Here is a 220,527-nt window from a genome sequence, read left to right as displayed (position 1 = left end):
CCAGAGAAGATGACGCACCGCGGTATCCTGGGAAAGAACGACTGAGCGTCGAGTGTCTGCGCGCGTCTCGTCGCGCGCGACTCTCCAGCCGTGGGATGTGACGACTGAGCGGCACAACACTACGCGCGTTTCATCGCGCCGTACTAGTTCAGCCGCGGAAATGTGGACGACCGAGCGACGAGTCTCTGTGCGCGCCTCGTCGGGCTCACACCGACAGTCGCGGTCGTCTGAACGACCCGACTTCGAGAACTGACGCACTTTTTCGAAGAGCGACTGACAAATATCGTGCGGTATGCTAACTAGTCTAATCGCGTCAGACGGCAAAATCGAAAGCGGGCGTCGACCTTTCGGCTTTGGTCACGAGAGTGGGAACAAGCGACATTTTCAAGACATACGAGGTAGTTCCTTCACATATGCCTGGGGTGAACCTTCATCGAGAGACAAAGGGTCGGGAACTGCTCGTATGCCGAAAATGTGGAACACGCTTCCCGGAGGGGAAGGCGACACAGGACGGCTGGTACTATCGCTGCCCGGAAGACGGCTGTGACGCAGAGGGGATCGGCGAGGGGCTGCGCCGACTCCGCGACGACGAACGGTAACACCCGCACGACGCTCACCGAACGGGGGCGGTGAGACTTCTCCTCTCGCAGTCGACGCGCAGTCGCGACGCCGACGGTTCGCCCCCAGACTGAACAGTTTTTACTCCCCCCGCGCGCACATGGCGACAATGAGCGAGTACGACTACGAGGAACTCGGGCTCGTCGCGGGGCTGGAGATCCACCAGCAGCTCGACACCGCGACCAAACTCTACTGTCAGTGTCCGACGGCGCGACGCGAACCGGAGGAGACTACCCGGACGTTCACCCGCTATCTCCACCCGACGAAGAGCGAACTCGGAGAGATCGACGACGCCGCGCTCGAAGAGAGCCGCGTCGACCGCGAGTTCGAGTATCTCGCGTTCGACACTACCTGTCTCGTCGAGGAGGACGACGAACCGCCGCACCACATCGACGACGAGGCGCTCGACGTGGCGATGCAGATCGCGACGATGCTGGAGATGTCCGTCGTCGACCAGGCACACGTCATGCGCAAACTCGTCGTCGACGGTTCGAACACCTCCGGCTTCCAGCGGACGGCGCTCGTCGGCCAAGAGGGCCAGATCGAGACGAGCGACGGCCCGGTCGGCGTCGAGGACCTCCTTCTCGAAGAGGAGTCCGCCGGGCGCGTCGCCGAGACGGGCGACGGCGTCCGCTACAGCCTCGACCGCCTCGGCATCCCGCTCGTCGAGATCGGCACCAAACCCGACATCTCCTCGCCCGAACAGGCCCGCGAGGCCGCCGAACAGATCGGGATGCTCCTGCGCTCGACCGGGAAGGTCAAGCGCGGTCTCGGCACCATCCGCCAGGACGTCAACGTCTCCATCGCCGACGGCGCGCGCGTCGAGATGAAAGGCGTCCAGACGCTCGACGACATCGAGGATCTCGTCCGCCTGGAGGTCCAGCGACAGGTCGAGCTGCTCGACATCCGCGACGAACTAGAAGCCCGAGACGCCAGCGTCGGCGAGACGCAGGACGTCACCGCCGTCTTCGACGAGACCGAGAGCGGCGTCATCGAGGGCGCACTCGACGGCGGGAAAGTCACTGCCGTCCCGCTCTTTGGCTTCGACGGCCTCGTCGGTCGTGAACTCCAGCCGGACCGCCGTCTCGGCACGGAGTTCTCCGACCACGCCAAGCGTCACGGCGCGGGCGGTATCTTCCACACCGACGAGCTGCCGGCCTACGGCGTCACGCAAGCGGAGGTTGACGCGCTGAAGGAGGCTGTCGGCGCAGGCGACGACGACGCCGTCGCCATCGTCGCCGCCGACTCCGAGACGGCGGAGTTGGCGATCGACGCCGTCAAGGAGCGCGCCGAGGCCGCCGTCGAGGGCGTCCCCGAGGAGACGCGCGGTGCGACCGACGACGCGACGACGCGCTACCTCCGTCCGCTGCCGGGCGCGGCGCGGATGTACCCCGAGACGGACGTGCCACCGGTCGAACCCGACCCCTCGGACGTCGAAGTCCCCGAACTGCTCACCGAACGCGTCGACCGCTACCAGCAGGAGTTCGGCCTCGACGCCGGCCTCGCAGAGCAGGTCGCCTTCGGCCGCCGGATGCCGCTGTTCGAGCGCGCCGTCGCTGACAGTATCGACGCGACGCTCGCCGCAGGAACTCTCGAATCGACGACGACGGAGCTCCGCCGCGACGACGTCCCCGTCGAGAACCTCACCGACGACCACCTGCTCGACGTGCTGCAGCTCGTCGACGCGGGGGACCTCGCGAAGGAGGGGATCGTCGACGTACTGACCGTCCTCGCGGAGAACCCCGAGCTCTCGGCGGAGGAGGCCGTCGAGGAGGCCGGTCTCTCGGGCGTCGACGAGTCCGAGGTTCGCGCCGCCGTCCAAGAGGTCGTCGACCGCAACGAGGAACAGGTCGAGACGGAGGGGATGGGGGCGTTCTCGGCGCTCATGGGCGAGGCGATGGGTGCACTCCGCGGCAAGGCCGACGGCGAAGTCGTCAGCTCGGCGCTCCGCGAGGAGATCCAGAAGCGCGCCTGAGCGTCGAATCCGTCCCACCGCCCCGCCGCTTGCGACAGAAAACCTACTTCATCCCCGCCCCCCACTCACCAGTAATGACCATCTTCTACGAGGATCTCGACGTCGGTCACGTCGAGGAGTTCGGTGCGTACGAGGTGACGGAGGCAGAGGTACTGGAGTTCGCAGAACGGTACGACCCGCAGTGGTTCCACGTCGACAAGGAGCGCGCGGAGGCCGAGTCGATGTACGGCGGGCTCATCGCGAGCGGGTGGCACACCGCGTCGATGACGATGCGACTCGTCGTCGACAACCATCTCTCGGAGGCGGCATCGCTCGGCGCGAAGGGAGTACGCGAACTCCAGTGGCGGAACCCGGTCAGACCCGGCGACGTGCTCTCCGTACGGGTGGAGGTGCTGGAGAAGGAGATCGAGCGGCCGAATCGCGGTCTCGTCGTCACCCGGACCGAGACGCTGAACCAGGACGACGAGGTGGTGCTGTCGATGGTCTCGGAAGTGATGTACGCGCTCCGCGAGGGCGACTCTCGGTAGTCACCGAGGACGGCTACTGGTTCCAGCGGTCGTCGTAGCCGAGTTCGTCCAGCAGTTCCTCCCGCTCTCGCAGTTGCTCGTTCGCGCGACGGACGAGGCCGAGCAGTGTCTTCACTTCCCTGTCGGTCGGATGTGCGCGGCCGAACAGCCGTCGGAACATCAACTCGGCCCGGTCGCGCTGGTGGTCCGGGAACTGCGAGGCGTCGAGGAACTCCGCGAAGAAGTCGTAGAGACGGTCGAGTTCCGCCTCGTCTGCGCGGGCGTGCTCGACGTCCGGCAGTTGGGTCTCCTCGACGGTCAACTCCCGGAGTTCGTACAGCGTGACCGTCGCCGCCTGCCCGAGGTTCAAGATGGGGTAGCGGTCGTCGGCCGGGATGGAGGCGACCTCGTCCAACTGTGCGAGTTCGTCGTTGCTGAGACCCTTCCCCTCGCGGCCGAAGACGAGTGCGGTCTTCGTGTCGACCGTCTTCAGGTCCTCTTTCAGTTCGACGGGCGTCTTGAACGGGAAGCGGTCGTGGCTGTAGCTCGACTCGTTGGTGATGCCGGTGAAGCCGACAGTGTGAAAGTTTTCGACGATCTCGTCGAACGTCACCGTCTCGGCGTTCGGCAGCACGTCCTCGCGGGCGTGGCCGGCGAAGCCGTACGCCTCGCCGTCGGGGTCGAACTTCGGCGGGTTCACCAGTTTGAGGTCGTACAGTCCGAAGTTCTTCATCGCTCGGGCGATGGTGCCGACGTTGCCGGGTGTCTCGGGTTCGACGACGACCACGACGGGTTTGTGACTCCGTGGCCCGGTCGCGGGGTCGGGTTCACGCTCTCGGTTTCGTGTCTCGTCGCTCGTCTCGTCAGTCATCTCGTCGGGTAGTCGGTGTCGAGATCGAGGTCGTCCGTCTCGACCTCCTGTGACTGTTTCCGCATCGCCTCGCGCTCCTCGCGGGGGATGATCTCGATGCGCCGCCCCTCGAAGTTCTCGTTGAGGCGGTGGTGGAGCTCCTCTGCGTCCGGCGGCGTCGGCAGGTCGTCGGGGTCGGTCTCGACGTACTCCATCCCGACGTACTCCTCGGGGGCGCGGCCGCCGTCGGCGAACCACAGGTGGAACTCGTCGCGGAACTCCTCGTCGCCGACCAACTCGTTGCCGTCCTCCTCGCGGAACCAGTAGAGGAAGTGCGGTTCGTGGCGGTCACAGAGCAGCAGTTCGTCGCCCGGTTCGCCGTAGACGATGGTCGCCTGGTTGCACCGCCGCTTCTCGGCTTCGCCGTGGACGAGATAACAGGCGTCACACGGCTCCTCGACGAGGTGTGCGAGCCGGACGAGTCGCTGCCGTGGCTCCTCGGGTATCTCGTCGAGCGGTCTGAACTCGCCGTCGTCGCCGAAGATCTCGGACTCCTCGAATCGCCAGCCACGGAGTCCGACGCTGACCTTTGCCATACGTCGTGAGTAGCGGGTACGCGAATAAAAAGAGCGTGTCTTCACCGCTCGCGGGCGAGTCGCTTCAGACGCTCGCGTCGGTCGGCGACGGGTGGATGCGTCTGGAGGTAGTGGCCGACGAACGCTTGCATACGTCGCCACCGGTGGTGGTACGTAGCGGCGCGGTCGCCGTCGACACCGAGTCGAATCGGTTCGTCGCCGACCTCGTCGACCGACGCCGGTGAGACGACGGAGAAGGCGCTGACGCTCGCGGTCGCTCGCAGATCGTCGGTCGGGCGGTCCCGGAGCCGTCTCTCTATCTTCGAGAGCGCGCTCGCGAGAGCGGCCGGATCGCCCGTGATGACGACCGCCCCGCGGTCGGCGGCCAGTTCGCGGGTCCGGGAGAAGATGGCGACGACGACCCGGCCGACGAGCGCGAACAGCCACCCCACCGTCGCCGCCACGAACCCGACGAGGCTCTTCGACTCTCGTTTACCGTCCGAGCGGTACTCCCAGTTCTCCAGCGTCGTCTCGCCCGTCGGCGACGTGCCGAGGTCGTACAGCCGCTCTGCGATCGCCGTCGGCAGCGACACCGCCGTCATCACGGCCACGTCGCGGTTCTTCACGTGCGCGAGTTCGTGAGCGACCACCGCTCGCAACTCCTCGTCGTCGAGTTCGTCGAGGAGTCCGGTCGAGACGACGAACGTCGTCGTACTCGGTCGAAACCCTGCCGTGAACGCCTCCGGTGTCTCCGTCTTCGCGACGGCCAGCGTCGGAACCGGCACGTCCGCCTGCTGTGCGACGCTCGTCACGGTCCGGTGCAGTCGCGGGTCCGTCTCCGCGTCGACGTCGACTGCGCCCGCCCCGCGGACGACGTGGTCGCGCTGGCGGAGTTCGAGTGTGGCCAGTCCGACGAGCAACAGTGTCGCGAGCGCGGGCGCGACGAGCCTCGGGAGGCCGAACGGCTCTGCTGCAGCAGCTAGTATTCCCGCCACGACGCCGACGAACGCGGCGGCGAGTGCGAAAAGGAGGGCGACGGCGAGCAGCATTCGGAGACGGAGGTTCCAGTCGACCGACCAGTCCATGTGACCGACTTCCGCCGCCGCCTGCCTAACGCTGTCGCTCGGAACGATGGTTCCCCGACGGGTGAACGAATCCGGACAGTGTCACGTCATCTATGTGTTAGCTACGGATTGACCGACAGTCGGTAAAAATAACAAAATAGTAACAAGAAATATTGTCACAGAGAGTGAGTGTACGTCGTGGTCTAGAATGCAAGTAGACGAGACGAGAGGCAGTGAGGAAACGTCCGGCAGCCGACGACACGACGCGGTCGTCACCCGCCGCGACACGCTGAAACTCTCGGGCGCGCTCGGCGTCGCTGCCCTCGGCGGGTTCGGAACGAGCGTCGCGAGCGCAGCGACTCCGGCGTGGACGCTCGTGGTGGTCCCGGACACACAGAAGTACGTGCGACGCTCGTCGCTGGTCTCCTACGCGCGAGACCAGACCGAGTGGATCGCGGACAACCTCGAGACCGAGAACATCGCCTTCGTCACACACGAGGGCGACTGGGTCGACGACGGCAGTAGTCGCACCGAGTGGCGACGCATGCACAGAGTCTGGAACGCCATCGAGGGGAAGGTCCCCTACGCCGCCGCCGTCGGCGACCACGACTACGCGGTCGAGGAAGACCGGGGGTCGTCGACCGCGAACTACCGTCGGTTCTTCGGCGAGCGTCGGTACCGGGACTACAGCTGGTTCGGCGGCTCCGCACCGAACGACCTCAGCCACTACCAGCGGTTCAGCGCCGGCGGCTACGAGTTCCTCCATCTCGACCTCGAGTGGGAAGCACCCGGCGACCCGGACGATCCGGACACCCCCGTCGGCTGGGCACAGCGCGTCCTCGACGCGCACCCCGACACGCCCACCATCGTCACGACGCACTCGTACCTGTGGGACAAGTCCGGACGGGAGGGGCGGACGACGTTCGTCGAGGAGAACAGCGGCGACGGCAACTCGGGGCAGCAGCTGTTCCGTAAACTCGTCGCGCCTAACCCGCAGGTGTTCATGGTACTCTGCGGCAACTTCCACGAGGCCCGCGGCACCGACGACGGCGAGTGGGCGCAGATCTCGCAGAACGACGCCGGTCTCGACGTGTACGAACTGCTGGCGTGTTACCAGGACTATCCGAAGGGTGGCGAGGGGTGGCTCCGCCTCCTCCGGTTCGTCCCCGACGGCGGCTCCGGCGGCCGCGACCGCATCGAGGTCCGCACCTACTCGCCCGCCCTCGACGAGTTTCAGACCGACGGCCGGAGCCAGTTCCAGTTCGATCTGCGCTTCGCCGACCGGTTCGGCGCGTCGTCGGCCGACGAGGACGGACGTGACGACGACGGCGACACTGCCGACGGTAGCGACGGCGACGACACCGACGAGAGCGCCGAGACGCGGACGCTGACGTTCCAGACCGGACGCGGCGGTTACGACGGTACCGTCGACACCTACCTCCAGGAGGACCGCCCCGCCGCCGACAACGGGACGGCGTCGACGCTGGTCGTCGACACGAACGACCCCCACGGGACGGGACGGGCGGCACAGGCGCTGCTCCGGTTCGACGGCGTCGTCGGCGACGGGGACGACCGCGTCCCCCGCGGTGCGACCGTGCGGTCGGCGTCGCTCACGCTCCGGACAGTGGACCGGGGTGACGGCGCGGCCCTCCATCGGCTGCTCGTCGACTGGCGGGACAGCGACAGTTGGAACTCGCTCGGCGAGGGCGTGCAGGCGGACGGCGATCAGGCCGTCGGCGAAGCCGACGTCACCACCGGCCGCGTCGCCGCCGGGACGACGACCGTCGACGTCACCGCGAGCGTCCGGTCGTGGGTCACAGGCGAACCGAACCACGGCTGGGCGTTCCTCCCCTCCGGGGGGAACGGGTGGGACTTCGTCTCCTCGGAGGGGTCGACGCCGCCGGAGCTGACCGTCACGTTCGACGTCGCTTCGGCGTGACCTGCGTCGAGACGTCTCGAGGGACAGTCTCTTCGGACGACCGCTTCCGGGTGGCATATGTACACCGCGTCCTCAGACATCCCCATGCGCAACGTGGACGCCGCCGGACTCGGCATCGGTGACGACTACCCGCCGCGGATCATGGGCGTGCTGAACGTCTCGAAGGAGTCACCGTACGAGCCGAGCGTGTTCGACGACGCCGGCGAGGCCGCCGAGTACGTCGACCGCGAACTCATCGACGAAGGGGCCGACATCGTCGACGTCGGCCTCGAATCCGCGAACAAGCGCTTCGAGGTGCTCTCCGCCGAGGAGGAGCTCGATCGCCTCGAGACGGCGGTCGAGACCGTCGAGAGCGTCTCCGGCGACGCCGTCTTCTCGATCGAGACTCGCTATCACGAGGTCGCCGAGGCGGCCCTCGACGCCAACTTCGACATGGTCAACGACATCTGTGGCTTCGCCGACCCGGAGATGCCCGAGGTCTGCGAGGCCCGCGACGCCGCCGTCGCCAAGATGGCGAGTCCGCCGGACCTCGAACGCCCCGGCGCGGTCGAAGAGGTCGACGACATCTACGAGGCGTTGACGCAGAACGGGCTGACCGACAAGACGATCGTCGACCCAGCCTTCGGCGGGTGGAGCGAGGCCAAGACGCTCGACCACGACCGCGAGACGTTCCACCGGCTCCGGGAGTTCCGCGGCTTCGGCCAGCCTGTCTTGGTCTCCATCAACCGCAAGAACTTCCTGCGCGAGATCGCCGGCCGCTCCACCGAGGAGGCGCTCCCCGTCAGCCTCGCCGCGACGTCGATGGCGGTCGAGCGCGGCGCACACGTCGTCCGCACCCACGACGTCGGCCAGACGCGTGACGCGGCGCTCGTCGGCAAGGAGTTCGCCCGCCGCCGACTCCGCAAGGCGGGCGACGTCGGCGTCGAGGAGCTGGACGTCACGACCGTCCGGGAGGCCCGCCGCCACGTCGCCCGGGTCCGCGGCGACGACGGGACGGCTGCCGACGCCGACGCTTCCGGCGGTTCCACCGGCTCCACCGCTCCCGACGCTTCCGACGTTCCCGCGCCCGATGCCGCCCGTCACGCCGTCACTCGCGTCTTCGAGCTGACCGGTCTCGACGCCGAGTCGAAGGGGGCGCTTCGGGCTGCCGCGGCGGAGACGGCACTCGTGCTCGTCGAGGGTCGCGACGGGACGAGTCTGCTCGCCGTCGGGACGCCCGTCGCCTTCGAGAACACGGCGACGGAAGCGGGGGGCGTCTCCTCGGCGCTCGACGCCGCACTGGAACGAATCGCCGACGAGGCGAGATAACTCCACGGTAGACACCTCGAAGAGAAAACTTATGACACCCCGGAAGAAACTCGGCAGATGGAAGCCGGAACGGCACACGGGTAGGGGTACTTGGTGCCCGACCGGACCACACCGTAACACTCCCGAGCGACGGCCATGAACTTCGACGACTGGGAACCCGTCTACGAGGCGATTCTGGCCGACTTCGGCTTCGGACGCGAGGCCGACGAGCGTGCCCGCGACGTGCTCGCAGAGTTCGCCGTCCCGTTCGACACTGAACGCTTTGCCGACGTCACCGACTCGACCGTCGCGATCGCGGGTGCCGGTCCCTCGCTCGCCGCCGAACTGGACGTCGCCGCCGCCGCCGACGTCGTCTTCGCGGCGTCGACGGCGACGGACGTCCTCCGCGACGCCGACATCTCGGTCGATCTGATGGTGACCGACCTCGACAAGAACCCCGAGACGGCCGTCGCGTTGACTCGCGAGGGCGTCCCCGTCGCCGCCCACGCCCACGGCGACAACGTCCCCGCCGTCCGCGAGTGGGTACCGAAGTTCGACCGCGAGCACGTGCTCGCGACGACGCAGGCCGCCCCCGTCGGGCCCGTCGTCGACTACGGCGGGTTCACCGACGGCGACCGGGCGGCCTTCATCGCCGACGAGTTCGGCGCCGGCGAATTGGTCTTTCTCGGCTGGGACTTCGACGACCCGGATGTCGACGACGTGAAGGCGAGGAAACTGCAGTGGGCCGAGCGACTGCTCCGGTGGCTGGAGGTTCGCCGCGACGAGGAGTTCACGGTGCTCGACGGGCAGCGGGAGAGCATCCGGCCGGTCCGGTGAACTCGGTTCGGCGACGCTCTCACGGTTGCCACCGAGCGAGCGACTGGAGTCGCCGGACGAGGCGCGGAAACGCCCCGAGCGACGCGACGACGACGAGGAGCGTGACACCCACGCCAACCCACCACCGTCCGGCGGCGGTGCGCGCGACGACGCCGAGCCACGTCCCGCCGCCGATGGCGAGCCCGTAGTACGCCGACCGGAACGGCATCGACACGAAGTCGCTCGGCTCGGGCCACTCGCCGACGTCGACGTACTTCCCGCGGAACGTCCCGACACCGACCGTCGCGGCGGCCATCGCCGTCAACGCGGAGAGCGAGACGGCGTCCTGGTCCGGGGCGGTGGTCAGGACGGCGAGTGTCGGAAGCGACAGCACACACACCTCCAGGAGTGCGAAGAAGACGTAGTCCAGCCATCGCTCGAAGCGGGCGTTCAGCGTGCGGTTCGGCGACTCCGACACGTCGTGTCACTAGGGGACGAGCGAGTAAACGGTTGTCCCGACGTGTGTCCCGTCTCGGAACGGATCACTGCATCCGATAGCGGAGGATCGCCGCGATGCCGCCGAGGTTCTTCAACTGCTCGCCGGGGGCGAACTCCGCGGAGAAGACGGTGACGTCGCCACCTTTCTGTTCGACCGACTCGATGACGTCGTTGACGTCGACGTCCCAGTCGCCGCGGCCCTGTCGCTCGTCGCGGAGGCGTTCGTCGAGAACGAGCAGCGTCTCGACGGCCCCGAACTCCGCGGCCTCGGCGACCTGTTCGATGCCGTAGGCCGCCTTCGCCCCCTGCGCGATGTTCTCCATCAGTTCGTCGATGAGTTCTGCCTCCTTCGAGATGCGCGTCTGCGTCTGCACCTCGTCGACTGCGCCGCGCTTCAGTACCTCGTGGACGCCGCGGTCGCCGACGCCGGAGGTGTCGACGACGGTCAGCTTCTCTGCGACCTCCGGATAGTTCTCCTCGACGTAGTCGCGGGCGTCCTGCTTCGTGAACCCCGGTCCCGCGAGGATGACGGCGTCGACGTCGAGATGCGAGAGCGCGCTCCCGAGTTCGGCGAACAGCTCCGAGCGAGGACGGGCGTACTCGCCCTTGCCGGTCGGACGGGTGAACGAGCCGTACTCCTTCGTCCCGTACTGCTGGACGGTGTGGATGTAGGCCGCCCCCTCCTCGACGGTTGCGATGGCCACGTCGGGGTTCTCGGAGGCCTGTTCGGCCTCCTCCAACCTGTCCTTCTGGTCTTTCTTGAAGTGTTTCTCGATGGTGAACTCGTTGCGCTCTTCGACGTTGATGGTGTGGTGGTGACCGAGCTGGTCCTCGCGGGAACAGCCGACGATGACGCCGCCGACGCGCAGCCGGTTGGCGAAGCGGGCGAACTCGACGTCCTCGACTTCGAGGGTGACGTGGAGATGTTCGCGCTCGCCGCCGGTGTCGCGCATCTGGTCGTCGTCGCGCTGGATGCGGCGTGTCGTGTCGCCGGAGACGAGGTCTCCCGGTTCGAGCACGTAGGAGAGATGCCAGAGGTCGTCGACGTTCTCGGGGACGAGCGTCATCCGCTCGCGCCCCTCCTCGCCGCGACCACGGCTTACGATTCGCATGGCCGAGCAGACGACCCGCGGGCTAACAACCCTTGCCTTCTCGTCTCAGACCGTCGTGGCTGTCGTCGCTGCGTCGTCGCCTCGCCGACCGATTCCCTTCGCGAATCCGCGGCCGAACAGGTAGTAGACGGCGACCTGCACGTAGAACAGGACGAAGATACCGACGAGCAGGAAACTCAGCGCCGCTCCGACGGCCCCGCCGACGAACCCGACGACGAGAGCGAGCAACCACGCGACGGCGTAGTCGCTCGTGAAGGTGGCGGACTTGATCGTCCCGAAGTCGAACGCAGCACCGAGCTCGCCTTCGAGGGCGAAGTTGGCGGACGCCGCGGGGACGAAGTAGCCGACGACGAGCGCCAGCACGAACACCACGAGACCGAGGACGAGGACGAGCGCACCACCTCCGCCGTCGCCACTGAATCCGAGAGCGAAGAGCAACGAGAAGTACGGGACGGCGAGAATCAGCGAGTACGCGACGTTGACGACGAACAGTTTCAGGCCGTCGACGAGCAGTGTTCCCCAGTCGGTGAACGACGGGACCTCGGTCTCGCCGTCGACCGCAGCACGCAGGACGCGAACGAAGTACCCCTGTAGAACGAACACGGGGACGACGAGGAAACTGAGGAGACTCAGCACACCGCCGATGACGAGCGTTGGAATCCAGTCGTCACCGGTCCGCGGGAACGACAGTGCATCACCTATCATACAAGTTCCTCATCCGTCGCAATCAAAAGGATTTCCGTGCGTATCGTCGGTTCGTCGGTACAACTCTGGGGCTCGCTACTCTCGAACGCACGGTTCGTGTCGCCGGTCGTCACCCCAGACGAACGGGTCGGTCTCGTGATCGACGCCCGTCTCGGTCTCCGCCGGAGGCGACCCGTCGCCGTCCCCACCGTCCACCTCGACCGTTGCCGAGGTGAGGTGCCCTCGCTCGCTGCATCCGGCGGGCCCAACCGTCCGACCCGTCTGGACTGCCGGCGACACCTCGCTCGGGCGGTCGTCGAGCGCGACCGCGACGACCCGGTTGTCTTCGTCGTCGTCGGTCACGTCGAGAGCGGAGGCGGCACCGCGGCCGTACAGGAGATGTGCGAGGACACGCGCGTAGAAGGCGACGAACACGCCGACCACGGCGAGCGTCGTCGGTGCGGCGACGACGAGGCCGACGGTGAGCACCGTCACCGCGCGGAGCCAGCCACCGGCGTAGCGACGGCGCCGGGCGACGCCGAACACGCGGCGGAGGGCGAACCCGTCGCGGAGTCGTCCGCTGGCGGCGAAGACGGCGAGCGCCGCCGGGCGGACGTAGAGGTAGGCGGCGCCGTACCCGAGCGTTCCGAATCCACAGAGAACGACGCCGAGCGCCGCTACGACGCCGACGGGCGAGTTGGGCGCGACGACGTTCGACGCGAGCAGCGCCGCGAGGCCGACGGAGCCGCCGACGAGGACGACGAACGGCAGGAGGTAGCCCGCGCTCAACAGCGCGGACTTCGCGCCGTCGCGGACGAGCGCCCCCCAGCGGACGAACGACGGCGTCGCGTCGCCGTCGCGCAAACCGACTCGGACGGTCCGGACGTAGTACCCGCGGAGGACGAGCGGCGGGAAGACGACGAGCGGAACCAAGAGCAGGAAAACGAGCGGCGAGGCGACCGCGAAGAGCCACGCCAGCGGCACCACCGTCGCCACCAACACGAGAAACCCACCCATGAACAGCGTCGTCACCGCGTCGTCCGTCCGCGTCGGTGCCGACAGCGCCTCCCGGAACATCTGGTCGAGTGGTCGGGGGGTGGGCACATAACGGTGTCTCGGTACGGTGGCCGCGCCGATGGGTCGAAAGCGGCGGCGAGAGCGGGGTAGCTACCGCTTCTGTGGGTCGACACTGCCAAAAACTGTGACTTCGGTCCGGTCTGCTCAGATCGTCGCGCGCTCGTCCGTCGTCTCCTCGTCGCGCATCGCGACGGGGTGGAGCTCGCCCCAGGCGGTGCCGACGATGTAGTACGCCGCGACGAGGGCGTAGAACGTGATGAACGCGCTCAGGATCGCTCCGACGCCGGTCGCACCGAGCAGGCCAGAGACGATACCGGCGACGAGGAAGACGGCGAACGCGTAGAGCCACGCCGTCGCGTACGTCCCGTTGAACAACACCGGCTTCAGGTCGCCGTACGAGAACGCCGCGCCGAGTCGGTCCGTCTCCGCGTAGTTGGCCAGCGCCGCGGGCGTGATGTACGCCGCGAAGAGCATCAGGACGAACCCGACGAGTGCGCCGACGAGCGCCACGAGGCCGCCGAACAGGCCGGCCGTGTCCGAACCGCCGCCGGCGACCGCGCCGGCGACACCGAGGAAGACGGCGACGGCGACGACGACCCCGGGGACGAGGAAGTACACGAAGCCGACGACGAACCCTTTCAGGCCGTCGACGGCGAGGTCACCCCAGTCGTCGAAGACGGGCGGTGTCTCGTCGCCCCGCATCGTCCCGCGGAGGACGCGAAGTATGTACCCGATGACGAAGAACGTCGGGATCACGAGCGCACTCAGTAGGCTCAGTACACCGCCGATGAGGAGGGTCTTCACCCAATCGTCGTCGTTTCGGAGGTAGTCGATTGATTCTGTAATCATGGTTAAATCGAGAACGGCGGTCTCTCGACTCACCAATTCTCATCCATCAGATAGGACGGAGAGAGCGATAAGCGTTTCTCGAGAATTATCTACTCGACGATAGAACTGCGGCGAACGTCGGCCTCTCGTCCCGGTCCGACGCTCATAGGGATTATCGGAGCCAACCGCAGCCCTACGTTTAGCCTCACGACTCATGTGAATCGGTTCCCGGATGCGGGATCTATGAACTCCGACGATAATCCCTATCAGTTGCCGTCGCCGTCGACGACGCCGCTCCCGCCCGACGGGAGGAACTCCTGGATCTTGTCCGCGCTGGCGACCTTCCGGACGAACGACTGGTCGGTGAACCGCTCGCGGAACTTCCGGTAGAGCATCTTCGCCATGTCGTTCTGGGCGTAGCGACCGGGCTGTAGACGGACGCTCGTCGCCGTGTCATCTTCGATGGCCGACGGCGGCCCCCCGACGACGCGGGTGTCGGGTTCACAGCGGATCCCGACTGCTACCTCCGCGGCGACGTCGTCGTAGTAGGTCCGGTCGCCGCGGATCACGAACGACCCCTTCTCGACGTACTCGCCGCTCTCGGGCGTCTTCGACACCTGGTCGGCGCTCACCATGTACGCGTCGTCGGCGAACCGCCCCTCCTTCCAGATCGAGGAGTACGCGACGGCGAACTGGGCGGCCTCCTCGCGACTCCGCTCGGGGATATCGACGTCGCGGGCGGGTTCCGACGGTCCGGTGGCCTTCAGCACCGTCACCGGCCCTCCGTGTGCCTGCGTGTGGAAGAAGAGGTCGTGTTTGTTGAGGTATTTCTTGACGATCTCCTCGTTCTGGTCGGCGTTGCGGCCGCCGATGACGAGGAAGCCGTCGGATGTCTCGAACCAGCGGAACCGGTCGTACCACATGTCCTGCTGGCGGATCGGGATCGACTGCTTCGAGAGCCAGTCGACGTCGGCTCGCTCTTCGTCGTCGTCCGTTTCCTCCTCGTCGTCGTCGGACTCCCACTCCTCGCGGCGTTTCTCCAACGCGGCCAACTTCTCGCGAGTGTTCTCGATGGCCTCGAGTGCGCCCTCCTTCTTCTCCTCGACGCGCTTGGCCTCGGTGTAGATGCGGTCGGCGTTCTTCTCGACGCCCATCGACACGTCGAGTTCGATGCGCTGGCCGTCGATGGTGATCGTCACCATGCCAGTCGACCCGTCGACGTCTTCGACGGCCTGGGCGGCGGGGATCCCCTGCTCTGCGCCCTCGGCGAGCGTGTCGGCGATGTCGCTCCACGGAACGTTCTCGTCACGAGCACCGCGGACGGTCGAGAGCACCTCATCGGCGAGCTCGTAGTTAGCGTACAGCAGTTCCGCCTTCTTCCGTTCCTCCTGGGCTTGCTCGTCGAACCCCTCGATGGCACCCTCCTGCTGTTGGATGATGCGTTTCTGTTTCTCGATCTCCTCCTCGAAGTCCGGACGGTTGGCCTCGGCCCCACCGCCGCCCTTCTCGGCTTTGTCGCTCAGGTCGAGCCGGTAGAAGTAGTCGTCGAGCGCGGCGTTGAACGAGTCGAAGGCGACGGCGTCCAACTCCTCGTACTCCTTCAGCGGGAACGGCGTCACGTCGACGACGCGGTCCTCTTCCTCGTAGACGCGGGGCTCGAACTCGCCGGTCTGCAGTGGCTCTTTGAGTCGTTCGATGGCGTCGTAGAGCTTCCTGTACTCCTCTTCGCCCACCTCGGCGATGTCCAGCGTCTTCTCGACGCCAGCGCGGGTGCAGAGCTCTTCGGCGTAGAGGCCGCCGAGGTTCAGCTGCGTCGCCAGCGTCCGCACGACGTCGGTGTCCGACTCGTTCATCTTGTGCTCTAACGCCTCGTAGGAGACGTCGAGCGGGTTGATTCGCGACTGGGGGAACTCGTACTGCGACCCGGGGGCGACCGTCCGCGACTTCAGTCGGACAGTCTCGAGACTGCTCACCACCTCGCGGTTCTCGTCGAGGACGGCGATGTTCCCCTCGCCGAACAGCTCGGCGACGATCTCGGTGTCTTCGTCGCCACGTTCGAACTTGAACACGAGGATGCGGTCGAACTCGTACTGTTCGACCCCCGCGAAATCCGCCCCGTTGAGACGGTTACGGAGCATCATCGCGAAGTTCGGTGGGCGACCCGGTGCGTCCGGAACGTGCTCCGGGGCGACGGTGTGGGCGCGTTTGATGTCGCCGACTTCGACGAAGAGATCGACTCGACCACGGTCGAAGTCCCGCATCTTCAGCCGCAGGAGGTCATCACCGTAGAGATACGCCTTGTCGACCTTCGCACCCTCGTAACGCCCCAACTCGGTGACGAGGGCGGCGAGGTCGATGCTCGAAAGCTCCTGCTTCGGTTCCATACCCCGGATTTCAGGCGGTGACGGAAAAGACGTGTCGTTCGACCTTTTGCGCTGCGTTCGCTCCCTGCGGTCGCTCGCGGTACAGTATTACTGCGTCAGCGAACAGCACCGCTCGGCGCGCTCGCTCGACGGTCGTGCGATCGTCGCGCCCACGCCCGCAATCGACACTGTCCGAGGGCGCGAACGGTGGTACGGGGAACGGTGTGGAGAGGGACTCCGACCCGTGCCTGACACATTCCGTTTCCCCCGCGACACTCCCCGTGTCTCCCTGCCCGGTCGGCACGGGGAATCTCTCGTCGGCGACGCTGAACAGGGTAGTACGAAGACACTCGAAGCGCTCTGTCGTCGCCATCGAGCCCCATGTGACCGTTGAAACGTCCGATTCTCCCCGCTGACTTCGCTCAGAGCCGTTTCGAGACGTACGGCCCGTCCTGGTAGTAGTCCAGTTTCTCGCGGTAGTACTGCCGGACGCCGATTCCCGAGATGACGGAGATCTTGTCGAAGCCGGCGTCTGCGGCGAGCTCCTCGGCTTTCCGCAACAACTTCTTCCCGTACCCCTTGTGCTGCCAGTCGCCGTCGGCCGTACCGATGCCGGCCTCACTGCCGTAGACGTGGAGTTCGCGGACGAGCGCGGCGTCTCTCAGCTCTCTGCGGACGGTGTCGCCCTCCTGCACCGGGCCGGGTGCGGCGTGCGAGTACGAAGGGAACCGGAGGCGACAGAAGCCGACCAGCAGGTCCTTCTCGGTGTCCTCGAAGGAGATGAACTGTTCCACCCCGCCGCCGGACTCGTAGGTCATCACGTCGAGTTCGACGTTCTCGGGGTCGGGATCTTCTTCGTTCATCCCGACTTCGCGCGAGCGGATGTCTCGGAGTTCGATGCCTTTCTCTTCGGCGCGCTGTTCGGCGAGCTGCCTGAGATTGGACTTCCAGACGCCGGCGTCGATGAAGTCAGCGGGAATGTCGCGCTGGACGCGCTGGAGGCGCGTGTACTTCGGGATCATCCCCATAACTTCCGAGACGACCTCGATGGCGTCCTCGTTGGTCAGCGGGTCGTACTCGTCGCGCCGCCACATGTCGTAGGTGATCGTGTCGCGGACGACGAGCGTCGGGTAGATCTTGAGGTAGTCCGGCCGCCAATCGGAGTTCTCGAACAGCTGGCGGAAGTCCTCGACACACATCTCCTTCGTCATCCCCGGCTGGCCGGGCATCATGTGGAAGCCGACCTTGAACGCCGAGTCTCTCAACCGTCTGTTGGCGTCGACGGAGGCCTGATTGCCGTGGCCGCGGTGCATCTCGCGGTTGATGCGCTCATACGTCGTCTGGACACCTACCTCGACTTTCGTCGCACCGAGATCGAGCATCCGGTCGATCTGCTCGGGGTCACACCAGTCGGGCTTGGTCTCGAACGTCGTCCCGATGTTTCTGATGTCTGCGGTCTCGTTCTCGGCGACGACGTCTTCGAGATACTCGAACTCGACGTCCTGTGGGTCGGGCTTGAACGACTGGTCCTCTGCGGGTTCGGGCTCTTTGTCGACGTCGTAGTCGTTCAGCGCCTCCAGCGCGCGCTTGACGAACCACTCCTGGTAGTCGTGGCTCCGGGCGGTCATCGTCCCGCCCATCAGGATGAGTTCGACCTTGTCGACGGGGTGGCCGATATGTCGGAGCTGTTCGAGTCGGAGCGTCACCTGCCCGTAGGGGTCGTAGTCGTTCTGCACGCCGCGGGCGGCGGCGGGTTCGTGACCCGTGTACGATTGGGAAGAAGAGAACTCCGAGGCCGGACCGCCGGGACAGTAGAGACACTTCCCGTGCGGACACATGTGCGGCGAGGTCATGATGGCGACCGGCGAGACGCCGGAGGCCGTCCGGACGGGTTTGCGGCGCGTGACCTCCTTCACGTCGTCGCGGTGGGCCTGTGGTGCGTGGTCGAGGATGTCGGCGTTCTTGGGGACCTTCGGCGACGAGAACTCCGAACAGACCTGGAGCTTCTCCTTCTCTAAGTCGTCGCGGTCGACCTCGCCCTCGACGATGCGGCGGGCGAGTTCCTCGCAGGCCTGCTGGAAGGCGTCGGACTCCCGCCCGTCGGTGTCGGTGCTCACGGCGGAGTCACCTCCGCGGTGGCGACGGCGTGGCTCATTACGTGTGTTTCTGCCGGTTTCGCGGTTAAGGGTGTCGCTCTCGCACCCGGCCGACGGCAGCGACGGTGACGGCGACGGCTACCGAGGACTCTCGCGTCCGGTGCCAGTCGCTCGCCCCCGCCGCGAGAGATCGACGACGCCGACGACGAGTGCACCGACCAGTGCGACAGTTCCACTGGCGAAGAGCAGCGCCGGGTAGCCGACGACGAGCGCGAGACCGGCGAAGACGAACGGGCCGGACGCCCGTCCGAGGAACGTCGTGCTGTTCCGGAGGCTGAGCGCCCCGGCGCGGAACGACGCCGGAATCCGGTCGCTCACCGCAGCGTCCACAGAGGGGAGCACCAGCCCGACGCCGCAGCCGACGGCGAGCATCGACACGCCGACGAACAGCGCCGACGGCGCGGCCCACGCGCCGAGCAACCCGACCCCGTAGGCACCGACGCCTGCCGCGACGAGTCGCCCGTTCGAGAACGACCGCGAGAGTCGGCCGTTCGCCGCCGACGCGACGACCGACGCCGCCTCCGCGGCCGTGATGACGACCCCGACGTAGAGGGGCGTCAGTGCGTACTCCGCGGTGAGCAGGAACGGGAGCGCCGTGAACACGGCCCCGAACAGGAGAAACTCCGTGGCGAACGTCGCCGCGTAGAACGAGGCGGTGCCGGACCCGGCGATCGCCCCCAGCGCACTCCGGAGGTAGTCGACGCCCGGCAGCGAGCGCACCTCCTCGCGGGCCGGTTCGTCGAGCACGACGGCGGCGACGAGGCCGACCGGCACCGCCAGGAGGTACGCGTAGAACGGGGCGTTCCAGCCGTAGCCGACGAGTGCGCCGCCGACTACGGGGAACGCCGCCGCGCCCGTCGACAGGACGGCCGTGTTCACGCCGAGGACGGCGTTCCGCTGGCTCCCCTCGAAGGCGTCGCCGACGAGCGTCACCGTCGAGACGAAGATGCCCGCCGCGGCGACCCCCTGGACCATCCGTAGCGCGAGGACCACCGCGAACGACGGCGCGAACGCGGTCGCGCCGCCGACGAGACCGAAGGCGACGAGACTCCCGGCCAGGACGCGCTTCCGGCCGATACGGTCGGCGAGCGCCCCGACGAACGGCGACAGCACGATGCCGGCCACGAAGTAGGCACTGACGAGCAGACTCGCCGTCGCGTCGGTGACGCCGAACGCGTCGCGGATCACCGGAAGTGCGGGGCTGACGAGCGGCACGCCGAGCGGTGCGAGCAGCGTGCTGGCGAGCACGACCTGGACGAGTCGCGAGCGCCACGGGACCGACTCGTTCGTCTCGAAATCCGCCGTCCGAGAAGTGGTCGTCATCGTCTCACCTCACGGCTCCAACCGGTAGAACCGGAAGAAGTAATCCTCGACCGGCAGCACGGTCAGGCCGCTGAACCCCGCCTCGGTTGCGTACTCTCGGAGCGTCTCGGTCCGCATCACGGTCCCCGTCGCCGCCGACGGTTGTTCGGTCATCCCGACCGGCAGACAGTGCAGCACGCTCCAGCCGTACATCATCCACTCGACCTCGTTCCCCTCCGCGGTGAACGATTCGCCGACCCGTTCGTCTGCGACGAGCACGGCGCCGTCGTCGGCGACGATGCGCCGGACGTTCCGAAGCACACCGACCGGATCTGGCAGGTCGTGGATACACTCGAAAGCAGTCACGAGGTCGTACTCACCTTCGATGTTCGGGTCACCCGCGTCACGACACTCGACCGTCACTCGGTCGTCGAGGCCGGCCTCGGCGACGTTCTCGCGGGCTGCCTCCACAGAGCCTTCGTCGAGGTCGATGCCATCCACCCGGACGTTCGGATACGTCTGCGCGATGCCGATGCACGACCAGCCGTAGCCACAGCCGACGTCGGCGACGCGGGCCGGCGGGTCGCTCCGGAGGCGCTCGTCGACGTCCGACATCGCGGGAATCCACTCCTCGCCGAGCGAGTGGAGATACGACGGTCGATTGATCGCCGCTTGTCCCTCGTGGAAGTGCTCGCCGTAGTCCTCGTAGGAGACCCCACCGCCCGTCCTGTACGCGTCCAGAATCGCGTCGATGGGACGGACCGCACCGACGACGAGACTCGACAGCGGCGCGACGTAGTTCGGGCTATCCGGATCGGTTAGCGCCTCCTCGCGACCGGCTGGGAGGTAGTAGCGCCGGGCGGTCCCGTCGGCATCTTCGTCTTCGACGCCGAGAATCCCGGCGATGGTCTGCTGTTCGAGCCACTCTCGCGCGTACCGGTCGTGGGTGTCCGTCGCCGATGCGAGTTCCGCCGCCGTCACTGCTCCCGCCTCGGCGATAGCGTCGTAGTAGCCGAGTCGGTGGCCGACGAACATCGTGTCGACGGTGAACGCGCCCGCGACTGCATCGAGTATCTGCTCGACGAACGCGTCGGTCGCTTCGGTCGCGTCGGCCGTCTCGGTGGTCCGCCGGGCGTCGACCGTCGCAGTCGTCTCCGTTCGTTCTCGTTCGACTGTCATAGCTGAACAGAGAACCCCGACCCGGCTATAGTTAATTTCTGAGCTCTGTCGCTGTCACTGAACTCTCTCTCGACCTCTGTGAGTAGTTCCACGCGTCGAGACCCGTCTCACGGGGTGAGACAGAGTTAACTCCCGGCGAAGCGTGTGTATTGGTAACAACGGACGCATCGAATTCGTCCCGACGGAGGCGACGTATGACCAACCGACAGCTCCTGGACGAACTCATCCAACACGCGCTCGACCTACAGACGTACGGCGACACGCCGAGCGAGCGAACCGCTCGTCTCGACACCGACGAGCTGGTCGACGTCGTCCGCCACCGGTCGGTCCTCGAACTGCTCTTCGACGGGCCTCGGGACCGTCGCGACATCGAAGCCGCCCTCGGCGTATCGCGGGCGACGAGCCATCGGTTCACCCGATGGCTGGAAGACAACGACCTCGCCGAGCGCGTCGACGGTCGCTTCGTGCTCACTGGTAAGGGGCAGGTGGTCGCCGAGTCGACGCTCCGGTTCGAACGGAATCTCGTCACCGCAGGTCGACTCGCGCCGCTGCTCGACGCCATCTGTGAGGACCACCAGGAGTTCGTCGTCGAACCGTTCGCGGACGCGACGGTGACCGTCCCGACGCCGTCGGATCCGTACGCCCCGGTCACGCGCTTCCTCTCACTCCTCCGGGACAGCGAGACGTTCCGCGGGTTCAACACGACGCATATGGTCCCTCCGTCCACGGCCACCCCCGACCCCGTCTTCGAAGGGCGCGACGTGGAACTGATCTACCTCCCCGACGTCGTCGAGCGACTCCGTACGGACGACCCGGAGCGTTTCGACGCCGCACTGGAGGCGGGCAGTCTCACGCTCCACACCCGGTCCGCCCTCCCGTACGGTCTCGCCGTCTTCGACGACCGGGTCGGGATCGGCGGCTACGACGAGGAGACGGGTGCGATGCGGGTGTTCGTCGACACCGACGCCACCATCGCACGCGAGTGGGCAGAACGCGTCTACGACAGTTACCGTCGACACTCGACACCGCTCGACGAGTCCTCGTCGACGGAGCAGTCGGCGTGACGCTACCTTCGCTCGTATCTTCGGACGGTGTCGAACGAGGCGTACCCCTCCCCTGGAACGACGTCGACGAAGAAGACGTAGTCGCGAAACCGTTCGTCACGGTTACGCTGCTCGCCGCGCGCTCGGAGCACGGGGTCGACCTCGTGGCGACGGCTCCAATGGGCGGCGCAGTCGGCCGTCGTCCGGCTATCGACCGGCGTTCTCTAGGGTGTTCTGTAGCATCGTCACTGACACGTCCGCGACCGTGACGTGTTGCGCGTTTCGGTGCCGTTCTCGTGGACGCGGATCGTCGACATCGACGTCGAACACTCGTTCCAGTCGCGGTCGACTGTCGCTTGCGACGAGAAGCTCTCGCCGCTCACCTCGACGGTGTAGACGTCGGGCGTCTCGAAGGCGAAGTTCAGATGGTCGCCGCCGGCGATCTCGACGGTCTCGTCGAACTGCGTCCCCGTCTTCTCGCCCGTGATGACGACCGTCACCTCGCGGGCGTCGTCGCCGTCGTTCCACACCTGCACGACGTGCGCGCCGGGCGTCGCCTTCCCGGTGCCACCTTGCTTCCCGACGGCGTAGGTCGCGGCTGGGTCGGCGCGCATCCCCTCGAACGGCGCGTCGGGGAGCGCTGGTGTCTGATCGGCGGCGGCCGTCGCTGCCGTGCCCGTCGACTCGGGAGAGGCGGCTCCAGACGTCTCGGAGTCGCCGTTCGTGTTCGCTGTCGTCTCGCCCGACGGCTGGTCCGAACCGAGACAGCCTGCGACGGTGACAGTGGCGGTGGTTGCGAGGCTCAGGAGGACTTGGCGGCGGTTCATAGAGTAGAGAGACGTGTTCCTAGAGCTAATCTTTTGTGACGGACCGTCCGCTCGGCGAGAAGAGGATTCGAGAGAACGGCGAGCGGCGACGGCAGTTACCGAGTCGGTCGAGCGAACCAGCGGTTACAGCTGTTCGACGACGGCGTCGACGACTGCCTCTTTCACGTCCGTACGGACGCCGGAGAGGAACTCGATGCGGCCCTCGCGGACACCTTTCGCCGTGACGCCCGCGTTCGGCAGGGTCTCACGAGCGCGCTCGGCGACCGCGCGCACGTCGAACTCCTCGCTGCCGCGGAGGTAGAGTTCGTCCATGCCGAGACCGAGGGTGACGAACGTCCCGCCGTTGCGGTTGCGACGGTGGAGTTCCTCGACCAACAGCGTCGACGGCGGGAAGTCGAAGCGGTGGGTGAACGCGTCGGTGTCGATGACGGCGAAGTCGACGTCGTCCTCCTCGCGGCGTTCGAGGTTCGCCTCGGCCGTCTCCACTTCATCGTCGAGTTTGATGCGGAACTGCTCTGCGACGTGCTCGGCGAGACCGACGTCGTGGCCCTCCTCGTCGCCGAACAGCAGGTCGGTGATGAGTTCGCGCTTGTCCTGGTAGGACTGGTAGTAGGCTTCGAGCGCGACCGCCTCGCGGAGCGCGGTCACGCGATCCGCGTCGTAGCCCCCCTCCTCGGCGAGATCGAGGTACGCCTGCGGTGCGCCCTCCCAGTAGCTGATCGCGGGGAGGTGTGCGAGGTCGTCGCGGACCTCGTCGTTGATGGCCGCGGCGAGGTTCGCCGAGAGCGCACCCGTCGAGAGGTCCGCGGCGTCGGCCTCCGCACGGGCCGGGTTGACGAGCACCTCGGTGTCGTCCTCGACGTCCTCGTCGGCGACGGCGGCGTCGACGACGACGCGCTTCGCGCCGTAGATACCCAGCAGGCCGAGACCGTCGCTGGACTCGACGGTGCTCCCCGTTCCGAGGAGGAGCACGAGCGGGAGCTTCTCGTCGTGTCGGTCCTGGTCCTGCAGCATCCGCGTGACGTCGTTCGTCGCGGCGTCCATGCCGTAGACGGCGTCGTCGAGCGGACGACGGGTGAAGTAGTGGTACTCCGCGTCGCTCTTGGCGTACTCCTCGCGGATGAGCGGGAGGACGGCGCGCTCGACGGCCGCACCGGCGACGTAGCCGTCGGCGGTGGCGGCGTGACGGACGACGATGGGGCGCGACTCGAGGATGGCGCGACGGAGCGCCTCGGCGGCGTCGAGCAACTGCTCGGAGACCGCCTCGACCGAGTCGTGGGCGGCCAGCGGCATCACGGCCTCGGGGCGGGCGCGAGCGGTCAGCGCGTCTGCGAGTCGACGCTGGACCGATTCGGCCTCGTCGCCTTCGAGGGCGACGAGCGCGTCGGTCTCGACCTGGATCTCGTTGCGGCGAAGCTCGACCTCGCCGTCCAGACGGACGACGTCGCCGACGTCGATGTCGGGGTAGGCACGGATGCCCGCCTCGACGAACGCGGCGCAGTCGACGACGCCGGTCTCGTCGCGGAGTTCGAAGACGGTCGGACCGCCGGTCTGACGCGCGCCGACGACCTCGCCCTCGATGCGGATCTCCTGACCGACGCGGTCCGAGAGCGTGCCGATCTCGACGCGGTCCGCCTCACCGGTCGGTTCCGGTTCGTCGTAGTCTCCGCGGGCGTCGTCTCCGCTGGCTTCGTCCGCCTCGGCGGACTGCTGTTCCTGCACCGGTTCCGACTCGGGTTCGGATTCCGATTCAGGTTCGGATTCCGATTCGGGTTCGGATTCCGATTCGGGTTTCGACTTCTGGCTCGCCTCGGACTGTCGTTCGCTTTCGGCCGGTTCCGCTTCGCCGCTGACGTCGTGTTCGCCGTCGGCGTCCTGCACCAGCACGCCGCGGAACTCACGCTCGGACTGCCGGATCGACCAGCCGAGGTCGATGTTGCCGTTGTCGCGGACGTTCTTCACCTGGACGAAGACGGTGTCACCCGGTTCCCAGTCGAGGCTCTCCAGTCGGCGGTCGAGTTCGCTCCGGTGGAGCAACCCGGTGACGCCGGGGGCGATGTCGACGAACACGCCGAAGTCGGCGTAGCCGTCGACGGTGCCGCTGTAGAAGCGGCGGGGGACCAACTGGTTGGGATGGTCACCTTCGAAGTGAAACACGACGTCTTCTTGGTGGCTGTCACAGATTCGACCGTCCACGGGCGTACCACAGATAATACACGTACCCATTTGAGCAGAGAGAAACACCGCGGCCTAAAACTGTTGTCGAAAGTCTGCTGTCGTTCTCGTGGGGTGATTCGACGGCGAACCTGGGTCGGATTTCCCGTCTCTCGATCGAACTGTCACCACGCCGTCGTGCGATTCGGTCCGAGGGGACGCCACTCGCTCTGCGCACTCGGAGTGTCGTTGCCGCTACTCGACCCGCTCAGAGCACGCCGGCCGTCCGCAGCAGCGTCGTCGCCGCCGCCACCCCACCGAAGCCGTACCCGAAGAGCACCGTCGCCGGGACCGCGCCGGCGACGGTCGCGCGGAGGAGCGTCGTCCGGTGGACGACGCTCAGGCCGACGACGAGCAGGACGGCACCGTAAGCGGCACACAGGAGTCGCAGCGTGGGCGAAGGGTAGCCCGCGAGGACGCAGGGGGCGGCCGCGTAGGCGACGGTCTGGACCGTCTCGCTCACGCCCGCCCGCTCTCTGACGGTGGCGATGAGTAGCAGTGTCTGGAGCGCGCCGAGCAGATGCATCGTCGCCGGGGCGACGAACAGCGTCACCGCGACGAGAAGCAGCAGACTCGTCGCCGCCCTGCTGTCGGCGAGCAGCGGGACGAACTCGGTGCCGAGCACGCGTTCGGGCGTGAACCAGAGCAGTCCACCGACGTAACAGAGCGCGACGAGCACGCCGAAGACGAGGCCCGGAGCCTGGTCGCCGGGAGCGACGCCGTTGCGGAAGAACCGCCGCGGCCGGACCAGCACTTCGGCCCACGCGCGGACGATGCCGCGCGGACCGCGCTCGCGGCCGCCGCGGGGGTTCTCGACCCAGGTAGTCACGTCCGTCTCTAGTCGGTGCGGAAGGTATGACAGTTCCGACATCGGGCCTCGTAGGACTCCTCCGCGCCGACGAGGATGGTCGGGTCGTCGGCGTGGGCCGGTTCGCCGTCGATGAGCCGCTGGTTGCGCGTGGCGGGTTCCCCGCAGATCGTACAGATGGCCCGCAGTTTGTCGACGTACTCGGCCAGTGCGACGAGCTGCGGCACCGGTTCGAACGGTTCGCCGCGGAACGTCTGGTCGGTGCCGGAGACGATGACGCGGCGACCGTCGGCGGCTAACACCTCACACACGTCGACGAGTTCCGTCGAGAAGAAGTTCGCCTCGTCGACGGCGACGACCTTCTCGCCGTTCAGCTCGTCGTGGATCTCCCAGATCCCGTCTCCCTCGGCGTCGACGACGGTCGCCTCCCACTGTCGGCCGTTGTGCGACCCGATAGTGGCTTCGCCGTACCGGTCGTCGACGTCTGGCTTGAAGACGGCGACCTCCTGCTCTGCGATCTCCGCGCGGCGCAGGCGACGGAGCAGCTCCTCCGTCTTCCCCGAGAACATGGAACCGGTGATGACCTCGATCCAACCGCTCCGGGTGATGGCGTGCATGAACCAACACGGAACCTAACGCTTCAAATGCGTACTCATTCTCCCGCCTCGGACAGTCTGCGTCGCGGCCGCTGCCGCGGCCGTCACTGCCCGTCCTCAGTCGCTGGCACCCTTGTTCTGTCCGCTCTCGAACGTCGCTGGGTCCTGTTCGATGTTGGCGAACCCGACGGCCCGTCGGCCGAGCGTGAGCACGCGCTCCTCCGTCGACTCGTCGCGGAACGCTCCGTCGTCGTCGAACGCGCTGTGAGCACGGGGGATCGCCGCCTGATGGGGGATCACCCACGCGTTGAGCGCGCGGCAGACCGACCGGAGATGGTCGAGCGCCGTCACCGGGAACGACCCACCCGAGACGGCGAGCAGGCCGACGGTCTTCCCCTCGAACTCCTCGAACCCGCAGTAGTCGAGCGCGTTCTTCAGGACGCCCGAGTACGACCCGTGGTACATCGGCGTCCCGAGGACGACTGCGTCGGCCGCGCGGATCGTCGCCGCCAACTCGGCGCTGTCGCCCTGTTCGTCGTAGTCGGCGTCGAGCACCGGCAAGTCGTAGTCGCGGAGGTCGACGATCTCGCCGGTGCCACCCGCCGCTTCGACGCCACGGAGGACGTGGGTCAGTGCGTGCCGTGTGTGGCTGCCGTCCCGGAGGCTCCCGCCGAGCGCGACGACGTGAACGTCTGGCATGGCTGGTAGACTCTCGGTGCAGCGACAAAGGCGTGCCGCCGGTCTTCCGCCTCTCGACGGATCGACGACACCTGGGACGGACTCAGTGTTCGACCGGTTCGGCCGCGGTGACGACCGGCGTCGCCGCCCGTTCGAACTCGTCGATCGTCGCCTCCGCCCACTCGCGGAGCGCTGGGCTCTCCCCTTCGACGAGCGCCTTCGGTTCGCCGCCGTCGTCGACACCGATCTGGACGGTTCCGTCCAGGAGGCCGACGAAGCACGGGACCGGGTCGTCGTACTGGTACAGCGCGTACCGTTCGGTCTCGGCCATCTCCTCGGTGAGCGGCGCGTAGGCGTCGTCCGACTGGTAGGTATGGACGACCTCCGACGTGGTGACGACCGTCGCCTGCGCGCCCGCGTCGACGATGCGCTCACGGATCACCCGGTGGGCGTGCAACCCGGTCAACGGGAGTACAAGCCGCATCTCGCTCGCCTGCGCTGCCACCGTCACGTGTCGGTTGACCATCGCCCACGGATCGCCCGGTTCCGGGAGGTAGAGGTCGGCGTCGGCGAGCAGCTCGACGTCCAGTCCTAGTTCGTCGTGCGGGAGCCACTGCAGGAACGGGGCGAACCGAAACCACTGGTCGAGACGCTCCTCGAAGTCGGCGAACGCCGTCCGAGCCATCTCTCCGAAGGGGGTGAGACAGTACTTCCCGTCCACGCACTCGGCGACTCCCAACGTCTCCAGTTCCCGGATGCTCCGGTCGACGGTCGACCGGGAACACGACAACTCCTCGACGAGCGTCCGCTTGTCTTTCTGACCCTCGGCGAACGCTTCGACGAACGAGGACCGCCGTAACAGCACCTCCATCACTTCCATCGTCGAGGGTCGCGCTGTCATGGTTTACGAACTGTCGGTCTGTCTCATACGCGTTGCGGAACGTGTGATCGGGGTTCGGTTCTCAATTAACGCTCTCCCCGATCGAACCGATCGGGTAGCGTGCAGCGTCCCGGTCGACGGGACGGCCAGACACGTTACTGGTCCGTCTCTCGGCGTCGAGATCGTCGTTCTCGACACCGACTCCGTCCCGAAGGAGCTCTCCAGGCGGAGTGCGGAGCACCGTCTTCCGTACTGCCCACTGACAGTTAAGTCGTCCCCCAGCGTACACCCCGTAACCGATGGCTGTCTCTTCTCCGAAAGACACCGAACTCTGGTATTCGCGGAGACTCAGCCATATTTACGATACCCTCGAAGCCGATTCAGATGGCCTCTCGACCGAAGAAGCCGCAGACCGACTCGCTGAACACGGACCGAATCGCCTGCCGAAGGCGAAGCCGGTCACCGTCTGGCAGATCCTTCTCCGTCAGTTCAAGAACCCCCTCATTTACATCCTCGCTGTCGCGGCGGTCGTGTCGTTCGCCATCGGGGAGGAGACTGACGCCGGATTCATCGCCGCGGTGCTGTTGATCAACGCGCTCGTCGGCGGTGCTCAGGAATGGCGTGCGGAACGCAGCAGCCAAGCGCTTCAGCAACTCATCCGTACCCGTGCGACGGTCGTCCGAGATGGAGAGACACGCGACATCGAGGGCGAAGAAGTCGTCCCGGGGGATGTCGTCCTCCTCGAATCGGGCTACCGCGTTCCCGCGGACGTTCGTTTGGTCTCCACACACGGTCTGGAGGTCGACGAGTCGCCACTCACCGGTGAGTCAGCACCCGTCCTGAAAGACGAGGAGTGGACAGGCGACGACCGGGCCCCACTGGGAGATCGGCGCAACATGGCCTACGCTGGAACTGTGGTCAATCGTGGACGTGGCCGCGGTGTCGTCGTTGAAACCGGCGCCGACACGGTCGTCGGTCGGTTGGCCGAGGACGTCACGGCCGTCGAGGGCGGGCAGCCACCTCTCGTGACGCGCATGGAACGGTTCACCCGCATCGTCGGCCTCGTCGTCCTCGTCGCCGCGACGATCACTGCGCTTCTCGGGATTTTCGTCCAGCAGTACGACGCAGTCGAGATGTTCCTGTTCGCCGTGGCACTGGCCGTGTCGGCGATTCCCGAAGGGCTCCCCGTCGGGATCACGGTCGCATTGGGCGTCGCTAGTCGGCGGATGGCCAAGGTCGGTGTCATCGTGCGCCGTCTGGTGGCTGTCGAGGGACTGGGGAGCTGTACGATGATCGCGTCGGACAAGACCGGGACGCTGACCGCCAACGAACTGACTGTCAAACAGGTCCAGCTTCCTGATGGAACGTCGTTCGAGGTGACCGGCGAGGGGTACGCCCCGGAGGGAAACGTGCTTCAAGACGGACACCCGCCGGAGCCTGACCTCGCAGACGAGTTGTCTCGGCTCGCTCGAGCGTCTGTCCTCTGCAACGAGGGTCACCTGTCTCGACGGAACGACGAGTGGACGTGGCGCGGTGACCCGACCGATGTCGCCCTCCTCGCGCTCGGTCGTAAGCTCGGGTGGTCCCGCCAGTCGGCCCTCGATGCGTATCCACAGACCGACGAGATTCCGTTCGAGCCGGAGCAACGCTATGCGGCGACGTTTCACCGGACAGACGACGAGGCGCGTGTATTCGTCAAGGGCGCGCCCGAGCGCGTTCTGGGGATGTGCACGGATGCAAGCGAGGGCGACTTTTCACAGCCAGTGCTCAAGCGACAGGCAAACGAGATGGCTCACGACGGATACCGTGTGCTCGCTGTCGCGGAGGGAACAGTGGAACCCGACGCAGAGCTGGAGCAACCGCCGTCCGAACCAACTGACCTGACGTTCCTGGGCTTCCTCGGGTTGATCGACCCGCTTCGGGCCGGCGCGGCGGAGGCGATTGCGTCGGCGGAGCAGGCGGGCATCACAGTCACGATGATCACGGGGGACCATCCGGAGACGGCACTCGCCATCGCCCGGGATCTCGGGCTTGCCGAGTCGACAGACGAGGTCACCACTGGGGCCGAACTGATGGACGCCTCCCAAGAGAAGATCGCAGAGATCCTCGAAACGACCCGGGTGTTCGCACGCGTCTCGCCGGATCAGAAACTCGAGATCGTCGAAGCCGCACGAGGAATCGGACATTATGTGGCTGTGACGGGTGACGGTGTCAACGACGCCCCTGCACTCCGCCAGGCGAACATCGGCATCGCTATGGGAAAGATGGGCACGGACGTCGCCCGCGACGCGGCCGAACTCGTCATCAGCGACGACAACTTCGCGACGATAGTCGCAGGCATCGAACAGGGTCGTGTGGCCTTCGACAACATCCGCAAGGTCATCTTCCTGCTCATCTCCACCGGTGCTGGCGAAGTGGTGCTCGTCCTGTTGAGCCTCGCAGCCGGCCTGCCACTCCCGCTGTTGCCCGTCCAGATTCTCTGGTTGAACCTCGTCACGAACGGGATTCAAGACGTCGCCCTCGCCTTCGAACCCAAAGAGGGGGACGTGTTGAATCGTCCGCCGCGCTCGCCCGACGAGCGGGTCTTCAATCGGATCATGATCGAACGGACGATCGTTTCCGCGCTGGTGATCGGCGTGATCGGATTCGGAGCGTTCGTGTGGTTTCTGGACCAGGGACTCTCTGAGGCTGCCGCTCGGAACCACCTGCTACTGTTGATCGTCCTGTTCGAGATCGTCAACATCGGCAACGCCAGGTCAGAGACGGCGTCGCTGTTTCGACTGTCGCCACTGCAGAGCCCGATACTGCTCACAGGGACGACTGCGGCGTTTCTGATTCACCTCGGAGCGATGTACTTCCCACCTGCCCAAGCAGTTCTCGGAACAGCGCCCGTCGGTCTGGAACTGTGGCTCGTTCTCGGTGCCGTCGCTTTGACCATCGCAGTCGCTATCGAACTCCACAAACTGAGCTGGAAAGCGCGGTATCCCACGCGTTCCGAGACGGAGGGACAGTCCCCCTCGACAACGCACGAGAAGGAGGCGTAGGGGTCGAGGCCTGAGAGTACCTCAGTCCTGCTCCTCTCTCCGAACAGTGAGTACGGGAACAGGCGACCGCCGAACCACTCGTTCTGAAGAGGACTTCCTCTGGCTTACAGCGAGTGATTCGTGACGAGGGTAATCAACAGGAGATGTACCCTGCTCTCTTCGATCTGCTCACTCTCCGGTTCCGGCTTGTTGTTGGCCAGTAACTTCGTCCGGGGTGAGCCGGAAGAATCGGAACTCCAGCGTAAGGGGATGACTGTCGTACACGTCCACGAAGGGGATTTTCACTCGCTGCATCGCCTCGGCGACGTCGGGGTCGAGTGCTGATTTCGTGATCTCTTCCAGGCTGCCGGTTGCGACGACGCTTCGCCAGCCACGGTCGGTTTCGTCGTACGTAACGAATGAAACCTCTCCGTCTTCTTCGATGAGATCTCGCTTTCCGGCGTCCTCAGGGCCGATTGCAAGCCGGAAATAGAAATTCTCTGAATCTGCGTCGTATCCATACGAAATTGGTCGGGTATACGGGGGGCCGTCGTCCGACGAATCGAACGAGATGACACCCGTTCCACCACTCCCTAAGAAGTCGTCCCGTTCTTCCGTACTCATCCGTACTGAGCGGACGTCTTCCATACGATCACGCTCCCTCGGAGCTGATGTCCAGCCTTCCCTCTTCCGGCGTCTGAGCGTCACGCCACCAAACGAGCTCGAACTCGATGCTCTGTTTTGCCTCGGTATCGCCCTCTGTCCAGTCCGACTCGCCTTCCAGCTTGAAGGTCACGGGGTCCGTCGGATTCAACCGCACCTGCTGGCCGCCGAGTTCGAGTGTTACGTCTCCACCTCCGTCGAGTTGTTCAGCTAATTCGCGGAGATACGACGCAATCTCTGCCCGTGTTTTCTCGGTCTCGGTTTCGAGTTCTCTCATACCGAGTAGTACGTCGGACATCCCGATAAACGACGGGGAGCGTTCTCGAACTTGGGAAACTACCCTCCACCACGAACAAGGGATGCGATCCTTGACATCCCCCCGTGCCTGAAGACGCCCCCAGAACGTGGAGCGGTCTGGCGTGCGACCGAGACACGGCGTGTCTCGTCAACGCAGGAATCCCACGGCACCGCATCGCTGAGTTGGGATAGACGACTTCGAGTACGCTAGCCACTACCGCTGAAGACGAGCCTTTGCCTCCTCGCCAGTCCTGTCGATCTCCACTAACCCGTCCGCGGTCAGATCCGAAAGGAGTTCGCGGAGCCACTCACGACCGTGCTCGCCGTCCGGGGTGTAGTCCACACGGATTCGGTGACCGAGTGTATCCAACTCCATCTCGTCGTGTTCACCCAGGAGTCGGACGATCCGCCCGCGGAACTGTCGCCGACTCCCCTCGAAACTGGGCTGGGTCGGAACGTCGGGGGCGGTGAAGTCGCCCGTCTCGTAGGCGTGACACCACGCGCGCCACGGACAGCCCGCCTCGTCGCAGCGGGGAGTCTTCCCGCAGGCCACCCCGCCCAGTTCCATGATCGCGTTGTTCCAGACGCGCGACTCGCCGTCGGGCATGACGAACCCCGCGACGGCTTCGAACGCCGCGTCGTCGTCCGGCACGTCGAACGCGCGGTGGAGCACGCGCTTGACGTTCGTGTCGACGACGGCGTCGCCGGTGTTGAACGCGAACGAGGCGACGGCGTTGGCGGTGTACGGACCGACGCCCATCAACTCCTCTAACTCGCCGGGCGACCGAGGGAACTCTCCACCGTACTCCTCAACGACCTGCTGTGCCGCCTCGTGGAGATACTTCGCCCGATTGTTGTAGCCGAGGCTGTGACTCGTCCAGAAGGAGACGACGTCGCTCCGCTCGGCCGCTGCGAGAGCGTCGACGGTCGGCCACCGGTCGAGGAACGCCTCCCACGCCTCGACGACGCGACCCAACTGGGTCTGTTGGCTCATCACCTCGGAGACGAGGATCTCGTAGGCGTCGTCCGTCTGTCGCCACGGGAACTCGCGGTGGTCGTCTTCGTACCACTCGACGAGCGCGCGCCGGACGGCGTCGACCTCGTCGCTGTCGTCGGGGAGTGCGGGGGCGACGTCCTGTAGCTCCTCGGGGACGGACGCGTCGGTCATTGTCGAGCGGTGGGCGAGCGGAGGTTTATGGGTAGTGGTCCGTCGCCGTGCCGCCTCAGGTCCCGTGGCGTGAGTCTCTCGGCGGCGTCGCTCCGACGCCGTCGCGACGGCAGTCGCCGCGACGGTCTCGGGAGCGAAACGCGTATCCGACGCCCGCGTCTCCCTCTCGGCATGAGTCTCGACGACCTCAACGACGACGTCCAGTCGTCCTACTCCGACCTCGACGACGACCTGACCGTGGAACTCGACCGCGAGGCGAAGAACGAACTGGCGACGCTGGCGGCCGTCTTCGAGACGGAGGACACGAGCGAACTCGTCCGCCGGGCGGTCCACATGCTGTTTCGGTCCAGCGTCGACTCGGGCGACCTGGACTTCCAACTGCGCCGGAGCTACGACGTCACCTACGACGAGTTCCTCGCCGGGATGACCTACGAGGAGATGACGGGACAGGACCAGTATCCGCAGCGCGACGACGAACGTCGCTACCAGATGTAGCCGTCGGCCGGCCGCCAGCAGCTACTTGTTCTCAACTCGACAACAGCTCTCTATGGGACTGAGTGCCCGCAACAACCTGACTGGAACGGTGAAGTCACTGAAAAAAGACGAGATCATGGCGGAGATCGTCGTCGAACTCGGCGACGGACAGACGGTCACATCGACGATCACCCGAGCGTCCGCCGACCGCCTCGACCTCGCGGAGGGCGACGAGGTCAGCGCCGTCATCAAGGCGAGCGAAGTGATGATCGACAAGGACTGAGCGGTCGGTCTCGCGGCTTCGAGAGCGGGAGAACCGACTACGCGACGTCCGCGATCGCCTTCGACAGCAGGTCCGCCCCGAGCGCGATCTCGCGCTCCGTCACGTCCAACGGCGGCAGGACGCGGAGCACCTTGTAGCCGCACGAGAGCGTCAGCAGGCCGCGCTGGAGCGCCGCCTCCTGGACTGCGTCGCGGCGCTCCTTGGTATCGAACTCGAGGGCGAGCATCAGCCCCTTTCCGCGGACGTCGACGACGCCGGTCGGGTCGGCGTCCCGCATCGTCTCTGTGAACTGTCGGCCGCGAACGGTGGCGTTGTCCATCAGGTCGTACTCGTGGATGGCGTCGATGGTGAGCGCCCCCTGTAGGGAGGCGATGATGTCGCCCGCGCCCCACGTCGAGGAGAGACGGCCCTTCTCGTCGGGGAAGACGTCCGACCGGGAGATCGTCGCGCCGACGCGGAGACCCTTCGCGGCGGCGATGACGTCGGGTTCGATGTTGTAGTGGTCCGCACCCCACATCTTCCCCGTTCGCCCCATCCCGGACTGGATCTCGTCGGCGACGAGCGTGATGTCGTGCTCCGTCGCCAGCGCGGCGATCTCGTCCATGAAGGCGTCGCTCGGGATGCGGTAGCCGCCTTCGCCCTGGATCGGTTCGAGGATGATGTAGGCGACCTCGTCGGCGCTGATGTGGCCGCGGTCGGGGTCGAGCTTCTTCCGGAGGAGCGACACCTTCTCGGCCGGGTCGTCGCCGCCGACGAAGAAGCCGCAGTCGCAGCTGTCAGGCGTGCAGGAACGGTCGTCGCAGTAGGGGACGTCGTGGACGCCCGAGACGGTGGGGAACTTCCGGCGGTACTTCTCCTTCGAGCGGTTCAACGAGAGCGCGCCGAGCGTCCGCCCGTGGAAGGCGCCGTCGAAGGTGACGGCGTACCTCGCGCCGTCGCTGTGGTCGTAGGCGATCTTGATGCCGTTCTCGACCGCCTCGGCCCCGGAGTTCGAGAGGAAGACCATATCCATCCCGTAGTGGTCGGTGGCGTCGGTCAGTCGGTCCATCAGTCCGGCGGGACCGGGGAAGTCGCTCTCCTCGGGCGTGTGTGCGTCGCCCGCGCTCACGTAGAAGTCCTGCCCGGCGATCTTCAGCGGGTCGACGAGGTCGAACTCCCGGAGTTCGTCCATGATCTTCGGGTTGTTGTACCCGAGCGGGGCGGCGGCGACGTGACTCGTGAAGTCCATCAGGACGTTACCGTCGACGTCCGTACAGAACGGCCCCTCCGCGTCGCCCGAGAGGTCCCAGACGAAGTCGTAGACGTACGTGCTCGGCGCGGCGCTCTGGTGGTGGTACTCCACCCACTCGCGAGCGCGCTCGCCCGGCAGCGCCGTGACGTGCGGCTCGACGGTGTCTCTGTTCATGCCGTCGGTTAGCAGACCGGTATGTTAAGACGTTCGTTACGATTCAGCCAAATATTGCGACGACGGCCGTCACCCCGCCCGCGGCGACGAGGAGGAGAGCGCTCCACGTGGCGACCTGGCGCGCGAAGTCGCGCGGGCCGGCGGCAGCGACGAGTCCGGCCTTGACGACGACGCTCGAAGCCGTCGCGAGGAGGATACCGACGATCGCGGTGGTCCCCTCGATGGTGCCGCCGCGGTAGAGCAGGACGGCCGAGGTGGTCGTCCCGGCCGACGAGACGAGCCCCGACACCAGCGCACTCGCGTAGAAGCCGAGGCTGCCGAACTGCTCCTGGGCGACCGTCCCGACCGCGAGGATGAGGAAGAACACCGCGCCGAACGCGAGGACGTTCTTCATCGAGAAGGGGCTCTCGAGGTCGAGTGCGACGTCCTCACCCCAGTCGGCGGTGAAGCGGGCGACGACGAAACTCCCGACCACGAGCGCGCCGAGCGGGATCGCCGCCTGCCAGAGCGGCGGGCGATCCGCGGCGACGGTGAACGCGAGGGCGATGCCGAGGTTCCGGAGTGCCATCGCGGCGTTCGCGAGCAGCACGCCGGCGACGGCGAAGCCGACCGACTCGCGTTGCTGGCGGACCTGGTCGAGCATCGTCCCGACGACCGCCGTCGAGGAGGCGAGTCCGCCGAAGAAGCCCGTGATGGCGATGCCGCGACCGCCGTAGGAACGAACGAGCGCGTAGTTGACGATGCCGATCCCGGCGACGGTGACGACCATCAGCCACGCGACGCGGGGTTCGAAGGTGACGCCCATCACCTCCTCTTCGGCTGGTAGAAGCGGGAAGACGACGAACGCGAGGATGGCGAACTCCGTCGTCGACCGCAGTTCCTGACGTGACAACCCTCCCGCGAACCCGTGTAGCTCTCGTTTGAGCACGAGCAACGACGAGGAGATGACGGCGACGGCGACGCCCGCGACGAAGAACCGCGAGGCGACGAGTACGCCGACGCCGTAGGCGACGAGCAGCGACACCGACGTCGTCAGCGCCAGCGAGTCCTCTTCGCCGGTCTGGAGCCCCTGTACCGCCAGAAGGATTCCCTGCACGATGACGAGGACGCCGCCGACGGTGAGAAGCGCTACGCCGAGCGGGGACTCCTCGGCGATGATGGTGAACACCGCGGCGACGAGACTCGTCAGCGAGAAGGTCCGGATCCCGGCCGACTTCTTCGACCACTCGCGTTCGAGACCGAGAAAGAGGCCGAGCGCCGCCGCGATCACCACGCGGACGACCGGGTCCTGCAGCGGCGCGGCGAGCGGATCCTCGAGTTGGAGAACGAGCGGCCAGACGACGTCGAGAGGGAGAGGGGAGAACTGCATAGTCGAACTACGCGTGGCCCGTGGTTAAGTTCTCAGGCCGCGACGTGTCGTTCTTGATCCGCGATACGTTTTTCACAGTTCCGTGGTGGGCTCTAGTATGTCGATACTCGACTTCGATCGAGCCCGCGCCGCGTGGTGGGCGCTCGGCGCCGTCCTCGCTGCGTCCCTCCTGTTCGTCGTCTACTCGTTCGTCGGCACGTTCGTCTTTGGGCTCTTTCTGTACTACGCGACCCGTCCGATCTACCGACATCTCCGAACACACGTCTACCCGCCCAGTCTGGCGGCTGCCGTCTCGATGTTCGCACTCGCGCTCCCAGCCCTGGCGTTGATGCTGTACGCACTCCTCGTCGTCGGAAAAGAGGTGAACAAACTCACCCGGTCGACGCAGTTCGACCTCGGTACGTACACGGCGCTCGATCTGGGTGTCCTCAGCGGGGTGGCCGACCCCGCGACCCTCTACCGCTCCGGGTTGCGCGACTACCTCACGTTCGAGAGTCTCGATGCGGGCCTCGACCAGGTCGTCACCGCCGCCGACACCTTCGCCGTCGTCGGCGTGGGTCTCGTTCACCTGTTCGTGATGGTCGCTATCGCCTTCTATCTCCTCCGCGACGATCATCGCATCTCCCGCTGGGTCAGCAAGCGGTTCGCCGACGACGAGGGGGTGCTCGACGCCTACCTCGCGGCGGTCGACACCGACCTCGACAGCGTCTTCTTCGGCAACATCCTCAACGCCGTACTGACCGGTACCATCGGGGTCATCGCGTACACCGTGTTGAACGTGTTCGCGCCTCCGGAGCTCCGCATCCCCGCCGCCGCCCTCGTCGGACTGCTCGCCGGCGTCGCCAGCCTCGTCCCGGTGGTCGGGATGAAACTCGTCTACGTCCCCGTCGCGGGCTACATGGGCGTCCAGAGTCTCGTGTTCGCCGGTCCGGAGTCGATCTGGTTCGTCGCCGCGTTCGTCGTCGTCTCGTTCGTCCTCGTCGATACCATCCCCGACCTCGTGCTTCGCCCCTACGTCTCCGGTCGCAGTCTCCACGTCGGCAGCGTGATGCTCGCGTACACGTTCGGACCGCTCCTCTTCGGCTGGTACGGTATCTTCCTCCTGCCGATACTGCTCGTCCTCGTCGTCAACTTCGCCCGGATCGTCCTCCCGGAACTCGTCGCCGGAAAGGAGATCAAACCGTACGTCGTCGACCCGGTGTATCTGGGCGACGAACTGGCCGCGCCCGGAGAGACAGACGGAGAACTCATCGACCCCCTCGAAGACGAGCGTCCCGCAGCAGAGTCGACCGACACGCGGCCCGACGTTGGCCCGGAGCAGTCGGGCGGGTCGACTCGGACGGGCGGAGAGTAGCTGATCTCAGGCGTCGACGTACTGCGACTCCCAGTCTTTGCGGGCGTCGATCTCGCGGCGACCGCGCCGTGTCAGCGTGTAGTAGTTGGTTCGTCGGTCACGTTGCCCCTTCTCGACGAGCCCCTTGTCGACGAGCGTGTCGAGGTTCGGATACAGCCGCCCGTGGTGGATCTCCTTCTCGTAGTACTCTTCGAGCTCTTCCTTGATGGCCAGCCCGTGGGGTTCTTCGAGCCCGGCGATCACGTACAGCAGATCCCGCTGAAAGCCTGTCAAGTCGTACATCGGTAATATCCGCGTAGAAATTCTTGTCTGATAACAATAAACATATCGGCCGATTCGAGAGAGAAAGCCGTGCTATCCCTATTAATTGCCAGATTCCGGACTCTAGAAAAGATAACCACGATGAGTTGTTTGTTGTATTTACTATATCAGTCCATAAACATGTTTTGTCGCAGATAGCAGCGCGGATTTAAGCGTCTGTGAGACCTTCTGACGCCTATGCCCGAAGAAGTGCTGTTCAAATCGGAGTCGCCACAGAGCCGTGCAGAGATCGCGAGCTACCTCCGCTCTATCGCGGACAAACTCGACGCCGGCGAGTCGCTGACACTCTCGTCGGGCGGACAGTCGCAGACGCTCGACGTCCCCGCGCAGCCGACGTTCGAAGTGAAGGCCGAACGCGAGACGTCGACGAGCGGCGGCCCTGCGGAGCTGAGTCTCGAACTCGAACTCGAGTGGGACGAGGGTGCGACCGACGAAGACACGACGCTCTCGGTCGAGTAGTTCGGTCTTCGATTTTCGCCCGTCTGCGTGACGCACCGCTCTGCACTCGAGTTCGTGAAAAGGAAAGCAAGCCACGCGAAAATCGCGTGAGTGCTTGCCGCCCTGAATTGGTCCCCGCTGACGCTTCGGCCCTCCAAAGCGAAGCGTCACCTGCTTCTATCGCACGTTTGTACTTAAACGTACCGACCTCCGTCCGACGGCGTGTCTCCGTGACGACATCACCGCTCAAATGTGCTCCTCTTCGAGCACCCACCCGAGCGCACGCTTGTAGTACGTGAACATCTCTCTGACACCTTGGTGGCGCATCTCCTCCTCGTCGAGCTGCTCTTTCAGGAACTCGTACTGCTCGCGGATCTCCTCTTCGTCTCGCATGGGGCGTTGTTCGAGGGTCGGGTACTTGGGTACGGTGGGGCGCTGTCGGGACCGTCGCTCTGCCCGGCGACCGGCCTTCGAGAGGCGAGAAACCGCGCGCCGACGCTACTTCCGGTCTAGTCGTGAGAGGCCGTGCCAGATGGCGTCGACCAGCCGATGTTCGCCCTCGCCTTCGGCGTCGTCCCAGCCACGATCGAGTGCGTCCTCGACGACCGCCAGCGAATGGTTTTCGAAGTTGTTGAGACCGCGGAACGCCTCCAGCGCCTCGCGCTCCCGCTCGCCGAACGAGCCGGTCGGCTCGCCGTCGTAGAACCCCAGCTCGGACAGTGTCTCGCTCACCGCGCGCGCCGTCTCCCCGTCGAGTTCGCGCGTCTCGTCGGGTTCCTCACGCGCGAGGAGGGTCACGTCGTACAGTTTGAACACGCGTTCGAGTTCGTCGATCGGTCGCTCGTGGTCGTCGACGCGGACGTCGATCCAACGGTCGTTCTTCCCGTCGTAGCCGCCCCCGGGCTTGGCGACGTACAGCGCCGCCCCCTGCTCGCCGCGACTGTCCCCGCCGGCGTCGTTGCCGGCGTGCAGCGCCGCGAGGAGCTTTTCGGGCAACCCCCCCTCGGCGGCCTCGAAGGCGTCGGCCATCGCGGGGAGCGTCTCGTCGTTCGCGAGAATGTTCCCTTGGACCGTGTAGTGGTCGCCCTGGAGGTCGCCGGCGACGTCGAAACAGTCGTCGCCGGTGAACGCCGCGATGGAGCCGTCCTGTCCGACGACGCCGACCTGTCGGGACGCGGCCTCGTCGTCGCCGTCGGTCAACTGCTCGATCACCTCCGCTGCCGAGTACCCCTCGCGTAACAGGTCGAGCCCGTCCGGTCCGTAGGCGACGTTTGCGAAACTCTGTGTGGCGACCGCGCCGGCGTCGGCCGCCGCGAAGGGGACGACGGAGCCGACGCTGACGAACTTCGACTGGACGGCGACGCCGACGGCCCCGGCCTCCGGGTCGCGTGCGACGATGGAGAACGTCATACCCGAGCGAGGATGCAGGATGTCAAAAAGCTCAGTCCGCGGGCATCGGTTGCTCCTTCTCCGCCTCAGTCTTCCGCGCGGTCAACGGCTGTCGGCTGACCAGCTCGCAGCCGAACGCCGGATGCTCGGCGAGATGCCGGACGAGCATGTGACGCCGTCCGCCCGTCAACCCGCTCCGACCGACGTCCTCGGCGGTGAACTCGGTCGGCAGTCGGCCGTAGAGTCGTCTCAGCTCGGCGAAGCTCGCGAACACCTTGCTGTGGCCCGCGGAGTTCGCCGCTCGCCGAGCGACGACGTAGCTTCCGTCCTCGCGGTGCTCGCCGGTCGTCCGGAAGAACTCGAGTCGCCGGTGGAGCGCCGCGCCGAGCGAGTCGCGGAGCGCCGCCGCGTCGCTACGGGAGAGTCGGAACTCCGCACCATCGAGTTCGACGACCAGTTCGGTACCGTTCGCCGTGACTGCGGTCTCGGTGTCCGAGACGCGGGTTTCACGCCGGGAGAATTTCTCGATCAGGAGCGTGGGAACTCCGTGTCATGCACTCGAGGTGTGGGCGTTCTCGTACTTAAACGTGGGTGGTCGTACAGGTGACGGCTGTCGCCCCACTCCCCGTCCCCTCTCCGCTTCTGGCCCGACTTACCCCGACTCGATGAGATGTTTCCGTAGTAACCGACGGTCTCGGAAGCTCTCCGGGAGCGCCGTCAGATCGACCCAGTCGACGTCGGCGACCTCGGTAGGCGTCTCGACGGCGTCGGCGTCGAGCACTCGTCCGTCGGCTGGTTCGCCGACGAACACGACGACCGGGATCGGCAGCGTCTCGTCGTACCCGAAGTCGACCTCCATCGTCAACCGATAGAGCGGTTCGGCGAGTCGAGGGACGACGCCCGTCTCCTCGCGCACCTCGCGGCGAGCGGTCTCCGCGGGCGTCTCGTCCGGTTCGCCGGCACCGCCGGGCGTCTCCCAGTTCCCTCGACTCGTCGACCTGATGGCGAGCATCCGCCCGTCGCCGTCGCGGGTGACACATCCCGCGGCGTGGGGGTAGAACTCCTCGTGGAACGCTCGGAGACTCGTCGGAAACGCGACGTCGTGGTCTGGGAGCGGCGGAACGACGAACGACCCCTCGTCGGGGATCGGTCCCCAGCGATCCTCGACATCCGCGACGAGCGACGCGGCGTGGTCGCTCGCTCGCGTGCGGAGCACGATCGGCGTTCGGTTCGGTCATACAGGCGCCTCTCGGCTCTCCGACAAAAAATCCCGGCAGCACGCGTGACCGGTCCCGGTCGCTATCGGACGTCGCCGAACGTCTCCACGAGGTCGCCGTCGACGACCCGACGCTGCCGGTACCCCAGCGCGTTCGTCAGCATCGTGTGGCCGAGGAACGTCGTCGTGTACTCCAGCACGCCGAACGGGTGGAGGCTCGACTGGTTCGCCGGCGGGAGCAGTCCCCCGAGCAGGTGGACGCCGGTTCCGTCGGGTCGTGTCAGCGACCCCGCGGCGACCCGGCGGCCGTCGTCGCCGTCGTCGTCGCGGGCGTACCCGGCGACCGACCCGCCGGCCGCCGTGAAGGCGTCGGGGTCGACGACGGTGAGCGGTGCCGTACCGGGGATGCTGATGGGGTACCCCAGCGGCGCCGGCTTCCAGAGTTCGCGCTGGATGGAGCGCGTCCCGGCGAGGAGCGGATGGTCGTCGACCCGCTCGTCGAGGAACGCGCTGAACACGCGGATCTCCTCGACGTCGGACGCACCGACGTCGTCGACCAGCGCGTTCGAGAGCCGTCCGAGCAACGAGACGCCGCGGTCCGTGAGCACGAGGTTCCCGCCCGCCTCGACGAAGCGGTCGAGCTCGGCGACGTAGCCGTCGTCGTCGACACCGACCGCGTGGGAGACGACGAGGTTCTCGACGGCGAGACGGTCGCTGTCACCCCGGAACAGCGCGCCGTCGGCGACCGCCTCGACGCCGAGCGGCGCCATCTGCCCGAGCGGACCGCTCCCTCGCTCGTCGCGACGACCGTTGCTGCGACCGTTCGTCGCCCCGGCGTCGGCGACGAACTCGGCGTAATCGTCGAAGTACGTCAGCGGCGTGACGCTGTAGGGTCGCTGCTCGTAACCGAGCACGTCGACGGGATCGGGTGCGCTCACCGCGTCGGAGCCGTCGCCGACGAGGAGGGTGCTTCGGACGGTGACGTCGGTCTCGGTTGCGCCGGTCGCCTTCACCTCTACCGTCCACGTTCCCGCCGCCGGGTCGTCGACGACCCACTCGGCGACGCGCGACCTGTCGCCGGCGGCGAGAGCGTGCGTCCGTACCACTCGCCCCTCCGGGTCGCGGAGTCTGGTGACGAGCATCCCGCGCTCCGGTTCGACGGTGAGCGACAGCGACGTCGCCGTCGCCGAGACGTCGACGGTCACTGGCTCGGGTCGTCCCCCGACGGCGACCGTCTGCGTCCGGGTCCGTCGCGTCGCGTCGGTAAACGAGAGGTCGGCCGACTCTCGCTCGAGCGCCTCCGTCTCCACGTACGCCGTCGTCGCCCGCCCCGTCTCTATCTCGGCGGTCACCGATCGCACGGCGTGCTCGGCGGTCGCCTGGATCACCTCTCGATACCCCGTCACCTGCAGGTCGACTAGCCACGGGCGGAACGTCATCCGGTCGAACACGCGGTTGTCCCACCCCATCTCGTGGGCCATGATCTGCATACCGAGCCCGCCGTTCTCCTCGGGGTGGCTCATCCAGCTGATGAGCGTCCCGCTCGTCGTGTAGCCGATGGTGTCGAGGATCGTCCCGTAGCTGAACGCCTCCTGCGGCGTCGGCAGGGAACTCCCGTCGAAGCCGTACTGCTCGCCGTACGCGTCGTTCAACGCCTCGAACTTAGACTGGGCCGCCTCCAGTTTCCCGTCGAGTGCGGCCTCCAGCCGGTCGGCAGTCGCCCGGTTGTACTCGTAGAGGTCGTGGAACTCGCCGGTGTCGTACTGGTCGTTGACGACGAGTCCGTTGACGAAGTCGCTCGACCAGAACATCCCGTGGAGGTCCGACCCGATGCGGAGGTTGTCGTAGCCGCGGAGATGTTCGACGATGTCGAGCGCGTCCGGAACCAGTTCCTCGTACACTGCGGGGACGTCCTCGTCGACGCCCGGCGTGTCGTCCTGCAGATCCGCTCCGGCCGGTTCAGCCGGGTAGTGGCTCGTGTTGATCCACCCGACGGTGGGGTACTGCCGGTTGGGGTCGACGCCCGTCGCCGTCACCCGCTTGAACGAGTTGCTCTCCGCGGTACCGTCGCCGTCGGTGTCGACCCGGTACTGGGGGTTCCGCGACACCCACCCGTCGGGGTTCGGGTAGAGGAAGACAAGCACCACCTCGTCGAGCAGCGATTCGACGGCCGGTTCGTCGCCGTTCAACACCCGCTCGACGAACCGCGTTCCGGCCTCCGCACCCGCGCGTTCGTCGCCGTGGATACCGAGCGTGTACACGACCGTCTCCTTCTCTCGGAAGGCGGCCTCGTCGCCGACGTCGTTCGTCACCTCCGCGACCCAGAGGTTCTGCGGCCCCGCCTCGTCGAGAAAGAGGTTGTAGTGGCCGGGGCTCTCACCGATCGAGTAGAACTGCAACCGGTCTTCGTGCTGGCCCTGCAGTCGCTGCATCCCGTCGACCATCTGCTCGAAGTCGATGTAGTCGACGCTGTCGTCGACGGCGGGGAACACGCCGTCGGGGTAGTGGCCGAGTCGCCAGAACGGGTTCGACCCCGGCGAGTACCGGAGGGTGGTGACGCCGTCGACGGCGACGATCGACTCCACTCGGTCGGGAGTCGGGCGGACGTAGGCGGCGGTCGTCGGTTCTCTGGTCGTCACCGGGTCCAGTCCGAGACCGCGGAGGTCCTCGAACGCGGCGGCGTCCGTCGTCTCGACGAGCGTCGGAATCTCGAAGGAGTCGTCGACGGCGTCGACGACGAACGCGTAGAGATCGGTGACTTTCGGCGAACTGCTGTCCGCGACGGCGCTCCCCGTGAGCGATACCGCACCCGCGGTCGCCGCCGACAGTCTGACGAACTGCCGTCGGGAGACCGGGACGTCGTCGCGACTGAACGTGTCTCCGAGGTTGGATTCTCGTGTCATGTGTGAGGTCTTTCTATACGAAAGGACGATGTCTTGTGGTAACTAGCATCACAAATAAATTCGCAGAGTATACTACGAGTAAATACTCGGGATGTCTGACGATCGTCCGCGACCGAACGACGGGGCGCTTTTTGACTCCCCGACTGTACTGGGAGCCATGAAGATCCGGGGTAGCCGAGAGTGCAAGGATTGCGGTCATCGGTGGTCCTACTACGACACGGGGAGCGTCGCCTGTCCGAACTGCGAGAGTCTGCGGAGCGTCGGTCTCGACGACCGGACGCAGCACACCGCCGGGGCGGAGGCGCTCGACCTCTCGCCGCACCAGAACGCGCTCGGGGACGACGATACCGACGTCGCCGACGTCGCCGGCGACCTGAAACCGACGCTCAGGGAGTATCTCCGCCAGCGCGGGTTCATCCACGGCGGCGACCTGCACCCGCTCGACGACACGTTCCTCGCGGCCCACGAACTGCTGCAGGCGATCGACGTCTACGCCCGTGCCCGCGACCCGACCGACGACGAGCGACTGTACGTCCTCGAACTCGTCCGCGGGGCCGACGCCGGCGACCGCCCGGCCGTCGCCGACGTCCCCGAGTCGATGCGTGCGGCCCGCGGGTTGGCCTACGCGAAGGCCGTCTCCGACTACCGTCGGGACCTCGTCACGTGGCTCGAAGATCACCCCGACTCGGAGGCGCGGACGACGCTCGGCGCGCTCGTCGACCACGTCAAGCGGGCGAAGTCGCTGCAGGGCGACGTCCCGCTGGAGACGTCCGAGCGTCTCGTGCAGGCGGTCCGCGACCTCGGCGACTATCTCGTCGACGGCGACGAGACCGCGCTGGCGACGGCGCGAGACCGACTGTCGCGGTTGGGTTGAGGAGAAGAGGGAAGAAGAGAGGGGAGCGAGGTGAACGGTCGCCGCTCAGGGGAGATCGACCGGAACGTCCGTCTGGAGGCCTGCAGCCTTCACGGTGTTGTAGAGCAGCATCGCACGGGTCATCGGGCCGACGCCGCCGGGGACGGGCGTGATCTTCCCGGCGACTTCCTCGGCCGACTCGAACTCGACGTCGCCGACGAGCTCGTACCCCTTCTCGGTGGCCGCGTCGACGCGGTTGATACCGACGTCGACGACCGTCGCACCCTCCTTGAGCATGTCGCCGGTGACGAGTTCCGGCACGCCGGCGGCGGCGACGACGATGTCGGCGTCGGCGAGGTGGCCCGCCAGGTCCTTCGTCCGGGAGTGACAGACCGTCGTCGTCGCGTTGCCGAACGGCGCCTTCTGGATGAGGAGGTTCGTCATCGGCTTGCCGACGATGTCCGAGCGGCCGACGACGACGGCCTCCGCCCCCTCCGTCTCGACGTCGTAGGCTTCGAGCAGTTTCTGGATACCGTGGGGGGTACAGGGCTTGTAGCGGGCGTGACCGGCGACCATCCGGCCGACGTTCTCGGGGTGGAAGCCGTCGACGTCCTTCACGGGGTCGATAGCGCGGAGGACGCGCCGCTTGTCGACGTGGTCCGGGACGGGCATCTGGACGAGGATGCCGTGAACCTCGGGGTCGGCGTTCAGGTCGTCGATGGTGTCGTACAGCTCCTCGGCGGGCGCGTCGGCGTCGAGTTCGACGTGGATACCGTTTATCCCTACCTCCTCGCAGTCGCGCTGTTTCATCGAGACGTACGTCTCGCTGGCGGGGTCGTCGCTCATCAGCACCGTCGCCAGTCCCGGCGTCGTCCCCTCGGCTTTGAGGCTCTCGATGCCGTCTGCGAGTCCGTCGCGGATCTCGGCGGCGACCTCGTTGCCGTCGATGAGTGTCGTCATAACTGAGAGGCGGACAGCCACGCTCTTCAATGCTCGGATTCGTGTGTATCTTGGACTTCAAAAACCACGATATATGCTCGTTTATGTATACTCAGTCGTCGAAATCGGTGTCGGTCCCGCGAATCGCTCAAACTCGGTTCGCCGCCGACAGTTATCCGTTCCCCGAGCGATACCTCTGCATGGGACGCCGAGACGTTACGCGGTCCGAGACGGTCGATCGACTGTTCTGGGCGCGGCACGCGAACCCGCTGAGCGGGTGGTCGCGCTTCGCCGCCTTTCCGCTCTTGATGTACGCGCTCTACGAGCGGCGGTGGCGACTCGCCGTCGGAACCGTCCTGTTCCTCGCGGTCAACCCCTTCCTCTTCCCGCCGCCGGAGAACGCCGACGGCTGGATGAGTAAGGTCGTCCTCGGCGAGCGACTCTGGACGCGCCACCCCGACGAGGTGCCGGTGTCCGACGCCTACAACACGGCCGGGACGGTCGCGTTCGCGTACGGACTGTACGCGGTCTACAAGCAGCACCCGGTGCGGACGGCCGTCTCCACTCTCGTCGTCGTCGTCCTGAAGCTACTGTTCGTCGCCGAGTTGGTCCGGTTCTACGAGGAGCACCACGCCGACTTCGACGACCACCTGTTCGCGTTCGAGGCGACCGACTCCTCGATCTGACGCCGCGTCAGGGACACGTCGCGTCGGCGACCGACTGTTTCTCTCCGCCCTGTCGAACGGCCGTCGTCGCCCCCGTCTCCAGATTCACCAGCATCGCCTGCCCGCCGTAGCCGTGTGTCTGGTCGTGGCCGCGGACGACGACGCAGTTCGTCCCCTCGGGGTCCTCGACCGTCTCCGAGCGCGTGAACTCCTGTGTCCCGTGGGCGTGCAGCAGGTCGCGCCGACCGAGTCGCTCGCCGTCGGGCGTCTCGACCTGCCACCAGTTCGCGTAGCCGTCCTCGCCACTGTCGTCGTGGAGGAGCGTCACGTCGAAGCGGTACGACCCGTTTCGAGCCTGCACTCCGACGCCGACGACGTTGGCCTCCCGAAGATCGAGGTCGCCGGACGTGGTCGTCGCATCGGCCTCCGTCGACGCGGCGGTCTGTTCCGTCTCGGACACCGTCGCCGACGGACGCTCGTCCTCGTCCGCCGTCGTTTCACCTGTCGCGGGTGCGGGTTGAGTCTCCGCACACCCGGCGAGGCCGACGACGAGCACTGCGCTGAACTGGAGGCACCGACGACGGGAGAGGTGAGGCATGGCCGCTGCTACGGTGCAGCCGCAGAAAAAACGGGTGTAAGGCGGCGAGTCGTGCGCTACTCGTACAGGCCGAACTCGTCGGTGAGGCCCTGGACGTCCTCGGCGACCTCCGCCAGCACGTCGGTGTCGTCGTGGTTGTCGACGACGCGGTAGATGAGGTCGCCGACGTCCTCGGTCGCGTCCTCGTCGAACCCGCGGGTGGTCAGCCCGGGCGTCCCGGCGCGGATGCCGCTCGGGTTGAACGCCGAACGCGTCTCACCGGGAACGGTGTTGGCGTTGAGGACGATGCCGGTCGAGTCGAGTGCGTCCTCGGCGTCGCCGCCGGTCAGATCGGGGTGCGACTCGCGGAGGTCGACCAGCACGAGGTGGGTGTCGGTGCCGCCGGAGACGACCTTGAGGCCGTGGCTCTGGAAGGTGTCCGAGAGCGTCTTGGCGTTGTCGACGACCTGCTGGGCGTACTCCTCGAACTCGGGCTGGAGCGCCTCTTTGAAGCCGACGGCCTTGCCGGCGATGTTGTGCATGAGGGGGCCACCCTGCCCGCCGGGGAACACCGCCTTGTCGACGTCGTCGGCGAACTCCTCGGAGGTCATGATGATACCGCCACGGCCGGCGCGGATGGTCTTGTGCGTGCTGCCGGTGACGAAGTCGGCGACGCCGACCGGCGAGGGGTGGACGCCCGCGGCGACGAGCCCCGTAATGTGGGCGATGTCCGCGAGGTGGTAGGCGTCGACGTCGTCGGCGACGTCCTGAATCGTCTCCCACTCGACGACGCGCGGGTACGCCGAGTAGCCGGAGACGATGATGTCCGGCTCGAACTCGCGGGCCTTCTCCTCCAGTTCCTCGTAGTCGATGTAGCCAGTCTCGGGGTCGACGTGGTACTGTTCGACGTCGAACAGTTGGCCGGTGAAGTTCGCCGGGTGGCCGTGGCTGAGGTGGCCGCCGTGGGTGAGGTCGAGCGAGAGGATCTTGTCGCCGGCGTCGAGCACGGAGAAGTAGACGCCCATGTTGGCCTGCGTGCCGGAGTGCGGCTGGACGTTGACGTGCTCTGCGCCCCAGAGCTCTTTCGCGCGGTCGATGGCGAGGTTCTCGACCTCGTCGGCGTACTGACAGCCGGCGTAGTAGCGCGCACCGGGGTAACCCTCGGCGTACTTGTTCGTGAGCACCGAACTCTGCGCCTCGAGCACCGCCTCCGAGACGTGGTTCTCCGAGGCGATCATCGCGAGCGTGTCGCGCTGGCGTTCGACTTCACCTTCGAGTGCGTCGGCGACGGCGGGGTCGACCTCCCGCACGTGACTGTAGTCCATATCGACTCTCGGTAACAGGGGCACAAGAATCTGTGTGCTTTGCGCACGATTTCCCGTGTCGACAGAGATTTACGTTCACCGGGGGAGAACTTCGACGACCGGGCATGATCGAGGTCGATTCGACTGAGAGGGGGGTGCGCGCCGTCGACTCCGCCAAAACCTCCATCGAGGTCGAGACGGACGACTGGGTGAGCGCCGAGCAGTCGCTGGCACTCTCGCGACCGGTCGACACTACGCTCGCCGGCGAGACGTCCGTCCTCCGATTCCCTCCGGTGTTCGTCGTCGCCGAACGACTCGACGGCGACGCGACGTTCGAACTCGGCAGCGAGGTCGGACCGATCGATCTGCCCCCCGACGAGTACGTCGTCCGCGTCGACGGCAACGTCCTCACCTACGTCCGGTTCGACGGGGCCGCCCGCCTCGAGAAACCGGGGTACGAACAGGCAATCATCTCGTTTCCCGAACCGACGACGGTGACGCTCGGCTTCCGCAGTCGGGTGCAGTCGCCGCCGGAGACGATGACCGTCCCGCGGACGCCCGCCGGCGTCGCCACGGCGCTCTCGCACTTCCCCGCGGGCCACCGGACGGCGACGCCCGACCGCTCGTTCCCGACGATGCGCGGCCACCCACCGCTCGTCGAGTTCGGCGACGAGACGGACGTCCCCGACGTCGTCGCGGAACGCCGCGAGGCCGTCGACGTCGAGCTGACGCTCCCGCCGCGTCTCGACTACCTCTTTCCCGTGTCGTCGCTGGCACACTACCTCGGCGCGACGGTCCGGACCGAACCGGCGGCGACGCCGACGCTGCGGACGCCCGACCGGACGCGCGAACTCTCGTCACTGCCGGAGTTCCCGAGAGAGTGTGCCGCGCTCCTGCGGCGCGCGTTCATGCTCGACTGTCTGGTCCGCAACGCCGGTCCGTACGGAACCGACCTCTCGGAGACGCGGCATCTCGAGACGCTCGGGCTCGACGCGGCGGCGCTGTACGACCGTCCCATCTCGAGCCGCCTCGACGCGTATCTCGACGCCCCGTTCGAGCGCGTCTCCGAGGCGTTTCCCGAGTGGCATCTGTCGATGTACGTCGACCCGACGTTCGACCACGTCGAGACGCTCCCGTATCTGCTGTCCATCCTGCCGAACGTGTTTCTCCCGTCGTCGGAACCGCTCTCCGGAAGCGAACGGCTGTCGCGGTCGCTCGACGACTTCTACCGGCGACAGGAGTCGAGCGTCTCCGTCGACCTCGTCAAACCCGACCTCGGCCCCGGCCGCGTCCACGGGTGGCTCGCGCCGAGTGCGCCGATCGACGTGTTCAAGGCGGTACCGAGCGCGTACTCCAACCGGTTCGACTACCGCCGACGGGCCTCCGAACCAATCTCGGTCGTGGCGGTGCTCAACGACAACGAGATGGCCGAGGAACACGCTGAGGCGGCGCGCATCTACCGCCACCGCGCCACCGAACTCGACCTCGACATCACCGTCCGGGAGCATCTCTCGACCGACGAACTCGCGGACGTGTTCGAGACGTCTCACGATCTCGTCCACTACATCGGCCACTGCGAGGAGTCGGGTCTCCGGTGTCGCGACGGCAACCTCTCGGTGTCGAGCCTCCGAGAGTCGAACGCCCAGACGTTCTTCCTGAATGCGTGTGGCTCGTTCCACGAGGGCGTCGAACTCGTCCGTCAGGGGAGCGTCGCCGGCGCGGTGACGTTCAACAAGGTGCTCGACAGCCACGCGGCCCGGGTCGGGACGACGTTCGCCCGGTTGCTGATGAACGGCTTCTGCATCGAGCGGGCGCTCCGACTGTCGCGGCGGCGCATCATGATGGGGAAAGACTACACCGTCGTCGGCGACGGCACTCACGTGCTCACCCAGAGTGAGAACTACGTCCCCGGGGAGATCGAGCTGTCCAACACTCCGGACGGGCAGTTCGACCTGACGTACGAGGTGTTCTCGCCCTCGGCGCACGGCGGCTACTACCAGCCGTACCTCCCCGGAAACGACCAGTCACACCTCATCGGCTACGCCACCAGCCACCGACTCGACCGGGAGGCGCTCACCCGCTTTCTCGACATCGCCGACACGCCGGTCGTGTACGACGGCGACATCCACTGGTCGAACGAACTGCGTCGCGAACTTGAGTGAGAAGAAGCGTCCGACTGTTCCGTGATCCCGTCGGCCGCCGACCTCTCGGCGGTTGGCTCTCGGTCGTGTTACGGCGAGTCGAGGGGAAAGCCCTGCCCGTCAGGACGGGAAGGATGTCACGGTCCGGTTGACGCCCCGTGTCCCGCAGTCGGTTCGACGAGCGTCACGGTCTCGGCGCTGACCGTCCCTTGGAAGCAGAGGGCTACCACGAGAAACGCCACGGCGAAGACGACTCGTGGATGGTTCGCGACGACCGACGTCACATCGGATACTCTCTTCGCGTGGACCATGGGAGTTTGTTCCATACGTGCTCTGGTGTGAACGCTCCGAATATAATTCTTACCCAACATAATAGAAAATTGAACTGTCTGGAGAATGATCAGAGCCTCGTCGCCCGTCTCTGGCCGCTGAACACCCGAAACGTCGATCTTCCTCCAATCCTTCTGCGTTAATATTAAATAGCTCTGATACCATTATGACCGTAGAACAATGAGCTCGAATTTACTAGAGAACCAAATCGAGGATATCATCCAGGCCGTCCTCGCGGACGCGGACGACGATCTCCTCATCGTCGACCCCTCGGCCGACACCATCGAGGAGCTCGTAGACGTCGCGACGCGGTTCGACGGCGATCTCCCGACGATCCGTCTCGTCGCCGAAGAGGCGATCCTGAAAGACGTGATGGACGACTTCATCGTCGCCAGCAACGCCGCCGACCTGATCGACGCGGGCGTCCTGTCGATGCGCACGACCGACGAGAGTGCGGACAACGCGCTTCTCATCACCGCCGACGCCGTGATGGCGCTCGTCCGCGCCGGCGACCACGTCGCGGCGTTGACGACCGACGAGGCTTCGTTCGTCGACAGCGCGTCCGAGACGTACGGCGCACTCTTCGAGTCGTCGCCCGACTTCAAACTCCGCACGCCGGCCATCTCGCGCGTCCGCGACACGCTCCGCTCGGAGATCGGCGACGAGACGGAGTCGGACTTCAGCCACGTGCTCGCCTCGCTCGAGACGGCCCGTGGCGACGGCAACGGGCTGGACGAGGTCACCATCAGCCTGCTCGTCGCGGCCAAGAACGACGTCCTGCTCTACGACATCTCGAAGTGGGGCGAGGACGTCGGCATCGCGAGCAAGGCGACGTTCTCGCGGACGAAGACCAAACTCGAGGATATGGGCCTCATCGACACCGAGAAAGTCCCGATCGACGTCGGTCGCCCGCGGCTCCGCCTCAAACTCGGCGACGACCGACTGCGTGACGCAAACACCGACCAGCTCGCCGGCGTCGCCCAGAGCCTGCTGAACTAGTCGTCTCACCTCTCCGTATTTTCCGTCGTCGAGTCACAGCCTCGTCGCTGTCCACGGGCGGCGGTCGTCGCAACACCCGACGATTTTTCTCCCTCTCGGCCGACCACGCGTCCATGCACATCGGCCTCGTCGGAAGCGGCCCGGCCGCGGAGGCGGCCCGGGCAGCGTTCGCCGACATCGACGCCTCGGTCGCGGAGACAGCAGTCGCCGACCTCGACGACGTCGACCTCGGCGTCGTCGTCGCGACGGCAGGTGCCGAGCGGTTCGCGCAGGCGAACGAGCACGCGGACCGCTGGGTCGCCGTCGAAGTCGGTGGCCTCGGCGGCCATCCGATCGACGGCGTCGACGCGGGCGTGTCGGCGTTCACCGCCGAATCGGGCTGTTACCGCTGTCTCCGCGCACGAGTCGCCTCGAACCTCGAGGCGGCCGCCGACCGTCCGCGCGGCGACCGGAGCGCGGTCCGTCTCGCCGGTGCGGTCGCGGGTCGCCGTGCGATCCGACTCCTCTCCGGCGACCCGCTCGGTGGGACCGTCGTCGAGGTGCCCGGTCCCGAGCGGGAGTTCCTCCCCGTCCCGGGCTGTGACTGCGGTGACGCCCCCGAGCGGGCGCTGCAGCTCGCACACCGGGACGTCGACGTCGACGACTCGCTCGCCCGGGCCGAGCGCGGACTCGACGAGCGACTCGGTCTCGTCCGACAGGTCGGCGAGCGCGAGTCGTTCCCGGTTCCCTACTATCTCGCACAGACCGCGGACACTTCGGTGTTCAGCGACGCGCGCGCCGCCGAGTTCGCCGCCGGCGTCGACCCCGACTGGGACCGCGCGTTCATGAAGGCGCTCGGCGAGGGACTCGAGCGCTACAGCGCGGGCGTCTACCGGGCGCGGCAGTTCACCACGGCACCCGAGGCGAACCTCGCACGGGCGGTGTCGCCGCGGCGGTTCGTCCGCCCCGACGGGTTCGGCGTCCCCGACCCCGAGACGCCGACGCAGTGGGTCGAGGGGGTCGACCTCGCGACGGACGAGGAGGCGCTGCTGCCAGCGGAGTATGTCCAGTTCCCGCCGCCGGGTGAGGAGTCGACCCGTTCGAAGCCGCCAATCACGACCGGTCTCGGCCTGGGGAACTCGACGGTCGAGGCGGTGCTCTCGGGACTGTACGAGGTGGTCGAACGCGACGCGACGATGCTCGCGTGGTACTCGACGTTCGACCCGCTCGGACTCGCCGTCGACGACGACGACGTCTTCGACGAACTGGTCGGTCGCGCACGGGCGGAGAACCTGACTGTGACGCCGCTGCTCGTGACACAGGACGTCGACGTGCCGGTCGTCGCCGTCGCCGTCCACCGCGACGACGAGTGGCCGCAGTTCGCGATGGGGTCGGGTGCCGACCTCGACGCGACGGTGGCCGCCCGCTCCGCGCTCGCGGAGGCGCTCCAGAACTGGATGGAACTGCGATCGATGGGTGCCGAGCGGGCGGCCGCCGAGGAGGGAGCCATCGGCGAGTACGCCGACTTCCCGGCGGCCGCCCGGCGGTTCGTCGACGTCGGGACGACGCTGCGGGCGGCCGACGTCGGCGAGGTCGGCGAGGCGTTATCCGGCACGGCCGAACTCCGGGCGGTCGTCGACCGCGTTGCCGACGCCGGGCTCGACGCGTACGCCGCTCGACTCACTCCGCGGGACGTCGCCGAGCTCGGGTTCGAAGCGGTGCGCGTGCTGAGTCCGCAGGCACAGCCGCTGTTCACGGGCGATCCGTTCTTCGGCGATCGCGCCCGGACGGTCCCCGAGTCGATGGGGTTCGACCCACGACTCGACCGGCCGTACCACCCGTACCCCTAACTGGAGAAGTCGAGGTCCCGAAGCGCGCGAATCACCGGTGGGAGAGCCGTCTCGTCTGCCGTGGTGGCGACGAACACGCCACGCTCGCTGCGGGGGTCCCACGCCAGCAACTGTGTCGACTCCTCGAAGACGCGAACCGTCACGTCGAGTTCTCCCAGCAGGTGTGTCAACTCGTTGAACCCGTGTGTGCGTAACTGTTCGTCGACGAGGACGTCTACCAACTCGGCGACCGTCGTCGAGTCGAACTCCGCTCTGACGTCGTCGTGGAGGTACGCGACGGCGTAGTTCTTTGCGGCGAGGTCGCCCCAGAAGACTCCTCGAAGGTCCGCTCCGAGTTCCTGCTGAAGGGTGTCGATGAGTGCGTCGACTTGGTCTCTCATACCTTTCGGGACACGAGGGGTGAACAAAGGCGTTTCTTCGCCGGATGCGTAGCCGACGCCGGGGTCGTATGGTCGGTCCGGTCGGTCGCTCAGACCCCGAACGTCGCGCGTAGCATGTCACGCGTCCCGGGACCGAGTCCGACCGCCAGGATCGCGATGAGGAGCAACATCGTGTAGCGAGGGCTCTCCTCGAAGATCTCCTCTTCGAACACCCAGACGACGAACGTCGCCGCGAGGAGTTTCACGAGGAGGAACGGCCACGCGTCGCCCGTGACCGCCAGTATCGACGGCGGGAGCGTCGCGGCCGTGAAGTCGACGATCGCCTGGTTGACGGGGTGTTTCGGGACGAGGTTCCGTCCCGCGCCGAGCGCCGTCATGAAGTCGAGACCGATCACGTTGGCGACGCCGTCGACGGCGTGCCCCCAGATGATGACGAAGCCGATCCGGCCCGTCCCCCGGTTGATCTCGGGTGCGAACCGCTCGATGAGCCACCACGTCGCCGCCGCAGAGAGCGTCGCACCGAGGAGGATGACCGTGACGACCTGCGGGTAGAAGGTGACGCCTTTCGAACCGGTCGCGGCGAGCGCGACGAGGTAGCCGAGCGTGGCCAGGAGGGCGACGGTCCCGAAGGCGAACAACAGTTTCGCGTAGTCGTCGATGACGCCGTTCCGATCAAGTGCGACGCTAGCGACGACGGCCCCGAGGGTGATTGCGAAGACGGTGACGTAGATGACCGGACTGATGACGAGCGTGTTCAGCGGGTAGGTGATGAGCGTCTCGGCACCGGGCGCGTCATTGGCGTCCTCGACGACGCGGAGGGCACCCCCGAACAGCATGAACGGGAACAGCGCGAAGAAGAACTCTCTGTCCGTGCCGATGTCGAGTCGACGGAGCAGGAAGACTATGCCGATCAGCGCGAGCAGCAGGACGACGATGTAGCCGACCTCCGAGACGAGCGTGTAGCCGGGGTAGGCGACCGGTTCCGGCGCGGCGGCACACGCGCTCGAACTCGACAGATACTGGGTCGTCCCACCCTCTCGGACGGCGCAGACCGCCGAGTTGGCGTCGGCCTGCACCGGCCCCCAGAAGTAGTGCCAGATGAAGTTGTCGTAGACGATACGAGGAAGAAGCAGAGAGCCACCGACGAGTCCGACCAGCAGCGCGAGGACCGTCCCGCCCCACAGTCGCTCGGGGTCGACGCCGAGGCGTTCGCTAACCGTAGCCATATCGCAACAGGTGACGCGCCCGGAGTTGAGGGTTCCGGTCTCGTGCGTCTCGACGCCACGGCGTCGACGTGTTTGCACATCTCACGCGACGCGCACTCCAGTCGCCCACTACAGCGGGAGGCGTTCGTCGTCGTAGTAGGTGCCGAGGATGACCATCGTCTGCGACCGGGAGAACCCGTCCATCGCCGCGATGTGCTCGAACATCAGCTTCCTGAGGTCGTCGGTGTCGTGGGCGTACACCCGCAGGACGACGTCCCACTCGCCGGTGGTGAGATGGACCTCTTGGACGCCCTCGAGTTCGCGGAGCTGTTCGAGCGTCTCCTCCTCGTGACCCTGTTCGACCGTCAGTCCGACCAGTGCTGACGTGCCGTAGCCGACCGCCTTCGGATCGACCGTCGCGTGGTACCCCTCGATGACGCCCGCCTCCTCCATCCGACCGACCCGGTCGTGGACTGTCGCACTCGACATCTCGATCCGACGGGCGATCTCGCTGAACGGTGTACGTGCGTCTTCCTGGAGGATCCGAAGGATCGCCCGGTCGGTGTCGTCGAGTTCCATATCGGAGGAAGTCCGAGTGACGACTTTGCCCTTGCGGATGCCGCAGTCGCTCTCTGTCGCTCAGTCGTCCGACCCTTCGATCGCTTGGGCGGCCGCCAACACCTCGTCGTGGACCGCGCCGTTCGAGGCGACGAGTCCCGTCGAGTCGTGTCGCCAGCGGTCGCCCTCGAGGTCGGTGACGGTGCCGCCGGCCTGTCGGACCATGTAGACGCCCGCGACGGTGTCCCACGGGTTGGCCCGCTCGTTCGTGATCGTCCCTTCGAGCGCCCCCGAGGCGACCATCGACAGCGTCACCTGCGCTGATCCGAACCGCCGGAGGTCGCCGAACCGTTCGACGATCCCCCGCGTCGCGGCGGCGTACTCCGCACGGTGGTCGAAGTCCCACCAGAACGTCGGGGCGACGGTCGCCCGCCGAGGGTCGGAGACGTCGCTCACGGAGACGGGCGTCCCGTTGCGGTAGGTCCCCTCGGCGTCGGCCGTGTACGCGTCGTCGCAGGCGGGGAGGACGTTGGCCGCGGCGACCGGTTCCCCGTCGTCGACGGCGGCGACGGAGGTGGTCCAGACGCGGATGTTCCGGACGAAGTTGTTCGTCCCGTCGATGGGGTCGACCACCCAGGAGTGACCCTCGTTCGGGACGGTCTTGCGGGCGTCGGCCTCCTCGCCGACGACGACGTCGTCGGGAAACGACTCCGCGATGACCTCGATGACGCGTGCCTGTGTGTCTCTGTCGGCCTGCGTGACGACGTCGGTCTTCCCCTCCTTCGTCTCCACGGCGATCCCCTGGCGGAACGCCGCCGCCGCGACGTCGGCACCGCTCGCGGCAGCGCGTTCAGCGACCGTTGCTCGATCTGTCCCGTCAGTCATGTAACGGAGTCAGAACGACGGTACTGTATAAACGTCGGTTCTCTTGTCGGCGATACGACCGGAACTATAACCACGTCGCGTGTTATCGTCTGACGTATGTCGACGCTTCCAACGGAGATTCGATCGGCGCTGGCTCACCATCTCTCGAAGGCGACTGCAGACGCTCGTGAGGGCGACGCCGAGGCGGCCGCAGATCACGTCGAGAGCGTCGAGTCGGTGACGAGAGAGGGCGTCCCGTCCGGCCAACTCAGGGACCGCCTCCTCCACGGCTGTGCGGAAGTCGACGACCTCGTCGAAACCGACCCCGAGACCGCCACCGAGTACCTCCGTTCGATGGAACGGTTGCTCGAAAAGTCGGAGTCGCCGTAGCGGTCGCTCGACGGTCTGACGTGGGAAAAGGCGAGAACCGCGACTTGGACCCAGACGAGAGACGTTTTCGACAGCCCCTACGACTCGTCCGTCCTCGATCGGTTTCCCGACCGAGTCGATTTCGCGAACACCGTTTTCACGACGTCCGTTACTTGGTCTTCTCACTGTTCTCGTCGGAACAGTTCTGGGCTGCTGCGGTTCTCTGGCGGCGCGTTGTCCTCGTACTCCTGTTACAGAGTCTTTGGTTGTTGCGCCTCACCACGGCCGGTTTTACCCGACTGCGGCCGTCCGGTGTGTCCTCGCGACACTCGCATCATATTGTATGCTACCATCCCACATGAATCTTTCTCGGCGTTCGACAGACAGTCCGGAGAATAATTAACTCTATTGCGACTCAGAGTACTTTTTAGTGGCTCACCGGGGTAGGGACGTCCATGCGCTCGGACACGGCAGTTCGCCAACTGGAATACACGGTCGCATCGAAACTCGAAGACGACACGTGGAGTCACTGGGAGTCGACCGTCTACGCCGACGTCTTCGAGCACGTCGAGGCCAACGGCACGCGCGCGGACATGGCGGCTGTCGTCAGTCACATCAGCGACGAGGTTCGCGACGGCTACCGTCCGGACCCGGCGGACGTCCGCGCTCACGCGGACACGCTCCTCACCGAAGGCGGGCGACCCCTCACCGACGGCGGCGAGGAGTAACACGACACAGCGAGTGTCGAGCGGTTCACGTCGGGGGTCGACCTCGCTTCATTTCTCTCCCTTCCAGTCGCCGGCTTCTTCGCCGTGGAACTCACCCTTCGCCTGTCGAGGAGTCGGCCACAGCGCCAGCAGTACCAGCACGAGATACGTCACTGCGACCAAAGCGACGACTACGACACCGGGGACGCCGGGGATCGCCGCCGTTTCCAGCGGCCGCTCTCCGCCGACGAACACTGTGATACGGAAGAGCCACGCGAGCAGCAACACGGTGACGAGCGGGAGATAGACCCGCTTGAGCCGCCGGGACAGCGCCTCGCGTGTCGACACTTTCAACGTCGGTTTCCGCAGGTCGTCGCCGAGTTCTTCGCGCCAGTTCCGATGAATCGCACCCGCCGGGTCCAACGCGTTCGCGAAGACGTTCTCCTCTATCAGCCTGACCCGTGACCGCGTCGCATCGTACGTCCGGTACCGGCGGAGATCGAACACCAGGAACATCAAGAGCGCGAGCATTCCCAGCAGGAGGAAGTACGGCGGACTGTCCCTGCTTCCGAACGAGAGGGCGAGCATCGCCGCGATGAGCGCGATCGCCCAGTCTGTCGTCAGGTCGAGTCGGCCGAGCAGCGTCGACATCTGCGCCACCTCACCGCGGTAGTAGTGCGGTAACAGCGAGAGGAACATCTCTTCGTCGCGTCCTGCCTGCGCCGCTACCTCCCGTGCCTCACGCTGTTCGGGATCGAACGAGTCGTCGGACACCATATCTAAGCGTTCGTCGCGACGAACCAAACTCTCTTCGCGCCGCTCAGTGTCGGCGTCGGGCCACTCTCCTCATCCGATTCTTGTGGCTCTCACGACGTAGTCCGCCACAAGGATGCAACGGGATTTGAACTAGAGAGCGAGCGCCAGCGAGCGACCGTAGTTCAGATCCTCTGTCGGCACGTTCCACTCCTCACCTTGTTCGTCCGAAAAGTGCAAAGGGAGGGATTTGAACCCACGGACTCCTACGAGAGCGGATCTTGAGTCCGCCGCCGTTTCCAGGCTTGGCTACCTTTGCGCAGATGTCCAATAGTCGACCGACTTATAATTACCCTACGATTCGTTCGCGGTTGGGCAGTCGCTGTCACGTCACCGAATTGCTCTCCGCGGCCGCCGGTCGACCCTCGTGGTAGTCCTCTCCTTCGACCCGAGCGAAGAACCGCCGACGGGAGAAACGGTTAGGGGCGTCAAACGATAGGGAGACGTATGGACGAACACACCCGCGACCCGAGCGTCGCGCCACCGCTCGGCAACCCGACTGGGTGGCACGCTGACTACCGCCAGTGGGAGCACGCGACGCTCCGACGCGCAGTCGAACACGGCGTCCGACTGTTCAACGACGGCGCGTACCACGAGAGCCACGACTGTTTCGAAGACGAGTGGTACAACTACGGTCGCGGAAGCCCCGAGAGCGCCTTCCTCCACGGGATGGTCCAGGTCGCCGCGGGCGCGTACAAGCACTTCGACTTCGAGAACGACGACGGGATGCGCTCGCTGTTCCGCACCGCACTCGAGTACCTCTACGGGCTCCCGGACGACTTCTACGGCGTCGGTCTCGCCGACGTCCGCGAGACGCTGTCGACCGCAGTCGACGACCCGTCGGCCCTCCACGGCTGGTGTATCAGCCTCGACGACCACCGGCCGACCGCCTACGACGTCGACTACGAGTACGCCGAGTCGCTGGAACACGGACCCTGAACTGCGGGTCCCGAACCACAGTCCCCGGACGACGCCACCTCGAACCGCCGTCGTCAGACCGAGCCGACGCCGGCCGCCCCTCGCGAGAGATTCTTAACGCACTTCAACGCCGACACGAAAACGTGTTCAATGAGAGTCTATCAGTTGGGCGAGGGCACCCCCGAAGTCGCCGTCGTCGGGAGCATCCACGGCGACGAACCGTGCGGTGTCCGCGCCATCGAACGACTGGTCGCCAAAGAACCCGAGGTCGAACGCCCGGTAAAACTCGTCGTCGCGAACGAGGAGGCGCTCGACGCCGACGTCCGCTACCTCGACGACGACCTCAACCGCGCGTTCCCGGGCGACCCGGAGGCTGACAGCCACGAGCGTCGTCTCGCCCACGCGTTGCAGCGTGAACTCCACGACTGTACCGTCCTCTCGCTGCACTCGACGCAGTCCTACAGCGAACCGTTCGCGCTCGTCGACACCGTCGACGCCGTCTCCCGCGCCATCTGTCCGCGTCTTCCCGTCGACGTCGTCGTGGAGACCGACCGCTTCACCGACGGGCGACTCATCGAACATCCTCACACCATCGAGGTCGAGTGTGGCTTCCAGGGCTCCGAGGAGGCCGTCGAGAACGCCTACTGGCTCACGCGGTCGTTTCTCGCGGCGACGTCGGCGCTGCCGGCACCGACCGTCGACGACCCCATCGACGCCGGCGGTCGCGACGACGTGACTGTCTTCCGTCTGCTGGAGAAGATCCCGAAGGAACCCGCCACCGAGTACGAGGTGTTCGCGACGAACTTCGTCCGCGTCGAGTCGGGCGAACGGTTCGCCGCCGTCGACGGCGACTCGCTCCACGCCGAGACGTCGTTCTTCCCGGTCCTCCTCTCGCCGTACGGCTATCGGGACGTCTTCGGCTACGCCGCAGACAGAGTCGGCACGCTGAACTGACGCGCTACTCTTCCGGTTCTAGTTCGACCTGCGTGAGCTGGCGGTCGAGATAACAGTGGTCGTGTGGAGGGTCGCCGACGACCTCCTGAATGCGGTACTCGGTGTCGAAATCGGCCCCTTCGGGCACACACAGTTCGTGACTGGGGCACTCCGTGTACGGACACGGCCCTTCGAGTTTAGCCTTGCTCCCGGCGTACGCTCCCTTCGAGGCGACGTTGGCGGGGACCGACGTCGGTTCGACCTCGACGGCTTTCACGCCCGTGTCGTGGACCGCACAGTCGAGCGTCTGGGTATTCTCCCGGACGCCGGTGATCCGGTAGCGTCTGCCCTCGGTGAGATTCAGACACTGGTCCCGATAGGGACAGCCTTCGCACAGACTCGACTCTCCGTGGTAGACGAACTCGCGACCCTCTTCGGCCAGACGAACCCCGATGAGCGTGACTTTGGACATGGCTCTCCCTTCGAGAGGGATACGAAAAAGGCTCCCGTCTACCGGTGCTCGGCCGTCACCGCCGCAGCGACCCGGAGACGGCCGTCAGTCGCCTTTCTCTCTCCCGAGCAGCTCGTCGAGTTTCTCGAAGTACTCCTCGCGCGGCACCTGGTAGAGCTCGCGGTAGTCGACCTCGCCGTCGACGAACCGCTCGGCGGCGGCGACTGCCCCCTCGACGGCCGCCTCCCGACTGTCGAACTCCTCGGTCCGAGCCTCGATGTCCGGTTCCAAGAAGAGGGTGATGTGCCACGTGTCGGTCGATATCTGCGAGGCACCCGGCCGTCGACGCCGCGACCCGTTGGAGACGAACACCGTCGGCATACAGGCCGCGGGGAACTTCTCGGTGTCGAACACGTCGGGTCGGTACGCCAGGATAGCCCGCCCCTCCGGTTCGTCGTTCCAGACGACCCACCCCTCCGGCAGTGTCTCGAAGCTCATAGCCGTCCCTTTCGGTCCGACACTCTAATGTGATTCGTTCGGAGCCACCCGTCCCGTGTTTGCGAGCTCTGCGCGCCCGATCTCCCGCGAACGAACGTGTGAGCTATATAAACGGCAGTCTGTTGGCGACGAGACACGTCGGCGACAGCGTGTCTCCGTCGCCGTCTTTTCGTCACGTCGCAGACGGGACACAAGACGCCCTCGGAGAAACCGTTATATGCTACCGTCACTCATACTTCTAATAGTCTCGGTCACGTCTGACCGGACGACCGCCCCGCCGTGCACACTGACCCGCCGTCGATCCGCTCTCCCTCTCTCCCCGACGGTGGTTCTCGGTCCCTGCGCGCGTGGACAACGACCGACCGCTACCCGGCGACCGCCCGCACCTCTCCCTCGGTCGGAGGCCGTGCCGTGGTGTTCCATCTCCCTCCGTCTCTCTGTGGTCGCCGACCGGTGGTTCGGTCCTGGCCTGCGGACAGACGAGACACGACAGTGATACAATGAACGGTGAGATAGAAACCCTCGAAGAACTCAGCCAGCATTACAAGGAATCGATGCCCGCGGACCTGCGGGAGGCGAAGTCGTTCGACTGGTACCTCCAGGAACTGTACGACGACCCGCGGATCGCGCGAAACGCCCACCAGCGAGTCGCCGACATGTTCGACTTCTACGGCACCGAGTACAACGAAGAGCTCGGTATCGTGGAGTATCTCATGGCCACGGAGGACGAACACCACGACGGGGAGAACGTCTTCTACGGCCGCGAGATCCACGAGGCGATCCACGAGTTCGTCAACAAGGTCAAGAGCGGTGCGCGCGGACTCGGTCCCGAGAAACGCATCAAACTCCTCCTCGGCCCGGTCGGGTCGGGCAAGTCTCACTTCGACTGGCTCGTCCGCCGGTACTTCGAGGACTACACCCTCCGCGACGAAGGGCGGATGTACACCTTCCGCTGGGTGAACCTCGGCGACATCATCGTCGACCAGGACCCCGCCGACGACGTGGTCAAGTCGCCGATGGACCAGGACCCGCTCGTGCTCCTCCCTCAGGAGCAACGCGACGTCGTCATCGACCAGCTCAACCAGGTGCTCGACGCGCCGTACACCATCCGGAACGACCAGGCGCTCGACCCCGCCTCGGAGTTCTACATGGACAAACTGCTGGCGCACTACGACGACGATCTGCAGGAAGTGCTGGAGAACCACGTCGAGATCGTCCGTCTCGTCGCCAGCGAGAACAAACGACAGTGCATCGAGACGTTCGAGCCGAAGGACAAGAAGAACCAAGACGAGACCGAACTGACGGGCGACGTCAACTACTCGAAACTCGCCATCTACGGCGAGTCCGACCCCCGCGCGTTCGACTACTCGGGGGCGTTCTGTAACGCCAACCGGGGGATCTTCTCCGGCGAGGAGCTGCTGAAGCTCCAGCGGGAGTTCCTGTACGACTTCCTGCACGCGACGCAGGAACAGACGATCAAGCCGAAGAACAACCCCCGGATCGACATCGACCAGGTGATCGTCGGTCGGACGAACATGCCCGAGTACCGCGACAAGAAGGGCGACGAGAAGATGGAGGCGTTCAACGACCGGACGAAGCGCATCGACTTCCCGTACATCCTGGAGTACGAACAGGAGTCGAACATCTACCGGAAGATGCTGCGGAACGCCGACGTGCCGAATATGCACATCGAACCGCACGCCATGGAGATGGCGGGGCTGTTCGGCGTCCTCACGAGAATCGAGGAACCCGACAGCGAGCGCATCTCGCTCGTCCAGAAGGCGAAGGCCTACAACGGTGAACTCGACGACGGCGACGACGTCGACGTGAAGAAACTGCGCGAGGAGGGTGAGAAGAAGGCCGACATCGCCGAGGGGATGTACGGCGTCTCCGCCCGGTTCATCGGCGACGAGATCGCCGAGGCGATCATGAACTCCACGCACCGCGGACGCGACTACCTGAGTCCACTCACGCTGTTCAACCACTTCGAGGAGAACCTCGAGAACCACGGCTCCATCCCGGAGGAGAACCTCGAACGCTACTACCGCTACCTCGAACTGGTGCGCGAGGAGTACAAGGAGCGCGCCATCGAGGACGTCCGCCACGCGCTGGCGTACGACCTCGACGAGATCCAGCGGCAGGGCGAGAAGTACATGGACCACGTGATGGCGTACATCGACGACGCCACCATCGAGGACGAACTCACCGGCCGCGAGCAGGACCCCGACGAGAAGTTCCTGCGCTCGGTCGAGGAACGGCTCGACATCCCGGAGGACCGCAAGGACGACTTCCGCCAGGAGGTCTCGAACTGGGTCTCCCGCCGCGCTCGCGAGGGGACGTCGTTCAACCCGCAGGACAACGACCGCCTGCGGCGCGCGCTGGAGCGCAAACTCTGGGAGGACAAGAAACACAACATCAACTTCTCGGCGTTGGTGTCCGCGAACGAACTCGACGACGACGAACGGAACGCGTGGGTCGACGCCTTGGTCGATCAGGGCTACTCCCGGGAGGGCGCCCGCGAAGTGCTCGAGTTCGCCGGCGCGGAGGTCGCCAAAGCCGAGCTGGAAGATTAGGGATGCCACGCGACTACATCACCGAGGCGGACCGCGCGCTGGATACGGCCTACGAGCCGCCGATGAGCCTCGCGGAGTACGTGGACCTGGCGTTCGAACGCCCCTCCATCGCCTCGCACGCCAGCAAGTACCTGCTGGAGGCCATCGAGTCGATGGGGACCCGAACGGTCGTCGAGGAGGGCGAGACGGTCGAACGCTACCGGTTCTTCGACGACCCGCACAACGACGGGGAACACGCCATCCTCGGCAACACCGAGGTGCTCAACGGCTTCGTCGACGACCTCAGAACCATCGCCGCCGACCGCGGCAAAGGCGAGAAGATCATCTGGTTCGACGGGCCGACGGCGACGGGGAAATCCGAGCTGAAGCGCTGTCTCATCAACGGACTGCGCGAGTACTCGAAGACGGACGCCGGGCGGCGCTACACTGTCGAGTGGAACGTCGCCAGCGCCTCGGACACCCGCGGGCTGAGCTACACCGACGAGGGGGTCGACCTCGAGGCCGACTGGTACGAGAGTCCGGTCCAGTCGAACCCGCTTTCAGTGTTCCCGCCGGAGGTCCGCCGCAAGCTACTCGACGAGCTGAACAGCGCGTCGTCGGACCACATCCCCGTCTCGCTTGGCACGAGCCTCGACCCGTTCTGCCGCGAGGCGTACACCTACCTCGAGGACCAGTACCGTCGGGCGGGGAAGACGGAGCTGTTCTCGAAGATCACGGACCCGAAACATCTCCGCGTGAAGAACTACATCGTCGACGTCGGCCGCGGTATCGGCGTGCTCCACTCGGAGGACGACGGGTCGCCAAAGGAACGGCTGGTCGGCACGTGGATGCCGGGGATGCTCCGGGAGCTCGACTCTCGCGGTCGGAAGAACCCGCAGGCGTTCAGCTACGACGGTGTGCTCTCGCAGGGCAACAGCCTCCTGACCATCGTCGAGGACGCGGCCCAGCACGCCGACCTGCTGCAGAAACTGCTGAACGTCCCCGACGAGCGGCGCGTCAAACTCGACAAGAGCATCGGGATGGACATCGACACCCAACTGCTGATCATCTCGAACCCCGACCTCGACGTCGAACTCGACAAGTTCGCCGACCGCAACGGTCGCGACCCGCTGAAGGCGCTGAAACGCCGTCTCGACCGCCACGAGTTCCGCTACCTGACGAACCTCTCGCTGGAGACCGAACTCATCCGACGGGAGCTGACGAACGAGACGTCGGTCTGGGAGGCCGACGAGTACGAGGAACTCGAGGCGCGCATCCGCGAGTCGGTGACGCTGTCGGTCAGAAACGGTCACGGCGAGGTGACGCCGCTCGAACTCGCGCCGCACACGCTCGAGGCGGCTGCACTCTACAGCGTCGTCACCCGCCTCGACGCCGAGGATCTCCCACCGGGGATCGACCTCGTCGACAAGGCGATCCTGTTCGACCAGGGCTACCTGCAGGAGGGCGACACCCGTCGCGACGCCGACGAGTTCGACTTCGAGCACGCCAACGACGGCAAACACGGGGTTCCCGTCACTTACACGCGCGACGTCGTCGCCGACCTGTTACACGCCGACCGCGACCGACACCACTCCGACCTCCCGGTCGAGCAGGTCGTCATGCCCGAGGACGTCCTCGACGCGATGCTCGAAGGGCTCTCCGTCGCGCCCGTCTTCTCCCGCGGGGAGGCGACGGAGTACGAGGGGCGGGTCACCGTGGTCCGCAACTACATCGCCACCCGACAGGAGCGCGACGTGCTCGACGCGCTGCTCGCGGAGAAGGGCGTCGAAGAGGAGACGGTCGCCGAGTACGTCGAACACGTCTACGCGTGGGCCGGCGACGAACAGATCGAGACCGAACGTGGTCCCGTCGACCCCGACGCGCTGCTGATGAAACTGTTCGAGACCGAGCATCTGGGGCGGTTCAAGAAGGACGACTACACCGGAAACACCCCCTCCGAGGAGGTCGAGGAGTTCCGTCGGGAGAAGGTCATCACGGCGTTGAACCGCTACGCGTGGGAGAACCGCGACGAGGAGTTCTCCGCGCGGAACGTCGACTTCTCGGAGATTCCGGTCATCCGAGCGGTGTTAGAGAGCCACGACTGGGACGACGTCCAGCGACTGTTCGAGGACTTCGACCCCCGCCAGTGGGACTCACCGCCGGCGAACACCGAGACTGAGACAGTGAAACGAAACACGATAGCCGAGATGACGAACAGAGGGTACAGCGAGGCGTCGGCCGAACTGACGAGTCGCGCCGTGATGCGGGAGGTGAAAGATCGATGGGACTGAGAGAGGACCTCGAACGGTTCCGTGAGGTCGGCGAGAACCGCCGGGAGGACCTCAAGGAGTTCATCAGCTACGGCGACCTCGGCGGCTCCGGCCCGGACAGCATCAACATCCCGATCAAGATCGTCGACCTCCCGGAGTTCGCCTACGACCGCCGCGACATGGGCGGCGTCGGCCAGGGGCAGGACGGCACCCCCGACGTCGGCCAACCCGTCGGTCCGCCACAACCCGGCGACGGCGACGGCGAGGACGGCGACCCCGGCGAGGAGGGGGCCGACCACGAGTACTACCAGATGGACCCCGAGGAGTTCGCCCAGGAACTCGACGAGGAGCTGGGTCTGGACCTCGAACCGAAGGGGAAGGAGGTCGTCGAAGAGATCGAGGGCGACTACACCGAGCTCACCCGCACGGGGCCGAACAGCACGCTCGACTTCGAGAAGCTGTTCCGCTCGGGGCTGAAGCGGAAGCTCGCGATGGACTTCGACGAGGACTACGTCCGCGAGGCCTGCAAGGTCGAGGGCGTCACGCCCGACGACGTGTTCCACTGGGCGCGCGAGGAGAACATCCTCGTCTCCTACGCGTGGATCGCCGACGCCTTCGACAACGTCCCCGAGGACGAACGCGGGACGTGGGCGAGCTTCGAGGAGATGGCAGAGAACGTCGAGGAGACGTCGACGATGCAGCGCATCCGTCGCGACGGGCTACGGGACGTCCCGTTCCGTCGCGAGGACGAGCGCTACCGCCACCCCGAGATCATCGAGGAGAAACAGAAGAACGTCGTCGTGGTCAACATCCGCGACGTCTCGGGGTCGATGCGCGAGAAGAAGCGCGAACTGGTCGAGCGGACGTTCACGCCGCTGGACTGGTATCTGACGGGCAAGTACGACAACGCCGAGTTCGTCTACATCGCCCACGACGCCGAGGCCTGGCAGGTCGAACGCGAGGAGTTCTTCGGCATCCGCTCGGGCGGCGGCACGAAGATCTCCTCGGCGTACCACCTCGCCAAGGAGATCCTCGAGGAGGAGTACCCGTGGAGCGACTGGAACCGCTACGTCTTCGCCGCCGGCGACTCGGAGAACTCCTCGAACGACACCCGGGAGAACGTCATCCCGCTGATGGAGGAGATCCCGGCGAACCTCCACGCCTACGTGGAGACGCAGCCCGGTGGCAACGCCATCAACGCGACGCACGCCGAGGAGGTCGAGAGCACTCTCTCGGACACCGGTAACGTCGTCGTCGCCTACGTCAAGTCGCCGGACGACGTCGTCGACGCCATTTACAAGATTCTCAGCACGGAGAGCAACGATGATTGAACGCGACCCAACAGCAGCAGCTGACGTCGCTCATCCGGGTCACCAGCGGAGGTGTCCGTCATGAGAGACGACCGAATCGACGCCCAGCGCGTCGCCAAGCAACTGGAGGAGCCGGTCCACGAGGCCGGAAACCTCGCCCGGAAACTCGGGCTCGAACCGTACCCGGTGAACTACTGGATCGTCGACTACGACGAGATGAACCAGCTCATCGCCTACGGCGGGTTCCAGAACCGCTACCCGCACTGGCGGTGGGGGATGAGCTACGACCGCCAGCGCAAGCAGGACCAGTTCGGCATGGGCAAGGCGTTCGAGATCGTCAACAACGACAACCCGAGTCACGCCTTCCTCCAGGAGTCGAACTCGATCGCCGACCAGAAGGCGGTCATCACCCACGTCGAGGCCCACGCCGACTTCTTCGCCAACAACGAGTGGTTCGGGATGTTCTCGAAGGACGGCGACATGCTCGACGCGGCGGCGATGCTGGAAGCCCACGGTACCGCCATCGGCAACTACATGGACGACCCCGAGATCGACCGCGGCGAGGTCGAGAAGTTCATCGACGCCGTCCTCTGTCTGGAGGACAACATCGACCAACACCGGCCGTACCGCGAGGCGGGGCTCCCCCGCGAGAAGGAAGGGCCGGAGGACCTCCGAGACCGTCTCGACGACATGGAGATCTCCGACGAGGTGCGCCGACAGGTGTTCTCCGAGGAGTGGCTCGACGCGCTCGCCGAAGCCGAGGAGGCGGAGGCGAGCATCGACGAACCGCAGAAGGACATCCTCGCGTACCTCCGTCGCCACGGGATGACTTACGACGAGGAGAAGGGGAAGGCCGTCGAGATGGAGCCGTGGCAGAAGGACGTCCTCGACATGCTGCGGGAGGAAGCGTACTACTTCGCCGCCCAGAAGATGACCAAGGTGATGAACGAGGGGTGGGCGGCCTACTGGGAGTCGCTCATGATGGGCGAGGAGCAGTTCGCCGGGACGGACGAGTTCATCACCTACGCCGACCACCAGTCGCGCGTGCTCGGATCGCCCGGGCTGAACCCGTACAAACTCGGTAAGGACCTCTGGGAGTACGTCGAGAACTCGACGAACCGCCGCGAGGTCGTCGACAAGCTGCTGCGCGTGAAGGGGATCACGTGGCGGAACTTCCACGACAGCGTCGATTTCGAGGAGGTACAGGAGCTGCTCGCACCCGACCCGGCCATCGACGGCATCCGCTCGGACACCGTCGACGACCTCGTCGCACTCGGTCCCGACGACCCGCGCGTCGACCATGAGACGCTCGACCACGTCGTCTCGGCCCGCGAGGCGGGCGAGGAGAGCGACGTCGACGTCGACGCCTACCCGTGGAAGCTGCTCACCTACGAGGGGATGGCCGAGCGGCACTACTCGCTGCTCAAGCCGCAGAACCGCGGATTCGTCCGTCGCATCCGTCGGTCCGAACTGGAACAGATCGCCCGCTACATGTTCGACGACGAGCAGTACGACAGCGTCGCGGAGGCGCTGGCGGACGTCGACTACACGGCCGGCTGGGACCGGATGCGCGAGATCCGCGAGAGCCACAACGACGTGACGTTCCTCGACGCGTTCCTCTCCGACGAGTTCGTCACGGAGAGCCACTACTTCACCTACGAGTACACCCGCGCCAGCGGCGACTTCCGCGTCACCAGCACCGACTACGAGGACGTCAAAAAGAAACTGCTCCTCATGTTCACCAACTTCGGTAAGCCGACGGTCGCCGTCTACGACGGCAACTACGACAACCGCGGCGAGCTGCTCTTGGGTCACCAGTACAACGGTATCATGCTGGACCGCGAGCAGGCGAAGGGCGTGGTCGAACGACTCTACGACCTGTGGGGTCGGCCGGTCAACCTCATGACCATCATCAAGGAGTACGACGAGCACGACCTCGAGATCGCTCGACGTCGGAACCGCGAACCCGACCCCGTCGAGGTCGGCAAGCGGATCCGCTACGACGGCGAGTCGTTCGCCGTCCACGACCTCGACGACGAACTCACCGAGCGTATCACCGCCAGCGACGTCGACTACGACACGAAACCCGACGACTGGCTGGCGTAAGTTACTCACGCCGGATGTCGTGGGCTTCCGCCCCGAATCTCTGTGATCTCGTCGCTCCCGTTTGTTCAAATGTGAGAGTATTTCTCACTTGTCAATAAGTGCTAAATCATGGGTCATCTTAATATGTTAGCCGAGTGAACTATCCGTCGGGATGAGTTCAGGGGTTCAGCAGCTGGCCGAGGAGTCGTCGGAGAGTGGTCTGAAGCGGACGGAGATCCACGACGTGTTGCGGAACGACCGGCGGCGATTGGTGCTCTCGCGGCTTCGAGAGGCCGAGATGCCGGTGTCCGTTCGCGATCTGTCGGAGTACGTCGCGGGCGTCGAGGCGGGGGAGACGCCGGCGCCGCGGAACGTCCGCCAGAGCGTCTACGTCTCGCTGCACCAGACGCACATACCGAAACTCGAGGAGTTGGGGATCATCGAACAGAGCGACGACGGGATGAGACTCTCGCAGCACGCCGACGAGGTGACCGTCTATCTCGAAGTCGTCCCGAAGCACGGGCTCTCGTGGGGAGAGTACTATCTCGGAGTAGCGGTGCTCGGACTGCTCGTCCAGACCGCCGGCTTCGTCGGCGTCCCGTTCGTCCGTGGACTCGACGCGGTCGCGCTCGCGACCGCCTTCTTCGGCCTGTTCGCGCTCTCGGCGATCTACCACATCTCGACGCAACAGAGTACGCTCTTCGACCGACTCAGGTCGTAGTACGGTCTGCTTACTCCTAGTCACGCGTGCCTACCGAGCGAGACAGGCGGTCTGTACTGCGAGCAGTCGCCGTATACTCAATCGGCTCTCGTGCGTACCTCTACGGAGTGACTACCTCCAGATGAGCACCACCGTCCCTTCCCTCGCCGAGAGCGAGGTGTACGACATCCTCCGTAACGACCGACGACGGTCGGTGATCCACTGTCTTCGGGCGACCGGAGGCACCAGAACGGTCGGTGACCTCGCCGACACGATCGCCGCGAGCGAAGCGGACGAGTCGCCGCCACCCCGGAACGTCCGCCAGAGCGTCTACGTCTCGCTGCACCAGACGCATCTCCCCAAACTGGACGAGGCCGGCATCGTGGCGTTCGACCCGGCGGCGAACGAGGTGAGACTGCTCGACGGCGTCGAAGAGGTCGAAGCGTATCTGACCACCTCGACCGCCGACGCTCCGACACGACCTGCCCCGAGACTCGTGCTCGGACTCGCCGTGCTCGGCGTCTCGCTCGTCGCCGTCTCGCTGCTGGACGTTCCGCTCGTCTCGGCCGTCAGACCCGTCCACTGGGCACTCGTCGTCCTCGTCGCTATCGCCGCGCTCGCGCTCCTGGCGATAGTCCGCACGCACGGGCGATGACCGACGGTCGACGGTGACGTCGTCACCGGCCTCGCCTCGCCGTCGCCGTGTCGTCAGCGGTTCGACGTCGCCGACCACTGCCGGAGGACGAGTAACGCGGCGGTGACGAGAAGGAAGGCGACGAGCGACAGTCGGGGGATCGTCAGGAGGCCACCGGCCATCGGGTAGAGCACTGCCGCACAGCCGCCGCCGACGCCGCAGACGCCGCCGACGTCGGGGTTCACCTGCAGGTAGCTGTGGTACGCGGCGACGACCGTCCCGAACGTCGACAGGGGGAGCGCCGTCCGCCACACGCGGTCGTCGCCGTCGATCGCGGCCACGCCGAGGACGACGACGAGCGGGTACATCAGGATCCGCTGGTACCAGCAGAGTTCACACGGCGTCAGCCCGACACCGAGACTGAAAAAGAGACTCCCCGCAGTCGCGACGGCGGCGACGACGGTGGCGGCACCGAGGAGGGCGCGGGGACGGTCCATACTGTCTCGTGGCGGTTCCGGGCGGTTAATCGTTGCTCTCGTCGACTCCGGGAGTGAGTGCGACGCCGTCGCGGCTGGGTTCGGGGTCCGACAGCCCGGTCGGTCGTTCGTCGTCGTTCGCGGGCGCCGAGTCGTCGGGGGGGACGTCGAGCGTTCCGACCTTCATCTGCCGAGTGACGTAGCTGTGGACGCCCGCGGCGGCACCGAACGCGAGGGCGATGAACGCGGCGTAGCCGAGCGGCGGGACGTCGACTGGGAGGATGCCTGCCCAGCCGACGGCGACCAGTAGGAGCGCGGCCGCCGACAGTCCGAGATAGAAGTCGCTCCACGGGAGGTCGTTTCCCGAGACGACTTCGAGGTAGACCTCGAGGTCTGCCGCGCCCGGCGCGAGCGAGATCAACCCGCGGTCACGGTCGTACTCGACGATCCCACAGTCGTCCATCTTCGGCAGATGCGTCTGGTGCAACGAGGTGTACACCCGCTTTCGTTGCTTGTAGGTGAGCTCCTCGACGGTGATGTCGTTCTCCCAGGCGGCGATCTGCTCCGCGAGATCACGTATCCGCACCTGCGAGGGGTCGTGTTTCAGATAGTGGATCACGTACCGCCGCCGCTGGTTGCTTAGTGTCGAAAATATTTCATCTTTCGACAGCGCCTCTCCCGTCTCTGCCTGTAGTGTCTCTAGATTGGTTCCCATTGTGTCCCTCCGTGCCAGCCAGGCACTTTAGCAAGACGAACAGACTGTACGACGGAGAGGAATATAATACTAAGTGTCCTTTCAATCGATTGAACTTCCTGCTTGGACCATTTTTTAGAGTTCCGGACAGTTAGCCTCTCGTCGCTCGTTTCTGAACCGGTAGTCGACCGCTACTATCAGAAACTCGCCATAGTTCGGGTGCCGTGAGTGACTCTCGGTGTCGGTTCTCTCGACACCGTCGAACTGTCCGACTCGCCCGTCGACGGGCGGGGTCGCCGACTCACGTCCCGGAGACATCGCTCCCGTCGGTCCGTTCGGACAACGTCCGGTAGGGCGGTCCCACCACCGACCGTCGCCTCACAGTCGGAACGATGCGCCCGGAGCGATCGCTCCGAACGTAGCTTCGGAGAGAACTGCTCGGTAGGGGATTTGAACCCCTGTTCTCGGCTCGAAAGACCAAGATGGCTGGCCGCCCCTTCGGGGTGTTGAGCACCACCAAATGCCCGAAATGGGGGTTGTTTCAGCCGTGGATACTCCAGCGTAATGACGGAACGTGTTTCTACCCTGATCGTTGTGCTGACAGCTAGGTGAGGTCGAGCCGAATCGTCAGTCGTCAATGCTGCCGAAGGCCTGAGTCCGAGGGTGACTGAACGCGGATGTAGGGATAGTTCGAATCGAACTCGACGTATCGGGTGCTTCCGAGATACCCTGTCGGTGACTTCTCTAACACCAGATACTGAAGGCCAGACTCGTCGAGCCAGGTTTCGACGACTTGGTTCGCATCGTCGACGAAGAACTCCGCCAGTTCGTCGTCTATCATCTCTGGATAGTGCATGAAGAGAGCCGTGTCTTGCTCCGTCAGGTAGTCTGTGCGTGCCCAGTAGCGGAGATCCCGAAGCTCACTCGAACTCACTGCGCGGAGGAGTGCTTCCGTGTTAGCGATGTAGTACAGCGGCTCGTCATCACGCCGTTCTGCGATGAGTTCAGCGGCCTCTTGGACGTCTTCTGCTCCTCCCTCTACGTGGAACACGTTGCGCACTGACGCATCTCGAACACCTGCCGCGTCAAAGATGAAGAGCTTGTCCTGCTCGAGGAGTTCTGGGACGTTCGGAGCCGTATCCGAGAGGTAGTAGTCAACTTGCTCGGGGGTCATATTCACGGAGGGGATGAACGGGACGACGAACCCTTGCTCGAGAGCCGCTTCCATGACTCGAGCGACGAACTCGTTCAGATTTGCTCGTCCGTCGTGTTCGAGGAGCGCAGTTCCGCCACGAACGACACCTCCACCTAGCAACTCATCGAGTCCCTCGATACCCGTCGAAACTGCTGTTTCACTACCAACGTTCCGAATCGGCCGACGTGACAGGATGCGAAGCCCACTGGTCGTAATATCATACTCATGAGGACGTGAGTCGTGGTTCTGCCCACGGAGTTTCTCGATAACGAGACGCCGATGATTCTCTCCTCGAATGTTCTCTCGACGGAGATCGATGACGGCGTGGGTGATGTACTTCAGCGCATCAATATCCACGTTTCCGGTCGAGTCTCCTGTCGGTCGAACACCACGCTCACTGGTGAACAACGATGTTGCGTCGAACCGATTCGCAATGAAACGGCCGAGTTCGAGAACGTCTCTCCGGAATCGATGGGGGTCGGTTGCGAACGCTGCAAGAGCTGACACACTGTCTAGAACGACCCGATCTGTGGGTGCGTATGGCTTCAGTTCGTGCCGGAGATACGAGAGCGTATCTTCGCTACTGAAATCGAGCGGTCGTTCGTCAGGGTCGTCGGTATCCGAGTGGAGTACCAACATCGAGTCGTCGTGGACGACTTGTTCGCCAGGAACGGCTTGCAGGGTTAGGATGTCGAGATCGTCGTGTCGAAGGTTGAACTCGAACTCCTCGAAGGAGTCAACGAGTTCTTCTCGCGTTTGCTCCGTACTGATATAGAGACAAGACTCGTCTTTCTCGAGACCCGCTTGAAGAAACTGTAGTGCGAACGTGCTCTTTCCCGTTCCTGGACCACCCGTAACGAGGGCTGTTCTCCGATTCGGGATACCGCCACCGAGGAGTCTATCCAGTTCCGGGCATCCAGTTGAAACAGCCATACCGAACGATGTCCGGTGCGGAGTTTAGTCATTAGGATTCATTTCTGAGAGTCTCGAAAAAGGAACGCTCGGTGACCCTGGATTCTCGACCTCTGTGTGGCTGCTCAGAATCTTCGCGGACGTAACTCATGGGGAACCACCTGTCTTGAACCGAGCCTGACAGAATAGCTAATCGCTGTACGGTGTCGGGGTTCTGTTCCGTCGAATCGAATTGGCCTGTGGGGTGAACCTGGTTTTGTCACTCCACGGCTGATATCGGGTGGTAGAAGCCTTGGAAATGCTCGGTAGGGGATTTGAACCCCTGTCCTCGGCTCGAAAGGCCAAGATGATTGGCCGGACTACACCAACCGAGCTTCCACTCTCAACTGTCGGCCGTATTCGTTTAAAGATTCCGTTACGGGACGGGTTCGGTAGGGAGAGTCACCCGAGAGTCCCGTCGGCGACTGACCTACTTACCTTCGAACTCCGGGTCGCGGTCGCTAGCGAACGCCATGATACCCTCGTTGAGGTCGTCGGTGGTCATCAGGTGGCCGAACGCCTGTGCCTCGATTTCGAGTCCCGCTTCCTGGTTCTCCCAGCCCTTCCGCATGGCGCGTTTCGTGAACGCTTGGGCGATGGGCGGCCCACCGGCAAGCGACTGCGCGAGTTCCATCGACTTCTCGTGGAGTTCGTCGTTGCCGACGACTTGGTTGAGGAAGCCGTAGCGCTCCATCGTCTCGGCGTCGAACCGTTCGGCAGTAAAGATAATCTCCTTCGCACGCCCCTCGCCGACGATGCGGGCGAGTCGCTGGGTCCCACCCCACCCCGGAATCAGGCCGAGGTTGTGTTCCGGCTGGCCGAGCTTCGAGCGCTCGCTGGCGATTCGGAGATCTGCGCAGGTTGCCAACTCCATCCCACCGCCGAGACAGTAGCCGTCGATACCGGCGACCACGGGCTTGTCACAGGCGACGAGTTTCCCGAACGTCTCTTGACCTTTCTTCGAGAGTTCGACGCCCCGCAGCGGGTCCGAACCGCCGGAGGCCATTCCCATCACGTCCGCACCAGCGGAGAACGCACGGTCACCCGCGCCGGTGAGGAGAATCGCGCGAACCTCGTCGTCGTCGGCCAACAGGTCGATCGCCGTCGAGAGTTCGCCGAGGAGTTCGGGGCTGATGGAGTTCATCTGGTGCGGGCGGTTGATGACGAGATGACCTACGGACCCCTCGTGCTCGATGCGGATCGTCTCGAAGTCGTGTTCCTCGCTCTCTTGCTCGTCGCTCGCGCCGTAGAATCCCTCGCCCTCCTCGGCGAGTTCGCGGAGGTAGTCGACGACGACGTAGCGTTCTTCGCCCGTCTCCTCGTGGAGGTCGTCGAGCGTCTCGACGAGCGTGTCGAGGCCAGCCTCGTCGGCAGCCTTGGCGGAACCGTCCGGATAGCCTGCACCCAGTTTCATCGCCTTGTCGATCGATTCGGGGTCGGCGACGTCGTTGGCGACGAGTCCGGCGACCTCGTTCGCCATGAGCGCGAGCAGGCGACGCTCGACGTCCTCGCGGACCTCGTCGGTTGGAATCTGCACGCCGTCACCGTCCTCGTACTCATAGAAGCCCGTTCCCGTCTTCTTCCCGAGTTCCCCCTCTTCGACCTTCTCTTCGAGCAGCGGGCACGGCCGGTAGGCGTCGCCGAGCACCTCGTGGAGATATTCGAGGACGTGGACGCCGACGTCGATGCCGACCTGGTCTGCGAGCTCGAAGCTCCCCATCGGATGTCCGAGGCCGTACTTCGCCGTACTGTCGACTTCGGCGACGGTGGCGTAGTCGTTCTGGACCATCCACGCCGCCTCGTTCATCAGCGGGACGAGAATGCGGTTGACGATGAAGCCGGGGCTGTCCTTGCGGACGCGGACGGGCGTCTTGTCCATCTGCTCGGCGAGCGCCTCGATGGTGTCCATCGTCTCGTCGGCGGTGTGTTCACCCGAGATGACCTCGACGAGCTGCATCCGGACCGGCGGGTTGAAGAAGTGCATCCCGCAGAACTGTTTCGGGCGGTCGGTGACCTCCGACAGTTCCGTGATGGAGAGACTGGAAGTGTTCGTCGCGAAGATGGTGTGCTCCGGGGCGTGCTCGTCGATAGCCTCGTAGACCTCCTTCTTGATATCCATCTTCTCTGGGACGGCCTCGATGACCACGTCGGCGTCGGCGACGGACTCGCCAGCGTCGACGAACGTGGTCACACGGTCGAGCGCGGCTTCGGCGTCGTCGTCGCTGATGCGGTCCTTCTCGGCGAGTTTGTTCAGACTCCACTCGATCTGGTCGTATCCTTTCTGCACGAACTCCTCGTTGATGTCTCGCAGGTTCACCGTGTAGCCGGCGAGCGCCGCGACCTCTGCGATCCCGTGGCCCATGTTCCCTGCGCCAAGAACCGTGATACTGTTGATGTCATCAACGTCCATGGACGACTGGTCGTCTGCCGCCCGTTTCAACGTTTCCCCTCTCCGAATCAACAACCGACGCAGAGTTTACTCTCCGACCCGATCGACGGCGAGTCGCGGGACGTCGCCGCCGACGTTTTGGGCGTCCGTCCACACTACGACCGGCGGGGAACGTCGCCTCAGTCGTCGGACTCGTACTCCGCCCAGATGTAGCGGGTCGCCACCGACCGGTAGGGTCGCCACTGCTCTGCGATCCCTCGCATCTCTGCTCGCGTCAGCTCGCCGCCGTCGGCGTACAGCTGCTCGATCCCCTTCCGAACCGCCAGATCACCCAGTGGCAGGACGTCCTCCCGCTCCAACACGAAGAGGAGGTACATCCGGGCCGTCCAGTCGCCGATTCCCTTGATCTCGGTGAGGCGGTCGACGACCGTCTCGTCGTCGAGGTCGGTCAGCGCCTCCCGAGAGAAGTCTTCCGCCTGGAACGTACGCGCCGCGTTCCGGACGTAGTCGACTTTCATCGTCGACAGCCCCGCGTCGCGGAGCGCCGCCTCGTCGGCCGCCAACACCGTCTCCGGGGTCACCTCGCCGTCCAGTACGTCGAAGACGCGCTCTCTGACCGCCGCCGCACTCGCCGTCGAGAGCTGCTGGTTGACGATCGAGATGCAGAGTCGCTCGAACTCGGACCAGTCCGGTTCGACGTAGGGGTCGTACTCGTCGATCAGTCGCTTCATCACGGGGTCCCGACGGAGCACGGGACGGGCGTCTTCGATCATCGTGACTCTGGTACGGGACAACGGCGCTGGCGGGGAAAACCTCTCTGGCTGTCCGGCTACTCTTCGAGATACTCGTCGCTGTCGAGCGGTTTGTTGTCACCGTCGGAGCGACGACGGACGTCGACGCGGTAGTGTTCGAGGATGTCCCGGCCGAGCAGCAGCGGGTAGTCCATGTGGCTGCGGTCCTCGACGCTGGCGGTGACGGTGTGCTGCGTCCCACCGATGCCGATGACGAGGTCGACGACGGGGCGTGCCTTCCCCGATTTGAGACTGCCGGACTTGACGCGCGTCATACTCTTGATGGGGCCGGCCCCGATCTCGGCGGCGAGACTCGTGTCGATGCTCGTCCGGGTCGCACCCGTGTCCGACTTCGCCTTCGCCTGCGTCGATCCGCTCGTCCCCGAGACGACGACGTCCTCGATGTAGCCGATGATGGGGACGTCCTCCTGTTCGGGCGGTTCGATCCGCGGTTTGCAGGACGGTTCGGAGTCGTCGAGCGTCGCGGCGAGTTCGGAGACGCGCTCGTCGTCGACGGTGCCGCCGGCGCGTTCGATCGCCGCCTTGGCGATGTGTGGTGCCGGACTCTGGCCCGTCGCCTTGTAGAGCCCCTTGAACCCCGCCGTGGGGTTGACCTCGAGGACGAACCAGCCGTCGTTGCCCTCGATGAGGTCGACGCCCGCGTAGTCCAGCCCCATGACGTCGGCGGCGTAGAGCGCCGTCTCGGCGGCCTCGTCGGGCATCTCGTCGGTCGCGTTGAGCACGTCGCCGCCGAGGGCGACGTTCGTCCGCCAGTCGCCCTCGGGGGCGAAGCGGTACATCGCGCCGATGATCTCGCCGTCGACGATGTAGACGCGGAGGTCACGGTGACGCTCGCCGTCGCGGTCGATGAGTGCCTGGAGGAACGCCTGTCGGTTGCCGACCTTCGGGTTGACCGGTTCCGTGAGGTCGACCTTCCAGGTGCCGCCGCCGTGGGTACCGATGGCGGTCTTGTAGACGCCGACGTCGCCGAACCGTTCGCGATCTTGGTTGAGTCGGTCGTTCGAGAGCGCGAGCAGCGCGTCGGGCACCTTGATGTTCCAGTTCGCGAGTGTCGCCGCCGTCGCGAACTTGTGGATCGAGGCCATCACGGCGTCCGGTTCGTTCAGCATCGGGCGGACCCGGTTGAACGTCGTCGCGAGGCCGAGCAGTTCGGCTGGCTCTTCGGTGTTCGAGAGGAGGAGACGGTTGGCAACGATGTCGATGTCGGGTTCGAGGGTGAGTTCGCTGTCCTCGACGCTGATGGCCGTGTTCTCCTGGCGCAGCCAGACGGGCGTGTGTCCGAGATCTTCGACGGCGTTGAGGATGGCCTTCGTCTCCTTGCTGTTGTGGAGCGAAAGCACTCCAACTCGGACCTGGTCGGCGTCAGTTGTATCCATGTACTGTGTTGTATCTCCGTGCGGTTTCAAATGGCTGCCGGTATCTCAAAACGAAAGTTCATGGACATCACGAGCGCTCTCGGGGACGTTTTATATATCGGCCTCTCCGAGAGGTGGTATGAGCGACGACGGGGCCTTCACCTATCACGGGGGAAGAGTCGCGCCGGGCGAACGGCAGAACATTCGCTACGGTATCAGTGAGACGTATCTCGGCGATCCGATCCGGATCCCGGTCAGTATCATCAACGGCGAGAAGCCGGGACCGACGGTGTTCCTCTCGGCGGCCGCCCACGGCGACGAACTCAACGGTATCGAGGTCGTCCGCGAGGTCGCCTACGAGTGGGACCTCTCGGATCTCGCGGGGACGCTCGTCTGCATGCCCGTGCTGAACGTCCCGGGCTTTCTCTTCCAGCAACGCTACCTCCCCATCTACGACCGCGACCTGAACCGGTCGTTCCCCGGACGGGCAGACTCGACGAGCGCGAAGCGGATGGCTCATCGCATCTTCGAGAACTTCATCGCACCCTGCGACTTCGGCCTCGACTTCCACACCTCGACGCGGGGACGGACGAACATGCTCCACGTGCGGGCGGACATGTCCGACGACCGCTCGTCCCGACTGGCGAAGGCGTTCGGGACACACGTCATCATCGACAGCGAGGGACCGAGCGGCAGCCTCCGCGGCGAGGCCACCCGCGCGGGCGTCCCGACCATCACTATCGAGATGGGCGAGGCCCACCGGTTCCAGCGCGTCCTCATCGACGAGGCGCTCGCGGGAACCGAGAGCGTCTTCGCGGAGTACGGACTCCGCGAGACGAGCGCCGTCCGCTGGCCCGGCTGGCGAACGATCATCACCGGCGACCAGGAGAAGACGTGGATCCGCGCGGACGCCGGCGGTATCGTCGACATGCACTTCGAACGTGGCTCGCTCGTCCACGAGGGCGACCGCATCTGCACCATCACCAACCCGTTCAAAGACGACAACACGTTCATCGAAGCGCCGTTCACAGGGCTGCTCGTCGGCCTGCTGGAGAACCCGGTCGTCTACCCCGGCAACCCGCTGTGTCATCTAGTCGAACTCGACGACGTCACGCGGCGCGTCGTCGAACAGGAACAGTCGCCGGAACACGAACACGATACCTAGTGACTTCTCCCACGACTACAGTCGTGGGCTTTTTTTTTTTGACTTTCTGTAAACGCTCGCCGCAGCCGGCATCCGTTGCCGGGTTTCTACGCGCGCACACGTAACTTCTATGACCCCCCGCTCCTGAGCCTTACAGGAGTATGAGTCAGTCTTACAATCGAGGCCTCATCGAGGACTTCGGCCGCTGGCGGGAGTTCACGGCTGGTATGTGGGCCTGGATATTCCACAAGTTCACCGGGTGGGTGCTGGTGGGCTACCTGTTTACCCACATCGCCGTCCTCTCGACGGCACTCACCGGTGAGACGGCCTACACGACCACGATTCAGGCGCTCGAGAGCCTGCTGGTCGTCCGTATCCTCGAAGTCGGCCTGCTCGCGGTCGCAGTCTTCCACATTCTGAACGGACTGCGGCTGCTCCTGGTCGACTTGGGTGTCGGGTTGGAGGCACAGGACAAGAGCTTCTACGCGTCGCTCATCTTGACCGGTGCGATCGTGGTCGCGAGCGTTCCGACGTTCGTCGCGGAGGTGCTCTGAGATGGCAGAGCGATACAGTTCGTTCCAGGACGGCACCCAGCGGTGGCTCTGGCAGCGTATCACGGCGGCGTTCCTCGTCGTCGTGCTCGCGTTCCACTTCTTCCTGCTTCACTTCGTCAACCACGCGAGCGAGGTGACGTTCGGGATGAGTCAGGCACGGATGAGCGAGTGGACCTACCTCTCGCTGATGGTGTTGTTCCTCGTCACGGCGACGTTCCACGGCGTCAACGGCGTCTACAACGCGCTCGTCAACCAGGGACTCACCGGCCAGAAACTGGCGGCCGTGAAGTGGACGCTCGTCGTCGCGAGCGTCCTCCTCATCGTCCAAGGACTGCGAACCGCGGCAGCATGGAGTACCCTCGTCTAACATGAGCACACAAGTACCCGACTCTCAGGAGACGGACGAACAGCCGGCTGACGAGGTCGCGACTGTTCAGGAGAAGCGCAAGCAGAAGAAACAGGACCGTCGCGAGAAGATCGAGCGGGCGAAACAGACCCTCGAGAAGGAGCGCGACCTCTCCGACGAGAACACGGCCACGCTGAAGGTGTTCCGCTACGATCCCGAGGTCGCTGCCAAACAGGAACCGCGGTTCGACGAGTTCCACGTCCCGTTCCACAAGGGGATGACCGTCCTCGACGCGCTGATGTACGCTCGGGACCACTACGACTCCAGTCTGACGTTCCGACACTCCTGTCGGCAGGCGGTCTGTGGCTCCGACGCACTGTTCATCAACGGTCGACAGCGACTCGGCTGTCAGACCCAGGTGGCGGACCTCGACGAACCGGTCCGGATCGAACCGCTCCCCCACCAGGAGGTCGTCAAGGACCTCGTCGTCGACATGGAGCACTTCTACGACCAGATGCACGCGGTCGAACCGTACTTCGACGCCGAGGAGACGCCCGACGGCGAGGAGCAGCGACAGAGCCGCGCGAACCACGAGAAGGTCAAGATGTCGACGCGCTGTATCTGGTGTGGGGCGTGTGCGTCCTCGTGTAACATCGCCGCAGGGGACAACAAGTATCTCGGCCCCGCCGCCATCAACAAGGCCTACCGCTTCGCGATGGACGAACGCGAGGGCGAAAACCGGAAGGAACACCGGATGGAGATCTTAGAGCAGGAACACGGCGTCTGGCGCTGTCAGACGCAGTTCTCCTGCACCGAGGTGTGTCCGAAGGACATCCCCCTGACGGAGCACATCCAGGAGTTGAAGCGAGAGGCGGTCAAGAGCAACCTGAAGTTCTGGTAACAACGGAGAAAGACAAACATGTACGAACACGACGTTCTCGTCGTCGGTGCGGGTGGTGCGGGCCTCCGTGCGGCCGTCGCGGCCCACGAAGAGGGTGCAGACGTCGCGATGGTGACGAAACTGCATCCGGTGCGCAGCCACACCGGCGCGGCCGAAGGCGGAATCAACGCGGCGCTCCGGGAGGGCGACTCCTGGGACCTGCACGCGTACGACACGATGAAGGGGTCGGACTATCTCGGCGACGCCCCCTCGATCGAAAAGCTCGCGAAGGACGCCCCCGACGAGGTCATCCAGACCGAACACTGGGGGATGCCGTTCTCCCGCGAGGACGACGGCCGCGTCTCCCAGCGACCGTTCGGCGGCCTCTCGTTCCCGCGGACGACCTACGCGGGTGCGGAGACGGGTCACCACCTGCTGCACACCCTGTACGAACAGGTCGTCAAGCGGGGCATCACCGTCTACGACGAGTGGTACGTGATGAACCTCGCCGTCACCGACGAGGAGGACCCTCGCGACCGGTCCTGTCACGGCGTCGTCGCCTACGACGTCCAGACGGGTGCGATTGAAGGGTTCAAAGCGCACAACGGCGTCATCCTGGCGACCGGTGGGCTCGGACAGGCGTTCGACCACACGACGAACGCCGTCTCCTGTACCGGCGACGGGCAGGCGATGGCCTACCGTGCCGGTGTGCCGCTGGAGGACATGGAGTTCGTCCAGTTCCACCCGACGACGCTGCCCTCGACGGGCGTCCTCATCTCCGAGGGCGTCCGCGGGGAGGGTGGTATCCTCTACAACTCCGAGGGCGAGCGGTTCATGTTCGAACACGGCTACGCGAACAACGCCGGCGAACTCGCCTCACGCGACGTGGTGTCGCGTGCCGAGCTGACCGAGGTCAACGAGGGTCGCGGTATCGAGGACGAGTACGTCCACCTCGACATGCGTCACCTCGGCGAGGAACGCATCATCGACCGCCTGGAGAACATCCTCCATCTCGCCCGCGACTTCGAGGGCGTCAACGGCCTCGAGGAGCCGATGCCGGTCAAGCCCGGCCAGCACTACGAGATGGGCGGCATCGAGACCAACGAGCACGGCCAGACCTGTATCGAGGGGCTCTACGCCGCCGGGGAGTGCGCCTGTGCGAGCGTCCACGGCGCGAACCGTCTCGGCGGGAACGCGCTGCCCGAACTGATGGTGTTTGGCGCCCGCGCCGGTCACCACGCCGCCGGCGTCGACCTCGGCGAACCTGAGGTCAAGACGGGTCGCAACGGAGACGAAGAACGCGACGAGGTCGACTCGCCCGTCACGCTGGGTGAGGAAGGGCTCCTCGGTGAGGCCGTCGCCGACGGCGGACGCGCGACGCTGTCGACCCCCGACGAACTCATCCAAGCGGCAGTCGACCGCGAGAAGCAGCGCGTCGAACGGCTGATGGAGAAAGACGAGGGGCTCCAGCACGCCGAGATCCGCGCGAAGCTCCAGAAAGCGATGACCCGGTGGGTCAACGTGTTCCGCGAGAAGGAGGGGCTGAAGAAGGCGCTCGAAGTCATCCGCGAGACGCGCGAACTGTACGAGGAGGTCTACGTCGCGGACCCCTCGAAGACCTTCAACACCGACCTCCAGATGACCTACGAGACCCGAAACGTCATCGACGTCGCCGAGGCGATCACCGTCGGCGCGCTCGTCCGCGAGGAGTTCCGCGGTGCCCACTGGCGGAAGGAGCACCAAGAGCGGAAGGACGACGAGTGGTTGAAACACACGATGCTCGACTGGAACAGCGGCAGCCCCGAGGTCTACTACAAGCCGGTCGTCCTCGAAGGCGAGGACAAGACGTACGAACCGAAAGAACGCAGCTACTGACGCTCGCGGCCACTTCGGTTCGCGACGACGCCCCCCGGGCGCTCCCTCTCCCGTCCGGCGGTCGGTGACGAAGCTATTTGTTCCCCCGACGCTTAGCCTGCGACGGAAGGGTGGCTCAGTGGTAGAGCATCACCGTTGAGGGCTTTGCCCGTCGCGGTGGATCTTGGCTTCGCGTGGTTCGACTCCCGCCCCTTCCACTTGTCGACGACAGTCGAAACCGAGCGCCAGCACCGGGGGTTCATCGCCTGTCGGACCGTTCACCTCTCACGACAGTTTCCCGCGAGACTCCGCTGAGACGCCGAACTCTCCGTGTTCGTGAGTTCGACGATCGTTGAATAGGGGTTTTATCATCGTCGAAACCGCAGTAGGGAGTACGATGATGCACCAGCAGACGACGACACCGACGACGCTACCCCGAGAGCTCGAGTCGCCTCGGGCGAAACTCGTCTATCTATATCTCTCGACGCACGGGACGGCGACGCTCGCGGAACTGCAGGAGGCACTCGACATGAAGAAACTCTCGCTCTACAGCATCCTCCGGACGCTCTCGGACCGCGAGTACGTCTCGCGAGACGCGGACCGTTACACGGTCGCCTGAGGCGACTCCTCGTCGTCCCGACTCGTCACAGAAAACTCAGCACGATCCCGAGCACGATGAGCGCGAAGATGAGGAGCGTGATGACGAGAAAGAACGTGTCGGACCCTGTCATGGTTCTGTCTTCGTGTTGCTCGGATAAACAGTCTCCGGCGAAGACAGACTATTCGCGCTCCTGTTCGTCCTGTTCCTCGGACGGGAGCAACATGTCGGGGTGGCGTCGCGACGGTGGCATCGACAGGAACTGACGGATCCGTTCTCGCTCGTCGGCGGTGTCGTCGGACCGAACCATGTCTCTCGTGTTCGTGTGGTCACACATCAACCCCAACCCTGGGTTATCAAGGGTGTCTCTTCGACACGGCGTACTCACTCCGTTTGCGGTGCACTCGAGTTCGCATCCCACAGCGGAGTTTCCCCGCTGTCGCTCGGATCCGATAAACCAGGAGTGGGCTTTGAACCACGGTCGTTTCACTCCCTGCTTCGAATCCCCTAGAAGTTGACCGCCCTCACTGTCGTTCGGGCGTCAAGCCAGGAGTGGGATTCGAACCCACGAAGTCTCGATTACAAGTCGAGTGCATGAACCACCCATGCTCTCCTGGCACCGCGAACCGACAGCACGTCGTCGCCGACACACCGTCTCCGAGTCAATCGTCTTGCCTCGTCTTATTATCGTTTTCGACACGCTTCTCCAACTCGACGCGGTGGACGCGATAGCCCTGTCGACGGTAGAAGCGTCGTGCAGCCTCGTTTGCGGCCATCGCGTCCAGCGTGACGACGTCGATACCGGCCGTCGCGAACCGTGACTCGGCCGCCGCGAGCAACTTCTCACCGACACCCTCGTCTCGACGCTCGGGGACGACGTAGAGGTTCTGTATTACGCCGCGAGTGACGTCCTGGTCGTACTGGCCGCTCTCGGGCGAAAACGTGACGAACCCGACGATCTCGGACAGCTCGTTCGCCGTCGCTCGCGCGACGAGGATACCGCCCGACGCGATCTGGTGTGCGATCGTGTCGCGGACGAACTCACGGTTCGACGCCGTCCGGAGATGCGACCCGTACTCGCGCTGTCCGCGTGCCAAGTCGACCCAGAGGTCGGCGAGCGTCTCGACTTCGCTCACGGTCGGCGACTCGATCGCTATCGGTGGCTCTTCGGTGGTGATGTCGGACACTCCGCACGCCACGGAGTAATCTGTTTCCCGTCGTCCGCACAGCCATCGTCGACCACCGTCGTACACGTCTATGCAGCACTGTACAGCTTCTGGACATCTCGAGACTGCCCGACAGCATCCGAATTCGACCGAGACAGTAGGAAGTCTTTTATGTGACTGACTGTCCCACACTAACGTGTGGTTGATTAACAATGGGGATAGCAGATAATACCTCACGTGGTCGGCGGCTCGTAACCGAGCGGCCGATGATGCTTCTGGGGCTCGTCGTCGGTCTGGTCGTTCTGTTCGATCTCGGAACTAAGTTGATGGCTGGGGAGGTCACGGCGTCGACGCTCGTCGTTCTCGTCTGGCGCGGCGTCGTGAACGGACTGGTCATCGGCCTCGCCGGCGTCGGCCTGTCGATGACGTACAGCATTCTGAACTTCGCGAACTTCGCACACGGCGACTACATCACGAGCGGTGCGTTCGCCGGGTGGGCGGCGACGTGGGTCGTCGCCGGCCTCGGCGTCGCCGACATCGGCAGCCTCCTCGTGCTCGGGGCCGCCGGCGACGTCTTCTCCTCGGAGCTTCAGACGAGCGTCGTCGGCGCGCCGCTGGCGATCGTCGTCGGCATCGTCGTCGCGGGCGTGGCGGCGGTGCTCCTGTCGCTGCTCGTCGACCGGCTCGTTTACCGACCGATGCGGAGCCAAGACGGGATCGCGCTGCTCATCGCGAGCATCGGGGTCGCGTTCATCCTCCGCTACATGCTGGTGTTCGTCTTCGGGACGGCACCGCGCTCCGTCGCCGTGACGCCGCCGGGTGTCAAAGGGACGCTCGCGGGCGTCGAGTACAGTTTCGGCTACCACGAACTGACGCTCGCGTTCTGCGCGCTCGCGCTGATGGTGGGCGTCCACCTCTTGCTCCAGCGGACGAAACTCGGGAAGGCGATGCGAGCGATGTCGGACAACAAGGACCTGGCGCGGGTGACGGGGATCCCGACCGAGAAGGTGATCCGGTGGACGTGGGTCATCGGTGCCGGTCTCGCCGGCGTCGCGGGCTACCTGCTCATCCTCGAGTCGGGCACCATCGCCTACAACCGCGGGTGGATCCTCCTGCTTCTCATCTTCGCCGCCGTCATCCTCGGCGGTATCGGCTCGATCTACGGGGCGATTCTGGGTGGACTCGTCATCGGGCTGACCGACACGGTGTCGCTCGTCTGGTTGCCCAGCGAGTTCACGCAGGCGGCGGCGTTCGCGCTGATGATCCTCATCCTCCTGTTCAAACCGAGCGGGCTCTTCGCTGGGAGGACGACCGCATGAGCGTCCGCGACTACCTCGGTCGGTTCCTCGGCGACGAGCCGAGTTCGCGGAGTCCGCTCCAGCGGCTCGTCACCGGCGACGCGGCGCTCGTCGTCGGGCTCCTGCTCGCGGTGTACGTCGTGTTCGTCGTCATCGGGACGGTGCTCGGCTACGGCATCAACGGGCAGGTCAACGCGCTCGCCCGCCTCACGTTCCTCACGGCCGTCTACGCGCTGGCGGTGTTGGCGCTCAACCTCCACTGGGGGTACACGGGGCTGTTCAACATCGGCGTGGCCGGCTTCATGGCCGTCGGGACGTACACCATGATGATGGTCTCGGCCGCGCCCGACGCGCGCGTGCCGGGACTCGGCCTCCCGCTGTGGGTCGGTATCCTCGCGGGGATGGCCGCCGCGGCGTTCATCGGACTCGTCGCGGCACTGCCCGCGCTCAGACTCCGCGCCGACTACCTCGCCATCGTCACCATCGCGTTCTCGGAGATCATCCGTATCTCGTATCTCTCCTCGACGCTCCAGTCGTTCACCATCGCAGGGACGGAACTCGGTACCGGCGGCGGCGGCGGTATCGGCATCCAGAACGACCCGGACACGGTCTTTCTGGAGACGCTCAACGGACTCCCCGGCGTCGGGTCGCTGATCGGCGGCATCACGACCGCCGCCCAGAACGCCGGCATCCAACCGAGCGTCGTCAACAACTGGCTGTACGCCGTCGTCCTGCTCGTCTTCGTCGTCGCGTTCTACTGGCTGCTCTCCCGAATCGGCAACTCGCCGTTCGGGCGCGTGCTGAAGGCGATCCGCGAGGACGAGGACGTCGCCCGCGCGCTGGGGAAGAACACGAACCTGTTCAAGATCAAGTCGTTCATGGTCGGCTGTGCGCTGATGGGGCTGGCGGGCATCCTCTGGCAGGGGAGTCTCGGCTTCGTCAACCCCAACACGTTCCTGCCGCAGGTGACGTTCTTCATCTGGATCGCGCTCATCATCGGCGGTGCCGGATCGAACACCGGCAGCGTCGTCGGTGCGGCGCTGTTCGCCGCGGTGCTGTTCGAGGGACCGCGCTACCTCGCCAACGTCGCGAGCCAGACGATGGATCTCGGCAGTTCGCCGTCGACGTTCGCGGGTGCCGTCGGCGCGCTGTTCGACTTCGAGATCGCGACGTTCTTCGCGTACGCGCTGGACAACATCGCACCGCTCCGACTCGTTCTCGTCGGTATCGTCCTCATCTGGCTGATGCAGAACCGTCCGGAGGGGCTGCTCGGTCATCGCAAGGAGACGGCGTCGAGCATCTCGCTGCGCCGACCCTCTCGCGAGTCGACCGCCGCCGCCGACGGAGGTGAAGAGCGGTGAGCGACGCCGCCCCTCCTACCGACACCGAGGAGCGGGTCGAGTCGACCGACTCCACAGAGACGGCCCCGAGTGGAACGGTGACGGACGCCGGCGAGACGCCGCCGCTTCGCGTCCGGAACCTCCGGAAGACGTTCTCGGGGATCACCGCCGTCGACGACACCTCCTTCGAGATCGAGGAGGGGAAGATAACCGGTCTCATCGGGCCGAACGGGGCGGGGAAGTCGACGACGTTCAACCTCATCACGGGGTTCCTGACGCCCGACAGCGGCACGGTCGAACTCTACGGCGAGGACGTCACGGGGATGCGTCCGTACAAGATCGCCGACCGGGGGATGGTCCGGACGTTCCAGATCGCGCGCGAACTCTCGGAGATGACCGTCTTGGAGAATATGATGCTCGCGCCGAAACACCAGCGCGGCGAGGCGCTGTGGCGTTCGGTCCTCCCCGGCGCGCGCAGTCAGGTCGAGCGAGACGAGGCCGAGGTGCTCGAACGTGCCTGGGAGATGCTCGAGTTCTTCGACATCGACCACCTCGCCGAGGAGTATGCGGGCAACCTCTCGGGCGGGCAGCGCAAACTGCTGGAGATGGCCCGCGCGCTGATGACCGACCCCGACATCCTGCTCTTGGACGAACCGTTCGCCGGGGTAAACCCGTCGCTGGAGGAGAAACTGATCGAACACATCCACGAACTCCGCGAACAGGGGTACACCTTCTTGCTCGTCGAACACGACATCGACCTCATCATGAACAACTGCTCGCGCGTGCTCGTCCTCCATCAGGGTCGACTGCTCGCCGACGGACCGCCGGCGGCGATCAAGTCCGACGAGCGCGTCATCGAGGCGTACCTCGGAGGTGAGGTCGAGTGAGTCTCCTCCGCGTGGATTCGCTGGATGCGGGCTACGGCGACCTCCAGATCCTGACCGATCTCGATCTCGAAGTCGACGACGGCGAGTACGTCACCATCGTCGGCCCGAACGGTGCGGGGAAGTCAACGGCGATGAAGTCGGTCTTCGGCCTGACGACCCACATGGGCGGGACGGTCACTTTCGACGACGACGACATCACGGGGTTGGCCCCCGAGGAGATCATTCACTACGGCGTCGGCTACGTCCCGCAGAACGACAACATCTTCGACTCGCTGACGGTTCGCGAGAATCTGGAGATGGGTGCGTACATCCTCGACGAGGTGCCGGAACCGGCGCTCAGGGCGGTGTTCGAGCGGTTCCCCATCCTCGAGGACCGCCAGGAACAGAAGGCCGGGACGATGAGCGGCGGGCAGCGACAGATGCTCGCGATGGGTCGCGCGCTGATGCTCGAACCGGAGCTTCTCCTGCTCGACGAACCCTCTGCGGGACTCGCACCCGACCTCGTCGACGACATGTTCGACCGTATCGACGAGATCAACGACGGCGGCACGGCTATCCTGATGGTCGAACAGAACGCCAAGGAGGCGCTCCGTCGCTGTGACCGCGGCTACGTGCTCGTCAACGGGAAAAACGGTTACGTCGGGAGCGGCGACGAACTGCTCGGCGACGACGAGGTCAGACAGCGGTTCCTCGGTGGCTGAGCCGGTCGGGAGCACGGCTCCGCTCGTCGTCTCCGCTCTCCTCGATCACTCACGGAGCGTCGCCGCCGCCTTCCTGATGTGATATCGGACCTCGTCGCGCTCGGCGAGATGGTATGCTTGCCGGAGGTGATACTCGAACTCTCCGTCCGTATCTCGACTGTGGTCGGTCATCGTCGTCTTTGTCGATCGTCCGGTGTAGTTCCGCGGATCGAGCGTTCGGCCGCCGGCGTCGTCGGCTGTCTTCACCGTCTCTTTCTCCACTTCTCCCGACGCGGGTACGCACAAAAGTCGTGGTGGCCACTCGCGGCGGACTCGGACGCCGGTCGCAAAAGAGATGTACCGGGGTTTACGCCTCGAACTGGATGGTGTCGACGACTTCGATGCCCGACTCGCTGTCGGGGGCGAACTGCCAGACGGAGTAGGAGACCGCCTTCATGTCGCCGTTGTCGTCGAAGTCGACCGCGCTGGACGCGCCGGCGTAGTTGATCGCCTCGCCGTTGGCCGCCATCTTGACGCCCTCCGCGAGGTTCTCGATGGTGACCTCCGTCCCCTCGGGGTTCGCGATCTCTCGCATCGCGTCGCGGACGGCCGTCCCGCTGTTCTCACCCGCCCACGCGTTGGCGAGGATGAGCGTCGCCGCCGCGTCGTAGGAGTGGGCGTTGAACACGGAGGGGTCGCGGCCGTACTCGTCGTTGTACGCCGAGGCGAACGCGTCGGCGGCCGGACCGGACGGCTGCGGAGCCGTTCCCGTCACGTTCTCCATCGGGTTACCGACCTGTTTCTGCATCTGGGCGTCCTGCATCCCGTCGGTGACGAGGATGTCGGTGCCGTCGTCGAAGTCGGCGTAGTAGTCGGTGAACAGCTGGACGCCCGACGCCGGATAGCCGATGACGACGAGCGCGTCCGGACCGCCGCCCAGGGCCGACTGGAGCTTCGAGGTGTACGACGACTGCTGTTTCTCGAAGGAGACCTCCTTTTGAACCGTCCCGCCGTTCTCCTCGAACGCGCTGACGAACGCCTGCGAGAGGAGTTGGCCGTAGTCGTTGTTGACGTACATCGTCGCCGCCGTGCTGGCCCCGACGCTGTCGTTCGCCACCCGAGAGACGACCTGTCCCTGGAGGGCGTCCGACGGTGCCGTCCGGTAGACGAAGTCGTCGTCCTCGAGGTCGGTGACGCTCGGTGCCGTGCTGGACGGTGAGACGCCGACCACCTGGTTCGGGATGAACACCTGCCTCGACACCTGGATGTTTACACCCGAGGAGGCCGGGCCGCAGATGCCCGGAATGCCGGAGTTGATGAGGCTGTTCGCCGCACTGATGCCGGACGAGGGGTTGGTCTGCGTGTCCTCGACGGTCTCTTTGACGCTCAACCCGCCGAGGTCGGCGTCGGACAGCTGCTTCGACGGGAGGATCGCGGCGTCGCGCATCGGCTGCCCGACGGAGCCGAGGTCGCCCGTCAACGGGAGGAGGACGCCGTACTGAATTGTTCGGTCCCCACCGCCACCACCACCGCCGCCGGTACCGTTGCCGTCGCTACCGCCGTCGCCGCCGTCGCCGCCGCTGGTACAGCCAGCCAGACCGACGACACCTGCAGTTCCGACGCCTTTCAGGAAGTCACGCCGTTCGATATCACGTAACATACCCGCATGGTGGGATGTACAGTTTATAAACCTATCTCTCGTGAACCCTGGTCAGGTGGTCGATTCAGGCCCTGATAGCCGAAAATTAACATCACTGTGCAGAGATGTCTACCGAAAGCGATCAGACTTCGCGACAGTCCGCACAGATGAGCTGTCCGTTCATGTTCGAGAGGTCGCGAACGAGTGAGCCACAGACCTCACAGATGCTCTGCGTGGAGAACTCGCTGACCTCGGCTTCGACCTCCGACCCGTCGGCGCGGAGTTCCGGTTCGTTCGCCTCCGCGTCGAACCCCCGGTCGACCGCCCGCGACGACGTCGCCGCCATCACCTCGCGCTCGGTGAGCAGGCCGACGAACTCGCCGTCGTCGAAGACGAACAGGCGACTCGTCGGCTCGGAGAACATGACGTCGGCGGCCTCGTCGACGTCCGCGAGCGTCGTGATCCGTGGAGCGGTCTCGGACATCACCTCCGACACCGGCCGGTCGGCAGCGCCGTCGTCGGTCAGTAACGTCGACAGCGCGTCCCGACACGTTAGCATCCCCACCGGCTCCCGTCCACGGAGGACGACCACCGTGTCGGCGTCCTCTTCGAGCATCAGTTCGGCCGCGGCCTCCACCGTATCCGACTCGCTCACCCCGACGTACTCCATCCCGATGATATCGCGAACAGTGATATTCTCACGCATGCTCGAAAGTTGGCGCGAGCGGAGCTAAAAGCTACCTCCAGCAGGCTTATGGGTCGAGAGACGCTATCTGTAGCTTCGGACGCTCGCCGCCCTCGTCGCGGACGACCGGGACTTGTTCCTCTCGACAGTGTTCGAGGGCGTGTTTGGCCTTCATTCCCGCCTCCTGTGCGGTGTATCCCGCCCCGACGCCGACTTTGAGGTCGACGCTCGCCGTCTCGCGGACGTGGTCGATGGCGTCGTGGTAGTCACGGTCCGACAGCGCCGGGCAGACGGCGACGACGTTGTCGCCGCCGGCGAAGAAGGCGAGCGCACCGTGTTCCTCGCGGAGATACCGTGCGAGCGCCGAGTAGCCGCGCTCGATGGCGAGGTAGGCGTCGTACTCGTTCAGCCGGTCGGTGTAGACGTCGGTCGCGTCGTCGACGTCGAAGTGGGCTACTTCGAGGTCCTCGTCGCTCCGAACGGACTCGGCGAGCGGGTCGCCGCCGAACACTTGGGTCCGGTCGCCGTCCTGTGCACTCCCCGCCTCGTGGAGATGAGTACTGGCTGCGTCGAGGGCGTCGGCCGGTCGACGACCGGTCCCGATACCGAGGCTCACGGTGATCGGGTAGCGGTTGTCGAGCGACTCCTGGAGCGACTCGTGTGCGCGACGGTCGAGACCGTTCGTGACGGCCACGAGGTTGTCGTACCGTGTCGGGAAGACGTAGCCGCCGTAGCCGCCGACGAACTGCGCGACGTCCGCGAACAGTCGCGACTGGAGCGTCTGGAGGTCCATCTCTCTCCGCGGTTCCGGCGTCACGGTCCACGGGCCGTAGTTGTCGAGCTGGAGGTGCGTCAGCTGCGTGTTCGTCACGTTTGTGGAGTGCGTCCAGTATGTGATAAGAGCTACTGAATCACTCGGCGAGTGGTCTGTGGTCTCGTGTGCCATGGAAGCGGCGGCCGGAGACGGCCGCTCGTCCGGCGGTCTGCGACGCCGACCCACGGATGAACCGAAACAGTAGGTTCAAACGGATTCGGCGCAGTCTCCACGACATGACCATCCCGTCGTTCGTCATCGGCATCGCGGGTGGGACCGGAGCCGGCAAGACGACGGTGGCGCGACTCATCACCGAGAACGTCGGCGAGTCGGTTACGCGCATCCCGCTGGACAACTATTACGAGGACCTCAGCCATCTGGAGATAGAGGAACGCGAGGCGGTCAACTACGACCACCCCTCGGCGTTCGAGTGGGAGCTCCTCCGGGAACAGCTGACCGACCTGCTGGAGGGTCGCGCCGTCGAGATGCCCCAGTACGACTTCTCGATCCACAACCGGAGAGACGAGTGCGTCCACGTCGAACCGACGGACGTCATCATCCTCGAGGGCATCCTCGCGCTGTACGACGAGGAGATAAACGACATGATGGATCTCTGTCTCTACGTCGAGACGGACGCTGACGTGCGCATCCTCCGGCGCATCCAGCGGGACGTCATCGAGCGGGAGCGGGACCTGGAGGGCGTGATGAACCAGTATCTCTCGACGGTGAAGCCGATGCACGAGCAGTTCATCGAACCCTCGAAGAAACACGCCGACCTCATCATCCCCGAGGGGGCAAACAGCGTCGCGGTCAACCTGCTGGAGGAGAAGGTGCAGGCGGAGGCGGCCGGCGAGACCAGTCGCGACTGGGAGCGTCGAGACTTCGAGAAGGAACTCAGCGAGAACGTCGGCGTCGAAACGTCGGAAGACTAGCTCAAGCGGTGGTGTTCTTGACGAACTTGTCGGCACCCTCGTAGAACCAGTAGCCCTGTGCGCGCATCGCGCGACCCAGCGCCTTGTGGAGATCCGGGAAGTCGACGTACTCTTCCTGGTCGACGTGTGCGAAGATATCCTTCATCGGGACGACCGTCTCGTAGTCGATGCGGATGGGGTCCTCGCCGTACTCCGCGACGAACTCGTCGCGGTCCAGCGGGAAGTCCTCGTCCTCGTCGATCTTCTTGGCGATGACGGCGTGGCCGTACTTGCGCATTCCCTCGCTGCCCTCTTCGCCGTCGGGGTCGTGTGGCCAGTCGGCGCTCATAGATAGGCCTTGGCAGGCCGACTCAAAGCCATTACGGATGCGGATGGGAGTCGAATCAGTTGTACCGCATCACAGCCTCGCGCACGACGATCGGGACGGTGCAGGTGTGTTCGCGTTCTGCGAGCGAGACGGTCGCCTCCACGGTCTTCGGTGTGGCCGCGACGACTCGGTCGAGCGTGACGGTGGGTTCGGCGACGACTGTCCCGTCGCGGTCCAGTGTCCACTGAAGGTTGATAGTGGCGACGAGTTCGTCTTCGTAGCCCGGAACTGCCGAACTCACTCCTGCGCCCAAGCCGTTCTCATCGGAGTCCAACCGGTCGATTACGGTCTCCTTGGCTGCACGGGACGCGACGAACCGACACTCTGTCTCTGCCCACTCGTCGAACGGTTTCGTCTCGTAGACCGGCTTTCGCTCCGGCTTCTCGCCTTCTTCGACTTCCTCGCGGTTCGTGTGCCGCCACATCGCGATGTACTGCACGGCGTGCTCGTCGGGCAGATACGTGAGGTTCTCGTCGGTAACTGCGTGTTCTGCGACGAGCGTGTCTGCTTCGCCCGGTTTCGTCTGTGGTTCTGCTGGAACCGACGACGCGTCCGCTTCGTCGTCACTACCAAACTGTTGAACGACCGACTCGGAGCCGAGACAACCGGCTGTGAGACCAGCGGATCCGATACTGAGGGCGTGGAGGAACGACCGACGGGAACCTGTCATACATTGAGTTGGTCTCCAGAGACGGTATATGTCTTCTGCTCAGACCGACGGCGACACGACGCTTCCCACGGGGTGTGTTCACTCGCAGTTCTCCAACCCAAGCAGTTTTTAACACCCCAGCGTGTAGGCCCCAGTACCATACGCCCGCGGGTAATGTGTGGCCGACGTGCCACACAGCGGGGTCCACCGACCGACGCGCTGTAAGACGCCGGGGCCGTTGGCCCCCGTACTGCGGATTTGAGTGAGCACCCCTGCCACGTCTGTGGCGTTTCGATGCTCGGAAACGATCAAACCATGGAAATCGAAATTGCAACCATCGGCGGCTACGAAGAAGTCGGACGGCAGATGACTGCCGTCCGTGCCGGTGACGACGTCGTCGTCTTCGACATGGGTCTGAACCTCTCGCAGGTTCTCATCCACGACAACGTCGAAACCGAGAAGATGCACAGTCTCGACCTGATCGACATGGGCGCCATCCCGGACGACCGGGTCATGAGCGACCTCGAGGGCGACGTCCAGGCGATCGTCCCCACACACGGCCACCTCGACCACATCGGTGCCATCTCCAAACTGGCCCACCGCTACGACGCCCCCATCGTCGCCTCCCCGTTCACCATCGAACTGGTGAAACAGCAGATCCAGGGGGAGAACAAGTTCAACGTCGAGAACGACCTCGTGAAGATGAGCGCCGGTGAGACGATGTCCATCGGCGACTCCGGAGAGGTCGACCTCGAGTTCGTCAACGTCACCCACTCCATCATCGACGCCATCAACCCCGTCCTCCACACGCCGGAGGGTGCGGTCGTCTACGGCCTCGACAAGCGGATGGACCACACGCCGGTCATCGGCGACCCCATCGACATGGACCGGTTCCGTGAGATCGGCCGCGAGGGAGAGGGCGTCCTCGCCTACATCGAGGACTGTACGAACGCCGGTCGCAAGGGCCGCACGCCATCGGAGTCCGTCGCCCGTCGCCACCTCAAGGACGTCATGCAGTCCGTCGAGGACTACGACGGCGGTATCGTCGCGACGACGTTCTCCTCGCACATCGCCCGTGTGACCTCGCTCGTCGAGTTCGCCCAGGACATCGGCCGTCAGCCGGTGCTTCTCGGTCGCTCGATGGAGAAGTACTCCGGCACCGCAGAGCGCCTGAACTTCGTCGACTTCCCGGACGATCTGGGGATGTACGGCCACCGCAAGTCCGTCGACCGCACGTTCAAGCGCATCATGAAAGAGGGCAAGGAGAACTTCCTGCCCATCGTCACGGGTCATCAGGGAGAACCGCGCGCGATGCTCACCCGGATGGGCCGCGGCGAGACCCCGTACGAACTGGACGACGGCGACAAGGTCATCTTCAGCGCCCGTGTCATCCCGGAACCGACCAACGAGGGGCAGCGCTACCAGTCGGAGAAGCTCCTGAAGATGCAGGGCGCACGCATCTACGACGACATCCACGTCTCCGGCCACCTGCGCGAGGAGGGTCACTACCAGATGCTCGACGCGCTGCAGCCGAAGCACGTCATCCCCGCCCACCAGAACATGAAGGGGTTCGCGCCGTACGTGAACCTCTGTGAGTCGCAGGGATACGAACTGGGGCGAGACATCCACGTGACGAGCAACGGCAACATGATCCAGCTCGTAGAGTGATGAGCTCCGAAGCGACGGAAGAACGGGTGCTCGCCGCAGTCGGCGAGCGCCGCGAACTGGTCAACGCAGCCATCGACGAGGATCTCCCGATGGCGGAGCCCGAACGTCTCTACGAGGCGGCGCGCTATCTCCTGAAGGCCGGCGGGAAGCGACTCCGCCCGACGGTGTCGCTGCTCGCGGCCGAGGCGATCGCTGACGTCGCACCGCTGTCGGCGGACTATCGGTCGTTCCCCGCCGTCGACGACACCGAGGTCGACGTGATGGCCGCCGCCGTGAGTCTGGAGGTCATCCAGTCCTTTACGCTCATCCACGACGACATCATGGACGACGACGACCTTCGTCGGGGCGTTCCCGCGGTACACAAGGCCTACGACACGGAGACGGCCATCCTCGCGGGCGACACGCTCTACTCGAAGGCGTTCGAGATCATGACCGAGACCGGCGCTCGTCCCGAGCACGGACTCGAAGCGATGCGGATGCTCGCGAGCACCTGCACGCAGATCTGTGAGGGGCAGGCGCTCGACGTTCAGTTCGAGTCCGAGACCGACGTGCTCCCCGAGGAGTACCTCGACATGGTCGAGCACAAGACGGCCGTCCTCTACGGCGCGGCCGCGGCCATCCCGGCTATCCTGCTCGGCGCGGACGACGACGTCGTCGAGGCGCTCTACAACTACGGCATCGACTCCGGCCGCGCGTTCCAGATCCAAGACGACGTGCTTGATCTGACCGTTCCGAGCGACAAACTCGGCAAGCAGCGCGGATCCGACATCGTCGAGAACAAGGAGACGCTCATCACGCTCCACGCCCGTCAGCAGGGTCTCGACGTCGACGCCCTCGTCGACAGCGAGAGCGTCGAGACCGTCACCGAGGCCGAGATCGAGGACGCCGTCGCACGACTCGAAGACGTCGGTAGCATCGACTACGCCCGCCAGACGGCCCACGATCTGACCGAACAGAGCAAAGAACGGCTCGACGTCCTCCCGGACAACGAGGCGCGCGACCTGCTCTGTGACATCGCCGACTACCTCGTCACGCGCGGCTACTGAGGGGTTCTTCCCTTCCGGTCCCGTGAGGTGGAACGCCGGCGACGGCGCAGTACTGTCACGGTGCCGTCGTCGACAAACGGACAACTAGTGACAAGTTTCTTTCACCGGAAACGTGGTGTGTTCCGGAGCGGTCGGAGAGCGCCGCGACGAACACCGCCGATCGACGGTGACGCACGAGCGGTGCGGCACGTCGACACGTCTCACTCGAGGTCCGTGAGGATCTCCTCGGCGTGGCCGTCGGGCGAGACACCCTCGTAGACGCGTTCGACGGTTCCGTCCGGGCCGACGACGTACGTGTTGCGGAAGACGCCGTCGAAGACGTTCCCGAACATGTTCTTCTCGCCGTAGGAGTCGTAGGCCGCCGCCACTTCGCCGGACTCGTCGGAGAGCAGCGTGAACGGGAGGTCGTGTTTCTCGGCGAACGCGTCGAGGTCCGAGACCGGGTCGTCGCTGATTCCGAGGACGTGCACCCCTCGTTCTTCGAACGCCTCGAAGCTGTCGCGGAATCCGCAGGCTTCGGTGGTACAGCCCGGCGTATCCGCACGCGGGTAGAAGTAGACGACGACGCGGTCGCCGTGGAACTCGGAGAGCGAGACGGACTCGCCGCACTGGTCGGGCAGTTCGAACTCGGGGGCGGTGTCGCCGACGTCGAGCATACCGAACGATGACGGCCGAGCACCAAATCGTTTCTCAGTCGAGTCGCTCGGCGGCGTCGCGCTCGACGAGCGGGTCGGCGTTCGTCGTCGGCAGCGACACCACGTCCTCCTTCTCGAGGTCGTACTCGCGTTCGTCGACGCCGAAGATCGCCCCGACGTCCTGCGTGATGCGGACCGTCGTCCGCTCGGTGTCGAGCCCAGAGTCGCCGACCGTCTCGGCCGCCTCTGACGGGTTCGTCGTCTGCGTCGTCTCGGCCGCCTCGGACTCCCCCTCGACTGTCCGTGTCGCCCCCACCGACTCCGGGTCCGTCGTCGACGACTCGGACTCCGCAGTCGAGACCGCACCTGGTGGGGCCGCCTCGGGGTCGACCGGCGTGTGTCCCGACTCGGCGGATCGGTCCTGTTCGGACTGCGCCGCCCGCTCGGGAGCCGCCGTCTCGGACACGTCGCCGACCGTCTCGTCGCCGTCGTCGTCACCGCCCATCGCGTCCGCGAGGACGCCGGCCGAGTCCGCGTTCGACTCCGTCATCGGGTCGGTCTCCGGTCGCTCCGTCGCCGACGTCGTCTCCGGCGTCGTCGACGTCGCGTCCGACGGCTCCGACGCCGCCGGCGAGTCGGTGTCGACGTCGCCCGGCCGCTGCTTGCCGGCCAGGATGTCGAGGACGTTCGTCTTGTTCGTCTCGATTCGGGTCACGAGGTCGTCGAAGAGCGCCTGCTCCTCGGCCGTCATCCCGTCTTCGTCGACGGGCATGTCGGCGGCGGCGAAGCTCGCGAGCTTGACGACCTTGCCGACCCGACGCTCGTAGACGGCCTCGACGACCTCCTCGGCCGTCTCGATCTCGTCGGTCAGCCGCGACACCTCCGGCGAGGAGAACGGGTCGTCGGCCTGTTCGGCCGCGTTCGTCCGCTCTGCCTTCAGCTCCGCGATGTAGTCGGCGACGTCGCCGTAGAACGAGTCGCGGAGATGCTGCAGGCTGTCTTTCCGTCGTTCCTTCGACTGGACCGTCCGCAGCTCGTCGAGATTCATTCTTGGGCCTTCTCCGCGTCACCGCGTGCCATCAGAAACACGCCGACACACTCACGAACCGTGTTGACTCCCGGTTCGATATTAGTCCTTTCCCCGAGCAGGTCGACCGTCGTCGCTTCGTCCGCCTCGATGGCGATCTCGCCCCCCGTGAACCGTTCGGGGACGGCGTCGACGAGCGGGTCGAACTCGTCGATCGCGTCGCGCTCGATGCGCTGTACCTTCAGTCCGGTTCCGCCGTGGAGACTCCCGGGGAGGCGGATGAGCCGTCGGATGTCTGTCGTCACCGGCTCGTCGATCGGGGCGGTCTGGCCCTCGATCACTTCGTGGGCCAGCGCCTCGACCAGCATCCGCAGTCCGGGACCGCCCGCCTCGACGTTGCCGGTCTCGATCGCCTCCGGGTTGCGTTCGAACGCGCCGAGGATGGTCGTCGCGCGTCCCTCGCCGATGCCGTCGAGCTCCTGCAGTCGGTCGAGTGCCTCCGCCTCGTCTCTCGACTGGAGTTCCGCGACGAACTCGAGGAGCCGGTCGTGGGTCCGCTTCCCCCAGCCACCTTCGGTACGGAGGACGCGCTGCGTCGTCGGCCCGGCCGCACGGGTCCGGACGAGACCGTCGACGTCGAGGTCGATCGCCCGCACGTAGTCGACGATCTCGCGGCGGGCCTCGCTGTCGAGTTCGCGGACGCTCTCGTCGCGGACGTGGACGTGATACCCGCGTCCGCCCGAGAAGACGATCTCGAGGTGATCGAAGGCGAAGTCGTCCCCGAGGATGTCGACGAGGCGGAGCAGAGCGCCCTTACAGGCGGTCAGCATCCCCTTGTAACTCGTCTGTTCGGGGTCGATCGCCGGCAGGTGGTCGGCGTCGAGGTCGAAGACCAGATCCGCGGAGCGCCACCCCTTGGCGCTCATGGCGTTCGCGCTCGGGTCGGTGTAGCGCGCCGCAGAGAAGTAGGCGTGCCGCGGCGCTTCGCGCGCGAGGAAGTCGCCGATGTCGCCGAGGTTGAGGAGCGACTCGTGGCGGACCATCGTCGTCCCGGCCCCGGCCGTCCAGGGGATGTATCCCCACTCCCGGGCGTCGGCGTCCGGCGGCGGCGTCACTACCGCTCGCCGGTAGTAGTCGCCGAACCGCCCCTTGAGGTAGTCGCGCGTCCGAGCGTCCATCGCTTTCGGTCGGTTGTGGGGACGCGGGTTTAGTCGTTTTCTTTGTCGGCCGCGTCGACGGCGTCCCCGCTCACCGTTGGTCGTTCTTTGTTCGGAGTGGGCGGTGGGTGGATGGAGTGGATGCCTGGCTACCGTCGCATGAAGTCGCTCAGCTTGTCCCGCAGGCCGCCGTCGCCCAACTTGAGGTAGTAGGCGTCGCCGCCGTCCTCGTAGTAGTTGTCGATGCGGCGCTTGACGGCGAAGCCGATGTGTTCGTAGAACTCCAGCGCCGAGGCGTTCGTGGTACGCGCGTGACAGGTGACGGAGCGGTGGTCGTTGGCAACTTCGGCGACGAGCCGTTCGCCGTAGCCTTCACCGCGTACTTCCGGAGCGACCGCGAGAAAGAGGATGTATCCGTCGCGCCGCGTCGAAGCGAACCCGAGCAGTCGGTCGTCTTCGAACAGCAGATGCGTGGTCGAACGGCGGTAGGCGTCCATGAAGAAGCCGCGCCGTTGTTTGAGCACGTCCTCGCGCCGACGGATGCGCTCTTTCAGCTCCCACGCCTCCTCGGCGTGTGTGTCGCTGCCTGGGGCATCCACCCGCTTTTCGACGTTGACGCTCACTACCACGGAGATAACAGAGGCGGGGATATAACTCCACCGTCGATTGTCGCCTTCGACCGCCGACCGGCCGACCGAATCGAGCGAGCGGAAACCACTTGTCACCCGGCGTCGACGTTCTACGCGTGAGCTTCGAACTTCGTGACCACACGGCGGACGTCGCCGTCGAAGCGACCGCGGCCGACCTCTCGGGGCTGTTCGGTGCCGTCGCCGACGGCCTCGCGGCGGCGATGTGCGAGTCGATCCCCGAGACGGGCGAACGCTTCTCGCTCACCGTCCGTGCCGAGAACCGCGAGGCTGCGCTCTTCGACTACCTCGATCGCCTCATCTACGAACGCGACGTCCGGGGCGTCCTCCCGGTGGCGAACCGCGCCGAGGTGCGACGGGAGGACGAGGAGTGGGTCGTCGACGCCAGCGCCCGCGGCGTCCCGCTGGCGGGTCTCGGCGCCCGCGAGGTGAAGGCGGTCACCTACTCCGAGATGGCCGTCGAGGAGACTGCAGATGGATGGCGTGGGTACGTGGTGTTCGACGTCTGAATCTGTCATCGAAATTCGCCGCAATATCGGCTGTCGTCGCTAATTTTCACCGTTTCGGCGGCCGAGATACTGCGTCGGATTGAGGTTACTCGGGACCGGAGTAATAGTTGTGAACCGGCGTGTCCCATCCGCGCTCGTCACGGTTGCTGCCTTGTTCGCTAGCACCGGTGTCGCCAGCGCCCACGTGAGGTACGTAACGCCCGGGAGCGACCCCGTCTCGGTACTCGAGTTCCTCGTCGCCGCACTCTCGGACCCGTTCAACCTCGTCGTCCTCGGACTCGGCGGCGTCGCCGTCGGCGTCGGACTAGCGGGCTACCTCCGATTCCGACCGGCGCAACACGACATCGCGGTGTTCCGCTCGTCTCTCGCCGACTACCGCGACCTGCTGCCGTGGCTCCTCCGGTTGAGCGTCGGTCTCCCGCTCGTCGGCGCGGGGTTCTCGGGGTACTTCTTCGCGCCGATCGTCGAACCCGCCGCGCCGACGTTCGTCCGCCTGTTCGGCATCACGGTCGGCTTCCTCCTGCTGTTCGGGTTCGGAACCCGACTCGTCGCCGCCGTCGGACTCGTCGCCTACCTCGTCGGCCTTGCACTGAACCCGGCGCTCGTGCTCGCCGTCGAGTACGTCCCGGGGTTCCTCGCGCTCGCCCTCGTCGGCGGCGGCCGCCCGAGCGCCGACCAACTCGTCGCGAAACTCGCGGCCGACGACCGGACGCTCTACTCCCGCATCGACCCGTTCTACCGGGCCGTCGCGGTTCCGTTCGTCGAACGCGTCCGCCCGTACGAGACGTACGTTCCGACGATACTCCGCGTCGGGCTCGGTCTCTCGTTCATCTATCTGGGCGTCGCCCAGAAGCTGATGAACCCCGGCGAGGCGCTCGCCGTCGTCGCGAAGTACGACCTGACGAGCGTCGTCCCGGTCGCGCCCGAACTGTGGGTCGTCGGTGCCGGACTGACCGAGACCCTCGTCGGAGTGATGCTCATCGTCGGGCTGTTCACCCGCGCCTTCTCGGGCGTCGCGTTCGCTCTCTTTACGACGACACTGTTCGGTCTCCCGGACGATCCGGTGCTCGCACACATCTCGCTTTTCGGTCTCGTCTCGGCGCTGCTCGTCACGGGTGCTGGTCCGTTCTCGCTCGATGCGTGGCTCCACGCCCGCGACGTCGACGCCGGCGACCCGGCGGCGACCGACGAGGGGCTGGTCGGCGGACGTATCACGTCGAACGACAGTCGGTAGCCGACCGGCAGACGGCAACCCTATTGACGGCGGCGCTCGTCTCTTCGGGTATGACCGAACGCGAGTCCAGAGAGTTCGACGGCATCCGCCTCGAACGCGTCCGAGAGTACGTCTGGGAGATTCCCAAGGAGGGCGACATGCGCGTCCCGGCGCGCGTGCTCGCCTCCGAACCGCTGCTCGAACAGATCGGCGACGACAAGACGCTCCAGCAGTTGAAGAACGCCACCCATCTGCCGGGCATGACGAAGCACGCGCTCTGTATGCCCGACGGTCATCAGGGCTACGGCTTCCCGGTCGGTGGCGTCGGCGCGACCGATGCGGAGAACGGCTGTATCTCGCCCGGAGCGGTGGGTTACGACATCAATTGCGGCGTCCGGATGATGCGAACGAACCTCACCTACGACGACCTACAGGGAAAAGAGGAGCAGCTCGTCGACTCGCTGTTCGCGAACATTCCCTCCGGACTCGGCGGCGGCGGCGTCGTCGAGGAAGGTGTCGACACGGTCGAGCAGATTCTCGCTCGTGGGATGGACTGGGCGCTCGAACAGGGGTACGCCACCGAGGCCGACCTCGCGCACTGTGAGGACGAGGGGGTGCGCCCCGACGCCGACCCAGACGCGATTTCACAGAAAGCCAAGGACCGAGGGAAGAACCAGATCGGCTCGCTCGGGTCGGGTAACCACTTCCTCGAGGTCCAGCGCGTCACCGACGTCTTCCGTCCCGACGTCGGCGACGCCTTCGGTCTCGAGGAGGACCAGATCGTCGTCCTCATCCACTGTGGCTCTCGAGGGCTGGGCCACCAGACCTGCACGGACTATCTCCGCCGTATCGAGAAGGAGCACGCCGATCTGCTCGAGGACCTGCCGGACAAGGAACTCGCGGCCGCGCCAGCCGGGTCGGAGTTGGCAGAGGAGTACTACGGCGCGATGTGCGCCGCGATCAACTTCGCGTGGGTGAACCGCCAACTCATCATGCACCGAACGCGGCAGGTGTTCGAGCGCGTGTTCGATCGCGACTGGGAGGCGATGGAGATGGAACTGCTGTACGACGTCGCACACAACATCGCGAAGAAGGAGACGCACACGGTCGGGGTCGACCCGGAGGGGCGACCAGTGAGAGGCGGCGAGGCCGCCGACGAGGAGGAGCGCGAACTCTACGTCCACCGGAAAGGGGCGACGCGGGCGTTCCCCGCGGGCCATCCGGAGGTTCCGAAGGCCTACCGCGACGTCGGTCAGCCGATCATCATCCCCGGGAGTATGGGTGCGGGGAGCTACGTCCTCCGCGGCGGCGAGGAGTCGATGAACCTCACGTTCGGGTCGACAGCTCACGGTGCAGGGCGAGTGATGTCGCGGACGCAGGCCAAACAGGAGTACTGGGGTGAGACGGTGCAGGACGAACTCCGCGACCAACAGAAGATCTACGTCAAGGCACAGTCGGGTGCGACGGTCGCCGAGGAAGCACCGGGCGTCTACAAGGACGTCGACGAGGTCGTCCGCGTGAGCGACGCGCTCGGTATCGGCGACAAGGTCGCACGAACCTATCCGGTCTGCAACATTAAGGGGTGAGCGGCAGTCGACGAGTACCAACCAGAACTCGTCGGGGACGACCCCGTCCCGCCGCTCGCGGAGGAGAGACCGGCCGCGAGTCCACGCTCGCGGTCGACCGCGCCCTCCCAGTCGTCGAAGACACGGGACTCGGCTACTCGTCGGCGACTCGTTCGTCTTCGGGCACGGGCGACGGGAGCCGTCGCATCGAGTCGACGGACAACATCGCGTTTACCTCTTCGAGGCGGTCCTGCATCTGCTTGAAGTGGGAATCGGTTTGGCTTACACTCATAGTTACCTCCAGTCGTCGAGCGACAGGCGCTCGTCTGCGTCCACGGCGACCCACGCGTCGTCGCGCGTCGTGTCGGCGATGACGAGTTGTTCGCGGGTGCCCGTGTCGTCGAGTGCAGCCATGACGGCTGGTTCGGTCTGTTCGGGAGCGCGCTCCCGATTCTGCGTCCGCTGAACCGACTGCTGCAGCGACTGCGACGGCGAAAGGCATTCCGGTTTGTGGGGATCCATTAGTGGAACTCCTATCTGTACGAACAAGGGGAACCGGAATAGGGACTCTTCCCAAACAGTTTGGGAGCGGGGGAGTCGCCTCACGTCTCCCGATTTCGAGTTCGGCGGCTTGGGGTCGATACTCCGGTAAAATCAGCCAAACTAGAGATCAGGCCCGAACGAGGGGCCGCGGGGGGTTTTTACATCCTCTTCCCCTCTGAGACGGACGTACTCCGAGGGGCGTCGTGGGTCGACCTCCTCGCCGTCCTCGAACTTCACGAAACTGAGGTAGAACGGTTCACCGCAGCCGAGATCGCGAGTCGTCGCCGCTCGCCCCGCGGTTTCCTCGTCGTTCTCGCCCGTCGGCTGCGTCCAGGGGTTCGGACGCCACTCGAGTCCCGGCGCCTCGCTCTCTCCGCAGACGAACCGAACTCCGTCGGCCGACTCGACCGGTTCGTCGGCGGCGGCGTAGTCCCACCCTTCGAAGGGGAACGGCGTCACTGCTTTGTCGGCGAGATAGCCGTCGCGTTCGAGTTCGACCATCGTCTCACAGTGGGGGCAGTAGTAGGAGGCGGTGAACGTCATCGCCCAAAGTAGGGGCGAGAACGACTTAACGCCCGCGCCCGTCTCCACGGGGGTACCGACCCCGGGCTGTCGGTCCCGTCGAGACGCGGCGTGCGGGTCGTCGGTCCCCGAGAGGCGACTCGCGGAGCGTGACCAGCAGTCGCCGGGTCGTTAGCCTTATTCACGGGACGGACCCAGTTCAAGACATGAACGAAGCGGACGTACGCGAGTTACTCCAGTCAGTCGAGGATCCCGATCTCGGCGACGACATCGTCTCGCTCGGACTCGTCAACGCCGTCGAGGTCGACGGCGACACCGTACGGGTGTCGCTGGCGCTCGGCGCACCGTACGCACCCACGGAGACGGAGATCGCCGGTCGGGTACGGGACGTGCTCGGCGACCGGTTCGACGAGGTCGACCTGTCGGCGAAACGCCCGTCGTCGCTCTCGCGTGACGAGCAGGTGCTGCCGGGCGTGAAGAACATCATCGCCGTCGCCTCCGGCAAAGGTGGCGTCGGGAAGTCGACGGTCGCAGTCAACCTCGCGGCCGGCCTGTCGAAACTCGGTGCGAAGGTCGGTCTGTTCGACGCCGACATCTACGGGCCGAACGTCCCGCGGATGGTCGACGCCGAGGAGCGTCCGCAGGCGACGTCCGAACAGCACATCGTCCCGCCGGAGAAGTACGGGATGAAGCTCATGTCGATGGCCTTCCTCGTCGGCGAGGACGACCCGGTCATCTGGCGCGGCCCGATGGTCCACAAGATCCTGACCCAACTCGTCGAGGACGTCGAGTGGGGCGAACTGGACTACATGGTGCTCGACCTGCCGCCGGGGACAGGCGACACCCAACTGACCGTGCTGCAGACGCTGCCGCTCACGGGCGCGGTCATCGTCACGACGCCGCAGGACGTCGCCACCGACGACGCCCGCAAGGGGCTGCGGATGTTCGGCAAACACGACACCAACGTCCTCGGCATCGCCGAGAACATGGCTGGGTTCAACTGTCCCGACTGCGGGAGCTTCCACGAGATCTTCGGCTCCGGCGGCGGGAAGGCGATGGCCGACGAGAACGATCTGCCTTTCCTAGGCGGCATCCCGCTCGATCCGTCGGTCCGCTCCGGCGGCGACGGCGGCAGACCGATCGTCCTCGACGACGACAGCGAGACGGCCGACGCGTTCCGCGTGCTGACCGAGAACGTCGCCAACAACGTCGGCATCGTCAACCGTCGGGCGGTCAAACGTCAACGATGACGGCCGACGAACGGACGGGAGAGAACGGGACGGACGAGCGAGAGCAGGACTGGGAGATGGCACCCGACAGCGACGCCGAGTTCCCCGCCGACCCCGAGAAGGCGGCGTTCCTCCGGGAGATCGCCGAAGACGTCCGTCGCGACAGCTCCGAGAGCAAACAGCTCTCGGCGATCCTCTACCGCGTCAGCGACCTCTACGACGAGGACGGCGACACCTCGCCCGAGGAGATCTACCTGAACGTCCGTCACATCATGAACATCAAGGCACAGGGCGGTATCGAGCGGTAGCCGCCAGTCCACACCGTTTTATTTCTCGCTGCCCACCTTCGGTCGTGGACGCTCACCAGCACACCCTCGAGAACCCCTTCAGCATGGACGAGGAGTGCACGAACTGCGATGCGCTCTGTGAGACGCGCTCGAACGTCGTCCACGGCTACGGCGACGTCGGCGCGGAGTTCGTCTTCGTCGGCGAGATGCCGAACGACGCGGCGGACGACGCTGGTGTCCCGTTCGTCGGCGACGACGCGGGCGAGCGACTCCAGTCGATTCTCGGCGACCTCGGGTTCGCCCGCTCGGACCCCGACGCACTGGAACCGGAGCTCCAGAACGCCTTTCTGACCTATCTAACGCGCTGTCGACACCCCGAACGGCCGCCGACGGACGAGGAGGTCGTCACCTGCGAACCCTACCTCAACGCCGAGATCCGGATGATCAACCCCCAACTGATCGTCCCCGTCGGCCAGCGCGCGCTCGAGGAGTTGGCCGTCGAGTACACGACGCGTCGACCCGACAGTTTCGACGTCGACGACGAGCACGCGACCACCATCCGTGGACGGGGGTTCGAACTCGTGCCGATGGTCGAACTCGACCGGCAGACGGACGCGCAGACCGAGGCGTTCGTCGAGCACATGCGGGAGAACGTGTTCTCGCGGGACTACCGCCAGACGAAGGGTCGCCGAAGTCGCTGACGCCGCTTTCTCCTACCAGTACGGAGTCTCCGTCCTGTCCGTCCCGCGGATGCCCAGTCGAGTCAGCCCGCCGACGACGAGTATCACGAGGGCGACCACGAGAGACGCCGGGACGAGCGCGGTCTGCGTCGAGAGGAGGCCGACGACGAGCGCGACGACGGCACCGACGGCCAGCAGGCTGACCACGCCGATGGCGAGACGGGCGAGTGCTCCGAGACTGTTCATGCCGGCGTGTCGGACGGGGAGTGGATAAAAGAGTCGCCGGACTGGGGACGTCGGTGCGGCGACCGCGCCCGCCGAGACCAGCGAGTTCAAGAGTCTCCCCCGTCCACCGTGGGACATGACAGTCATCGCCGTCTTCGCGACGCCGCCGCGGGAGGGGTTGGTCGGTGCCGAACTGGCCGCGACGAGTCCGCTCACCGAGGCCGAAGCGGCCGAGTTCTACGCCGCGACGCTCAAAGACGCCTTCCTCGCCGCCGAGCGGTCGGGAGGCGACCTGCTCGTCAACTACCGCCCGGACGACCTCGTCCCCGAGCAGTTCCACGGCGAGCGGAGCGCCGAGGCCGAGGTACGGGCGCTCGTCGCCGACGCGCTCGGCGACACGAGCGACGTCCGGTTCGAGGTGCAGGTAGGGTCGACGTTCGACGCCCGCGCGGGAAACACGGTGACGCATCTGCTCCGCGAGGAGGGAGTCCAGTCGGTAGCCGTCGTCCGCGGGAACGCCCCGTTTCTCACTCGGACGGCGATCGACTCGGCGGCGATGAAACTCCGGACGAACGAGGTCGTCCTCGCCCCGTCGACCGAGGGACGGGTGTACTACGCGGGGTTCACCGACCCGGTCGACTTCGACGGGGCGTTCGCCGCGCCCGAGGTAGAGACGCTGGCCGACCGCGCCGACGACGTCGACCACTCTCTCGAGTACGTGCCGATGCAACCGGTCGTCGAGACGGGCGACGACCTGCTGACGTTCCTCCCGCTGCTCGAATCGCGCATCACGGCCGAGCGCATCGTGCCGAAGCACACGGCGACGTTCGTGCGCGACGTCGGGCTTCGGGTCGCCGTCGACGACGGGAAACCGACCGTCGTCCGCGACTGAGGACCGACAGTTCTTAGACCCACGACCCGGTAGTCACTCCCGCGGGTGGGATGGCAGAGTGGACTATTGCGCCTGCCTTGAAAGCAGGTAGCCTTTGGCTTCCTGGGTTCGAATCCCAGTCCCACCGCCTTCTGATGCGAGTTACGTGACGAGCACCTCGCGTGCTCGTCACCGGCGAGCATCTGCCGCGGGGACGTCGGGGATTCTAATCAGGAAACGTCGCGAGCAGCCGTTCGTCGTCCGAGATAGGTAACGGTAGTGGAAATTTTAGCCGGCTAAGCGACCGAGACGGGAGAACAACCAGTATGTTTAATACCGAAACGCGAAGCGTCTTTGCCATGAGCGGACGACCCCTGGACGTACTCGAGGCGTCCCTGAACGAACCGGTGACCGTGCAGCTGAAAGACGGCGCCGAGTACTACGGGACACTCGCGGGTTACGACCAGCACATGAACGTCGTGCTGGAAGAGAGCCTCGACGTCGACGACGACGCACTCGGCGAGTTGGATGTCGAAGCGGTCGAAGACACAACGATTATACGCGGCGATAACGTCGTCACAATCAAAGCATGACCGGTGCTGGTACCCCGAGCCAAGGGAAGAAGAACAAGACGACGCACGTGAAGTGCCGTCGCTGCGGCGAGAAATCCTACCACGTCAAGAAGAAGGAGTGCTCGTCCTGCGGCTTCGGTAAGTCGGCGAAGCGTCGAGACTACGCCTGGCAGTCGAAAGCCGGCGACAACTAACTCTCAGTTTCGACACTCCTTTCGGCACCGGTCTCTCCGGTCGCCGAGGTAGACTTCACTCCGAGCGATAGCTCTCTTCTCGCTTGTTCCCACTCCCGAGCGACTCCACAACCGCGTCGAAGGCGTCGTCGCCCCAGCGTCGCGGTCGGGAGTCCCATCGACACCGGCTTTCGTCATCTGAACGCTCTCGGACCCGCCGGCGTCGACCGCGACCGACACGTCAATCGGCTCACCGCAACCATACACGCTCGTGCACATATCGGCGTCGAATAACGTCGAATACGGCACAATTGCGAGAGTTTTTACCGCTGGACGACCCAGCGTCGCCCATGGCAGACGGGCGGGATCACTCCCACGACGGTCCAACAGAGAAGTGCGGTGTCGTCGGCGTCTCCCTCGCCGACCGCAACGCCGCGCGGCCGCTGTACTACTCACTGTACGCGCTCCAACACCGCGGGCAGGAGTCCGCGGGTATCGTCACCCACGACGGGTTCCAGCAGCACAGCCACGTCGACATGGGGCTCGTCGGCGACGTGTTCGAGGAGGGCGATCTCGACCAGCTGAACGGATCGACCGGTATCGGCCACGTCCGCTACCCGACCGCCGGCGGCGTCAACAGCTGCTGTGCCCAGCCGTTCTCCGTCTCGTTCAAGTCCGGCGCGCTCGGTCTCGCCCACAACGGCAACCTCGTCAACGCCGACGAGATCCGCGACGAGCTGGAGGGGCTCGGTCACGCGTTCACCTCGAACGGCGACACGGAGGTCATCGCCCACGACCTCGCGCGCAACCTGCTGGAGGAGGATCTCGTGCGTGCGGTCAAGCGGACGATGGAGCGCATCCACGGCTCCTACTCGCTGACCATCACGCACGACGACGTCGTCCTCGGCGTCCGCGACCCGCAGGGGAACCGACCGCTCTGTATCGGGAAGGTCGACGACGGCTACGTCGTCGCCAGCGAGTCGGCCGCTATCGACACACTCGACGGCGAACTCGTCCGCGACGTCCGCCCCGGCGAACTCGTCTTGCTCGAGAAGGGGGGGACAGGCTTCGACTCGTATCAACTCGTCGAACCCGACAACACCGCCCACTGTTTCTTCGAACACGTCTACTTCGCCCGGCCTGATTCTGTTATCGACGACAACCTCGTCTACGAGGTGCGCCGCAACCTCGGCCGCAAACTCTGGGAGGAGAGCGGCATCGACAGCGACGTCGTCATGCCCGTCCCCGACTCGGGTCGCGCGTTCGCCTCGGGGTACGCCGAGGCCGCCAACGACGACGAGGACGCCGACGGCGTCGAGTTCGCCGAGGGGCTGATGAAGAACCGGTACGTCGGCCGGACGTTCATCATGCCGACGCAGGACGAACGCGAACGCGCGGTCCGCCTGAAGCTCAACCCGATCAAGAGCACCGTCGAGGGGAAGACCGTCACCATCATCGACGACAGCATCGTCCGCGGCACCACCTCGAACCAACTCGTCGACCTGCTGCGCGACGCCGGGGCCGAGGAGGTCCACATGCGCATCGGCGCGCCGGCCATCGTCGCCCCCTGCTACATGGGCATCGACATGGCCTCGCGCGACGAACTCATCGCGGCGGGACAGACGACCGAGGACGTCCGCGAGGAGATCGGTGCCGACAGTCTCGCGTACCTCTCTATCGACGCCGTCGCCGACGTCCTCGGAGAGTCGCGTGCGGATCTCTGTCTCGGCTGTGTCACCGGCGAGTACCCCTACGACATCGACGGCGAACCGACCGACCGCGAGGTCGAACGCCCGTCGATCGGCGGGCAGACGCTGGCCGACGACTGACTCGTCTCTCGCTCAACAGCAGAACATGAACGGGTAGATGAGCGCGACCCGGTCGCCGTCCCGTAACTCGGCGTCGAACCCACCGAGATGCTCGTTGAACCGCCCGTTGATACAGATGCGAGCGTAGACTCTCGACTGCTCGCCCTCGGGGTTCTTCCGCCACGTACCGGGTAACTCGGCCGGCGGCCGTGCCCACCCGTGTGCCGTCGACTCCGCCTCCGTCTCGGCGATGAGCAGGTCGCTGACGTCGTACTCCTCGAAGAACGCCTCGAGGAACTCGCGGAGCGTCGTCCCCTCGAACGTGAACTCCCGGTTCCACCATCCCAACTCGCGTCGGACGTGACCCGTCGCCCGTACTTCGACCGTCGTGGTCGGTCCGCTCCCCGTCTCGTTCGTGGTCGTCGCGGTCTCGACGCTCGTCGGTGTCGGACTCATAGGTAGAGAGAGGTCGCCGAACGACTACGACGTGTCGCTCGTTCCCACGAACTGGGACTGCGGGGTCAGTACAGCCAGTAGAGCAGCGCGTAGACGACGTTGCCGAGTGTGAACGAGACCAGCCACAGCGTCGCTGCGACGCGGCCGATCCGCTTGTGACTCGTCTCGTACAGCTCCGCGACGGGTCGGGTCGTCGCGAGCAGGAGCACGTAGTAGAGAAGCGGGATGCAGACGACCGCGAGCAGGATATGCACCGCCAGCGTCGGCAGGTAGACGAACCGGTAGATCGTCTCGGGGCCGCCGAACTCGGTCGTCCCCTCCATCGTGATCCGGTAGAGGTAAAGCACGAGGAAGGTGACGAACAGCGCGAGCGACGCGAGCATCATCGCGCGGTGTCGCTCGACTTCGCCGCGGCGGATGAACCGGACGCCCGCGAGGATGGTGCCGATGGCGACCGTACTGACGACAGCGTTGACGTGAGGGATGGCGTTCAGGAAGCTCTCCGGGGCTCTCGGGAGCGAGTTCGCCGGAATCGCACCGAGGATGGCACCGAACACCAGTGCGAGCGAGACGGTCGTCAACGCGACGGTCAGAGCCGGGACGTGGTTCCGCGCACGCTGCAGTTCCATGACTCCAGTTGGGGTCGGAGTCGCCATGAACCGTTCGGAGTTGGGTGTGATGGGAACGCCCGACAGGGGGCGGACGAAAGGAAAGCGCTTTTATTTGACCCCGAGAAAGAACGGAGTGCAGTAAGACAAGACACGTAGCGAGCGTGGGTAGCCAAGCCAGGCCAACGGCGCAGCGTTGAGGGCGCTGTCCTGTAGAGGTCCGCCGGTTCAAATCCGGTCCCACGCATCGCAATCGCGGCCCTTCGGGGTCGCGGAACCCGAGGCGGCGTCGCCGCCCGGGACACGATGCAGGTGACGTCCCTACACGGACATCACCCACGCACAATCCTTCCGGACGCAAACTTCCGAGCGACGCTGCTCGGGTCGGCGTCCGTTTACTCCTGCCTCGAGCGGCGCCGCTCACAGCGCTCGATACGACGCCCGGCAGCCTCAGCCGCGGATTTAAACGCGTAGACTCAGTATCCAACGCCATGGCTAAGTACTCGACCGGTCGCGGCGGTGGTGGCGACGACGGCGACGCCTGTGAACTCTGCGGGAAGCAGAGCGGGCGACTCCGACAGGCGAACGTCGCCGGCGCCACCCTGCTCGTCTGTCCGGACTGTGCGCCGCACGGCGAGAACCGAAACACGGACCGCAAGCGTCGCGAGCAGGACCAACAGTGCGACGACACGCAGGTCAGCCGCAAGAAGCGCGCCGCGCAGACGGCCGCGAAGATGTACGACGCCCAGAAGGGCGACGCGAAACACTGGGAAGAGGAGGGGACGAACTACGAGAAAGACCGGCTCCCCTATCTCGTCTCGGACTACGGTCCGAAAGTCGAGGCCGCCCGCCAGGAGGCGGGGTTGACTGTCGAGGAACTCGCGGCCGAACTCGACGTCGACGAGGACGACGTCCGCGCCGTCGAACAGGGGCGCGCGACGCGTGCGGGCGTCGGCGGGTCGGTCGTCCGAAAGCTCGAGTCGCGACTCGACCTCTCGCTCGTCGACGAGTAGTCCGAGTAGCGGACGAGTCGACCGAGAGTCGTATCTTTTTGTCTCCCGGGCGTTTCCGGCCTCCTATGCCACAGTCTCTCGCACCTGCCGAACCGGACGTCCGCGAGTTCGAGGCCACTGTCGCCGCCGTCAACGGCCGCGAGGTCGTCCTCGACGACACCTACTTCTACGCCGAGAGCGGCGGCCAACCCGCAGACCGCGGCACGCTCGCCGGCGTCGCGGTCGCCGACGTCCAGCACCGCGACGGCGACGTGGTGCACACGCTGGAGTCGACGCCCGACGTCGGCGTCGGTGACACGGTGACCGGCGTCGTCGACGACGCGTTCCGCACCTACTGTATGCGCGCCCACACCGCCAGTCACGCGCTGTACGGCGCGGGCCGGGAGTACCTCGACGACCTCGGCTACGGCGGGTTCAACATCGACGACGAGAAGGTCCGCGTCGACTTCGAGACGTCGACGGAGATCGACGACGCGACGCTGGTCGATCTCGAACGACTCGTCAACCGAATCGTCTGGGACTCGCTACCCGTTTCGTGGGAGGAGATCCCGGTCGAGGAGGCGCGCGCTCGCGAGGAGGTCGCGTTCAACGTCAAGACCGAAGAGGGTGTGTTCAGCGACAGCGACGCGGTCCGCATCGTCACTGTCGGTGCCGAAGACGACACCCCGTTCGACGTCGCCGCCTGCGGCGGCACGCACGTCTCGAACACGCGGGAGATCGGCCCCGTCCAGGTGCTGGGCCGCTCGAACCCCGGCGAGGGACTCACCCGCGTCGAGTTCGCGGTCGGTCCGGCGGCCGTGGACCGTCGCGCCGACGAGCGGCGGGCGACGCTCGAGGCGGCCCGCGAGCTCGGAACCAGCGTCTCGGAACTCCCCGAGATGGTTCGGAACGTGCGCGAGAAGACCGAGGCACTCGAGACCGAACTGAACGAACTGAAAGCGGAGATGCTTGGCGCGCGACTCGCCGGACTCGACGCGGTCGACCGCGACGGGCTGACGTGGCGCGTCGGTGCCGTCGACGGGTTCGGCCCCAACGACGTCGGCGACGCGGCCAAAGATGTCGTCGGCGACGGCGACGACGCGGACGTCGTCGTCGTCGCGGGCCAGCAAGGGTCGACGTTCGTCGTCGTCGCCTCCACCGGCGACGTCGCCGCGGGCGACGTCGTCGACGACCTCACGGACGAGTTCGGCGGCGGTGGCGGCGGCGGGCCGACGTTCGCACAGGGCGGTGGACTGGACGCCGAACCGGGGGACGTGGTCGCGTCCGTGCGACGCTGACTCACTCGCCTCCGTATTAGTCATCTTTTTCCATCACGGACCGAACCATCAGCCATGGTATTCGCAGCCGTCGACTCCGCGCTCACGCCCGAACAGCGGGCGATCCGCGACGTCGTCCACGAGTTCGCCGTCGAGGAGATCCGACCCGGCGGACGCGAGGCCGACGAGACCGAGACGTTCCCCGAGGACGTCTGGGACGGCCTCGCCGAACTGGACCTCACCGGACTCACGGTCCCCGAGGAGTACGGCGGGTTCGGCGCGGACAGAACGACGTACAGCATCGTCAACGAGGAGGTCGCCTACGGCCAACTCGCCGTCGCGACGGCGCTCTCGGTGCACTGTCTCGCCACCTCCTGTATCGCCGAGTTCGGCACCGACGAGGTGAAAGACGAGTGGCTTCCGGAGATGGTCGACGGGCGGCCGGTCGGCGCGTTCTGTCTCTCGGAGCCGCAGGCCGGGTCGAACCCGGCGGAGATGACCACTCGCGCCGAGCGAGACGGCGACGAGTACGTGATCACCGGCGAGAAACAGTGGATCACCAACGGCCAGCGCGCGGGCGTCTACATCGTCTTCGCGAAGACCGACGAGGGGATCACGCAGTTCCTCGTCCCCGCCGACTACGACGGCGTCGAGGTTGGCAAGAAGGAGCACAAACTCGGCCTCCGCGCCAGCGACACCACGGCGATGACGTTCGACGGCGTGCGCGTCCCCGAGAAGTACCGTCTCACCGAGGAGGGGAAGGGGCTCTCCGCCGCGTTCCGTATCCTGACTGGCGGGCGCATCGGCATCGCCTCGCAGGCAGTAGGCCTCGCGCAGGCCGCCTTCGACGACGCGAAGGCGTACGCAGGTGACAGAGAACAGTTCGACCAGCCCATCAGCGAGTTTCAGACGATCCGTCACAAGTTCGCCGACATGGCGACACAGCTGCAGGCCTCGCGCCTGCTGGTTCGGGAGGCGGCCCGACAGGAGGACGCGGGACAGGACAACCGCATCGCGGCGTCGATGGCGAAGTACTTCGCCAGCGAGGCGGCCGTCGACGTCACCAACGAGGCCGTCCAGATCTACGGCGGCTACGGCTACACTACCGACTTCGACGTCGAGCGCTACTACCGCGACTCGAAGATCACGACCATCTACGAGGGGACGTCGGAGATCCAGAAGACGATCATCGCCCGCGGCGTGTTGGACTGATAGGGGTTAGCGTCGTCAACCGGAAGATCAGAGACGTTTGGTGAACCACAGGGTTCGATTCCCTTGGAGAACATCGATGAGATTCTACGATAACCCCTATGAGCGACCGAAGTCGTCTTTTCGCTCCCGCGCCGAGAGTCACACAGTGACGCTCAACGCTCCTGACCTCCCCGACCTCACCGACCTCGCTGAGTTCGACGCCGTCGTCTACGATCTCGACGGGACGCTCGTCCGGCTGGCCGTGAACTGGGACGCCGTCGCCGCCGACGTCGTCGACGTCTTCGCCGACGCAGGCGTCGACGCGACCGACTACGACCTCTGGGGGATGCTCGATCTGGCCGACGAACACGGCCTCCGACCCGCGGTCGAGACGGCCATCGCGGACCACGAGACCGAGGGTGCGCGGCGCTCGGAACGTCTCCCGCTGGCCGACGGCGTCGCCGACCACGGCGTCCCCGTCGGCGTCTGCTCGCTCAACTGCGAGGCGGCCTGTCGGGTCGCACTCGACGTCCACGAACTCGCCCCACACGTCGGCAGCGTCGTCGGCCGCGACTCGGTGGCGACGCGCAAACCCGACCCCGAACCGTTGCTGGCGACGCTCCGAGCACTCGGCGTCGACGCCTCGAAGGCGGTCTTCGTCGGCGACTCTCGACGCGACGAGGTGACCGCGGAGCGGGCAGGTTCGGCGTTCAGATACGTCGACGGGCGGTAGACACCGAGTCGATCGTCGGCGTCGCTGTCGGTCACGGCGTCGTTGTCGCCTGTCGGCGTCGCCGTCGACCGTCGACGTCACAATCGACCGTCGACGTCGATGCCGGCCCAAGGGGTGTTATGCCGTCGTCACCAACGTCACGACGTGGACCCGACGAGAGTTCTGCTCGACTCCCTGCGGCTGTACGGCCCGCTCGTCCTCTGTCTGTTCACCTTCCTCGAGACGTCGATGCTCTTTCCGCTCCTGCCGAGCGAAGTCGTCGTCCCCGCGGCGGCCGCGCTGCTCGTCACCGACGTCCCCTCGTTTCTCGTGTTCGTGCTGGCGGCCACCGTCGGGGGGACGGTCGGTGCGCTCGTCCCGTTCTACGTCTTCTACGACACCCGAGTCGGGGAGCGCGACTGGATACGGGACCGTATCGACGTCTCCGAGGAGCGAATCGAACGCGGACAGTCGTGGTTTCGACGCTGGGGACAGTCGTCGGTGCTCTGGGGACGGTTCCTCCCCGTGCTTCGGTCGGTGATCTCTATCCCGGCCGGTCTCGCCAAGATGGAGCCGCTTCGGTTCGGCGCGTACACCGCGGTCGGGACCGCCGGGTTCTACGCCGCCGCCAGCGCGCTCGTCTACTACGGTCGCCAGCAACCGCTCTTCGCGGCCGCCGTCGACGCCGCCGCCGAACGCCCTGCGCTGGCCGTCCTCTGTGTGCTCGTGCTTCTCGGGGTCGGGGTCGTCGTACAGAGGTACTCCGACCGTCGGTCTCGGTGACGACGAACGCAGCCTTCGAAAAGAGAGTCAGTCGTCGGCGCGAGCCTCGACGCCGGGGTTCTCCTCGCTCTCTATCTCGTCGGGGTCGCTGCCGCCGTCGCCGGCGTTCGTGCGCTTGGCGTAGACGAACACCGAGACCGCCGTGAGAATCCAGACGACGGCACCGACGCGGACGGCGAACTCGACGCGGGACTCCCACGTCGGGAGGACGACCTGCGTCGACAGGGCGGCGACGATGGGCGCGCCGACGAGGATGGTCGTGACGAAGGTGGTCTGCATCACCCAGCCGTAGTCGACTCCCTCGGGGTTCGAGCGCTCGACAGGTTGCACAGGCGGAGATACGGGGCGAGCGGTTAATGCGTGCCGGTTCGCCGCAACCCGGTCAGTCGTCCGCCGCGACCGACTGTTCTTCCGACTCCTCCCGAGCGACGGCGTGGAGTGCGTTCTCGACGGTACCGTGTTCGGCGGCGTGCGGCCGTCCCTCCGCGTCGCCGTAGCCCTCGTTGACCATCCGGTTGCGGTTCAGACACAGTTTCGTGAACTCGGGGCGCAGCAGGTCGAACGTCTCGAAGCGGTCTTCCAGTTCGGGGAACTGCGACTGGTAGTCGAGGATCGCCTCGCGGACCTGCGTCCAGAACTTCTCTTCGGGGTAGTCGCGGTGCTCGGTCAGCACGTTCGACACGTACCGGTAGACACAGACGAACAGCCCGCAGAAGACGAACTGACAGAGCCCCTCCGGCGGTTCGCGGCGGAGCACGTCGGTCAGCTCGTCGGGCAACTGCTCCAGCTCCGGCAGGGGCTGGTCGCTGACGTTCACGTCGTCGACGAAGTCCTTCACCGCCAGACGCGTCGGGACGTTCTCCTCGTCGAGGATCAGGATGGTGTTCTCCCCGTGTGGCGAGAACACGGTCCCGTAGCGGTAGAGATAGTGCAGCAGCGGCGGCAGCATCGTCGCGAACAGCTCGTCCAGCCACGCCTCGAGGTCGAGCGGCGAGCGGTCGACGAGTTCGCCGACGACTGGCGTCCCGTCGTCGACGTGCATCAGCGCCGACAGCGTGACGGGGCGTTCGTCGTCGTCGACGAGTCCTTCGACGCTCTCGCGCCAGACGGTGCCGAGCAGTTCGTCGTACTGGTAGGCGTTGCCGTCGAGTCGCGCGAACTCGGGGTGGTCGTAGTTGACGCCCGCGACTTCGCCGGGGAGGACGAGTTCGCACTCCTCGCGGAGGAACTCGTCGTCGTCGCGAATCCCCTTGACGTACTCGGTGACGAGCGGTGCGGCCTCGGTCCGGTCGCCGGGGAGCCCGCGCCAGACGAGCGTGTTCAGGATGCGCATCGGGAGCTTCACGTTCCGCTTCTCGGGGTCGTCGACGTTGAGGAACGTCCGCACGGACTGGGCGGGGAGATACTCGTCGGACGTCTCGCCGAGCGGGACGATGCGCTCCTCGGCGATCTCCTTGCTGTAGAGCTGTGCGACCGTGTTGTCCCACTGCCACTCGTGGACCGGCATGAAGTAGTAGTTCTCGGGGTCCCGGCCGCGGGACTCGAGACGCGACTCGAACGTCTCGTACAGCTCTCCCAGCTCCTCCCGGAGCAGTCGGGCGGGCGACAGTCCCTCGACGGTGGCGAACGTCGAGCGCTCCTTGCTGACTGCGAGCCACGAGAGCTGCACCGGCTCTTTTCGCTCGGGGGCGTAGTTCAGGTAATCGTCGTACCCCCAGCCGAGTCGACCCTTGTTGTAGGTGATCCACGGGTGGCCGGTCATCTCGCCCTCGAGTTCGGCGTAGCTCATCCCGGCGACGTCCCGGTCGGACTCCCGTTGACGCTTCCGGGTGTGGGCGTCCGCCAACAGCGTGTTGCGGTACTCGCGGACGAGGTGGCCGACCGTCATCTCCGGCGTGCCGATCTGTTCGTGTGCGTCGAGGAGGAACGCCACGGGGTCGGTGGCGGGCTCCCAGTCGTCGCCCTCGTCGGGTTCCTCCGCGTCACCGGACTCCCGTCGCTCGATACTCTCCTCGTCGACGAGGTAGCTGTCCATCAGGCGGCTCTCGGCGACGAATCGGTAGTCGACGTCGTCGAACGTGAGTTCGTACCGGGTCCCGCGGTCGGTCTCCTCGACCGCCTCGAGGTCGAGGAGGTCCTCGTAGGCGAACTCCGCGAGCATCTTCGCGAGCAGTTCGCGCTCGACGGCGGCGAGGGTGTCTTCGTCCAGCGCCTCCAGCAGAGTCTCTACGTCGTCGATCGCGTCCGGCGTCTCGGCGGCGTCGTCGGTGGCTGTGCTCTCGGTGGTGTCGTTGTCGGTCATGGTGTGTCTGAGTCGGTCGTGTGTCGGCTGGTCTGATCGCTGTGCGGTCTCAGTCGTCGGGGTTCGGCGGCGTCGGTCGGTCGCTCTCTCCTCGGCGGTCGGCGGGGTCGGCGTCGACGAGTTCGGTCACCGGCGACCCCGACGCGAACGCCTCGGCGCCGAAGTCCTGATAGACGGTGTCCTCGTCGACGGGGTACGGCGAGTCGTCGAGCAACTGGTCGAGGATGACGGCGTTGCGGTAGGTGCCGAGACCGAGATCCGGCGCGCCGACGCCGTGGGTGTGCATCTCGGCGTTCTGGACGAACAGCCGACCGTCGAGGCCGGTCGTCTCCAGTCCGTACGTCTCTTCGACGCGGAACCGTCCCCGGTCGTCGCGGCGGATGTGCGGTTCTAGTTCGTCGAGGAAGTCGGGCGTCGGTCGGTGGTAGCCGGTGCCGAGGACGACGACGTCGCTCTCGTGGGTGAACGACGTCCCCTCCTGCCACTGTCGACAGCGCAGTCGGTATCGCTCGTCCGCCGGGTCGATGTCTTCGACCTCGGTCATCGCCAGGAGCCCGACGTCCGGGTCGGCGTCGCCGATGGAGTGCTCGTAGAGCGTCTCGTAGATCTCGTCGCTCGTGTCCGGGTCGATCCCCTTGTAGAGTAGATCCTGCTCGGGAAGCACCTCGTCGGAGACGGCCTGCGGGAGGTCGTAGAAGTACTGCGTGTACTCCGGCGTGAAGTGCTGGAGGCCGAGTTTCGAGTACTCCATCGGGAAGAACCCCTCCGAGCGCGTCAGCCAATCGAGGCGGTAGTCGTGGTCCGGTTGCCGTTCGAGCAGGTCCTGGAACACCTCGGCGGCGCTCTGCCCGGAGCCGACGACGGTGATGCCGTCGGCGTCGAGCGCCTGTTCGCGGTTGGGCAGGTAGCCCGCCGTGTGGAACACGTCCGCGTCGGGCAGGTCGTCGAACGGTTCGGGGACGAACGGGCGACTGCCGACGCCGACGACGAGATGGCGGGTCAGATAGCGGTGCGTCTCGCCCGTCTCCGGGTCGCACGCGGTGACGACGAAGGCCGCTTCAGTCTCTTCTGACGCGGGGACGACCCGCTCGACGCGACGGCCGAACCGGCAGGCCGGCACGCGCTCGGCGACCCACTTGCAGTAGTCGTCGTACTCCCGTCGCGGGATCTGGAACCGCTCGTAGAAGTACGACTGGTAGATGCGGTCGGTCTCGCGGGCGTAGTTGAGGTAGCTGTGCTCGCTCGTCGGGTCCGCGAGTGTGACGAGGTCCGCGAGGAACGGTACTTCGAGCGTCGCCCCCTCGACGAGCATCCCCTCGTGCCACGCGAACTCGGGTTTCTGTTCGAGGAAGACGGCGTCGAGGTCGGCGTCCTCGTCGTCTGCGAGCGCTGCGAGGCCGAGGTTGAACGGGCCGAGGCCGACGCCGAGCAGGTCGTAGACGCGGTCGTGGGTAGTGAGGTCGGCGTCGTCGGATGACCTCGAAGACGAGTCGCTCGTCATGCCTCTCCCTCCCGTCTCTCGGCGTCGACCGGCCGCTCCGGCGCGAGCACCTCGCGTTCGAACCGCTCGCGTTCGCACGTCATGAGCAGCGCGTCCTTCTCGTCCAGTTCGATCTCGCGGACGGGTTCGAAGCCGCACTGCTCGAAGACGTGGACGACCACGTCGTTTCGGACGTCCGGTTCCGTCACGACGCGCTGGGTCTCGGGGTGGCGGAACTGGAACGCCGTCATCGCCCGGAGCAGCGGCTCGGCGTAGCCCTGTCCGAGATACTCCGGCGGCCCGAACAACAGGTGGATCCCCTGGTCGGCCGGGTCGGCGTCGTAGTAGTCGGCGATCACGTCGTCCGCGGCCCAGTAGCGCTCCCAGTAGCTCATCGGCACGTGGTCGAGGGTGCCAACATATGGGGTCAGATGGTCGTCCGCGAGCTTCGCGTCCAGCTCCGTTCGGAACTCCGGCAGTGGGTCGTTCAACTGCCAGTACGGCAGGACGTGCTCGCTGTTCAGCCACGCGTGGAGACGGCCGAGGTCCCGTTGTCGGTCGACGGGGCGGAAGCCGACGTGGCGGTCGATACTCCGGTCGTAGCGTTCGTAGTCGTAGTCGTTCGTCGTGAGTGCGATCGAATCGGTCATCGTGTGACCTCCTGTGTCTCCCCTCTCGCTCGGTCGAGTTCGGTGACCAACGGGTTCGGAATCTCCGTATACACCGACTGGTTCTCCAGGGACCCCTCCAGTTCGTCGAGCCCCTCGACGCGCGTCCGGAAGTTCGCCTTACAACGGATCTCGCGGGCCGAGAGCAGCGTCGAGACGAGCGACGTGTCGCCGCGCTCGAACCGCTGGAGCGTCGCCAACTCCTCGCGGAGAATCTCGAGCAGGTCGCGCTCGTCGACGAGTCCGGCGACGCCCAGCGCGTTGACGACGCCGAAGACGTTGTTGAGCACGACGTAGTAGCGGATGCGCTCGTCGGCGACGGCGTCGGGACAGATCGTGTCCGCCCGCTCGCCGACGCCCGGGAGGTGCGCGTCGACGTCGTCGTACACCGACTCGCGGAAGTAGTAGCCCTGGTTGTCACGGTAGCGGAACTCGTCGGGGTAGCCGTCGTCGAGGACGACGACGCTGTTCTGCTGGTGGGCCTCGACGCCGACGCCGTGGCGCAGGTAGAGCCACAGGATCGGTCGGACCGAGATAGCGAGGTACCGTGTGAACCAGTCGCGGGCGACGGCCTCGGTCGACCGACTCTCGCGTTCGGCCAGCGTCTCGACGATGCGCGCGAGTCGTGACGGGCCGTCGACGCCGTCCTGACAGAGGCCGACGACGGGCGTCGCGTTCGTCGCCGTCTCGCCCTCGAAGGGGTTCTCGCGGAGGACGACCTCGAAGCCGGACTCGGACTCGTCGCCGACGTCGAGCGTCAGGTAGGCCGGGTCCTGAATCACGTCGAACCGGGGGAACCGCTCGCGCAGCGCGTCGCCGATGTCCGTCGCCAGCAGCTCCGAGATGGCGACGCCGCGCTCCAGTTCGGGCCGCTTGTTCGTTCGCTCGGAGTTCGTGATGGCGACCTTCAGCGACCCCTTGTGCATGAACGACGACTCGGGGTGGTAGACCGTCCGCACCGACGTGGTTGGGTAGTACTCGCGGCCGACGGGGCCGAGGTCGGTGAGCAGCCCCTCGTCGACGGCCTCGCGGACGTGCGACTGGTCGAGGAGGTAGTCGGCTTGCCACGGATGCAGGGGAAGAAGCACGTCGTCGCTGTCGACGTGTTCAGCGACGAACTCAGGCGACACCGCGTCGTCCGCTCGCAGCTCGGCTTTCACCCACTCGGCGGCAGCGGTGTCGAGCGCCGAGTCGCTGGCGACGATGGACGGGTCCGCCCGGACGTAGTGAAGCGGGAAGGACCCGCGGAGTTCGGGGGCGTAGCTGGGCGCGTCGCGCTCGGCGATCCCCTCGCGACTCTTGGGCGTCGGATGCATGAGGTGGCCGTAGACGAGCGACTGCTCGGCGTCGCGAAAGGTGGTGTCGAAGCCGTAGAGGCGGTCCGAATCTCCCTCTCTCGCGGCGACGAACCGTTCGATGTTCGCCTTGCTGGAGAGCACACGCGAGAGCACGTCGTCCGTCGCCGTGGGCCCCTCGGCGGCGAGCGCCAGTTCCCGACAGAGCAGCGCCGCGAGCGTCGACGCGTCGAGTTCGATCGGGTCGTGCTCGCTGCCGGTTCCCTCGCCCGCGCCGACGACTCCGGTCGTGTAGGCCACCGGCAACTCGAACAGATGCCGCCCCGTCGGCGACTCGTACCGCAACGGTGCGTAGAGAGTCAGCTCCGACTCCGGGAGCGGGACGACGGCGACGTCGGCGTCGGTGTCGTCGCCGTCGTTCGCCCTCCGAACTGGTGTCCGCTCCGCGGCCCGGACGGCGTACGCCTGCGTCTCGCGGAGGTAGCAGTTCAGGAGACCGTGAATCGTCGCGGACTCGGCGTGCTCGGCGGGCGTCTCGCAGTCCGCCCCGACGGTCGTCATTCGACCACCTCCGACTCGACGGCGGCCCCGTACTGTTTCACGCTCACCAGCAGGTCTGCGACGTCGTCGACAGTCGTCTGCGGGTTCAACAGCGTGAGCTTCAGGTAGGCGTCGCCGTCGACCTCGGTGCGGGCGACGACGCCCAGCCCGCGCTCCAGCAGGTGGTCGCGGATCCGACGGTTGACCGCGTCGACCCAGTCGCCGGTCTCCCGGTCGGGGTGGGACCGGAGCGGCCGATACCGGAAGACGACGGCGTTCAGCGTCGGGTCGGCGGCCAGTTCCAGCGCCGGATCGCGCTCGACCAACTCGGCGACGTCGTCGGCGAGCGCCAGCGTGTAGTCGACGAGTTCGGCGACGCCCTCCCGTCCCAGCGTCCGGAACGTCACGAACGGTTTGAGCGCGTCGAACCGGCGGGTCGTCGCCAGCGACTTGCCGACCAGGTTCGGGACGCCCGCCGCCTCGTCGGTTTCGGGGTTGAGATACGACGCGTTCCGGTCTATCAGGTCGTAGTGCCGACCGTCGCGGACGAGGAACGCACCGCAGCTGATGGGCTGGTAGAGTAGCTTGTGGAAGTCGACGGCGACGGAGTCCGCACGGTCGACGCCCGCGAGTTTCTCTCGGTGGGTGTCGGAGACGGCGAGCGCCCCGCCGTAGGCGGCGTCGACGTGGAACCAGAGGTCGTGGTCGGCCGCCCGGTCGGCCAGCGCGGGCAGAGGGTCGACGCTGCCGAAGTCGGTCGTCCCCGCGGTGGCGACGAGCGCGAACGGTCTCTTTCCGTCTTCGTCCAGTCGTTCGAGTTCGGCGTCGAGGGCCTCGGGGTCCATCCGGTAGTCGTCGTCGGTGAGGACGGAGACGACGGCCTCCTCGCCCAGTCCGAGCACGGCGGCCGACTGCTCGGCGGTGAAGTGGCCGGTGTCCGAACAGAGGATGCGCAGGTCGGACGCTTCGGCCGGGAGCCCCTCGTCCTGTACGCGTCGGTCGAACGTCTCGGCGACGTAGCGGTCGCGTGCGAGCAGGAGTCCGAGCAGGTTCGAAGCCGTCCCGCCGCTCGTGAACACGCCGTCGGCAGCGTCCGTGTCGTAGCCGAACAGCGAACAGAGCTCCTCGACCATCGTCTCCTCGACGACCGTCGCGGCCGGACTCTGATCCCACGAGTCCATCGACTGGTTGACCGCGCTCAGCATCGTCTCGGCCGCGAGCGCCGGGATCGCGGTCGGACACTGGAGGTGGGCGACGCAGGTCGGATGCGAGGTGACGACCGAGTTGGCGAGGACGTGCTCGCGGACCCACGCGAGCGTCTCGTCGAGCCCCTCGCCCGTCTCCGGCAGCGGGTCGACGGCGAGTTCGTCGGCGAGCTCGTCGTACGTGGCTCCCGAGTACGGACCGTCCGCGGTGACGTCGAGGACGGCGTCGACGGCGGCGTCCATCGCCCGTCGGTAGGCGGCGGACCCCGCTCCCGTCCCGAGGAACGTGCCGACGCCGGGCGGCGTCTCCGCGGCGTCGTCTCCGCGCAGTCGCCGTCGGTGGTCGTTCACGCCACCACCTCCCGCGCTGCCGTCGCCGTGACGGCCTCGTGGAAGATGGCGGCGACGTCGTCGACCTGGTCGGGCGTGACGACCAGCGGCGGGAGGAACCGCACGGTCGCGCCGTGGCGGCCGCCCGTCTCGACGATCAGCCCGCGGTCGAAGCAGGCCGACTGGACCGCCGCGGCCCGGTCGCCGTCGGCCGGCAGCGCACCGGTCGCCTCGCGGTCGCCGTCGGGGTCGACGAACTCGACGCCGAGCATCAGTCCACGCCCGCGGACGTCGCCGACGGCGTCGAACTGCGCGGCGGTCTCTGCGAATCGCGAGCGGAGTCGCCGACCCATCTCGGCAGCGTGTTCGTGGAGGTCGTTCTCGAGGACGTGTTCGATGGTGGCGCGACCGGCCGCCATCGCCAGTTGGTTGCCCCGGAACGTGCCGGCGTGTGCGCCCGGCTCCCACACGTCGAGCTCGTCGCGGTAGACGACGACCGAGAGGGGGAGACCACCGCCGACGGCCTTCGAGAGCGTGACGACGTCGGGGACGACGTCGGCGTGTTCGAAGGCGAACAGCTCGCCCGTCCGTCCGAGCCCGGTCTGGATCTCGTCGACGATCAGCGGGACGTCGCGCTCGCGGGTGATGCGCCGTATCTCGCGGGTCCACTCGTCGGGGGCCGGGACCGCCCCGCCCTCGCCCTGGACGAGTTCGAGAATCATCCCAGCGGGGTCGACGACGCCGCTCTCGGGGTCGTCGAGCAGCTGTTCGATATACCGACTGACCGCCCGGTGGCCCTCGTCGCCGTCGAGACCGAACGGCGGGCGGAACTCGTAGGGGTAGGGGAGGTGGTGAACGTCGGCCATCAGTCCCGGAATGGGCTCCTTGGCGGCCGTGTCGCCCATCAGGCTGAGTGCGCCGTTGGTCATCCCGTGGTAGCCGCCCTGAAAGCCGAGGACGCTCCGGTTGCCGGTCGCCGTTTTGACGAGTTTCAGCGCGGCCTCGACGGCGTCCGTCCCGGCGGGGCTACAGAACTGTACCTTCGCGTCGTCCGCGAACTCGTCGGGGAGCGCCTCGAACAGCGCGTCGACGAACGCCTCCTTCTCCGGCGTCGTGATGTCGAGCGTGTGGACGGGACGGTCCTCCGCGAGCAACCGCTCTATCTCGGCGGTGACCGCGGGATGGTTGTGCCCGAGTGCGAGCGTCCCCGCTCCGGCCAGACAGTCGTAGTAGACGTCGCCGTCGACGTCTTCGACCTCGACGCCCCGCGCACGTTCGATCGCCAGCGGGAGATGCCGGGGGTAGGTTCGCGCGTTCGACTCCCGGTCTGCCTGCTGGGCGAGCAACGCCGCGTTCGAGCGGTCCTCACGCGACACGGGCCACCTCCCGGACGACCGCCGCTCCGTGTCGTGCGCCGCCTCTCGCTTTAGGGATACCTAAACTCATGCATGGTTTAGGCTCGCCTAACGATTGAAAAGTAGTTCGGTTTAGGCTAACCTAAATATTAACGAACCGAAACGTCGGATAGATCTTGGGAGGGTGGCCCGCGGCGTGGCAACCGAACGACTTTAACCGGAACCCCTGCCAAGGGGCGGTTATGACGACAGTACGGGCGATCGAGACGATGGCTGGCGACGACCCCATCACGATGCTGACCGCCTACGACGCGCCGACCGCGGCGCTCGTCGACGCGGCGGGCGTCGACCTGATCCTCGTCGGCGACAGTATGGGGAACGCGGCGCTGGGGTACGACTCGACGCTCCCGGTCACCGTCGAGGAGGTCCGCAGTCGGACGGCGGCCGTCGCCCGCGCGACCAGCGACGCCGTCGTCGTCGCCGACATGCCGTTTCTCTCGGTCGGGGTCGACGAGGCCCAGAGCATCGACCACTGCGGGCGGATGCTCAAGGAGGCTGACGCCGACGCGGTGAAACTGGAGTGTGGTCCCCACACGGTCGAACTGACGAAGCGACTCGTCGAACTCGGTGTTCCCGTCATGGCGCATCTCGGACTGACGCCCCAGCAGGTCAAACAGACCGGCTACCTCCGACAGGGGACCTCGAAGGCCGAAGCACAGGAGATTCTGGATCTCGCACGCGCACACGAGGAGGCCGGTGCGTTCTCGGTCGTCCTTGAACACGTCCCCGCCAACCTCGCCGCGCAGGTGACCGAGGAGTTGGCGATCCCGACCGTCGGAATCGGGGCCGGTCCGGACTGCGACGGGCAGGTGCTCGTCGTCAACGACGTCGTCGGACTCGGCGACAGCGTCCCTCCCTTCGCGAAACAGTTCGGCGACGTCCAGTCGGCGATGATGGAGGCTATCGGGAGCTACGTCGAGGCCGTCGAGTCCGGCACGTTCCCGGCGGAAGAACACAGTCACGTCGAACCCGACCTCGACGAACTGTACTGACTACTCGTCGGCGCTGACCGCACGTCGACGACGGATCGCTGTTCTGCCGGCCGTCTCTCGCGCTCAGAGCGACGCGAGGAACTCGTCGACGGCGTCGTTGAACGCCGCGGGCCGTTCGAGCATCGCCAGGTGGGCGGCGTCGTCGACGACGGCGACGTCGCAGTCGGGGATGTGGTCGGCGAGATAGTCGTGGTAGCGTCGCGGCGTCAGTCGGTCGTGTTCGCCGACGACGGCCAAGGTGGGGACGTCGATCGCTCCGAGGTCGTCCCGCACGTCGAACTGGTGGCTGGTCCGGAAGTCGCGGCTCGTCACCGCCTGCCCCGCCTCGTGCATCGCCTTCTTCGAGAGTTCGACGTGGCGCTCGTCGGCGTCGTGGAACAGGTGATCGGGTTCGTGGAGGAACTCGACGGCGCGCTCGAAATCCTCCTCGAGCCAGACGAGCAGATCCTCGAGGACGCTGAGTTTCGCCCCCGTCCCTGTGAGCACGAGGCCGTCCAGCGGGAGGTCGCGTTCGAGCGCGAGCGTCATGGCGACCGCGCCGCCGAGGGAGTTGCCGACGAGGACGCGGGCGTCGGTCTCCCGGGCGACGGCGACGACGTCGTCGACGTACGCCGCGAGCGTCTCTCCGCCGGGGTCGGCGTCGATGTCGTCGCTCTCGCCGTGACCGCTCAGATCGAGGGCGACTACGGGGCGCTCGCTGCCGAGCCGCGACTGTGCCTTCCAGACGCCGCGTGAGCCACCACTGCCGTGGACGAGGAGGACCGTCGGCCCCGCGTCGTCCGCGTCGCCGCGGAACCACCGCCGGTAGGCGATTGTCCGCCCGTGATGTGTGACTGTCTCCATGAGTCGTGTGTTCGCGTGCCAGCGCTTAAAGTCGCAGGGGTCGACGAACGGTGCGGAACCGCAATTCGAGTCGCTCTCAACTAACCCTCCGCTGTCTGTCGATTCGCCGGAGAAAGATTTAAATACTTGGAAAGCTAACTTGTGGTTAGGATTCCACATGAGTCAACAACTATTCGAAGGTCGTGACGACCGCTTCCTCCGCCGGTACGACTACGACGACCGCTGGGTCGTCGCGGCCGACCTCCGCGTGCCCGACGAAAGCGTCGACGTCGACGTCGTCGGACAGACGGCGATCATCGTCGTCGACACGGGCGACCAGCTGTTCGAGACTGAGTTCGAACTGCCTACTTCCGACGCGGAAGTGTTTATGAAAAACGGCGTCGTCACTATCACTGGTGCAAAATGAAGCTCACTGTCAAACCGCTCAAACAGAAGGACGCAGGTCGCGGACTCGCCGCCATCGACCGTCTCGCCGCCAAGGAGATGGATCTCTCGGGCGGCGACTTCATCCGTATCGACGGGAAGGAAGGCACTGCCATCGCCCGCGTCTGGCCGGGCTACCCGGAGGACGACGGGACGGGCGTCATCCGCATCGACGGCCGACTCCGCCAGCAGGCGAACGTCGGCATCGACGACAAAGTCGACGTCGAGAAGGCGGACGTCGAGCCCGCCGACGAGGTTACCATCGCGCTCCCACAGAACCTCCGCATCAGCGGCAACATCGGCCCGCACATCCGTGACAAACTCTCGGGACAGCCCGTCACGAAGGGCCAGTCGGTCCAGATCCCGTTCGGGTTCGGATTCATCGCCAGTCAGGGCCAGTCGGTCCCGCTGAAGATCGCCAAGACCTCGCCCGGCGGGACGGTCGTCATCAACGACTCCACGGAGATCACTATCAGCGAGAAGCCCGCAGAACAGATCCGCGAGACGGGCAGCGGCGCCGCCGGTGGCGGCGGTGAGGGTCCCGACGTCGCCTACGAGGACATCGGTGGCCTCGACCGCGAGTTAGAACAGGTCCGCGAGATGATCGAGCTGCCGATGCGGCATCCGGAGCTGTTCAAGCGACTCGGCATCGAACCGCCGAAGGGCGTGCTGCTGCACGGCCCGCCGGGGACGGGGAAGACGCTCATCGCGAAGGCCGTCGCCAACGAGATCGACGCCTCGTTCCACACCATCTCGGGGCCGGAGATCATGTCGAAGTACTACGGTGAGTCCGAAGAACAGCTCCGAGAGGTGTTCGAGGAGGCGACCGAGAACTCGCCGGCGATCGTCTTCATGGACGAGCTCGACTCTATCGCCGCCAAGCGCGAGGAGGCCGGCGGCGACGTCGAGCGCCGCGTCGTGGCCCAGCTGCTGAGCCTGATGGACGGACTCGAGGAACGCGGACAGGTCGTCGTCATCGGCGCGACCAACCGCATCGACGCCATCGACCCCGCGCTCCGCCGCGGCGGTCGTTTCGACCGCGAGATCGAGATCGGCGTCCCGGACCGCGACGGCCGCAAGGAGATCCTGCAGGTCCACACGCGGAACATGCCGCTCGTCGAGGAGATCGACCTCGACGTGTACGCCGACAACACCCACGGGTTCGTCGGTGCCGACCTCGAGTCGCTCGCCAAGGAGAGCGCGATGACCGCGCTCCGGCGCATCCGCCCGCAACTCGACCTCGAGGCCGACGAGATCGACGCCGAGGTGCTCGAGAACCTGCAGGTCACCGAGGAAGACTTCAAGGAGGCGCTGAAGGGGATCGAACCTTCGGCGCTCCGCGAGGTGTTCGTCGAGGTGCCGGACGTCACCTGGGAGGACGTCGGCGGCCTCGAAGACACCAAGGAGCGCCTCCGTGAGACTATCCAGTGGCCGCTGGAGTACCCCGAGGTGTTCCAGCAGATGGATATGGAGGCTGCGAAGGGCGTGCTCCTCTACGGGCCGCCGGGGACGGGGAAGACCCTGCTGGCGAAGGCCGTCGCCAACCAGGCGGAATCGAACTTCATCTCCATCAAGGGGCCCGAACTGCTGAACAAGTTCGTCGGCGAGTCCGAGAAGGGCGTCCGCGAAGTGTTCAAGAAGGCTCGTGAGAACGCCCCGACGGTGGTGTTCTTCGACGAGATCGACTCCATCGCGACCGAACGCGGCCGCAACACCGGCGACTCCGGCGTCAGCGAGCGCGTCGTCTCCCAACTGCTGACGGAACTCGACGGGCTCGAATCGCTGGAGGACGTCGTCGTCATCGCGACGACGAACCGGCCGGACCTCATCGACTCGGCGCTCCTGCGTCCCGGTCGACTCGACCGCCACGTTCACGTTCCCGTGCCGGACGAGGAGGCTCGCCGGAAGATCCTGGAGGTCCACACCCAGCACAAGCCGCTGGCCGACTCCGTCGACCTCGACCGACTGGCACGTCGGACTGAGGGCTACGTCGGCGCTGACCTCGAGGCGCTCGCCCGTGAGGCCGCGATGGTCGCCTCCCGGGATTTCATCCGCAGCGTCGACCGCGAGGAGGTCGTCGACTCCATCGGCAACGTCCGCGTGACGATGGACCACTTCGAGGAGGCGCTCGACCAGGTCCAACCGAGCGTCACCGACGACACCCGCCAGCGCTACGAGGAGATCGAAGAGCGGTTCAGGAAGAGCGAGGTCGAGAAGGGCGACGGCGAATACGGCCGGACGTTCCAGTAACGAGCTAAAAAGGCCGCGAGACTCGGGCTTTCAGCCCTCGCTCGCGGTACGATGCAGTCAGTTTTGCTTTTGTGAGTCGACCGTTGTGTCTGTCTCCGTTCCGATGGCGTAGACGACGCCACCGAGAAGGACGACAACCGGAAATCCGACACCGAGGAGGACTCCGATGCCGACAACTTCGGCGTCCAACGAATACGTGAGCACACCGGCCGCGATAAGCATCGTCTGGAGGACGAGGAGGGTCTCGATTCTGCGGGTGTCCCTACTCGGTCCTGAGTCGGGTGTGACAAAAGACAGTCGACTGAGTCAGCGCCTTCCGTCGCCGACACTCGTTCTATTCAGAAAATCAACAACTGCCCAAAAGGTTTATTTTGTGTCGGGTGTTATCGTGTATCACGGTAAGACATCACTCGGACGACGGCCGTATCGCTAGACGACCGCCCGCTGACCGGAACCACTACGAAACTGCATCGCACGACGACCGACGAACCGACCTGAACGGAGCACACACAACGATTCGAACACGCCAACCACCCGAAGACCGCATCGCTGGACGACCGCCCGCTGAACAGAATCACTACGAATCTGCATCGCGCGGCGACCGACGAACCGACCTGAACGGAGCACACGCAACGATTCGAACACACCAACCACCCGAAGACCGCATCGCTCACCGACCAACTACTTCGATTCACTCATAACCGACGTCGAGAGCGACCGCCAATCCCCACTCGTTTTTACACGGCAGGCGGAATACCCCCGTAATGGACGACGACTTACGAGCAAAGGTGCGCGCAGAGGCGGAGAAACACGCCCTGTTCAACGCACTCAAACACGACAGCGACGCCGACGTCGGTGCCATCATGGGACCGTTGATGGGCGAGAACCCCGACTTCCGTCCCCACGGCGACGAGATCCCCGGCATCGTCGGCGGCGTCGTCGGCGACGTCAACGGGATGTCCACCGAGGAGAAGCGCGAGCGACTGGGCGAACTCGCCCCCGAGCAGCTGGAGGAGCTCGACGCCGAGGACGACGAGGACGACCAGCTGCTCCCCGACCTACCGAACGCCGAGGAGTACGACGAGGTGCGGATGCGCGTCGCGCCGAATCCGAACGGCCCGTGGCATATCGGCCACGCTCGTATGCCCGCGGTCATCGGGACGTACGAGGAGATGTACGACGGCTCGTTCATCGTCCGGTTCGACGACACCGACCCCGAGACGAAACGCCCGGACCTCTCGGCGTACGACGCCATCCTCGAGGACATCGAGTACCTCGGGTTCGAACCGGACGAGGTGATGAAGGCCTCCGACCGCGTCGAGACCTACTACGACCACGCCCGCGACCTCATCGAGATGGGCGGCGCGTACACCTGTTCCTGTGAGGGCGAGACGTTCTCGGACCTGAAGAACAGCGCCGAGCCCTGCCCGCACCGCGACAAGGACGTCGAGACCGTGCTCGCGGAGTTCGCGTCGATGGTCGACGGCGACTACGCCTCCGGCGAGATGGTGCTCCGGGTCAAGACAGACATCGAGCACAAGAACCCCGCGCTGCGCGACTGGGTCGCCTTCCGGATGGTCGACACGCCCCACCCGCGCGAGGAGGCCGAAGACTACCGTGCGTGGCCGATGCTCGACTTCCAGTCCGGCGTCGACGACCATCTGACGGGCGTCACGCACATCATCCGCGGCATCGACCTGCAGGACTCTGCGAAGCGCCAGCAGTTCGTCTACGACTACTTCGACTGGGAGTACCCCGAAGTGCTGCACTGGGGGCACGTGCAGGTCGACGAGTACGGGGTCAAGATGTCGACGTCGACGATCAAACAGCTCATCGAAGACGGCGAACTCGACGGCTGGGACGACCCGCGCGCCCCGACCATCCAGAGCCTCCGCCGCCGCGGCATCCACGGCGAGGCCATCGTCGACGCGATGGTCGGCCTCGGTATGTCCACGAGCGGCGTCGACCTCGCGATGTCGACTATCTACGCCAACAACCGCGACATCGTCGACGACGCGGCCGACCGCTACTTCCTCGTCCGCGACGGCGTCGAGATGGCCGTCGTCGGCGGGCCGGAGGCCGGTGAACCGCCGCTGCACCCCGACCACGAGGAGCGCGGCCGTCGCCACATCCCCGTCCCCGGCGCGGTCCGCGTCGAACCCGACGACGTCCCCGCCAACGGCGAGCGCGTCTGGCTCAAAGGCTACGGCTGTGTCCGCCACACCCGCGACGCGTTCGAGTACACCGGTGACGACATCAGCGCCGTCCGCGAGGAGGGCGTCGACGTCGTTCACTGGGTCCCGGCCGACGACACTGTCTCGGTGACGATGCGCACCGCCGAGGGCGACGTCACGGGCGAGGCCGAACCCGACTTCGCCGACGCCGACGTCGACGAGGTCGTCCAGTTCGAGCGCGTCGGCTTCGCCCGCGTCGACGAGCAGAGTGGCGACGAAGCGGTCGTCTACTGGACACACAAGTAGCGTCGTTTGGCTCTCCCTCGAGATTACAGGAACGCCACCACGAGCATCACTGCGAGCATCGCCGCCGTGAGCACTACCTGGACCGCCGACGAGGCGAGCACACCAACCGTCGCGTACGCGGCGGTTCGGAGGCTGGCGTCGACGTCGTCGTTGCGGACGAACTCGACGGCGAACACCGTCCCCGCGATTCCGAGGAGGATGCCGAACGGGCCGGCGACGAAGAACAGGGCGAAGCCGACGACGGCGGCGACGGCCGTCGTCGTCAGCGACGCGCCGCCCGCGCGGGCAGCGATGGGGCCGGAGAAGTAGTCGACGACGAGCGCGACGAGGCCGACCAGCGTCAGCCCGACGAGGACGAACGGACCGGGGGCCGTGTAGCCACTCACCCACCAGTAGAGGTAGACGCCGACGAGCGAGCAGAGCGCGCCCGGGAGGAGTGGGACGACGCTTCCGACGACGCCGACGACGAGAAGCGCCAGTGCGACCAGCGCAAGTAGTTCCATCGTGTGGGGGGACGCCCTCGGTGAACAAGTAGGCGACGTTCGTCTCGCCGTCGACGACGGACGACGGCTGTCGACTAGTCGAGGCTCTCTCGGCGACGACGGCCGAAACGTCGGTGAGATAGCTGCAAGGGTTAAGTGCGTCGTCTGTGTTATACACAGTCATGGCAATCGACCCGAACTTCGAGCAGAACCGCGAGAAAGTCGGCGAGGAGAACGGCGTCGCCGTCTGGGGACCGGTCGACCCGCCGGAGCAGTTGGGCATTCACGGCACGCACGTCGCCGTCGACTTCGACATCTGTCTCGCCGACGGCGCGTGTCTCGAAGACTGCCCTGTCGACGTGTTCACCTGGGTCGACACGCCCGGCCACCCCGAAAGCGAGATCAAGGCCGAACCGACACACGAAGACCAGTGCATCGACTGTATGCTCTGTGTCGACGTCTGTCCGGTCGACGCAATCGACGTCGATCCGGGCCGTGCGGGTCGTCTCTGAGTCGCAGCGGGTCGCCCTCGTTCGCTGTGAGGAGGTGTCTCGTCTCTCGGCGTCTCGCGCGTCTCTGAGAGGGAGTATCGTCGCCAGCCGAGGTACGGCGAGCCCCGGTTGACTCCTCTCGTCGATTTCTACGGGAGAGATCTACGGACTGCTCCGACAGTCCCTCCGAGTCCTACTCGAGGGTGATCGGTCGTGCGTCCGACCGATACCGTTCCCAGACGTTTCTCCCCCACGCGACGGCCGACGCCGTCGAGTTCGTGATGACACCACGCAGTCCGCCGCTGTCGTCGTAGACGATGAGGGCCACCATCGGGTCAGGTTCGTCGACGACGACGAGTCCGAACGGGAGCGTCTCGTCGATGTTCCAGAGATGGGTGTCTCCCGTCTCGACGACCTCGACCGCCGCGGTGCGATACTGGTCGAAGAGATGTTCGACGACGGGCGTCTCGAGGAGGAGGTTCGCGTCGAGATCGCCGTCGACGATACACTCGTGGAAGAGTTCGACGTAGAGGGGGAGCAAGACCGGAGACATCCCTCGGAGGGCCGTGGCCTCGTGAACGATGTCTTCGATGGTGTTCACAGGGAGGTTCGGCGCGTGTCGTTCGGCGAAGACGACGTCCGCGCCTCGGAGGACGGCGAGCGAGTCGATCGCGTCCGAGGGGAGTACCGTCAGTAGCGACCCGGGAACACAGAGCACTTCGATGGCGTCGGTGTACTGCGCGTGCTGGTCGAACGCCAGCCGCCCGGTGAGCGTCAGACCGAACCCGTCGTCCGTCCGCTCGACGAGGGAGTGTTCTTCCAGCTCCCGGAGTGCCTTGTAGGCCGTCGACCGCGAGACGCCGAGCTCCTCCTGGAGGTCTCTGTTGTGCTTCGGGCCGTCTGCGAGACACGCGAGCACGTCTGCTCGCTGCGAGACCACGTCACTGACGGCGTCTGCGTCAAATCCACTCCCCATACTCATCGACGGTTCGTCCTCTCAACGTATAAGTATGTCAGATTAGATTACATTAATATCCGCAAAAACAAAACAACAGTGGGACAATTGTATGTGTCTCGAAAAACGAAATCTGTGTTACAGATCGAACGGTCGTTCAGGCTACGAAACAGATCCGAGTCGACGAGAGAAAACACGGTCGCTACCGCCGTTTCTCCCCGCGAGAGAAGTCTTCGACTCGGGACAGTGTGTTTACGAGTAAAGTGACGAGGGATGCGTAGAGAGCACCTTTCGATGTCTGTGATGGCTCGTTCTTTACCGGGCACGAATCGACTCTCGAAGCAACGAACGGACGGTGACACCGAAGCGCGGCTCTCTTCTCTCGTGGGCTGTCTCGGACGCTGTGCGGAGAGAGGGCTGTGACGCCGCTCGAACCAGCGTTTCGAGCGCTCTTGGTGACTGCGCTGATGATCCTCGTCGGGGTACCGCCGACCCTGTTGGCGGCAGTGTTACCCGTACTCCGGCGACGGGGGGTCGAGACGACGACCGTCCGCCGGATCGCACTCCTGTTCGTCGGTCCGTCGCTCGTCGCCGCAGTCGTCTCGGTGACGACGCTGACCGCACTCAAGTGGGAGCCGTCCGTCGCCGGCGTCGACACCGGCGTGTTCGTCTCCGCGGCTCTCGGCACCGAGCCCGGGATAGTCTGGCTCGTCCAGGCGACGCTCGGCCTCGGTCTCATCGCGCTCACGGTCGCCGTAGCGCGAGACACGAGGTGGGTGACGCAGCGACGGTGGCTCGCGACGGTGACGGCCGGGTCGCTCACCATGCTCGCGGTGTTCTGCTGGACGCGCTATTCGACGGCCGTCTCGAGCCGCGAGTTAGCCGTCTTCGTGAAGTGGGTCCACATGACTGGCGCCGCGCTCTGGGTCGGCGGACTGTTCGTCATGGCGAGGCTCTCGTCGTTCTTCCCCGAGGAGAGCGACGCCGACCTCGATGCGATCGTCGCGGCGTTCATCCGCCGGTTCTCGCTGCTGGCGGTCGCGGGCGTGACGATCGCGTTCGTCACGGGGATCCTCATCACCAGCTGGCACGTGCCGAGCGTCGACGCGCTCCTCACGACGCCGTACGGGCTCGTGGTCGTCGCCAAGGTCGGTCTCGTCCTCGGGGCGGCGGGCCTCGGCGGGTTCAACCGACTCGTCCTGCACGGACTGATCCAGGGAACCGACGACCGTCGCTCTCGAGAGGCGCTACCGGGACTGCTCGTCCTCGACCGCCGGTTCCGTGCCCGCGATGCGGTGCGATCGTTCGTCACCGCCGTTCGCGTCGAACTTGCGGTGCTCGTGGTCGCGCTGTTGGCTTCGGTGGTGCTCACCGCCGTCTTCCAGCCGTCCTACACGGTCGTCGACATCGCCCCGAGACAGGTGTTTCTCACCGCCGCCGGGTCGGCAGCGAGCAACGTCCTGTTCTTCAGTCCGCTGGTTCAACCGCTGAGCACGTGGTTCGCCGAGATGCTCCAGCTCGGAGCGATCGCGGTCGCCATCGTCGGGTCGCTGGCTCTGGGCTACGAACTCGGTGAGTTCGGCGCTCACCGCCGCTGACCGCGACTCCGTCTCCAGCTACCGTTCTTCCCGGAACGGTCGACGTGTCTCCGTAAAATCATACTAGATGATTATTACGAACGTGTGTGTACTACCTGACGGAAGATACCAATGCACACAGTTGTCCTCACGAAAGGCGTCCCCGACTTCCGCGAGGGACAGGTCTCGTTCGACGAGAACGGCCACCTCGAACGCGGGAAGACGCCGACGGTGATGAACCCGAACGACCGATTCGCGCTTCAGGCGGCCCTCCAGACACGCGTCCGACACGGAGGGACCGTCTCGCTGACGAGTATGGGGCCGCCGGGGTACAAGGACGTCCTCCGCGAGGGGATGGAGTCGGTGTACGCCGACGACCTGTATCTCGTCTCCGACCGGGAGATGGCGGCCGCAGACACCTGGGCGACCGCCATCACGCTCAGCGCGGCCATCGAGAAGATGGGGATGCCGGACCTCGTGTTCGCGGGGTTCAAGACGGCCGACGGCGAGACGGGCCACACCGGACCGCAGACCTGCTGGTGTCTGGACATGCCCATCGTCACGCACGTCGTCTCGCTCGACGTCGACGAGGAGGCGGAGACGGTACGCGCGAAACGACTCGTCGAAGGCGACATCGAGGAGATGGAGACGGTCGAGACGTCGCTGCCGGCGTTCATCGTCGTCGACCCCGAGTTCGCGCCCAGCTATCGGTCGGCGGGTCACCGACTCACGCTGAAGGACCTCCGCGCGGAGACGAGAGAACGCGCCGAGAACTTCGAGGACCACCTGACGGTCTGGGATCACGCCGACATCAACGTCGACCCCGACTACATCGGACTCGACGGGTCGCCGACCATCGTCTCCTCCGTCGACCCCATCCCGAAGGCGCCCGCCGAGCGCGAGGCGACGATGGTCGACCCCGGCGACAGAGAGGGAATGACAGAGGTGCTGGAGACGATGGAACCGCTCGCCGCCGGCGCTGCAACCGACGGGGGAACCACCGATGCGACGACCGACGGTGGGACTACCGACGCGACGGAGGGAGGTGACTGACCGTGTCGGACCTCGACCCGAACGACTACGAGATGGCCGAACTCGGCCCGGCGATCAAGGACGTCGAAGACGTCGTCGCGCTGAAGGCCATCCTCGACAGGGAGAAGGAGGGACAGAACCGGCCGGGAGCGATCTCGCTCATCGAGAGTCGCATCGAGAAGTACGAAGCAGAGGAGGAGGACGTCGACACCGACGCGCTGAACCTCGACGACATGTCGACCGCCGACGTCGGCAACGCTGTCCAGTCCATCGACGACGTCGACGAACTACGCTCGCTGCTCGAACGCGAGGAGACCGGACAGGACCGCGGGAGCGTCAAGGGACTGATCGAGAGTCGTATCGACTCCGTCGCCGGCAGCGAGGAGGAGGAGAGCGAGGAGGCCGAACTCGAGGAGGACCTCCCGCCGGAGGAGAAGCATCCGGACCTCTCGCATCCGACCGCCGACAAGCGTCACGTCCGCGCGCTGCAGGACGGCGTCTACCGCGATATGTGGGTCTACTGTGAGACGCAGGCGGGCGAGTTGATCGACGTCTCGAAGGAGATGCTCGGGAAGGCCCGCGAACTGATGGACGAGTACAACGACGACTACGACGCCGAGGAGCGAGTCGTCGCGGTGCTCGTCGGCGACGACGTCTCGAAGCACACCGACGACGTGATCGCCTACGGCGCGGACGTGGTCGTCGTCCACGAGGACGACCGGTTGAACCGGTTCCAACACACCCCGTACTGCGAGATCTTCTGTGACATGGCCCGCGCCGGGGCGAGCCACGAGGGTGGTGAGATCTCCGGCGGCCGCGACGAGGACTGGCGCGACTACGACAAGCCGCGCTACGTGCTCTTCCCGGCGACGAACAACGGACGGGACCTCTCGGCGCAGGTGCAGGCGGAACTCGACTCGGGGCTCGCCAGCGACTGTTCGGGGCTCTACATCGAGGATACGGTCATCTCGAACCCCGTCAAGACCGGCGTCGCGGGCGAGAAGAAGACGTTCGAGCGCGTACTCCACATGAAACGTCCGGACTTCTCGGGGTTCGAGTACTCGACGATCCTCTGTCTCGACAACCCGCGACGGGAGTTCCACCCACAGGGTGGCTCCGTCATCCCGGGGAGCTTCGAGATTCCGGCCCCCGACTACGACCGTGAAGGCGAGGTCGTCCGCCACGAGGCCGACCTCGCCGACGCCTGGTTCCAGATCTCGGTCACCGACTACGAACGGTTGGACGAGGGGATCGACCTGACGGGCCACGACGTCGTCGTCGCCGTCGGTCGCGGCATCGGCGACGACCCGACGAAGGGGATGGAACTCGCGCTCGAACTCGCCGACGCCTTCGAGGACGCCGAGGTCGGTGTCTCCAGAGGGATCGTCACCGGCTCCTACCAGTTCGACGGCCACGTCGAGCAGTACACCCACGAGGAGCGACAGATCGGCGAGACCGGGCAGGTCGTCGCACCGAAACTCTACGTCGCGGCCGGCATCTCGGGAGCGGTCCAGCACAAGGTCGGGATGGACGAGTCCGACGTCATCGTCGCCGTCAACACCGATCCCGAGGCGAGGATCAGAGACTTCTCGGACTACTTCGTCGAGGGCGACCTCTTCGAGGTGCTGCCCCGGCTGACGAAGGCGTTGAAGAACGGCGAACTCGACCTCGAACTGGCCGGTGCGAAACCGGCCGGCGACGGCGCGGCCGCGACCGACGGAGGTGGTGGCGCATGAGCGACGACTACGAACACTACGAGGCCGTCGTCGTCGGTGCGGGGCCGGGCGGTGCGGCCGCCGCGGCGACGCTCGCGAACTACGGCGTCGAGACGCTCGTCCTCGAACGCGGCGTCGACGCCGGGTCGAAGAACGTCTCCGGCGGGCTGATCTACGCCGAGGAATCGGCACCGTACACCGTCGACGACCTGTTCCCCGACTTCCGCGAGGAAGCCTCGGAGCGCCCCATCACGGAGTACTACCTCCACAACGTCGCCGGCGAGAACGTCAAGACGTTCGACCTGACCGACCTCCACGAGGACGACACGGAGTGGTCGGACGCCGTCCTCCGACGGACGATGGACTCGTGGCTGGCCGAACGCGTCCACGAGAAGACCCGTGAGACGGGCGGCGGCCTGCTGACCGACGTCCACGTCGACGGACTCCTGCGCGAGAACGGCCGTATCGTCGGCGTCACCTGTGACGAACTCGACCCTATACGAGCAGATATCGTCGTCGCCGCCGACGGCGTCAACTCCGAACTCGCCCGCGACGCCGGACTGATGGACTGGGAAGAACCCGAGGAGTGGTTCCAGGGCGTGAAAGCCGTCGTCGACGTGCCCGGCGACGTCATCACCGAGCGGTTCGGCGTCGGCGAGGGCGAGGGCGTCGCCCACCTGTTCTCGGGCGACCTCTTCCAGGACGTCCGCGGCGGTGGGTTCCTCTACACCAATCAGGATTCGCTGTCCATCGGGACGGTGTTCCACCTCGACAGCCTCGTCGCCGAGCGAGCCGAACCGCACGAGTTGCTCGACGCGCTGCTGACCCATCCGCTGCTCGCGGAGTGGTTGGGCGACGAGTACACCGAACTGGAGTACTCGGCGAAACTCGTCCCCGACTCGAAGAAGGTCGCCCTGCGCGAACCGCACGCGGACCGTCTCGTCGTCGTCGGCGACGCCGCCGGCCAGATGCAGGCACAGGGGCCCATCATCAAGGGGATGAACCACGCCGTCACCGCCGGTGCGCTCGCCGCCGAGGCGTTCGCCGAGGCGAAGGCGCGCAACAGTCCCGAGTCGGCGGGCGAACTCTACGCGCAGAAGCTCCGCACCGAGGGAGTGATGAAGAAACTCCGGCCCCGCGGCTACGACGTCGTGAGCGCCGTCGGCGAACACGAGTCCGTGACGGAGCTCACCGACCGAGTGCTGGAGTCGTCGCTGGGTCGACTCGGGGTCCGCGCGTTCGGTGGGCAGTTGGAACAGCTCTACAACGCCTCGTCGCTGTCGATGCTGGTGCCGGACACCCGAACGCCGTACGTGACGCTCCCGACGGTCATCGCCGAAGAGCTGGGTACGCCGGTGACCGACGAGAACACGGTCGAACCGCCGAGTCTGGAGGAGCGCATCGGCGACCTGACCTACGACACCGACATCGGCAACCCGCACATCACGCTGCGTGACAACTCCTTCGAGGCCAGCGGAGCGGCCGTCACGGCCTGCCCGGTGAGCGCGATGGACTACGGCGGCGGCTGTTACCGCGAGGAGACGATACGGACCAACGGGAGCGAGGAACGCGTCGTCAGCCTCGACACCCAGCCCTGCGTCGAGTGCGGCACCTGCGCCATCGTCGCCGACACCGAGTGGACCCACCCACGCGGCGGGAAGGGCGTCGAGTTCAAACAGGGGTGAGGACGGTGGCCGAAACGACCGACGGTGGCGACGGACCCCGCCACTCCGGCTACGTCGACCGCATCCGCGACCTCGCTGCCGAGGCCCGAGAAGCCCGCGAGACGTTCGACCCGCCCGAGCGGACCGACCCGAGCGGCGACGGAGAGGCTGCCACCGAGGCCGACGAGCGGGCGCTTCGGTGTGCACGCGACGGTGTCGGTCCGGTGGTCGCACTCTACGTCGAGGCCCACAGCGCCGCGTGGGACGTCGAGTTCTCCGGCGAGGAGCTCAGACTGCTCCACCGGGCGCTGAACGACTGGCTGTCGCTGTACGCGCGCTGTTACGGCGTCGACCTCGACGCCGCCTTCTCGATCCGGGAGGCGGCCGAGCTACTGCTCAAGACGCACGACATCTGCGACACGGCGCAGCTGCTGACCTGCGTGCCGCCGCGACGAGGCTGACGCGCGGGACGCTCCGTCTTTTAAGTATCACGAACAACAATTAAGTACTGGAACGTGGTAGCAAGTGACATGGATATAACGGAGAGTCTCAGTTTCGACCACAAAGACCGTAAAGACATCTACGACTACATCGAGAGCAACGGCACCGTCCGCGAGGACGAGATCCGACGTTCACTCCGTCTCGACCCGGGTGCGCTCGGGACACACCTCACGATCCTCCGACGCGACGGCTACATCCGCAAGGTGGGCGACAAAGTACAGGTCGCCTACGAGGACGAGGAAGCCGAGGTCTACGAGGTCGACGGCACCGAGTTCACCATCCGACTGCCCCAGGAGATCGACCGCGACCGACTCGTCGACGCCATCAACGAGGTGGCCGCCGAGGGGACCTACATCGAGGCCGAGACGGTCGCCGACGTCGTCGACCACGAGGAGGTGATCCTCCGGCACAACGAGGTCGGCTCGCGGATGTTCTTCGTCGCCACCGTCGAGGACGACGTGGTCGGGTGGGTCCACCTCGACCTCCCCGAGGCCGAGAAACTGAGCCACACCGCCGTGTTGACCGTGGGACTCCGACCCGAGCACCGCGGCCACGGCATCGGGGGCAAACTGCTCGAACGCGGCACCGAGTGGGCGCGCGAGCACGAGTTCGAGAAACTGTACAACAGCGTCCCGGCGACCAACGAAGAGGCCATCGAGTTCCTCGAATCCCGCGGGTGGGAGACCGAGGCCGTCCGCCAGGACCACTACAAGATCAACGGCCACTACGTCGACGAAGTGATGATGGCCGTCGACCTGCGGTGAGCGGCCGACCCACTGTTCTTTCGTCGTCGCCGAGAGCGACTGCCGTCGACGCGGTGAACGTTTCGTTGACCTCCCGTCGCGACCGTCGGCGTCGTCACGGAGACGTTCGACCGGCACCGTCGCGGCTACCTCCGGGCGATGCGAATCTGCGGCGCAGTCGGACTCGTCGGCGTCGGTGGGCTCCTCGTTGCCATCGTCGTCAGCGGACTCTGAACCCCACCTCACCGCCAGTCCGCGTCCGCGCCCTCCAGCGGTTCGGCGACCACGCCGTCCTGTTGCACCAACGCCCGTCCGTGTGCCGTACAGACGTCTCTGTCGGCGTCCCAGGGGATGTAGAGGCGCACGGCGGCGGGGTTCGCACAGTCGTCCTCGCTGCACTCGTCCATGTCTCGACGTAGCACGCGCCGGCTCTTGACTGCTACTCCGTGTACCGCTCGCGCTCGGCGTGTGCGACGTCGCTCCCGTAGGCGTCGACGAGCGGTTTGTAGGCGTCGCCGAGCGACCGCATACACTGGCCGGTCGAGTGGTAGCCGAGTTCGTCGGCCACGGCGTCCCACGGCCGACACTGCAGCACCTTCCGGACGAGCAGGCGCTCCTCTCGGGCCGTCAGCTCCGCTCGCTCGGGGTCGGCCAAGTGCCGAACCGCGAGGTCGCGGAACGCCCGCGGGGCGGTGCCGTAGAGCCCCGGTCCGTAGGACGCGCCGGCGACGACCCGCCAGTCGCGCTCCGAGAGATCGAGCGGGGGCGTGCCGTGAGCCGCCCGAACCGCGGCGCGGGCGACGTCGGGTTCGATGTCGTCCAGCGAGTCCGCGAGCACGCCCTCGACGCGCCGGAGGAACCAGTCGGTGTGCCGCCGCTGTACCTCGCGGCCGGCGTCGCTCGTCGGATCGAGCATGATCGCCGAGTACTCGCCGCTGGTGGCGTTTCTGGTGGTCGAGAGATGGACCGTCCGGTAGCCGTTGCGATCCCAGAAGTCCAGCAACTCGGGGGTCGCCCCGTAGCCGACGCCCAGCCAGTCGACGTCGTCCCCGAACTCCTCGCGGATCTCGGTCAGGAGCCGCGACCCGAGTCCCTGCGAGCGGACGGCGTGGTGCGTCGCGATGCGCATGACGCGGTAGCCGACCGGGACGGCGGCGTCCTCGTCGCGGAGTTGGCTGGTGAGCACGTCGGGGAGCATGTTGCCGCGTACCCGCCCGCCGTCGTACATCTCTCTGCGCGTCTCGGCGTCGAGCCCTCCCTCGCGAGCGAGCAGCGCGACCGAGACGACGTGACCGTCGTGGAGTAGCGCCCGCAGCGACAGGTTCGGTGCGTCGAGCAGGCGGGCGAGGTCGGTCGGTTCGGTCCGGTAGTGCGCGAGCACGAGCAGGCCGAACGCCTCGTTGAGCAGGTGTTCGTCGGCGACGAGCTCGTCCGCGGAGACGACGCGGTACTCGGCGTCGTCGACGGTGGCCGCCTCGACGAGCGGGTCGACGGCGGGGCGGGCGTCGAGCAGGAGCGCTCGGAACGCCCACGTCTCGACGGGGTCGTTGCGGGCGTACCGGATGGGGTCGTCGAGGTGGACGTCGCGGACGACCATGTCGCTCTCGGCGAGGCGATCCTGGAACCGGACGGAGAACCCGCGGCCTGCGCCCTCGTAGCCGTGGATCGTCGTGAAGAACCCGACCGACGGGGCCGCGACGAACTGCGAGAGCAACCGAACGGGCAGAGCCGCGGCCTCGTCGACGACGACGACATCCGGGTCGCCGGGGAGCGTCGCGGCCGTCGGCGGGTCGGCGAAGCGGACGTGGCCGCCCTCGATCGTCCGGAGGTGTCGCTCACGTCCCTCGTCGTCTCCCGTCTCGCCGGCGAGCGCGCCGAGTTCCGCGAGCAGCGTGCGCGCGCGGACGAACACTTCCGCCGCGTTGCGACCCTTGGGCGCGGTGACGAGCACGTCCCGGCCCTCGGCGGCAAGACTCCCCGCCGCGAGGCCGGCTGCGCTCGACTTCCCCCGTCCCCTGTCGGCCTCGACGACGACGGCGTGGCCCGACTCCCGGAGCAGTTCCAGCGACCGGACGGCCCGCGCCTGGTCGGCCGTGAGACACGACTCGTAGGCCCGGCGGGGGAACTGTGCGTCCGCCGGTACCGGCGGGTCGCGTCGCGGTCCTGCAGGTGGTGCGTCGGTGAGGCCGTCGCGTTCGACGGCCCCGCTCACGAGGTCGACGACGGCGACGCCCGGATGCTCGCGGAGCGTGTCGACGAGTCGCTTCCGGAACCGACCGGTCACGTCGTCCACAGTGAACGGGGGGACGGCGAGGTACTCGTCGAAGCCGCCGCGTCTCGTCGGCCACTCGTCCAGCGGCGGCGTGAGGAGGACGAGCAGGCCGCCGCCGTCGACGGCGCCGACGGTCCGCCCGATAGCGTTCGGCGAGAACTCCCCGTGGGCGTCGAGGACGACGCAGTCGCGGGTCGTCCCGAGCAGTCTGTCGGCGTGTTTCGGGTGGAGGCGTTCGAACCGGAACCCCTCCGTGGCCGTGACGACGGTGACGCCCTCGTCGGGGTAGCCCGCCCCCTCGACGGCGTCGTAGGCGGCGTCGATGCCGGCGTCGCGGTCGCCGGCGAGGACGAGCAGTCGACGCTCGTTCGCCCGTTCGGCCTCCGCGCGGAGTCGCCCAGCGAGGGCGCTGACGGTCATATCTCCCGGTTGTCGACGGGGGCGTATTTCGGTTTCTCTCTCGGGTCGCGTCCCGTTCTCAGACCTCGTCTAACTCCTCGAGGTCTTCGAGGTCTTCACTCGCGGTGAAGGCGAACTTCTTCGCGGCGACGGCGACAACGACCAGGAGGAGTAGTCCGAGCACGACCGGCAGGAGTCGCGTCCCGCCGGAGGAGTCGGCAGCCTCCTCGTCGAGTTCCGTCTCCGTCTTCGACTCGTCGCTCTCCTCGCCGGCTCCGCTATCTTCGCCCGTACTGATCGATTTCGGTCCGAACTGGACGTCTCCGTCGCCGAGCCGTATTTCGAGGAACGTGAACTTCTTCTCCGTCATACTCGTCAGTACGCCAACCAGCGGCTTAGTGGTTGTCCCCGCATCGTCGCCTTCTTGCGCTTCCACCGGCGAGGACGGGTATGGATGACACACGACGCGACTTTCTGGAATCGCTGTTGACGACGCCCAGTCCCTCCGGGTTCGAGGCCGCCGGGCAGCGCGTCTGGGTCGACTACGTCTCGGAGTTCACCGACGAGGTCACCACCGACGCCTACGGCAACGCCGTTGCGGTTCACGAGGGTAGCGGCGACGGTCCCGACCTCGTCTTCGCAGGTCACGCCGACGAGATCGGCTACATCGTCCGCGACGTCACCGAGGACGGCTTCCTCCGACTCGGCCCCATCGGCGGCGTCGACCGGACCGTCTCGAAGGGCCAGCACGTGACCGTCCACGGCGAGGAGGCGGTGCCGGGCGTCGTCGGGCAGACGGCGATCCACCTCCGCGACGTCGGCGAGGAGAAGTACGAGGACGTTCAGGAGCAGTTCGTCGACGTCGGTGCCGACAGCGAGGCCGAGGCGCGCGAACTGGTCGAGGTGGGCGACCCCGTCACCGTCACCACGCAGGTTCGGCGACTCGCGGGGACGCGACTCGCCGCCCGCGGGATGGACAACCGCATCGGGACGTGGGCGGCCGCCGAGGGGTTCCGCCGAGCGGTCGAGGCCGACGTGGACACGACCGTCTACGCCGTCTCGACGGTTCAGGAGGAGAACGGCCTGCAGGGGGCGAAGATGGTCGGCTTCGACCTCGACCCCGACGCGGTCGTCGCCGTCGACGTCACGCACGCGACCGACAACCCCGACATCGAGTCGGAGCGACGAGGACCGGTCGAACTCGGCGACGGGCCGGTGATCGCCCGGGGGAGCGCGAACCACCCGAAGCTCGTCGACCTCGCGCGGTCGGCCGCCGCAGACGAGGGGATCGACGTGCAGTTGCAGGCGACGGGCGTCCGAACGGGGACCGACGCCGACGCCTTCTTCACCAGCCGCGGCGGGGTCCCGTCGCTGAACCTCGGCCTGCCGAACCGCTACATGCACACGCCGGTGGAGGTCGTCGACACCGACGACCTCGTCGCACTCGCCGACGTACTCGGTGCGATGGCGCGGGACGCGACCGACGTCGACTCGTTCGCCGTCAACGTCTGAACGGGACGTGACCGAGCGGGGGGACGGACGACCGACGTCCACCACCCGGCCTCGATCACCACCCTCGCGCGTCGAGTGCGGCGAGGATACGGTCGACCGCCTCGGTCGGAGTCGTCCGCTCGGTGTCGACGACGAGGTCGGCGTCCGGTTCGTCGAAGTCGTGGTAGATGGTGTAGACGCCGCGCTCGTCGATGGGGTCCGCGCGGGTTCGGTTCCGCTCGAGACACGTGTCGAGGGATGCGACCAACCGAACGAGGAACACGTCACCGAGTCGCCGGAACCGACGCCGCCACTCGCGGCGGAAGAACGTCCCGTCGAGGATCCACTCGCCGTCGCTCTCGTCGGCGTCGGCGACGATCCGGGACATCCGGTCGTACGGCCGCCGCCGGAAGTCGTCGGAGTGGAGGAGGCGGACCGTCCGACCGCGCTCGGTCAGTCGGTCGGAGAGACGTGTCGCGACGGTCGTCTTGCCGGTTCCCGGCGGGCCGCAGACGACGACGAATCTCCGGCGAGGGGGAGTTGGACCCACGGCCGTCGCTTCAGATCGAGCAGTCGCCGACGTACTCGACCCGGTCGGCCTCCGCTTCGAGCAACCGGTGACGGACCGCCTCGTCGATCCACGCCTCCAGCGACTCGGTCTCCGGTCGTACCTCCTCGATACGGTCGTGGATGTCGGCGTCCAGAGTGAGGGTGACGGGGAGTGGGGCCATAGCCGAGCTAACGTCAGCAGATCACAAAAAATGTGTGTCATATATTTACACAGGTGGCGTTCGCGGCGAGCGCGCCTGTAACTCGCTCACACAGCTACTGGACCGAAAGAAAACCGTTAAAAGTCGCCGAAGGGTCTGTCCAGACATGGCTGGAACTATCGAAGCACTCGTTCCCGGCGGGGAGGCCACCCCTGGCCCGCCCCTCGGTCCGGAGCTCGGACCGACGCCCGTGAACGTGCAGGACGTCGTCAACGAGATCAACGAGCAGACCGCCGCGTTCGACGGGATGGAGGTCCCTGTCACGGTCGAGTACGACGACGATGGCTCGTTCACCATCGAGGTCGGTGTCCCGCCGACGGCCGCGCTCGTCAAAGACGAGGCCGGATTCGAGACCGGTAGCGGCGAGCCCCAGAAGGACTTCGTCGCCGACATGAGCATCGAACAGGTGAAGAAGGTCGCAGAGCAGAAGAGCTCCGACCTCCTCGCCTACGACACGAAGAACGCCGCGAAGGAAGTCGCCGGCACGTGTGCCTCCCTCGGTGTCACCATCGAAGGCAACGACGCCCGCGAGTTCAAGAAGCGCGTCGACGACGGCGAGTACGACGACGTCCTCGGCGAGTAAGCGACCTCTCTTCGTCTTACGTTTCTCCCCGGTGAGCGGTAGCTACGGCGAAGTTCGCCGACTGCTGCTCTCCTGTCTCACGCCGAGTCGACCAGCCGGATCGCCTTCCCGGACGTCTCCTCGGTCGCCCGACTGGTGAACATGACGCCGTCGTCGTCGACGTGTGGCGTGCTGCTGACCCAGCCGTCGGCGGAGACGTCCCAGACGCGCTCGCCGTCTCCCTTTCGGAGTGCGTAACAGTTCGTGTCGTACGACCCGACGAGCACGTGTTCGCGCGTCACGGTCGGACAGCCGACGACGTAGCCGCCGGTCGCGAAGTTCCACCGCTCCTCGCCGGTGGCGGTGTCGAGTGCCCGCAGTCGGCCGTCGTGGCCGCCGATGTAGACGGTTTCGTCGTCGGTGTCGACCGAGGCGCCGCCCATCACCATGTCGTCGGTCTCGAACGCCCACTTCTCCGCGCCGCTCGCGAGGCCGACGCGGTAGACCGAGTGGTCCCACGACCCGAAGAACGCGCTGTCGTCGAACGTCGCGATGGGGCCTTTGACGGCACCACCGGTCTCGAACGTCCAGACGTGTTCGAGCGCCGGGTAGGACCAACCGTAGAGGTTGCCGTCGTTGGACCCGACGACGAGTCGACCGGCGTCGCGGTCGATGGCGAGGATGGAGTGGGGGTGGTCGGTCGGCGTGTCGTCGGTCCAGACGGCCTCGCCGGTGAGCGCGTCACAGCCGGCCATCGAGCCGTCCGGGGTAGGGTGTTCGACGGCGATGTAGACGACGCCGTCGTGGTAGGCGGGGCTGGAACCGATGGAGCCGCCGAGTCGGGTCCGCCAGACTCGCTCGCCGGTCGCGACGTCGAACGCGTAGAGCGCGCCGTCGTACGCGCCGACGTAGACCAACCCGTTCGCGACGGTCGGCGTGCCGTGGATGCCGCGCGTACTCGACTCCGTGTCGGCGACCCAGTTCACCGCCCCGTCGACGGTGACGGAGCGCACCTCGCCGGAGTCGCCGGGGACGAGGTAGTTGCCGTCCGGGTCGCGGACGACGCTGGCCTTCGCCGCGGTGTGGTCGCCGACGTTGATCTCGGGGATGCGCCACGCGGTGCGAACGTCGGCGGGAACCGTCGCCTCGGGGTAGTAGCCCTGTCGCTTCAGCCCGCCGCGGAAGGTGGTGAACGCCTCGGCGTCGGCGGGCGCTCTGTCCGCCGCACCCGGCCCGGTCGGCGCCTCCGGTCCGCGGTGAGGGAGCAGCTGACGGGCGTCGGCGAGTCGGCCGGCACAACCGGCGAGTCCGAGGCTCCCGCCGAGCGCCGCCGCGCGGAGGAACGACCGTCTGCTGTGGGGACCGCTCATCTCCTCGGGGATGCACGTTGACGGGTAATAGAGGTTGTGTCACCACCGTCGAGCGCGGCGCTCACGCGCCGAGCAGCAGCGTCGCGTAGCAGACCGCGCCGACGACGAACGACGGGAAGGCGCTCTGTCGCTCCGCCGGGATCTCCTCTTTGGTGACGTTGAGGACGATCCCGCCCGCGAGGAACGCCTCGAGGACGGCCAGCGACGGTTCGGCGAGGGCGAACAGCTGTGCCACACCCCACCCGCAGAGGACGGCGAGTGCGAGTATCCACCGGCCGCGTCGGTGGTAGGCGTCCGCGTGGTGGCGGCGGAACCCCGCGTCGACGACGAAGAAGTGCAGCGCCATCGCCACCGCGAAGACGGCGACGCTTCGGAGTCCGTCGTCGATGCGGTGGACGAGCAGATAGCCGACGAGACCGCTGTAGACGCTGAACGTCCCGACGTGGAGCTGGAAGACGCCGCTCGTCTCGGTGTTCGTTCCATCGCCGTCGTCACCGGACGACCGCTGTGCGAGGTTCTCGAGTCCGTAGAAGACGACGAAGCCGGCGAGTGCGACGAGGTAGGCGTGGTGGTCGAGAAACGACTCGACGGGACCGACGTCGGCGAGCGTCCGTTGGCCCGCTCGGAGTGCGGGGAGGAGGTGGACGAAGACGTACGCGGCGGAGACGCCACCGGCGAACGAGAGCCACTGTCGGGTCGAGACCAACGCTGTCGGTCGGAGCAAGGGGACGAACAGGTGGACGAGTGCGAGTCCGACGGCGAAGTACAGCGGAGCCGACTCCATACCGAGTACTGCCGCGAGTGCGGGCAAATGAGTGGCGGCCGACGAATCGAACGGTCGTCGCCGTCGACCGGGCGTACGTGACGAATTCACATCCACAGCGGCGTCTTCGGTCGTATCTGCTTCGACGGGTTTAAGTTCGAGATGACCGTGCGTCGAAACGAGACAGGCATCGCCTGTTTCACTGACCCGTAGGAGCACTCCTGCGTACTACGGAGGTGAATAATGGCAGACGACACAATAGTACAAGCAGTCTCTCGCGCACTCGACGAGGCACCCGAGCGGAACTTCCGCGAAACGGTCGACCTCGCCGTCAACCTGCGCGACCTCGACCTTAACGACCCGTCGAAGCGTATCGACGAGGGCGTGGTTCTCCCCGCCGGCACCGGCCAGGACACCCAGATCGTGGTGTTCGCGACCGGTGAAACCGCGCTCCGAGCAGAAGACGTCGCCGACAAAGTTCTCAGTCCCGACGAACTGGAAGAGCTCGGCGACGACACCGATGCTGCCAAGGACCTCGCCGACGAGACCGACTTCTTCGTCGCAGAGGCCAGCATGATGCAGAACATCGGTCGCTACCTCGGTACGGTGCTGGGTCCGCGCGGCAAGATGCCGACGCCGCTCCAGCCCGACGACGACGTGGTCGAAGTCGTGAACCGTATGAAGAACACCGTCCAGCTTCGCTCGCGGGACCGCCGCACGTTCCACACGCGCGTCGGTGCCCAAGACATGTCGGCCGACGAGATCGCCGACAACATCGACGTCATCATCCGACGTCTCGAAGCGAACCTCGAGAAGGGGCCCCTCAACATCGACTCCGTCTACGTGAAGACGACGATGGGTCCCTCCGTGGAGGTCGAAGCATGAGCGAGACCGAATCCGCTCGACGGACCGAGACGATCCCGCAGTGGAAACAGGACGAGGTCGACGAGCTCGTCGACTTCATCGAGAACTACTCCTCTGTCGGCATCGTCGGCGTCGCGGGCATCCCGAGCAAGCAGCTCCAGAACATGCGTCGCGGTCTGCACGGGCAGGCCGAGGTCCGCATGAGCCGGAACACGCTCGTGGTTCGCGCACTCGAGCAGGTCGACGAAGGCGTCGAAGACCTCACCGAGTTCGTCGCGGGCCAGATCGCGCTCATCGGCACGAACGACAACCCGTTCGGGCTGTACAAACAGCTCGAGGAGTCGAAGACCCCCGCCCCCATCAACGCGGGCGAGGTCGCGCCGAACGACATCGTCATCCCCGAGGGTGACACGGGCGTCGACCCGGGTCCCTTCGTGGGCGAACTCCAGCAGGTCGGCGCGAGCGCACGCATCATGGACGGTTCGATCCAGGTCACCGAGGACTCGACGGTGCTCAGCGAGGGCGAAGTCGTCAGCGAGGACCTGGCGAACGTCCTGAGCGAACTCGGTATCGAGCCGAAGGAGGTCGGTCTCGACCTCAAGAGCGTGTACTCCGAGGGCGTGCTCTTCGCACCCGAAGAGCTCGCCATCGACGTCGACGAGTACCGCGCGGACATCCAGTCGGCCGTCTCGGCGGCGACCAACCTCTCGGTCAACGCCGTCTACCCGACGACGCAGACCGCGCCCACGCTCCTCTCGAAGGCCGCCGGCGAGGCCAAAGCACTCGGCCTCCACGCCGCCATCGAGAACGAAGAGCTCATGCCGGATCTCGTCGCCCGCGCCGACGCGCAGCTCCGCGCGCTCGCCGCACAGATCGACGACGAGGAGGCACTCCCGGAGGAACTGCGCGGCGCAGCGGCGCCCGCCGAATCCGCCGAGGAGGAAGACGCACAGGCTGACGAAGAAGAAGACGCAGAAGCCGACACCGAGGACGCTGCCGACGACGACGACGAAGACGACGACGAAGGCGACGGTCTCGGCATGATGTTCGGCTAACGACAAGGAACTTAGGACAATGGAATACGTTTACGCAGCTCTCATCCTGAACGAGACGGACGAAGAGATCAACGAAGACAACATCACGGCGGTCCTCGAGGCCGCTGGTGTCGACGTCGAAGAATCCCGCGTCAAGGCGCTCGTCGCCGCGCTGGAGGACGTCGACATCGAGGAAGCGATCGATACGGCCGCTGCCGCACCGGCAGCAGCCCCCGCCGGCGGCGCCGCCGGCGGCGACGAGGAGTCCGAGGAGATCGACACCACGGACGAGGAAGAAGAGGCCGCAGAGGAAGACGAGGACGACGACGAGGACGAATCCTCGGGCGAAGGCCTCGGCGAGCTGTTCGGTTAAACCGGACCGCACGCCTCGCTGTCTCGACGCACGAATCCCGATTTTCTTTCGACGCCACGTCCGACAGCGACGGCGTCGTCGACGTGGACTGTCCCGCCTCCCCACCGAGCCGACGGTTTATCACCGATGAGGCGGCCACCTCGTCGCGATGGTCCTCCCAGGCGTCTCCGTCGCTGCCGACCCCGCGACGAGCCTCGCCGTCGTCGGCTTCGCAGTCGGTGGCGTCGCGCTCGGGACGCTGAGCGGGTTGGTGCCGGGGCTCCACGCCAACAACTTCGCGCTCCTCTTGGCCGCCGTCGCATCCTCCGTCCCTGGACCCCCGCGTCTCGTCCGTGTAGCGATGCTGGCCGCGGGCGTCGTCCACACTTTCCTCGACGTCGTCCCGGCGCTCGCACTCGGCGTCCCCGACGCAGCGATGGCGGCGACGGCACTCCCCGGTCACCGTCTCGTCGTCGCCGGGCGCGGACGCGAGGCGCTTCGCCTCTCCGCGCTCGGGAGCGGCGCGGCCGTCCTGTTCGCGATACCGCTCGCTCTCCCGGTGACCGCCGCGATGACGGCGGCCTACCCCGTCGTCCGCGCGCACCTTCCGCTGGTGCTCGCGGCCGTCGTGGGGTTTCTCCTCGTGACCGAACCGACTCACCGGGCCGCAGTCGCGGTGCAGTCGCCTTCGCCGCCAGCGCCCTGCTCGGCGCGCTGACGCTGGATATCTCGCCCGCCGCGCCGCTGGACGCAGGGGGGATGCTCGCACCGCTTTTCACCGGACTGTTCGGCGCGCCGGTGCTCCTCGACGCGATGGACGGTGCGGGCGTCCCGCCGCAGGCCGACGCGCGGGTGACGCTGAAGCGACGGACGCTCGGATCGACCGCGTTCGCCGGCGCTGCGGCGGGGGCAATCGTCGGCTACCTGCCGGGCGTCTCCGCCGCCATCGCCTCGGTGCTCGCACTGCCCGCCGTCCCGGGCGACGACGACGCGCGCGGCTTTCTCGTGGCGACGAGCGGTGCCAACACGGCCAACACCGTCTTCGCGCTGTTCGCGCTGGTCGCGCTCGGGACGCCCCGGACGGGCGTGATGGTCGCGCTCGACGGACTCGACGGGTCGCCGTCGCTGCCGCTGTCGCTTTCGGTCGTCGCCGTCGCCGCGACCGCCGGGTTCGCGCTCGTCCTCCTCGTCGGCGACCGCTATCTCCGAGCGGTCGGTCGGACGGACTACCGACTGCTCTCGGTGTCCGTCCTCGGTCTGCTCGTCGTCGTCTCGTGGCTGTTCGCCGGCGCCGTCGGCGTCGCGGTGTTCGCTGTGTCGACGCTCGTCGGACTCGTCCCGCCGCGACTCGGCACGCGTCGAGTGCATCTGATGGGGGTGCTCGTCGGGCCGCTGGCGCTTGGCCTCTGAGACTGCGCGGGGAAAGACAATCATTAAAAGTCGTCACCCGGTTTGTAGGGGTATGAGCCAGTCGCAGCAACAGGAGCGTCAGTGTGTCTCCTGTGGCATCAACATCGCCGGGATGAGCGCTGCCCGCTTCAAGTGCCCGGACTGTGGGCAGGTCATCTTCCGATGTGCGAAGTGCCGCAAACAGAGCAACCTCTACGAGTGCCCCGACTGTGGGTTCATGGGTCCGTAATCATGGGAAAGGTAGCAGCCAAGATGAAAGTCATGCCGCAGAGCCCCGAGATCGACCTCGACGCGCTCCAGGAGCGTCTCGAGGAGGCCCTCCCCGAGGGCGGAAAGATCAGCCGCGTCGACCGCGAGGACGTCGCCTTCGGTCTCATCGCGCTGTTCCCGACGGTCATCGTCCCCGACGGTGCCGGTGGAACGGAAGCGATCGAGGAGGCGTTCGCCGGCGTCGAGGGCGTTGAGTCCGTCAGCGTCGACGAAGTCGGTCGTATCTGACGGCCTCTTTCTGAGCCACCGGACGGCGTCGCCGTCCGTGTCTTCTCATCCAACCCTGACCGCTCGGGTCGTCTCGCCGTGACGACGCGTAGCTATAGTAGCGAGTGCAACTGTCTACACACCCGACCGCACGACAGCGGCCGGTCGGGTGTGTGATGACGTGCACTCGCTACTATACAGCGCTCGCTCTCGGCACGACCGACGAGTTCGCCGCGGACGGCGAGCCGACTCTCTCGGTCGTCGGCCGGTGGTCACTCGAAGAAACTCGTCGGTACACTCAGAAGCGTACCGACGGCAAGTCGTCCAGAAGAGTCGCTAGCGACGCTCACCCGTGGTCGTCACGCCGACGTTCGACCGTCGCGTCCGCGTAGCATCGCTCTGGACGCTCTCGAGGTAGTGAAGCGCCTCTTGCAGGTACGCCTGCTGGTGTGGATCGAGTTCGTGGTACTCGTCGGTGCCGATGGCGTGTTCTAGGTTCTTCATCGCCGTTGCCAGACTGTCCCCGATGGTTTGGTTCTCCATCTCGAATCAATCGAGTCCACACTCCTTGATAAAATCGAGCTAACCGGGGGGTAAGCGGGGTCGATATGCTCTAAATAGTAACTGTTCTGCAGTGTGATAAATAATCGGACCACGCGCCGTCAGCACAACTGACTCGCCGAACCGACTGCGAGTAGCGCGACCCGCCGTCCAGGCGTGACGCGGGCAGTCCACCTCGGTGGAAGTCAAGAGACATCTACACGGCTCCCCCTCTTCGAACCGTAGGATGATCAAAAGTACTATAGTTTGGTTGACGTACGTTCATCTATGTACCAGACCCCGGCCGCCACGTACGGGTCCGTTCCAGTCGTCGTGACGTTCTGGCTCTACGTCGGTCTCGCGCTCTCCGTCGCCCTCCTCGCGAGCGAGCTGGGAGCGTCCGGAGGGGCGTCGTTCGCCGTCTTCCTCCTCGCGGCGATCGGTCTGCTAAAGCTGTTCCTCCCGCTGTTTCGACGGTTGCTGCCGACCGCACGGCACGAGCGGTAACGCGGTGAGCGCGGTGTCGGCTACTCCAGCGCCGCGTCGAACGCGTGCTGGAGGTCCGCCTTCATGTCGTCGACGTGTTCGACGCCGACGCTGACACGGACGAGTCCGTCGGTGAGACCCGCCGCGAGACGTTCCTCGCGCGGGATGGCCGCGTGGGTCATCGCCGCGGGCTGTTCGATGAGGCTCTCGACGCCGCCGAGCGACTCGGCGAGGGTGAACACGTCCGTCTCGCTGACGACGGTGCTGGCCTCGTCGAGACTGCCGTCGAGTTCGAACGAGAGCATCCCGCCGAAGTCGTCCATCTGCTCGCTCGCCAGTTCGTGTTGTGGGTGGCTCTCCAGTCCGGGGTAGAACACTTCCTCGACCGCCTCGTGGTCGTCTAGCCACTCGGCGAGCGCGCGGGCGTTGTCGCAGTGGCGGTCCATCCGCACTGGGAGCGTCTTCGTCCCGCGGAGGACGAGGAAGCAGTCGAACGGACCGGGCGTCGCGCCGACGGAGTTCTGATAGAAGCCGATCTCCTCGTCCAACTCCTCGTCGTCGACGACGAGCGCGCCGCCGACGACGTCGGAGTGGCCGCCGAGGTACTTCGTCAGCGAGTGACAGACGACGTCCGCACCGTGTTCGAGCGGTCGCTGGAGGTAGGGCGTCGCGAAGGTGTTGTCGACCGCACAGAGGGCGTCGTACTCGTGGGCGAGGTCGGCGAGCGCGTCGACGTCGTTGATATTCATCAGCGGGTTCGTCGGCGTCTCCACCCAGACGAGTTCCGTGTTCGACCCCATCGCGTTCTCGACGGCGTCGTGGTCGGTCGTGTCGACGAAGTCGAACTCGAGGTCGAACTTCTCGTAGACCTGCGTGAAGATACGGTGGGTACCGCCGTAGACGTCGTCGCCGGCGACGACGTGGTCGCCCGCCTCCAGCAGGTTGAGCACGGTGTTGATCGCCCCCATCCCGGAGGAGAAACAGCGGCCGAACGCGCCGCCCTCCAGCGCCGCGAGGTTCTCCTCCAGAGCCGTCCGCGTCGGGTTCCCCGTCCGCGAGTACTCGTAGCCGCGATGTTCACCGGGACCGTCCTGTTTGTACGTGGAGTTGGCGAAGATGGGCGTCATGAGTGCGCCCGTCTCCTCGTCGGGTTCCTGTCCGGCGTGGATGGCGCGCGTCTCGATGCGCTCGTCGTCGGTCATACCGACGCCATCGCCTGCAGGCGTCTAAAGACTGGCTACATACTCGCTCGAGCGGGAGTGTCGACTCGCCACACCGTGTGAACGACTCCCGCCCTCGGACGGAGAACGTACCTTTTATAATCGAAAGCGCAGTAATCGAACTCACGACTATGCCGAGTTCCAACGGTCCCATGAACGGTACGCGAGGAAAGCTCTCGAACAAGCCGCGCGACCGCGGTACGTCGCCGCCGCAGCGCGCGATCCAGGAGTACGACGTCGGTCAGAAGGTCCACCTCCGACTCGACCCGAGCGTCCGCAAGGGCCGCTTCCACCCCCGCTTCAACGGTCACACCGGTGAAGTGCTCGGGAAACAGGGCCGCGCGTTCAAGGTCCAGATCAACGACGGCGGCAAAGACAAGACGATCGTCGTCCGCCCCGCCCACCTGCGCGCCCAGAAGTAGATGACCATCTTCAAAGAGAAGCTCGACGAGGAGCACCTCACCATCTCGGAGGTGAAAGAACTCCTCCAGGACGTCGAAGCCGAGCGTGCGGCCGACCCGGACCGCGAACTGCGATACGAGTTGGCCCGCGCCATCGAGCACGTCAACCGGTTCACCGTGCTCGACCCGGAGGACTCCCGTGCACTCGTCGCCGAACTCGAGGAACTCGAGAAGGTCGACGAGGCGACCGCCTACAAGATCGCCGATCTGCTCCCGCGGGACCGCGACGAACTCCGCGCAGTGTTCGCCAAACAGCGCTACGCGCTCGACGGCGACGAACTCGACGAGATACTCAACGTCATCGCGAAGTACGTCTGAGCGACTCGCAGTCGCACCCCACGACACTCCTCGTGAGACTCGATCGCGACGGGCCGCCGACGGTCACTCGACCGTCGGCTGGCGACGCCACTACTGCGTCGTCCCACTGTTTAAATAGACAGTGGACGTAACCGTCGTCTATGACTGATTCCGAGAGCGGTGAGGCCGAGAACGACGCGCGATACGCCGTCGTCCTCGACTATCTCGCACACGGTCGCCCGGACGACGATCGACCGCAGTACAAGAAGCAGCCGCTCGCGTACGCCCTCGGAGAGGAGAACTTCCGTCTCTTCGAACTGACGCTCGCGGAGGACGCCGACGTCGGCATCGGCGACCGCATCGTCGTCGAGCCGAGCGCGGACCGCCAGTCGGTCGACTCTGCACGCGAAGTCGAGTACGATGACCTCTCGAACGCCGCCCACTCGGAGCTGGAGTACGTCGTCGCCGACATGGTCGAGGACGACGAGCGGCGGTTCGTCGACTTCTACAACGACGCCCAACCGATCACCCTCCGTCTCCACCAGCTGAACCTCCTGCCCGGAATCGGGAAGAAGCTCCGGAACAACATCCTCGACGAGCGCAAGCGAAAGCCGTTCGAGAGCTTCGAAGAACTCGAAGAGCGGGTATCGGGGCTCCACAGTCCGAGAGAGGTGCTCGTCGAACGGATCATCGAAGAGCTGCGCGACGACGACCTGAAGTACAAGACGTTCGTCCGCCGCGAACAGAACCAACAGTAGCTCTGCACGGGGGGTGTCTCGTCCGGCTCGTTCTCGCCGCCAGCCCCACCGACGTGCAAGCGGGAGGTTTACAGCCGTCGGTCGTCAAATCTCCCGCAATGACCGAGCAGGACGGCGTCTCCGACGGACTCTACGGCGAGCGGACGCTCCGAAACCCCGACGCGCTCATCCGGCGTGCGGGACTCCGCGGCGACCCCGACCAGGACCAACACTTCCTCGTCGACGACCGAGTGCTCGACCGCGTACCCAGCTATCTTCCCGACGACACGGACACGTCGCACGTCCTCGAAGTCGGACCGGGAACGGGTGCGCTCACCGACCGACTGCTCGCCGTCGCCGACCGCGTCACCGTCGTCGAACGCGACGTGCGCCTCGCCGACTTCCTCCGTCGAGAGTTCGCCGACGAGATCGACGCCGGACGGTTGACCGTCCTCGAGGGTGACGCTCTGGAGGTCGACCTCCCCGAGTTCACCGCCTGCGTCGCCAACCTCCCGTACGGCATCTCCAGCGAGATAACGTTCCGACTGCTCCCCGAGGGGAAACCGCTCGTGTTGATGTTCCAGAAGGAGTTCGCAGAGCGGATGGCGGCCGACCCGGCGACCGACGCCTACGGCCGCCTCTCGGTGAGCGCACAGCACTACGCCGACGTCGAGGTCGTCGAGCCCGTGCCGCCGACGGCGTTCTCCCCGCCACCGGCCGTCGACAGCGCCGTCGTCCGGACGACACCACGCGACCCCGACTACGAGGTCGACGATCCCGCGTTCTTCCTCGACTTCGTGAAGGCACTGTTCACCCAGCGACGGAAGACCATCCGCAACGGCATCCGCAACACCACGCACATCACGGGAATCGAGAACCCCGAAGCCGTCGTCGACGCCGTCGAGGCGTACGACGAGGTGCTCCTCCGGAAGCGCGCCGGCAAACTCGCGCCCGCACAGTTCGCGGAGCTCGCCGCCGTCGCTGCCGACGTCGAGCGGCGTGAGAGCGATGCCTGAGACGCCGAACCCGCTACCGATCTCGAACGGCTCGGCGAACAGTTCGGCGAACGGTTCGGCGAACGGCTCGGCGACCGACGCGGCCAACGAGACGATCAACGAGACCGTCAGCCAGCTTCCGGCTCCGCTCGACGCTCTCGGACAGGGTATCTTTCCCGCAGGCACGGCGCTCGTCGTCCAGATCGCCGTCACCGTCGTCGTGATCGTCGCAGTCTTCGGTATCCGCTACTACGAGAACAAGTGGGTCAACTCGATGGAGTCGGACTCCATCAGACGCGTCCTTGCCTCGGGCGGCGTCGCCCTCGCCACCGCGGTCGGCGTCCTCCTCCTCGTCGACGTCTGGGCGCTCGGCGGCGCGCTCGTCAGCGCGTTCGGCAACCTCAACGAGGGGGACCGCCCCGGAAAGATTCTCATGTCGGGCGTCATCCTCGGGATCTCCTACACGCTCACCAACTTCGTCGGGCGCGTCATCCAGGTCGTCGCCGGGACGGGCGACGCCATCAGTCGGCACCAGCGCGAGGTCGTCTTCCGCCTCACACAGCTGTCGCTGTACGCGACCGCCGTCTTCCTCGTTATCAGCCTCTTCACCGAAGACCTCGGAAACCTCCTCGTCGGGGCCGGATTCGTCGGTATCATCGTCGGGATGGCGGCGAGACAGACGCTCGGGGCGGTGCTCGCGGGGTTCGTGCTGATGTTCTCCCGGCCGTTCGAGATCGGCGACTGGATCGTCGTCGGCGACAACGAGGGGACCGTGACCGACATCACCATCGTCAACACGCGACTCCAGACGTTCGACGGCGAGTACGTCATCCTCCCGAACGACGAAGTGAGCAACGAGGCCATCACCAACCGTACCCGACGGGGTCGCCTCCGAATCGAAGTCGAGGTGGGCGTCGACTACGACGCCGACCCCGAGTACGCCTCCGACGTCGTCTTGGAGGCCGTCGAGGACCTCGACGAGGTACTCGACGTGCCGGGGCCGCAGGTCGTCCTGAAGGAGTTCGCCTCCTCGTCGGTCGTCCTCGGGGCTCGGTTCTGGATCGACAACCCGAGCGCCCGCCGAATGTGGCGCGCCCGAACGGCCGCGGTCGCCGCGATAAAGGAGGCGCTCGAACGCGAGGAGATCGCCATCCCGTACCCACAGCGCGCACTGTCGACGCGCGACGGCGAGGGCGACGTACCGTTGTCGGAGTCCGATCGGAGCGCCGAAGCGACGACTGACGGAGGTAAGCGATGACGCCGGACGACGGAGAACCGGCGGAACGGTCGAGCGCGGACGGACTCGCCGAACGCCGGGGGATGAACGTCGAGGTGTATCAACCGGCCGAGGACTCTGGGCTGTTGGCGCAGGCGGCCGTCGAACGCTCCGTCTCCGGCACCGTCCTCGAGGTCGGCACCGGGTCGGGATGGGTCGCTCAGCAGGTCGACGAGAACACCGATGCGCGCGTCGTCGGCAGCGACCTCAACCCCCACGCCTGCCGACAGGCCCGCGAGCGCGGCGTCGAGGTCGTCCGCGCGAACCTGCTCGCACCGTTCCGCGACGGCGCGCTCGACGCCGTGCTGTTCAACCCGCCGTATCTCCCGACCGACCCGGACAACGAATGGGACGACTGGATGGAGCACGCGCTCTCCGGCGGCGAGTCGGGCCGCGAACTCATCGACCCGTTCCTCGACGACGTGGGCCGAGTGCTCGCCCCCGACGGCGTCGTCCTTCTGCTCGTGAGTAGTCTCACCGGTTACGACGCGGTGGTGGAACGCGCCGAAGCGAACGGGTTCACCGTCGAGACCGCCGTCCAAGAGTCGTACCCGTTCGAGACACTCACGGTACTCGCACTCACTGAATGAGTGAGGGTTATTTTCTTCATTAGCAAATATTAAGCCTCGGCATTTCTTAGCCGGGAGTGATGAGTGAACTCGTAGCGACGACACCCGGTCTGTTCCCGCTCCCCGATTGGGCGAAAGACCGGCTGTCCGACCTGAAAGGCCACCAGAAGGGCGATCTGATCTCCGGCGACGAGAGCGACGACATCGTCGCGACGTACGACGAGGCGCGCGAGGAGGTCGTCGCCGACCAGCTCGACGCCGGCCTCGACCGCGTCGTCGAGGGACAGCTCCGCTGGGACGACAACCTCGCCCACCCGCTGACCGTCCACGACAACGTCGAGACGGGCGGTATCGTCCGCTACTACGACAACAACAACTTCTATCGCGACCCGCAGGTCACGGGTGATCTGACGTTCTCCGGCGACGTCGCATCCGAACTGGAGACGGCGACCGAGGTCGTCGACAGTGAGGCTCCTCTCCAGGCCGTCCTCCCCGGTCCCTACTCGCTCGCGGACCTCGCGACCGACGAGTACTACGGCGACGAGACTGAGTTCCTCGACGCCGTCGGCGACTTCCTCGCCGGCGAAGTCGAGGCGTTCCCCGCCCACGAGACGCTGTTCCTCAACGAACCGTCGCTCGTCGAGAACGCGCCCGGTGAGGACGTCGACGAACTCGCGAGCGAGGTCATCGACCGCGTCGCCGACGCGACCGACGCGGACGTCGTCGTCAACAGCTACTGGGGCGCACTGGACGAGAAAGTCTACGCGCACCTGATGGACGCCGACGTCGACGCCATCGGCTTCGACTTCGTCGCCGGCGACCGCGAACAGACGATCTACAACATCAACGAGTACGGGACGAAATCGGACGTCGCACTCGGCCTCGTCGACGGCCAGAACACGCTCGTCGAGTCGCCGGAGACGGTCCGCGAGCGCGTCGACTGGGTGCAAGAGCAGGTCGCCGCACAGGAGTTCGACACCGTCTACGTCACGTCCAACACCGAGCTGTTCTACCTGCCGGTGAACAAGTATCAGGAGAAGCTGGCCGTCCTGGCCGAGGCAGCGAGCCTCAACGAGGTGAAAGCATGAGCCGCAACCCAGAGAAGAACCGCGAGCAGTTCCGCCCGGAGCACCACGAGACCGACCACTTCCTGCTGACGACCGTCGTCGGCAGCTACCCCAAGCCGAAGTGGCTGAACCGCGCGAAGGAGCTCTCCGAAGACGAGGAGTCGAAGTTCACCGCCGACCACCTCCACGAGGCCTACGACGACGCCTGTGAGGTCATCACCCACGAACACGAACGCGCCGGCCTCGACACCGTCGTCGACGGCGAGATGCGCAGAAACGAGATGGTCGAGTTCTTCGCCCACCGCATCGACGGCTACGAGTTCAACGGTCCGGTGAAGGTCTGGGGTCACAACTACTTCAACAAGCCCTCGGTCGCAGACGAAGTCGAGTACGACGAACCGTGGCTGGTCGACGAGTTCGAGTTCACGACGAACGTCGCCGAGAAACCCGTCAAGGTGCCCATCACGGGGCCATACACCCTCGCGAACTGGTCGTTCAACGAGGCCTACGAGACCGAGGAGGAACTCGCCTACGATCTGGCGGACCTCGTCAACGAGGAGGTCGAGAAACTCGTCGAAGCGGGCGCCCGCTACATCCAGATCGACGAACCCGCCCTGGCGACGACGCCGGACGACCACGCCATCGTCGGCGAGTGTCTCGAACGCATCGTCGACGACATCCCCGAAGAGATTCGCATCGGTCTCCACGTCTGTTACGGCGACTACTCGCGTATCTACCCCGAACTCAACGACTACCCTATCGACGAGTTCGACGTCGAACTCTGCAACGGCGACTACGAACAGATCGACGTCTTCACCGAACCGGAGTTCGAGCCCGACCTCGCACTCGGCGTCGTCGACGCCCACACCGCCGAAGTCGAACCGGTCGAGGAGATCAAGGAGAACATCAAACAGGGGCTCAAAGTGGTGCCGCCGGAGAAGCTCACCATCAGCCCGGACTGCGGGCTGAAGCTCCTCCCGCGCGACATCGCCTACGGCAAGATGGAGAACATGGTGAAAGCCGCCCGCGAAGTCGAGCAGGAACTCGACGCGGGCGAGATCACGGTCGAGAAGCCGACGCCGAACGCGGACTGAACGTTCGCCTTCTCCCGCCCGGAGCTTTTTCTCCGGAGCGACGCAAGGCCGAACGCATCCATGAGCGACACGCTGGTCGACCGACTCGACGGCATCGTCCACGAAGAGACACAGGTCCACGACGACGGCGTCGACCTGACGGTCGCCGAGATACGCTCCGTCGACGAACCGGGACGCGTCGACTTCGGCGGCGGCGAACTGACGGCGGCCGAGTCGTCGCCGGTCGAGACGGAGAAGCGTGACCCCGACGACGACTACGGCTGGTGGAACCTCGACGAGGGGCAGTACCTCCTCGTCTACAACGAGACGCTGACCGGGGCGGGAACCGCCGTCCTCCAGACCCGAACGGAGTTGCGTGATCGCGGGGCGTTCCACCCGACGCTGTTCACCGAGTCGCTCGGACGGATGCCGCTGTCGGTACCGACCGGCGGGATCCGACTCAAAGAGAACGCCCGCGTCTCGACGCTGCTCCCGTCGCCGTAGCAGCGTCGAAGCGTCGGTTCAGTTCATGGGCTACTCGCCTGCACCGACAGCGTCATCAGCACGTCCGACCATCAGGGTGGTCTCGCCGTCGAGGACCGACTCGACGTCGTAGAACGCCGTTCCGGGGGTGGAGTTCGGCCACCTCGTCCCGGTGGTCGCGGTTCGCAGAGAGAAAGTCGTCCACGTTCCGACTCGCACGTCCCGACGGCATGGCTCTTCTTCCCGTACGTCACACGTCGACACGTGACGTGGACGTTCACCGACGCCACACGGCGCGTCTCAGTGCTCCGGCATCTGTCCCATCGACTCGCCCGCCACAGTCGCTCGGTCGGTTCCAACCTCGACGACGCCGACGGCGAGCAGAACGCCGCCGACGAGACCGAACAGGAAGACGCGAACCGCCGGAGAGAGCGCACTCAGAACCGCGCTCCCGGCGAATGCGCCGCCGACGAACGCCGCCTGAACCGCGCCGACGGCCAGCAGCGCTCGTCTGCGCGTCTCGGCGGCGTACAGGCCGCCGACGGCACACGTCTCCGCGGTCGCGTGCCCGGCGACGACCACCGCGCCGACGAGTCCGAACGCGAGGTCGGCCGTCGCCGCCGTCGCGAGCAACGCCCCCTCCAGACAGCGATGCAGGAGCACCGCGCCGAACGTCGCGTCGGCACACCCGCCGAGACGCCGTCCGTGAGCGACGTCGACGGCGATCGCCATGCCGACGACGGCGGCGACGACCGCGACGACTAGCCGCTCGGTGAGCGCCACCACGACGGCGCTCCCCCCGAGGACGACGAGCAACGCGCCGACGGCGCGAACGAGCGTCTCGCGGCCGCTGGTCGACACGTACCGAGCGACGGCGACGCCGCCGAGGAGACTCAGTCCGACCGCGAGCGCGACGACGGCCCCGACCGACAGCGTCCCGTCGGCGACGGTCGCGGGTTCGTCGTGCGCCGCGACTGTACCGACGAGGAGCGTTGACGCCAGTGCGGCGGTCGACACCGCTCGTCGCACTGCGGTCGAGACCACCCGCTCTGCGACAGTCGGTCGGTCGCGACGGTCGGACAGTCGTCGGTTCATCTCGTCGCTCCTCACCTCACCGCCACGGGTTCGACACCAGTTCGGCGGCGACGTCCTTGCCGACGACGACGGCGCAGTCGGTTCGTGGTTCGGCGATACAGCAGAGCACGTAACCCGAGTCGAGATGCCGCCGTTTGAGCGCCCGTGGCGGGCGACGGTGGACGACCTCGCCCGACTCGACCCGGCCGGCACAGGTGGCGCACGCGCCGGTCCGACAGCCGAACGGGACGGCGACGTCGGCGCGCTCGGCGGCCTCCAGTATCGACTGGTCGGCGGTTGCCGCTACTACCGTCTCCTCGCCGTCGCGCCACCGGAGGCGTACGTCCATTACTGCCAGACGTCGCTCGTACAGTCGCCGTCGGGCCAGCGAATCTCGTGGGCGCGGGCCGGGCCGTTCGGCAGGTCGCCGAAGTCGACCATGAACTCCGGGTCGAGCGTCATCGTCCCCTTCCGCGGGTTCACGTCGGCCTTCAGCATCACCGACCCCTGCTCGCCCTCCTCGGGGTAGAACTGGTTGTCCCACGAGGAGAAAAGCGACGTCGTCCAGTAGAGGCGCGTCCCGTCCAGCGAGAGTTGGATCATCTGCGGGCCGCCGAACACCTCGCGTTCGCCGTCGATCGGGGTGCGTGGACCGAACAGCCCACCTGCCCACACCCGGTCGGCGAGTCGCGGGTTCGCCGGGTCCGAGACGTCGTACATCCGCACGTCGCCGTGGAGCCAGTTCGAGAAGAACAGATACCGGTCGTCCATCGAGACGAGGAGGTCGGTGACGAGACCCGGAACGGGCATGTCCCAGTCGTCGTGCTCGCGTGGTTCGACGTCGATCACTTTGTCCGCGGCCCACTGTTCTCCGTCTCTGTGAACGTGGAACACGTTCGAGGAGAGGGCGGCACCGACGTAGGCGTGCGCCGCCTCGGGACTGTGGAGGAACCGCACTTCGAGCGGGATCTGTCCCTCCTCGCCGAGGTCGATCGTCTGAGTCACCTCGTGGTTCTCCCAGTCCCAGACGTTGAGGCGACGGCCGTAGTTACCCTTCTCGACGTCTTCGAGGTCGAACCCGGGTAAGAAGGTCTTCGGAGCGGCCCACTCCGAGGAGATCATCACGTTGTGCCGGGGCTGATACCAGTAGTCGTAGTTCATCTGTATCTCGCCCGGCGGGTCCCACCGGCCGACGACGTCGAAGTCGTGGTCGAGTTCGAGGAAGCCGCCCGGCAGGTCGCCGTCGGCGTTCCCGAGCATGCTGACGATGATCTTCCCCTCGGGGACGCAGTGGACCGTGTGCGGCGTAGAGAGATCGTGTTCGAACACCTCCTCCGGCTCGATCACCTTCACGATCTCGGGGTTTCGGCGGTCCTTCGTGTCGACGACGTGGAGACGTGACGACCGGACGCCCGGGACCAGCAGGTAGCGCCGTTCGAGTCCCTCCACGTGACACGACGACGAACAGGCGTTCCAGCCGAAGTGGTGCAGTTCGTCGCCGCGGTTCGGCATCTCCAGTCGGTCGACGATCTCACAGGACGTCTCCGAGTCGGGGTTCACGTCGACGACGGAGACGAAGTCCGGTGCGTCCACGTCGGTGCCGACGTAGAGACTCATCACGTAGGCGAGTTCTTCGGGCTCCGACTCCTCGATGGCGGCCTGCGGAGTCGCGTAGCCGGGTCCCTCAGCGTCGTGGTGCTCGTGGTGACCGTGCTCCACCGACGTATGTGGTGAGTCAGCGTCACTCATGCTAGAGAGGACGCGGGCGAACGGCATCGCTCTTTGTTCGCTCGGAACAGAACGTTCACCCGAAGCGGGAACTCACCCGAAGTGGAAACGTTCACCGACCGAATCGAACGCTCAGACCGCCGCTCGACTCAGTTCGACGCCCCCGTGGAGAGTTCTCGCCGGCACGTGCCGGCGAACGGGCTGTGCTCGTCGGCCGTCGACCGCGACCTCGGCGACCTGCATCGTCGCCTCTAGTTCGTCGCCGGGACCGAGATCGAGTCTGTCGACGGCGGCAGCCGTCAGGAGCGTCGTGAACAGCTCTCCGTCCGGTCCCTCGAGGACGACGTGGACGACGCTGCCGGTGTGGACGACCGACCGGACGATACTTCTCAGCCTGTTGTGCGACTCTGTCGACATTTGTAGAGAGTAACGCTTCGGACGAAAATAAGCTTTCTCGCGCTGACGCTTCGCTCCCGAGCGGAAAGAAAACCGAGAAGTCGAGTCGGAGCCGCGTTAGTGTTCTTCGTCTTCGTAGACCCAGACGGCCTCCGTCTGGTCCCAGTCGACGAGTTCCTCGTCGTCGAAGAACAGTTCGATCTCGCGTTCGTTCGCGCCCTCGTCCTCGTGGTCCGACCCGTGGATGACGTTCTGTCCGAGGTCGAGTCCGAGGTCACCGCGGATGGTGCCGGGTGCGGACTCGGCGGGGTCCGTCTCGCCCATCATCTGACGGACCTGCCGGGTCGCGTCTGCGCCCTCCCAGACCATCGCGAAGACGGGACCGGACGTGATGAAGTCGACGAGACCGTCGAAGAACGGCTTTCCTTCGTGCTCACCGTAGTGTTCGTGGGCGAGCTCCTCGTCGATCTGCATGAACTTGCCGGCGACGAGCTTCAGGCCGCGGTCCTCGAAGCGAGAGACGATCTCGCCGATGAGGCCGCGCTGGACGCCGTCGGGCTTGACCATCACGAAGGTGCGTTCGTCGTGGTGGCTCATTCACGCGACCCCTGACGACCGCCTTCTTCGGTCCACTCGAGGTCGCGCGCTTCGCGACCGAGTTTGGTGTTCTTCTCGCACTTCGAGGAACAGAAGTGGATGACGGTACCGTTGGTACGGACGAACATCGTCCCCGTACCGGGTTCGATGTCCGCGCCGCAGTAGTCGCAGTCACGGTGCTGTGGCATGAGTTACTGCCCCCCGATGGAGTCGGCGTCGCGCTGGGTCTCGCGCAGCTGGAGGATGTCGCCCTCGCGCACGGGACCGAGCACGTTCCGTGTGATGATGCGGCCCTGGTTCGAGCCCTCGCGGATGCGGCACTTGACCTGCATGGCCTCGCCGTGCATCCCAGTCTTGCCAACGACCTCGATGACCTCGGCGGACGTCGAGTCGCTGGCGGTCTCTTCTGCGCTCATGGATGCTTACTGCAGGTCCTCGAGCTTGCCGGCGATATCCTCGACGTCGTCCGAGGCCTCGCCAGCGTCGACGATGGCCGCGGCGGCACTGCCGACTTCGAGACCGGACGCGTGTCCGATGTCGTCCTGGGTCTCGACGTAGATGAACGGGATGCCCTTCTCCTCACAGAGTTCGGGGAGGTGCATCACGATCTCTTCCGGCGAGACGTCCTCGGCGATGAAGACGAGGTCCGCGTTGCCGCGCTCGACGGCTTTCGTCGTCTCGTTCGTTCCTTTCTTTACACTACCTGTGTCTCGGGCGACCTCGAGCGCCTCGACGGCGCGTTCCTGAAGGTCGGCTGGGACTTCGAAATTGACGTAGACTGGCATGGTTGTTCACCTCTCCTGCTCGCGGGCTCGACTGCCTCGCCGACCCACCGAGAAACCTCAGCGGAAAGTGGTCGGTCCCTGACGGCGAGGAGTATCATCAACCCCGGGCAGGCTGTACACACGAGTTGTCTTCCACCCCATAAAAGCGCTTTCAAAGCCGCCACGGCGTGGCAGACCGCCGCACGGGGCCCGCGGGTCGCGCCGAAACACACCGATCTCCCGTCGTCCGTCGTCGCCACCGACTTTATCTCTCTGCCAATCGATGGCACGGATATGTCTGTGAGCTTCGACTACTCCGACCGCGTCGTCCTCGTCACCGGTGCCAGCGGCGCACTCGGTAGCGCCGTCGCGACGACTTTCCGCGACGCCGGTGCGACGGTCGCCGCCAGCGACGTCGTCGACCCGAGCGACGAGGATGCCCACTTGGAGACGGGCGAGGGAATCCAGTTCTACCAGGGCGACTTCACCGACGAGAGCGACGTCGAAGACGTCGTCGAGAGCGTCGTCGACGACCACGGCCGCCTCGACTGTCTCCTGAACATCGCGGGGACGTGGAGGGGCGGCTCACCCGTCGACGAGACGGACGTCGACGAGTTCGACCTGCTGTTCGACGTCAACCTCAAGACGATGTTCCTGGCGTCGAAACACGCCCTCCCGCATCTCCGGGAGACGGAGGGTGCGATCGTCTCGGTCTCCGCGCGCTCCTCGCTGGAGGGAGGGGAGGGTGACGGCCCGTATCGTGCCTCCAAGGCGGGCGTCCGCCTGCTGACGGAGACTGTCGCCGAGGAGAACACGGGGACCGTCCGCGCCAACGCGGTGATGCCGAGCGTCATCGACACGCCGATGAACCGCGAGATGATGGAGCCGAAAGACGAGTGGGTCGACCCCGAACGGATCGCGCGGGTGATGCTGTTCCTCTGTTCGGACGCCGCCGAGGTGACGAGCGGGGCCGCCGTCCCGGTGTACGGCGAGGCCTGACGCGCCGGACGCGGTCTGTCTTCCCGCGCGCCGTCGCGGCGAACACCACCGGACGCCGATCTGCGGCGTCCGAAGACGTACACTGACATACACAGTTGTCCATAAGTGAGTCCACTGCCAGATAGGAACTGGGCGTTCGCCCGGAGAACTCGCGATCGGGACGTTAATTCTCAACTCTCCCTGCGTGTAACTGAATCACAAGCCGTGAGGCTTATCCGGGGTATCGGCAAAGCAGTGAAACACACTCATGAGCGAACGTGAAACATGGGCCACGAGGGCAGGATTCATCCTCGCGGCCGTCGGCAGCGCCGTCGGACTCGGGAACATCTGGCAGTTCCCGTTCAAGACCGCACAGTTCGGAGGGTCGTCGTTCCTCCTCGTCTACCTCGTCGCCGTCCTCGGCATCGGACTTCCGGCGATCCTCGCGGAGTTCGTCATCGGTCGAAAGGCGAAACTCAACACCATCGACGCCTTCGAGGAACTCGGCTACCGCAACTGGCGGATCGTCGGCGTCCTCGGGTTGGCGACCGGCTTTTGGATTCTGTCGTACTACAGCGTCGTCGGCGGCTGGGTGCTCCGGTACATCGCCGGCAGCGTCACCGGCGCGTACTTCGCCGACCCGGCGGCGTACTTCGGACAGATCTCGATGGGCGTCGACGCGCTCGCGCTCCACGCGGTCTTCATGGCACTCGTGATCGGCATCGTCGCACTCGGCATCGAGGACGGTATCGAGAAGGCGACGAAGCTGATGGTGCCGAGCATCATCGTCATCCTGATCGCGCTCGCCGTCTGGGCGTTCACGCTGCCGGGGGCGAGCGAGGGGTACACCTACTTCCTGTCGCCGAACTTCGGTGCGCTCGCCGCCAACTTCGGCGAGATCGTCCCGTTCGCCGTCGGGCAGGCGTTCTTCTCGCTGTCGCTCGGGATGGGTGCGATGATCACTTACGCCTCCTACATCGACGGCGACGAGAGCCTGTTCGGCGACAGCCTCACCATCGTCGTCCTCAACACGTTCGTCGGCGTCCTCGCCGGACTCGTCGTCCTGCCGCTGCTGTTCGCACAGGGGATCGACCCCAACACGAGCGGAGCGGGGGCCGTCTTCGTCAGCGTCGCGACAGCGTTCGCCGAACTGCCGGCCGGTAACGCGCTCGGCTTTTTCTTCTTCGTCGTGGTGCTCATCGCGGCGCTCTCCAGCGCTATCAGCCTGCTCGAGGTGGTCGTCTCGTGGGCCGTCGACAACACGTCCTACAGTCGGCCCGTCATCGCCACCGGCCTCGGCGGCGTCATCTTCGCGCTCGGCATCCCCTCGGCGTGGGATACGGCGTGGCTCACCTGGTTCGACACGCTCGCGTACCAGCTGCTGCTGCCGACCTCGGTGCTCGGCATCCTCATCTTCGTCGGGTGGGTCTACGGCCGTCCGGCACTCGCCGAACTGTTGAAGGGGAGCACCGCCAACGAGGGACTCGGCCTGACGTGGCTCTGGACGGCCCGGACGGTCGTCATCGCGGGCGTCCTCGGCACTCTCCTGCTCGGGTTCCAGACGCTCTTCGTCGACGGAGCCATCGTACCGCCGTTCTGAACGCGATCCCCCCGACGACCGTCGGGTTACGAATCGTCACCGACCTCCGATTTTTACCGGCCATCGGTTCGTGCAGCCGCCCGCTCGGCGTCGGAAAACCGTTATCATGCCCGATTGACGGTTCTGCGACTCGAAACGCACTTCAACCATAGTAGGCCAATGCATGACAATGACACGAGAAACGTGGGCGACGAGGATGGGGTTCATCCTCGCCGCCGTCGGAAGTGCCGTCGGCCTCGGGAACATCTGGCGGTTCCCGTGGGTCACAGCAGAGAACGGGGGGAGCGCCTTCCTCCTCGTCTATCTCGCGATCGTCGTCCTCGTCGGGGTGCCCGGCATCCTCGGCGAGTTCGTCATCGGCCGTCGCTCCGGGCGCAACCCGGTCGGCGCGCTTCGCGAACTCTCGGGATCGCGGACGTGGGGGCTCGTCGGGATGCTCAGCGTCCTCACCGGCGTCGCGCTGCTGTCGTTCTACAGCGTCGTCGGCGGATGGATCCTCCGCTACTTCGTCGAGAGCCTCGTCGCACTCGGGACGGCAGGACCCGCGCCGTACTTCGCCGACCCCGGCTCCTACTACGACGGGATCGCCTTCACCACCGACGCCGTGCTCTACCACGTCGCCTTCCTCGTCCTGACGGCGCTCATCGTCTTCGCGGGTATCCGCAGAGGGATCGAGATCGGGACGAAGGTGATGATGCCGGCCATCCTCCTGCTGCTCGTCGGGCTCGCCGTCTGGGCCTCCCAACAGCCGAACGCCGCCGCCGGCTACGAGTTCTACCTCAGTTTCGACCTCGCGACGTTGCGGGCGAACTTCTTCGACGTGCTCGGTCCCGCGGCGGGACAGGCACTGTTCACCCTCTCGCTCGGGGCGGGGACGATGGTCACCTACGCCTCCTACATCGGCGACGATCGCTCGCTCCCGTTCGACGCGACGACCATCGCCGTCCTCAACACGTTCGTCGGCGTCCTCGCCGGACTCGTCGTCTTCCCGCTCCTGTTCTCCGTGACGGGTGAGGCCGGCAGCAGCGGTCCCGGCGCGCTGTTCGTCAGCATCGCCGGCGCGTTCGCCCGCCTCCCGGCGGGGACGCTCATCGCCACGGCCTTCTTCGGCGTCGTGACGCTCGCGGCGCTCTCCTCGTCGATCTCGATGTTGGAGATCCCCGTCTCCTTCCTCGTCGACGAGTTCGAGTTCTCGCGTCCCGTCGCGGTCGGCGGCGTCGCCGGGCTCGTCGTCGTGACCGGCAGTGTCAACGCCCTCCGGCCCGCCCTCTTCGGCTTCGTCGCCGGCCCGCTCGTCGACTCGCTTCTGACGATCGGTCTCATCGTGTTCCTGCTGTTCGTCGGCTGGGTGCTCGGCGTCGACGCCGTCGACGAGTTCCGGAGAGGGTCCGGGAGTCTCGCGAACACGCTGAGTACGCCGTGGCTCCTCGCGGTCGGCGTCGCCATCCCCTTCTTCCTCGTCTTCACGCTCCTGTCGAGTCTCGGACTCGGCGGGATTGCCGCCAGTCTGATCCCCGTCTCGAGCTTCTGGCTCACGGTCGTGATGACGGTCGTGCTGACCGTCGGCGCGTTCGTCGGTCTACGCGGGTCGCGGTCGGTCGTCTGAGCAGTCGCTCGGTGAGTCGAGGAACTGAACTGCTCTCGCTTTTCAGACGCTCCGGGCGTCGACGACGCTGACGTCGTAGTGGGTCGCACCGTCGGGGACGATGACCGTCGCCGTGACGTCGCGTCGCTCGCCCGCATCGACGGCCGACTCGTGGAGGTCGACCCGACGGTCGAGCGTCCCGTCGTCGCCGTAGAACCCGACGCGGACCACGCCGTCGCCCGCCTCTCCGGCGTTGACGAGCGTGGTCACGAGGTCGACCTGTCGGCCGCCGTGGTCGCCAACGTCGACGACGGTCCCTCCCGACTCCAGCCGCGGTTCCGCGAGCGACAGCGTGTCGCTACTGCCGGCACGCGAGTCGCGGAACTGTCGGACGCGGTTCTGCAGTGCCTCGGCCTGTCGGTCTGCGTCGCCCGAGAGACGCTCCCTGAGACGGAGAAGCGTGTTGTCGACGTCGTCGAGCAGCGAGTCGCGGCCGTCCTCCCGTCGCTCGTCGCCTCGCTCGCGCGACGCGTACTCGTCGAGTCGCGTCCGGACCTCGTCGAGTTCTGCGCGGACGTCGGCGTCCGCTTTCCGTTCGAGACGGTCGAGTTCGTCGCTCATCGCGAGCAGCGGCGGCAGGTTGCGCTCCGACATGGTCGACGGTTGGGTCGCCTCCCGAGTAAACGACGTGGCCGCGGCACGCAGAAGGCGGCAATCCCCGGTGCTGTCCGGTCGGCCTTTCTCGACCGCGTCCCAAGCGAGCACATGGATGGACTGCTCGCCGGCGTCGACGGCGCGTTCTCTGCCTCGCCGGCGGTCTACCTGCTCGCGCTGGTGCCAGCACTCCTCTGGGGGTTCTCGCCCGTGCTCTCGAAGCGCGGGATGTCGGCCGGCGGCGACGCGGTGCAGGCCGCGCTCGTCGTGGTCGTCGTGGACTCGGCGCTCTACTGGCTGTTGCTCCTCGCGCGGCAGGGGCTGGATCTCTTCACCGCGCTGTCTCCCACGACGCTCGGCGTCTTCGTCGTCGCGGGCGCAGTCGGCACGGCACTCGGCCGCATCGCCGTCTTCAACGGCGTCGATCGGGTCGGCGCGAGTGTCAACAGCGCGGTCATCAGCGCCCGCCCGCTGTTTGCAACCGCGTTGGCCGTCGGCTTCCTCGGCGAACGCGTGACGCCGACCACCGTGCTCGGCATCGTCGTCCTCGTCGTCGGTCTCGTCCTCCTCACGGTCGCGAAAGGCGGTGACCTCGGCGGCTGGAAGCCGCGAGACCTGCTCTTCCCGCTCGGCGCGGCGGCGTTCTTCGCCGCCGGCAACGTCCTCCGTCGGTTCGGACTGACGACGTCGCCGACGACCGCGCTGGAGGCCGTGACGCTGAACGAGACGGCGGCGCTCGTCGCGCTCGCGGCGTACGCTCTCACTCGCCACCGCGATGCGGTCTTCGGGTCGCCCCGCCGGAGCTACCTCTACTTCGCCGGGAGTGGTCTGCTCACGGCCGTCGCCCTGCTGTCGCTGTTCGCGGCGTTCTCGCTGCCCGAGGGTGACGTCGCCATCGTCGACCCGCTTGCGGCGACGGCGCCGCTCTTCACCACCGTGTTCTCGTACTTCCTGCTCTCGGATCTCGAGACCGTCACGAGAGGCGTCGTCGCGGGAGCGGTCGCCGTCGTCGTCGGTGCGGCGCTCGTGACGCTCGGACCGGGGGCGGCAGTGGCTTGATAATCTGTGGTGGTCGTTTTGTCGGGTTGCGGAATTCTTTTGCCGTATCTCTGTGACATTGGACCCAATGAGCACAGGTGGTCTCGCGTGACTATGGACGACCGCATCGAGGAACTCCGCGAGAAGCGCGAGGAAGCGCAGCTCGGCGGAGGCGAAGACCGCATCGAGTCCCAACACGACAAGGGGAAGATGACGGCTCGCGAACGCATCGACTACTTCCTCGACGACGGAACGTTCCAGGAGTTCGACCAGTTCCGTACCCACCGGACCCACTCGTTCGGGATGGAGGAGAAACAGCTGTACGGCGACGGCGTCGTCACCGGCTACGGCGAAGTCAACGGGCGGACCGTCTTCGTCTTCGCTCACGACTTCACCGTCTTCGGCGGCTCGCTCGGCGAAGTGTTCGCCGAGAAGATCTGCAAGGTGATGGACAAGGCGATGGAGGTCGGCGCGCCCGTCGTCGGCCTCAACGACTCCGCCGGCGCGCGGATCCAAGAGGGCGTCAAGGCTCTCGGCGGGTTCGGCGAGATCTTCCGCCGCAACACCGAAGCGAGCGGGGTCATCCCGCAGATCTCGGCCATCATGGGACCGTGTGCGGGTGGGGCGGTCTACTCGCCGGGTCTCACCGACTTCACCTTCATGGTGAAGGACACGAGCCACATGTTCATCACCGGTCCGGACGTCATCAAGACGGTCACGGGCGAGGAGGTGACGTTCGACGAACTCGGCGGCGCGAAGACGCACAGTTCGACCTCCGGGGTGGCGCACTTCGCCGTCGACTCCGAGGAGGAGGCGCTCGACAACATCGCCTTGCTCCTCTCGTATCTCCCGCAGAACAACGTCGAGGACCCGCCGCGGGTCGACCCGTGGGACGACCCCGAACGCGCCGACGAAGAGCTGAACACCATCGTCCCGGACCAACCGCGGAAACCGTACGACATCACCAACGTCGTCGACCACGTCGCCGACGAGGGGTCGTTCTTCGAGGTCCACGAGGACTTCGCGAAGAACATCGTCGTCGGCTTCGCCCGCCTCGACGGCCACTCGGTCGGCATCGTCGCCAACCAGCCGCGCGTCAACGCCGGGACGCTCGACATCGAAGCCTCCGAGAAGGCCGCACGGTTCGTCCGCTGCTGTGACGCGTTCAACGTCCCGATCCTGACGTTCGTCGACGTCCCCGGGTTCCTCCCCGGCACGGACCAGGAGCACAACGGTATCATCCGTCACGGCGCGAAACTGCTCTACGCCTACTCCGAGGCGCAGGTGCCGCTGATGACCGTCATCACGCGGAAGGCGTACGGCGGCGCGTACGACGTCATGGCGTCGAAGCATCTCGGTGCGGACGTCAACTACGCGTGGCCGACCGCGGAGATCGCCGTCATGGGTCCGCAGGGTGCGGTCAACGTCCTCTACTCGAAAGAGTTGGAGGCCGCGGACGACCCCGACGCTCGCCGCGACGAACTGATCGAGGAGTACCGCGAGGAGTTCGCCAACCCTTACACCGCTGCGGACCGCGGCTTCCTCGACGACGTCATCGAACCGCCGGAGACCCGCGCGCGCCTCATCGCGGACCTGAAGATGCTCAAATCCAAGCGCGGCGACCTCCCGGAGAAGAAACACGGTAACATCCCCATCTGATGAGTCTCGTCGACAAACTCGACATCCCGGAGAACGCCAACCCCGACGAAGCCGCGGCCATCATCGCCGCTATCGGGGCGCACATGCGCGACCAGGAGGCCGCGGCGGCGGCCGACGGAGAGGACGAGGAGACGTGGCAGGGCCGGAAGTGGACGTTCGCGAGTCGGATCGAAGCGTTGCAGGGGCGGTCGGTCCAGCGCGTCCCCGACGGTACGCCGACCGACGCGTGGACCGCGGCGTCGCGGGCGGACAGGTTCTGACGCCGCCGTCGACAACGTCACTCTCCCCATCGCCGGACGGTCGGTGACCGAGCGAGGAGACGGTTCACGCCGACTCCCGTCTCCACACTCGCATCGGAGTCTCGCCGGGATCGAGCACGACCCGCGGCGAGGGGTCGATGGGTTCGACGCGCTCGAAGCGCACCCGCCGAGCGAGCGTCGTCAAGGCGAGTTTCAACTCCATCGTCGCGAAGCGCATCCCGATGCAGTGACGGGGGCCGCCACCGAACGGGAAGGCGGCGTAGTCGGGGCGATCGGGGTCGTCGTCGTCGAACCGCTCGGGCCGGAACTCCTCGGGCGCGTCCCACCACCGGCCGTCGCGCTGGATGTGGTAGGTCGCCAACTGTATCGTCGTGTCCGCCGATGTCGCGTATCCGCCGAGCGTCGTGTCCGCGACCGGTTGCCGATAGAGGGTGAACACCGGCGGATAGAGTCGGAGCGTTTCCTCGACGACCTGCTCCGTGTACTGAAGCGCCGACAGATCCGCGACCGTCGGGTCGCGGTCGCCGAGGACGGTCGTCAGTTCCGCGTCGAGTCGTTCGCGGACCTCGGGGTGGCCAGCGAGGAGCCAGCAGGCGTAGGTGAGCGCCGTCGAGCTCGTCTCGTGGCCGGCGAAGAGGAAAGTGACGAGTTGGTCGCGCACCGTCTCTGCGTCCATCGTCGACCCGTCGGGGTACGTCGCGTCGAGCAGGGTCGCGAGCAGGTCGTCGTGTTCGCCGGTCGTCTCTCGTCGCTCCGCGATCAGCGCTGCGACGAGGTCGTCGAGGCCGGCCATCGCCCGGTCGTACCGCCGCGTCGCCGGCGTCGGGAGCCACTCGGGAGCGAGCGACGAGACGCCGGTCGTCACCTCGGCGATCGCCTCGGCTGCCTCCCGGACGACCGCGCCGCGCTCGGCGTCGAGGTCGATCGCGAGCAGCGTCCGGGCGAGGACCGAAAGCGAGTACGACGAGAGCGCCTCTCGTAGTGGGACGACGGACCCGTCCGCCCAGTCGTCGGCGAGGGCGGCCGCGTCGTCGACCATCGTCTCGGCGAACTGCTCGATCCGTCCGGGTGTGAAAGCCGGTTGGAGCAGCCGACGCTGGCGGCGCCACTCGTCGTCCTCGACGGTGACGAGTCCGTTCGGTGCGAGCAGGGAGGCGAACTCGGTCTCGAACTCGCCCTTCTGGAACTCGTCGCCTCGCGTCACGAGCACCTCCTCGACGAGTTCCGGGTCGAAGACGGCGACGAACTGCCGGCCGACGGCGTCGTACTCCACGACGTCGCCGCGTCGCTGGAGGCGGTCGCCGAGCGCCAACCCGTCCCGGAACCACGCGACCGTGTGACCGAGAAGCGGAAGACCGTCGTCTCTCGGCGGGGACGGTGCGTCGTCGAACCCGACGGTCGGGTCGGATGCGTCCTCGCCGCGTGCCGTGTCTGTCCCCCTCTCGTCTCTCGCTCTCTCCTCCGCGGCCGTCCTGTGGGGTCGCTCGTCCGTCAGCGAGTCGGTGTCCGTCATATCACTCAGTTGACCGTCTCGTCCCCTCGCGGTTGCCACGGACTGCTGAACCTTTTTATAAACAGGCTGCCACGGCTGTAGCCGTGAAGTCACTCGACGTGACAGTTCGACTTCCACCCGCGATGCGGCTGCCGATACCCAAGGGGTCCGACGTCGACGACGCCGTCGAGCGCGAGGAGATGGTCGCGTGGCACGCCCGGTCCGACGGGGCCGTCTCGTTCCTCTCGGTCGTCACCGGCGATCTGGGGGTCGTCCGCGAGACCGTCGAGGCTATCGACCCGGTGCGCTCGGTGGAGTACGCGGCCATCGACGACGACACGTTCTACGTCTACGCCGAACTGGAGGCGACGCCGGCCGACGTCGCGCTCTGGGAGACCTTCGAGGACCGCCACGTCGTCGTCGTCCCGCCCGTGGTCTATCTCGACGCCGGCACCGTCCGACTGACCGTCCTCGGCGACCCTGCGGATCTGCGGGCGGTCGTCGCGGACTTCCCGGACGATGTCGGCGTGGAGATCCGTCGCCTGAGCGAGCACCGCCACCTCGCCGGGTCGCTCGCGGGGCGTCTCACGCGGCGGCAGCTCGAAGCGGTTCGCGTCGCTCGCGAGGTCGGATACTACGAAGTGCCACGCGAGGGGTCGCTGACCGAGGTGGCCGAGACGCTCGACTGCTCCGAGAGCGCCGCGTCGACGCTCCTCCGGAAGGGACAACGAGCACTCGTCGACGCGGCGTTCGGTCGGTGAGCACTGCCGGTCCTCCCGTCCGACTCAGCGCTTTCGCACTCGCACGCGGAGCGCCTCTTTCGGCTGGAGCGTCGCCGCGGCCGTGAACTCGAGGTCGGGGTCGCTCACGAGGTCGAACTCACACGACTGCACCAGCGTCGCCAACACGAGGTGGAGTTCGAGTATGGCGAAGCGCATCCCGATGCAGTGACGCGGGCCGCCGCCGAACGGGAAGTACGCGTAGTCGGGCAACTCGGCTTCCATCTCGTCGGTCCACCGTTCGGGTCGGAACGACTCGGGGTCGTCGTACCACCGCGGGTCGGCGTGGAGGCGGAACGACGGGAGCGTGAGTTGGGTCCCCTCGGGGACGCGGTAGCCGCCGAGGACCACGTCCCGCGTCGGCTGGCGGAACAGCACGTAGGCCGGTGGGTACAGTCGGAGCGTCTCCTTCAGCACTCGCTCCGTGTCGTCGAGTCGGCGGACGTCCGCGGCTGTCGGCCGCCCGTCGCCGACGACGTCGTCGATCTCCGCTCGCAGTCGAGCGGCCACCTCGGGATGCCGCGCGAGCGCGAAGACGGCGTAACTCAGCGCCAGCGACGTGGTCTCGTGGCCGGCGAAGAGGAACGTCATCAGCTGGTCGCGCACCGTCCGCTCGTCCATCGCCGTCCCGTCCTCGTAGGTGACGTCGAGAAGCAGCGAGAGCAGGTCGTCGCTCGCCTCCGTCGCTCGCCGGCGCTCGGCGATCAGGTCGCGGACGACCCGGTCGAACTCGTCGGTGGCGCGTCGGAACCGCCGGTTTCGCGGCGTCGGCAGCCACTCCGGGAGGAACGACTGTATCGACCCGGCGTCGCTGCGCTCCTGGACCGCGTGGGCGGCGTCGCGGATGGCGCTCTCGTCGCCCCGGATGTCGACGCCGAACAGCGTCGTCGCGAGGATGGAGAGCGCGAGCGCGGAGAACTCGTCGGTGAGGTCGACCACCTGACCGTCGTCCCACGAGTCGACCGTCGCGGCGGCGTAGGCGGCCATCGTCTCGCCGTACGTCTCGACGCGCTCGCGGTAGAACGTCGGCTGCATCGCCGTCCGCTGGCGGCGCCACTCCTCGCCCTCGGTGAGGAGCACGCCGTGTTCGAGGAAGTCGACGCCCGACTGCCGCAGGATGTCGCCTTTCTCGTAGGAGTCGGCGTCGTCGACGAGCACCTGCTCGATCTGGTCCGGGTGGAGCAGCGTAACGAAGTCGTGGCCGCCGACGCGGTAGCTCACGACGTCGCCGTACTCGGCGAGCGTGTCGTAGAAGCCGAAGACGTCGCGGACGAACTCGACGGTGTTGCCGACGAGCGGGACGCCGTCGGGACCGGGCGGGAGCTGGCCGTCGTCGACCGTCTCCTGAGAGCTCATACGTCGAGATACTCGGCGTCGCCAAATCGAGTTTGGGTCGGATCTGTCCGCCTCTTTTTGTACGTGGCGTGTCAGATGTCGACCATGAAGTATCTCCACCTCACCCTCCGTCAACCGCGGGAGACGCGGCATCCGATGCAGAACGCCATCGCCGACCACGAGGCGATCCACCGCGCGGACCTGCTCTGCTGGAACTTCGGGACGGGCGAGGACGAAGAGAGCCTGCTGTTCTACGTCGTCGGCGACGACGTAGTCTACGAGGCCGCCCTCGCCGACGTCGAGAGCGTCGTCGACTACGACGTCACGTCCGTCGACGACGACACCTTCTACGTCTACGTCGACCAGCGGACCCGCGAGACTGACGTCGACTTCCGGGCCGCCTTCGCCCGGCGACGTCTCGTGGTCGTCCCGCCCGTCGTCTACACGGACGACGGCGAGACGGCGTTCACCGTCGTCGGCGACGCCGAGGACCTCCGGGCGACGCTCGACGCCCTCCCCAACCGGATCGACGTCGACGTCGACCAGGTCGGCGAGTACGACCGTCGAAACGGGGCGCTCACCGGGTCGTTGACGGCGAGACAGCGAGAGGCGGTCGCCGTCGCCGTCGACCGCGGCTACTACGACGTCCCCCGAACCGGGTCGGTCGAAGCGGTGGCGACCGAACTCGGCGTCTCCTCGAGCACGGCGTCGAGTCACCTCCGGAAAGCCGAGGCGACGGTTATGCGACGGGTCGCTCGACGGTGACGTCGGTCGCCGACTTCGTCAACGTCCTATCGGGGTACGTTGACACGCACCCCGATTCGGACCGATAGAATAACAGGACCGTTCCGTGAATGGTTCCCCAAGAAATGTTCAGTAAGGTTCTCGTCGCGAACCGAGGTGAAATCGCGGTGCGCGTGATGCGCGCCTGTGAAGAACTCGGCATTCGAACAGTCGCGGTGTACAGTGACGCCGACAAACACGCGGGACACGTCCGTTACGCCGACGAGGCGTACAACATCGGTCCGGCGCGTGCGGCCGACTCCTACCTCGATCACGAGGCCGTCATCGAGGCCGGTCGTAAGGCAGGTGCGGACGCCATCCACCCCGGATACGGCTTCCTCGCGGAGAACGCCAAATTCGCCGCGAAGGTCGGCGAGAGCAACATGAAGTGGGTCGGTCCCTCCGCCGACGCGATGGAGCGACTCGGCGAGAAGACGAAGGCCCGCGCGCTGATGCAGGAGGCCGACGTCCCCGTCGTTCCAGGAACGACAGAACCCGTCGAGTCCGCAGAGGAGGTCAAGGAGATCGCCGACGAGTACGGCTACCCGGTCGCCATCAAGGCCGAAGGTGGCGGCGGTGGCCGCGGCCTGAAAGTCGTGCACAGCGAGGGGGAAGTCGAGGACCAACTCGAAACCGCCCAGCGTGAGGGTGAGGCCTACTTCGACAACGCCTCGGTCTACGTCGAGAAGTACCTCGAGTCGCCGCGACACATCGAGGTCCAGATTCTCGCCGACGAACACGGCAACGTCCGGCATCTCGGCGAGCGTGACTGCTCGCTGCAGCGCCGCCACCAGAAGGTCATCGAGGAGGCTCCGTCGCCCGCGCTGACCGAGGACCTGCGCGACCGTATCGGCGAGGCGGCCCGTCGCGGCGTCAAAGCGGCCGACTACTTCAACGCCGGGACGGTGGAGTTCCTCGTCGAGGACGGCGAGTTCTACTTCATGGAGGTCAACACCCGGATTCAGGTCGAACACACCGTCACCGAGCAGATCACAGGTATCGACATCGTGAAGTGGCAGCTCCGGGTCGCCGCGGGCGAGGAACTGAACTTCGCACAGGACGACGTCGAGATCGACGGCCACTCGATGGAGTTCCGCATCAACGCCGAGAACGCAGCGAACGACTTCGCGCCCGCGCCGGGTGGCAAACTGGAGACGTACGACCCGCCGGGCGGGATCGGCGTCCGCATGGACGACGCGCTCAGACAGGGCGACGACCTGGTGACGGACTACGACTCGATGATCGCGAAGCTCATCGTCACCGCCTCCGACCGCGAGGAGTGTATCACGCGCTCGGAGCGCGCGCTCGCCGAGTTCGAGATCGAGGGGTTCAACACGATCATCCCGTTCCACCGGCTGATGCTCACCGACGAGACGTTCTGTGCGGGCGAGCACACGACGAAGTATCTCGACGAGGAGCTCGACAAGGAGCGCATCGAGCAGGCCGTCGAAGAGTGGGGTCCCGCCGACTCCGGCGCCGAGGAGGAGGAGGAGGACGAGGAGGTCACCGAGCGCGACTTCACCGTCGAGGTCAACGGCAAGCGCTTCCAGGTGTCGCTCGAAGAGCGCGGCGCGCCCGCCATCCCCGTCTCCGGAAACAGCGGGTCAAGTGGGGGACAGCAACGTCCACCGCAGGCCAAGCAGGACGACGGTGAGGAGGAGGTCGTCGTCGAGGGCGACGGCGAGAGCGTCGAGGCCGAGATGCAGGGGACCATCCTCTCGGTCGAAGTGAGCGAGGGCGACGAGGTCAGCTCCGGCGACGTCGTCTGCGTGCTCGAGGCAATGAAGATGGAGAACGACGTCGTCGCCGAGCGCGGCGGCACCGTCTCGCAGGTGCTCGTCTCCGAGGGCGACGCCGTCGACATGGGCGACGTGCTCGTCGTCGTCGAGTAAGCGACGCACTCACACGGCTGCGACAGCGTTTTCTTCGACTCGGTGGTCGATCCACGAGTGACTTCTCTCAGGCTCGATCCCGTCGACGGCGACGAAACTATGAATCTCCTCGAAAGCGAGTGGTGTGCCGACTGCTATAGCGTTCAGTCGCGTCGGGAGTGACAGCGCTGTGGCTCACCGCGTAGGATAGAAAGGAGACCGAATCGTCGAAACTCGAAAACCCGCTTAGATGCCCGCCTCGAAGTCGTCGAGGGCGTAGCTGGGTTCGGCACCACGGCGGTCGAGCGTCTCGTTGGCGAGCAGCCAGTAGACGACCGACAGCGCGCGGCGACCCTTGTTGTTCGTCGGGATGACGAGGTCGACGTTCGACGTCTGGTTGTTCGAGTCACACATCGCGATGACCGGGATGCCCACGGTGATAGCCTCCTTGACGGCCTGGTTGTCACCGATGGGGTCCGTGACGACCACGACGTCCGGCTCGATGTAGCCCTCGTAGTCGGGGTTCGTCAGCGTGCCCGGGATGAAGCGCCCGGTGCGGGCGCGTGCGCCGATGGCCTCGGCGAACTTCTCGGCCGGGAACCGACCGTACTGACGCGAGGAGGTGACGAGCACCTGCTCGGGGTCGTAGTTCGCGAGGAAGTCGGCGGCCGTGCGGACGCGCGAGTCGGTCTGACTCACGTCGAGCACGTACAGGCCGTCGTCGCGGACACGGTGGATGAACCGTTCCATGTCCTTCGTCTTCTGCTGGGTCCCGATGTGGACGCCGGCAGAGAGATAGTCCTCGACGGGGATGAGGAGGTCTGCCTCGTCGTCGGGCATGACGTCCTCGTCGAACATCGGCTCTTCCTCTTCTGCGTCTGCTTCGGCCTCGGGAGCCGATTTCTCGGCTTCCTCGGCGGGCAAGTCGTCTTCCGCGGAGATGTCGGGGTCGACCTCCGGGTCGGCACCGGCCTCCTCGGCGGGCGCCTCGGTGTCGAGCTCCTCTTCCGCGGCTTCGAGTGTTTCGTTGTCGTTTTCGCTCATACAGCGTCTTCCGCGATGCGGATGAGTTCGTTGAGTTTGGCGGTTCGCTCGCCCTGGACGGTGCCCGTCTTGATGAACGGTGCGTCCGTCGCGACGGCGAGGTGTGCGATGGTCGTGTCCTCCGTCTCGCCCGAGCGGTGGGAGATGACGGAGTCGTACCCGTGCTCCGTCGCCAGTTCGATGGCGTCGAAGGCGTCGGTGAGCGTGCCGATCTGGTTCGGCTTGATGAGGATGCTGTTGGCCGCATCCGTGTCGATACCCTCCTGCAGGCGCTCGACGTTCGTCACGAACAGGTCGTCGCCGCAGATGAGCGTCTTGTCACCGACGCGGTCGGTGAGTTCGGCGAACCCTTCGTAGTCGTCCTCGTCGAGGGGGTCCTCGACGTAGGCAAGGTCGTAGTCGTCGACCAGGCCGGCGACGTAGTCGATCTGCTCGTCGGTCGACTTGGTCTCGTCGCCGTAGTGGTACTCGCCGTCCTCGAACAGTTCGGCACCGGCCATATCCAGCCCGAACTTGATCTCGAAGCCGCGGTCGTCCGCGACTGCGTCGACGGCTTCGGCCATGATATCGAAGGCCTCGGCGTCGTCGACGGCTGGCGCCCAGGCGCCCTCGTCGCCCTTCGCGGCGGAGATGCCACGATCGTCGAGGATGTCCGCGGCCTTCGCGTGGACCTCGGCGTTGGCGAAGACCGCCTCGGCGACGCTCGGTGCGCCGACGGGGGCCGCGAGGAACTCCTGGATGTGCGTCGCGTCCTTGGCGTGTTCGCCGCCGCCGACGACGTTCCCGAGCGGGATCGGGAAGTTGTCGCCGCGGAACGTGCCGCCGAGATGCTGGTACAGCGGCGCACCGAGGACGTCGGCACCGGCCTTCGCGGCGGCCATCGAGATGGCTACCGCCGAGTTGGCACCGATCTCCGAGAAGCTGTCCGTGCCGTCTGCGGCGCGGAGTGCTCCGTCGACTTCCCGCTGGTTGCCGGCGTGGACCTCGCCGACGAGTCGCGGCACCGCGTGTTTGCGGGCCGCGCTGATCGCCTCGTTCGGCGGGAGTTCGATAGCTTCGTACTCGCCCGTACTCGCGCCGCTCGGGGCGGCCGCACGGCCGAAGCCGCCGGACTCGGTCAGCACGTCGGCTTCGACCGTGGGGTTCCCTCGGGAGTCGAGGATACGACGTAATCGGACGCTGGTGATGAGAGTCATCGTCCTACTGTCCCCCCCGCTTGACCGTAAAGGGTAGGACGCCGGCGTCGTACTCCTCGGCAGCGATGAGGATCGGCTCGGTCTCCTCCGTGTCGATGAGCACCGGCGCGCCGTACGACACCTGTAGGGCTCGTGCCCCGAGGATGCGCGCCTTCTCGTACCGATTGTAGCGTTGTTTTGCCGTCATCACTGATAGGGGGAGACGACGTCGACGAGGTCCTTGTGCGAGACCATCATCCGTCGGCAGCAGTGGCGCTCGACGCCGAGCTCGTCGAGGACCTTCTCGGGGTCCTCGTCGCCCTCACGGGCGCGGGATTTGAACTCTTCCCAGTGCTCGGCGATGACGTTGCCACACGTGAAACACCGGACGGGTATCATCATGGTGTGATCACCTCAGCGGTAGGACTTCTGGTAGCGAGCGCGGGCGCCAGGTCCGCCCCATTTCTTGGATTCGGACTGACGCACGTCGTTGACCAGGAGCGACCGGTCGAACTCCATGTACGCGTCGCGGAGTTCGGCGTCGTTGAGGTACTGGACGAGGCCGCGGGCGATGGCCGTTCGAGTGGCGTCTGCCTGCCCGCTGAAGCCGCCACCGCTGACCGTGACGTCGACGTCGACCTTCGAACGAAGGTCCTCGCCGGCGATACGGAATGGTTCCAGCATCTTCAGCTGTGCCATCTCCGGCTCGGTCAGTTCGACCGGCTGGGAGTTGATGCGAACTCGACCCTCACCCTCGCGTACGGTCGCGCGGGCGACGGCCGTCTTCTTCTTTCCGCTCGTGTTCGTTACCATGTGACGTTAGCACCCAGTTTCTCGCTGATCTCCCCGAGGGAGACGAACTTGATACTCGAAAGGCGGTCCAGCGACGTCTCGTCGAGTACTTCGCCGTCCTCGTCGAACGGGTTGCCGACGTAGACACGGACGTTCTCCAGCGCCTCGCGACCGCGGGACTTCTTGTACGGAAGCATCCCACGGACCGAGCGCTTGAAGATGCGGTCCGGTCGCTTCGGGTAGTACGGACCCCGGTCGGAGCCGACGTCGATGCGCTTCTCGTAGACGCCGATGATGTCGTCCTCGCTGCCGGTGATGACTGCGTCCTCGGCGTTGATGACGGCGACCGTCTCGCCGGCCAGCGCGCGCTGGGCCACCTCGGATGCGACGCGGCCCATGATGCAGTCCCGTGCGTCGATGACGACGTCTGCGTCGAACTCTGCGAGGCTCATCGGATCACCCGGACGTTCGAACCTTCGGGGTTGTCTTCTGCGATCTGTTCCAGCGACACCGTGTTGCCGACCTGTTCGATCTTCTTCCGCGCCGTGGCGGAGAAGTCGACGGCTGCGACGGTGACGTTCTTCTCCAGCACACCGCTACCCAGCACCTTGCCGGGGATGACGACGGTCTCGTCTTCCTGTGCGTACCGCTCGATGCGGCCGAGGTTGACTTCCGCGTGGGTGCGCCGGGGCTTCTCCAGACGGTCCGCGACGTCCTGCCAGACTCCGGCATCGGAATCGCGAGAAACCGCCTTCAGCTCGGCGATGAGACTGTTGAGTCTCGGGTTTGTCTTACTCATGATGTGACCTCCTGAAAAAGGGAGTGCAGGGAGCAGGATTTGAACCTGCGGACTCCTATGAGACAGCGCCCTGAACGCTGCGCCGTTGGCCTGACTTGGCTATCCCTGCACGCATTTCGCTGTACTGCTTGCCCCTTAAAACCAGTTTCGGTACGTCCGTGGCGACGTCGCCGACGGACGCCCCACACACCAGCGGCTGCCGGTGCCGTGTGGGCTGGCAGTCGTGTGGTGGTGGGTGAAGGGGTCATGATGCGTTGTCAGACCGAAACTTTCTCTTCCAGTTCAGCTGCACGCAGGTCGATCGACTCGACCGCGCGCAGGACCAGTTCTTCGACCGTGAACGAGCCGTCCGTCTCCACGTGGAAGACGAACGCACCCGGCACGTCGCTGACTTCGACTTCCTTCCCGGGGAACTTCTGCGTGAGGTCGTTGTCGAACTCGTCGGTGTTGACCAGTTCGCCGTCCTCGGTCTCGATGACCCCGCGGAGGATGTTCGGTTCCCCGTCGTCGAACTCAGGGGTGTCGCCGACGACCTCCACTTTCTGGAGGTGGCGGTAGCCGACGGCCACGCCGCCCTGATGTTTGGCGTGGGACTTTCCGGAGTCGAGCACCGCGTCGGCCTCGAACTCCAGATGCTGTCCCTCCTTGAGATCGATGATGGGGATGTTCTCGTCGGCCGGTTGCACGTACTCGACGGACGACACCATGTCGCCGGAGTACGCCGTGGCCGGTCCTTCGACATCGAGCGCGAGCGTGACCGTGTCACCCTCTTCGAAGTCGTCCAGCTCCGTCGTCAGGGGGATGAGCCCCAGACGCAGCGCGATCATCTCGTCGAACATCACCGACGAGTTCTCGACGAACCGGACGGTGTCGATCGAGAGGGTGGGCACGTCCGCGATCATCGCCCGGCGGATGCCGTTGGCGATGGCCGGCGTGAGCCCTCGGACGAGGAAGCGTGCCTTCCGGTCGCCGCGTTCGATGAACTCGACGTCGAAATCGTGTGCCATGGGTGGGTTACATCCGCTTGTTCTTCGGCGCGCGCGTGCCGTCGTGCGGGATCGGCGTCACGTCTTCGATGCGGCCGATCTCGAGTCCGGCGCGTGCGAGCGCACGAATGGTTGCCTGGGCACCTGGCCCGGGCGACTTGTTGCCGTTGCCACCGGGACCGCGCACGCGAACGTGCAGTCCCGCGATGCCTGCAGCCTTGACCTCGTCGGCGATCGACTCGGCCATCTGCATGGCGGCGTACGGCGATGCCTCGTCACGGTTCTGCTTGACGACCGACCCGCCGGAGGACTTCACGATCGTCTCCGCGCCGGTCTGGTCCGTCACCGTGATGAGCGTGTTGTTGAACGATGCGTGGACGTGGGCGATTCCCCACTTGTCACCTTCGGATTCGCTCATGATGGGTTACTCCTGTTCCTCCGCCCGTGCCGGGTGGAGTTCGTCCGCCAGCTCCGAGTTCTCGTCGAAGCTCACGGTGTCCTCTTCCGACACCTCGACTTTCTTCGACGGGACGGTGACGCGTGCACCGTCGACCGTCACGTGGCCGTGGCTGATGAACTGGCGCGCCTGGTTCGGCGTGTTTGCCAGCCCCTTGCGGTAGGCGACCGTCTGGAGACGACGCTCTAGCAGGTCGGTCACGTCGAGCGACAGGACGGCGCTGATGTCGTCTTCCTCGCCGAGGATACCGAGTCGGCGGAGGCGAGCGACGAACTCCGAGCCCTCCTGTTCGGCCAGGTCGATGTCGCCCTGTGCCTCACCGAGCAGCCGGCGGGCCTCGCGACGGAAGTCACGAAGCTGCGACTGTGCCTTCCACAGCTCTTTCTTGTTCTTCAGTCCGTAGCGACCCAGCAGGTCCGCCTCCTGGGCGATACGCTCGCCCTGGAACGGGTGGTTCGGGGTCTCGTAGGACTTGGTGTTCTTGCCGGTCGTCATTCTTCGTCACCCGCTGCTTCTTCTGCTGCCTGCTCTTCCTTGATGGCCTCCACGTTGACACCGATGGTCCCCTCCGTACGACCGGTGGACTTCGTCCGCTGTCCGCGGACCTTCTGTCCGCGCTTGTGACGAACGCCCTTGTAGGAGCTGATCATCTTCATCCGGTTGATGTCGTGGCGGCGCTTCTGTTCGAGGTCGCTTCCGACTTTGTGGTTGGTCTCGCCGCTGAAGAAGTCCTTCCGGCGGTTGACCATCCACTCCGGGGTGTGCTGTTCGAGGTTCTCGACGACGTCGATGACTGCGTCGATGTCGTCCTGCTCGAGGCGACCGAACGTCGCGTGTCGGTCCACACCCGCGGCGTCGGCAACGATGCGCGACATGCGCTTGCCGATACCTTTCATGTCCGTCAGGGACCGCTCGACCGACTTCGTCCCATCGAGGTCCGTCTGCCCGATGCGGACGAAGTACTGGAGGTTCTCGTCGTCCTCCGGTGAGCCGTCCTGTGGTTCTTCTGCACTCATAGCTGGATGGATTGAGCGAGCGTTGCGGCGGGGATTCGAACCCCGGGGGCTTGACGCCACTGAGTTAGCAACCCAGCGCCTTGGGCCAGGCTTGGCTACCGCAACACGCGGTTATCGTCGCCCTACACGGACTCGGGACCCGACGCCCCTACAGTTGCTGCACTCGATACAATTCGGCACCGATACTTAAGGGTCACGAAACCGCCGCCGTCGGGCGCGTGCGCCCCGTCATCGTCTCTCACCCCGGGAGAAAGAACTGGTAGCGTACGACGTCGATCATCTCGACGACAGCTACCTGTGAGGGCGCTCCGAGTCGGACGACGGGCCGGTGCTTACAGAGGTTAGGCGAGAAAGCCCACGACTGACGTCGTGGGGGGCGTCACCAGACGTCCCGGTAGTCGTCGACGAACGTCGCCAGCGACGTCGGGGGACGGCCCAACAGTCGTTCGACGTCGTCGGTGACGCGGCCCGCCAACCCGAGACGTGCCGGTGCGTAGATGCCCACCATCAGCACCGCGAACCGTAGCGGGACGCCGCGGGCGGACGTCCGGCGGACGAACTCGAACGACGACGGCCTCGCGTACGCGACGCGTCGTCCGAGGACGTCGGAGAACCGCTCGGCGACCGACTCGAAGTCGAGCGACTCCGGACCGGTGAGGTCGTACGCGCGGTTCTCGTGGCCGGGTTCGGTCATCGTGACGGCGGCGACCGCGCCGACGTCGCGTGCGTCGACGAACGAGAGAGCCCCGTCCCCCGCAGGTACGAACAGTTCGTCGCGCTCGCGGATCTCGGGCGCGTGGATCTCACTCAGGTTCTGCATGAAGTAGCTGGCGCGGAGGAACGTGTGGCTGGCGTCGCTCGCTTCGAGATGCTTCTCGATGCGTCGGTGGGGCAGAAGCGGGTTCCGTTCGGCGCCGAGAACGGAGAGATAGACGACGTGGCCGACGCCCGTCCGAACCGCCGCGTCGACCGCCTCGACGATGCGGTCACGGCCGACCGACGGCGGTCGAAGGAGAAACAGCGTCTCGACGTCTTCGAACGCGAACCCCCACGTCTCCGGGCGTTCGAAGTCGAAGGCGATCGGCTCGCAGTTCTCGGGCCACTCCCCCTCGGTCGGGTCTCGTACCCCTGCTCTGAACGGTATGGCGCTGTCGGCGAGCGCGTCGACGACGTGTGACCCGATGGTACCGGTCGCTCCTGTCACGAGAACTTCGTCGCTCATATCTCTCGGTCGGCGGCCATCGACGTCAAAGATGTGGCAGACGTCGCCCGCGAGACGCCCTTACAGGTCGAGGTCGAACGCGCGGTCCAACAGCTCCTCGTCGTACAGCGTCGTCGTCTGTTCGGGCGCGACCTCGTGGATGACCGTGACCGTCTCGACGGTGTTGACGAAGTTCTTGTAGGTCGCCTCGTCGACCATCTGGCCGTCGACCACTACCGCACCCGTCCCGTCGCCTTTCGCCTCGTGGAACGACTCGATACGCTGGACGTCACCGGCGAGTTCAGACGGGCTGGGCATATGCACCCGGTTCGCTTGCGCCGTCTGGTTGGGGTGTAGCGACCAACTGCCGTCGAGGCCGACCTGCGCTTCCCGCTCGACCTGGTCGGCGTAGGCCTCCCCGTTGTAGAACCGCACGCCCGCTCGCTCACCGAACAGCCGGTCGAACGGCCCGCCGAGCGCGACGAGCCCGTTCGCGCTCGCCTCGTTCGAGAGCCGCCACAGGAGACTATCCCACGTAGGCGGTTGGCCGTCGAGTTCTCGACCACCCAACTCTGCCGTGTAGTCGACCGGGCCGAAGACGAGTCCGTGCAAGCGCGACTCGCCGCCCCACTGCGAGATCTCTCGGAGATCCGACACCGCTCGCGCCGACTCGACGATGACGCTCAGCCCGACGCTCCCCTCGGCGTAGCCGTACTCCCGTTCGGCCTCGGCGACGACTCGTTCCGCTCGCTTCACGTCGTCGAGTCGGCCGACCTTCGGGACGACGACGCCGTCGACGAACTCGCCGACCTCCCGGACGAGCGTCCGGATCTGCTCGCGACCGCGGTCGCGGAACCGCTCGTCCTCGTAGCTCCACTCCACGCGGGGCCACACCTCGCCGACGAACTCGGCGTCCGGCAGTCGGTCGACGACGTTGTCGAGCGCCTCGGACTTCATGTCGGGTGCGGTGCCGTCCTCGATGTCCGGGACGAGCCAGTCGGGTTTCTGGAACCCGGTGGCCGAGAGCCCCGAGTCGAGGTACTTCGCCGTGTTCTCGCGCGGCACGGCGGCCGGTGCGGTCTGGAACGTGCGGCAGAGCCGCGATCTGTCTGTCGTCATCGTCTGCGTCCGTGTGTCGTCTGTCGTCTGTTCGTCTCGTTCGTCGGTCGTCGCGCTGTGCTCTCCGTTCATCGTTCCTCTCGTCGGCGAACCTGCGCCGTCCGCGTCCCCGAGTAGACGACCCGGTCGTCGGCCGTGACGGCGTAGTGCCGGAAGGTGACGCGGCCGGTCGGAACGCTGTGGTCCCCGTCTCCGTCCCTGCCGTCGCTCGCCCCGTCAACCGCCTCCGCGTCGACGACGCGGGTGAACGCGAACACGGTGTCGTCGGCCGTCACGAAGTCGTGGAACCGTTCGTCCTCGTACCGCTCCTCGCGCCACGTCGCCTCGTCCGACCGGGCGTGGCCGAGCGCGATCGATCGTGTCACGTCGCCGTAGACGACGACCTCGCCGGAGGGCGAGTCGGCCATCATCGACGCGTTGTGGTGTTGGCCCGCCGTGTTGAGCGTCCGCAGCGGGAGGACGGACATGAGCACGTCGTCGACCGTCCGGCCGCGCTCGTGGCGGTAGGCGACGGCGGCGTCTCGCCCCGCCACCGCCTCGAGCGCGTCGCGGAAGTCCTCGAAGTACGCCCCGTCGGGCGCGACGAGATCCGTCGGCAGCGACGGTGAAGCATCCGATCCGCCGGACTCCGTCGCCGACTCCCCGCCGTCGGTCTCGACGGGGTCCCGACGCGGCACCATGTTCGTCCGCGTGTAGGAACACAGCGGGTCGTCCGTCTCGCAGTCGTAGCTCGTCGTCTCCCACGAGACGATGCCGTAAGCGGGTCGCGAGGAGGAGGTGCGCTTGTCGAGCACCGTCGACTCGACGCGGAGGTCGGTACTCGGAGACACCGCCTCGCGGTGGAACCGCACGTCAGTGCGCCCGAGGAAGTAGCCGCCCTTCTCGCTGAGGTCCTCGACGCTCGGCCCCATCGTGCAGGCGACCAGATAGTCGGGGTGAACGGGCGGTTCCTCGAACCCGCGTTCGCGAGCGGCGTCGGGCCGCCAGTACGCGGGGTCGTGGTTGAGCGTCTGACTCGTCCAGAGGTCGTTGCCGTCGCGAGTGAGACGGAGCCCCGGGTCGTGTTCGATGGTCTCCCCCTCCTCGAACGCCTCGAAGTAGGTCCCCTTTTCCAGTACCTCCGCGCGTGCGAGCGCGTCCGGCATCGACTCGACCCAGTCCGGGCCGTCAGTCATCGGCGGCCACCTCCGTGGCGTCGGCCGTCCGACCGCGTCTGGCGAGCGTTCGGCGCATCTCGTTGGTGACGATCATGAACCCCTCGTCGAACCCCATCCCCGGTTTGGCGAGCAGCTGCGCTGCCCGCGTCGCGAGCGCGACGTGTGCACACGTGCGTGCGGAGACGTCCGTCTCGTTGCAGGTACCGCCGAGGTAGGCGCGGGTGTCGGTGCCGCGACAGGCGAGGACGGCCTCGGCGCTCCGCTGGACCCCACCCAGATCCGGGGTCTTCACCTGCACCACGTCGGCCGCGCCGGCGTCGACGAACGCCCGCACGTCGTCGAACGTGTTACACCACTCGTCGGCGACCAGGTCGACGGCGACGCCCGCGTCCGAGAGACCGTCGCGGAGCGTCGTCATCTCGCGGATCTGCGCCTCGCGACTCCCCGCGTCCATCGGTCCCTCGATCTGCAGCGGGTACGGCGCCGCCGCTCTCCGGAGATCGGCGAAGTAGTCGACTACCTCCGCACGGTCGTACGGCGGGCCGAACAGCTCGCCGAGGACCCCGTAGACGTCGATGTGGAACCGCGGGTCGTAGCCGTCGATGCGCTCTGCGCGCTCCGAGAGCCACCGGACGTAGTCGAGAAGTCGCTCGCCCTCGGGGCCGATCTTCTCGACGCTGTTGAACAGTCCGTGCGGGAGAACGGGGACGCCCTTCAGCAGCATCTTCTCGGCGTTCGTCCGCCGCTCGTCACCCGACTGGCCGAACACTGGAATCGGCTCCGTCGCCGGCGCGACGTCGTAGACGTCGGCCAGCACGTCGGTCATCGTCGTCCCCGTCGCGCTCGCCGCGGCGTCGAGGAGCGCCTGCGAGACGCCGTAGCGGATCGCCGTGTGGAGTCGGTCGCCGTCGACGGTCAACCCTTCCAGCAGGGTCGCATTCTCCGCGAACGCCGCCGCGTCGCGCCCGCGGAGGCGGTCGGCGACGACGCCCTCGACGACCGAGCGGTACTCGTCGGCACGGAACAGCGGGTCGCGGCCGCCGGCGCCGGAGTACTGGACGGCACAACAGTCACCGGTGGCAGTTGCTCCGGAGGAGAGTTCGAGTTCAACCGTCAGCGCCTCGCCGGCCTCGCGGATCCGTCGGAACCCCTCGGTCTCCGGGTCGCCGCGGTAGTCGAAGCCGTCCTGCGTCGCACCGGCCTTGATCGCCCGCTGGTCGTCGAAGAAGAACCCCGACACCGTCGGGACGGCCCGGACGGCGTCGATGCGAATACTCACGTCCACCCCTCCGTCGGGCGGCCGATGAGTTTGCCGTCGCTGATGGCGTCGACGTCGTCGGCGACCATCCGGAACGAACACTTCCGCCCCTCCGTCTCCGCCCGTTCGTCGAGGCGAGCGCGGTGCATCTCCTCGACGTCGTCGTCGAGCGCCAGATCGCCGAACTCCAGAATCCGCACCCGGCCCTTGTCGTCGCGGGCGGGGAGCACGGCACCCTTCGCGCTCTCGCTGGGAGCGAACGGCACGTCGAGCGCGCCGGTCTCGAACGCTCGGACCGTGCCGTGAGCGACGTCGCCGTCGCCGAGTGCGAACACCGAGTCCATCAGCGACCGCACCGAGCGTTCGATGATCTCCCGTTCGTCGTCGATCCCGTCGAGCGTCACGTCCTGTTCGATGAGCATATCAATGAGCTGTCGTGTCGTTCGGAGTCCGGCGGCGTTGGCCTCCATCGTGGGGACGCCCTGGAACTCCTGTGGCGACTTCGTGATGACTTTGTCCGGTCGCGCGACCGCGGCGGTGGCTCCGCCGAGACCGATGACCCCGTTGGCGCGCGCTTCGTCCGGTGGGAACCCGCCCATCCACTCGTGGAAGACGGTGGTGACGGTGACGTCGTCGGGGAGGTACTCCTCACCGAGCGTCCGCAGCGACCGGAGGGCGGCGACGTCCTGCACGAGGTTGCCGACCTGTCCGTAGCCGAGCGTCACCGACTTCACGCCCTGTGTCGCCGCCAGCAACCCCTCGACGAGGCCGACGGCGATGGCGATAGACGGGGGGACGAGCGTCCCCGTCAGCGGGCCGAACGGTTCGCGGTTGATCCGCACCCCGAACTCCGTGTAGAGGCCGGCCAGCCGGTCGACGAACTGCCAGTGTTCGATCGTCTCCGCCAGGTCGCGGCGCTTCGTGTACGGGATGTTGTACGAGATGGGACCGCCCTCGAAGCTCTGGAAGCCGCCGGCGAAGGTGACCATCGCCAGCAGGCGGGCGTCGGGCGTCCCGTGGCGCACCTCGATGGGGCCGTCGACGCGCTCGATCAGTTCGCGACAGCCGTCGACGCCGTGGTTGACGGCCGGGAAGCCGTTGAGCGTGTCGTCGCCGGACTCGCGGGCGGCGTCGAGCCCCTCCTGTGCCTTTCCGTACTCGTTGTCGCGGGTGTAGGAGTCGATGGTCGTCGGCAGGAGGTCCGCACCGCCCTCCTCCCAGAGATGGGCGAGCAGGTCGACCTGCGGGTCGAGTCGCGGCACGCCCGCCCGCGGCTGAAGCAGCGGGCGGTCTGCCGACTCCAGCACGCGTGCGAACCGCTTTCCGTCCGGGAGCGTCCCGTGGTAGTCGACCGACTCCTCGAAGTCGACGGCGTCCGCCGTCGACCAGTCGTCGCGGAGGGACTCGGCGATCCGGCCGAGTTCCGACTCCGCGAGGCGTTCGTCCCGAACCATCAGCTGTAGGCTCGGACCGACTCTTGGTCGGTCTCTGTCGTCGAGACGTCGAGGTCGACTTGGAGCGCGTCGATCGCCTCCTGTGGCTCGGTCTCCGAGTCGAAGACGCGGGTGAACCCCATCCGCTCGAAGCGACGACGCGTCTCCGTCCAGTCGTCCTGCCCGACGGCGAGGTTGCCGCCGATGTACGTCGGCAGGTCGAGACCAGCCTCCACGAGCTTCTCGTGGAACCCGCCACAGTCCTGCTCGGCGTGACCGTAGAGTGAGGAGACCAGTACTGCGTCTGCGTCGTGCGCTTTCGCTGCGTCGACGAACTCCGTCTGCGACGTTTGGACGCCGAGGTTGACAACGTCGAACCCCGCCGCCGACAGTGCCTGCTCCAGAATCGTGATCCCGACGACGTGTGCGTCGGAACCGATCACACCGAGGATGACTGTTCGCGGCATCATCGTGAACAACCGTGAAGTACCCCATAAAGTTAATGATTTATAATGATAATATTCCTTAAGGAGGGTTAGACACTGGTGTGACATAGAGTCACAAAGTACATGATTAATAGGGTAGTTTTTTCTTCCACATCCACGTCGCCGTTGGCATGGGTGCGCTCAGCGACCTTCGGGTGCTCGACCTGACACAGGTGCTCGCCGGACCGTACTGTACGATGCTGCTGGCCGACCTCGGTGCCGACGTCGTGAAGATCGAACGTCCCGGCGGCGACCTCATCCGGTCGAACCCGCCGTTCGTCGACTCGGCGGACGAGCCGTACGGCGGCTACTTCCAGAGCGTCAACCGCGGGAAGCGCTCACTCGAACTCGACCTCGGCAGCGACGAGGGGCGCGCCGACTTCCTCTCGCTCGTCGAGACGGCGGACGTCGTCGTCGAGAACTACCGTGCGGGCACGATGGAACGGTTCGACCTCGGCTACGAGACGCTCCGAGAGCACAACCCCGAACTCGTCTACGGCGCCATCCGGGGGTTCGGCGACCCGCGGACGGGCGAGACGCACCGACAGGGCCAGCCCTCCTTCGACCTCGTCGCGCAGGCGCTGAGCGGGTTGATGGAGATCACGGGTCAGGAGGACGGCCCGCCGACGAAAGTCGGCCCCGGCGTCGGCGACATCTTCACGGCGACGCTCAACGCCGTCGGCGTCCTGGCCGCCGTCCACCACCGCGACCGAACCGGTGAGGGGCAGTTCGTCGACACCGGGATGTACGACAGCATGGTCAGCCTCTGTGAGCGGGCGGTCTACCAGTACTCCTACACCGGCGAGGCACCGACGCGACAGGGCAACTCCCACCCGACGCTGTTCCCGTACGACTCCTTCGAGACCGACGACGGCCACGTCGTCGTCGCCGCCTTCGGCGACAACCACTGGGAGGCGCTCTGCCGGGTGATGGACCGCCCGGACCTCGCCGCCGACTACCCGGACGCGGCGAGTCGCCTCCGAAATCGGGAGACGCTTCGGGAGGCCGTCGCCGACTGGACGCGCGAGCGGACCAGCGACGACGTGGTCGACGCACTCGTCGGCGACGTCCCCTGTGAGCGCGTCCAGACCGTCGCCGACGTCTTCGAGGACTCGCACGTCCACGACCGCGAGATGCTGGTCGAGGTCGACCACCCCGAGAGCGGCGAGCGCGTGACGATCGCGGGCCAACCGATCAAGATGTCGGCGACGCCGACGCAACCGGGACGACGCGCGCCGCTCCTCGACGAACACCGCGAGGAACTGCTCGGCGACGCGGTGGGCGACACGGACGACGGAGCGCCCTCGCGGGCGACGGAGGAGGCCGACGACTGATCGGATGCGTCCGGTGCCGACGAGAGACTGACCCCGAGACGGCCCGCGCCGCTCGCGGGCACAGTTTCTTGGCGTCCTCACCCGATTGAGACGGTATGGCAGGTGCGACGTTCCTCTCGGGCGACCGCGTCACGCTCACCACCGTCGAGGCCGAGGACGTCGAGTTTCTCCGCGACGGCGTCAACGACCCGCGAGTCCGCGTACCGGCGGGGCAGGTGCTCCCGAGCAACGAACGCCAGGAACGCGAGTGGTTCGAGGCGGCGAGCACGAGCGACGACGTCGTCCAACTGCTCGTCGTCGTCGACGGCGAAGCCGACGAACGGAGCGCGGAGTCGTCGGACACTCGCGCCGGCGTCGTCGAACTCGACCCCATCGACCGCGAGACGGGGACGGCCGACGTCGCCTACTGGCTCCGTCCCGAGTTCCGTCGCAACGGCTACGCCCGCGAGGCGCTGGAACTCGTCGTCGACTACGCCTTCTCGCAACTCCGCCTTCACCGGGTTAACGCCGCCGTCTACGACTTCAACGAACGGTCGATGGAGTTGTTGGAGGCGGTCGGGTTCACCGCCGAGGGAGTCCAGCGGGAGAGCGCGTTCGTCGACGGGGCCTACCGCGACACCCACTACTTCGGCGTGCTCGAAGACGAGTGGGAGTCGTAGCACTCACCGGTCGCGGAAGACGACGCCGTCGAACCCGCCCGTCAGCACGACCTCCTCGCCCCCGTTGCGACACTCGACGCTGGCGTCGACGTCGACCCGCGTGTCGGCCTCTTCGACGCCGTCGACGGTTACCTCGCACTCGATCTCCTCGCCCGTGTAGACCGGGCGGTGAAACTCGAACGTCATCGTCCGCGCGAGCACGTCGAGGTCGCCGCCGATCTTCGTCGGGAGCGTCGCCGTCAGGAGGCCGTGGACGACGAGACGGCCCTCCTCGTCGGGTTCCTCGTGGTGCGTACCGCGGTCGTTCGAGAGGTCGGCGAACTGGCGGACGTCGTCCTTCGAGAAGGTGCGGGTGTACGTTCGAGTCTCCCCTTCGGTCGGCACGTCGGTCATACCGGTCGGACGGACACCGACCACAAAAACACTCGTTCGGTCCACCGCTTCGGCCGCTTCGCTCTGCTCTCTGCTCCTGCGCGCATACTCCCCGTCGACCGTCAGTCCGCGCTGACGCCGAGATACTTGTCGTTGATCTCGTACTCGCCGCGGTCGTTCTCGACGAGGTACTCGCCGTAGTAGGGGACGCGGTTCGAGACGACCTCGCGGAACGCCTCGCGGATCTCGGGTTTGGTCATCTCGCCCATCGACCGGAGGTCGTCGTTGCGGTTGAGACAGCCCTTCAGGTACCCCTCGTGGGTGACGCGCACCCGGTGGCAGTTCGCACAGAACGTCTCGTTTTCGACGGGGTCGACGATCTCGACCATCCCACCGTCCGACTCCGGTGTGCCGCCCACCCAGTAGCGCTTGCGGTCGTGCATCTCTCGTGTCTCGACGGTGTCGGCGATGTCGGCGAGCCAGTCGTGAACGCGCTGGATGTCGATGTTCCACTCGGGCTTGCCGGTCAGTTCGGGCATGTACTCGATGAGCTGGAGCTGGAGGCCGTCGTTCTCGGCGACGTGCTCGACCATCCCCTCGACGTAGCCGGCGGTGTGCTCGAAGACGACCATGTTGAGTTTCACTGGCTGGAGTCCGGCGTCGAGGGCTGCCTCGACGCCCTCCATCACCTTCTCGTACGCGCCGGATTTGGTGATCTCGGCGAACGCCTCCGGGTCGAGAGCGTCCTGCGAGACGTTGACGCGGCTGAGTCCTGCCTCCTTCAGGTCCTCCGCGCGACCCGGGAGGAACGTCCCGTTCGTCGTCAGCGACGTCTCCATCGAGTCGGGCGTCCGGCGGATGATCTCCTCTAAGTCCTGTCGGAGCATCGGCTCGCCGCCGGTGAACTTCACCTTCTCGACGCCGAACTCCTCGACAACTTCGAGGAAGCGGACGACGTCGTCGGCGCTCATCTCGTCGTCCTGTGCGTCCATCGGTCCACGGGTGTCGCCGAGTCCCTCGTTGTGACAGTAGACGCAGTCGAAGTTACACCGGTCGGTGAGAGAGACCCGCACCCCGGATACCTCGCGGCCGAAGTCGTCCTCTAACATTATACCTCATCCTTCGTGGAGATGTTCTTAAATGACGCGGCGATTCGAGCCTCCGCGTAACCGATGGTGGTTACCTCCGGTGCTGTTTCGCCGCTGGTGGTCGTTACGTTCCTCAGTCTGCTCTGCGAGCGGTGTCGGAGTCGACTCGCGGCGGCGGGTCTCCGTCCGAAATCGGCGGCATTCGATGCCGTCTCCCGGAACATCTTTGCCTCGAAGCGACAACCGTGAAGGTATGATAGACGAGACCATCGAGGAGATCCGGGAGATGCAGACGCACTCCTCGTCCGTCGTCGCGGTGAAGGCGACTCGTTCGCTGGGGACGCTGCTCGACCGTGACTACGCCACCGTCGACGAGTTCGAGCGCGACCTCGAACACAACACGGGGGCGCTTCGGCGGGCGAACCCCTCGCACGCCTCGCTGCACAACGCGATGCGTGAGGTCGCCCGCAGCGTCGTCGGTCGTGCCGACTCCGTCGAGTCCGCGAAGAAGATCACCCGCTCGACCATCGACCGCGTCGTCGAGGACATCGAGACGGGCAAGCGCAAGGCCGCGCGCAACCTCGCCGACACCTTCGAAGACGGCGAGACGTTCCTCACGCACGACTACTCCTCGACCGTGCTGGAGGGCGTCGAACTCGCCGCGGGCGAGGGCGTCCACACCACCGCCTACGTCACCGAGGCCCGACCGCGCTACCTCGGACGGAAGACGGTCCGCACCCTCTCGGAGATCGACCGCGTCGACCCGCATCTCATGGTCGACGGTGCCTCGGGCATGTTCCTCCCGGAGTGCGACCGGGTCATCATCGGCATGGACTGCATCGTCGACGACACGCTCTACAACCGCGTCGGCACGTTTCCGCTCATCGCCACCGCCCACCGGCTGGACGTCCCGGTCACTGTCGCCGGCAGCAGCACGAAGATCATCGTCGACGGCTTCGCCTTCGAGAACGAGTACCGCCCGGCCAGCGAAGTGATGCTCGAACCCACCGAGGGGATCACCGTCGAGAACCCCGCCTACGACGCGACGCCGGTGGACCTCATCGACGAGGTCATCACCGACGACGGCGTCCACGAGTTCTGAGTCTCTTTTGACCTTCTCCGGGAGTCTCGTCGTCTACTCTAACGACACTCGCTCGCCGCAAAGACCGCCTCGCGTACAGTTCGCTGGCCTACGCCAGCGAGATACGCTCGCCGCTCTCGTCACTTCGCTCGATGGCGTTCAGCACCCGCTGGACCTGATAACCGTCCTCAAACGACGGGTGGAACTCGCCGCCGTCTCTGACTGCCGAGAGGAATTCGTAGTTCTCGTGGACGAACGTGTGTTCCCAACCGAGGACGTGCCCCGGCGGCCACCAGTGGTCGAGGTAGGGGTCGGAGCCGTCGGTGACGAGAATGGTCTCGTAACCCCGGTGGTCTGCGCCCTTGTACTCGAGTTCGTTCAGCCGTTCGAGCGAGAACTTCAAACTCCCCTCCGTGCCGTGAATCTGGATGGTGTGGTCGTTCTTGTGGCCGTCGGCGACGCGGGAAGCCTCGAACGTTCCGATGGCCCCCGAGTCGAACTCCACCTGTGCGGAGTAGGCGTCGTCGACGGTGACCGGTCGGGTCTCGTCGCTCCCCTCGACGGGTCGTTCCTCGACGAACGTCTGTAGCTGTCCGGAGATCTCCGCGAACTCGCCGACCTCCTCGCCGACGAGGAACCGCGCGAGGTCGACCGTGTGCGCGCCGAGGTCGCCGAGCGCGCCGCTGCCGGCGAGCTCCTCGTCGTTGCGCCACGACCACGGAGCCTCGGGGTCGACGAGCCAGTCCTGCAGATACTGCCCGCGGACCTGCCGGATCTCGCCGAGCTTTCCATCCTCGATGAGGTTCTTCGCGTAGCGGATAGCTGGGACGAACCGGTAGTTGAACGCACAGCCGGCGACGAGGCCGCTGTCGGCCGCGGCGTCGCGCATCGCCTCGGCCTCCTCCAGCGTCGGTGCGAGCGGTTTCTCACAGAAGACGGGCGTTCCGGCTTCCAGCGCCGCGATTGAGGGCTCGGCGTGGACGTGGTTCGGCCCGAGGTTGTAGAAGGCGTCGACGTCGTCGACGACCGCCTCCCAGTCAGTCGACGTGTGTTCGAAGCCGAACTGTTCGGCCGCGTCCGCGAGCGCCTCCTCGTCGCGGCCGACGAGCGTGTGACGGTTCACTTCGGGCGCGTCGTCGAAGAACATCGGGAGTCGAGCCAGCGCGTTCGAGTGCGCCTTGCCCATGAACCGATATCCTAGAACGCCGACGTCGAGTGGTTCTTGTTCGCTCATCGGAATCACTCCGCCCAGTAGGCGTCGCCCGGTTGCGTCTCGAAGACCGCACGCTGGAGGACGTCGACCGCCTTCTCCAGTCCCTCCCGCGAGGAGGTCAGCGAGTCCTCGTGTTCGATGCTGAGCGCGCCGTCGTAGCCGACCATCCGGAGCGTCGAGACGACGTCCTTCCAGTGTTCTTCGCCGTGGCCGTAGCCGACCGACCGGAACAGCCACGAGCGGTCGACCTCCTCGGTGTAGTCGTCGGTGTCGAGGACGCCCTTTACCTCGGCGTTGGCGTCGTACACCTTCGTGTCCTTGGCGTGGAAGTGGTGGATGGCGTCTCTCTCGCCGAGGTAGCGGATCGCCTTCGGCACGTCGATCCCCTGCCAGTAGAGATGCGAGGGGTCGAAGTTCGCGCCGATGCGCTCGTTGGTCTCCTCGCGGAGCTTCGCCATCCCGGTCGGTTCGTAGACGAGCATGTTCGGATGCATCTCGATGGCGACGTCGACGCCGTGGTCCGCGGCGTGTTCCGCGAGTTCCGACCAGTAGTCGACGGCGACCTCCCACTGGTAGTCGTGGGCGTCGGCGTGCTCGGTCGGCCACGGTGCGGTGATCCAGTTCGGCACCTCGTCGTCCGGGCCGCCCGCGGGGAGCCCCGAGAAGCAGGTGACGACGTTCACGTCGAGTTGGGCGGCCAGTTCGATGGCCTCGCGGAGTTCTTCGTCGGCCTCGGCGGCCGTCTCCTCGTCGGGGTGCAGCGGGTTGTTGTGCGTCGCGAGCGCGCTCACTCTCAGGTCGTGTTCGTCGAGCGTCGCCTGCAACTCCGTCCGTGCGTCCTCGTCGTCGAGGTGGCGCTGCCGGTCGAGGTGGTCTTCACCGGGGTAGCCGCCGCAGCCGAGTTCGACTGCGCCGACGCCGATGTCCGAGAGATACGTCAGTGCGTCTTCGCGTGACTGCCCGCCGAGCGGGACTGTAAGTACTCCGACGTCCATGGACGGGGCTACAACTACGCGTCGAATAAAAGTTCAGGACGGACCGCGTATCTTGCCGACTTACGCCGCGTCGGTGACGGGGCCGTCCTCGCGTCGGCGTTGTTGTCTCGCCGCTCTGTCGAGGGGGTCTTCGAGTTCGCCCATCACCGACTCGAAGGCGTCCGTCGCAGTGAGGAGGCCGACGACCTCACCGTCTCGCGTCACCAAGGCGAGTTCCTGACTCTTCTCTTGGAACAGGTCGATGGCGTTGCTGACGCTCGTGTTCGCGTCTATCGTCATCGATTCGACCGCGAGCGACTCCATGTCGACCTCACCCGCCGACAGTTCCTCGAATCGGTTCAACACTGCCGGCATGTAGACGATGCCACGAAAGTCGTCGACCGACTCGCCGACCAACGGGAACCGCGTGTGCGGGTGGTCTTCGACGATGCTCAGGTTCTCCTCGGGGCTGTTCGTCGTCGACAGCGCGACGATGTCCTTACGACCGACCATCAGCTCTTCGATGGCGGTCTCGCCGACGCGGAGCGCGTTCATCACTTCCTCTTGGCGCTCCTCGGAGAGTTCGCCCTCGTCGAGGACGTTCCCGAGTTTGTTCCGGAGTTCGGCCCGCGACTCGATGGCGTCCTGTTCGGCCTCCAGCCACGCACCCGTCATCTCGATACCGAACAGCCGGAGCGTCCACTTCGCGACGCCGTCGCCGAGTTTGATGAGTGGCGAGATGAGGAGGGCGAAGTAGTACAGCGGCGTCGCACCGTATCGACAGACGAACTTGGTCCGCTCGACGCCCAGATAGGTCGGCGTCTGCTCGCCGTGCGTGAGATGCAGGAGGTTGATGATGAGGAACGCGATGATCCCCCCCGCGCCGACGGAGGCGAGCCAGGTGTTCTGCAGATACGGTTCGAACAGCGCGGCGAGCGCCGGTTCGGCGACGATCCCGACGGCGATGCTCGACGCCGTGATGCCGACCTGACAGCTCGTCAGGTAGATCTCGAGATCGTCGGTCATCTCCCATGCGCGACGTAGTCCGCTGGTGTCGAACTCCGACTCGGAGTACTGCCGCACTCGGGTGAGCGCGAACTCGATAGCGACGAAGAAACCGTTCGCGAGAATAAGTCCCAATCCGGCGACGAGCCGGAGCACGACCTCGGGCGTGTTCATTCAGGTTTGATTTCTCCCTCGGTATAAAAAAGCCATGTGGCCTTCAACCGTCTAACTGGACGGCGCGCCCCGTCTCCGAGGAACGGTAGATGGCGTCGATGACGCGCTGGACGGCGAGCCCCTCCTCGATGGTGTTGCGGGTCGGCGCATCGCCGGTGCGGACGGCCTCGACGAACAGCGCCTGTTCGGCCTCGTGGGTGTCCGTCGTCTGCGTGTCGACCTCGGTGTCGGTCAGGTGGTTCGCCCCCTCCGTCGCCGCCTCGTAGACGGTGAGCTCCTGGCTCCCGCGGTCGAAGCGCGCGCCCGCGTCGGTCCCGCGGATGACGAACTCGTCGTTGGTCGGACGGTTGACGGCCCACGCGACCTCGAGCGAGACGGTCGACCCGTCCGCACAGCGGAGGAACGCGCTGGCGGAGTCGTCGACGTCGAACTCCTCGGGACCGCTGTCCGTCCCCCACATCTCGACGAAGGCGTAGTCGTCGCGGCCGCCGAACTGCGAACGCGTGACGCCCGAGACCTCGACGACCTCCGGATAGTCGAGGAAGTACAGCGCGAGGTCGACGGCGTGGACGCCGATGTCGATGAGCGCCCCGCCGCCGGCGACCTCCTTGTTCGTGAACCACGATCCGCGTCCGGGAACGCCGCGGCGACGGACGTAGTTCGCCTCGACGTGGTCGACGTCGCCGAACCGGTCCTGTCGCTGGTAGTGTTTAATGATCTCGACCGGGTTAGAGAAACGGTTGTTGAATCCGACCATGCAGAACCCGTCGGCGTCGGCGTCGGCCTCGACGATGCGCTCTGCGCTCTCCAGGGAGTGTGCGAGCGGTTTCTCGAGGAGGACGTCCAGTCCGGCCTCCAGCGCCGAGACGGCGTACTCCTCGTGGAAACGGTTCGGTGTGGTGACGATGACGGCGTCGGCGACCTCGTAGAGGTCGGTCGCGTCGTCGTACGCCGTCACACCGAACTCTCGCTCGAAGCGCTCGCGAGCGGCTTGGGCGATGTCGACGCCGCCGACGAGGTCGGCGTCCTGTCTCGTCAGTCGAGTCGCGTGGTGGTGGCCGATGTTTCCCAGTCCGACGATACCGATACGCGGAGAACGGTCGTTACTCATCGATAACGGAGTTTACTCAAACGGTAGTTAAGTATCCCGTTTCCGACGGCGAAACGACCGTCGTCGGCGACGAAAAGATCGGCGAGCGGTCGGGTCAGTAGAGCTGGCGTTCGCGGTCGTCGCGCTCTTCCTCTTCGCGTTTCTCCTCCTTGAGACGCTTCCGTCCGCGGAGGTACTGCCGACCTTTCGGGATGTAGACGTTCTTCAGATCCATCACGAAACGCACCACTCCGTACGCCCACGGCAGGAACAGGAGGGTGACGAGCGCGACGTACAGCCAACCGAACTCTGTGACCATGTGAGCTAGTCGTCGCTTTCGGCTTCCGTCCCGGTAGTGCTTTCGGCGGTCGTGGGCTTGACCAGACCGTGCTGGATAGCTTCGCCGGTGTTCGTGTCGAACAGGTGGACCCGACTCCGGTCGAGCACGACGTCGACGTCCTGATCCTCTTCGATGTCGCTGTCAGGGTCGACGCTCATGAGCAGTTGGTTGCTCGACGCCGTCTCTTCGAGGCTGGTCTCGACGTCCTCCGCCAGGAGGAGGTAGATGAAGATCTCGTCACCCATCGGCTCCATCACGTCGGAGATCGTGTCGATCTCGGCGGTCGGGTGCGAGAGTGTTCGCCCGTCTTCGACCGGATAGACGTCTTCCGGCCGGATGCCGAGGGTCACCTCGTCACCGACGCTGACACCCATCCGCGCGGGGTCGAACTCGACGCTGAGGTTCTCTGATTCGAACCCGTTCTCCGAGATGGTCCCGTCGACGAAGTTCATCGCCGGCGACCCGATGAAGCCGGCGACGAACAGGTTCGCCGGTTCGTTGTAGCAGGTCAGCGGCGGGTCGATCTGCTGGAGCTGTCCGGAGTCGATGACCGCGATCCGGTCGCTCATCGTCATCGCCTCCGCCTGGTCGTGCGTGACGTAGATGATAGTGGTGTCCAGCTCCTTGTGGAGCCGCTGGAGTTCGGTCCGCATGTGGACCCGGAGCTTGGCGTCGAGGTTCGCCAGCGGCTCGTCCATCAGGAACACTTCGGGGTTCCGGACGATGGCGCGGGCGATGGCGACGCGCTGGCGCTGCCCACCGGACATCTCGTCGGGCATCCGGTCGAGCATCCCCTCTAACTGGACGATGTCCGACGCCTTCTCGACGCGTCGGTCGATCTCCTCCTTCTCGTAGTCGCGGAGGCGGAGCCCGAAGCTGATGTTGTCGTAGACGTCCATATGCGGGAACAGCGCGATGTTCTGGAACACCATCGCGATGCCGCGGTCCTTCGGCGGCAGGTTGGTCACGTCTTGACCGGCGATGTACACCTGCCCATCGGTCGGCTTGGTCAGTCCGGCGACCATCTCCATGGTCGTGGACTTCCCGCACCCCGAGGGACCGACGAGACAGACGAACTCGCCGTCCCGGATCTGCACGTTCATGTCGTCTACTGCCGTTACGTCGTCGTACTGCTTCGTTACGTGTTCGAGTTTTACGTCTCCCATTGTCTTACTCCTTGAGTGCCCCTGCGGTGAGGCCGCTGACGATCTTCTCCTGTGCGATGATGACGAGGATGGCGACCGGCAGCACCCCGATGATGCTGGCCGCCGCCATCAGGTGATACGGCGTGTCGAACTGCCCCTGGAGGCCGAGGATACCGCCGACGATCGGCGCCCAGTTCCCTGCCTCTCCGTTGTTCATCAGGAACGAGAAGAAGAACTCGTTGTAGACGCTGATGAACGTCAGGACGCCCGCCGTCGCCACGCCGGGCGCCGACAGCGGGATGATGACCCGGAACAGCGCGCCGAGTCGGGTGGTCCCCTCGATCCGCGCGGCGTCCTCTAGTCCGTCCGGGATCTGCCCGTAGAACGTGGTGAGGATGAAGATGGACAGCGGCATGAACAGCGCGCTGAACGGCAACACCATCGACCACGGCGTGTTGAACAGGTCCGGGCTGTTGAGGAACAGCTGCTCGCCGAACACGATCGAGGTTCCGAGCAGCGGAACCGCCACGTTGCCGGTGAACAGCTCGAACAGCGGGATGAGGAACGCCGCCGGCGGGAAGTACGAGATCGCCAGGATGCCGAGCATCAGCGGTGCCTTCCCGGGGAAGCGGAGTCGGCCGAAGACGTAGCCGGCCAGACTCGCCAACAGCAGGACGATGACCGTCGTCATGATCCCCAACACCAGGCTGTTGAACATGAAGATGTGGAACGGGACGCGTTCGAACACCGTGATGAACGACGCCGGGTTGAACCCGTTCGGTACGAGACCGACGTTGGTGAGCAGGTTCTGCGGCGTCAGCGCGAGCACCAACAGCCAGTAGAACGGGAACAGTGTGGTGAACAGGAAGATGACCGTCGCGACGTAGAACATCGCGCGGTAGACGCGCTCGGGGTTCTGGATGGAGCTCTCCACCCAGCTGCCGAGCGGTCCCCGCTTGAGCGGGCGGTCTTCGCCGATTCCGGTGCTCCCTTGTCCTGAGTCTGCTGCCATGTTAGAATCCTCCCTCCGCGTCGGCGAACTTCACGATGTAGACGCTGACGACGATTCCGATGATGGCGGCCGTGACGAACGCCACGGTGGCGGCCGTCCCGTAGATGCGCGAGCTGAAGCTCGACACGACCAGACAGGACAGCGACGGCACCGTCTGACAGCCGCTCGTCGTCTCGATGATCCCGTACACCCGCATCGCCGCGATGGTGCGGAACAGCATCGCGACCAGGATGGTCGGCAGGATGAGCGGGAAGGTGATCAGCTTGAACTGCTGCCACGGCGACGCGCCCGCGACGCGAGCGACGTCGTAGAGCGAGCGGTCGATGCTCTGCATCCCCGCGAGGATGAGAAGCGCCATGAACGCCGTCGTCTTCCAGACGTCGGCCACCGTGATGATGAGCAGTGAGTCGATCGTGTTGATGAGCGGCGTCGTCCCGATGATACCCAGCTGGTTGAGTATCGAGGGGTTCTGACTCGTCCCCACGAGGAACCCGATACCGGGCTGGAACAGCAGGTAGAAGATCATCCCCTGGATGACGATGGGGACGGCCCACGGGATGATGATAGCGACGCGGACCCACCGACGGCCGCGGAACTCTTGGTCGAGCACGAGCGCCTGGACGAAGCCGAGGATGGTCTCGAAGAAGACGCTGGCGACGGTGAAGATGAGCGTCACGCCGAGCGCGCTCGACACGATTCCGCCGACCGACAGCGACGTCGGCATGAACGGTGCCGGCAACGCGTAACTCTTCTGGTTGGTGAGCAGTTCAACGTAGTTCTGGATTCCGACGAACTCGCCGAGCGTGGCGCTTCCGGCGATCGCGTCCGCGAACAACGACATGCCGAACGTCGTCACGAGCGGGTAAATCGCGATCACTAGAAGCAACAGCAGCGCCGGAGTGAGGAGGAAGTACGCGAACGCCGTCTCGCTCAGGTTCTCCATCCAGCGGACTGCCGAGACGTACGGACCTGACCGAGAGCTGTCACGTATGGCTCCCTGGGATTCTTGTTCTGTTGCCATGTGTAACAATAGATAATGTGGTACGAGGTGTTTAGGCGTTGTCCTCGGTCTATGCGTTGTTCTCGATCTCTTGGAGCGTCGACTTGAGATCGCTCATCGCCTGCTTGGGGGCCTTGTTACCCGCGTAAGCAGCGTTGACCTGCTCGGCGACCGGACCGGACTGCTGGGTCCAGACGGCGGTGACCGGCCGCGGCACCGCGTTCTCGCCGGCGACCTTCAGCTGCGGCAGGTAGCGGCCGATGATCTCGACCTCCTGTGCCTGGTCGGAGTCGAGCAGGCTCGGACGCGGCGGGATCCAGCCGATGATGCCGAACAGATCGAGCTGGAACTGCTCTTTCTGCATGACCTTCATCACCTGCAGGGCGGCCCGCTTCTTCTCGTCGGGCGCGCTCGGGTTCATCGTCATGTGCCAGCCGCCGAGGGCGGCGACCGGACCGCCGGTCCCCTCGTACTGCGCCTTGTCGGCGGTGACGCCGTACGGGATCGGCATCACGCCGAGTTTCTCGCCGAAGGCTTCCTCCGCCCCGGCGGCGTTGATGGAGTACGGCCAGTTGCGGTGTGCGACGACGTTGCCGTTCATGAACGGCGCACGCGACGGCTCCTCGGTCCACTGGAGCACTGCCTCGGGCGAGATCTGCTGGATGCCGTCCATCGTGTTGTCGGCGTCCGAGCCGTGGATGAGCGAGCGAACCATCTTGATCGAGTCGATCACCGGCTGCTCGTTCACCGTGACCGGGCGGTCGCCGATCGGACCGAACAGGTTGTCGTGAGAGCCGAAGAAGGCGCCGCCGTAGGAGGTCATGAACTCGTTGAAGTCACAGCAGGAGAGCCCCTCGTAGACGCTCGCCTGGAACGTGAACCCCATGAGGTTCTGGTTGTCGCTCGCGTTCACGGCCTCGCTGACCGCCGTCGAGAACTTCTCCCACGTGGTGGACTCGGTGGCCCACTTCTCGAAGTCCGACTGGCCGTAGCCGGCCGCCTCCAGCAGGTCCTTGCGGTACTGGACCGTCGGGAAGTCAGGGAACAGCGGCATCCCGTAGAGGTCGCCCGATTCGGGATGCTTCGCCGTGGCGACGCTCGCCTCGAAGTAGTCGTTGTTGATGGTGTCGGTCATGCTCGACGGCAGCGCAGAGCTGAGGTTCTGCAGCTGCTCGCGCACGATGAACGGGATCGTCCACCCGCTGTCCATCATCAGCAGCGTCGGCTCCGACCGCCCGGCGCTCAACCACTGCTGGTACTGCGACTGGCGGTTGTCGGTCACCTGCGACCCGGCGACGATCTCGACGGTGATGTTGTCCGGGAGGCCGGCGTTCGACATCGCCTCTCTGATGGCCTGTTTGTTGTCGTTGACGCGGGTGTCGGCCGCCCACTGCACCGTGATGTCCCCTTCAGGTGCTTCGGTGTTGATGGCCTCGCCGCCACCGTTGCCGCCGTCACCACCGTCGCTGCCGCCGTCACCACCGTCGCTGCTAATGCAGCCGGCGAGCCCGACGGTGACACCGGATGCGCCCGCAGCCTGTACGAACCGACGACGAGAAACACCGCTTCGTCGTCCGTTCTCGTGTGAGTCACTGTCAACCATTACAGTTGGGAGCTATGGATAGGATTTATTTAAACGTTCGGGAAAGATTACTACCTCTGTTGTAGTGAATTCGCTGTCATCTGCATCTCCCCGCTGTCTGCCATACAACCGCGGTGGTAAAACCCGTTTTGGCTTCATTGATGAACAATCCCGATACAGAGTCATCTTCCGTACAGTTCCGGACGCCGACCGACCAGCGCTCGGTGTTCACAACTCTCAAGCCACCGGAGCAGCGACTCTCCCTCATGTCACTGCTCGACTCGCTCCGTCGCCCGGAGTACACGGGCGAGAATCGGTGTCTCTCCTGTACCGCCGTCAACAGCGCGTTCGTCCTCGCGGTCGCCGGTCTCGTCGGCCGCCGATGGCGGCCCGCTGGCGCTGCCGTGCTCGCAGTCGGGGCGGCCGCCGTCGCGCTCCGCGGATACGTGGTCCCGTACACACCTCAGTTCGCGCCGCGACTGGTCGAACCACTCCCGTTCGACTTCAAACGACGCGCCGAGTCGTCGGACTCGTTCTCGACGGTCTCCATCGACGACGCCGCCGCCGTCGACGACAGGGCTGCCAGAGTCGCCGACGCCGGTGAGGACGCCACCGTCGACGACGCGACCCGCGCTGTCGACGCCGACACCGCCGACGACGCCGGCCTCCCGAACTCCGACTCGCTGACCGCCGTCGACGCCGACGGCGAACGAGTGATGGTGTCGTTGCTCGAGGCGGGTGTCATCGTCGACGACGGCGAGACCGTCCGGCCGAGCGACGAGTTCGCCGCCGACTGGGAGTCGGCGATGGCCGACCTCCGGACGCTGGACGACGATGAACTCGCCGCCGCCGTCGCCGACGCCGCGCCGTTCGACGCCGCCGGCGCGACCGACGGCGACTGGGTCGTCGTCGAGGGCGAGGGACAGGCGGTACATCTCTCGCGGCCCATCGCGATCGCCGAGACCGCCGCCATCCGGGTGATGGCCGACGCCGACGTCCCGGCGGACCGCCGGGTCGAGGCGGCCCAACCGCTCCGGATGTTTCTCGAGAGCTGTCCGAACTGCGGCGACGTCGTCGAGGAGACGGACACCAAGAACTGCTGTGGTGGCTCTGCGGGAGCCTACGGCGGCGTCGTCTACGACGTCCTCGTCTGTCAGAGCTGTGACGCGCTCGTCTACGAGTTCGACGAGACGGTCGAAGCCTGAGTTCGACTGGCTCGTTCAGGCCAGCCCCGGCGGCGACTCGCGGCCGAGATGAAGCTCCTGTGCTTCGATGTCTTCGAGCGCCGCGACCAGACCGCCGACCTCGACCGGCCCCTCCTCGGTCTCGATGACCATCGAGGCGACCTCCTCGGTGTCGACGAACGAGACGTCGACGACCTTCCCCTCGACCACCGTCTGGTTCCCCGTCTCGACGTCGCGTCCCTGGACGGTCGCGTAGAACTCGCCGCCGATGTCGCGGACGTCTTTGACGGCGCGCCGGATCGATGCGTACCGGCGCGGGAACGGGCGACTCTTCCCGTCGGCGGCGAGCGTCTCGGCGGTCGTCCAGAGGACGGTCCCGAAGAAGCCGCTGACGAGGAAGCCGAGCGCCGAGCGGTTGAAGATGACGCCGTAGCGGTCCTGATCGTCGCGGAGCGCGTCCTGCGTGGCGTACACCGAGTACTCGCCGTCGGCGACGGCGAGCACCGGCGTCGTGATCCCGCGACGAGCGCGGGCGATGGTGCAGATCTCCATGTAGTCGAACTCCGCGGGGTCGGGTGCGCGACTGGCGGGCGTCACGAGCAGGTCGATGCTGACGCCGTCGTCGATGGCGGCCGCCAGATCGTCGTAGAACCGCCGCAGCAGGTCCGGCGTCAACGACAACACGAGTTCGTACTCGGCGTTGTCGACGACCTCCTCGATGTAGCGGAGGATCGTCGAGCGCGACTTCACGAGCGAGACGGCCTCGGTGTCACGGGCCGGGGCGGTGTAGCGCGCGCCGAGTTCGTCGACGAGCTCCGTCAGCGACGACTGGATGTTGCCGAAGGAGTCCTCGGGGTCGACGGCGACGATCTTCATCGGCCGCGACTCGCGGAGTTCGACCAGCCCGCGGTCCGACAGGCTTCGAACCGTGTCGTACACGCGCGGCTGCGGGATGTCTGTTCGGTCCGCGATCTCGCTGGCGGTGAGTTCGCCGTGTTCGAGCACGGCGAGGTACGCGTCGATCTCGTACTCGCCGAGGTTGAAGCGCTCGCCGACGCGCTCCATGTTGACTCGGAGGTCGTCTGCCATGAGTCACCCACTATCCTCCTGACTTAAGGTATTTACTGAAATACGAGTAGCACGGGTTTGCGTAAACACGTGGTAGGTAACGGACGTTGGTACAGGACGTCGACGACGGAAGCTAAAGAGGACAACGCTTTTTCGCCGACCCGGAGACAGATAGCGCATGACCACTGGCTGGCATCGTCTGGCAGACGGCGTCCGTCTCCAAGCCGACGGTGCGAGCGGCGAGCAGGCCACCAGTATCTTCGACTTCGTGCCGTGGGTGCAGGCGTGGCCGCCGCTGCAGTTCCTCGTCGTCATCCTCTTTACGCTGATGGGCGCGTACCTCTCGACGTACATCCTGCGACTTCTCGGCCGGCCAGTCGCCAGACAGTTCAGTCGTGAGAGCGTCGCCCAGACGGTGCTCCGCGGCGTCCGCGCGGGGACCATCGTGCTCTTTGCGCTGCTAGGGATGACAGTAGCCGGCCTCGAGATCGGCAACATCGTCCTCTCGCTGACGGTGCTGTCGGCCGTCCTCGGTATCATCCTCGCGCCCATCGTCGGTAGCGTCATCAACGGCCTGTTCGTCCTCGCGGATCAGCCGTACGAGATCGGCGACATGATCGAACTCGACGACGGCACCCGGGGGTTCGTCGACGACATCACGCTGCGGTACACGAAGATCATCACGCTCGACAACACCTTCCTCGTCATCACGAACTCCGCCATCCGCGAACGCGACGTCACCAACTACTCCGCAGAGGACGAACGGACGCGACTCTCCTTGGACGTGCTCGTGACCTACGAGTGCGACGTCCAGCAAGCGCGCGAGTTGATCGAACGCGCCGCCAGACAGTGCGAGGAAGTCGTCGAGGGCGGCCCCGACATCCGCATCGGGAGCGCGCGCTATCCGGCGACTCCGCGTGTCCTCATGAACGACTACGGCGACCACGGCGTCCTCCTCAGACTGCGCTACTGGGCGAAGAAACCGTACAAGATCGCGGCCGTCCAGTCGAACGTCCGGACGAAACTGTGGGGGCTCGTCGACGATGCCGACGTCGACGTCGAGTTCGCCTACCCGCACCAGCATCACGTCTTCGACGAGACGAGCGGTCGCGCGGAAGTGGCCGTCACCCGCGGTGGCGACAGACGGTACGCGGTCGACGCCCGACCCGAAACCGACCCCGAAGCGACCGCGGAGACGGAGAGCGGCGAGGGAACGGTGTCGTCCGACGAGTGAGGGCGTGCCGGCGTCACGGCGTCGACCGCTCAGTCGGCCCGTACCGTGATGACGGTACAGTCGAGTTTCTCTCGCAGGAACGACTCGATGTCCGGGTCGTCGAGGAACCGTCGGAGCGTCCGCCGCCACCGGCCGGCCTGTTTCGAGCCGATGACGACGACGTCAGCGTTCTCGGCGGCGACCTCCTCGAGTATCGTTTCCTCGACGAGGAAGCCACGCCGGACGGCGTACCGCGTCCGCGGAACCTGCCCGAACTCGCGTTCGACGGCGCGTTTCAACTCCGTCCGCGTCACTCCGTCGTTGTCCTGATACAGGTTCACGTGGAGCACCGTCAGATCCGCAGCGCGGTCCTCGGCGACGCGGATCGCTTCGGCGAGCGTCGCACGCGAGTGACTGGTCAGGGGGTACCGGACGGGGACGACGACCAGCGTCATTGGTCGACGTTCTCCCCTCGATAGTGTCAACCTTGCCCTTCGCTCATCGGGTGCGACGGTGAGTCACACGTCGGCTCGACCGACCGTTCGTCACGAGAATGGGTTCTCACGCGTCTCTCTGCGACGGCTCCGCGGGGGACGCCGTCGACATCCGTTCGATCCGCCCCTCGACCGCGGGGTCGATGCCACGTTCGCGTGCGTACGCCGCGAGCTGTTCGTGTTGGATACCGAACTCGCCCGCGCGGTGGCGCTCCTCGACGGCCGGGAACTCGTGGTCCGAGTGGAGGAGATACTCCGCCATCGCCACCGTGTAGAGTCGGTCGGGGTCGACCGTCTCTCCGGCGACCGTCGCCTCGACGAGTTCCGCCGCGTCGTCGTCCCAGACGATCCGCGCGCCGCTGACGTGGCCGTGCCACCACCCCGCCTCGCCGAAGTCGACGACGGCGGCGCTCATCTGCCGGAAGGCGTCCAGCAACTCCGCGCCCGTCACCTCGGCGAGGACGACCTGCTCCTCGAACGGGATGACGCTCACGAGGTCGGCGACGGTCACTGCGCCTTCGAGCGGCGGCCCCGCGCGGATGCCGCCGCTGTTCTGGAGGGCGACGTCGGCGTCGGTCGCCCACCGGTAGGCGTCGGCGACGAAGTTCCCGACCCGACACTCCCCGCCGTGGACCACGTCGGCGCTCCGTTCGATGGGTCGCTCGACGGTCGCGACCACCTCGTCCAACCCGGCCTCGGCGACGCGGCTACGCAACGCCTCGGCCAGTCGTGGATTCTCGGGACCGTCCGCGGGGTCGTGGCGCTCGACGCGGACCCCCTCCTCGTCGACGACGACTTCGAGCACCGTCTCGCCGTTGACGCCGGGGCGGGTGAGCACGGTGCCGTCGACACGGTCGACGCGCTCGCTGTGGACGTGCCCGCCTAGGACGACGTCGACGTCGACGCGGCGGGCGAGTTCGTCGTCGCCGCCGCCGAGATGCGAGAGAGCGACGACGCGGTCGACGCCTTCGTCTCGGAGTGCCGAGACAGCCCGCTCGGCCGCCTCGTAGGGGTCGGTGAACGTCAGGTCGGCGGCGCTGGGGTTCAGCGAGTCGGTCGCTGGGTCCGTAACGCCGAAGAAGCCGACGCGGACACCGTCGACCTCCTCGACGGTCCACGGGACGACGCCCTCCGCGGCCCCGAACCGCCCGCCGTCCTCGTCGCGGACGTTCGCGCTCACCCACGTCTGCGGGGTCTCCGGGAGGAGCGCACGCGTCTCGTCGGGGCCGTAGTCGAAGTCGTGATTGCCGAACGTGGAGAGGTCGGCGTCGACGGCGCGGAAGAAGTCGACCGCCTGGTGGCCCTTCGCCACCATCGCGACGACGCCCGGCGAGGTGTTGTCGCCGGTGCCGACCACGAGCGCGTCGTCGCCGCCGAGTGCGGTGATCGTTCCGGCGAGACGGCCCGCACGCTCCGGGTCGTCGTAGACGTTCTCGACGTCAGAGTAGTGGAGAAACCGCGGCATGACCGGGTGTGACGTCGCCGACGACAAGAAGCCGTCGAGACGTCGTCGCCGGCGACGTTTCTTCGCTCCCGCGAGGGATGATCCGATCGCCAGGTTACGCTTCCGGCTCTTCGAGCTGGAAGGCGACCTCGACCTCTGTCTGGTACTCACGGTCCTCGACCGAGGCGATCTCGACGCCCATCTCCTTCACTTCGACCCAGTGGACGTTGTCGAGGGTGTCGTTTGCGCGGTCGACGGCGTCGTCGACGGCGGCGTCGAAACTCTCGTCACTCCGACCGATGAGGGTGATCTTCTTGTATACCATCGCATCTGTCTGTTCACTCGGCTAGGGCAAAAAGACACTCCCCGACCAGAACAGGTTCCGCGGCCGACGGGACGACGCGAAGTCGGCCACTCACTGGCGGTTCAGTCGGGTCGCGAGCGCGCCGACGACGTCTGTCAGGTAGGCGGTCCCCCAGATCGAGACGACGACGCCGCCGACGGTGTTGAACACGAGGTCGGTCATCGTGTCTTCGAGGCCGTACTGCGTCAGGACCGCGTCGTTGCCGAGGAGGTCTGCCGCCCCGCCGATGGCGAACTCCAGCACCTCCCAGAGGACGCCGAAGGCGACGACGAAGAGCAGGATGAAGACGAACATGAACCGCTCGGGGAGTTCGACGCCGTCGGTGTGCTCCTCGATCGCGCGGGCGACCGTGTAGCCGATGGCGGCGACGACGCTGGCCGACAGCGCGTGGGTGACGCTGTCCCACCACGGCAGCGACCGGTAGAACGTCTGTTCGGTGCCGGGGATGCCGACGGTGCCGAGCGCGTGGAGGAACACCGCGGTGGTGATCCAGAGCGTCAACCCGGCGTTCATCGGGATGTGGTAGTCGCGTTCGAGCGTCGCGGGCAGGTAGGTGATGAGGAACGCGACGCCGGCGTTGACGACGATGCCGAGGTCACCTCGCTCGAAGCCGACGAACAGCAGTCCGACGAGCGTCACCTGCATCGCTCGTGACAGTCGCCGCTGGGTCCGCTCGTCGAGGCGGACGAGGGCGCGCACTCGCGACAGCGCGTCCGTGGCGGAGGTGGACTCCGACTCTCTCCCCGAGTCGGCGCTCACGACTCGACCTCCTCTAGAAGCGCCGCCTGTCTGTCGCGTCGCCGCCGGAAGTAGAACTCGAAGAGGAACCCCGCGCCGACGCCGGCGACCGTGGCGGCGACGAAATCCCACATCAGTTCGGTCTCGGGCGTCGCCCCGGTGTTCCGATCGACGAGGAACCCCGTGCCGAGGTAGAGATCCGACAGCCACTGCGCGACCGCCCACACGCCGGCGGCAGCCATCGTCGCGATGACGACGAAGAGGACGGCAAAGGAGTAGTTCATCTTCACCGACGTGAACACGTCCAGTTCGACGGCGATGATGAGCGCCACCGCGGCGACCGCGAGATAGGTCGTCACTCGGCCGGTGAGCGTGATGCCGTCGACGCGCTGGCCCACGACGACCACGCGAGCGAGCATCGGGAGCGACGCCAGCGCGATCACCTCCCACGGGAGCATCGAGCGCGGGTTCCGGGCGGCGACCGCCGGCACGATCGCCAGCGCGACGACGACGAGCGTGAACCCCGCCCAGAGGAGGTCTCGGCGGAGGAGCGCGGCGACGGCGACGACGGCGAGAAAGCCCACGAGCAGCCACCCGAGGACGGCGTTCACCTGTCGGCGCTCGACGACGTCTCGGAGCCCGGAGCGTGACATATCCTGACGTAGGCGTCAGCCGAGGCAAAACCTTTCCGACACGTCGAAAACGGTCGCGGCGACCGGGGGCGTCGACGACTGCCCTGACGGCCGGCGAGGAGCGTCAGGCCAGGAGGTACGCCAGCGAGTACGCCACCCACCCGAGCGTCACCGCCGCCAGTCCGGTGACGGCCGCCGACAGCCGCTCCGGGAGTTCGAAGGTGGGTCGCCGTAGCCGCCGCGACGGGACCGACCGCCGGAACCGCGGCGTCGCGCCGACCGCGCCAACGGCGAGGACGGTGAACACGAACGGGTACGAGAGGTCGAGCGTCGGCGCCGGGATGACGAGCAGGCTGCCTGCGTAGCCGACGCCGAGCGCCGCCCGAGCGTCGACGGCGGTCCGGAGCGACCGCCCGGTCAGCCACAGCCCGACGAGCACCGCCGCCCAGATCGTCGCGAGTTCGAGTCCGAACGCGCTCAGCAGATGGACGGTCGGGTCGGCGTGCAGAGTGAGTCGATCGGCGAACACGACGGCGTCCAGCGGATACAGCAACGCCGGCGGCTCGCCGGTGAAGAGATCGCCGAAGGGGTGGGAAGCGACGCCGAACAGCGCCGCGGCGGCGAGGCTGCAGGCGTCTAGCTCGGTCCGACGGACCGCCACGAGTGCGATACCGAGCGAGACGGCACAGAACAGCCCCATCACGACTGCACCGAGCAGGCCGCTCTTCGCGCCCGCGGCGACGACGAGGGCGGTCGAGAGGAGCAGACCGCCGCCGGTCGACAGGCGACTCGCTCGACGTCGCCGCCCCCCGAGCGAGGCGGCCCGCACGCCGGAGGCGACGAGGCCGACCGAGAGCGAGACGAACAGCGCGACCACCAGCGAGTGGGTCACCGCCCGGTGGACGAGGTTGCCGGTCTGCCAGAAGGCTCCGGCGAGCGCCAGCGCGTTCCCGACGCTCGCGGTCGCGACGCCGACGAGGGCGTACGCCATGTCGACGTCGGGCGCGGCCGCGAACAGCCCGGCGACGAGGCCGACCGAGAGGGCACGCTCTCGCGGCCACCCGGTGAACGCGGCGACGCTCGCGGCGACCGCGAACGCGAGGAGGGCGTGACCGACAAACACGACCGTGCGTTCGTGCGCTGAAAGAATAAGCTCCTCGGAACGCGTGCTAACTCGTCACAGCCTCCTCGGTCGGTCGGTCCTCGCCTGCCGTCTCGACTTTCTTCCACTTCTTTTCTATCTCGGCGTTCCCGCGGACGACCGTGTCGCCGTCGACCGCGAGGCGGGTCTTCCGGAGTTCGATGGTCTGGACGACGCCGGTGGTGTCACCCGTCTCGACTGTGTCGCCCGGCATGAAGTCGGGGTCGCGGAGGAGGTAGATACCCGCGACGGCGTCGGCGATCATGCTCGACGTCGCATAGGAGACGCCGAGTGCGACGAACCCGGCGGCGGTGCCGAGTGACGCCGCGATGTCCTCCAACCCGACGATCGAGAGGAAGGACAGTCCGACCCCGAACCAGAGAAACACGCCGACAACCGTCGTGACGAACTGCCGATAGACGGGTGACTCGCCCGGAAGCGTCTGTTTCAGGGCAACCTTCAGCACGAACAGGACGACCTTCACGAGCACCGCTGCGAGCAGCAAGAAGACGAGTCCGGAGACGACGGCCGGGAGTGCCGTCCGAATGTTCGCGACGAAGTCGACGAACGCCTGCGTGACGAGGCCGCTCTGTAAGACGAGCATGTCGCTTGTCGACACGCGGGCGACGCAAAAATCGGGGGGCTGTCAGACCCGGTCGGCCGCTAGTCGGTAGGCCGACTCGGGCCGACGTCGGTCAGGCCGGAGCTGCGCCGTGGACGACCTCGTAACTACCGTGGTCGTCGACGCCGATGACCGCCCAGTCGTAGGGCGGTTTCGCCTCCATCAGTCGCTCGCGGAGTTCCCCTGTATAAGCCTCCCACGTCACGAAGCAGCGCAAACGGGGTTCGTCACCGTTCCCCCCGTCCGTGAGGACGCGCTGTTCGGTCTCCGCGTCGATGCCGCTCATCGCGGTTACGTGGACGGTCCGCCACTTACGTTCCGCCGTGAGTTCAGTCCCCTCGCCGGAGACGACGTAGCCGAGGCGGGTGAAGATCTCCCGCGCTTGCTCGACTGGTGGCATGGTAACAGGGGCCATGTAGCTAACCATACTACAGCCCTTGTGATAAATCTTGGCACCGTTCGAAAATCGAGCGCTTCGAGGCCTCTACTCGTCGAACTCGGTTACTCGTGGGCGGCGTCCCACTCCTCGGGTTTGCGGATGTTCTCACACCGGTTGCAGACGATGCGACCCATCGTGTCCATCGCGTTGTCGAACGTCCCGCAGTTGTCGCAGTAGAACCCCCAGCGTCGGTCGGCGTCCTCGGAGACGTAGACGACGAAGAACGGGGCCTCCGACCCGCGGACGCCCGCGCTCCGGTCGACGTACACCTGCTCGCCGTCCGCCGTGGTGGCCGTTTCCAGTGTCATTGCCCCCGCTACGGCGCGGTGGCTTTTGAATGTGGTTCTCGGCGGTCAGAGGTAGATGGAGTCGCTTCCGCATCCGTTCTGTAGAAAGTCCAGGTAGTACTGGGTGGGGGAGACAAACGAACGGCAGACTCGCCCATCCCGCCAGCGACGTCGCCGCCGCGGCGCTCCCGAGTCGAAGCAGACCACGTCGCGAGTGGAGGGCCATACCTCCGGTTCGGCGAACGCTGAAAAGAACCTTTCTCTACGTTCTGAAGGACTCGCCACAGCCGCATTCGCTCTCGACGTTGGGATTCTCGACGTGGAACCCCTTCGCCTGCAGGCCGCCCTCGTAGTCGAGCGTCGACCCGCCGATGTACTTCATGCTGGCGGGGTCGACGAACACCCGAAGTCCGTGGAAGTCGGTGACCGTGTCGTCCGGCTCTGGCTCGTCGTCGAAACGCATCCCGTAGGAGAGCCCCGCACAGCCGCCCTGCTGGACGAACAGGCGGAGTCCGGCGACGTCCGTATCCATCCCTTCGCCGTCGAGAAGCGAGATGGCCTCCTCGGCCGCCGCTTTCGTGACCGTGATGGGGGCTCTCGTCTCCCCGTCGGCGGTTTCCGTGCTCATAGGTGACTCTTACACGGCCGACCGTGTTAACCCTGACGCCGACCCCCGTCGTGACCCGTCTCCGGCGGTCGCAGTCAGCGCCGCGCAGTCACGAGAATCGCCCCTTCGCCGGCCGCGTCGTGGTCGACGGTCACCCGACCGAACCCCGCCGTCGCCAGCGCGGTCTGCACCGCCTCGACGTCGACCGTCCGGATCTGTTGGCGTTCGCTCGTCGTCGCCTCTCGCCCGCTCTCGAGGTCGGTCACGCGGTAGTCGATCCGGCGTTCGACCCCCGGCAGCGTCGGTGCGGGGACGACGTCGACGGCGCGTTCGAGGCGGTACCGCTCGTCCGTGAACACGCCAACCGTCTCCGCGTCGACCGCGACGGGGTCGACGACGGCGTCGAAGACGAGGACGCCGTCCGGCGCGAGGTGGTCGGCGACCGTCGCGAAGCAGGCCGCGAGGTCGCCGTCGCTCGCGAACTGCGAGACGGCGTACTCGAAGGCGACGACGGCGTCGAACCGCCGTCCGAGGTCACAGTCCGTCACGTCGCCGTCTTCGAGCACCGCATGTCGGACCCGACGTTCGGCGAACGCCAACAGGTCGGGGTGGGCGTCCAGCCCGACGACGTGGGGGAACCGCGCCTCCAGGCGGGGGAGCAGTCCGCCGACACCGCAGTCCACCGCCAGCACCGTCTCCGCCGTTCGGGGGGTCCGCTCGGTCACCGTCCGGAACTGTCGGTCGTAGTCGTCCTCCGCGTCGGCCGCCAGCCGGTCGGCCAGCGGGGCGAGCGTCGTCGCCAGCGAGTGCTCCCCGTCGGGGTCCTGTAGGACGGCCTCGCAGGCCTCGGCGAACGTCCGGGCGGGCCGAGCGTCGGTCACTCGTCGGTGTCTGCGTCTCCGTCGTCGTCGGCGAATCGCCGCCGGACGCTCTCGGCGTGCGCCTCCAGCCCCTCCGCCTCGGCGAGCGTCGTGATGGTCGGCGCGAGGTCGTCGAGTCCGTCGCGGTCGAGTCGCTGAACCGTCGTCGACCGCAGGAACGTGTCGACCGAGAGTCCACCGTACAATTTCGCCCCACCGTTCGTTGGGAGGACGTGGTTCGTCCCGGAGGCGTAGTCGCCGGCCGCGACGGGCGTGTACGGACCCAGGAAGACGCTCCCTGCGTTCGAGATGCGGTCGAGCAGTTCCTCGTCGTCG

233 protein-coding genes, 8 tRNA genes and 3 pseudogenes (2 of these 244 cut by a window edge) are annotated in these 220,527 nt (G+C 66.1%); 102 read left to right on the top strand and 142 right to left on the bottom strand.

From position 1 onward, the window contains the following. From BSG17_RS10800 to BSG17_RS10785, 4 genes are all read left to right on the top strand, one after another. A protein-coding gene (locus tag BSG17_RS10800; protein ID WP_089823955.1) for a class II fumarate hydratase crosses the window boundary here: on the top strand, nt 1–45 show its 3' portion. The gene continues 1,365 nt to the left of window position 1, outside the view; the window shows 45 of its 1,410 coding nt (coding positions 1,366–1,410); the start codon falls outside the window, past its left edge; it ends in the stop codon at nt 43–45. A 368-nt stretch (nt 46–413) separates the two neighbouring features. Continuing rightward, the gene (locus tag BSG17_RS10795; RefSeq protein ID WP_089823833.1) at nt 414–599 is read left to right on the top strand and encodes an HVO_2901 family zinc finger protein; all 186 of its coding nucleotides are present in this window, start codon (nt 414–416) and stop codon (nt 597–599) included. Between the two features lie 128 nt (nt 600–727). Further along, complete coding sequence (gene gatE / locus BSG17_RS10790) at nt 728–2,593, top strand: Glu-tRNA(Gln) amidotransferase subunit GatE (protein WP_089823831.1); 1,866 nt, start codon at nt 728–730, stop codon at nt 2,591–2,593. 74 nt (nt 2,594–2,667) lie between these two features. Then, on the top strand, nt 2,668–3,120 hold the full coding sequence (locus BSG17_RS10785; protein WP_089823829.1) for a MaoC family dehydratase: 453 nt from the start codon (nt 2,668–2,670) through the stop codon (nt 3,118–3,120). A 13-nt stretch (nt 3,121–3,133) separates the two neighbouring features. On the opposite strand, the gene BSG17_RS10780 is transcribed toward BSG17_RS10785, so the two are convergent. From BSG17_RS10780 to BSG17_RS10770, 3 genes are read right to left on the bottom strand one after another with little or no spacing between them, the layout of a single operon-like run. After that, the gene (locus BSG17_RS10780; protein WP_244531516.1) at nt 3,134–3,970 is read right to left on the bottom strand and encodes an RNA methyltransferase; all 837 of its coding nucleotides are present in this window, start codon (nt 3,968–3,970) and stop codon (nt 3,134–3,136) included. Further along, on the bottom strand, nt 3,967–4,545 hold the full coding sequence (locus BSG17_RS10775; RefSeq protein WP_089823827.1) for a DUF8114 family protein: 579 nt from the start codon (nt 4,543–4,545) through the stop codon (nt 3,967–3,969). The genes BSG17_RS10780 and BSG17_RS10775 overlap by 4 nt, the downstream gene beginning before the upstream one ends. Before the next feature lie 41 nt (nt 4,546–4,586). Further along, nucleotides 4,587–5,609 carry a M48 family metalloprotease gene (locus BSG17_RS10770; protein ID WP_089823825.1) on the bottom strand — a complete coding sequence of 341 codons (1,023 nt, stop codon included), beginning with the start codon at nt 5,607–5,609 and terminating at the stop codon, nt 4,587–4,589. Between the two features lie 187 nt (nt 5,610–5,796). On the opposite strand from BSG17_RS10770, the gene BSG17_RS10765 reads away from it, so the two are divergent. The 3 genes from BSG17_RS10765 (at nt 5,797) to BSG17_RS10755 (ending at nt 9,651) form a co-directional block, all read left to right on the top strand. After that, entirely contained in the window at nt 5,797–7,527 is a 1,731-nt protein-coding gene (locus BSG17_RS10765) for a DNRLRE domain-containing protein (RefSeq protein ID WP_089823823.1), read from the top strand. A gap of 84 nt (nt 7,528–7,611) precedes the next feature. Continuing rightward, nucleotides 7,612–8,835 carry a dihydropteroate synthase gene (gene folP / locus BSG17_RS10760; protein ID WP_089823952.1) on the top strand — a complete coding sequence of 408 codons (1,224 nt, stop codon included), beginning with the start codon at nt 7,612–7,614 and terminating at the stop codon, nt 8,833–8,835. A 135-nt stretch (nt 8,836–8,970) separates the two neighbouring features. Further along, nucleotides 8,971–9,651 carry a 6-hydroxymethylpterin diphosphokinase MptE-like protein gene (locus tag BSG17_RS10755; RefSeq protein ID WP_089823821.1) on the top strand — a complete coding sequence of 227 codons (681 nt, stop codon included), beginning with the start codon at nt 8,971–8,973 and terminating at the stop codon, nt 9,649–9,651. Nucleotides 9,652–9,670: 19 nt separating this feature from the next. Here the strand turns inward: BSG17_RS10755 and BSG17_RS10750 are convergent, their stop codons facing one another. The 9 genes from BSG17_RS10750 to BSG17_RS10705 form a co-directional block, all read right to left on the bottom strand. After that, nucleotides 9,671–10,108, bottom strand: a complete 438-nt coding sequence (locus BSG17_RS10750) for a DUF8215 family protein (protein ID WP_244531515.1) — start codon at nt 10,106–10,108, stop codon at nt 9,671–9,673. Between the two features lie 64 nt (nt 10,109–10,172). Beyond that, nucleotides 10,173–11,240, bottom strand: a complete 1,068-nt coding sequence (locus BSG17_RS10745) for an mRNA surveillance protein pelota (protein WP_089823819.1) — start codon at nt 11,238–11,240, stop codon at nt 10,173–10,175. Between the two features lie 45 nt (nt 11,241–11,285). After that, nucleotides 11,286–11,945 carry a DUF4013 domain-containing protein gene (locus BSG17_RS10740; protein WP_089823817.1) on the bottom strand — a complete coding sequence of 220 codons (660 nt, stop codon included), beginning with the start codon at nt 11,943–11,945 and terminating at the stop codon, nt 11,286–11,288. A 75-nt stretch (nt 11,946–12,020) separates the two neighbouring features. Further along, entirely contained in the window at nt 12,021–13,001 is a 981-nt protein-coding gene (locus BSG17_RS10735; protein WP_089823815.1) for a DUF4013 domain-containing protein, read from the bottom strand. 144 nt (nt 13,002–13,145) lie between these two features. After that, nucleotides 13,146–13,850 carry a DUF4013 domain-containing protein gene (locus BSG17_RS10730; protein ID WP_089823813.1) on the bottom strand — a complete coding sequence of 235 codons (705 nt, stop codon included), beginning with the start codon at nt 13,848–13,850 and terminating at the stop codon, nt 13,146–13,148. 245 nt (nt 13,851–14,095) lie between these two features. Continuing rightward, nucleotides 14,096–16,213 carry a ribosome rescue protein RqcH gene (gene rqcH / locus BSG17_RS10725; RefSeq protein ID WP_089823811.1) on the bottom strand — a complete coding sequence of 706 codons (2,118 nt, stop codon included), beginning with the start codon at nt 16,211–16,213 and terminating at the stop codon, nt 14,096–14,098. Between the two features lie 401 nt (nt 16,214–16,614). Continuing rightward, nucleotides 16,615–18,309 (bottom strand): tRNA uridine(34) 5-carboxymethylaminomethyl modification radical SAM/GNAT enzyme Elp3, encoded by a 1,695-nt coding sequence (locus tag BSG17_RS10715; RefSeq protein ID WP_089823808.1) that lies wholly within the window; start codon nt 18,307–18,309, stop codon nt 16,615–16,617. A gap of 117 nt (nt 18,310–18,426) precedes the next feature. Beyond that, nucleotides 18,427–19,671 carry an MFS transporter gene (locus BSG17_RS10710; RefSeq protein ID WP_089823806.1) on the bottom strand — a complete coding sequence of 415 codons (1,245 nt, stop codon included), beginning with the start codon at nt 19,669–19,671 and terminating at the stop codon, nt 18,427–18,429. Nucleotides 19,672–19,680: 9 nt separating this feature from the next. Next, nucleotides 19,681–20,829 (bottom strand): SAM-dependent methyltransferase, encoded by a 1,149-nt coding sequence (locus BSG17_RS10705; protein WP_089823804.1) that lies wholly within the window; start codon nt 20,827–20,829, stop codon nt 19,681–19,683. 194 nt (nt 20,830–21,023) lie between these two features. On the opposite strand from BSG17_RS10705, the gene BSG17_RS10700 reads away from it, so the two are divergent. After that, nucleotides 21,024–21,893, top strand: a complete 870-nt coding sequence (locus BSG17_RS10700) for a helix-turn-helix transcriptional regulator (protein ID WP_089823802.1) — start codon at nt 21,024–21,026, stop codon at nt 21,891–21,893. Between the two features lie 2 nt (nt 21,894–21,895). On the opposite strand, the gene BSG17_RS28235 is transcribed toward BSG17_RS10700, so the two are convergent. From BSG17_RS28235 to BSG17_RS10670, 7 genes are all read right to left on the bottom strand, one after another. After that, on the bottom strand, nt 21,896–22,024 hold the full coding sequence (locus tag BSG17_RS28235) for a hypothetical protein (RefSeq protein ID WP_280141166.1): 129 nt from the start codon (nt 22,022–22,024) through the stop codon (nt 21,896–21,898). Nucleotides 22,025–22,117: 93 nt separating this feature from the next. Beyond that, complete coding sequence (locus tag BSG17_RS10695; protein WP_089823800.1) at nt 22,118–22,699, bottom strand: hypothetical protein; 582 nt, start codon at nt 22,697–22,699, stop codon at nt 22,118–22,120. A 123-nt stretch (nt 22,700–22,822) separates the two neighbouring features. Then, a complete protein-coding gene (locus tag BSG17_RS10690) occupies nt 22,823–24,925 on the bottom strand; it encodes a DHH family phosphoesterase (protein WP_089823798.1) in 2,103 nt (700 codons plus the stop codon). Between the two features lie 196 nt (nt 24,926–25,121). Further along, complete coding sequence (locus BSG17_RS10685) at nt 25,122–25,742, bottom strand: YIP1 family protein (RefSeq protein ID WP_089823796.1); 621 nt, start codon at nt 25,740–25,742, stop codon at nt 25,122–25,124. Between the two features lie 8 nt (nt 25,743–25,750). Then, nucleotides 25,751–26,338: a thymidine kinase gene (locus BSG17_RS10680; RefSeq protein ID WP_089823794.1), complete on the bottom strand. Its 588-nt coding sequence runs from the start codon at nt 26,336–26,338 to the stop codon at nt 25,751–25,753. Between the two features lie 96 nt (nt 26,339–26,434). After that, complete coding sequence (locus BSG17_RS10675) at nt 26,435–27,016, bottom strand: NADPH-dependent FMN reductase (protein WP_089823792.1); 582 nt, start codon at nt 27,014–27,016, stop codon at nt 26,435–26,437. 82 nt (nt 27,017–27,098) lie between these two features. Further along, on the bottom strand, nt 27,099–27,896 hold the full coding sequence (locus tag BSG17_RS10670; RefSeq protein ID WP_139246590.1) for a helix-turn-helix transcriptional regulator: 798 nt from the start codon (nt 27,894–27,896) through the stop codon (nt 27,099–27,101). A 278-nt stretch (nt 27,897–28,174) separates the two neighbouring features. Here BSG17_RS10670 and BSG17_RS10665 point away from each other — a divergent pair, with 278 nt between their 5' ends. Beyond that, the gene (locus BSG17_RS10665; RefSeq protein WP_089823788.1) at nt 28,175–30,919 is read left to right on the top strand and encodes a cation-translocating P-type ATPase; all 2,745 of its coding nucleotides are present in this window, start codon (nt 28,175–28,177) and stop codon (nt 30,917–30,919) included. A gap of 168 nt (nt 30,920–31,087) precedes the next feature. Here BSG17_RS10665 and BSG17_RS10660 read toward each other — a convergent pair whose 3' ends face one another. The 3 genes from BSG17_RS10660 to BSG17_RS10650 form a co-directional block, all read right to left on the bottom strand. Continuing rightward, on the bottom strand, nt 31,088–31,546 hold the full coding sequence (locus BSG17_RS10660) for a pyridoxamine 5'-phosphate oxidase family protein (protein WP_089823786.1): 459 nt from the start codon (nt 31,544–31,546) through the stop codon (nt 31,088–31,090). A gap of 4 nt (nt 31,547–31,550) precedes the next feature. Then, nucleotides 31,551–31,838: an amphi-Trp domain-containing protein gene (locus tag BSG17_RS10655; protein WP_089823948.1), complete on the bottom strand. Its 288-nt coding sequence runs from the start codon at nt 31,836–31,838 to the stop codon at nt 31,551–31,553. 234 nt (nt 31,839–32,072) lie between these two features. Further along, a complete protein-coding gene (locus BSG17_RS10650) occupies nt 32,073–33,026 on the bottom strand; it encodes an HhH-GPD family protein (protein WP_089823784.1) in 954 nt (317 codons plus the stop codon). Nucleotides 33,027–33,197: 171 nt separating this feature from the next. Between BSG17_RS10650 and BSG17_RS10645 the strand changes: the two genes are divergently transcribed. After that, complete coding sequence (locus BSG17_RS10645; RefSeq protein ID WP_089823947.1) at nt 33,198–33,521, top strand: ribbon-helix-helix protein; 324 nt, start codon at nt 33,198–33,200, stop codon at nt 33,519–33,521. Between the two features lie 52 nt (nt 33,522–33,573). Beyond that, a complete protein-coding gene (locus tag BSG17_RS10640) occupies nt 33,574–33,783 on the top strand; it encodes a TOBE domain-containing protein (protein ID WP_089823782.1) in 210 nt (69 codons plus the stop codon). Nucleotides 33,784–33,820: 37 nt separating this feature from the next. On the opposite strand, the gene BSG17_RS10635 is transcribed toward BSG17_RS10640, so the two are convergent. Further along, nucleotides 33,821–35,188 (bottom strand): aminotransferase class III-fold pyridoxal phosphate-dependent enzyme, encoded by a 1,368-nt coding sequence (locus BSG17_RS10635; protein WP_089823780.1) that lies wholly within the window; start codon nt 35,186–35,188, stop codon nt 33,821–33,823. A gap of 43 nt (nt 35,189–35,231) precedes the next feature. After that, complete coding sequence (locus tag BSG17_RS10630) at nt 35,232–36,557, bottom strand: MgtC/SapB family protein (protein WP_089823778.1); 1,326 nt, start codon at nt 36,555–36,557, stop codon at nt 35,232–35,234. Between the two features lie 97 nt (nt 36,558–36,654). Here BSG17_RS10630 and BSG17_RS10625 point away from each other — a divergent pair, with 97 nt between their 5' ends. Next, nucleotides 36,655–37,911, top strand: coding sequence for an AI-2E family transporter (locus tag BSG17_RS10625; RefSeq protein WP_089823776.1), 1,257 nt, complete (start codon nt 36,655–36,657; stop codon nt 37,909–37,911). Nucleotides 37,912–37,917: 6 nt separating this feature from the next. On the opposite strand, the gene BSG17_RS10620 is transcribed toward BSG17_RS10625, so the two are convergent. Continuing rightward, the gene (locus BSG17_RS10620; RefSeq protein ID WP_089823774.1) at nt 37,918–38,193 is read right to left on the bottom strand and encodes a PadR family transcriptional regulator; all 276 of its coding nucleotides are present in this window, start codon (nt 38,191–38,193) and stop codon (nt 37,918–37,920) included. A 216-nt stretch (nt 38,194–38,409) separates the two neighbouring features. Between BSG17_RS10620 and BSG17_RS10615 the strand changes: the two genes are divergently transcribed. After that, a complete protein-coding gene (locus tag BSG17_RS10615; protein ID WP_089823772.1) occupies nt 38,410–38,691 on the top strand; it encodes an amphi-Trp domain-containing protein in 282 nt (93 codons plus the stop codon). A gap of 225 nt (nt 38,692–38,916) precedes the next feature. On the opposite strand, the gene BSG17_RS26970 is transcribed toward BSG17_RS10615, so the two are convergent. The 5 genes from BSG17_RS26970 to BSG17_RS10595 all read right to left on the bottom strand — a co-directional run bounded on the left by BSG17_RS26970 (nt 38,917) and on the right by BSG17_RS10595 (nt 44,178). Further along, nucleotides 38,917–39,063 (bottom strand): hypothetical protein, encoded by a 147-nt coding sequence (locus BSG17_RS26970; protein WP_170864775.1) that lies wholly within the window; start codon nt 39,061–39,063, stop codon nt 38,917–38,919. 105 nt (nt 39,064–39,168) lie between these two features. After that, on the bottom strand, nt 39,169–40,080 hold the full coding sequence (locus BSG17_RS10610) for a DUF1028 domain-containing protein (protein ID WP_089823770.1): 912 nt from the start codon (nt 40,078–40,080) through the stop codon (nt 39,169–39,171). A gap of 31 nt (nt 40,081–40,111) precedes the next feature. Then, nucleotides 40,112–40,516 carry a DUF7528 family protein gene (locus BSG17_RS28930; RefSeq protein ID WP_089823768.1) on the bottom strand — a complete coding sequence of 135 codons (405 nt, stop codon included), beginning with the start codon at nt 40,514–40,516 and terminating at the stop codon, nt 40,112–40,114. A 195-nt stretch (nt 40,517–40,711) separates the two neighbouring features. After that, on the bottom strand, nt 40,712–41,275 hold the full coding sequence (locus BSG17_RS25965) for an NUDIX hydrolase (protein ID WP_139246589.1): 564 nt from the start codon (nt 41,273–41,275) through the stop codon (nt 40,712–40,714). Between the two features lie 83 nt (nt 41,276–41,358). Further along, entirely contained in the window at nt 41,359–44,178 is a 2,820-nt protein-coding gene (locus BSG17_RS10595; RefSeq protein WP_089823766.1) for a M14 family zinc carboxypeptidase, read from the bottom strand. A 157-nt stretch (nt 44,179–44,335) separates the two neighbouring features. On the opposite strand from BSG17_RS10595, the gene BSG17_RS10590 reads away from it, so the two are divergent. After that, complete coding sequence (locus BSG17_RS10590) at nt 44,336–45,052, top strand: DUF7117 family protein (protein ID WP_089823764.1); 717 nt, start codon at nt 44,336–44,338, stop codon at nt 45,050–45,052. Between the two features lie 45 nt (nt 45,053–45,097). On the opposite strand, the gene BSG17_RS10585 is transcribed toward BSG17_RS10590, so the two are convergent. Then, the gene (locus BSG17_RS10585; protein WP_089823762.1) at nt 45,098–45,991 is read right to left on the bottom strand and encodes a bifunctional methylenetetrahydrofolate dehydrogenase/methenyltetrahydrofolate cyclohydrolase; all 894 of its coding nucleotides are present in this window, start codon (nt 45,989–45,991) and stop codon (nt 45,098–45,100) included. A gap of 179 nt (nt 45,992–46,170) precedes the next feature. On the opposite strand from BSG17_RS10585, the gene BSG17_RS10580 reads away from it, so the two are divergent. Beyond that, nucleotides 46,171–46,656: a DUF6653 family protein gene (locus BSG17_RS10580; protein ID WP_089823759.1), complete on the top strand. Its 486-nt coding sequence runs from the start codon at nt 46,171–46,173 to the stop codon at nt 46,654–46,656. Between the two features lie 7 nt (nt 46,657–46,663). Here BSG17_RS10580 and BSG17_RS10575 read toward each other — a convergent pair whose 3' ends face one another. Together BSG17_RS10575 and glyA are read right to left on the bottom strand one after the other, a co-directional pair. Beyond that, complete coding sequence (locus BSG17_RS10575) at nt 46,664–47,233, bottom strand: hypothetical protein (protein ID WP_089823757.1); 570 nt, start codon at nt 47,231–47,233, stop codon at nt 46,664–46,666. A 56-nt stretch (nt 47,234–47,289) separates the two neighbouring features. Next, the gene (glyA, locus tag BSG17_RS10570; protein ID WP_089823756.1) at nt 47,290–48,537 is read right to left on the bottom strand and encodes a serine hydroxymethyltransferase; all 1,248 of its coding nucleotides are present in this window, start codon (nt 48,535–48,537) and stop codon (nt 47,290–47,292) included. 104 nt (nt 48,538–48,641) lie between these two features. Here glyA and BSG17_RS10565 point away from each other — a divergent pair, with 104 nt between their 5' ends. Further along, nucleotides 48,642–50,678: a hypothetical protein gene (locus BSG17_RS10565; protein WP_089823754.1), complete on the top strand. Its 2,037-nt coding sequence runs from the start codon at nt 48,642–48,644 to the stop codon at nt 50,676–50,678. Between the two features lie 116 nt (nt 50,679–50,794). On the opposite strand, the gene BSG17_RS25960 is transcribed toward BSG17_RS10565, so the two are convergent. Next, the gene (locus tag BSG17_RS25960) at nt 50,795–50,983 is read right to left on the bottom strand and encodes a hypothetical protein (protein WP_139246588.1); all 189 of its coding nucleotides are present in this window, start codon (nt 50,981–50,983) and stop codon (nt 50,795–50,797) included. Nucleotides 50,984–51,167: 184 nt separating this feature from the next. On the opposite strand from BSG17_RS25960, the gene tbsP reads away from it, so the two are divergent. Both tbsP and BSG17_RS10555 read left to right on the top strand, forming a co-directional pair. Beyond that, on the top strand, nt 51,168–51,986 hold the full coding sequence (gene tbsP, locus BSG17_RS10560; RefSeq protein WP_089823752.1) for a transcriptional regulator TbsP: 819 nt from the start codon (nt 51,168–51,170) through the stop codon (nt 51,984–51,986). A 113-nt stretch (nt 51,987–52,099) separates the two neighbouring features. Then, complete coding sequence (locus BSG17_RS10555) at nt 52,100–53,815, top strand: YcaO-like family protein (protein WP_089823750.1); 1,716 nt, start codon at nt 52,100–52,102, stop codon at nt 53,813–53,815. Here BSG17_RS10555 and BSG17_RS10550 read toward each other — a convergent pair. From BSG17_RS10550 to BSG17_RS10535, 4 genes are all read right to left on the bottom strand, one after another. Then, on the bottom strand, nt 53,812–54,195 hold the full coding sequence (locus tag BSG17_RS10550; RefSeq protein ID WP_089823748.1) for a DUF7522 family protein: 384 nt from the start codon (nt 54,193–54,195) through the stop codon (nt 53,812–53,814). The genes BSG17_RS10555 and BSG17_RS10550 overlap by 4 nt on opposite strands. Nucleotides 54,196–54,284: 89 nt before the next feature. After that, nucleotides 54,285–55,421: a DUF63 family protein gene (locus tag BSG17_RS10545; RefSeq protein ID WP_089823746.1), complete on the bottom strand. Its 1,137-nt coding sequence runs from the start codon at nt 55,419–55,421 to the stop codon at nt 54,285–54,287. A gap of 108 nt (nt 55,422–55,529) precedes the next feature. Then, nucleotides 55,530–55,979, bottom strand: coding sequence for an Lrp/AsnC family transcriptional regulator (locus tag BSG17_RS10540; RefSeq protein ID WP_089823744.1), 450 nt, complete (start codon nt 55,977–55,979; stop codon nt 55,530–55,532). A 60-nt stretch (nt 55,980–56,039) separates the two neighbouring features. Then, on the bottom strand, nt 56,040–56,843 hold the full coding sequence (locus tag BSG17_RS10535; RefSeq protein WP_089823742.1) for an inositol monophosphatase family protein: 804 nt from the start codon (nt 56,841–56,843) through the stop codon (nt 56,040–56,042). A 96-nt stretch (nt 56,844–56,939) separates the two neighbouring features. On the opposite strand from BSG17_RS10535, the gene BSG17_RS10530 reads away from it, so the two are divergent. Further along, nucleotides 56,940–57,212, top strand: coding sequence for a DUF8101 family protein (locus BSG17_RS10530; RefSeq protein WP_089823740.1), 273 nt, complete (start codon nt 56,940–56,942; stop codon nt 57,210–57,212). A gap of 434 nt (nt 57,213–57,646) precedes the next feature. Next, nucleotides 57,647–57,919, top strand: a complete 273-nt coding sequence (locus tag BSG17_RS10525; protein ID WP_089823738.1) for a hypothetical protein — start codon at nt 57,647–57,649, stop codon at nt 57,917–57,919. A 48-nt stretch (nt 57,920–57,967) separates the two neighbouring features. Here BSG17_RS10525 and BSG17_RS10520 read toward each other — a convergent pair whose 3' ends face one another. Together BSG17_RS10520 and BSG17_RS10515 are read right to left on the bottom strand one after the other, a co-directional pair. Next, on the bottom strand, nt 57,968–58,675 hold the full coding sequence (locus tag BSG17_RS10520; protein ID WP_089823736.1) for a DUF2270 domain-containing protein: 708 nt from the start codon (nt 58,673–58,675) through the stop codon (nt 57,968–57,970). Between the two features lie 211 nt (nt 58,676–58,886). Next, nucleotides 58,887–58,970 (bottom strand) — tRNA-Leu (locus BSG17_RS10515). 188 nt (nt 58,971–59,158) lie between these two features. On the opposite strand from BSG17_RS10515, the gene BSG17_RS10510 reads away from it, so the two are divergent. Both BSG17_RS10510 and BSG17_RS10505 read left to right on the top strand, forming a co-directional pair. Beyond that, nucleotides 59,159–59,650, top strand: coding sequence for a DUF309 domain-containing protein (locus BSG17_RS10510; protein ID WP_089823734.1), 492 nt, complete (start codon nt 59,159–59,161; stop codon nt 59,648–59,650). A gap of 129 nt (nt 59,651–59,779) precedes the next feature. Beyond that, nucleotides 59,780–60,583 carry a M14 family metallopeptidase gene (locus BSG17_RS10505; protein WP_089823732.1) on the top strand — a complete coding sequence of 268 codons (804 nt, stop codon included), beginning with the start codon at nt 59,780–59,782 and terminating at the stop codon, nt 60,581–60,583. A gap of 4 nt (nt 60,584–60,587) precedes the next feature. On the opposite strand, the gene BSG17_RS10500 is transcribed toward BSG17_RS10505, so the two are convergent. After that, nucleotides 60,588–61,034 (bottom strand): UPF0179 family protein, encoded by a 447-nt coding sequence (locus BSG17_RS10500; protein ID WP_089823731.1) that lies wholly within the window; start codon nt 61,032–61,034, stop codon nt 60,588–60,590. Nucleotides 61,035–61,118: 84 nt separating this feature from the next. Then, nucleotides 61,119–61,511 carry a DUF5820 family protein gene (locus tag BSG17_RS10495; protein WP_089823729.1) on the bottom strand — a complete coding sequence of 131 codons (393 nt, stop codon included), beginning with the start codon at nt 61,509–61,511 and terminating at the stop codon, nt 61,119–61,121. Between the two features lie 500 nt (nt 61,512–62,011). On the opposite strand from BSG17_RS10495, the gene BSG17_RS10490 reads away from it, so the two are divergent. The 6 genes from BSG17_RS10490 (at nt 62,012) to BSG17_RS10465 (ending at nt 71,083) form a co-directional block, all read left to right on the top strand. After that, nucleotides 62,012–64,084, top strand: a complete 2,073-nt coding sequence (locus BSG17_RS10490) for a PrkA family serine protein kinase (protein ID WP_089823727.1) — start codon at nt 62,012–62,014, stop codon at nt 64,082–64,084. Nucleotides 64,085–64,086: 2 nt separating this feature from the next. After that, the gene (locus tag BSG17_RS10485; protein WP_089823725.1) at nt 64,087–66,354 is read left to right on the top strand and encodes a PrkA family serine protein kinase; all 2,268 of its coding nucleotides are present in this window, start codon (nt 64,087–64,089) and stop codon (nt 66,352–66,354) included. Next, nucleotides 66,345–67,664: a YeaH/YhbH family protein gene (locus tag BSG17_RS10480; RefSeq protein WP_089823723.1), complete on the top strand. Its 1,320-nt coding sequence runs from the start codon at nt 66,345–66,347 to the stop codon at nt 67,662–67,664. Before BSG17_RS10485 ends, BSG17_RS10480 begins: the two co-directional genes overlap by 10 nt. Nucleotides 67,665–67,724: 60 nt before the next feature. Next, the gene (locus tag BSG17_RS10475; protein ID WP_089823721.1) at nt 67,725–69,749 is read left to right on the top strand and encodes a SpoVR family protein; all 2,025 of its coding nucleotides are present in this window, start codon (nt 67,725–67,727) and stop codon (nt 69,747–69,749) included. Nucleotides 69,750–69,900: 151 nt separating this feature from the next. Beyond that, on the top strand, nt 69,901–70,449 hold the full coding sequence (locus BSG17_RS10470; protein WP_089823719.1) for a DUF7344 domain-containing protein: 549 nt from the start codon (nt 69,901–69,903) through the stop codon (nt 70,447–70,449). A 121-nt stretch (nt 70,450–70,570) separates the two neighbouring features. Beyond that, the gene (locus tag BSG17_RS10465; protein ID WP_089823717.1) at nt 70,571–71,083 is read left to right on the top strand and encodes a DUF7344 domain-containing protein; all 513 of its coding nucleotides are present in this window, start codon (nt 70,571–70,573) and stop codon (nt 71,081–71,083) included. A gap of 53 nt (nt 71,084–71,136) precedes the next feature. Here the strand turns inward: BSG17_RS10465 and BSG17_RS10460 are convergent, their stop codons facing one another. The 8 genes and pseudogenes from BSG17_RS10460 to BSG17_RS10425 form a co-directional block, all read right to left on the bottom strand. Next, nucleotides 71,137–71,559, bottom strand: a complete 423-nt coding sequence (locus BSG17_RS10460) for a disulfide bond formation protein B (protein ID WP_089823715.1) — start codon at nt 71,557–71,559, stop codon at nt 71,137–71,139. 25 nt (nt 71,560–71,584) lie between these two features. Further along, nucleotides 71,585–72,253: a DUF7344 domain-containing protein gene (locus BSG17_RS10455; RefSeq protein ID WP_089823713.1), complete on the bottom strand. Its 669-nt coding sequence runs from the start codon at nt 72,251–72,253 to the stop codon at nt 71,585–71,587. Between the two features lie 613 nt (nt 72,254–72,866). Beyond that, on the bottom strand, nt 72,867–73,406 hold the full coding sequence (locus BSG17_RS27775) for a hypothetical protein (RefSeq protein WP_244531514.1): 540 nt from the start codon (nt 73,404–73,406) through the stop codon (nt 72,867–72,869). Between the two features lie 219 nt (nt 73,407–73,625). Beyond that, nucleotides 73,626–74,360, bottom strand: a pseudogene (locus BSG17_RS28590) (RAD55 family ATPase); the annotation flags it as partial. A gap of 278 nt (nt 74,361–74,638) precedes the next feature. After that, nucleotides 74,639–74,713 (bottom strand) — tRNA-Glu (locus BSG17_RS10440). Nucleotides 74,714–74,808: 95 nt separating this feature from the next. Next, nucleotides 74,809–76,788: a 3-hydroxyacyl-CoA dehydrogenase NAD-binding domain-containing protein gene (locus BSG17_RS10435; protein WP_089823707.1), complete on the bottom strand. Its 1,980-nt coding sequence runs from the start codon at nt 76,786–76,788 to the stop codon at nt 74,809–74,811. A gap of 158 nt (nt 76,789–76,946) precedes the next feature. Next, the gene (locus BSG17_RS10430) at nt 76,947–77,540 is read right to left on the bottom strand and encodes a DNA-3-methyladenine glycosylase family protein (RefSeq protein WP_089823705.1); all 594 of its coding nucleotides are present in this window, start codon (nt 77,538–77,540) and stop codon (nt 76,947–76,949) included. 56 nt (nt 77,541–77,596) lie between these two features. Next, entirely contained in the window at nt 77,597–78,955 is a 1,359-nt protein-coding gene (locus BSG17_RS10425) for a putative ATP-dependent zinc protease (protein ID WP_089823703.1), read from the bottom strand. Between the two features lie 118 nt (nt 78,956–79,073). Here BSG17_RS10425 and BSG17_RS10420 point away from each other — a divergent pair, with 118 nt between their 5' ends. The 7 genes from BSG17_RS10420 (at nt 79,074) to BSG17_RS10390 (ending at nt 84,331) form a co-directional block, all read left to right on the top strand. Further along, nucleotides 79,074–80,099, top strand: a complete 1,026-nt coding sequence (locus BSG17_RS10420) for a succinylglutamate desuccinylase/aspartoacylase family protein (protein WP_089823701.1) — start codon at nt 79,074–79,076, stop codon at nt 80,097–80,099. 140 nt (nt 80,100–80,239) lie between these two features. After that, nucleotides 80,240–80,632 (top strand): succinate dehydrogenase, cytochrome b556 subunit, encoded by a 393-nt coding sequence (sdhC, locus tag BSG17_RS10415; RefSeq protein ID WP_089823699.1) that lies wholly within the window; start codon nt 80,240–80,242, stop codon nt 80,630–80,632. Between the two features lies 1 nt (nt 80,633). Next, entirely contained in the window at nt 80,634–80,999 is a 366-nt protein-coding gene (locus BSG17_RS10410; RefSeq protein ID WP_089823697.1) for a succinate dehydrogenase/fumarate reductase transmembrane subunit, read from the top strand. Nucleotide 81,000: 1 nt separating this feature from the next. Next, complete coding sequence (locus tag BSG17_RS10405; protein ID WP_089823695.1) at nt 81,001–81,879, top strand: succinate dehydrogenase/fumarate reductase iron-sulfur subunit; 879 nt, start codon at nt 81,001–81,003, stop codon at nt 81,877–81,879. An 18-nt stretch (nt 81,880–81,897) separates the two neighbouring features. Then, entirely contained in the window at nt 81,898–83,733 is a 1,836-nt protein-coding gene (locus BSG17_RS10400; protein WP_089823692.1) for an FAD-binding protein, read from the top strand. Nucleotides 83,734–83,837: 104 nt separating this feature from the next. Further along, nucleotides 83,838–83,930 (top strand) — tRNA-Ser (locus tag BSG17_RS10395). Between the two features lie 179 nt (nt 83,931–84,109). Next, a complete protein-coding gene (locus BSG17_RS10390; RefSeq protein WP_170864774.1) occupies nt 84,110–84,331 on the top strand; it encodes a helix-turn-helix domain-containing protein in 222 nt (73 codons plus the stop codon). Between the two features lie 160 nt (nt 84,332–84,491). On the opposite strand, the gene BSG17_RS28230 is transcribed toward BSG17_RS10390, so the two are convergent. The 3 genes from BSG17_RS28230 to BSG17_RS10380 form a co-directional block, all read right to left on the bottom strand. Then, entirely contained in the window at nt 84,492–84,620 is a 129-nt protein-coding gene (locus BSG17_RS28230; RefSeq protein WP_280141165.1) for a hypothetical protein, read from the bottom strand. A 234-nt stretch (nt 84,621–84,854) separates the two neighbouring features. After that, nucleotides 84,855–84,928, bottom strand: a tRNA-Thr gene (locus BSG17_RS10385). Nucleotides 84,929–84,972: 44 nt separating this feature from the next. Then, the gene (locus tag BSG17_RS10380; protein ID WP_244531513.1) at nt 84,973–85,497 is read right to left on the bottom strand and encodes a GNAT family N-acetyltransferase; all 525 of its coding nucleotides are present in this window, start codon (nt 85,495–85,497) and stop codon (nt 84,973–84,975) included. A gap of 191 nt (nt 85,498–85,688) precedes the next feature. On the opposite strand from BSG17_RS10380, the gene BSG17_RS10375 reads away from it, so the two are divergent. Genes BSG17_RS10375 through BSG17_RS10360 form a run of 4 tightly spaced genes read left to right on the top strand, consistent with a single transcriptional unit; the run spans nt 85,689 to nt 89,702 of the window. Next, nucleotides 85,689–86,795, top strand: a complete 1,107-nt coding sequence (locus BSG17_RS10375; protein ID WP_089823690.1) for a branched-chain amino acid ABC transporter permease — start codon at nt 85,689–85,691, stop codon at nt 86,793–86,795. After that, nucleotides 86,792–88,135 (top strand): branched-chain amino acid ABC transporter permease, encoded by a 1,344-nt coding sequence (locus tag BSG17_RS10370; protein WP_089823688.1) that lies wholly within the window; start codon nt 86,792–86,794, stop codon nt 88,133–88,135. Before BSG17_RS10375 ends, BSG17_RS10370 begins: the two co-directional genes overlap by 4 nt. Continuing rightward, nucleotides 88,132–89,001, top strand: a complete 870-nt coding sequence (locus BSG17_RS10365; RefSeq protein ID WP_244531512.1) for an ABC transporter ATP-binding protein — start codon at nt 88,132–88,134, stop codon at nt 88,999–89,001. The genes BSG17_RS10370 and BSG17_RS10365 overlap by 4 nt, the downstream gene beginning before the upstream one ends. After that, complete coding sequence (locus tag BSG17_RS10360) at nt 88,998–89,702, top strand: ABC transporter ATP-binding protein (protein ID WP_089823686.1); 705 nt, start codon at nt 88,998–89,000, stop codon at nt 89,700–89,702. The genes BSG17_RS10365 and BSG17_RS10360 overlap by 4 nt, the downstream gene beginning before the upstream one ends. A gap of 45 nt (nt 89,703–89,747) precedes the next feature. Here BSG17_RS10360 and BSG17_RS10355 read toward each other — a convergent pair whose 3' ends face one another. The 4 genes from BSG17_RS10355 to BSG17_RS10340 all read right to left on the bottom strand — a co-directional run bounded on the left by BSG17_RS10355 (nt 89,748) and on the right by BSG17_RS10340 (nt 92,876). Beyond that, complete coding sequence (locus BSG17_RS10355; RefSeq protein ID WP_139246587.1) at nt 89,748–89,948, bottom strand: hypothetical protein; 201 nt, start codon at nt 89,946–89,948, stop codon at nt 89,748–89,750. Nucleotides 89,949–90,048: 100 nt separating this feature from the next. After that, entirely contained in the window at nt 90,049–91,341 is a 1,293-nt protein-coding gene (locus tag BSG17_RS10350) for an ABC transporter substrate-binding protein (protein ID WP_089823682.1), read from the bottom strand. Nucleotides 91,342–91,462: 121 nt separating this feature from the next. After that, entirely contained in the window at nt 91,463–92,026 is a 564-nt protein-coding gene (locus BSG17_RS10345) for a CBS domain-containing protein (RefSeq protein WP_089823680.1), read from the bottom strand. A 46-nt stretch (nt 92,027–92,072) separates the two neighbouring features. After that, complete coding sequence (locus BSG17_RS10340; protein WP_089823678.1) at nt 92,073–92,876, bottom strand: GTP cyclohydrolase III; 804 nt, start codon at nt 92,874–92,876, stop codon at nt 92,073–92,075. A gap of 179 nt (nt 92,877–93,055) precedes the next feature. On the opposite strand from BSG17_RS10340, the gene udk reads away from it, so the two are divergent. After that, nucleotides 93,056–93,751: a uridine kinase gene (gene udk / locus BSG17_RS10335; protein ID WP_089823939.1), complete on the top strand. Its 696-nt coding sequence runs from the start codon at nt 93,056–93,058 to the stop codon at nt 93,749–93,751. A gap of 1 nt (nt 93,752) precedes the next feature. On the opposite strand, the gene BSG17_RS10330 is transcribed toward udk, so the two are convergent. After that, nucleotides 93,753–94,079: a DUF5785 family protein gene (locus tag BSG17_RS10330; RefSeq protein WP_089823676.1), complete on the bottom strand. Its 327-nt coding sequence runs from the start codon at nt 94,077–94,079 to the stop codon at nt 93,753–93,755. A 55-nt stretch (nt 94,080–94,134) separates the two neighbouring features. Next, the gene (locus BSG17_RS10325; RefSeq protein WP_089823674.1) at nt 94,135–94,788 is read right to left on the bottom strand and encodes a hypothetical protein; all 654 of its coding nucleotides are present in this window, start codon (nt 94,786–94,788) and stop codon (nt 94,135–94,137) included. A gap of 294 nt (nt 94,789–95,082) precedes the next feature. Here BSG17_RS10325 and BSG17_RS10320 point away from each other — a divergent pair, with 294 nt between their 5' ends. After that, entirely contained in the window at nt 95,083–96,435 is a 1,353-nt protein-coding gene (locus BSG17_RS10320) for a ribonuclease J (protein ID WP_089823673.1), read from the top strand. Next, nucleotides 96,435–97,481: a geranylfarnesyl diphosphate synthase gene (gene idsA3, locus BSG17_RS10315; RefSeq protein ID WP_089823671.1), complete on the top strand. Its 1,047-nt coding sequence runs from the start codon at nt 96,435–96,437 to the stop codon at nt 97,479–97,481. The genes BSG17_RS10320 and idsA3 overlap by 1 nt, the downstream gene beginning before the upstream one ends. 200 nt (nt 97,482–97,681) lie before the next feature. Here the strand turns inward: idsA3 and bcp are convergent, their stop codons facing one another. The 4 genes from bcp to BSG17_RS10295 form a co-directional block, all read right to left on the bottom strand. Beyond that, on the bottom strand, nt 97,682–98,137 hold the full coding sequence (bcp, locus tag BSG17_RS10310) for a thioredoxin-dependent thiol peroxidase (protein ID WP_089823669.1): 456 nt from the start codon (nt 98,135–98,137) through the stop codon (nt 97,682–97,684). 34 nt (nt 98,138–98,171) lie between these two features. Beyond that, entirely contained in the window at nt 98,172–99,164 is a 993-nt protein-coding gene (locus BSG17_RS10305) for a DNA replication complex subunit Gins51 (RefSeq protein WP_089823667.1), read from the bottom strand. Further along, on the bottom strand, nt 99,161–100,321 hold the full coding sequence (priS, locus tag BSG17_RS10300) for a DNA primase small subunit PriS (RefSeq protein ID WP_089823665.1): 1,161 nt from the start codon (nt 100,319–100,321) through the stop codon (nt 99,161–99,163). The genes BSG17_RS10305 and priS overlap by 4 nt, the downstream gene beginning before the upstream one ends. Nucleotides 100,322–100,449: 128 nt before the next feature. After that, nucleotides 100,450–100,923, bottom strand: a complete 474-nt coding sequence (locus BSG17_RS10295) for a GNAT family N-acetyltransferase (RefSeq protein WP_089823663.1) — start codon at nt 100,921–100,923, stop codon at nt 100,450–100,452. 122 nt (nt 100,924–101,045) lie between these two features. Here BSG17_RS10295 and BSG17_RS10290 point away from each other — a divergent pair, with 122 nt between their 5' ends. From BSG17_RS10290 to BSG17_RS10280, 3 genes are all read left to right on the top strand, one after another. Continuing rightward, nucleotides 101,046–101,456: an archease gene (locus tag BSG17_RS10290; RefSeq protein WP_089823662.1), complete on the top strand. Its 411-nt coding sequence runs from the start codon at nt 101,046–101,048 to the stop codon at nt 101,454–101,456. Nucleotides 101,457–101,565: 109 nt separating this feature from the next. Next, entirely contained in the window at nt 101,566–102,690 is a 1,125-nt protein-coding gene (locus BSG17_RS10285; RefSeq protein WP_089823660.1) for a DoxX family protein, read from the top strand. A gap of 50 nt (nt 102,691–102,740) precedes the next feature. Continuing rightward, nucleotides 102,741–104,255, top strand: coding sequence for an RtcB family protein (locus tag BSG17_RS10280; RefSeq protein WP_089823938.1), 1,515 nt, complete (start codon nt 102,741–102,743; stop codon nt 104,253–104,255). A gap of 133 nt (nt 104,256–104,388) precedes the next feature. On the opposite strand, the gene BSG17_RS25955 is transcribed toward BSG17_RS10280, so the two are convergent. From BSG17_RS25955 to BSG17_RS10270, 3 genes are all read right to left on the bottom strand, one after another. Continuing rightward, on the bottom strand, nt 104,389–104,526 hold the full coding sequence (locus BSG17_RS25955) for a class I SAM-dependent methyltransferase (RefSeq protein ID WP_139246586.1): 138 nt from the start codon (nt 104,524–104,526) through the stop codon (nt 104,389–104,391). A 2-nt stretch (nt 104,527–104,528) separates the two neighbouring features. Continuing rightward, nucleotides 104,529–104,756: a DUF7556 family protein gene (locus BSG17_RS10275; protein WP_089823658.1), complete on the bottom strand. Its 228-nt coding sequence runs from the start codon at nt 104,754–104,756 to the stop codon at nt 104,529–104,531. A gap of 141 nt (nt 104,757–104,897) precedes the next feature. Further along, nucleotides 104,898–105,320 carry a DUF7969 family protein gene (locus tag BSG17_RS10270; RefSeq protein WP_089823935.1) on the bottom strand — a complete coding sequence of 141 codons (423 nt, stop codon included), beginning with the start codon at nt 105,318–105,320 and terminating at the stop codon, nt 104,898–104,900. A 185-nt stretch (nt 105,321–105,505) separates the two neighbouring features. Between BSG17_RS10270 and BSG17_RS10265 the strand changes: the two genes are divergently transcribed. The 3 genes from BSG17_RS10265 to BSG17_RS10255 are packed head-to-tail and all read left to right on the top strand — an operon-like array spanning nt 105,506 to nt 107,516. Beyond that, nucleotides 105,506–106,549 carry an Mrp/NBP35 family ATP-binding protein gene (locus BSG17_RS10265; protein ID WP_089823656.1) on the top strand — a complete coding sequence of 348 codons (1,044 nt, stop codon included), beginning with the start codon at nt 105,506–105,508 and terminating at the stop codon, nt 106,547–106,549. Continuing rightward, complete coding sequence (locus BSG17_RS10260) at nt 106,546–106,836, top strand: DUF7976 family protein (protein WP_089823654.1); 291 nt, start codon at nt 106,546–106,548, stop codon at nt 106,834–106,836. Before BSG17_RS10265 ends, BSG17_RS10260 begins: the two co-directional genes overlap by 4 nt. A 44-nt stretch (nt 106,837–106,880) precedes the next feature. Further along, nucleotides 106,881–107,516 (top strand): uracil-DNA glycosylase, encoded by a 636-nt coding sequence (locus BSG17_RS10255; RefSeq protein WP_089823652.1) that lies wholly within the window; start codon nt 106,881–106,883, stop codon nt 107,514–107,516. A gap of 12 nt (nt 107,517–107,528) precedes the next feature. Here BSG17_RS10255 and BSG17_RS25950 read toward each other — a convergent pair whose 3' ends face one another. Next, the gene (locus BSG17_RS25950) at nt 107,529–107,741 is read right to left on the bottom strand and encodes a hypothetical protein (protein WP_139246585.1); all 213 of its coding nucleotides are present in this window, start codon (nt 107,739–107,741) and stop codon (nt 107,529–107,531) included. A 115-nt stretch (nt 107,742–107,856) separates the two neighbouring features. Between BSG17_RS25950 and BSG17_RS10245 the strand changes: the two genes are divergently transcribed. From BSG17_RS10245 to purF, 5 genes are all read left to right on the top strand, one after another. Then, nucleotides 107,857–108,612, top strand: a complete 756-nt coding sequence (locus tag BSG17_RS10245) for a DUF2064 domain-containing protein (protein ID WP_089823648.1) — start codon at nt 107,857–107,859, stop codon at nt 108,610–108,612. Nucleotides 108,613–108,656: 44 nt separating this feature from the next. After that, nucleotides 108,657–108,739: transfer RNA gene (locus tag BSG17_RS10240), tRNA-Ser, on the top strand. A gap of 211 nt (nt 108,740–108,950) precedes the next feature. Further along, on the top strand, nt 108,951–109,184 hold the full coding sequence (locus tag BSG17_RS10235) for an LSM domain-containing protein (RefSeq protein ID WP_009367500.1): 234 nt from the start codon (nt 108,951–108,953) through the stop codon (nt 109,182–109,184). Continuing rightward, a complete protein-coding gene (locus BSG17_RS10230) occupies nt 109,181–109,357 on the top strand; it encodes a 50S ribosomal protein L37e (RefSeq protein ID WP_089823646.1) in 177 nt (58 codons plus the stop codon). The genes BSG17_RS10235 and BSG17_RS10230 overlap by 4 nt, the downstream gene beginning before the upstream one ends. 329 nt (nt 109,358–109,686) lie before the next feature. After that, nucleotides 109,687–111,165 (top strand): amidophosphoribosyltransferase, encoded by a 1,479-nt coding sequence (gene purF, locus BSG17_RS10220; RefSeq protein ID WP_089823642.1) that lies wholly within the window; start codon nt 109,687–109,689, stop codon nt 111,163–111,165. A gap of 12 nt (nt 111,166–111,177) precedes the next feature. Here the strand turns inward: purF and BSG17_RS10215 are convergent, their stop codons facing one another. Beyond that, nucleotides 111,178–111,600 (bottom strand): ubiquitin family protein, encoded by a 423-nt coding sequence (locus BSG17_RS10215; protein WP_089823639.1) that lies wholly within the window; start codon nt 111,598–111,600, stop codon nt 111,178–111,180. Nucleotides 111,601–111,665: 65 nt separating this feature from the next. Next, nucleotides 111,666–112,229: a DUF420 domain-containing protein gene (locus BSG17_RS10210; protein WP_089823637.1), complete on the bottom strand. Its 564-nt coding sequence runs from the start codon at nt 112,227–112,229 to the stop codon at nt 111,666–111,668. 141 nt (nt 112,230–112,370) lie between these two features. On the opposite strand from BSG17_RS10210, the gene BSG17_RS10205 reads away from it, so the two are divergent. The 6 genes from BSG17_RS10205 (at nt 112,371) to BSG17_RS10180 (ending at nt 117,163) form a co-directional block, all read left to right on the top strand. Next, nucleotides 112,371–112,455, top strand: a tRNA-Leu gene (locus BSG17_RS10205). A gap of 244 nt (nt 112,456–112,699) precedes the next feature. Further along, complete coding sequence (locus BSG17_RS10200) at nt 112,700–113,221, top strand: helix-turn-helix domain-containing protein (RefSeq protein WP_089823635.1); 522 nt, start codon at nt 112,700–112,702, stop codon at nt 113,219–113,221. 65 nt (nt 113,222–113,286) lie between these two features. Then, entirely contained in the window at nt 113,287–114,498 is a 1,212-nt protein-coding gene (locus tag BSG17_RS10195; protein ID WP_089823633.1) for an alanine--tRNA ligase-related protein, read from the top strand. Between the two features lie 54 nt (nt 114,499–114,552). After that, entirely contained in the window at nt 114,553–115,689 is a 1,137-nt protein-coding gene (locus tag BSG17_RS10190; protein ID WP_089823631.1) for an acyl-CoA dehydrogenase family protein, read from the top strand. Nucleotides 115,690–115,834: 145 nt separating this feature from the next. Further along, a complete protein-coding gene (locus tag BSG17_RS10185; protein WP_244531511.1) occupies nt 115,835–116,401 on the top strand; it encodes an HAD family hydrolase in 567 nt (188 codons plus the stop codon). Nucleotides 116,402–116,545: 144 nt separating this feature from the next. Continuing rightward, on the top strand, nt 116,546–117,163 hold the full coding sequence (locus BSG17_RS10180; protein WP_211609104.1) for a DedA family protein: 618 nt from the start codon (nt 116,546–116,548) through the stop codon (nt 117,161–117,163). Between the two features lie 27 nt (nt 117,164–117,190). On the opposite strand, the gene BSG17_RS10175 is transcribed toward BSG17_RS10180, so the two are convergent. The 7 genes from BSG17_RS10175 to BSG17_RS10145 are packed head-to-tail and all read right to left on the bottom strand — an operon-like array spanning nt 117,191 to nt 126,359. Next, entirely contained in the window at nt 117,191–117,493 is a 303-nt protein-coding gene (locus tag BSG17_RS10175) for a DUF5822 domain-containing protein (RefSeq protein WP_089823627.1), read from the bottom strand. Nucleotides 117,494–117,545: 52 nt separating this feature from the next. Next, complete coding sequence (locus BSG17_RS10170) at nt 117,546–119,465, bottom strand: IucA/IucC family protein (protein ID WP_089823624.1); 1,920 nt, start codon at nt 119,463–119,465, stop codon at nt 117,546–117,548. A 49-nt stretch (nt 119,466–119,514) separates the two neighbouring features. After that, nucleotides 119,515–120,966 (bottom strand): lysine N(6)-hydroxylase/L-ornithine N(5)-oxygenase family protein, encoded by a 1,452-nt coding sequence (locus tag BSG17_RS10165; RefSeq protein WP_089823622.1) that lies wholly within the window; start codon nt 120,964–120,966, stop codon nt 119,515–119,517. Continuing rightward, entirely contained in the window at nt 120,963–121,595 is a 633-nt protein-coding gene (locus BSG17_RS10160) for a GNAT family N-acetyltransferase (RefSeq protein WP_089823620.1), read from the bottom strand. Before BSG17_RS10160 ends, BSG17_RS10165 begins: the two co-directional genes overlap by 4 nt. Continuing rightward, nucleotides 121,592–123,469: an IucA/IucC family protein gene (locus BSG17_RS10155; protein WP_089823618.1), complete on the bottom strand. Its 1,878-nt coding sequence runs from the start codon at nt 123,467–123,469 to the stop codon at nt 121,592–121,594. The genes BSG17_RS10160 and BSG17_RS10155 overlap by 4 nt, the downstream gene beginning before the upstream one ends. Beyond that, nucleotides 123,466–125,004 carry a pyridoxal phosphate-dependent decarboxylase family protein gene (locus tag BSG17_RS10150; RefSeq protein ID WP_394327964.1) on the bottom strand — a complete coding sequence of 513 codons (1,539 nt, stop codon included), beginning with the start codon at nt 125,002–125,004 and terminating at the stop codon, nt 123,466–123,468. The genes BSG17_RS10155 and BSG17_RS10150 overlap by 4 nt, the downstream gene beginning before the upstream one ends. Further along, nucleotides 125,001–126,359 (bottom strand): diaminobutyrate--2-oxoglutarate transaminase, encoded by a 1,359-nt coding sequence (locus BSG17_RS10145; RefSeq protein ID WP_089823616.1) that lies wholly within the window; start codon nt 126,357–126,359, stop codon nt 125,001–125,003. Before BSG17_RS10145 ends, BSG17_RS10150 begins: the two co-directional genes overlap by 4 nt. A 221-nt stretch (nt 126,360–126,580) precedes the next feature. Between BSG17_RS10145 and panB the strand changes: the two genes are divergently transcribed. Then, the gene (gene panB / locus BSG17_RS10140; protein ID WP_089823613.1) at nt 126,581–127,390 is read left to right on the top strand and encodes a 3-methyl-2-oxobutanoate hydroxymethyltransferase; all 810 of its coding nucleotides are present in this window, start codon (nt 126,581–126,583) and stop codon (nt 127,388–127,390) included. Between the two features lie 63 nt (nt 127,391–127,453). Here the strand turns inward: panB and BSG17_RS10135 are convergent, their stop codons facing one another. Continuing rightward, complete coding sequence (locus BSG17_RS10135) at nt 127,454–128,233, bottom strand: alpha/beta fold hydrolase (RefSeq protein ID WP_089823611.1); 780 nt, start codon at nt 128,231–128,233, stop codon at nt 127,454–127,456. Between the two features lie 157 nt (nt 128,234–128,390). Between BSG17_RS10135 and BSG17_RS10130 the strand changes: the two genes are divergently transcribed. The 3 genes from BSG17_RS10130 to BSG17_RS10120 all read left to right on the top strand — a co-directional run bounded on the left by BSG17_RS10130 (nt 128,391) and on the right by BSG17_RS10120 (nt 133,386). Next, nucleotides 128,391–128,639 (top strand): DUF7127 family protein, encoded by a 249-nt coding sequence (locus tag BSG17_RS10130; protein WP_089823609.1) that lies wholly within the window; start codon nt 128,391–128,393, stop codon nt 128,637–128,639. Further along, on the top strand, nt 128,636–130,906 hold the full coding sequence (locus BSG17_RS10125; RefSeq protein ID WP_089823608.1) for a CDC48 family AAA ATPase: 2,271 nt from the start codon (nt 128,636–128,638) through the stop codon (nt 130,904–130,906). The genes BSG17_RS10130 and BSG17_RS10125 overlap by 4 nt, the downstream gene beginning before the upstream one ends. A 764-nt stretch (nt 130,907–131,670) precedes the next feature. Further along, the gene (locus BSG17_RS10120; RefSeq protein ID WP_089823606.1) at nt 131,671–133,386 is read left to right on the top strand and encodes a glutamate--tRNA ligase; all 1,716 of its coding nucleotides are present in this window, start codon (nt 131,671–131,673) and stop codon (nt 133,384–133,386) included. 23 nt (nt 133,387–133,409) lie between these two features. On the opposite strand, the gene BSG17_RS10115 is transcribed toward BSG17_RS10120, so the two are convergent. Then, nucleotides 133,410–133,889, bottom strand: a complete 480-nt coding sequence (locus BSG17_RS10115) for a DUF456 domain-containing protein (RefSeq protein ID WP_089823604.1) — start codon at nt 133,887–133,889, stop codon at nt 133,410–133,412. 161 nt (nt 133,890–134,050) lie between these two features. On the opposite strand from BSG17_RS10115, the gene BSG17_RS10110 reads away from it, so the two are divergent. Next, on the top strand, nt 134,051–134,380 hold the full coding sequence (locus BSG17_RS10110) for a 4Fe-4S dicluster domain-containing protein (protein WP_089823602.1): 330 nt from the start codon (nt 134,051–134,053) through the stop codon (nt 134,378–134,380). A gap of 172 nt (nt 134,381–134,552) precedes the next feature. On the opposite strand, the gene BSG17_RS10105 is transcribed toward BSG17_RS10110, so the two are convergent. After that, nucleotides 134,553–135,335 (bottom strand): helix-turn-helix transcriptional regulator, encoded by a 783-nt coding sequence (locus BSG17_RS10105; protein ID WP_170864773.1) that lies wholly within the window; start codon nt 135,333–135,335, stop codon nt 134,553–134,555. A gap of 398 nt (nt 135,336–135,733) precedes the next feature. On the opposite strand from BSG17_RS10105, the gene BSG17_RS10100 reads away from it, so the two are divergent. From BSG17_RS10100 to BSG17_RS10075, 6 genes are all read left to right on the top strand, one after another. Next, nucleotides 135,734–136,912 carry a copper resistance D family protein gene (locus BSG17_RS10100; RefSeq protein WP_089823598.1) on the top strand — a complete coding sequence of 393 codons (1,179 nt, stop codon included), beginning with the start codon at nt 135,734–135,736 and terminating at the stop codon, nt 136,910–136,912. Between the two features lie 111 nt (nt 136,913–137,023). Continuing rightward, nucleotides 137,024–137,944, top strand: a complete 921-nt coding sequence (locus tag BSG17_RS10095) for an electron transfer flavoprotein subunit beta/FixA family protein (RefSeq protein WP_089823596.1) — start codon at nt 137,024–137,026, stop codon at nt 137,942–137,944. Nucleotides 137,945–137,946: 2 nt separating this feature from the next. Beyond that, the gene (locus tag BSG17_RS10090; RefSeq protein WP_089823594.1) at nt 137,947–139,659 is read left to right on the top strand and encodes an electron transfer flavoprotein subunit alpha/FixB family protein; all 1,713 of its coding nucleotides are present in this window, start codon (nt 137,947–137,949) and stop codon (nt 139,657–139,659) included. After that, nucleotides 139,656–141,323 (top strand): FAD-dependent monooxygenase, encoded by a 1,668-nt coding sequence (locus BSG17_RS10085; RefSeq protein ID WP_089823592.1) that lies wholly within the window; start codon nt 139,656–139,658, stop codon nt 141,321–141,323. Before BSG17_RS10090 ends, BSG17_RS10085 begins: the two co-directional genes overlap by 4 nt. A gap of 5 nt (nt 141,324–141,328) precedes the next feature. Continuing rightward, nucleotides 141,329–141,763, top strand: a complete 435-nt coding sequence (locus tag BSG17_RS10080) for a DUF8055 family protein (RefSeq protein WP_170864772.1) — start codon at nt 141,329–141,331, stop codon at nt 141,761–141,763. Nucleotides 141,764–141,832: 69 nt separating this feature from the next. Then, nucleotides 141,833–142,567, top strand: a complete 735-nt coding sequence (locus BSG17_RS10075) for a bifunctional helix-turn-helix transcriptional regulator/GNAT family N-acetyltransferase (RefSeq protein WP_089823588.1) — start codon at nt 141,833–141,835, stop codon at nt 142,565–142,567. A gap of 221 nt (nt 142,568–142,788) precedes the next feature. Here the strand turns inward: BSG17_RS10075 and BSG17_RS26965 are convergent, their stop codons facing one another. From BSG17_RS26965 to BSG17_RS10065, 3 genes are read right to left on the bottom strand one after another with little or no spacing between them, the layout of a single operon-like run. Next, the gene (locus BSG17_RS26965) at nt 142,789–142,953 is read right to left on the bottom strand and encodes a DUF8014 family protein (protein ID WP_170864771.1); all 165 of its coding nucleotides are present in this window, start codon (nt 142,951–142,953) and stop codon (nt 142,789–142,791) included. Between the two features lie 32 nt (nt 142,954–142,985). After that, nucleotides 142,986–145,238: a tRNA(Met) cytidine acetyltransferase TmcA gene (tmcA, locus tag BSG17_RS10070; RefSeq protein WP_089823586.1), complete on the bottom strand. Its 2,253-nt coding sequence runs from the start codon at nt 145,236–145,238 to the stop codon at nt 142,986–142,988. Between the two features lie 58 nt (nt 145,239–145,296). Next, nucleotides 145,297–145,587 carry a hypothetical protein gene (locus BSG17_RS10065; RefSeq protein ID WP_089823584.1) on the bottom strand — a complete coding sequence of 97 codons (291 nt, stop codon included), beginning with the start codon at nt 145,585–145,587 and terminating at the stop codon, nt 145,297–145,299. A gap of 80 nt (nt 145,588–145,667) precedes the next feature. Between BSG17_RS10065 and BSG17_RS10060 the strand changes: the two genes are divergently transcribed. Beyond that, the gene (locus BSG17_RS10060; RefSeq protein WP_089823583.1) at nt 145,668–146,729 is read left to right on the top strand and encodes a M20/M25/M40 family metallo-hydrolase; all 1,062 of its coding nucleotides are present in this window, start codon (nt 145,668–145,670) and stop codon (nt 146,727–146,729) included. Nucleotides 146,730–146,784: 55 nt separating this feature from the next. On the opposite strand, the gene BSG17_RS10055 is transcribed toward BSG17_RS10060, so the two are convergent. Continuing rightward, nucleotides 146,785–147,258 (bottom strand): AAA family ATPase, encoded by a 474-nt coding sequence (locus tag BSG17_RS10055; RefSeq protein ID WP_211609103.1) that lies wholly within the window; start codon nt 147,256–147,258, stop codon nt 146,785–146,787. A 10-nt stretch (nt 147,259–147,268) separates the two neighbouring features. Continuing rightward, a complete protein-coding gene (locus BSG17_RS27480) occupies nt 147,269–147,439 on the bottom strand; it encodes a hypothetical protein (RefSeq protein WP_211609102.1) in 171 nt (56 codons plus the stop codon). A 145-nt stretch (nt 147,440–147,584) separates the two neighbouring features. On the opposite strand from BSG17_RS27480, the gene BSG17_RS10050 reads away from it, so the two are divergent. After that, entirely contained in the window at nt 147,585–148,061 is a 477-nt protein-coding gene (locus tag BSG17_RS10050; protein ID WP_089823580.1) for a 50S ribosomal protein L11, read from the top strand. 77 nt (nt 148,062–148,138) lie between these two features. Here BSG17_RS10050 and BSG17_RS10045 read toward each other — a convergent pair whose 3' ends face one another. Both BSG17_RS10045 and BSG17_RS10040 read right to left on the bottom strand, forming a co-directional pair. Continuing rightward, complete coding sequence (locus tag BSG17_RS10045) at nt 148,139–149,410, bottom strand: outer membrane protein assembly factor BamB family protein (RefSeq protein WP_089823578.1); 1,272 nt, start codon at nt 149,408–149,410, stop codon at nt 148,139–148,141. A gap of 61 nt (nt 149,411–149,471) precedes the next feature. After that, the gene (locus BSG17_RS10040) at nt 149,472–150,194 is read right to left on the bottom strand and encodes a hypothetical protein (RefSeq protein ID WP_089823929.1); all 723 of its coding nucleotides are present in this window, start codon (nt 150,192–150,194) and stop codon (nt 149,472–149,474) included. A gap of 222 nt (nt 150,195–150,416) precedes the next feature. Between BSG17_RS10040 and BSG17_RS10035 the strand changes: the two genes are divergently transcribed. The 6 genes and pseudogenes from BSG17_RS10035 to BSG17_RS10010 all read left to right on the top strand — a co-directional run bounded on the left by BSG17_RS10035 (nt 150,417) and on the right by BSG17_RS10010 (nt 154,331). Then, nucleotides 150,417–151,058, top strand: coding sequence for a 50S ribosomal protein L1 (locus BSG17_RS10035; protein WP_089823576.1), 642 nt, complete (start codon nt 150,417–150,419; stop codon nt 151,056–151,058). Continuing rightward, complete coding sequence (locus tag BSG17_RS10030; protein WP_089823574.1) at nt 151,055–152,092, top strand: 50S ribosomal protein L10; 1,038 nt, start codon at nt 151,055–151,057, stop codon at nt 152,090–152,092. The genes BSG17_RS10035 and BSG17_RS10030 overlap by 4 nt, the downstream gene beginning before the upstream one ends. A gap of 19 nt (nt 152,093–152,111) precedes the next feature. Next, the gene (gene rpl12p / locus BSG17_RS10025) at nt 152,112–152,444 is read left to right on the top strand and encodes a 50S ribosomal protein P1 (protein WP_089823572.1); all 333 of its coding nucleotides are present in this window, start codon (nt 152,112–152,114) and stop codon (nt 152,442–152,444) included. Nucleotides 152,445–152,592: 148 nt separating this feature from the next. Next, nucleotides 152,593–153,833, top strand: a pseudogene (locus tag BSG17_RS10020) (tripartite tricarboxylate transporter permease). A gap of 52 nt (nt 153,834–153,885) precedes the next feature. Then, the gene (locus tag BSG17_RS10015; protein WP_009367546.1) at nt 153,886–154,062 is read left to right on the top strand and encodes an HVO_2753 family zinc finger protein; all 177 of its coding nucleotides are present in this window, start codon (nt 153,886–153,888) and stop codon (nt 154,060–154,062) included. Nucleotides 154,063–154,064: 2 nt separating this feature from the next. Further along, nucleotides 154,065–154,331, top strand: coding sequence for an elongation factor 1-beta (locus BSG17_RS10010; protein ID WP_089823571.1), 267 nt, complete (start codon nt 154,065–154,067; stop codon nt 154,329–154,331). Between the two features lie 315 nt (nt 154,332–154,646). Here the strand turns inward: BSG17_RS10010 and BSG17_RS10005 are convergent, their stop codons facing one another. Beyond that, a complete protein-coding gene (locus tag BSG17_RS10005) occupies nt 154,647–154,853 on the bottom strand; it encodes a hypothetical protein (protein ID WP_089823569.1) in 207 nt (68 codons plus the stop codon). Nucleotides 154,854–155,138: 285 nt separating this feature from the next. Here BSG17_RS10005 and BSG17_RS10000 point away from each other — a divergent pair, with 285 nt between their 5' ends. After that, the gene (locus BSG17_RS10000) at nt 155,139–155,357 is read left to right on the top strand and encodes a hypothetical protein (protein WP_089823567.1); all 219 of its coding nucleotides are present in this window, start codon (nt 155,139–155,141) and stop codon (nt 155,355–155,357) included. A gap of 20 nt (nt 155,358–155,377) precedes the next feature. On the opposite strand, the gene BSG17_RS09995 is transcribed toward BSG17_RS10000, so the two are convergent. After that, complete coding sequence (locus BSG17_RS09995) at nt 155,378–156,538, bottom strand: cystathionine gamma-synthase (RefSeq protein WP_089823566.1); 1,161 nt, start codon at nt 156,536–156,538, stop codon at nt 155,378–155,380. Between the two features lie 149 nt (nt 156,539–156,687). Here BSG17_RS09995 and BSG17_RS09990 point away from each other — a divergent pair, with 149 nt between their 5' ends. From BSG17_RS09990 to BSG17_RS09950, 9 genes are all read left to right on the top strand, one after another. Then, on the top strand, nt 156,688–156,978 hold the full coding sequence (locus BSG17_RS09990) for a 50S ribosomal protein L21e (protein ID WP_089823564.1): 291 nt from the start codon (nt 156,688–156,690) through the stop codon (nt 156,976–156,978). Next, nucleotides 156,979–157,335 (top strand): RNA polymerase Rpb4 family protein, encoded by a 357-nt coding sequence (locus BSG17_RS09985; protein WP_089823562.1) that lies wholly within the window; start codon nt 156,979–156,981, stop codon nt 157,333–157,335. A gap of 140 nt (nt 157,336–157,475) precedes the next feature. Then, entirely contained in the window at nt 157,476–158,072 is a 597-nt protein-coding gene (locus tag BSG17_RS09980) for a DUF655 domain-containing protein (RefSeq protein ID WP_089823560.1), read from the top strand. A 98-nt stretch (nt 158,073–158,170) separates the two neighbouring features. Next, a complete protein-coding gene (locus BSG17_RS09975) occupies nt 158,171–159,067 on the top strand; it encodes a 16S ribosomal RNA methyltransferase A (protein WP_089823558.1) in 897 nt (298 codons plus the stop codon). Then, on the top strand, nt 159,060–160,304 hold the full coding sequence (locus tag BSG17_RS09970) for a mechanosensitive ion channel family protein (protein WP_089823556.1): 1,245 nt from the start codon (nt 159,060–159,062) through the stop codon (nt 160,302–160,304). The genes BSG17_RS09975 and BSG17_RS09970 overlap by 8 nt, the downstream gene beginning before the upstream one ends. Further along, a complete protein-coding gene (locus BSG17_RS09965; protein ID WP_089823554.1) occupies nt 160,301–160,912 on the top strand; it encodes a HemK2/MTQ2 family protein methyltransferase in 612 nt (203 codons plus the stop codon). The genes BSG17_RS09970 and BSG17_RS09965 overlap by 4 nt, the downstream gene beginning before the upstream one ends. 59 nt (nt 160,913–160,971) lie before the next feature. Then, nucleotides 160,972–161,979 carry a 5-methyltetrahydropteroyltriglutamate--homocysteine methyltransferase gene (locus BSG17_RS09960; protein ID WP_089823551.1) on the top strand — a complete coding sequence of 336 codons (1,008 nt, stop codon included), beginning with the start codon at nt 160,972–160,974 and terminating at the stop codon, nt 161,977–161,979. Continuing rightward, nucleotides 161,976–163,052 carry a methionine synthase gene (locus BSG17_RS09955; protein ID WP_089823549.1) on the top strand — a complete coding sequence of 359 codons (1,077 nt, stop codon included), beginning with the start codon at nt 161,976–161,978 and terminating at the stop codon, nt 163,050–163,052. The genes BSG17_RS09960 and BSG17_RS09955 overlap by 4 nt, the downstream gene beginning before the upstream one ends. A gap of 60 nt (nt 163,053–163,112) precedes the next feature. Then, a complete protein-coding gene (locus tag BSG17_RS09950) occupies nt 163,113–163,535 on the top strand; it encodes a dCTP deaminase/dUTPase family protein (RefSeq protein WP_089823547.1) in 423 nt (140 codons plus the stop codon). 279 nt (nt 163,536–163,814) lie between these two features. Here BSG17_RS09950 and BSG17_RS09945 read toward each other — a convergent pair whose 3' ends face one another. The 8 genes and pseudogenes from BSG17_RS09945 to rpl7ae all read right to left on the bottom strand — a co-directional run bounded on the left by BSG17_RS09945 (nt 163,815) and on the right by rpl7ae (nt 168,094). Further along, entirely contained in the window at nt 163,815–164,609 is a 795-nt protein-coding gene (locus BSG17_RS09945) for a hypothetical protein (RefSeq protein WP_139246584.1), read from the bottom strand. 16 nt (nt 164,610–164,625) lie between these two features. Beyond that, nucleotides 164,626–164,937: a 2Fe-2S iron-sulfur cluster-binding protein gene (locus BSG17_RS09940; protein WP_089823543.1), complete on the bottom strand. Its 312-nt coding sequence runs from the start codon at nt 164,935–164,937 to the stop codon at nt 164,626–164,628. Further along, nucleotides 164,937–166,337 carry a selenium-binding protein SBP56-related protein gene (locus tag BSG17_RS09935; RefSeq protein ID WP_089823927.1) on the bottom strand — a complete coding sequence of 467 codons (1,401 nt, stop codon included), beginning with the start codon at nt 166,335–166,337 and terminating at the stop codon, nt 164,937–164,939. Before BSG17_RS09935 ends, BSG17_RS09940 begins: the two co-directional genes overlap by 1 nt. A gap of 111 nt (nt 166,338–166,448) precedes the next feature. Beyond that, nucleotides 166,449–166,745 (bottom strand): annotated as a pseudogene (locus tag BSG17_RS09930) (TOBE domain-containing protein); the annotation flags it as partial. Nucleotides 166,746–166,829: 84 nt separating this feature from the next. Continuing rightward, nucleotides 166,830–167,309 (bottom strand): nucleoside-diphosphate kinase, encoded by a 480-nt coding sequence (ndk, locus tag BSG17_RS09925; RefSeq protein WP_089823539.1) that lies wholly within the window; start codon nt 167,307–167,309, stop codon nt 166,830–166,832. After that, nucleotides 167,306–167,497 carry a 50S ribosomal protein L24e gene (locus BSG17_RS09920; RefSeq protein WP_089823537.1) on the bottom strand — a complete coding sequence of 64 codons (192 nt, stop codon included), beginning with the start codon at nt 167,495–167,497 and terminating at the stop codon, nt 167,306–167,308. Before BSG17_RS09920 ends, ndk begins: the two co-directional genes overlap by 4 nt. A 3-nt stretch (nt 167,498–167,500) precedes the next feature. Continuing rightward, nucleotides 167,501–167,725 (bottom strand): 30S ribosomal protein S28e, encoded by a 225-nt coding sequence (locus BSG17_RS09915; protein WP_009374932.1) that lies wholly within the window; start codon nt 167,723–167,725, stop codon nt 167,501–167,503. A 6-nt stretch (nt 167,726–167,731) separates the two neighbouring features. Further along, nucleotides 167,732–168,094, bottom strand: a complete 363-nt coding sequence (gene rpl7ae / locus BSG17_RS09910) for a 50S ribosomal protein L7Ae (RefSeq protein WP_089823535.1) — start codon at nt 168,092–168,094, stop codon at nt 167,732–167,734. A 273-nt stretch (nt 168,095–168,367) separates the two neighbouring features. On the opposite strand from rpl7ae, the gene BSG17_RS09905 reads away from it, so the two are divergent. The 3 genes from BSG17_RS09905 (at nt 168,368) to BSG17_RS09895 (ending at nt 172,257) form a co-directional block, all read left to right on the top strand. Next, nucleotides 168,368–169,072 (top strand): SDR family oxidoreductase, encoded by a 705-nt coding sequence (locus BSG17_RS09905; protein ID WP_089823533.1) that lies wholly within the window; start codon nt 168,368–168,370, stop codon nt 169,070–169,072. 247 nt (nt 169,073–169,319) lie between these two features. Next, complete coding sequence (locus BSG17_RS09900) at nt 169,320–170,651, top strand: sodium-dependent transporter (RefSeq protein ID WP_089823531.1); 1,332 nt, start codon at nt 169,320–169,322, stop codon at nt 170,649–170,651. 169 nt (nt 170,652–170,820) lie between these two features. Then, nucleotides 170,821–172,257: a sodium-dependent transporter gene (locus BSG17_RS09895; RefSeq protein ID WP_089823529.1), complete on the top strand. Its 1,437-nt coding sequence runs from the start codon at nt 170,821–170,823 to the stop codon at nt 172,255–172,257. 42 nt (nt 172,258–172,299) lie between these two features. Here BSG17_RS09895 and BSG17_RS09890 read toward each other — a convergent pair whose 3' ends face one another. Continuing rightward, complete coding sequence (locus BSG17_RS09890; RefSeq protein WP_089823527.1) at nt 172,300–172,890, bottom strand: DUF7553 family protein; 591 nt, start codon at nt 172,888–172,890, stop codon at nt 172,300–172,302. A gap of 111 nt (nt 172,891–173,001) precedes the next feature. Here BSG17_RS09890 and BSG17_RS09885 point away from each other — a divergent pair, with 111 nt between their 5' ends. The 3 genes from BSG17_RS09885 (at nt 173,002) to BSG17_RS09875 (ending at nt 175,847) form a co-directional block, all read left to right on the top strand. Next, nucleotides 173,002–173,949, top strand: coding sequence for a DMT family transporter (locus tag BSG17_RS09885; RefSeq protein WP_089823526.1), 948 nt, complete (start codon nt 173,002–173,004; stop codon nt 173,947–173,949). Nucleotides 173,950–174,042: 93 nt separating this feature from the next. Continuing rightward, complete coding sequence (locus BSG17_RS09880; RefSeq protein WP_089823524.1) at nt 174,043–175,587, top strand: acyl-CoA carboxylase subunit beta; 1,545 nt, start codon at nt 174,043–174,045, stop codon at nt 175,585–175,587. Further along, complete coding sequence (locus tag BSG17_RS09875) at nt 175,587–175,847, top strand: DUF8022 family protein (RefSeq protein WP_089823522.1); 261 nt, start codon at nt 175,587–175,589, stop codon at nt 175,845–175,847. The genes BSG17_RS09880 and BSG17_RS09875 overlap by 1 nt, the downstream gene beginning before the upstream one ends. A gap of 64 nt (nt 175,848–175,911) precedes the next feature. On the opposite strand, the gene BSG17_RS09870 is transcribed toward BSG17_RS09875, so the two are convergent. Beyond that, nucleotides 175,912–177,360, bottom strand: a complete 1,449-nt coding sequence (locus BSG17_RS09870) for a cytochrome P450 (RefSeq protein WP_089823520.1) — start codon at nt 177,358–177,360, stop codon at nt 175,912–175,914. Between the two features lie 83 nt (nt 177,361–177,443). Here BSG17_RS09870 and BSG17_RS09865 point away from each other — a divergent pair, with 83 nt between their 5' ends. Next, nucleotides 177,444–178,100, top strand: coding sequence for a helix-turn-helix domain-containing protein (locus BSG17_RS09865; protein WP_089823518.1), 657 nt, complete (start codon nt 177,444–177,446; stop codon nt 178,098–178,100). 24 nt (nt 178,101–178,124) lie between these two features. Here BSG17_RS09865 and BSG17_RS09860 read toward each other — a convergent pair whose 3' ends face one another. Next, nucleotides 178,125–179,474 (bottom strand): cytochrome P450, encoded by a 1,350-nt coding sequence (locus tag BSG17_RS09860; protein ID WP_089823516.1) that lies wholly within the window; start codon nt 179,472–179,474, stop codon nt 178,125–178,127. A gap of 84 nt (nt 179,475–179,558) precedes the next feature. On the opposite strand from BSG17_RS09860, the gene BSG17_RS09855 reads away from it, so the two are divergent. Continuing rightward, nucleotides 179,559–180,218, top strand: a complete 660-nt coding sequence (locus BSG17_RS09855) for a helix-turn-helix domain-containing protein (protein WP_089823925.1) — start codon at nt 179,559–179,561, stop codon at nt 180,216–180,218. Nucleotides 180,219–180,322: 104 nt separating this feature from the next. Continuing rightward, a complete protein-coding gene (locus tag BSG17_RS09850; protein WP_089823514.1) occupies nt 180,323–182,128 on the top strand; it encodes an acetyl-CoA carboxylase biotin carboxylase subunit in 1,806 nt (601 codons plus the stop codon). 225 nt (nt 182,129–182,353) lie between these two features. On the opposite strand, the gene rpsB is transcribed toward BSG17_RS09850, so the two are convergent. The 19 genes from rpsB to glmS all read right to left on the bottom strand — a co-directional run bounded on the left by rpsB (nt 182,354) and on the right by glmS (nt 195,011). After that, nucleotides 182,354–183,151: a 30S ribosomal protein S2 gene (rpsB, locus tag BSG17_RS09845; protein ID WP_089823512.1), complete on the bottom strand. Its 798-nt coding sequence runs from the start codon at nt 183,149–183,151 to the stop codon at nt 182,354–182,356. Next, on the bottom strand, nt 183,148–184,347 hold the full coding sequence (gene eno, locus BSG17_RS09840; RefSeq protein WP_089823510.1) for a phosphopyruvate hydratase: 1,200 nt from the start codon (nt 184,345–184,347) through the stop codon (nt 183,148–183,150). Before eno ends, rpsB begins: the two co-directional genes overlap by 4 nt. 4 nt (nt 184,348–184,351) lie before the next feature. Then, the gene (locus BSG17_RS09835; RefSeq protein WP_089823508.1) at nt 184,352–184,534 is read right to left on the bottom strand and encodes a DNA-directed RNA polymerase subunit K; all 183 of its coding nucleotides are present in this window, start codon (nt 184,532–184,534) and stop codon (nt 184,352–184,354) included. Then, nucleotides 184,534–184,728 carry a DNA-directed RNA polymerase subunit N gene (locus BSG17_RS09830; protein WP_089823506.1) on the bottom strand — a complete coding sequence of 65 codons (195 nt, stop codon included), beginning with the start codon at nt 184,726–184,728 and terminating at the stop codon, nt 184,534–184,536. The genes BSG17_RS09835 and BSG17_RS09830 overlap by 1 nt, the downstream gene beginning before the upstream one ends. A 12-nt stretch (nt 184,729–184,740) precedes the next feature. After that, nucleotides 184,741–185,139, bottom strand: a complete 399-nt coding sequence (locus BSG17_RS09825; protein WP_089823504.1) for a 30S ribosomal protein S9 — start codon at nt 185,137–185,139, stop codon at nt 184,741–184,743. Continuing rightward, entirely contained in the window at nt 185,133–185,570 is a 438-nt protein-coding gene (locus BSG17_RS09820; RefSeq protein ID WP_089823502.1) for a 50S ribosomal protein L13, read from the bottom strand. The genes BSG17_RS09825 and BSG17_RS09820 overlap by 7 nt, the downstream gene beginning before the upstream one ends. Further along, complete coding sequence (locus tag BSG17_RS09815) at nt 185,567–185,917, bottom strand: 50S ribosomal protein L18e (RefSeq protein ID WP_089823500.1); 351 nt, start codon at nt 185,915–185,917, stop codon at nt 185,567–185,569. Before BSG17_RS09815 ends, BSG17_RS09820 begins: the two co-directional genes overlap by 4 nt. 24 nt (nt 185,918–185,941) lie before the next feature. After that, nucleotides 185,942–186,026, bottom strand: a tRNA-Leu gene (locus BSG17_RS09810). Between the two features lie 148 nt (nt 186,027–186,174). Beyond that, on the bottom strand, nt 186,175–186,924 hold the full coding sequence (locus BSG17_RS09805) for a DNA-directed RNA polymerase subunit D (RefSeq protein WP_089823498.1): 750 nt from the start codon (nt 186,922–186,924) through the stop codon (nt 186,175–186,177). 7 nt (nt 186,925–186,931) lie between these two features. Beyond that, entirely contained in the window at nt 186,932–187,321 is a 390-nt protein-coding gene (locus tag BSG17_RS09800) for a 30S ribosomal protein S11 (protein WP_009374960.1), read from the bottom strand. A 6-nt stretch (nt 187,322–187,327) separates the two neighbouring features. Then, nucleotides 187,328–187,855 (bottom strand): 30S ribosomal protein S4, encoded by a 528-nt coding sequence (locus BSG17_RS09795; protein ID WP_089823496.1) that lies wholly within the window; start codon nt 187,853–187,855, stop codon nt 187,328–187,330. Beyond that, the gene (locus BSG17_RS09790; protein WP_089823493.1) at nt 187,852–188,376 is read right to left on the bottom strand and encodes a 30S ribosomal protein S13; all 525 of its coding nucleotides are present in this window, start codon (nt 188,374–188,376) and stop codon (nt 187,852–187,854) included. Before BSG17_RS09790 ends, BSG17_RS09795 begins: the two co-directional genes overlap by 4 nt. Nucleotides 188,377–188,396: 20 nt before the next feature. Beyond that, nucleotides 188,397–188,481: transfer RNA gene (locus BSG17_RS09785), tRNA-Ser, on the bottom strand. A 274-nt stretch (nt 188,482–188,755) separates the two neighbouring features. Beyond that, the gene (locus BSG17_RS09780) at nt 188,756–189,598 is read right to left on the bottom strand and encodes an SDR family oxidoreductase (RefSeq protein ID WP_089823491.1); all 843 of its coding nucleotides are present in this window, start codon (nt 189,596–189,598) and stop codon (nt 188,756–188,758) included. Between the two features lie 60 nt (nt 189,599–189,658). Continuing rightward, a complete protein-coding gene (citE, locus tag BSG17_RS09775; RefSeq protein WP_089823923.1) occupies nt 189,659–190,696 on the bottom strand; it encodes an L-malyl-CoA/beta-methylmalyl-CoA lyase in 1,038 nt (345 codons plus the stop codon). Nucleotides 190,697–190,764: 68 nt separating this feature from the next. Continuing rightward, a complete protein-coding gene (gene mch / locus BSG17_RS09770; protein ID WP_089823489.1) occupies nt 190,765–191,871 on the bottom strand; it encodes a 2-methylfumaryl-CoA hydratase in 1,107 nt (368 codons plus the stop codon). Further along, on the bottom strand, nt 191,864–193,126 hold the full coding sequence (locus BSG17_RS09765) for a methylaspartate ammonia-lyase (protein WP_089823921.1): 1,263 nt from the start codon (nt 193,124–193,126) through the stop codon (nt 191,864–191,866). Before BSG17_RS09765 ends, mch begins: the two co-directional genes overlap by 8 nt. 2 nt (nt 193,127–193,128) lie before the next feature. Next, complete coding sequence (locus BSG17_RS09760; RefSeq protein ID WP_089823487.1) at nt 193,129–194,565, bottom strand: methylaspartate mutase subunit E; 1,437 nt, start codon at nt 194,563–194,565, stop codon at nt 193,129–193,131. Beyond that, a complete protein-coding gene (gene glmS, locus BSG17_RS09755; protein ID WP_089823484.1) occupies nt 194,565–195,011 on the bottom strand; it encodes a methylaspartate mutase subunit S in 447 nt (148 codons plus the stop codon). The genes BSG17_RS09760 and glmS overlap by 1 nt, the downstream gene beginning before the upstream one ends. 149 nt (nt 195,012–195,160) lie before the next feature. Here glmS and mct point away from each other — a divergent pair, with 149 nt between their 5' ends. Then, nucleotides 195,161–196,363 carry a succinyl-CoA:mesaconate CoA-transferase gene (mct, locus tag BSG17_RS09750; RefSeq protein WP_089823479.1) on the top strand — a complete coding sequence of 401 codons (1,203 nt, stop codon included), beginning with the start codon at nt 195,161–195,163 and terminating at the stop codon, nt 196,361–196,363. 95 nt (nt 196,364–196,458) lie between these two features. Beyond that, a complete protein-coding gene (locus BSG17_RS09745; RefSeq protein WP_089823477.1) occupies nt 196,459–197,022 on the top strand; it encodes a GNAT family N-acetyltransferase in 564 nt (187 codons plus the stop codon). Between the two features lie 3 nt (nt 197,023–197,025). On the opposite strand, the gene BSG17_RS09740 is transcribed toward BSG17_RS09745, so the two are convergent. Together BSG17_RS09740 and moaA are read right to left on the bottom strand one after the other, a co-directional pair. Further along, nucleotides 197,026–197,415 carry a hotdog family protein gene (locus tag BSG17_RS09740; RefSeq protein WP_089823919.1) on the bottom strand — a complete coding sequence of 130 codons (390 nt, stop codon included), beginning with the start codon at nt 197,413–197,415 and terminating at the stop codon, nt 197,026–197,028. A 101-nt stretch (nt 197,416–197,516) separates the two neighbouring features. Next, nucleotides 197,517–198,503, bottom strand: a complete 987-nt coding sequence (gene moaA, locus BSG17_RS09735; RefSeq protein ID WP_089823475.1) for a GTP 3',8-cyclase MoaA — start codon at nt 198,501–198,503, stop codon at nt 197,517–197,519. A gap of 232 nt (nt 198,504–198,735) precedes the next feature. Here moaA and BSG17_RS09725 point away from each other — a divergent pair, with 232 nt between their 5' ends. Beyond that, nucleotides 198,736–199,584: an eIF2B alpha/beta/delta subunit family protein gene (locus BSG17_RS09725; protein WP_089823471.1), complete on the top strand. Its 849-nt coding sequence runs from the start codon at nt 198,736–198,738 to the stop codon at nt 199,582–199,584. Between the two features lie 88 nt (nt 199,585–199,672). On the opposite strand, the gene BSG17_RS09720 is transcribed toward BSG17_RS09725, so the two are convergent. The 9 genes from BSG17_RS09720 to BSG17_RS09680 all read right to left on the bottom strand — a co-directional run bounded on the left by BSG17_RS09720 (nt 199,673) and on the right by BSG17_RS09680 (nt 209,119). Continuing rightward, nucleotides 199,673–200,797: a Gfo/Idh/MocA family protein gene (locus BSG17_RS09720; protein WP_089823917.1), complete on the bottom strand. Its 1,125-nt coding sequence runs from the start codon at nt 200,795–200,797 to the stop codon at nt 199,673–199,675. A gap of 5 nt (nt 200,798–200,802) precedes the next feature. After that, nucleotides 200,803–201,771: a sugar phosphate isomerase/epimerase family protein gene (locus BSG17_RS09715; RefSeq protein ID WP_089823469.1), complete on the bottom strand. Its 969-nt coding sequence runs from the start codon at nt 201,769–201,771 to the stop codon at nt 200,803–200,805. A 60-nt stretch (nt 201,772–201,831) separates the two neighbouring features. Next, complete coding sequence (locus BSG17_RS09710) at nt 201,832–202,929, bottom strand: CNNM domain-containing protein (RefSeq protein WP_089823467.1); 1,098 nt, start codon at nt 202,927–202,929, stop codon at nt 201,832–201,834. Between the two features lie 43 nt (nt 202,930–202,972). Further along, on the bottom strand, nt 202,973–204,040 hold the full coding sequence (locus BSG17_RS09705; protein ID WP_089823465.1) for a Gfo/Idh/MocA family protein: 1,068 nt from the start codon (nt 204,038–204,040) through the stop codon (nt 202,973–202,975). 94 nt (nt 204,041–204,134) lie between these two features. Then, nucleotides 204,135–204,338: a DUF8005 family protein gene (locus tag BSG17_RS09700; RefSeq protein ID WP_089823463.1), complete on the bottom strand. Its 204-nt coding sequence runs from the start codon at nt 204,336–204,338 to the stop codon at nt 204,135–204,137. A 5-nt stretch (nt 204,339–204,343) separates the two neighbouring features. Continuing rightward, on the bottom strand, nt 204,344–205,525 hold the full coding sequence (locus BSG17_RS09695; RefSeq protein WP_089823461.1) for an ABC transporter ATP-binding protein: 1,182 nt from the start codon (nt 205,523–205,525) through the stop codon (nt 204,344–204,346). A 4-nt stretch (nt 205,526–205,529) separates the two neighbouring features. Then, entirely contained in the window at nt 205,530–206,516 is a 987-nt protein-coding gene (locus BSG17_RS09690; RefSeq protein ID WP_089823459.1) for a carbohydrate ABC transporter permease, read from the bottom strand. A 1-nt stretch (nt 206,517) separates the two neighbouring features. After that, nucleotides 206,518–207,459: a carbohydrate ABC transporter permease gene (locus BSG17_RS09685; protein ID WP_170864770.1), complete on the bottom strand. Its 942-nt coding sequence runs from the start codon at nt 207,457–207,459 to the stop codon at nt 206,518–206,520. 127 nt (nt 207,460–207,586) lie between these two features. Further along, a complete protein-coding gene (locus tag BSG17_RS09680) occupies nt 207,587–209,119 on the bottom strand; it encodes an extracellular solute-binding protein (RefSeq protein WP_089823455.1) in 1,533 nt (510 codons plus the stop codon). Between the two features lie 245 nt (nt 209,120–209,364). Here BSG17_RS09680 and BSG17_RS09675 point away from each other — a divergent pair, with 245 nt between their 5' ends. Next, complete coding sequence (locus BSG17_RS09675; RefSeq protein WP_089823453.1) at nt 209,365–210,303, top strand: DUF8054 domain-containing protein; 939 nt, start codon at nt 209,365–209,367, stop codon at nt 210,301–210,303. A gap of 15 nt (nt 210,304–210,318) precedes the next feature. Here the strand turns inward: BSG17_RS09675 and trmB are convergent, their stop codons facing one another. After that, nucleotides 210,319–211,371 carry an HTH-type sugar sensing transcriptional regulator TrmB gene (gene trmB / locus BSG17_RS09670; protein ID WP_089823451.1) on the bottom strand — a complete coding sequence of 351 codons (1,053 nt, stop codon included), beginning with the start codon at nt 211,369–211,371 and terminating at the stop codon, nt 210,319–210,321. 157 nt (nt 211,372–211,528) lie between these two features. On the opposite strand from trmB, the gene BSG17_RS09665 reads away from it, so the two are divergent. Further along, nucleotides 211,529–212,584 carry a mechanosensitive ion channel family protein gene (locus tag BSG17_RS09665; RefSeq protein ID WP_089823449.1) on the top strand — a complete coding sequence of 352 codons (1,056 nt, stop codon included), beginning with the start codon at nt 211,529–211,531 and terminating at the stop codon, nt 212,582–212,584. Nucleotides 212,585–212,613: 29 nt separating this feature from the next. On the opposite strand, the gene BSG17_RS09660 is transcribed toward BSG17_RS09665, so the two are convergent. From BSG17_RS09660 to hisD, 12 genes are all read right to left on the bottom strand, one after another. Continuing rightward, nucleotides 212,614–213,018, bottom strand: coding sequence for a universal stress protein (locus BSG17_RS09660; RefSeq protein WP_089823447.1), 405 nt, complete (start codon nt 213,016–213,018; stop codon nt 212,614–212,616). 106 nt (nt 213,019–213,124) lie between these two features. Then, entirely contained in the window at nt 213,125–214,522 is a 1,398-nt protein-coding gene (locus BSG17_RS09655; protein ID WP_089823445.1) for a bifunctional metallophosphatase/5'-nucleotidase, read from the bottom strand. Between the two features lie 94 nt (nt 214,523–214,616). Then, a complete protein-coding gene (locus tag BSG17_RS09650; protein WP_089823443.1) occupies nt 214,617–214,826 on the bottom strand; it encodes a dodecin in 210 nt (69 codons plus the stop codon). A 90-nt stretch (nt 214,827–214,916) separates the two neighbouring features. Further along, nucleotides 214,917–215,510, bottom strand: a complete 594-nt coding sequence (locus BSG17_RS09645; RefSeq protein WP_089823915.1) for a DUF2238 domain-containing protein — start codon at nt 215,508–215,510, stop codon at nt 214,917–214,919. A gap of 110 nt (nt 215,511–215,620) precedes the next feature. Further along, the gene (locus tag BSG17_RS09640) at nt 215,621–216,256 is read right to left on the bottom strand and encodes a hypothetical protein (protein WP_089823441.1); all 636 of its coding nucleotides are present in this window, start codon (nt 216,254–216,256) and stop codon (nt 215,621–215,623) included. A 103-nt stretch (nt 216,257–216,359) separates the two neighbouring features. Beyond that, nucleotides 216,360–217,358: a metal-dependent hydrolase gene (locus BSG17_RS09635; RefSeq protein WP_089823439.1), complete on the bottom strand. Its 999-nt coding sequence runs from the start codon at nt 217,356–217,358 to the stop codon at nt 216,360–216,362. A 46-nt stretch (nt 217,359–217,404) separates the two neighbouring features. After that, nucleotides 217,405–217,980 (bottom strand): mechanosensitive ion channel domain-containing protein, encoded by a 576-nt coding sequence (locus BSG17_RS09630; RefSeq protein WP_089823437.1) that lies wholly within the window; start codon nt 217,978–217,980, stop codon nt 217,405–217,407. A 91-nt stretch (nt 217,981–218,071) separates the two neighbouring features. Further along, on the bottom strand, nt 218,072–218,413 hold the full coding sequence (locus BSG17_RS09625; RefSeq protein WP_211609099.1) for a DUF7116 family protein: 342 nt from the start codon (nt 218,411–218,413) through the stop codon (nt 218,072–218,074). 86 nt (nt 218,414–218,499) lie between these two features. Continuing rightward, on the bottom strand, nt 218,500–218,745 hold the full coding sequence (locus tag BSG17_RS09620) for a DUF5816 domain-containing protein (RefSeq protein ID WP_089823434.1): 246 nt from the start codon (nt 218,743–218,745) through the stop codon (nt 218,500–218,502). Between the two features lie 241 nt (nt 218,746–218,986). After that, entirely contained in the window at nt 218,987–219,352 is a 366-nt protein-coding gene (locus tag BSG17_RS09615) for a HesB/IscA family protein (protein ID WP_089823431.1), read from the bottom strand. 74 nt (nt 219,353–219,426) lie between these two features. Next, complete coding sequence (locus BSG17_RS09610; RefSeq protein WP_170864769.1) at nt 219,427–220,212, bottom strand: class I SAM-dependent methyltransferase; 786 nt, start codon at nt 220,210–220,212, stop codon at nt 219,427–219,429. Next, nucleotides 220,209–220,527: the 3' end of a histidinol dehydrogenase gene (gene hisD / locus BSG17_RS09605; RefSeq protein ID WP_089823910.1), read on the bottom strand. It continues 980 nt past the right edge of the window; 319 of the gene's 1,299 nt are visible here — the last part of the coding sequence; its start codon lies beyond the right edge, outside the window — the gene reads right to left on this strand; its stop codon occupies nt 220,209–220,211. Before hisD ends, BSG17_RS09610 begins: the two co-directional genes overlap by 4 nt.

The sequence above is a fragment of the Halogranum amylolyticum genome (genome assembly GCF_900110465.1).
In the GTDB taxonomy this organism is placed as follows: Archaea; Halobacteriota; Halobacteria; order Halobacteriales; family Haloferacaceae; genus Halogranum; species Halogranum amylolyticum.
This window is presented reverse-complemented; position numbering and strand designations above follow the sequence as displayed.

Excerpts from the sequence above, each read along its gene's own strand:
- BSG17_RS10645 (WP_089823947.1), top strand. The coding sequence starts at position 33,198 with ATGAGTCTCGACGACCTCAACGACGACGTCCAGTCGTCCTACTCCGAC.
- BSG17_RS09940 (WP_089823543.1), bottom strand. The coding sequence starts at position 164,937 with ATGGACGTACGCCTCCGGTGGCGCGACGGCGAGGAGACGGTAGTAGCG.
- BSG17_RS09745 (WP_089823477.1), top strand. The coding sequence starts at position 196,459 with ATGGCAGGTGCGACGTTCCTCTCGGGCGACCGCGTCACGCTCACCACC.
- BSG17_RS10210 (WP_089823637.1), bottom strand. The coding sequence starts at position 112,229 with ATGGAACTGCAGCGTGCGCGGAACCACGTCCCGGCTCTGACCGTCGCG.
- udk (WP_089823939.1), top strand. The coding sequence starts at position 93,056 with ATGACCATCCCGTCGTTCGTCATCGGCATCGCGGGTGGGACCGGAGCC.
- BSG17_RS09700 (WP_089823463.1), bottom strand. The coding sequence starts at position 204,338 with ATGGTCACAGAGTTCGGTTGGCTGTACGTCGCGCTCGTCACCCTCCTG.
- BSG17_RS09975 (WP_089823558.1), top strand. The coding sequence starts at position 158,171 with ATGACCGAGCAGGACGGCGTCTCCGACGGACTCTACGGCGAGCGGACG.
- BSG17_RS09690 (WP_089823459.1), bottom strand. The coding sequence starts at position 206,516 with ATGGCAGCAGACTCAGGACAAGGGAGCACCGGAATCGGCGAAGACCGC.
- BSG17_RS10690 (WP_089823798.1), bottom strand. The coding sequence starts at position 24,925 with ATGGGTACGTGTATTATCTGTGGTACGCCCGTGGACGGTCGAATCTGT.
- BSG17_RS09990 (WP_089823564.1), top strand. The coding sequence starts at position 156,688 with ATGCCGAGTTCCAACGGTCCCATGAACGGTACGCGAGGAAAGCTCTCG.
- BSG17_RS10610 (WP_089823770.1), bottom strand. The coding sequence starts at position 40,080 with ATGACGTTCTCCATCGTCGCACGCGACCCGGAGGCCGGGGCCGTCGGC.
- BSG17_RS28230 (WP_280141165.1), bottom strand. The coding sequence starts at position 84,620 with ATGGTTCGGTCCGACGACACCGCCGACGAGCGAGAACGGATCCGTCAG.
- BSG17_RS09740 (WP_089823919.1), bottom strand. The coding sequence starts at position 197,415 with ATGACCGACGTGCCGACCGAAGGGGAGACTCGAACGTACACCCGCACC.
- BSG17_RS09900 (WP_089823531.1), top strand. The coding sequence starts at position 169,320 with ATGAGCGAACGTGAAACATGGGCCACGAGGGCAGGATTCATCCTCGCG.
- BSG17_RS10115 (WP_089823604.1), bottom strand. The coding sequence starts at position 133,889 with ATGGAACTACTTGCGCTGGTCGCACTGGCGCTTCTCGTCGTCGGCGTC.
- BSG17_RS10345 (WP_089823680.1), bottom strand. The coding sequence starts at position 92,026 with ATGCGTGAGAATATCACTGTTCGCGATATCATCGGGATGGAGTACGTC.
- eno (WP_089823510.1), bottom strand. The coding sequence starts at position 184,347 with ATGACTCTCATCACCAGCGTCCGATTACGTCGTATCCTCGACTCCCGA.
- BSG17_RS10200 (WP_089823635.1), top strand. The coding sequence starts at position 112,700 with ATGGCTAAGTACTCGACCGGTCGCGGCGGTGGTGGCGACGACGGCGAC.
- BSG17_RS10510 (WP_089823734.1), top strand. The coding sequence starts at position 59,159 with ATGGACGAACACACCCGCGACCCGAGCGTCGCGCCACCGCTCGGCAAC.
- BSG17_RS10095 (WP_089823596.1), top strand. The coding sequence starts at position 137,024 with ATGCACACAGTTGTCCTCACGAAAGGCGTCCCCGACTTCCGCGAGGGA.
- BSG17_RS09625 (WP_211609099.1), bottom strand. The coding sequence starts at position 218,413 with ATGGCCCCTGTTACCATGCCACCAGTCGAGCAAGCGCGGGAGATCTTC.
- BSG17_RS10215 (WP_089823639.1), bottom strand. The coding sequence starts at position 111,600 with ATGAGTCCGACACCGACGAGCGTCGAGACCGCGACGACCACGAACGAG.
- BSG17_RS10650 (WP_089823784.1), bottom strand. The coding sequence starts at position 33,026 with ATGACCGACGCGTCCGTCCCCGAGGAGCTACAGGACGTCGCCCCCGCA.
- rqcH (WP_089823811.1), bottom strand. The coding sequence starts at position 16,213 with ATGGAACCGAAGCAGGAGCTTTCGAGCATCGACCTCGCCGCCCTCGTC.
- BSG17_RS09935 (WP_089823927.1), bottom strand. The coding sequence starts at position 166,337 with ATGAGTGACGCTGACTCACCACATACGTCGGTGGAGCACGGTCACCAC.
- BSG17_RS10060 (WP_089823583.1), top strand. The coding sequence starts at position 145,668 with ATGGATGACACACGACGCGACTTTCTGGAATCGCTGTTGACGACGCCC.
- BSG17_RS10585 (WP_089823762.1), bottom strand. The coding sequence starts at position 45,991 with ATGACGACACTCATCGACGGCAACGAGGTCGCCGCCGAGATCCGCGAC.
- BSG17_RS09905 (WP_089823533.1), top strand. The coding sequence starts at position 168,368 with ATGTCTGTGAGCTTCGACTACTCCGACCGCGTCGTCCTCGTCACCGGT.
- BSG17_RS10625 (WP_089823776.1), top strand. The coding sequence starts at position 36,655 with ATGTCGATACTCGACTTCGATCGAGCCCGCGCCGCGTGGTGGGCGCTC.
- BSG17_RS10640 (WP_089823782.1), top strand. The coding sequence starts at position 33,574 with ATGGGACTGAGTGCCCGCAACAACCTGACTGGAACGGTGAAGTCACTG.
- bcp (WP_089823669.1), bottom strand. The coding sequence starts at position 98,137 with ATGCTCGACGTCGGCGACACCGCCCCCGAGTTCGAACTGCCCGACCAG.
- BSG17_RS10465 (WP_089823717.1), top strand. The coding sequence starts at position 70,571 with ATGAGCACCACCGTCCCTTCCCTCGCCGAGAGCGAGGTGTACGACATC.
- BSG17_RS09890 (WP_089823527.1), bottom strand. The coding sequence starts at position 172,890 with ATGTCGGAGCGCAACCTGCCGCCGCTGCTCGCGATGAGCGACGAACTC.
- BSG17_RS10085 (WP_089823592.1), top strand. The coding sequence starts at position 139,656 with ATGAGCGACGACTACGAACACTACGAGGCCGTCGTCGTCGGTGCGGGG.
- BSG17_RS10735 (WP_089823815.1), bottom strand. The coding sequence starts at position 13,001 with ATGTTCCGGGAGGCGCTGTCGGCACCGACGCGGACGGACGACGCGGTG.
- BSG17_RS10375 (WP_089823690.1), top strand. The coding sequence starts at position 85,689 with ATGGGGATAGCAGATAATACCTCACGTGGTCGGCGGCTCGTAACCGAG.
- BSG17_RS10405 (WP_089823695.1), top strand. The coding sequence starts at position 81,001 with ATGAGCACACAAGTACCCGACTCTCAGGAGACGGACGAACAGCCGGCT.
- BSG17_RS09835 (WP_089823508.1), bottom strand. The coding sequence starts at position 184,534 with ATGACGGCAAAACAACGCTACAATCGGTACGAGAAGGCGCGCATCCTC.
- BSG17_RS09630 (WP_089823437.1), bottom strand. The coding sequence starts at position 217,980 with ATGCTCGTCTTACAGAGCGGCCTCGTCACGCAGGCGTTCGTCGACTTC.
- BSG17_RS10575 (WP_089823757.1), bottom strand. The coding sequence starts at position 47,233 with ATGCCTCACCTCTCCCGTCGTCGGTGCCTCCAGTTCAGCGCAGTGCTC.
- BSG17_RS10230 (WP_089823646.1), top strand. The coding sequence starts at position 109,181 with ATGACCGGTGCTGGTACCCCGAGCCAAGGGAAGAAGAACAAGACGACG.
- BSG17_RS10520 (WP_089823736.1), bottom strand. The coding sequence starts at position 58,675 with ATGGTGTCCGACGACTCGTTCGATCCCGAACAGCGTGAGGCACGGGAG.
- BSG17_RS09895 (WP_089823529.1), top strand. The coding sequence starts at position 170,821 with ATGACACGAGAAACGTGGGCGACGAGGATGGGGTTCATCCTCGCCGCC.
- BSG17_RS09725 (WP_089823471.1), top strand. The coding sequence starts at position 198,736 with ATGATAGACGAGACCATCGAGGAGATCCGGGAGATGCAGACGCACTCC.
- BSG17_RS10350 (WP_089823682.1), bottom strand. The coding sequence starts at position 91,341 with ATGTTACGTGATATCGAACGGCGTGACTTCCTGAAAGGCGTCGGAACT.
- BSG17_RS10130 (WP_089823609.1), top strand. The coding sequence starts at position 128,391 with ATGAGTCAACAACTATTCGAAGGTCGTGACGACCGCTTCCTCCGCCGG.
- BSG17_RS09705 (WP_089823465.1), bottom strand. The coding sequence starts at position 204,040 with ATGAGTAACGACCGTTCTCCGCGTATCGGTATCGTCGGACTGGGAAAC.
- BSG17_RS10535 (WP_089823742.1), bottom strand. The coding sequence starts at position 56,843 with ATGACTGACGGGACAGATCGAGCAACGGTCGCTGAACGCGCTGCCGCG.
- BSG17_RS10455 (WP_089823713.1), bottom strand. The coding sequence starts at position 72,253 with ATGGGAACCAATCTAGAGACACTACAGGCAGAGACGGGAGAGGCGCTG.
- BSG17_RS10110 (WP_089823602.1), top strand. The coding sequence starts at position 134,051 with ATGGCAATCGACCCGAACTTCGAGCAGAACCGCGAGAAAGTCGGCGAG.
- BSG17_RS10120 (WP_089823606.1), top strand. The coding sequence starts at position 131,671 with ATGGACGACGACTTACGAGCAAAGGTGCGCGCAGAGGCGGAGAAACAC.
- BSG17_RS10635 (WP_089823780.1), bottom strand. The coding sequence starts at position 35,188 with ATGAACAGAGACACCGTCGAGCCGCACGTCACGGCGCTGCCGGGCGAG.
- BSG17_RS10035 (WP_089823576.1), top strand. The coding sequence starts at position 150,417 with ATGGCAGACGACACAATAGTACAAGCAGTCTCTCGCGCACTCGACGAG.
- BSG17_RS10420 (WP_089823701.1), top strand. The coding sequence starts at position 79,074 with ATGAGCGACGACGGGGCCTTCACCTATCACGGGGGAAGAGTCGCGCCG.
- BSG17_RS10425 (WP_089823703.1), bottom strand. The coding sequence starts at position 78,955 with ATGGATACAACTGACGCCGACCAGGTCCGAGTTGGAGTGCTTTCGCTC.
- BSG17_RS10770 (WP_089823825.1), bottom strand. The coding sequence starts at position 5,609 with ATGGACTGGTCGGTCGACTGGAACCTCCGTCTCCGAATGCTGCTCGCC.
- BSG17_RS10705 (WP_089823804.1), bottom strand. The coding sequence starts at position 20,829 with ATGACAGTCGAACGAGAACGAACGGAGACGACTGCGACGGTCGACGCC.
- BSG17_RS10590 (WP_089823764.1), top strand. The coding sequence starts at position 44,336 with ATGAAGATCCGGGGTAGCCGAGAGTGCAAGGATTGCGGTCATCGGTGG.
- BSG17_RS10045 (WP_089823578.1), bottom strand. The coding sequence starts at position 149,410 with ATGAGCGGTCCCCACAGCAGACGGTCGTTCCTCCGCGCGGCGGCGCTC.
- BSG17_RS10005 (WP_089823569.1), bottom strand. The coding sequence starts at position 154,853 with ATGGAGAACCAAACCATCGGGGACAGTCTGGCAACGGCGATGAAGAAC.
- BSG17_RS10125 (WP_089823608.1), top strand. The coding sequence starts at position 128,636 with ATGAAGCTCACTGTCAAACCGCTCAAACAGAAGGACGCAGGTCGCGGA.
- BSG17_RS10595 (WP_089823766.1), bottom strand. The coding sequence starts at position 44,178 with ATGACACGAGAATCCAACCTCGGAGACACGTTCAGTCGCGACGACGTC.
- BSG17_RS09880 (WP_089823524.1), top strand. The coding sequence starts at position 174,043 with ATGGACGACCGCATCGAGGAACTCCGCGAGAAGCGCGAGGAAGCGCAG.
- BSG17_RS10030 (WP_089823574.1), top strand. The coding sequence starts at position 151,055 with ATGAGCGAGACCGAATCCGCTCGACGGACCGAGACGATCCCGCAGTGG.
- BSG17_RS10775 (WP_089823827.1), bottom strand. The coding sequence starts at position 4,545 with ATGGCAAAGGTCAGCGTCGGACTCCGTGGCTGGCGATTCGAGGAGTCC.
- BSG17_RS09645 (WP_089823915.1), bottom strand. The coding sequence starts at position 215,510 with ATGCAGGTGACGCTCGTCGGACTGCTGTTCGTCGGCTTCGAGCGAGGT.
- BSG17_RS10665 (WP_089823788.1), top strand. The coding sequence starts at position 28,175 with ATGGCTGTCTCTTCTCCGAAAGACACCGAACTCTGGTATTCGCGGAGA.
- BSG17_RS10565 (WP_089823754.1), top strand. The coding sequence starts at position 48,642 with ATGATCGAGGTCGATTCGACTGAGAGGGGGGTGCGCGCCGTCGACTCC.
- BSG17_RS10010 (WP_089823571.1), top strand. The coding sequence starts at position 154,065 with ATGGGAAAGGTAGCAGCCAAGATGAAAGTCATGCCGCAGAGCCCCGAG.
- idsA3 (WP_089823671.1), top strand. The coding sequence starts at position 96,435 with ATGAGCTCCGAAGCGACGGAAGAACGGGTGCTCGCCGCAGTCGGCGAG.
- mct (WP_089823479.1), top strand. The coding sequence starts at position 195,161 with ATGGGTGCGCTCAGCGACCTTCGGGTGCTCGACCTGACACAGGTGCTC.
- BSG17_RS09710 (WP_089823467.1), bottom strand. The coding sequence starts at position 202,929 with ATGAACACGCCCGAGGTCGTGCTCCGGCTCGTCGCCGGATTGGGACTT.
- BSG17_RS09945 (WP_139246584.1), bottom strand. The coding sequence starts at position 164,609 with ATGAACCGACGACTGTCCGACCGTCGCGACCGACCGACTGTCGCAGAG.
- BSG17_RS09620 (WP_089823434.1), bottom strand. The coding sequence starts at position 218,745 with ATGACACTGGAAACGGCCACCACGGCGGACGGCGAGCAGGTGTACGTC.
- BSG17_RS09680 (WP_089823455.1), bottom strand. The coding sequence starts at position 209,119 with ATGGTTGACAGTGACTCACACGAGAACGGACGACGAAGCGGTGTTTCT.
- BSG17_RS09650 (WP_089823443.1), bottom strand. The coding sequence starts at position 214,826 with ATGGTATACAAGAAGATCACCCTCATCGGTCGGAGTGACGAGAGTTTC.
- BSG17_RS09720 (WP_089823917.1), bottom strand. The coding sequence starts at position 200,797 with ATGAGCGAACAAGAACCACTCGACGTCGGCGTTCTAGGATATCGGTTC.
- BSG17_RS10320 (WP_089823673.1), top strand. The coding sequence starts at position 95,083 with ATGGAAATCGAAATTGCAACCATCGGCGGCTACGAAGAAGTCGGACGG.
- BSG17_RS09965 (WP_089823554.1), top strand. The coding sequence starts at position 160,301 with ATGACGCCGGACGACGGAGAACCGGCGGAACGGTCGAGCGCGGACGGA.
- BSG17_RS10580 (WP_089823759.1), top strand. The coding sequence starts at position 46,171 with ATGGGACGCCGAGACGTTACGCGGTCCGAGACGGTCGATCGACTGTTC.
- BSG17_RS09855 (WP_089823925.1), top strand. The coding sequence starts at position 179,559 with ATGAAGTATCTCCACCTCACCCTCCGTCAACCGCGGGAGACGCGGCAT.
- BSG17_RS10615 (WP_089823772.1), top strand. The coding sequence starts at position 38,410 with ATGCCCGAAGAAGTGCTGTTCAAATCGGAGTCGCCACAGAGCCGTGCA.
- BSG17_RS09915 (WP_009374932.1), bottom strand. The coding sequence starts at position 167,725 with ATGAGCGCAGAAGAGACCGCCAGCGACTCGACGTCCGCCGAGGTCATC.
- BSG17_RS10235 (WP_009367500.1), top strand. The coding sequence starts at position 108,951 with ATGAGCGGACGACCCCTGGACGTACTCGAGGCGTCCCTGAACGAACCG.
- BSG17_RS09875 (WP_089823522.1), top strand. The coding sequence starts at position 175,587 with ATGAGTCTCGTCGACAAACTCGACATCCCGGAGAACGCCAACCCCGAC.
- BSG17_RS09950 (WP_089823547.1), top strand. The coding sequence starts at position 163,113 with ATGAGCGACACGCTGGTCGACCGACTCGACGGCATCGTCCACGAAGAG.
- BSG17_RS09760 (WP_089823487.1), bottom strand. The coding sequence starts at position 194,565 with ATGGTTCGGGACGAACGCCTCGCGGAGTCGGAACTCGGCCGGATCGCC.
- BSG17_RS10330 (WP_089823676.1), bottom strand. The coding sequence starts at position 94,079 with ATGAGCGCCGACTGGCCACACGACCCCGACGGCGAAGAGGGCAGCGAG.
- BSG17_RS09615 (WP_089823431.1), bottom strand. The coding sequence starts at position 219,352 with ATGAGCACGGAAACCGCCGACGGGGAGACGAGAGCCCCCATCACGGTC.
- BSG17_RS10245 (WP_089823648.1), top strand. The coding sequence starts at position 107,857 with ATGACAGTCATCGCCGTCTTCGCGACGCCGCCGCGGGAGGGGTTGGTC.
- BSG17_RS10470 (WP_089823719.1), top strand. The coding sequence starts at position 69,901 with ATGAGTTCAGGGGTTCAGCAGCTGGCCGAGGAGTCGTCGGAGAGTGGT.
- glyA (WP_089823756.1), bottom strand. The coding sequence starts at position 48,537 with ATGGACTACAGTCACGTGCGGGAGGTCGACCCCGCCGTCGCCGACGCA.
- BSG17_RS10490 (WP_089823727.1), top strand. The coding sequence starts at position 62,012 with ATGAACGGTGAGATAGAAACCCTCGAAGAACTCAGCCAGCATTACAAG.
- BSG17_RS10065 (WP_089823584.1), bottom strand. The coding sequence starts at position 145,587 with ATGACGGAGAAGAAGTTCACGTTCCTCGAAATACGGCTCGGCGACGGA.
- BSG17_RS09960 (WP_089823551.1), top strand. The coding sequence starts at position 160,972 with ATGAGTGAACTCGTAGCGACGACACCCGGTCTGTTCCCGCTCCCCGAT.
- BSG17_RS10670 (WP_139246590.1), bottom strand. The coding sequence starts at position 27,896 with ATGACAGCGCGACCCTCGACGATGGAAGTGATGGAGGTGCTGTTACGG.
- BSG17_RS10545 (WP_089823746.1), bottom strand. The coding sequence starts at position 55,421 with ATGGCTACGGTTAGCGAACGCCTCGGCGTCGACCCCGAGCGACTGTGG.
- BSG17_RS10680 (WP_089823794.1), bottom strand. The coding sequence starts at position 26,338 with ATGCACGCCATCACCCGGAGCGGTTGGATCGAGGTCATCACCGGTTCC.
- BSG17_RS09980 (WP_089823560.1), top strand. The coding sequence starts at position 157,476 with ATGACTGATTCCGAGAGCGGTGAGGCCGAGAACGACGCGCGATACGCC.
- BSG17_RS10550 (WP_089823748.1), bottom strand. The coding sequence starts at position 54,195 with ATGAGAGACCAAGTCGACGCACTCATCGACACCCTTCAGCAGGAACTC.
- BSG17_RS10400 (WP_089823692.1), top strand. The coding sequence starts at position 81,898 with ATGTACGAACACGACGTTCTCGTCGTCGGTGCGGGTGGTGCGGGCCTC.
- BSG17_RS10270 (WP_089823935.1), bottom strand. The coding sequence starts at position 105,320 with ATGACGTTCACCGCCTCCTACTACTGCCCCCACTGTGAGACGATGGTC.
- BSG17_RS10000 (WP_089823567.1), top strand. The coding sequence starts at position 155,139 with ATGTACCAGACCCCGGCCGCCACGTACGGGTCCGTTCCAGTCGTCGTG.
- tbsP (WP_089823752.1), top strand. The coding sequence starts at position 51,168 with ATGAGCTCGAATTTACTAGAGAACCAAATCGAGGATATCATCCAGGCC.
- moaA (WP_089823475.1), bottom strand. The coding sequence starts at position 198,503 with ATGTTAGAGGACGACTTCGGCCGCGAGGTATCCGGGGTGCGGGTCTCT.
- BSG17_RS10435 (WP_089823707.1), bottom strand. The coding sequence starts at position 76,788 with ATGGACGTTGATGACATCAACAGTATCACGGTTCTTGGCGCAGGGAAC.
- BSG17_RS10630 (WP_089823778.1), bottom strand. The coding sequence starts at position 36,557 with ATGCAGTTCTCCCCTCTCCCTCTCGACGTCGTCTGGCCGCTCGTTCTC.
- BSG17_RS10660 (WP_089823786.1), bottom strand. The coding sequence starts at position 31,546 with ATGGAAGACGTCCGCTCAGTACGGATGAGTACGGAAGAACGGGACGAC.
- BSG17_RS10500 (WP_089823731.1), bottom strand. The coding sequence starts at position 61,034 with ATGTCCAAAGTCACGCTCATCGGGGTTCGTCTGGCCGAAGAGGGTCGC.
- BSG17_RS10525 (WP_089823738.1), top strand. The coding sequence starts at position 57,647 with ATGCGCTCGGACACGGCAGTTCGCCAACTGGAATACACGGTCGCATCG.
- BSG17_RS10135 (WP_089823611.1), bottom strand. The coding sequence starts at position 128,233 with ATGGAGACAGTCACACATCACGGGCGGACAATCGCCTACCGGCGGTGG.
- BSG17_RS10410 (WP_089823697.1), top strand. The coding sequence starts at position 80,634 with ATGGCAGAGCGATACAGTTCGTTCCAGGACGGCACCCAGCGGTGGCTC.
- BSG17_RS10780 (WP_244531516.1), bottom strand. The coding sequence starts at position 3,970 with ATGACTGACGAGACGAGCGACGAGACACGAAACCGAGAGCGTGAACCC.
- BSG17_RS09695 (WP_089823461.1), bottom strand. The coding sequence starts at position 205,525 with ATGGGAGACGTAAAACTCGAACACGTAACGAAGCAGTACGACGACGTA.
- BSG17_RS10160 (WP_089823620.1), bottom strand. The coding sequence starts at position 121,595 with ATGACCGATTCGATCGCACTCACGACGAACGACTACGACTACGAACGC.
- BSG17_RS10785 (WP_089823829.1), top strand. The coding sequence starts at position 2,668 with ATGACCATCTTCTACGAGGATCTCGACGTCGGTCACGTCGAGGAGTTC.
- BSG17_RS26965 (WP_170864771.1), bottom strand. The coding sequence starts at position 142,953 with ATGGACGAGTGCAGCGAGGACGACTGTGCGAACCCCGCCGCCGTGCGC.
- BSG17_RS09920 (WP_089823537.1), bottom strand. The coding sequence starts at position 167,497 with ATGCCACAGCACCGTGACTGCGACTACTGCGGCGCGGACATCGAACCC.
- BSG17_RS25955 (WP_139246586.1), bottom strand. The coding sequence starts at position 104,526 with ATGAGTGTAAGCCAAACCGATTCCCACTTCAAGCAGATGCAGGACCGC.
- BSG17_RS10795 (WP_089823833.1), top strand. The coding sequence starts at position 414 with ATGCCTGGGGTGAACCTTCATCGAGAGACAAAGGGTCGGGAACTGCTC.
- BSG17_RS09830 (WP_089823506.1), bottom strand. The coding sequence starts at position 184,728 with ATGATGATACCCGTCCGGTGTTTCACGTGTGGCAACGTCATCGCCGAG.
- rpl7ae (WP_089823535.1), bottom strand. The coding sequence starts at position 168,094 with ATGCCAGTCTACGTCAATTTCGAAGTCCCAGCCGACCTTCAGGAACGC.
- BSG17_RS10280 (WP_089823938.1), top strand. The coding sequence starts at position 102,741 with ATGACCGAACGCGAGTCCAGAGAGTTCGACGGCATCCGCCTCGAACGC.
- BSG17_RS10740 (WP_089823817.1), bottom strand. The coding sequence starts at position 11,945 with ATGATAGGTGATGCACTGTCGTTCCCGCGGACCGGTGACGACTGGATT.
- BSG17_RS10495 (WP_089823729.1), bottom strand. The coding sequence starts at position 61,511 with ATGAGCTTCGAGACACTGCCGGAGGGGTGGGTCGTCTGGAACGACGAA.
- BSG17_RS09820 (WP_089823502.1), bottom strand. The coding sequence starts at position 185,570 with ATGAGCCTCGCAGAGTTCGACGCAGACGTCGTCATCGACGCACGGGAC.
- rpl12p (WP_089823572.1), top strand. The coding sequence starts at position 152,112 with ATGGAATACGTTTACGCAGCTCTCATCCTGAACGAGACGGACGAAGAG.
- priS (WP_089823665.1), bottom strand. The coding sequence starts at position 100,321 with ATGGACGCTCGGACGCGCGACTACCTCAAGGGGCGGTTCGGCGACTAC.
- BSG17_RS10460 (WP_089823715.1), bottom strand. The coding sequence starts at position 71,559 with ATGGACCGTCCCCGCGCCCTCCTCGGTGCCGCCACCGTCGTCGCCGCC.
- BSG17_RS09955 (WP_089823549.1), top strand. The coding sequence starts at position 161,976 with ATGAGCCGCAACCCAGAGAAGAACCGCGAGCAGTTCCGCCCGGAGCAC.
- BSG17_RS10260 (WP_089823654.1), top strand. The coding sequence starts at position 106,546 with ATGACGGCCGACGAACGGACGGGAGAGAACGGGACGGACGAGCGAGAG.
- BSG17_RS10505 (WP_089823732.1), top strand. The coding sequence starts at position 59,780 with ATGAGAGTCTATCAGTTGGGCGAGGGCACCCCCGAAGTCGCCGTCGTC.
- BSG17_RS09790 (WP_089823493.1), bottom strand. The coding sequence starts at position 188,376 with ATGAGTGCAGAAGAACCACAGGACGGCTCACCGGAGGACGACGAGAAC.
- mch (WP_089823489.1), bottom strand. The coding sequence starts at position 191,871 with ATGACTGACGGCCCGGACTGGGTCGAGTCGATGCCGGACGCGCTCGCA.
- panB (WP_089823613.1), top strand. The coding sequence starts at position 126,581 with ATGACGACAGTACGGGCGATCGAGACGATGGCTGGCGACGACCCCATC.
- BSG17_RS09780 (WP_089823491.1), bottom strand. The coding sequence starts at position 189,598 with ATGAGCGACGAAGTTCTCGTGACAGGAGCGACCGGTACCATCGGGTCA.
- BSG17_RS09675 (WP_089823453.1), top strand. The coding sequence starts at position 209,365 with ATGTCACTGCTCGACTCGCTCCGTCGCCCGGAGTACACGGGCGAGAAT.
- BSG17_RS10745 (WP_089823819.1), bottom strand. The coding sequence starts at position 11,240 with ATGCGAATCGTAAGCCGTGGTCGCGGCGAGGAGGGGCGCGAGCGGATG.
- BSG17_RS09870 (WP_089823520.1), bottom strand. The coding sequence starts at position 177,360 with ATGACGGACACCGACTCGCTGACGGACGAGCGACCCCACAGGACGGCC.
- BSG17_RS10710 (WP_089823806.1), bottom strand. The coding sequence starts at position 19,671 with ATGACGACCACTTCTCGGACGGCGGATTTCGAGACGAACGAGTCGGTC.
- BSG17_RS10275 (WP_089823658.1), bottom strand. The coding sequence starts at position 104,756 with ATGGATCCCCACAAACCGGAATGCCTTTCGCCGTCGCAGTCGCTGCAG.
- BSG17_RS10765 (WP_089823823.1), top strand. The coding sequence starts at position 5,797 with ATGCAAGTAGACGAGACGAGAGGCAGTGAGGAAACGTCCGGCAGCCGA.
- BSG17_RS10755 (WP_089823821.1), top strand. The coding sequence starts at position 8,971 with ATGAACTTCGACGACTGGGAACCCGTCTACGAGGCGATTCTGGCCGAC.
- sdhC (WP_089823699.1), top strand. The coding sequence starts at position 80,240 with ATGAGTCAGTCTTACAATCGAGGCCTCATCGAGGACTTCGGCCGCTGG.
- BSG17_RS09860 (WP_089823516.1), bottom strand. The coding sequence starts at position 179,474 with ATGAGCTCTCAGGAGACGGTCGACGACGGCCAGCTCCCGCCCGGTCCC.
- glmS (WP_089823484.1), bottom strand. The coding sequence starts at position 195,011 with ATGCCGCGAACAGTCATCCTCGGTGTGATCGGTTCCGACGCACACGTC.
- BSG17_RS10620 (WP_089823774.1), bottom strand. The coding sequence starts at position 38,193 with ATGTACGACTTGACAGGCTTTCAGCGGGATCTGCTGTACGTGATCGCC.
- BSG17_RS09795 (WP_089823496.1), bottom strand. The coding sequence starts at position 187,855 with ATGACGACCGGCAAGAACACCAAGTCCTACGAGACCCCGAACCACCCG.
- BSG17_RS09800 (WP_009374960.1), bottom strand. The coding sequence starts at position 187,321 with ATGAGCGAATCCGAAGGTGACAAGTGGGGAATCGCCCACGTCCACGCA.
- BSG17_RS10430 (WP_089823705.1), bottom strand. The coding sequence starts at position 77,540 with ATGATCGAAGACGCCCGTCCCGTGCTCCGTCGGGACCCCGTGATGAAG.
- BSG17_RS10050 (WP_089823580.1), top strand. The coding sequence starts at position 147,585 with ATGGCTGGAACTATCGAAGCACTCGTTCCCGGCGGGGAGGCCACCCCT.
- BSG17_RS10155 (WP_089823618.1), bottom strand. The coding sequence starts at position 123,469 with ATGACGACCGTCGGGGCGGACTGCGAGACGCCCGCCGAGCACGCCGAG.
- BSG17_RS09985 (WP_089823562.1), top strand. The coding sequence starts at position 156,979 with ATGACCATCTTCAAAGAGAAGCTCGACGAGGAGCACCTCACCATCTCG.
- BSG17_RS10695 (WP_089823800.1), bottom strand. The coding sequence starts at position 22,699 with ATGAACCGCCGCCAAGTCCTCCTGAGCCTCGCAACCACCGCCACTGTC.
- BSG17_RS10170 (WP_089823624.1), bottom strand. The coding sequence starts at position 119,465 with ATGACCGACAACGACACCACCGAGAGCACAGCCACCGACGACGCCGCC.
- BSG17_RS25950 (WP_139246585.1), bottom strand. The coding sequence starts at position 107,741 with ATGAACAGTCTCGGAGCACTCGCCCGTCTCGCCATCGGCGTGGTCAGC.
- BSG17_RS10540 (WP_089823744.1), bottom strand. The coding sequence starts at position 55,979 with ATGGAACTCGACGACACCGACCGGGCGATCCTTCGGATCCTCCAGGAA.
- BSG17_RS27480 (WP_211609102.1), bottom strand. The coding sequence starts at position 147,439 with ATGGCCCCACTCCCCGTCACCCTCACTCTGGACGCCGACATCCACGAC.
- BSG17_RS25960 (WP_139246588.1), bottom strand. The coding sequence starts at position 50,983 with ATGGAACAAACTCCCATGGTCCACGCGAAGAGAGTATCCGATGTGACG.
- BSG17_RS10530 (WP_089823740.1), top strand. The coding sequence starts at position 56,940 with ATGTCGACGCTTCCAACGGAGATTCGATCGGCGCTGGCTCACCATCTC.
- BSG17_RS10475 (WP_089823721.1), top strand. The coding sequence starts at position 67,725 with ATGAGAGACGACCGAATCGACGCCCAGCGCGTCGCCAAGCAACTGGAG.
- BSG17_RS10325 (WP_089823674.1), bottom strand. The coding sequence starts at position 94,788 with ATGACAGGTTCCCGTCGGTCGTTCCTCCACGCCCTCAGTATCGGATCC.
- BSG17_RS10390 (WP_170864774.1), top strand. The coding sequence starts at position 84,110 with ATGATGCACCAGCAGACGACGACACCGACGACGCTACCCCGAGAGCTC.
- ndk (WP_089823539.1), bottom strand. The coding sequence starts at position 167,309 with ATGAGCCACCACGACGAACGCACCTTCGTGATGGTCAAGCCCGACGGC.
- BSG17_RS09850 (WP_089823514.1), top strand. The coding sequence starts at position 180,323 with ATGTTCAGTAAGGTTCTCGTCGCGAACCGAGGTGAAATCGCGGTGCGC.
- BSG17_RS09655 (WP_089823445.1), bottom strand. The coding sequence starts at position 214,522 with ATGCCGCGGTTTCTCCACTACTCTGACGTCGAGAACGTCTACGACGAC.
- BSG17_RS10165 (WP_089823622.1), bottom strand. The coding sequence starts at position 120,966 with ATGACGAGCGACTCGTCTTCGAGGTCATCCGACGACGCCGACCTCACT.
- BSG17_RS09970 (WP_089823556.1), top strand. The coding sequence starts at position 159,060 with ATGCCTGAGACGCCGAACCCGCTACCGATCTCGAACGGCTCGGCGAAC.
- citE (WP_089823923.1), bottom strand. The coding sequence starts at position 190,696 with ATGACGACAGACAGATCGCGGCTCTGCCGCACGTTCCAGACCGCACCG.
- BSG17_RS10480 (WP_089823723.1), top strand. The coding sequence starts at position 66,345 with ATGGGACTGAGAGAGGACCTCGAACGGTTCCGTGAGGTCGGCGAGAAC.
- folP (WP_089823952.1), top strand. The coding sequence starts at position 7,612 with ATGCGCAACGTGGACGCCGCCGGACTCGGCATCGGTGACGACTACCCG.
- BSG17_RS10370 (WP_089823688.1), top strand. The coding sequence starts at position 86,792 with ATGAGCGTCCGCGACTACCTCGGTCGGTTCCTCGGCGACGAGCCGAGT.
- BSG17_RS10730 (WP_089823813.1), bottom strand. The coding sequence starts at position 13,850 with ATGATTACAGAATCAATCGACTACCTCCGAAACGACGACGATTGGGTG.
- BSG17_RS09640 (WP_089823441.1), bottom strand. The coding sequence starts at position 216,256 with ATGTCACGCTCCGGGCTCCGAGACGTCGTCGAGCGCCGACAGGTGAAC.
- BSG17_RS10555 (WP_089823750.1), top strand. The coding sequence starts at position 52,100 with ATGCACATCGGCCTCGTCGGAAGCGGCCCGGCCGCGGAGGCGGCCCGG.
- gatE (WP_089823831.1), top strand. The coding sequence starts at position 728 with ATGAGCGAGTACGACTACGAGGAACTCGGGCTCGTCGCGGGGCTGGAG.
- BSG17_RS10655 (WP_089823948.1), bottom strand. The coding sequence starts at position 31,838 with ATGAGAGAACTCGAAACCGAGACCGAGAAAACACGGGCAGAGATTGCG.
- BSG17_RS09825 (WP_089823504.1), bottom strand. The coding sequence starts at position 185,139 with ATGGTAACGAACACGAGCGGAAAGAAGAAGACGGCCGTCGCCCGCGCG.
- trmB (WP_089823451.1), bottom strand. The coding sequence starts at position 211,371 with ATGGCAGACGACCTCCGAGTCAACATGGAGCGCGTCGGCGAGCGCTTC.
- BSG17_RS09805 (WP_089823498.1), bottom strand. The coding sequence starts at position 186,924 with ATGGCACACGATTTCGACGTCGAGTTCATCGAACGCGGCGACCGGAAG.
- BSG17_RS26970 (WP_170864775.1), bottom strand. The coding sequence starts at position 39,063 with ATGCGAGACGAAGAGGAGATCCGCGAGCAGTACGAGTTCCTGAAAGAG.
- rpsB (WP_089823512.1), bottom strand. The coding sequence starts at position 183,151 with ATGAGCGAAAACGACAACGAAACACTCGAAGCCGCGGAAGAGGAGCTC.
- BSG17_RS10195 (WP_089823633.1), top strand. The coding sequence starts at position 113,287 with ATGCCACAGTCTCTCGCACCTGCCGAACCGGACGTCCGCGAGTTCGAG.
- BSG17_RS10265 (WP_089823656.1), top strand. The coding sequence starts at position 105,506 with ATGAACGAAGCGGACGTACGCGAGTTACTCCAGTCAGTCGAGGATCCC.
- BSG17_RS27775 (WP_244531514.1), bottom strand. The coding sequence starts at position 73,406 with ATGACCCCCGAGCAAGTTGACTACTACCTCTCGGATACGGCTCCGAAC.
- BSG17_RS10485 (WP_089823725.1), top strand. The coding sequence starts at position 64,087 with ATGCCACGCGACTACATCACCGAGGCGGACCGCGCGCTGGATACGGCC.
- tmcA (WP_089823586.1), bottom strand. The coding sequence starts at position 145,238 with ATGACCGTCAGCGCCCTCGCTGGGCGACTCCGCGCGGAGGCCGAACGG.
- BSG17_RS09815 (WP_089823500.1), bottom strand. The coding sequence starts at position 185,917 with ATGAGTAAGACAAACCCGAGACTCAACAGTCTCATCGCCGAGCTGAAG.
- BSG17_RS10675 (WP_089823792.1), bottom strand. The coding sequence starts at position 27,016 with ATGCCAGACGTTCACGTCGTCGCGCTCGGCGGGAGCCTCCGGGACGGC.
- BSG17_RS09885 (WP_089823526.1), top strand. The coding sequence starts at position 173,002 with ATGGATGGACTGCTCGCCGGCGTCGACGGCGCGTTCTCTGCCTCGCCG.
- BSG17_RS10105 (WP_170864773.1), bottom strand. The coding sequence starts at position 135,335 with ATGGGGAGTGGATTTGACGCAGACGCCGTCAGTGACGTGGTCTCGCAG.
- BSG17_RS09715 (WP_089823469.1), bottom strand. The coding sequence starts at position 201,771 with ATGGACGTCGGAGTACTTACAGTCCCGCTCGGCGGGCAGTCACGCGAA.
- BSG17_RS10075 (WP_089823588.1), top strand. The coding sequence starts at position 141,833 with ATGGATATAACGGAGAGTCTCAGTTTCGACCACAAAGACCGTAAAGAC.
- BSG17_RS09665 (WP_089823449.1), top strand. The coding sequence starts at position 211,529 with ATGACCACTGGCTGGCATCGTCTGGCAGACGGCGTCCGTCTCCAAGCC.
- BSG17_RS09995 (WP_089823566.1), bottom strand. The coding sequence starts at position 156,538 with ATGACCGACGACGAGCGCATCGAGACGCGCGCCATCCACGCCGGACAG.
- BSG17_RS10305 (WP_089823667.1), bottom strand. The coding sequence starts at position 99,164 with ATGAATCTCGACGAGCTGCGGACGGTCCAGTCGAAGGAACGACGGAAA.
- BSG17_RS10700 (WP_089823802.1), top strand. The coding sequence starts at position 21,024 with ATGACCAACCGACAGCTCCTGGACGAACTCATCCAACACGCGCTCGAC.
- BSG17_RS10015 (WP_009367546.1), top strand. The coding sequence starts at position 153,886 with ATGAGCCAGTCGCAGCAACAGGAGCGTCAGTGTGTCTCCTGTGGCATC.
- BSG17_RS10040 (WP_089823929.1), bottom strand. The coding sequence starts at position 150,194 with ATGGAGTCGGCTCCGCTGTACTTCGCCGTCGGACTCGCACTCGTCCAC.
- purF (WP_089823642.1), top strand. The coding sequence starts at position 109,687 with ATGGCAGACGGGCGGGATCACTCCCACGACGGTCCAACAGAGAAGTGC.
- BSG17_RS09685 (WP_170864770.1), bottom strand. The coding sequence starts at position 207,459 with ATGGAGAACCTGAGCGAGACGGCGTTCGCGTACTTCCTCCTCACTCCG.
- BSG17_RS09660 (WP_089823447.1), bottom strand. The coding sequence starts at position 213,018 with ATGACGCTGGTCGTCGTCCCCGTCCGGTACCCCCTGACCAGTCACTCG.
- BSG17_RS10190 (WP_089823631.1), top strand. The coding sequence starts at position 114,553 with ATGGTATTCGCAGCCGTCGACTCCGCGCTCACGCCCGAACAGCGGGCG.